Origin of the sequence: Paraburkholderia sp. GAS448 (genome assembly GCF_050435685.1) — a bacterium.
Classification (GTDB): Bacteria; Pseudomonadota; Gammaproteobacteria; order Burkholderiales; family Burkholderiaceae; genus Paraburkholderia.
The window spans coordinates 1-218173 of sequence record NZ_JBNDKT010000015.1 but is presented as its reverse complement, the minus strand read 5'-3'; the positions used below and the strand labels follow the sequence as shown (position 1 = coordinate 218173).

Annotated in this window: 201 protein-coding genes, 2 tRNA genes, 8 pseudogenes and 1 riboswitch; of the genes and pseudogenes, 124 read left to right on the top strand and 87 right to left on the bottom strand. The window is 63.1% G+C overall.

The features are described from left to right. From P3T23_RS26180 to P3T23_RS26145, 8 genes and pseudogenes are all read left to right on the top strand, one after another. A pseudogene (locus tag P3T23_RS26180) lies at positions 1–225 on the top strand (ABC transporter ATP-binding protein); the annotation flags it as partial. Between the two features lie 19 nt (positions 226–244). Then, positions 245–1207 carry an MlaD family protein gene (locus P3T23_RS26175; protein ID WP_429319006.1) on the top strand — a complete coding sequence of 321 codons (963 nt, stop codon included), beginning with the start codon at positions 245–247 and terminating at the stop codon, positions 1205–1207. A 19-nt stretch (positions 1208–1226) separates the two neighbouring features. After that, on the top strand, positions 1227–1850 hold the full coding sequence (locus tag P3T23_RS26170) for an ABC-type transport auxiliary lipoprotein family protein (RefSeq protein ID WP_429319005.1): 624 nt from the start codon (positions 1227–1229) through the stop codon (positions 1848–1850). A 31-nt stretch (positions 1851–1881) separates the two neighbouring features. Continuing rightward, the gene (locus P3T23_RS26165) at positions 1882–3039 is read left to right on the top strand and encodes a VanZ family protein (RefSeq protein WP_429319004.1); all 1158 of its coding nucleotides are present in this window, start codon (positions 1882–1884) and stop codon (positions 3037–3039) included. 100 nt (positions 3040–3139) lie between these two features. Then, on the top strand, positions 3140–3457 hold the full coding sequence (locus P3T23_RS26160) for a (2Fe-2S) ferredoxin domain-containing protein (protein ID WP_429319003.1): 318 nt from the start codon (positions 3140–3142) through the stop codon (positions 3455–3457). A gap of 8 nt (positions 3458–3465) precedes the next feature. Then, positions 3466–4110 (top strand): alpha/beta hydrolase, encoded by a 645-nt coding sequence (locus P3T23_RS26155; RefSeq protein WP_429319002.1) that lies wholly within the window; start codon positions 3466–3468, stop codon positions 4108–4110. A gap of 313 nt (positions 4111–4423) precedes the next feature. Continuing rightward, positions 4424–5641, top strand: a complete 1218-nt coding sequence (locus tag P3T23_RS26150; RefSeq protein ID WP_429319001.1) for a D-alanyl-D-alanine carboxypeptidase family protein — start codon at positions 4424–4426, stop codon at positions 5639–5641. Positions 5642–5825: 184 nt separating this feature from the next. Then, complete coding sequence (locus P3T23_RS26145) at positions 5826–6095, top strand: DUF493 family protein (RefSeq protein WP_429319000.1); 270 nt, start codon at positions 5826–5828, stop codon at positions 6093–6095. Between the two features lie 33 nt (positions 6096–6128). On the opposite strand, the gene P3T23_RS26140 is transcribed toward P3T23_RS26145, so the two are convergent. After that, complete coding sequence (locus P3T23_RS26140) at positions 6129–7091, bottom strand: transcriptional regulator GcvA (protein WP_429319012.1); 963 nt, start codon at positions 7089–7091, stop codon at positions 6129–6131. Positions 7092–7191: 100 nt separating this feature from the next. Here P3T23_RS26140 and P3T23_RS26135 point away from each other — a divergent pair, with 100 nt between their 5' ends. The 6 genes from P3T23_RS26135 to P3T23_RS26110 all read left to right on the top strand — a co-directional run bounded on the left by P3T23_RS26135 (position 7192) and on the right by P3T23_RS26110 (position 14666). Then, complete coding sequence (locus P3T23_RS26135; protein ID WP_429318999.1) at positions 7192–7518, top strand: DUF2917 domain-containing protein; 327 nt, start codon at positions 7192–7194, stop codon at positions 7516–7518. Between the two features lie 85 nt (positions 7519–7603). Then, positions 7604–8389: a lipoyl(octanoyl) transferase LipB gene (lipB, locus tag P3T23_RS26130; RefSeq protein WP_429318998.1), complete on the top strand. Its 786-nt coding sequence runs from the start codon at positions 7604–7606 to the stop codon at positions 8387–8389. A 13-nt stretch (positions 8390–8402) separates the two neighbouring features. Continuing rightward, a complete protein-coding gene (lipA, locus tag P3T23_RS26125; protein ID WP_133661664.1) occupies positions 8403–9416 on the top strand; it encodes a lipoyl synthase in 1014 nt (337 codons plus the stop codon). A 618-nt stretch (positions 9417–10034) separates the two neighbouring features. Then, positions 10035–11315 carry a dicarboxylate/amino acid:cation symporter gene (locus P3T23_RS26120; RefSeq protein ID WP_429318997.1) on the top strand — a complete coding sequence of 427 codons (1281 nt, stop codon included), beginning with the start codon at positions 10035–10037 and terminating at the stop codon, positions 11313–11315. A gap of 4 nt (positions 11316–11319) precedes the next feature. Next, entirely contained in the window at positions 11320–13299 is a 1980-nt protein-coding gene (locus tag P3T23_RS26115) for a sensor histidine kinase (protein WP_429318996.1), read from the top strand. A gap of 17 nt (positions 13300–13316) precedes the next feature. Continuing rightward, positions 13317–14666, top strand: a complete 1350-nt coding sequence (locus P3T23_RS26110; RefSeq protein WP_429318995.1) for a sigma-54-dependent transcriptional regulator — start codon at positions 13317–13319, stop codon at positions 14664–14666. Between the two features lie 95 nt (positions 14667–14761). Here P3T23_RS26110 and P3T23_RS26105 read toward each other — a convergent pair whose 3' ends face one another. Next, positions 14762–15283, bottom strand: a complete 522-nt coding sequence (locus P3T23_RS26105) for a peroxiredoxin family protein (protein WP_429318994.1) — start codon at positions 15281–15283, stop codon at positions 14762–14764. 307 nt (positions 15284–15590) lie between these two features. On the opposite strand from P3T23_RS26105, the gene P3T23_RS26100 reads away from it, so the two are divergent. Further along, a complete protein-coding gene (locus P3T23_RS26100) occupies positions 15591–16040 on the top strand; it encodes a hypothetical protein (protein WP_429318993.1) in 450 nt (149 codons plus the stop codon). Between the two features lie 330 nt (positions 16041–16370). On the opposite strand, the gene P3T23_RS26095 is transcribed toward P3T23_RS26100, so the two are convergent. Both P3T23_RS26095 and P3T23_RS26090 read right to left on the bottom strand, forming a co-directional pair. Next, positions 16371–17906, bottom strand: coding sequence for a YifB family Mg chelatase-like AAA ATPase (locus P3T23_RS26095; protein ID WP_429318992.1), 1536 nt, complete (start codon positions 17904–17906; stop codon positions 16371–16373). A gap of 121 nt (positions 17907–18027) precedes the next feature. Then, the gene (locus P3T23_RS26090; protein ID WP_133661670.1) at positions 18028–18282 is read right to left on the bottom strand and encodes an accessory factor UbiK family protein; all 255 of its coding nucleotides are present in this window, start codon (positions 18280–18282) and stop codon (positions 18028–18030) included. Between the two features lie 404 nt (positions 18283–18686). Here P3T23_RS26090 and P3T23_RS26085 point away from each other — a divergent pair, with 404 nt between their 5' ends. From P3T23_RS26085 to ptsP (P3T23_RS26055), 7 genes are all read left to right on the top strand, one after another. Then, the gene (locus P3T23_RS26085) at positions 18687–19025 is read left to right on the top strand and encodes a P-II family nitrogen regulator (protein ID WP_006048089.1); all 339 of its coding nucleotides are present in this window, start codon (positions 18687–18689) and stop codon (positions 19023–19025) included. Positions 19026–19053: 28 nt separating this feature from the next. Next, on the top strand, positions 19054–20556 hold the full coding sequence (locus tag P3T23_RS26080; RefSeq protein WP_429318991.1) for an ammonium transporter: 1503 nt from the start codon (positions 19054–19056) through the stop codon (positions 20554–20556). Between the two features lie 231 nt (positions 20557–20787). Continuing rightward, positions 20788–22077 carry a glutamate--cysteine ligase gene (gene gshA / locus P3T23_RS26075; protein ID WP_429318990.1) on the top strand — a complete coding sequence of 430 codons (1290 nt, stop codon included), beginning with the start codon at positions 20788–20790 and terminating at the stop codon, positions 22075–22077. Positions 22078–22192: 115 nt separating this feature from the next. After that, on the top strand, positions 22193–23149 hold the full coding sequence (gene gshB, locus P3T23_RS26070) for a glutathione synthase (protein WP_429318989.1): 957 nt from the start codon (positions 22193–22195) through the stop codon (positions 23147–23149). A 159-nt stretch (positions 23150–23308) separates the two neighbouring features. After that, positions 23309–23764 (top strand): PTS sugar transporter subunit IIA, encoded by a 456-nt coding sequence (locus P3T23_RS26065; RefSeq protein WP_429318988.1) that lies wholly within the window; start codon positions 23309–23311, stop codon positions 23762–23764. A 41-nt stretch (positions 23765–23805) separates the two neighbouring features. Further along, positions 23806–24075, top strand: a complete 270-nt coding sequence (locus P3T23_RS26060; protein WP_133661675.1) for an HPr family phosphocarrier protein — start codon at positions 23806–23808, stop codon at positions 24073–24075. A gap of 315 nt (positions 24076–24390) precedes the next feature. Further along, positions 24391–26142: a phosphoenolpyruvate--protein phosphotransferase gene (ptsP, locus tag P3T23_RS26055; protein ID WP_429318987.1), complete on the top strand. Its 1752-nt coding sequence runs from the start codon at positions 24391–24393 to the stop codon at positions 26140–26142. Here the strand turns inward: ptsP (P3T23_RS26055) and P3T23_RS26050 are convergent. From P3T23_RS26050 to gpmA, 3 genes are all read right to left on the bottom strand, one after another. Beyond that, positions 26139–26903 (bottom strand): HesA/MoeB/ThiF family protein, encoded by a 765-nt coding sequence (locus tag P3T23_RS26050; RefSeq protein ID WP_429318986.1) that lies wholly within the window; start codon positions 26901–26903, stop codon positions 26139–26141. The genes ptsP (P3T23_RS26055) and P3T23_RS26050 overlap by 4 nt on opposite strands. Positions 26904–27039: 136 nt before the next feature. Continuing rightward, the gene (locus P3T23_RS26045) at positions 27040–28626 is read right to left on the bottom strand and encodes a S41 family peptidase (RefSeq protein WP_429318985.1); all 1587 of its coding nucleotides are present in this window, start codon (positions 28624–28626) and stop codon (positions 27040–27042) included. Between the two features lie 283 nt (positions 28627–28909). Beyond that, positions 28910–29656 (bottom strand): 2,3-diphosphoglycerate-dependent phosphoglycerate mutase, encoded by a 747-nt coding sequence (gene gpmA, locus P3T23_RS26040; protein WP_429318984.1) that lies wholly within the window; start codon positions 29654–29656, stop codon positions 28910–28912. A gap of 137 nt (positions 29657–29793) precedes the next feature. Here gpmA and P3T23_RS26035 point away from each other — a divergent pair, with 137 nt between their 5' ends. The 5 genes from P3T23_RS26035 to P3T23_RS26015 all read left to right on the top strand — a co-directional run bounded on the left by P3T23_RS26035 (position 29794) and on the right by P3T23_RS26015 (position 32796). Beyond that, complete coding sequence (locus P3T23_RS26035; RefSeq protein ID WP_429318983.1) at positions 29794–30219, top strand: rhodanese-like domain-containing protein; 426 nt, start codon at positions 29794–29796, stop codon at positions 30217–30219. Further along, positions 30216–30479: a glutaredoxin 3 gene (gene grxC / locus P3T23_RS26030; protein WP_133661680.1), complete on the top strand. Its 264-nt coding sequence runs from the start codon at positions 30216–30218 to the stop codon at positions 30477–30479. The genes P3T23_RS26035 and grxC overlap by 4 nt, the downstream gene beginning before the upstream one ends. Before the next feature lie 127 nt (positions 30480–30606). Continuing rightward, positions 30607–31077 (top strand): protein-export chaperone SecB, encoded by a 471-nt coding sequence (gene secB / locus P3T23_RS26025; protein WP_133661681.1) that lies wholly within the window; start codon positions 30607–30609, stop codon positions 31075–31077. Between the two features lie 21 nt (positions 31078–31098). Next, positions 31099–32097, top strand: a complete 999-nt coding sequence (locus tag P3T23_RS26020; RefSeq protein ID WP_429318982.1) for an NAD(P)H-dependent glycerol-3-phosphate dehydrogenase — start codon at positions 31099–31101, stop codon at positions 32095–32097. A gap of 150 nt (positions 32098–32247) precedes the next feature. Beyond that, positions 32248–32796: an O-acetyl-ADP-ribose deacetylase gene (locus tag P3T23_RS26015; protein WP_429318981.1), complete on the top strand. Its 549-nt coding sequence runs from the start codon at positions 32248–32250 to the stop codon at positions 32794–32796. Here P3T23_RS26015 and trmL read toward each other — a convergent pair. Both trmL and P3T23_RS26005 read right to left on the bottom strand, forming a co-directional pair. After that, positions 32769–33239, bottom strand: coding sequence for a tRNA (uridine(34)/cytosine(34)/5-carboxymethylaminomethyluridine(34)-2'-O)-methyltransferase TrmL (trmL, locus tag P3T23_RS26010; RefSeq protein WP_429318980.1), 471 nt, complete (start codon positions 33237–33239; stop codon positions 32769–32771). The genes P3T23_RS26015 and trmL overlap by 28 nt on opposite strands. A gap of 19 nt (positions 33240–33258) precedes the next feature. After that, positions 33259–34038: a ComF family protein gene (locus P3T23_RS26005; protein ID WP_429318979.1), complete on the bottom strand. Its 780-nt coding sequence runs from the start codon at positions 34036–34038 to the stop codon at positions 33259–33261. Between the two features lie 84 nt (positions 34039–34122). Between P3T23_RS26005 and P3T23_RS26000 the strand changes: the two genes are divergently transcribed. The 8 genes from P3T23_RS26000 to P3T23_RS25965 all read left to right on the top strand — a co-directional run bounded on the left by P3T23_RS26000 (position 34123) and on the right by P3T23_RS25965 (position 41330). After that, positions 34123–35088, top strand: a complete 966-nt coding sequence (locus P3T23_RS26000) for a methyltransferase domain-containing protein (RefSeq protein ID WP_429318978.1) — start codon at positions 34123–34125, stop codon at positions 35086–35088. A gap of 234 nt (positions 35089–35322) precedes the next feature. Continuing rightward, entirely contained in the window at positions 35323–35799 is a 477-nt protein-coding gene (locus P3T23_RS25995; protein WP_429318977.1) for a DUF2244 domain-containing protein, read from the top strand. Positions 35800–35865: 66 nt separating this feature from the next. Further along, positions 35866–37500 carry a cytochrome c oxidase subunit II gene (coxB, locus tag P3T23_RS25990; RefSeq protein WP_429318976.1) on the top strand — a complete coding sequence of 545 codons (1635 nt, stop codon included), beginning with the start codon at positions 35866–35868 and terminating at the stop codon, positions 37498–37500. Positions 37501–37543: 43 nt separating this feature from the next. Continuing rightward, positions 37544–39157, top strand: a complete 1614-nt coding sequence (ctaD, locus tag P3T23_RS25985; RefSeq protein WP_429318975.1) for a cytochrome c oxidase subunit I — start codon at positions 37544–37546, stop codon at positions 39155–39157. 109 nt (positions 39158–39266) lie between these two features. Next, a complete protein-coding gene (locus tag P3T23_RS25980; protein ID WP_429318974.1) occupies positions 39267–39401 on the top strand; it encodes a cytochrome oxidase small assembly protein in 135 nt (44 codons plus the stop codon). A 44-nt stretch (positions 39402–39445) separates the two neighbouring features. Beyond that, the gene (locus P3T23_RS25975) at positions 39446–40066 is read left to right on the top strand and encodes a cytochrome c oxidase assembly protein (RefSeq protein ID WP_429318973.1); all 621 of its coding nucleotides are present in this window, start codon (positions 39446–39448) and stop codon (positions 40064–40066) included. Between the two features lie 39 nt (positions 40067–40105). Beyond that, positions 40106–40315 (top strand): DUF2970 domain-containing protein, encoded by a 210-nt coding sequence (locus tag P3T23_RS25970; RefSeq protein ID WP_429318972.1) that lies wholly within the window; start codon positions 40106–40108, stop codon positions 40313–40315. Between the two features lie 157 nt (positions 40316–40472). Beyond that, a complete protein-coding gene (locus tag P3T23_RS25965; protein ID WP_429318971.1) occupies positions 40473–41330 on the top strand; it encodes a cytochrome c oxidase subunit 3 in 858 nt (285 codons plus the stop codon). A gap of 217 nt (positions 41331–41547) precedes the next feature. Here the strand turns inward: P3T23_RS25965 and P3T23_RS25960 are convergent, their stop codons facing one another. Continuing rightward, positions 41548–41757: a twin transmembrane helix small protein gene (locus P3T23_RS25960; RefSeq protein WP_133661693.1), complete on the bottom strand. Its 210-nt coding sequence runs from the start codon at positions 41755–41757 to the stop codon at positions 41548–41550. A 105-nt stretch (positions 41758–41862) separates the two neighbouring features. Here P3T23_RS25960 and P3T23_RS25955 point away from each other — a divergent pair, with 105 nt between their 5' ends. The 8 genes from P3T23_RS25955 (at position 41863) to chrA (ending at position 50498) form a co-directional block, all read left to right on the top strand. Beyond that, positions 41863–42579: an SURF1 family protein gene (locus P3T23_RS25955; RefSeq protein ID WP_429318970.1), complete on the top strand. Its 717-nt coding sequence runs from the start codon at positions 41863–41865 to the stop codon at positions 42577–42579. A gap of 90 nt (positions 42580–42669) precedes the next feature. Then, entirely contained in the window at positions 42670–43350 is a 681-nt protein-coding gene (locus tag P3T23_RS25950) for an SCO family protein (RefSeq protein ID WP_429318969.1), read from the top strand. A gap of 54 nt (positions 43351–43404) precedes the next feature. Beyond that, on the top strand, positions 43405–44514 hold the full coding sequence (locus P3T23_RS25945; protein ID WP_429318968.1) for a COX15/CtaA family protein: 1110 nt from the start codon (positions 43405–43407) through the stop codon (positions 44512–44514). A 6-nt stretch (positions 44515–44520) separates the two neighbouring features. After that, the gene (gene cyoE / locus P3T23_RS25940; protein WP_429318967.1) at positions 44521–45426 is read left to right on the top strand and encodes a heme o synthase; all 906 of its coding nucleotides are present in this window, start codon (positions 44521–44523) and stop codon (positions 45424–45426) included. A gap of 4 nt (positions 45427–45430) precedes the next feature. Further along, complete coding sequence (locus P3T23_RS25935; RefSeq protein WP_429318966.1) at positions 45431–46048, top strand: SCO family protein; 618 nt, start codon at positions 45431–45433, stop codon at positions 46046–46048. A gap of 208 nt (positions 46049–46256) precedes the next feature. Continuing rightward, positions 46257–48038 (top strand): methyl-accepting chemotaxis protein, encoded by a 1782-nt coding sequence (locus P3T23_RS25930; protein ID WP_429318965.1) that lies wholly within the window; start codon positions 46257–46259, stop codon positions 48036–48038. Positions 48039–48311: 273 nt separating this feature from the next. Then, entirely contained in the window at positions 48312–49124 is an 813-nt protein-coding gene (locus tag P3T23_RS25925; RefSeq protein ID WP_429318964.1) for a MetQ/NlpA family ABC transporter substrate-binding protein, read from the top strand. Positions 49125–49295: 171 nt separating this feature from the next. Next, a complete protein-coding gene (chrA, locus tag P3T23_RS25920) occupies positions 49296–50498 on the top strand; it encodes a chromate efflux transporter (RefSeq protein ID WP_429318963.1) in 1203 nt (400 codons plus the stop codon). Positions 50499–50532: 34 nt separating this feature from the next. Here the strand turns inward: chrA and P3T23_RS25915 are convergent, their stop codons facing one another. Continuing rightward, complete coding sequence (locus P3T23_RS25915; RefSeq protein WP_429318962.1) at positions 50533–51462, bottom strand: bifunctional helix-turn-helix transcriptional regulator/GNAT family N-acetyltransferase; 930 nt, start codon at positions 51460–51462, stop codon at positions 50533–50535. 375 nt (positions 51463–51837) lie between these two features. On the opposite strand from P3T23_RS25915, the gene P3T23_RS25910 reads away from it, so the two are divergent. From P3T23_RS25910 to nagE, 5 genes are all read left to right on the top strand, one after another. Further along, complete coding sequence (locus P3T23_RS25910) at positions 51838–52572, top strand: GntR family transcriptional regulator (RefSeq protein WP_133661704.1); 735 nt, start codon at positions 51838–51840, stop codon at positions 52570–52572. 67 nt (positions 52573–52639) lie between these two features. Further along, entirely contained in the window at positions 52640–53743 is a 1104-nt protein-coding gene (gene nagA, locus P3T23_RS25905; RefSeq protein ID WP_429318961.1) for an N-acetylglucosamine-6-phosphate deacetylase, read from the top strand. Beyond that, positions 53736–54743 (top strand): SIS domain-containing protein, encoded by a 1008-nt coding sequence (locus tag P3T23_RS25900; protein WP_429319011.1) that lies wholly within the window; start codon positions 53736–53738, stop codon positions 54741–54743. The genes nagA and P3T23_RS25900 overlap by 8 nt, the downstream gene beginning before the upstream one ends. Positions 54744–54755: 12 nt before the next feature. Next, the gene (gene ptsP, locus P3T23_RS25895) at positions 54756–57341 is read left to right on the top strand and encodes a phosphoenolpyruvate--protein phosphotransferase (RefSeq protein WP_429318960.1); all 2586 of its coding nucleotides are present in this window, start codon (positions 54756–54758) and stop codon (positions 57339–57341) included. A gap of 108 nt (positions 57342–57449) precedes the next feature. After that, positions 57450–59219, top strand: coding sequence for an N-acetylglucosamine-specific PTS transporter subunit IIBC (gene nagE, locus P3T23_RS25890; RefSeq protein WP_429318959.1), 1770 nt, complete (start codon positions 57450–57452; stop codon positions 59217–59219). Between the two features lie 95 nt (positions 59220–59314). On the opposite strand, the gene cydX is transcribed toward nagE, so the two are convergent. The 5 genes from cydX to rpoH all read right to left on the bottom strand — a co-directional run bounded on the left by cydX (position 59315) and on the right by rpoH (position 63773). Further along, positions 59315–59446: a cytochrome bd-I oxidase subunit CydX gene (cydX, locus tag P3T23_RS25885; RefSeq protein ID WP_429318958.1), complete on the bottom strand. Its 132-nt coding sequence runs from the start codon at positions 59444–59446 to the stop codon at positions 59315–59317. Between the two features lie 61 nt (positions 59447–59507). Then, the gene (gene cydB / locus P3T23_RS25880; protein ID WP_429318957.1) at positions 59508–60644 is read right to left on the bottom strand and encodes a cytochrome d ubiquinol oxidase subunit II; all 1137 of its coding nucleotides are present in this window, start codon (positions 60642–60644) and stop codon (positions 59508–59510) included. A gap of 34 nt (positions 60645–60678) precedes the next feature. Continuing rightward, the gene (locus P3T23_RS25875) at positions 60679–62271 is read right to left on the bottom strand and encodes a cytochrome ubiquinol oxidase subunit I (protein ID WP_429318956.1); all 1593 of its coding nucleotides are present in this window, start codon (positions 62269–62271) and stop codon (positions 60679–60681) included. Beyond that, positions 62261–62521: a cytochrome oxidase putative small subunit CydP gene (cydP, locus tag P3T23_RS25870; protein ID WP_429318955.1), complete on the bottom strand. Its 261-nt coding sequence runs from the start codon at positions 62519–62521 to the stop codon at positions 62261–62263. The genes P3T23_RS25875 and cydP overlap by 11 nt, the downstream gene beginning before the upstream one ends. A gap of 316 nt (positions 62522–62837) precedes the next feature. Beyond that, positions 62838–63773, bottom strand: coding sequence for an RNA polymerase sigma factor RpoH (gene rpoH / locus P3T23_RS25865; protein WP_429318954.1), 936 nt, complete (start codon positions 63771–63773; stop codon positions 62838–62840). Between the two features lie 400 nt (positions 63774–64173). Here rpoH and P3T23_RS25860 point away from each other — a divergent pair, with 400 nt between their 5' ends. Further along, positions 64174–64680, top strand: coding sequence for an acyloxyacyl hydrolase (locus P3T23_RS25860; RefSeq protein WP_429318953.1), 507 nt, complete (start codon positions 64174–64176; stop codon positions 64678–64680). Positions 64681–64729: 49 nt separating this feature from the next. Next, positions 64730–65116, top strand: coding sequence for a nuclear transport factor 2 family protein (locus P3T23_RS25855; protein WP_133661713.1), 387 nt, complete (start codon positions 64730–64732; stop codon positions 65114–65116). A gap of 110 nt (positions 65117–65226) precedes the next feature. Here the strand turns inward: P3T23_RS25855 and leuA are convergent, their stop codons facing one another. From leuA to ybiB, 3 genes are all read right to left on the bottom strand, one after another. Continuing rightward, positions 65227–66894, bottom strand: a complete 1668-nt coding sequence (gene leuA / locus P3T23_RS25850; RefSeq protein ID WP_429318952.1) for a 2-isopropylmalate synthase — start codon at positions 66892–66894, stop codon at positions 65227–65229. Beyond that, positions 66875–67075: a hypothetical protein gene (locus tag P3T23_RS25845; protein WP_429318951.1), complete on the bottom strand. Its 201-nt coding sequence runs from the start codon at positions 67073–67075 to the stop codon at positions 66875–66877. The genes leuA and P3T23_RS25845 overlap by 20 nt, the downstream gene beginning before the upstream one ends. Positions 67076–67403: 328 nt before the next feature. Further along, the gene (gene ybiB / locus P3T23_RS25840; protein WP_429318950.1) at positions 67404–68378 is read right to left on the bottom strand and encodes a DNA-binding protein YbiB; all 975 of its coding nucleotides are present in this window, start codon (positions 68376–68378) and stop codon (positions 67404–67406) included. 184 nt (positions 68379–68562) lie between these two features. Here ybiB and P3T23_RS25835 point away from each other — a divergent pair, with 184 nt between their 5' ends. Beyond that, the gene (locus P3T23_RS25835; protein ID WP_429318949.1) at positions 68563–69261 is read left to right on the top strand and encodes a fumarylacetoacetate hydrolase family protein; all 699 of its coding nucleotides are present in this window, start codon (positions 68563–68565) and stop codon (positions 69259–69261) included. 26 nt (positions 69262–69287) lie between these two features. After that, the gene (maiA, locus tag P3T23_RS25830) at positions 69288–69932 is read left to right on the top strand and encodes a maleylacetoacetate isomerase (protein ID WP_429318948.1); all 645 of its coding nucleotides are present in this window, start codon (positions 69288–69290) and stop codon (positions 69930–69932) included. A 93-nt stretch (positions 69933–70025) separates the two neighbouring features. Here the strand turns inward: maiA and ftsY are convergent, their stop codons facing one another. Further along, positions 70026–71240: a signal recognition particle-docking protein FtsY gene (ftsY, locus tag P3T23_RS25825; protein WP_429318947.1), complete on the bottom strand. Its 1215-nt coding sequence runs from the start codon at positions 71238–71240 to the stop codon at positions 70026–70028. 230 nt (positions 71241–71470) lie between these two features. On the opposite strand from ftsY, the gene rsmD reads away from it, so the two are divergent. From rsmD to P3T23_RS25810, 3 genes are all read left to right on the top strand, one after another. Next, positions 71471–72088 (top strand): 16S rRNA (guanine(966)-N(2))-methyltransferase RsmD, encoded by a 618-nt coding sequence (gene rsmD / locus P3T23_RS25820; RefSeq protein ID WP_429318946.1) that lies wholly within the window; start codon positions 71471–71473, stop codon positions 72086–72088. A 111-nt stretch (positions 72089–72199) separates the two neighbouring features. Beyond that, positions 72200–72706, top strand: coding sequence for a pantetheine-phosphate adenylyltransferase (coaD, locus tag P3T23_RS25815; RefSeq protein ID WP_429318945.1), 507 nt, complete (start codon positions 72200–72202; stop codon positions 72704–72706). A gap of 65 nt (positions 72707–72771) precedes the next feature. Beyond that, positions 72772–73029 (top strand): YfhL family 4Fe-4S dicluster ferredoxin, encoded by a 258-nt coding sequence (locus P3T23_RS25810; protein WP_429318944.1) that lies wholly within the window; start codon positions 72772–72774, stop codon positions 73027–73029. A gap of 94 nt (positions 73030–73123) precedes the next feature. Here P3T23_RS25810 and hisC read toward each other — a convergent pair whose 3' ends face one another. From hisC to P3T23_RS25770, 8 genes are all read right to left on the bottom strand, one after another. Further along, positions 73124–74203, bottom strand: a complete 1080-nt coding sequence (gene hisC / locus P3T23_RS25805) for a histidinol-phosphate transaminase (RefSeq protein ID WP_429318943.1) — start codon at positions 74201–74203, stop codon at positions 73124–73126. 69 nt (positions 74204–74272) lie between these two features. Next, positions 74273–74875: an aminoacyl-tRNA hydrolase gene (gene pth / locus P3T23_RS25800; RefSeq protein ID WP_429318942.1), complete on the bottom strand. Its 603-nt coding sequence runs from the start codon at positions 74873–74875 to the stop codon at positions 74273–74275. 128 nt (positions 74876–75003) lie between these two features. Continuing rightward, positions 75004–75621, bottom strand: a complete 618-nt coding sequence (locus P3T23_RS25795; protein ID WP_429318941.1) for a 50S ribosomal protein L25/general stress protein Ctc — start codon at positions 75619–75621, stop codon at positions 75004–75006. A 150-nt stretch (positions 75622–75771) separates the two neighbouring features. Then, positions 75772–76725: a ribose-phosphate pyrophosphokinase gene (locus P3T23_RS25790; RefSeq protein WP_133661724.1), complete on the bottom strand. Its 954-nt coding sequence runs from the start codon at positions 76723–76725 to the stop codon at positions 75772–75774. A 45-nt stretch (positions 76726–76770) separates the two neighbouring features. Continuing rightward, positions 76771–76847: transfer RNA gene (locus P3T23_RS25785), tRNA-Gln, on the bottom strand. Positions 76848–76899: 52 nt separating this feature from the next. Then, a complete protein-coding gene (gene ispE / locus P3T23_RS25780; RefSeq protein ID WP_429318940.1) occupies positions 76900–77781 on the bottom strand; it encodes a 4-(cytidine 5'-diphospho)-2-C-methyl-D-erythritol kinase in 882 nt (293 codons plus the stop codon). 22 nt (positions 77782–77803) lie between these two features. Continuing rightward, positions 77804–78436, bottom strand: a complete 633-nt coding sequence (lolB, locus tag P3T23_RS25775; RefSeq protein ID WP_429318939.1) for a lipoprotein insertase outer membrane protein LolB — start codon at positions 78434–78436, stop codon at positions 77804–77806. Continuing rightward, positions 78436–80277 (bottom strand): tetratricopeptide repeat protein, encoded by a 1842-nt coding sequence (locus P3T23_RS25770; RefSeq protein ID WP_429318938.1) that lies wholly within the window; start codon positions 80275–80277, stop codon positions 78436–78438. Before P3T23_RS25770 ends, lolB begins: the two co-directional genes overlap by 1 nt. An 87-nt stretch (positions 80278–80364) precedes the next feature. Here P3T23_RS25770 and mutM point away from each other — a divergent pair, with 87 nt between their 5' ends. Both mutM and mutY read left to right on the top strand, forming a co-directional pair. Beyond that, positions 80365–81195, top strand: coding sequence for a bifunctional DNA-formamidopyrimidine glycosylase/DNA-(apurinic or apyrimidinic site) lyase (gene mutM / locus P3T23_RS25765; protein WP_429318937.1), 831 nt, complete (start codon positions 80365–80367; stop codon positions 81193–81195). Continuing rightward, entirely contained in the window at positions 81195–82283 is a 1089-nt protein-coding gene (gene mutY, locus P3T23_RS25760; RefSeq protein ID WP_429318936.1) for an A/G-specific adenine glycosylase, read from the top strand. Before mutM ends, mutY begins: the two co-directional genes overlap by 1 nt. A gap of 11 nt (positions 82284–82294) precedes the next feature. Here the strand turns inward: mutY and P3T23_RS25755 are convergent, their stop codons facing one another. The 11 genes from P3T23_RS25755 to kdsD form a co-directional block, all read right to left on the bottom strand. After that, positions 82295–82930 (bottom strand): LON peptidase substrate-binding domain-containing protein, encoded by a 636-nt coding sequence (locus P3T23_RS25755; protein ID WP_429318935.1) that lies wholly within the window; start codon positions 82928–82930, stop codon positions 82295–82297. 40 nt (positions 82931–82970) lie between these two features. Further along, entirely contained in the window at positions 82971–83864 is an 894-nt protein-coding gene (rapZ, locus tag P3T23_RS25750) for an RNase adapter RapZ (RefSeq protein WP_429318934.1), read from the bottom strand. An 86-nt stretch (positions 83865–83950) separates the two neighbouring features. Continuing rightward, positions 83951–84919 carry an HPr(Ser) kinase/phosphatase gene (hprK, locus tag P3T23_RS25745; protein WP_429318933.1) on the bottom strand — a complete coding sequence of 323 codons (969 nt, stop codon included), beginning with the start codon at positions 84917–84919 and terminating at the stop codon, positions 83951–83953. A 172-nt stretch (positions 84920–85091) separates the two neighbouring features. Further along, positions 85092–85607: a PTS sugar transporter subunit IIA gene (locus P3T23_RS25740; protein WP_133661732.1), complete on the bottom strand. Its 516-nt coding sequence runs from the start codon at positions 85605–85607 to the stop codon at positions 85092–85094. Between the two features lie 252 nt (positions 85608–85859). Continuing rightward, positions 85860–86219, bottom strand: coding sequence for a ribosome hibernation-promoting factor, HPF/YfiA family (gene hpf, locus P3T23_RS25735; protein WP_133661733.1), 360 nt, complete (start codon positions 86217–86219; stop codon positions 85860–85862). A 174-nt stretch (positions 86220–86393) separates the two neighbouring features. Next, positions 86394–87908, bottom strand: a complete 1515-nt coding sequence (locus P3T23_RS25730; protein WP_429318932.1) for an RNA polymerase factor sigma-54 — start codon at positions 87906–87908, stop codon at positions 86394–86396. Between the two features lie 191 nt (positions 87909–88099). Continuing rightward, on the bottom strand, positions 88100–88882 hold the full coding sequence (gene lptB, locus P3T23_RS25725; RefSeq protein WP_429318931.1) for an LPS export ABC transporter ATP-binding protein: 783 nt from the start codon (positions 88880–88882) through the stop codon (positions 88100–88102). Next, on the bottom strand, positions 88879–89577 hold the full coding sequence (gene lptA, locus P3T23_RS25720) for a lipopolysaccharide transport periplasmic protein LptA (protein ID WP_429318930.1): 699 nt from the start codon (positions 89575–89577) through the stop codon (positions 88879–88881). Before lptA ends, lptB begins: the two co-directional genes overlap by 4 nt. Positions 89578–89597: 20 nt before the next feature. After that, positions 89598–90206: an LPS export ABC transporter periplasmic protein LptC gene (gene lptC, locus P3T23_RS25715; protein ID WP_429318929.1), complete on the bottom strand. Its 609-nt coding sequence runs from the start codon at positions 90204–90206 to the stop codon at positions 89598–89600. Beyond that, positions 90203–90760, bottom strand: coding sequence for a KdsC family phosphatase (locus P3T23_RS25710; protein WP_429318928.1), 558 nt, complete (start codon positions 90758–90760; stop codon positions 90203–90205). The genes lptC and P3T23_RS25710 overlap by 4 nt, the downstream gene beginning before the upstream one ends. Further along, positions 90760–91743 carry an arabinose 5-phosphate isomerase KdsD gene (gene kdsD / locus P3T23_RS25705; RefSeq protein ID WP_429318927.1) on the bottom strand — a complete coding sequence of 328 codons (984 nt, stop codon included), beginning with the start codon at positions 91741–91743 and terminating at the stop codon, positions 90760–90762. The genes P3T23_RS25710 and kdsD overlap by 1 nt, the downstream gene beginning before the upstream one ends. 151 nt (positions 91744–91894) lie before the next feature. Between kdsD and P3T23_RS25700 the strand changes: the two genes are divergently transcribed. From P3T23_RS25700 to purU, 5 genes are all read left to right on the top strand, one after another. Continuing rightward, on the top strand, positions 91895–93898 hold the full coding sequence (locus tag P3T23_RS25700; RefSeq protein WP_429318926.1) for a cation:proton antiporter: 2004 nt from the start codon (positions 91895–91897) through the stop codon (positions 93896–93898). Positions 93899–93984: 86 nt separating this feature from the next. Then, positions 93985–94575, top strand: coding sequence for an adenine phosphoribosyltransferase (locus P3T23_RS25695; protein ID WP_429318925.1), 591 nt, complete (start codon positions 93985–93987; stop codon positions 94573–94575). Positions 94576–94612: 37 nt separating this feature from the next. Continuing rightward, complete coding sequence (locus P3T23_RS25690) at positions 94613–95227, top strand: LysE family translocator (protein WP_429318924.1); 615 nt, start codon at positions 94613–94615, stop codon at positions 95225–95227. Positions 95228–95240: 13 nt separating this feature from the next. Further along, a complete protein-coding gene (locus P3T23_RS25685) occupies positions 95241–96086 on the top strand; it encodes an NUDIX hydrolase (protein ID WP_429318923.1) in 846 nt (281 codons plus the stop codon). Positions 96087–96170: 84 nt separating this feature from the next. Beyond that, positions 96171–97040, top strand: a complete 870-nt coding sequence (gene purU / locus P3T23_RS25680) for a formyltetrahydrofolate deformylase (protein ID WP_429318922.1) — start codon at positions 96171–96173, stop codon at positions 97038–97040. Positions 97041–97090: 50 nt separating this feature from the next. On the opposite strand, the gene P3T23_RS25675 is transcribed toward purU, so the two are convergent. Both P3T23_RS25675 and uvrA read right to left on the bottom strand, forming a co-directional pair. After that, the gene (locus tag P3T23_RS25675) at positions 97091–98176 is read right to left on the bottom strand and encodes an AI-2E family transporter (RefSeq protein ID WP_429318921.1); all 1086 of its coding nucleotides are present in this window, start codon (positions 98174–98176) and stop codon (positions 97091–97093) included. Positions 98177–98213: 37 nt separating this feature from the next. After that, entirely contained in the window at positions 98214–101090 is a 2877-nt protein-coding gene (gene uvrA, locus P3T23_RS25670; RefSeq protein ID WP_429318920.1) for an excinuclease ABC subunit UvrA, read from the bottom strand. A 264-nt stretch (positions 101091–101354) separates the two neighbouring features. On the opposite strand from uvrA, the gene P3T23_RS25665 reads away from it, so the two are divergent. Continuing rightward, positions 101355–102542, top strand: a complete 1188-nt coding sequence (locus tag P3T23_RS25665) for an MFS transporter (RefSeq protein ID WP_429318919.1) — start codon at positions 101355–101357, stop codon at positions 102540–102542. Between the two features lie 115 nt (positions 102543–102657). Continuing rightward, complete coding sequence (locus P3T23_RS25660) at positions 102658–103191, top strand: single-stranded DNA-binding protein (protein ID WP_429318918.1); 534 nt, start codon at positions 102658–102660, stop codon at positions 103189–103191. 78 nt (positions 103192–103269) lie between these two features. Here the strand turns inward: P3T23_RS25660 and P3T23_RS25655 are convergent, their stop codons facing one another. Continuing rightward, positions 103270–104457, bottom strand: a complete 1188-nt coding sequence (locus P3T23_RS25655; protein WP_429318917.1) for a citrate synthase family protein — start codon at positions 104455–104457, stop codon at positions 103270–103272. Positions 104458–104538: 81 nt separating this feature from the next. Between P3T23_RS25655 and P3T23_RS25650 the strand changes: the two genes are divergently transcribed. Further along, a complete protein-coding gene (locus P3T23_RS25650) occupies positions 104539–105054 on the top strand; it encodes a DinB family protein (protein WP_429318916.1) in 516 nt (171 codons plus the stop codon). Here P3T23_RS25650 and P3T23_RS25645 read toward each other — a convergent pair. The 3 genes from P3T23_RS25645 to P3T23_RS25635 all read right to left on the bottom strand — a co-directional run bounded on the left by P3T23_RS25645 (position 105047) and on the right by P3T23_RS25635 (position 106677). Then, positions 105047–105286 carry a hypothetical protein gene (locus P3T23_RS25645; RefSeq protein ID WP_429318915.1) on the bottom strand — a complete coding sequence of 80 codons (240 nt, stop codon included), beginning with the start codon at positions 105284–105286 and terminating at the stop codon, positions 105047–105049. The two genes, P3T23_RS25650 and P3T23_RS25645, sit on opposite strands and share 8 nt — an antisense overlap. Beyond that, a complete protein-coding gene (locus tag P3T23_RS25640; protein ID WP_429318914.1) occupies positions 105270–105479 on the bottom strand; it encodes a hypothetical protein in 210 nt (69 codons plus the stop codon). The genes P3T23_RS25645 and P3T23_RS25640 overlap by 17 nt, the downstream gene beginning before the upstream one ends. A 394-nt stretch (positions 105480–105873) precedes the next feature. Then, positions 105874–106677, bottom strand: a complete 804-nt coding sequence (locus tag P3T23_RS25635; RefSeq protein ID WP_429318913.1) for a hypothetical protein — start codon at positions 106675–106677, stop codon at positions 105874–105876. A gap of 477 nt (positions 106678–107154) precedes the next feature. Between P3T23_RS25635 and P3T23_RS25630 the strand changes: the two genes are divergently transcribed. Continuing rightward, the gene (locus tag P3T23_RS25630; RefSeq protein WP_429318912.1) at positions 107155–107904 is read left to right on the top strand and encodes a 2-keto-4-pentenoate hydratase; all 750 of its coding nucleotides are present in this window, start codon (positions 107155–107157) and stop codon (positions 107902–107904) included. Positions 107905–108141: 237 nt separating this feature from the next. Further along, positions 108142–109779, top strand: coding sequence for a methyl-accepting chemotaxis protein (locus P3T23_RS25625; protein WP_429318911.1), 1638 nt, complete (start codon positions 108142–108144; stop codon positions 109777–109779). 74 nt (positions 109780–109853) lie between these two features. Here the strand turns inward: P3T23_RS25625 and P3T23_RS25620 are convergent, their stop codons facing one another. Beyond that, positions 109854–110744, bottom strand: a complete 891-nt coding sequence (locus P3T23_RS25620) for a LysR family transcriptional regulator (protein ID WP_429318910.1) — start codon at positions 110742–110744, stop codon at positions 109854–109856. Positions 110745–110842: 98 nt separating this feature from the next. On the opposite strand from P3T23_RS25620, the gene P3T23_RS25615 reads away from it, so the two are divergent. The 7 genes and pseudogenes from P3T23_RS25615 (at position 110843) to P3T23_RS25585 (ending at position 119927) form a co-directional block, all read left to right on the top strand. Further along, on the top strand, positions 110843–112135 hold the full coding sequence (locus tag P3T23_RS25615) for an MFS transporter (RefSeq protein WP_429318909.1): 1293 nt from the start codon (positions 110843–110845) through the stop codon (positions 112133–112135). Between the two features lie 383 nt (positions 112136–112518). Then, the gene (locus tag P3T23_RS25610) at positions 112519–113169 is read left to right on the top strand and encodes a response regulator (RefSeq protein WP_429318908.1); all 651 of its coding nucleotides are present in this window, start codon (positions 112519–112521) and stop codon (positions 113167–113169) included. 163 nt (positions 113170–113332) lie between these two features. After that, positions 113333–114052: a response regulator gene (locus tag P3T23_RS25605; protein ID WP_429318907.1), complete on the top strand. Its 720-nt coding sequence runs from the start codon at positions 113333–113335 to the stop codon at positions 114050–114052. A 117-nt stretch (positions 114053–114169) separates the two neighbouring features. Continuing rightward, positions 114170–114814 carry a LuxR C-terminal-related transcriptional regulator gene (locus P3T23_RS25600; RefSeq protein ID WP_429318906.1) on the top strand — a complete coding sequence of 215 codons (645 nt, stop codon included), beginning with the start codon at positions 114170–114172 and terminating at the stop codon, positions 114812–114814. 291 nt (positions 114815–115105) lie between these two features. After that, positions 115106–117961: pseudogene (locus P3T23_RS25595) on the top strand (ATP-binding protein); the annotation flags it as partial. A 403-nt stretch (positions 117962–118364) separates the two neighbouring features. Continuing rightward, positions 118365–118799, top strand: a complete 435-nt coding sequence (locus P3T23_RS25590) for a CHRD domain-containing protein (RefSeq protein ID WP_429318905.1) — start codon at positions 118365–118367, stop codon at positions 118797–118799. Positions 118800–118964: 165 nt separating this feature from the next. Continuing rightward, on the top strand, positions 118965–119927 hold the full coding sequence (locus tag P3T23_RS25585; RefSeq protein ID WP_429318904.1) for an alpha/beta hydrolase: 963 nt from the start codon (positions 118965–118967) through the stop codon (positions 119925–119927). On the opposite strand, the gene P3T23_RS25580 is transcribed toward P3T23_RS25585, so the two are convergent. Continuing rightward, complete coding sequence (locus P3T23_RS25580) at positions 119894–120736, bottom strand: EcsC family protein (RefSeq protein ID WP_429318903.1); 843 nt, start codon at positions 120734–120736, stop codon at positions 119894–119896. The two genes, P3T23_RS25585 and P3T23_RS25580, sit on opposite strands and share 34 nt — an antisense overlap. 131 nt (positions 120737–120867) lie before the next feature. Here P3T23_RS25580 and P3T23_RS25575 point away from each other — a divergent pair, with 131 nt between their 5' ends. Both P3T23_RS25575 and P3T23_RS25570 read left to right on the top strand, forming a co-directional pair. Further along, positions 120868–122463 carry an MDR family MFS transporter gene (locus P3T23_RS25575; protein WP_429318902.1) on the top strand — a complete coding sequence of 532 codons (1596 nt, stop codon included), beginning with the start codon at positions 120868–120870 and terminating at the stop codon, positions 122461–122463. A 29-nt stretch (positions 122464–122492) separates the two neighbouring features. Further along, a complete protein-coding gene (locus P3T23_RS25570; protein ID WP_429318901.1) occupies positions 122493–122960 on the top strand; it encodes a MarR family winged helix-turn-helix transcriptional regulator in 468 nt (155 codons plus the stop codon). Between the two features lie 61 nt (positions 122961–123021). Here P3T23_RS25570 and P3T23_RS25565 read toward each other — a convergent pair whose 3' ends face one another. Beyond that, the gene (locus P3T23_RS25565) at positions 123022–124299 is read right to left on the bottom strand and encodes an amino acid deaminase (RefSeq protein ID WP_429318900.1); all 1278 of its coding nucleotides are present in this window, start codon (positions 124297–124299) and stop codon (positions 123022–123024) included. A gap of 208 nt (positions 124300–124507) precedes the next feature. Between P3T23_RS25565 and P3T23_RS25560 the strand changes: the two genes are divergently transcribed. The 5 genes and pseudogenes from P3T23_RS25560 (at position 124508) to P3T23_RS25540 (ending at position 128327) form a co-directional block, all read left to right on the top strand. Beyond that, positions 124508–125398 carry a MurR/RpiR family transcriptional regulator gene (locus P3T23_RS25560; protein WP_429318899.1) on the top strand — a complete coding sequence of 297 codons (891 nt, stop codon included), beginning with the start codon at positions 124508–124510 and terminating at the stop codon, positions 125396–125398. 3 nt (positions 125399–125401) lie between these two features. Next, the gene (locus tag P3T23_RS25555; RefSeq protein ID WP_429318898.1) at positions 125402–126883 is read left to right on the top strand and encodes an N-acyl-D-amino-acid deacylase family protein; all 1482 of its coding nucleotides are present in this window, start codon (positions 125402–125404) and stop codon (positions 126881–126883) included. Positions 126884–126952: 69 nt separating this feature from the next. Continuing rightward, positions 126953–127345 carry a RidA family protein gene (locus tag P3T23_RS25550; RefSeq protein ID WP_429318897.1) on the top strand — a complete coding sequence of 131 codons (393 nt, stop codon included), beginning with the start codon at positions 126953–126955 and terminating at the stop codon, positions 127343–127345. A 49-nt stretch (positions 127346–127394) separates the two neighbouring features. Next, positions 127395–127466 (top strand): annotated as a pseudogene (locus tag P3T23_RS25545) (ion transporter); the annotation flags it as partial. A gap of 162 nt (positions 127467–127628) precedes the next feature. Next, entirely contained in the window at positions 127629–128327 is a 699-nt protein-coding gene (locus P3T23_RS25540) for a hypothetical protein (RefSeq protein ID WP_429318896.1), read from the top strand. On the opposite strand, the gene queF is transcribed toward P3T23_RS25540, so the two are convergent. From queF to ilvA, 3 genes are read right to left on the bottom strand one after another with little or no spacing between them, the layout of a single operon-like run. Continuing rightward, entirely contained in the window at positions 128293–129117 is an 825-nt protein-coding gene (queF, locus tag P3T23_RS25535) for an NADPH-dependent 7-cyano-7-deazaguanine reductase QueF (RefSeq protein WP_429318895.1), read from the bottom strand. The two genes, P3T23_RS25540 and queF, sit on opposite strands and share 35 nt — an antisense overlap. Continuing rightward, the gene (locus P3T23_RS25530; RefSeq protein WP_429318894.1) at positions 129114–130016 is read right to left on the bottom strand and encodes a 5'-nucleotidase; all 903 of its coding nucleotides are present in this window, start codon (positions 130014–130016) and stop codon (positions 129114–129116) included. Before P3T23_RS25530 ends, queF begins: the two co-directional genes overlap by 4 nt. Before the next feature lie 18 nt (positions 130017–130034). Then, positions 130035–131558, bottom strand: coding sequence for a threonine ammonia-lyase, biosynthetic (ilvA, locus tag P3T23_RS25525; protein WP_429318893.1), 1524 nt, complete (start codon positions 131556–131558; stop codon positions 130035–130037). 512 nt (positions 131559–132070) lie between these two features. On the opposite strand from ilvA, the gene P3T23_RS25520 reads away from it, so the two are divergent. The 18 genes from P3T23_RS25520 (at position 132071) to P3T23_RS25435 (ending at position 154432) form a co-directional block, all read left to right on the top strand. Further along, a complete protein-coding gene (locus P3T23_RS25520; protein WP_429318892.1) occupies positions 132071–136183 on the top strand; it encodes a DUF3683 domain-containing protein in 4113 nt (1370 codons plus the stop codon). A gap of 33 nt (positions 136184–136216) precedes the next feature. Then, on the top strand, positions 136217–136645 hold the full coding sequence (locus P3T23_RS25515; protein WP_429318891.1) for an HIT family protein: 429 nt from the start codon (positions 136217–136219) through the stop codon (positions 136643–136645). A gap of 7 nt (positions 136646–136652) precedes the next feature. Next, positions 136653–137078 carry a gamma-butyrobetaine hydroxylase-like domain-containing protein gene (locus P3T23_RS25510; protein ID WP_429318890.1) on the top strand — a complete coding sequence of 142 codons (426 nt, stop codon included), beginning with the start codon at positions 136653–136655 and terminating at the stop codon, positions 137076–137078. A gap of 84 nt (positions 137079–137162) precedes the next feature. Continuing rightward, positions 137163–137894, top strand: a complete 732-nt coding sequence (ubiE, locus tag P3T23_RS25505; protein WP_429318889.1) for a bifunctional demethylmenaquinone methyltransferase/2-methoxy-6-polyprenyl-1,4-benzoquinol methylase UbiE — start codon at positions 137163–137165, stop codon at positions 137892–137894. Positions 137895–137929: 35 nt separating this feature from the next. Continuing rightward, on the top strand, positions 137930–138931 hold the full coding sequence (locus tag P3T23_RS25500; RefSeq protein ID WP_429318888.1) for a Tim44 domain-containing protein: 1002 nt from the start codon (positions 137930–137932) through the stop codon (positions 138929–138931). 106 nt (positions 138932–139037) lie between these two features. After that, positions 139038–139682: a ubiquinone biosynthesis accessory factor UbiJ gene (locus P3T23_RS25495; protein ID WP_429318887.1), complete on the top strand. Its 645-nt coding sequence runs from the start codon at positions 139038–139040 to the stop codon at positions 139680–139682. 15 nt (positions 139683–139697) lie between these two features. Next, positions 139698–141278, top strand: a complete 1581-nt coding sequence (ubiB, locus tag P3T23_RS25490) for a ubiquinone biosynthesis regulatory protein kinase UbiB (protein ID WP_429318886.1) — start codon at positions 139698–139700, stop codon at positions 141276–141278. Between the two features lie 87 nt (positions 141279–141365). Continuing rightward, positions 141366–142025: a methyltransferase domain-containing protein gene (locus tag P3T23_RS25485; RefSeq protein WP_429318885.1), complete on the top strand. Its 660-nt coding sequence runs from the start codon at positions 141366–141368 to the stop codon at positions 142023–142025. A gap of 137 nt (positions 142026–142162) precedes the next feature. Next, positions 142163–142522, top strand: a complete 360-nt coding sequence (locus P3T23_RS25480; RefSeq protein ID WP_429318884.1) for an FmdB family zinc ribbon protein — start codon at positions 142163–142165, stop codon at positions 142520–142522. A 72-nt stretch (positions 142523–142594) separates the two neighbouring features. Continuing rightward, positions 142595–143251 (top strand): DUF502 domain-containing protein, encoded by a 657-nt coding sequence (locus tag P3T23_RS25475; protein ID WP_429318883.1) that lies wholly within the window; start codon positions 142595–142597, stop codon positions 143249–143251. 63 nt (positions 143252–143314) lie between these two features. After that, entirely contained in the window at positions 143315–145114 is a 1800-nt protein-coding gene (gene aspS / locus P3T23_RS25470; RefSeq protein ID WP_133661783.1) for an aspartate--tRNA ligase, read from the top strand. A gap of 157 nt (positions 145115–145271) precedes the next feature. Next, complete coding sequence (nudB, locus tag P3T23_RS25465; RefSeq protein ID WP_429318882.1) at positions 145272–145748, top strand: dihydroneopterin triphosphate diphosphatase; 477 nt, start codon at positions 145272–145274, stop codon at positions 145746–145748. 5 nt (positions 145749–145753) lie between these two features. Continuing rightward, the gene (clsB, locus tag P3T23_RS25460; protein WP_429319010.1) at positions 145754–147001 is read left to right on the top strand and encodes a cardiolipin synthase ClsB; all 1248 of its coding nucleotides are present in this window, start codon (positions 145754–145756) and stop codon (positions 146999–147001) included. A gap of 250 nt (positions 147002–147251) precedes the next feature. Then, on the top strand, positions 147252–147851 hold the full coding sequence (locus tag P3T23_RS25455; protein ID WP_429318881.1) for a TetR/AcrR family transcriptional regulator: 600 nt from the start codon (positions 147252–147254) through the stop codon (positions 147849–147851). A gap of 103 nt (positions 147852–147954) precedes the next feature. After that, a complete protein-coding gene (locus tag P3T23_RS25450) occupies positions 147955–149742 on the top strand; it encodes an acyl-CoA dehydrogenase C-terminal domain-containing protein (protein ID WP_429318880.1) in 1788 nt (595 codons plus the stop codon). A gap of 102 nt (positions 149743–149844) precedes the next feature. Beyond that, complete coding sequence (locus tag P3T23_RS25445; protein WP_429318879.1) at positions 149845–152280, top strand: 3-hydroxyacyl-CoA dehydrogenase/enoyl-CoA hydratase family protein; 2436 nt, start codon at positions 149845–149847, stop codon at positions 152278–152280. A gap of 80 nt (positions 152281–152360) precedes the next feature. Continuing rightward, a complete protein-coding gene (locus P3T23_RS25440; RefSeq protein WP_429318878.1) occupies positions 152361–153560 on the top strand; it encodes an acetyl-CoA C-acyltransferase in 1200 nt (399 codons plus the stop codon). Positions 153561–153661: 101 nt separating this feature from the next. Beyond that, entirely contained in the window at positions 153662–154432 is a 771-nt protein-coding gene (locus P3T23_RS25435) for an enoyl-CoA hydratase (RefSeq protein ID WP_429318877.1), read from the top strand. Positions 154433–154491: 59 nt separating this feature from the next. Here P3T23_RS25435 and fdhD read toward each other — a convergent pair whose 3' ends face one another. Continuing rightward, the gene (gene fdhD, locus P3T23_RS25430) at positions 154492–155313 is read right to left on the bottom strand and encodes a formate dehydrogenase accessory sulfurtransferase FdhD (protein WP_429318876.1); all 822 of its coding nucleotides are present in this window, start codon (positions 155311–155313) and stop codon (positions 154492–154494) included. Between the two features lie 127 nt (positions 155314–155440). On the opposite strand from fdhD, the gene P3T23_RS25425 reads away from it, so the two are divergent. Further along, complete coding sequence (locus tag P3T23_RS25425; RefSeq protein WP_429318875.1) at positions 155441–155935, top strand: nitrate reductase associated protein; 495 nt, start codon at positions 155441–155443, stop codon at positions 155933–155935. Between the two features lie 154 nt (positions 155936–156089). After that, positions 156090–159221: a sensor domain-containing protein gene (locus P3T23_RS25420; protein WP_429318874.1), complete on the top strand. Its 3132-nt coding sequence runs from the start codon at positions 156090–156092 to the stop codon at positions 159219–159221. Positions 159222–159279: 58 nt separating this feature from the next. Here P3T23_RS25420 and P3T23_RS25415 read toward each other — a convergent pair whose 3' ends face one another. Next, positions 159280–159675, bottom strand: coding sequence for an acyl-CoA thioesterase (locus P3T23_RS25415; RefSeq protein WP_429318873.1), 396 nt, complete (start codon positions 159673–159675; stop codon positions 159280–159282). Positions 159676–159884: 209 nt separating this feature from the next. Here P3T23_RS25415 and P3T23_RS25410 point away from each other — a divergent pair, with 209 nt between their 5' ends. Next, on the top strand, positions 159885–161780 hold the full coding sequence (locus P3T23_RS25410; RefSeq protein ID WP_429318872.1) for an ABCB family ABC transporter ATP-binding protein/permease: 1896 nt from the start codon (positions 159885–159887) through the stop codon (positions 161778–161780). A gap of 17 nt (positions 161781–161797) precedes the next feature. Here P3T23_RS25410 and murU read toward each other — a convergent pair whose 3' ends face one another. After that, the gene (gene murU / locus P3T23_RS25405) at positions 161798–162523 is read right to left on the bottom strand and encodes an N-acetylmuramate alpha-1-phosphate uridylyltransferase MurU (RefSeq protein WP_429318871.1); all 726 of its coding nucleotides are present in this window, start codon (positions 162521–162523) and stop codon (positions 161798–161800) included. A gap of 16 nt (positions 162524–162539) precedes the next feature. Next, positions 162540–163595: an aminoglycoside phosphotransferase family protein gene (locus P3T23_RS25400; protein ID WP_429318870.1), complete on the bottom strand. Its 1056-nt coding sequence runs from the start codon at positions 163593–163595 to the stop codon at positions 162540–162542. Between the two features lie 223 nt (positions 163596–163818). Between P3T23_RS25400 and P3T23_RS25395 the strand changes: the two genes are divergently transcribed. The 4 genes from P3T23_RS25395 to rsmA all read left to right on the top strand — a co-directional run bounded on the left by P3T23_RS25395 (position 163819) and on the right by rsmA (position 169509). Then, positions 163819–166185, top strand: coding sequence for an LPS-assembly protein LptD (locus P3T23_RS25395; RefSeq protein ID WP_429318869.1), 2367 nt, complete (start codon positions 163819–163821; stop codon positions 166183–166185). Positions 166186–166252: 67 nt separating this feature from the next. Then, positions 166253–167617, top strand: coding sequence for a peptidylprolyl isomerase (locus P3T23_RS25390; protein ID WP_429318868.1), 1365 nt, complete (start codon positions 166253–166255; stop codon positions 167615–167617). A gap of 6 nt (positions 167618–167623) precedes the next feature. Then, entirely contained in the window at positions 167624–168628 is a 1005-nt protein-coding gene (pdxA, locus tag P3T23_RS25385; RefSeq protein ID WP_429318867.1) for a 4-hydroxythreonine-4-phosphate dehydrogenase PdxA, read from the top strand. A 20-nt stretch (positions 168629–168648) separates the two neighbouring features. Continuing rightward, positions 168649–169509 (top strand): 16S rRNA (adenine(1518)-N(6)/adenine(1519)-N(6))-dimethyltransferase RsmA, encoded by an 861-nt coding sequence (gene rsmA / locus P3T23_RS25380; RefSeq protein WP_429318866.1) that lies wholly within the window; start codon positions 168649–168651, stop codon positions 169507–169509. Positions 169510–169593: 84 nt separating this feature from the next. Here rsmA and P3T23_RS25375 read toward each other — a convergent pair whose 3' ends face one another. Beyond that, complete coding sequence (locus P3T23_RS25375) at positions 169594–170538, bottom strand: DMT family transporter (protein WP_429318865.1); 945 nt, start codon at positions 170536–170538, stop codon at positions 169594–169596. Between the two features lie 374 nt (positions 170539–170912). On the opposite strand from P3T23_RS25375, the gene gloA reads away from it, so the two are divergent. Beyond that, complete coding sequence (gene gloA, locus P3T23_RS25370; RefSeq protein WP_429319009.1) at positions 170913–171299, top strand: lactoylglutathione lyase; 387 nt, start codon at positions 170913–170915, stop codon at positions 171297–171299. 77 nt (positions 171300–171376) lie between these two features. On the opposite strand, the gene P3T23_RS25365 is transcribed toward gloA, so the two are convergent. Genes P3T23_RS25365 through glyQ form a run of 5 tightly spaced genes read right to left on the bottom strand, consistent with a single transcriptional unit; the run spans position 171377 to position 176805 of the window. Beyond that, positions 171377–172276, bottom strand: coding sequence for a M48 family metallopeptidase (locus P3T23_RS25365; RefSeq protein WP_429318864.1), 900 nt, complete (start codon positions 172274–172276; stop codon positions 171377–171379). A 41-nt stretch (positions 172277–172317) separates the two neighbouring features. After that, a complete protein-coding gene (locus tag P3T23_RS25360) occupies positions 172318–173076 on the bottom strand; it encodes a lysophospholipid acyltransferase family protein (protein ID WP_429318863.1) in 759 nt (252 codons plus the stop codon). Between the two features lie 38 nt (positions 173077–173114). Then, positions 173115–173675, bottom strand: a complete 561-nt coding sequence (gene gmhB, locus P3T23_RS25355; protein WP_429318862.1) for a D-glycero-beta-D-manno-heptose 1,7-bisphosphate 7-phosphatase — start codon at positions 173673–173675, stop codon at positions 173115–173117. Positions 173676–173685: 10 nt separating this feature from the next. Continuing rightward, entirely contained in the window at positions 173686–175782 is a 2097-nt protein-coding gene (glyS, locus tag P3T23_RS25350; RefSeq protein WP_429318861.1) for a glycine--tRNA ligase subunit beta, read from the bottom strand. 15 nt (positions 175783–175797) lie between these two features. Beyond that, entirely contained in the window at positions 175798–176805 is a 1008-nt protein-coding gene (gene glyQ, locus P3T23_RS25345; RefSeq protein WP_133661809.1) for a glycine--tRNA ligase subunit alpha, read from the bottom strand. A gap of 265 nt (positions 176806–177070) precedes the next feature. Here glyQ and P3T23_RS25340 point away from each other — a divergent pair, with 265 nt between their 5' ends. After that, positions 177071–178039: a CPBP family intramembrane glutamic endopeptidase gene (locus P3T23_RS25340; protein WP_429318860.1), complete on the top strand. Its 969-nt coding sequence runs from the start codon at positions 177071–177073 to the stop codon at positions 178037–178039. A 90-nt stretch (positions 178040–178129) separates the two neighbouring features. Here P3T23_RS25340 and lnt read toward each other — a convergent pair whose 3' ends face one another. The 7 genes and pseudogenes from lnt to P3T23_RS25305 all read right to left on the bottom strand — a co-directional run. Next, positions 178130–179815: an apolipoprotein N-acyltransferase gene (gene lnt, locus P3T23_RS25335; RefSeq protein ID WP_429318859.1), complete on the bottom strand. Its 1686-nt coding sequence runs from the start codon at positions 179813–179815 to the stop codon at positions 178130–178132. Between the two features lie 32 nt (positions 179816–179847). After that, entirely contained in the window at positions 179848–180741 is an 894-nt protein-coding gene (locus P3T23_RS25330; RefSeq protein ID WP_429318858.1) for an HlyC/CorC family transporter, read from the bottom strand. A 284-nt stretch (positions 180742–181025) separates the two neighbouring features. After that, complete coding sequence (locus tag P3T23_RS25325; protein ID WP_429318857.1) at positions 181026–181691, bottom strand: gamma-glutamylcyclotransferase; 666 nt, start codon at positions 181689–181691, stop codon at positions 181026–181028. 28 nt (positions 181692–181719) lie between these two features. Beyond that, a complete protein-coding gene (ybeY, locus tag P3T23_RS25320) occupies positions 181720–182178 on the bottom strand; it encodes an rRNA maturation RNase YbeY (RefSeq protein WP_429318856.1) in 459 nt (152 codons plus the stop codon). Positions 182179–182200: 22 nt separating this feature from the next. Next, positions 182201–183262 carry a PhoH family protein gene (locus P3T23_RS25315; protein WP_429318855.1) on the bottom strand — a complete coding sequence of 354 codons (1062 nt, stop codon included), beginning with the start codon at positions 183260–183262 and terminating at the stop codon, positions 182201–182203. A gap of 34 nt (positions 183263–183296) precedes the next feature. Then, complete coding sequence (miaB, locus tag P3T23_RS25310) at positions 183297–184670, bottom strand: tRNA (N6-isopentenyl adenosine(37)-C2)-methylthiotransferase MiaB (RefSeq protein ID WP_429318854.1); 1374 nt, start codon at positions 184668–184670, stop codon at positions 183297–183299. A 122-nt stretch (positions 184671–184792) separates the two neighbouring features. Continuing rightward, a pseudogene (locus P3T23_RS25305) lies at positions 184793–184921 on the bottom strand (LysR family transcriptional regulator); the annotation flags it as partial. Positions 184922–185059: 138 nt separating this feature from the next. On the opposite strand from P3T23_RS25305, the gene P3T23_RS25300 reads away from it, so the two are divergent. The 4 genes from P3T23_RS25300 to ribB all read left to right on the top strand — a co-directional run bounded on the left by P3T23_RS25300 (position 185060) and on the right by ribB (position 188618). Further along, positions 185060–185446 (top strand): VOC family protein, encoded by a 387-nt coding sequence (locus tag P3T23_RS25300; RefSeq protein WP_429318853.1) that lies wholly within the window; start codon positions 185060–185062, stop codon positions 185444–185446. Between the two features lie 14 nt (positions 185447–185460). Further along, positions 185461–186624, top strand: coding sequence for an MFS transporter (locus P3T23_RS25295; RefSeq protein ID WP_429318852.1), 1164 nt, complete (start codon positions 185461–185463; stop codon positions 186622–186624). 145 nt (positions 186625–186769) lie between these two features. Further along, entirely contained in the window at positions 186770–187465 is a 696-nt protein-coding gene (locus P3T23_RS25290) for a helix-turn-helix domain-containing protein (RefSeq protein ID WP_429318851.1), read from the top strand. A 102-nt stretch (positions 187466–187567) separates the two neighbouring features. Further along, positions 187568–187728, top strand: a riboswitch (FMN riboswitch). 170 nt (positions 187729–187898) lie between these two features. Next, positions 187899–188618, top strand: coding sequence for a 3,4-dihydroxy-2-butanone-4-phosphate synthase (ribB, locus tag P3T23_RS25285; protein WP_429318850.1), 720 nt, complete (start codon positions 187899–187901; stop codon positions 188616–188618). 120 nt (positions 188619–188738) lie between these two features. On the opposite strand, the gene P3T23_RS25280 is transcribed toward ribB, so the two are convergent. The 3 genes from P3T23_RS25280 to glpD all read right to left on the bottom strand — a co-directional run bounded on the left by P3T23_RS25280 (position 188739) and on the right by glpD (position 192788). Further along, complete coding sequence (locus P3T23_RS25280; protein WP_429318849.1) at positions 188739–189425, bottom strand: HAD family hydrolase; 687 nt, start codon at positions 189423–189425, stop codon at positions 188739–188741. A 142-nt stretch (positions 189426–189567) separates the two neighbouring features. Then, complete coding sequence (gene glpK / locus P3T23_RS25275; RefSeq protein ID WP_429319008.1) at positions 189568–191076, bottom strand: glycerol kinase GlpK; 1509 nt, start codon at positions 191074–191076, stop codon at positions 189568–189570. 179 nt (positions 191077–191255) lie between these two features. Further along, complete coding sequence (glpD, locus tag P3T23_RS25270) at positions 191256–192788, bottom strand: glycerol-3-phosphate dehydrogenase (protein ID WP_429318848.1); 1533 nt, start codon at positions 192786–192788, stop codon at positions 191256–191258. Between the two features lie 177 nt (positions 192789–192965). On the opposite strand from glpD, the gene P3T23_RS25265 reads away from it, so the two are divergent. Then, a complete protein-coding gene (locus P3T23_RS25265; RefSeq protein ID WP_429318847.1) occupies positions 192966–193340 on the top strand; it encodes a hypothetical protein in 375 nt (124 codons plus the stop codon). 398 nt (positions 193341–193738) lie between these two features. Here the strand turns inward: P3T23_RS25265 and P3T23_RS25260 are convergent, their stop codons facing one another. Both P3T23_RS25260 and P3T23_RS25255 read right to left on the bottom strand, forming a co-directional pair. Further along, complete coding sequence (locus P3T23_RS25260; protein ID WP_166656125.1) at positions 193739–193936, bottom strand: hypothetical protein; 198 nt, start codon at positions 193934–193936, stop codon at positions 193739–193741. A 303-nt stretch (positions 193937–194239) separates the two neighbouring features. After that, the gene (locus P3T23_RS25255; protein WP_429318846.1) at positions 194240–195019 is read right to left on the bottom strand and encodes a DeoR/GlpR family DNA-binding transcription regulator; all 780 of its coding nucleotides are present in this window, start codon (positions 195017–195019) and stop codon (positions 194240–194242) included. A 132-nt stretch (positions 195020–195151) separates the two neighbouring features. Here P3T23_RS25255 and P3T23_RS25250 point away from each other — a divergent pair. The 4 genes and pseudogenes from P3T23_RS25250 to P3T23_RS25235 form a co-directional block, all read left to right on the top strand. Then, positions 195152–195379: pseudogene (locus tag P3T23_RS25250) on the top strand (gamma-glutamyltransferase); the annotation flags it as partial. Continuing rightward, positions 195373–195883, top strand: a pseudogene (locus P3T23_RS25245) (hypothetical protein); the annotation flags it as partial. The pseudogenes P3T23_RS25250 and P3T23_RS25245, both read left to right, overlap by 7 nt. A 328-nt stretch (positions 195884–196211) precedes the next feature. Then, a complete protein-coding gene (locus tag P3T23_RS25240; protein WP_429318845.1) occupies positions 196212–197039 on the top strand; it encodes a ferritin-like domain-containing protein in 828 nt (275 codons plus the stop codon). A 102-nt stretch (positions 197040–197141) separates the two neighbouring features. Beyond that, the gene (locus tag P3T23_RS25235; RefSeq protein WP_429318844.1) at positions 197142–197660 is read left to right on the top strand and encodes a hypothetical protein; all 519 of its coding nucleotides are present in this window, start codon (positions 197142–197144) and stop codon (positions 197658–197660) included. Positions 197661–197702: 42 nt separating this feature from the next. Here P3T23_RS25235 and P3T23_RS25230 read toward each other — a convergent pair whose 3' ends face one another. The 4 genes from P3T23_RS25230 to P3T23_RS25215 form a co-directional block, all read right to left on the bottom strand. Further along, on the bottom strand, positions 197703–199250 hold the full coding sequence (locus tag P3T23_RS25230; RefSeq protein WP_429318843.1) for a DEAD/DEAH box helicase: 1548 nt from the start codon (positions 199248–199250) through the stop codon (positions 197703–197705). Positions 199251–199451: 201 nt separating this feature from the next. Further along, entirely contained in the window at positions 199452–200072 is a 621-nt protein-coding gene (trhA, locus tag P3T23_RS25225; protein ID WP_429318842.1) for a PAQR family membrane homeostasis protein TrhA, read from the bottom strand. A gap of 131 nt (positions 200073–200203) precedes the next feature. Continuing rightward, positions 200204–201502, bottom strand: coding sequence for a c-type cytochrome (locus P3T23_RS25220; RefSeq protein ID WP_429318841.1), 1299 nt, complete (start codon positions 201500–201502; stop codon positions 200204–200206). Between the two features lie 21 nt (positions 201503–201523). Beyond that, positions 201524–202255 carry a c-type cytochrome gene (locus tag P3T23_RS25215; protein ID WP_429318840.1) on the bottom strand — a complete coding sequence of 244 codons (732 nt, stop codon included), beginning with the start codon at positions 202253–202255 and terminating at the stop codon, positions 201524–201526. A 310-nt stretch (positions 202256–202565) separates the two neighbouring features. Here P3T23_RS25215 and copC point away from each other — a divergent pair, with 310 nt between their 5' ends. After that, a complete protein-coding gene (gene copC / locus P3T23_RS25210; RefSeq protein ID WP_429318839.1) occupies positions 202566–202961 on the top strand; it encodes a copper homeostasis periplasmic binding protein CopC in 396 nt (131 codons plus the stop codon). Beyond that, entirely contained in the window at positions 202958–203887 is a 930-nt protein-coding gene (locus P3T23_RS25205; protein WP_429318838.1) for a CopD family protein, read from the top strand. Before copC ends, P3T23_RS25205 begins: the two co-directional genes overlap by 4 nt. A 113-nt stretch (positions 203888–204000) precedes the next feature. Here the strand turns inward: P3T23_RS25205 and P3T23_RS25200 are convergent. From P3T23_RS25200 to dgoD, 4 genes and pseudogenes are all read right to left on the bottom strand, one after another. Beyond that, positions 204001–204171, bottom strand: a pseudogene (locus P3T23_RS25200) (DUF2158 domain-containing protein); the annotation flags it as partial. Positions 204172–204236: 65 nt separating this feature from the next. Then, complete coding sequence (locus P3T23_RS25195; protein WP_429318837.1) at positions 204237–204539, bottom strand: hypothetical protein; 303 nt, start codon at positions 204537–204539, stop codon at positions 204237–204239. 227 nt (positions 204540–204766) lie between these two features. Continuing rightward, complete coding sequence (locus tag P3T23_RS25190; RefSeq protein WP_429318836.1) at positions 204767–204919, bottom strand: hypothetical protein; 153 nt, start codon at positions 204917–204919, stop codon at positions 204767–204769. A gap of 7 nt (positions 204920–204926) precedes the next feature. Further along, the gene (dgoD, locus tag P3T23_RS25185) at positions 204927–206075 is read right to left on the bottom strand and encodes a galactonate dehydratase (protein ID WP_429318835.1); all 1149 of its coding nucleotides are present in this window, start codon (positions 206073–206075) and stop codon (positions 204927–204929) included. A 220-nt stretch (positions 206076–206295) separates the two neighbouring features. On the opposite strand from dgoD, the gene P3T23_RS25180 reads away from it, so the two are divergent. Beyond that, on the top strand, positions 206296–206973 hold the full coding sequence (locus tag P3T23_RS25180; protein WP_429319007.1) for a FadR/GntR family transcriptional regulator: 678 nt from the start codon (positions 206296–206298) through the stop codon (positions 206971–206973). Between the two features lie 22 nt (positions 206974–206995). Here the strand turns inward: P3T23_RS25180 and P3T23_RS25175 are convergent, their stop codons facing one another. From P3T23_RS25175 to P3T23_RS25150, 6 genes are all read right to left on the bottom strand, one after another. Further along, positions 206996–207298: a hypothetical protein gene (locus P3T23_RS25175; RefSeq protein WP_429318834.1), complete on the bottom strand. Its 303-nt coding sequence runs from the start codon at positions 207296–207298 to the stop codon at positions 206996–206998. Between the two features lie 431 nt (positions 207299–207729). Next, positions 207730–208875 (bottom strand): porin, encoded by a 1146-nt coding sequence (locus P3T23_RS25170; RefSeq protein ID WP_429318833.1) that lies wholly within the window; start codon positions 208873–208875, stop codon positions 207730–207732. A gap of 1784 nt (positions 208876–210659) precedes the next feature. Then, positions 210660–210736: transfer RNA gene (locus tag P3T23_RS25165), tRNA-Met, on the bottom strand. A gap of 82 nt (positions 210737–210818) precedes the next feature. Next, on the bottom strand, positions 210819–212477 hold the full coding sequence (locus P3T23_RS25160) for an MFS transporter (RefSeq protein ID WP_429318832.1): 1659 nt from the start codon (positions 212475–212477) through the stop codon (positions 210819–210821). 229 nt (positions 212478–212706) lie between these two features. Beyond that, a complete protein-coding gene (locus P3T23_RS25155) occupies positions 212707–214278 on the bottom strand; it encodes a sensor histidine kinase N-terminal domain-containing protein (RefSeq protein WP_429318831.1) in 1572 nt (523 codons plus the stop codon). Between the two features lie 9 nt (positions 214279–214287). Next, positions 214288–215034, bottom strand: coding sequence for a response regulator (locus P3T23_RS25150; protein WP_429318830.1), 747 nt, complete (start codon positions 215032–215034; stop codon positions 214288–214290). A gap of 254 nt (positions 215035–215288) precedes the next feature. Here P3T23_RS25150 and recA point away from each other — a divergent pair, with 254 nt between their 5' ends. From recA to P3T23_RS25130, 4 genes and pseudogenes are all read left to right on the top strand, one after another. Next, positions 215289–216362 (top strand): recombinase RecA, encoded by a 1074-nt coding sequence (gene recA, locus P3T23_RS25145; protein WP_429318829.1) that lies wholly within the window; start codon positions 215289–215291, stop codon positions 216360–216362. A gap of 7 nt (positions 216363–216369) precedes the next feature. Next, complete coding sequence (gene recX, locus P3T23_RS25140) at positions 216370–217233, top strand: recombination regulator RecX (RefSeq protein ID WP_429318828.1); 864 nt, start codon at positions 216370–216372, stop codon at positions 217231–217233. A 99-nt stretch (positions 217234–217332) separates the two neighbouring features. Beyond that, on the top strand, positions 217333–218094 hold the full coding sequence (locus P3T23_RS25135) for a DUF2889 domain-containing protein (protein WP_429318827.1): 762 nt from the start codon (positions 217333–217335) through the stop codon (positions 218092–218094). Next, positions 218091–218173, top strand: a pseudogene (locus P3T23_RS25130) (ATP-grasp domain-containing protein); the annotation flags it as partial. The gene P3T23_RS25135 and the pseudogene P3T23_RS25130, both read left to right, overlap by 4 nt.

Sequence of the window (218173 nt, the reverse complement as noted above, 5' to 3'; positions counted from 1 at the left end):
CTGGATACGATGATCGCGCTGTCCACGCGGGTGGCGGTGCTGGCCGAGCGCAAGGTGCTGGTGGCCGCCCCGGTCGAGGAAGTGGCGGGTGTGGATAATCCGTTCATCCGCGAGTATTTCCTCGGCCTGCGTGGCCGCCGCGCCTTGCAGGCGCTGCCGCCGGAGCGCCGCGCGAAGCTGCCGCCGGCGGCGCTCGAACCGGCATCGGCCGACGCGCAGCTGTGAGAATCCTGGGGACCTGACGATGGAAAACAAATCACATGCGTTCTGGGCCGGGCTCTTCACCGTCTTGCTGGTGCTGGCGATCGGCATAGGGGCGTTCCTGCTCAACGTCGACCGGTCGGTGCGCGAACCGTACGACCTGATTGCGCGAACCAGTGTGACCGGGCTTTCCCCTGATGCCGCCGTGCGCTTTCGCGGGCTGGGTGTCGGCAGGGTGCAGTCGATCAGGTTCGATCCGGACCATACGGGCCAGATCCTGATCCGGATCATGGTCGACCAGCACGCGCCGATCACGCATTCGACCTTCGGTAGTCTCAGCTTCCAGGGGGTCACCGGGATCGCGTTCATCCAGCTTGACGACACGGGCAAGGATCCGACGCCGCTACCGTCGTCGGCGAAGCAGGTCGCGCGATTGCCGATGCGTCCAGGTCTGCTGGAGCAGTTGCAGCTGCGCAGCGATATCCTGCTGCACAAGCTGGAGAGTGTGACAGACGACGTCGACGACATGCTATCGCCCGAGATGCGGGCCCAGTTGCAGGCGACGGTCACGAGCATGCAGCATGCCGCCGATGGCGTCGCCACGCTCTCGCAGCAGATGGCGCCGGCCGCCGGCAAACTGCCGGCCACGTTGCACGAACTGGATCGTACGCTCGCGTCGACGAACCAGTTGATCACCAGCCTGAACCGGCCCGACGGTCCGTTCGAGATGAACCTGAACAAGGTGGGCACGGCCGCCCAGCAGTCGGGTGCAGCCCTGACGTCGATCGAATCGACAGTGCAGGACCTGTCGACGCGTGTGGGTTACGACACGCTGCCGCGCGTCAGCTCGCTTTCCGACGACGTGCGCAGCGCCGCGCGCTCGATCGATCGTGCCGCCGATACGTTCAGCACCAACCCGCGCAGCGTGCTGTTCGGCGCTGCGCCCGCCGCCCCGGGGCCGGGCGAGGCAGGTTTCTCCTGGCCCGCGGACCGTGCAGCACAATGACTTGAAGAGGAAGATTGCAATGCCACGCTCCACCAAACGTTTCGGCTTATCAGGCACCGCGCCTGCGCTACTGCTCGCGCTTGGCGTGCTGTCGGGCTGTGCCGGGACGCCATCGGCGCTCTCCGATATCCGCTACGACTTCGGGCCCGCGACGCCGCCCGCGACAAGCGGCACGATGCCGGCGGTCAAGGTGCTGGACGTGACCGCGCCCGACCCGCTCAATTCGGACCGGCTGAACTACCGGCTGAACTATGCCGACACACACCAACTCGCGTCGTACGCGAACAGCCACTGGACGATGCCGCCGTCGCAATTGCTGACGCAGCGTCTGCGCACCGCGCTCAGCTCACGCGGCACCGTATTGACCGGCGCCGATGGCGTGCGCGCGCCGGTCCTGCGGATCGATCTGCAGGAGTTCGAACAGGTCTTTGATGGCCGTGACGAGAGTCACGGTGCTGTCACCGCGCGGGTCACGCTGTTGCAGGACGGCAAGGTGCTCGGCCAGCGCACGTTCATCGCGCGCGCGCCGGCCAGTTCTTCCGACGCCGCGGGCGGTGCCCGCGCCCTGGCCGCCGCCAGCGATGACCTCGTCGCCCAGGTTGCGGCCTGGCTCGGCGTGCAGGCGCTCGTCGCCGCGCAATGAAGCGCCGGCAGCGCACGCTTCGAGGCGCTGCATGAGCGACAAACCCTGGCAGCGCCGCTCGTCGGCGCTTGCAAGACAGGCGCTCGCGCTCTATGCGGCGCTGATCGTCTACGGTTCGCTGTATCCGTTCACTGGCTGGCGCTCGCTCGGGCTCGGGCCGTTCGACTATCTGTTCGATCCGCTGCCGCAGTACCTGACGGCGTTCGATGTCGTGACCAACGTGCTCGGCTACATGCCGTTCGGCGCACTCGTCGTGCTGGCGGCGTACCCGCGCTGGAGAGGCGCGCTGGCTGTCGGGCTGGCGTTCGCGCTCGGCACCTTGCTGTCGGGCACGATGGAAGCGATTCAGACCTTTCTGCCGACGCGCGTCGCGTCCAATCTCGACCTGGCTGCCAACGTGCTGGGCGCCCTGCTCGGCGCGACGCTGATGTCGCCGGCGACCGGCATGCTGCTCGATCGCGGCGCGCTGCGGCGGCTGCGTTTCCTGTGGTTCGAGGACGACGCCGCGGAGCTGCTCGGGCTGACGCTGCTGTGGCCGTTTGCGACGATGTACCCCGCGCCGCGCCTCTTCAGCATCGGCGACTGGCCGCGCGAGCTGTGGCTGCGCTTCGATTCGACCATGCAGGACGCGCTGCTCGCATGGACGCCCGATCGGTGGCATGTGTCGTCGTGGCCTGCGCTCGTCGCGGGCTGGCTGCCCGACGAGGTCTGGGAAGCGGTGCTGACCGCGCTGAGCCTCTTCGCTGCCTGCACGCTGGCATCGCTGCCGATGCGTTCGCATGCGCCGCGTGTCAGACTGCTGCTCACCTTTATCGGCTTCACCCTGTTCGTGAAGGCCGGCGCGACGTTTCTGCAATCGCAAAGCGGCCTCGCGTTCGACTGGGCCACGCCGGGCGCGCTTGCCGGCCTTGTCGGCGGCACGCTAGCTGCGTTGCTCGCGCTCGCATTGCCGGCCACATGGCGCGTGATGCTCGCGGCTTGCGCGCTGATTCTTGCGCTCGTGTTCGGCAATCTGCTGCCGGTGAATCCGTATTTCGATGTCGTGCTCGCTGACTGGCGTCAGGGGCGGTATCTGCATTTCAACGGTCTGGCGCGCTGGCTCGCCTGGATGTGGCCGTACGCGGCGCTTGTCTGGCTGGCATTTTCGGTGGAGCGTGCGTGGCTCACGCGGCGGCGCGTGAGCGGCTGACGGGCCTGCTCGCTATAATCGACCGGACCCGGCAGGCCAGCGGACACAAGTGGATTCCCCCGAGCCTTCCAACTCTCTCAGTTTTCTCTCGCTGGACATCATGGATTCCTTCTACAAGTACCACGTGTTTTTCTGCCTCAACCAGCGTGAAGCTGGCGCGGAGCGCCCGAGCTGCGCGAACTGCAACGCCCAGGAGATGCAGGAGTACGCGAAGAAACGGGTGAAGAAGCTGGGGCTCGCGGGTCCCGGCCAGGTGCGCATCAACAAGGCCGGCTGCCTCGACCGGTGCGAGGAAGGGCCCACACTGGTGGTGTATCCCGAAGGCACCTGGTACACCTACATCGACGAGACGGATATCGACGAGATCGTCGATTCGCACCTCGTGAACGGGAAGGTCGTCGAACGTCTCAAAATCTGATCCGCACCATGAACGTCCATACCAGAAAATTCCTGATCGACGGGCCTGTCGGCAAGATCGAGGTCGCCGTCGACCTGCCCGACGACGTGCGCGAGAACGGCGCCGCGCCGCGTGGCATTGCGCTGGTTGCGCATCCGCATCCGCTTTTCGGCGGCACGATGGACAACAAGGTCGCGCAGACGCTCGCGCGCACGCTCGTGCAGCTGAACTATGTGACATACCGCTCGAATTTTCGCGGTGTCGGCGAGACCCAGGGCGAGCACGACAAAGGCATCGGCGAGCGTGACGATCTGCGCGCCGTGCTCGACTACATGCGTGCGCAACCGGGGCAACGCGATCTGCCCCTCGTGCTTGCGGGCTTTTCGTTCGGCACGTTCGTGTTGTCGCACGTTGCCGCGCGGTTGCGCGAGGAGGGCAGCGCGATCGAACGCATGGTGTTCGTCGGTACGGCGGCAAGCAACTGGGAAGTTGCGCCGGTTCCCGAAAACACGCTCGTGATTCACGGCGAAACCGACGAAACGGTGCCGATCGCGTCGGTCTACGACTGGGCGCGACCGCAGGAATTGCCGGTTGTCGTGATTCCCGGCGCCGAACATTTCCTGCATCGCAAGCTGCATATCCTCAAGCGCATCGTCAGCGACGCCTGGCGCTGAATCGCCCGCACGCACGATTCCGGGGTACAGGTACGCACGAAATGCAGATTTATCGACGTGGCTGCCGGCGGATTGTGGGGTTGCGGCGCGTATAATGAGCGCTCTTTTTTGGGCGCAGCGCCGCCCGCCCGGCTGATTGCGACGCTCGCATCGCCGGATGTCGGGCGCGCTGCGCGAACCGATCGCGTGGCCGGGAGTCCAATGGGCGCCGTACCGCCGAACCATGTTTCAGGCGCGACGCGCTCGCCGACCGGCTCTTCCAAACTCTGCGTGCCCCCGCGCGCGAAGCCTATTTTCTGCCCGAACCCATCCTATGCGTTTTTCCTCAGGCTTTCCGTCACTGACATCGTTTATCCCTTCTTCCCTCAGCCGCTCGGTGACGCTTGGCGCTGTGCTGCCCGCAACGCTGGTGGCAAGCACCGCGTTCGCGCAGGTGCCGCCGCCGGGCGTGAACGCACGCTCGTGGGTGCTGGTCGATGCCACCAGCAACCAGGTGCTCGCGTCGGGCAATGCCGATGAGCGCGTCGAACCGGCGTCGCTCACGAAGCTGATGACCGCCTATCTCGTTTTCGAAGCGCTGCAGACGAAGAAGATCTCGATGGATCAGACGATCAATCCGAGTGAAGCCGTGCGTCGCGTGCGTACCGACGAGTCGCGCATGTTCATCGAAGCGAACAAGCCTGTCACGGTTCACGACCTCGTGTACGGGATGATCGTGCAGTCCGGCAACGATGCGGCAATCGCGCTGGCTGAACTGGTCGGCGGCAGCGAGTCGCAGTTCGTCACCTTGATGAACGCCGAAGCGCAGCGCCTCGGCATGAAGCACACGCATTTCGCCGACGTGAACGGCATGCCCGATCCGCAGCACTACACGACGGCCGGCGACCTCGCGATCCTCTCCGCGCGCCTGATCCGCGATTTCCCCGACTACTACAACATCTTCTCGGTCCGCGAATTCACGTACAACAAGATCAAGCAGCCTAACCGCAACCGTCTGTTGTGGATCGATCCGACCGTCGACGGCCTGAAGACCGGCCACACGCAGGCGGCCGGCTATTGCCTGATCGCATCGGCGAAGCGCTCGCTGCCCGGCTCGCCGGACGCGTCGCGCCGTCTCGTCTCGGTGATGATGGGCGAGCAGAAGGAGCATGACCGCGTACAGGACAGCCTGAAGATGCTGAACTACGGCTACACGGCGTATGACGCGTTGCGCCTGTACAAGGCAGGTCAGGTGATCGAGACGCCGCGCGTCTACAAGGGCACGCAGGACAAGGTGAAGATCGGCGTGAAGGGCGACCAGTACATCACCGTGCCGAAGGGCCTGGGCGACAAGGTCAAGCCGCAGATCGAACGCATGGATCCGCTGATTGCGCCGATCGCCGACGGTCAGCAGGTGGGCACCGTGAAGCTCGTCGCCGATGGCAACACGCTCGCGCAATTCCCGATTGTCGCGCTGCAGGCGGTGCCGCAGGCCGGCGTTGTCGGTCGCGTGTGGGATTCGCTGGTGCTGATGTTCAACAAGAAGAAGTAAGCTTGGGGCTCGTGATCCCGCGTGCGGCGCGTTGCTGCGACCGACGCGGGATTGCGGCAGCCAATGCGCGTATCGAGCGGGTTGAAGACGCTGCCGGTTGCAGGTGCGGGCTGGCGGCCTGCTGGTCACAGGCGGTCAAGGCGCATGCATGAGTTGCAGGTCGCCGTGCTGGAAGGAGTGAAAGATGAGTCCGGTGAACGAATCACTGATTGAGTATCCCTGCGATTTCCCGATCAAGGTGATGGGGAAATCGCATCCCGATTTCGCCGACACGATCGTGACGGTGATCCGGCAGTTCGACAACGGTTTCGACGCGACGCGCATTGAAATGCGTCCGTCTAGCGGCGGCAACTACACGGGACTGACCGTGACGGTGCGCGCGCTGAATCGTGAGCATCTGGACGACATTTATCGGGCGCTGACCGGGCATCCGATGGTCAAGGTCGTGCTCTGACGGACCGGTGCGGTGCGCTCGCAGCGCCGCCCCTCACGGCTGGACGTGCAACCCGTCCGCCGTTCTACCCGTGCCCGGTCGCTCCGCGCAGGCACGTTCGAAAAGCAGCCTGAAGCGAGCCACTTCGTCGAAAACCCAGTTCCGGAATGCCTGCACGCGCGCCGTCTGCAACATTTGCGGCGTGCAGATGAAGTAGTACTGCCATGGGCTCGGGCCATCGACGTCGAACAGTCGCACAAGTCGGCCCGCCGCGATCTCGTGCATGGCGAGTGAGCGGCGCGTGAGCGCGACGCCCTGGCCGTCGATGGCCGCCTGCAGCAGATTCGACGAGTCCTGATACAGCACGCCGCGCTTCGGTTCCGGCCAGTCATTGAGTCCAGCGGCGTCGAACCAGGGTCGCCAGAGTTCGTCGTCCGAGCGCAGCAGCGGAACACTTGCCAGGTCGGCGGGCGTTTTTGGCAGGTTGCCGCCGTTGAAGTTCGGCGAGCAGGCCGGAAAGAAAATCTCTTCGAGCAGCAGTTCGACGTGCAGACCCGGGTACCGTCCGAATCCGAAACGGATTGCGACGTCGACGTCATCGCGCGCGAAATCGGTCAGCGCGTTTGTCGACAGGAGTTCCAGATCCCATTGCGGGTTCGCCTCGATGAAACTGCCGAGCCGCGGCGTCACCCAGCGCGCCGCGAACGACGTCAGCATCGACACGACGAGCCGCCGCTCGCGATCGCCGGCGCGAATCTGGCGAGTGGCGTCGGCGATCGCCGTCAGAGCGGAGCGTATCTGCGTCGCATAGCGCCGGCCGACGTCCGTCAACTGCACGCGCTTGCCGTCGCGGGCAAACAGCCTGACCCCCAGTTCCTCTTCCAGCGCACGGATCTGGTGGCTGACCGCGCCGTGAGTGACGAAGAGTTCGTCGGCCGCGCGCGAAAAGCTCTCGTGACGGGCAGCGGCCTCGAAGGCCTTGATCGCGTTCAACGCAGGGAGCTGTCGAAGGTCCATCGCAATATTTCTCACATAGCCGTGAAAATTGATCGTTTTACCGAAACCCTTGCCACGCCTACGATTGTAGCCATCAAAGCGACTTTTGGCGGAGCGGATCATGCGAGAAATTTCCTCTAGCATCACATTCGAAATCAAGGCCGGCGAAACAGTGCCGATGGTCGTGACGCGCAGCACGCAATTGAGGGCGTACGGCGGCTCGGTGTGGGTGACGCGCAGCGACGACGTCGAGGATTACTTCCTCGAAGCGGGGCATACGTTGCGGTTGCGGCGCGGGGAGCGGCTCTGGCTGAGCGTCGAGGGCAGCCCGCAGGCGCAACTGGCGTTCTCGGTGCCGAAGCGGGCAGACGAGCGGTGCCTGAACTGGTTTGCGCGGGTGGGAGAACGCTTCGGGGTCTGGCTGCGCCAGGGCTGGCGGACGGTTTAAGGGGGCCGCTATCCACGCGGGAGCCCGATAGCGGGCGGGCAGGTGTTCGGCGAGGCACGCCGGATTTCGGTAAACTGACGAAATCATGTGTGCCACGCCGGTTTCCCCGCCTTTGTTGTCTCCCGGTTCGACCGGGTCCGATCTGGCTGCCCAGGCCGCCGCCGATGCGCTTTCCATGGCTTCGAAGCCTCCGGTCAAGCTGCTCTGGCGCGGCGTCGAGCCTTATCAGACCAGCTTCGACGCCATGCGCGCCTTTACGGACGCCCGCAGCGCCGACACGTCTGACGAAATCTGGCTCGTCGAACACCCCCCTGTCTTCACGCTCGGCCAGGCTGGCGATCCGGCGCATCTGCTCGCCGTCGACAGCGGCATCCCGCTCGTCAAGGTCGATCGAGGGGGGCAGATCACGTATCACGGTCCAGGACAGGTCGTCGCCTATCTGCTGCTCGATTTGCGCCGTCGCAAGCTGATGGTGCGTGAACTGGTCACGCGGATCGAGGAGGCAGTGATCGAGACGCTCGCGGCGTATAATCTCGCCGGAGAACGCAAGACAGGCGCCCCAGGAATCTATGTGGCGCCGGGTCCGGACGCGGGGCTGCATGCAGGCGCGAAGATCGCAGCGCTCGGCCTGAAAATCCGCAACGGATGCAGCTATCACGGCGTGAGCCTGAATGTGAACATGGACTTGCAGCCGTTTCTGGCAATCAACCCATGTGGCTATGCAGGGCTTGAAACAGTCGATATGGCGACGCTCGGCGTTGCCGCCGGCTGGGAAGATGTAGCCCGCACGCTTGCAGCGCGCCTCACCGCAAACATCGACGGCACATCCGCGGCCGTCGCCCAACCACAGGCCGGTGCGCTCACCGCCTGACTGGATCGAACGAATGACTGACGTTACCGCGAACCTTGCAGGCACACCCTCTACCGATGCCGTCCCGGCTCCCGCCGCCTCGACCGTCTACGACGCCACCGCAAAACAGAAGGCGCAGGCCAAGACCGCGCGTATCCCGATCAAGATCGTTCCGATCGAAAAGCTGAAGAAGCCAGACTGGATCCGCGTGAAAGCGGCGACCGGCAGTTCGCGCTTTTACGAGATCAAGCAGATCCTGCGCGAGCACAATCTGCATACCGTCTGCGAAGAGGCGAGCTGCCCGAACATCGGCGAATGCTTTGGCAAGGGCACCGCGACGTTCATGATCATGGGCGACAAGTGCACGCGTCGCTGCCCGTTCTGCGATGTCGGTCACGGCCGTCCCGACCCGCTCGATGCGGAAGAACCGGGCAACCTCGCGCGCACGATCGCCGCGCTCAAGCTGAAGTACGTGGTGATCACGAGCGTCGACCGCGACGATCTGCGCGACGGTGGCGCTGCACACTTTGTCGAATGCATCCGTCAGACGCGCGAGTTATCGCCGGAAACCCGCATCGAAATCCTGACGCCGGACTTCCGCGGCCGTCTCGATCGCGCGATCGGCATTCTGAACGCCGCGCCGCCCGACGTGATGAACCACAATCTCGAAACGGTGCCGCGTCTGTACAAGGAAGCGCGTCCCGGTTCGGACTACGCGCATTCGCTGAAGCTGCTGAAGGACTTCAAGGCGCTGCATCCGGATGTCGCCACTAAATCCGGTCTGATGGTCGGCCTCGGCGAGACGGAAGAGGAAATCCTGCAGGTGATGCGCGACCTGCGCGCGCACGACGTCGACATGCTGACGATTGGCCAGTATCTGCAGCCGTCGGAACATCACCTCCCGGTTCGCGCCTATGTGCATCCGGACACGTTCAAGATGTATGAGGAAGAGGCCTACAAGATGGGCTTCACGCATGCGGCGGTCGGCGCAATGGTGCGCTCGAGCTACCACGCCGACCTGCAGGCGCATGGAGCAGGCGTGGTCTGATCCTGCTGCTGTGCTTTCTTGATGGAAGACGCGAAGCCCGCACTCGTGCGGGCTTCGTCGCCTGGACGGGCATAGGGCTCGCAAGCGCAGCGAGCCTTACGGACGGATTTCACCCCGGAGAGTTTTTCGCCGATGCACCGATTTAACAATCGTTGACTTTGATCCGCACGACGTCGCCCGTAATATCGACGTGTGGGTTTTGCGACAGGACCGACCGACCTCAGGGAGCCCACTGCCAGAAGTCTCCAACTCCTCTTGAAGAGCCTTCCCACCACGAGGAAGGCTTTTTTTTGCCCGCTGCCGTCCAGAATCTCCGACGCCCGGATTCCGGATTTCCGGAAACCCGGACGCCCCCGCGCTTGTCCTGCAGAGAAACCCTTAAAAATCAAGGGCAAACGCCCGGCTCAAAGCTGGCATCGACCTTGCAGAGTAGAAGTCGTGGCCGCAACGGCCCCACAACTACAGCAAGGAGACAACCGATGTCCGAATTCCCTTCCCGGCACGTCTGAACTCATCGTCTTGTCGCGGCCCGGCTGCCGTGTACAGGCGACGTCCATTCGTCCCCCTGATGCGCGCCGTCGCAGGTCACTGGCTCACACCCATACCGCAGGAACCATCGTGAAAAAACCTATCCATAAAGTGCTTTACATCCAGGTGATCGTCGCGATCATCATCGGCATCATCCTGGGACACTACTGGCCCAACCTCGCCGTCGAAATGAAACCGCTCGGCGACGGCTTCATCAAGCTGATCAAGATGGTGATCGGGCCGATCATCTTCTGTACGGTGGTGACCGGCATCGCCGGCATGGAAGACATGAAGAAGGTCGGGCGCGTCGGCGGCAAGGCGTTGCTGTACTTCGAAATCGTCTCGACTTTCGCGCTGGTGCTTGGCCTGATCGCAACGCACGTGCTGCGACCGGGTGCCGGCTTCAACATCGATCCGTCCACGCTCGACAGCTCGGCAGTCGCATCGTACGCCGCGAAGGCGCATGGTCAGTCGACGGTCGACTTCCTGATGCACATTATCCCGGACACGATTTCGTCGGCATTCGCGCAAGGCGAGATCCTGCAGATCCTGCTGGTTGCGCTGCTGTTCGGCGCGGTGCTCGCGACGGCTGGTGAGAAGGGCAAGGTCGTCACAAACTTCATCGATGGTCTCGCGCACATCCTGTTCGGCATCGTGCGCATCATCACGAAGCTCGCGCCGATCGGCGCGTTCGGCGCGATGGCGTTCACGATCGGCAAGTACGGCATCGGCTCGCTGATTCCGATGCTCAAGCTGATCGGCACGTTCTATCTGACCTCGATCGTGTTCGTGATCGTCGTGCTCGGCGCAATTGCGCGCATGGTGGGCTTCAACATCTTCCGCTTCGTGGCGTACATCAAGGAAGAGCTGCTGATCGTGCTCGGCACGAGCTCGTCGGAAGCCGCACTGCCGCAACTGATGCTGAAGCTCGAAAAGCTCGGCTGCTCGCGCTCCGTGGTGGGTCTCGTGGTACCGACCGGGTATTCGTTCAACCTCGACGGCACCAACATCTACATGACGATGGCCGTGCTGTTCATCGCCCAGGCGACCAACACCGATCTCACGTGGACGCAGCAGTTGACGCTGCTCGCTGTCACCATGCTGACCTCGAAGGGCGCGAGCGGCGTGACGGGCGCAGGCTTCATCACGCTCGCTGCAACGTTGGCGGTCGTGCCGACGATTCCGCTGTCGGGCATGGTGCTGATTCTCGGCATCGACCGCTTCATGAGCGAATGCCGCGCGCTGACGAACATCGTCGGTAACGGTGTCGCGACGGTGGTCGTGGCGGCGTGGGAAAAGGAACTGGACCGCGCGAAGCTGCGCTCGGCGATTCACGGCGAAACGCCGGTCACCGAAAGGGCCGGAGCCTGATGCAATGAAGGCGGCGGGGCGCGTCGCGCCGCCGTCCACCCAACAGACGGACGGTGCGGCGCGATATGCCACAATAGTCGAACCCCATCGACTGGACTCTCCCACCGTGACGCGCCGCCTGCTGATCCTCTTCGCGCTCGTCGCAGGGCTTGTCGCGGCGTGCGGCCTCACGTGGACCATCACCTGGCAGCACGGCATCGACAATCTTCGGCGCAACGCCGCGGCGCGTGTCGATCGCACGACGAGCGCGCTCAAGAGCACGCTCGATCGCTACGAATCGCTGCCGTATCTGCTGGCTGGACATCCGTTCGTGCAGGAGGTGCTCGATGCGCCGACGCCAGCCGGTGTCGAGCGGGCGAACCGCTACCTCGAAGACCTCAACCGGCGCGCACGGGCGACCTCCACCTACATCATCCGCGCCGACGGCATCTGCGTTGCGGCCAGCAACTGGAACGCTCCGGACAGCTTTGTCGGCGCCGAATACCGCTTCCGGCCGTATTTCGTCGATGCGATGAAAGGAGGCGTCGGGCGCTTCTTCGGCATCGGTACGATCTCGCAGGTGCCAGGCTACTTCATTTCGCAACCTGTACTGCACGATGGACGGATCGTCGGCGTCGCGGTCGTGAAACTCAATCTCGAATGGTTTCCGGGCGCGGATGCCTCCGAGCCGCTGATCGTCACCGACGACCACGGCGTGATTTTTCTATCATCAGTGCCGGCGTGGAAATATCACACGGTCCGCCCGTTGTCGGGCGCGATCGCCGATACGATCTGGCAGACGCGACAGTACGCGCAGCAGCCGATCGCACCGCTGCCGGTGACGATCGAACGCACGCTGGAGGGCGGCGCGCAGATCGTGCGCGTGGGCGGCGGGCGAATCGCACCGCGCTATCTGGCAACGCGCCGCGCATTGGGTGAGCCGGACTGGCATCTGATTACGATGGCGTCGGTGGATCCGGTCAATCGGGATGCGCGCAACGCGACGATCGTGACCGGTTTCGGCTACGTGTCGCTGTGCCTGCTCGCGTTCTACTGGCGTATGCGCCGCGCGCGCGTGCGCGAGATGGTGCGCAGCCGCGCGCTGCTGCAGAAGGCCTATGCCGAACTGAACCGGCGCGTGGCCGAACGTACGTCGGACCTGTCCCAGGCCAACGAGCAGCTGAAGAAGGAAGTGAGCGAACGCACGCGCGCCGAGCAGGAGCTTCGCGCGGCGCACGACGAACTGATCCAGGCAAGCAAGCTCGCGGCGCTCGGACAGATGGCCGCCGGCATCACGCACGAACTGAACCAGCCGCTCGCGGCACTCCGCAGTTTCTCCGACAACACGCGCGTCTTCCTCGAGCGGGGCGATGAGGCGTCGGCGCGCGAGAATCTCGAAGCGATTGCCGCGCTCACCGAACGGATGGGCAAGATCACGAACCAGCTGAAGCTGTTCGTGGGCCGCGCGCGGCCGCGCAGCGCGCGTGCGCCGATCGCGCGGGCGCTGCCCAATGTGCTGGCGTTGTTGCAGAAGCGCTTGCAGGATGTCACGGTCGATCTGTCGCTGTTCGATGCGCAGACGGGGCACCGCGAAACTTTTGACGTCAGCGCCGATCATCCCGTCCTGGTCGCGCACTGCGACGAACTGCGTCTCGAGCAGGTGCTGATCAACCTGCTCGGCAACGCACTCGATGTGATCGTCGGCACGCCGTCACCGCGCATCGCGATCGATATCGAAGTGTCCGATGCGACGCTTCTGATCTCTGTGCGCGACAACGGTCCAGGCATTGCGGATGACGTCCTGCCGCGCCTCTTCGAACCGTTCTTTACGACGAAGGAAATGGGGCAGGGACTAGGGCTCGGGCTGGCGATTTCGTCGTCGATCGCGCGCGACTGCGGCGGCTCGCTGCTTGCACGAAACGCGCCGGAAGGTGGGGCGGTATTCATCCTGACGCTGCGCCGCGCGCACGTGCACGCGCCGGATACGCTTACATCGGGCTCCTGAATTCAGGTGGCAAAAACATGAGCAACAATGGTTTGCAGGTGCTGTACATCGAGGATGACGAACTCGTGCGGCGCGCGAGTGTTCAGAGTCTGCAGCTTGCCGGCTTCGAGGTCACCGGGCACGCGTCGGTCGAATCCGCCGGGCGGGCGATCAGCGCGGATTTTCCGGGCGTGATTGTCAGCGATATCCGGCTGCCGGGTGCAAGCGGGCTCGATCTGCTGGCGCAATGCCGCGAGCGTGCGCCTGATGTGCCGATCATTCTCGTCACCGGTCATGGCGACATTTCGATGGCCGTGCAGGCGATGCGCGACGGTGCATACGACTTCATCGAAAAGCCGTTTGCGTCGGAAAGGCTGATCGAAACTGTTCGGCGCGGGCTCGAACGGCGCAAGCTCGTGCTGGAAAACCTCGCGCTGCGGCGCGAGCTTGCGGGACAGAACGTGGTGGCGCCCGGCATCATCGGACGCAGCCCGGCGATCGAACAGATCCGCCGTCTGATCGCGAATGTGGCGCCGACGGATGCGTCCGTGCTGATCAATGGCGACACCGGCGCCGGCAAGGAGCTGATCGCACGCAGCCTGCATGAGCTGTCGCCGAGACGCGACAAGCCGTTCATCGCAGTGAATTGCGGCGCGCTGCCGGAGCCGATGTTTGAGTCGGAGATGTTCGGCTACGAGCCAGGCGCGTTTACGGGGGCGGCAAAACGTCGCATCGGCAAGCTCGAACATGCATCGGGTGGCACGCTGTTTCTCGACGAAATCGAAAGCATGCCCCTCGCGTTGCAGGTGAAGCTGTTGCGCGTGCTGCAGGATGGCGTGCTGGAACGGCTAGGTTCGAACCAGCCGATACATGTGAATTGTCGGGTGGTCGCGGCGGCGAAGGGTGAGATGACGGAGCATGTCACGGCTGGCACCTTCCGTCGGGATTTGCTGTACAGGTTGAACGTGGTGACGATCGCGCTGCCGCCGCTGTCTGAGCGTCGCGAGGACATCCTGCCGCTCTTCGAGCATTTTCTGCTGGACGCCGCCGTGCGTTATCAACGACCGGCTCCGATCCTGACCGACCGGCAGCGCTCCAGCCTGATGCAGCGCGAATGGCCGGGCAACGTGCGCGAACTGCGTAACGCCGCCGACCGCTTCGTGCTTGGCGTGGCCGACGATCCGGTCGCCACGTCGGCCGACGATGCTGAGGCGCAATCGCTCAAGGAGCGCGTCGAGCAGTTCGAGCGGGCAGTGATTGCGGAGGCGCTGGAGCAGACAGGCGGTGCAGTGGCAGTCGCGGCGGACCGGTTGCAGCTGGGAAAAGCGACGCTCTACGAAAAGATCAAGCGATACGGCCTGGCGGCGAGAGGTGAAGGCGAGAGGTGAGACGAAGGAGAGGCGGGTGAAACCCGATCGCGGTGGCGGAACTCGTGCCACCGCGCCGGTTTGATTTCTACTGGTGAATTGCGATGGCCACGAGCTCAGGTGGCCAGTGCCTTTTCAAGCAACTGGTCGAGTTCGCCGAACTCCGGCTCACCGACATAACGCTTCAGGATCTTGCCGTTGCGGTCGATCACGAACGTGGTTGGCGTCAACTGGACATTGCCGAACTGCTTTGCCGCCGAGCCGTCGTCCATTGCGACCTTGAACGGCAGTTGACGCGTTTCAGTGTAGTTGGTCACGTACATCGGCGCGTCGTAATTCATCGCGACTGCGACGAATTCAAGGCCTTTACCCTTGAAGCGGTTATACGTGTTGACCATCTGCGGCATTTCTTTCATGCAGGTATCGCAGCTCGTCGCCCAGAAGTTGACGAGATAGACCTTGCCTTTCAGGTCGGCCGTCGACACTTTCTGACCGGACAGCAGCGTAAACGTGGCATCGGGCACGTGCTGCTGGCTGCCGAACGCGAAATAGCCGGCGATCGCGATCGCACCGGCGACAACCGCCATTGCAATGTAGCGGATCGGGCTGGTACGCCTGGAAATGGGGGTAGGGCTCATGTACAGACCTCTTGGAGCGCGGACAACACGCGAAATGCAGCGTTCGTATTGTAGCGTTAAACCCGCCCGGCGGCAGGGCGCAGTCGGACGGCGGATAATAGGGTTTTAATCCTGTCGTTCGCCCGTCTTAAGTCTCATGCGCCGATCTGCTTTCCGTTTGCTTTTTCCGTTTTCCCGTCGCCTTGTCTCTCTTTTCCGTCCCTGTGCCCCTCTGCGTCTGCCCGCCACGTTGCGGGCGGCCGTTGGCGCGTGCCTGGCCGGCGCGGTGTTGATCGCCTGCACGCCGACCTTCGACTGGCGCACGATCATGAATGACGATCAGGGTTACACCGTGGATCTGCCGGCAAAACCGTCGGTCGACGAACGGCAGATCGACATTGGCGGCACGCCGGTGAAGATGAGCATGCAAACGGCCGAAGCCGGCGAAGTGGTGTTTGCGGTCGGCACCATCACGCTGCCGGGCGACGATCCGCAGGCGCAGCACACCGCGCTCGAATTCCTGCGCACGGGGCTCGCGCGAAACCTGGGGGCTGCACCCGATTCGCATGCGACCCAGATTCCCCTTGCTGCGGGCGGGCAGGTTCCCGGCATCGAAATGACGTTCGCCGGCAAGGCGGGCCCGAGGCTGGAACCGCGGACGATGCACGCCCGGATTGTCGCGCGTGGACGGCATGTCTACCAGGCGGTGGTGATCGCTGGCAAGGAGCCGCCGCCCGAACAGGTCGACCAGTTTTTCGAGTCGTTCAAACTGTTCTAAACGAGTCTCTTCGGCGTCGCCGAAGACTGCACGAGCGCAAATCGCAGTGAAAGTTCCTTCGCAGGATATGGCGCTAATCAACGGATTTCATGGCGCTTTTTCTGTTACCCACAGGACCTGTGGATAACATTGTTGAAAACTATGTGCGTTACCCCGCAAAAGCCCGTCCCGTGGGCATTCTGTTAGTTTGCACGCGATCTCGGCAAATTGAATAAGTCAATTAAATCAATGACTTTTCTCTAAAGCCTCACATGTACCTTTCAGATGTATCAGGATTTGTCTGGGTCGCGCATATGTGAATAAGTCAAGTCTTGACAGCCGTTTTTTTCTTCACACCAATGAAAATACGCGCCGGTACTGGATGGCCTCTGCGATCTGACCTGCATCCGGAATGTCGCTGTCGGCCAGATCGGCGATCGAGCGCGCCACTTTCAGCACCCGGTAGTAAGCACGCGCTGACCAGCCGAAACGCTCGCCAGCTTCCCGTAACAGGGTTTCGCCGGCCGGAGCGGGTCGGCAGACCTCGTCAGCTTCGCGTCCGCTTAGCTCGCGATTGGTTTTGCCCTGGCGGTGCAACTGCCGTTCGCGCGCAGCGCTGACGCGATCGGCGATGGCGGCGCTCGGCTCACCGGGTTCTGCTGCACGTGCGGACAATTCGGCTGGCGTTAGAGCGGGAATCTCGATTTGAATGTCGATGCGGTCGAGCAGCGGCCCCGACACCTTGCGCAGATAGCGCGCCGCGATTTCTGGCGTGCAACGGCAGCGGCCATTGGGGTCGCCCCGCCAGCCGCACGGACAGGGGTTCATGGCCGCGATCAGCTGGCACGCCGCGGGAAAGTCCGCCTGCAAGGCCGCGCGGGAGATGGTGATGCGCCCGGCTTCCAGCGGCTCGCGCAGGGTTTCGAGTACGTGGCGATCGAATTCAGGTAGCTCGTCGAGGAACAAGACTCCCAGATGCGACAGCGTGATTTCTCCCGGCTGCGGCGGATTGCGACCACCGACGAGCGCCGCGGCACTCGATGAGTGATGAGGTGCCCGGAACGGCCGCTGGCGCCATTGCGCTGGCGAAAAGCCGGACATGCTCGCCGACAGCAGCGCAGCGGAGGTGAGCGCTTCGTCATCGGTCATCGGCGGCAGCAGGCCCGGCAGGCGCGCTGCGAGCATCGATTTGCCGGCACCGGGCGGGCCGACCATCAACATGTGATGGCCGCCCGCCGCTGCAACTTCCAGCGCCCGGCGCGCGCCGCGCTGGCCGATCACTTCCGCCATGTCAGGTTGCGCGGTAGCGGCCACCAAAGGGCAATCGGGCGGACGACGCGGTGAGAGCCGCGCATCAGGCTCACCGGCGAGGTGGGCGCACAACGACGGCAGATCGTCTGCGCCATAGACGTCGACACCCGGCACGAGCGCGGCCTCGGCAGCGCTGCCCGCCGGCAGATAGAGTTCAGGTGTGGGCTGCCCTTGCTGGCTGGCGCGTGCCGTGCCGCACGCCATGGCGAATGCTCCGCGCATTGGCCGCAGCGCGCCCGTCAACGAGAGTTCGCCGGCGAACTCGCGCTGGTTCAGTGATTCGACGGGAAGCTGTCCGCTCGCCGCCAGAATGCCGAGCGCGATCGGCAGATCGAAACGGCCGGATTCCTTCGGCAGGTCAGCTGGCGCAAGATTGACGGTGATGCGCCGGACAGGAAAATCGAAGCTGCAGTTCTGCAGCGCGGCGCGTACGCGTTCGCGGCTTTCCCGGACTTCGAGGTCCGGCAGCCCGACAATCGAAAAAGAGGGTAATCCGTTGGCGAGGTGAACCTCGACCGTAACTTCCGGCGCGCGGCCAGAGGCCGGCGCGCGACTGCGCACCACCGCAAGCGACATGTTTTCTCCCCGTCGGACGGCGCGCTTTCGCGCGCAGTCCCCTAAACCCTGGAACGCAGATACGCTGAAAACGTCGCGGCTCGCCTGCCGTGATGCCCAGTTCTTCAGTCAGAGTGCGTGTTCAGGATGTTTGCGTCACCGGCAGCTTCTGCTCGAGTTCGGCGACGCGCCGCTCGAGTTCTTCCAGACGCGTGCGGGTCCGCACGAGCACCTGGGTCTGGGTATCGAATTCCTCCCGCGTGACGAGATCGAGCTTCGAGAAGCCTTGCGAGAGCATCGCCTTGACGTTGCGTTCGACATCCTTCGCCGGCGAGTTCTTGAGCAGGTCGCTCACGCGTGCCTGCAGATCGTTGAAGACCTCATTCGGTTGTTTCATTGCTTTCCCCTTGGTTGCACAAAAAAAGTGCATAAGTCGTTAGGTCTGTGCTCCGCGCCATGCGATGGGCGAATCTGGTGCATGAGTGGCTGCGCTTCCAGCCCGGATGAGCGCGTTTGGTGCGCTTTCCAGCCCGTAGAGCCTGCGGACACTCTAGCAACGATCCACGCCGCGCGCCACCGTGCCCCGCCGACGTTGGCCATGCGGCCAGGGCCGCGCGCAAACGTTAAGCCACCTTTCTGTTCACTTGCACGTTCGCGACATGGCATGCGAGTTGCTGTTACTGCCCCGCGCGCTCTGCCGGGCAACGTTGCCGACAGCGCATCGATGCGGTTCCGGGTGTAGCCGCATATCGAAGCAGAGGCACACGCACACAAGGTTTACGCAACCACAGCGAGGATTTCATGAAACTCATTACCGCAATCATCAAGCCGTTCAAGCTCGATGAGGCGCGCGAAGCCTTGTCGGCCATCGGCGTCTCAGGCATCACGGTGACTGAAGTGAAAGGCTTTGGGCGTCAGAAAGGCCATACCGAGCTGTACCGGGGTGCCGAGTATGTCGTCGATTTCCTGCCGAAGGTGAAGATCGAGGCAGCCGTCTCGGACGACATCGTCGACCAGGCGATCGAGGCTCTCGAACGTGCCGCGCGCACCGGAAAGATCGGCGACGGGAAGATTTTCGTCACGCCGATCGAACAAGTGATTCGGATTCGCACCGGGGAGACCGGCGCGGACGCTCTGTAATAAAAAACAGCGACAAGAGGAAATAGAGATGCGCAAATTATTGATGTCCCTGTTGATGGCCGGTTCGCTGATGGCGGGCGGTATCGGCGCCGCCCTTGCGGACGATGCATCCGCGCCTGCAGCTGCCTCGGCAGCCGCTTCCGACACGGCGGCCAGCGCGCCGGCGCCGGACGCTTCGGCGGCAGCACCAGCCGCCGCTGCGGCTTCGGCACCGGCGGCCGATGCATCGGCCGCCGCGGCCGCGAGCGGCGCCGCTCCGGCTTCCGAAGCTGCTCCGGCAGCACCGACCGCGCCGTTCTCGGTCGATTCGTCGAAGATCAACTCGGGCGACACCGCCTGGATGCTGACCTCCACCGCGCTCGTGCTGTTCATGACGATCCCGGGCCTCGCGCTCTTCTACGGCGGGATGGTCCGCAAGAAGAACGTGCTCGCGACGCTGATGCAAAGCTTCGCGATCACCTGTCTCGTCACGGTCGTCTGGACGGTGGTGGGCTACAGCCTCGCGTTCACGCCGGGCAGCTCGTTCCTGGGCGGCTTCTCGCGGGTCTTCCTCGCGGGCATGAACTACATCCACGGCGACAAGGCCACGACGCTGACCGTCAGCCATCTGGCCCCGACGATCCCGGAGACGGTCTACTTCGTCTACCAGATGACGTTCGCGATCATTACGCCGGCCCTGATCACGGGTGCGTTTGCTGACCGCATGAAGTTCTCGTCGATGCTGGTGTTCATGACGCTGTGGTCGATCGTCGTCTACTCGCCGATCGCTCACATGGTCTGGGAACCGAGTGGCTGGCTGGCTGCCGCAGGCATCCTCGACTTCGCAGGCGGCACGGTGGTGCACATCAACGCCGGTATCGCGGGTCTGGTCTGCTGTCTCGTGCTCGGCAAGCGTGTTGGCTACGGCAAGGACACGATGGCACCGCACAACCTGACGCTGACGCTGATCGGTGGCGCGATGCTGTGGGTGGGCTGGTTCGGCTTCAACGCGGGTTCGGCAGTGGCGGCTGATGGCCGTGCCGGTTTCGCGATGCTGGCAACGCAGGTTGCGACGGCCACGGCGGCTCTCGGCTGGATGTTCGCTGAATGGATCGCGAAGGGTAAGCCTTCGGTGCTCGGCATCGTGTCGGGTGCGGTGGCAGGTCTCGTGGCGATCACGCCGGCATCGGGCTTCGTCGGTGTGGGAGGCTCGCTCGTGATCGGTGTGGTGGCAGGCGTGGTCTGCTTCTGGTCGGCTTCGTGGCTCAAGCACAAGCTCGGTTACGACGACTCGCTCGACGCGTTCGGCGTGCACTGCATCGGCGGCATCGTGGGCGCGCTCCTGACGGGTGTGTTCGCAGTCAAGGACATCGGCGGCTCGGACGGCAGCATCGTCCTGCAGGCCAAGGGCGTCCTGACGACGCTGATCTACAGCGGCGTGGTCAGCTTCATCCTGCTGAAGGTCATCGACATGGTCATGGGTCTGCGCGTGACGGAAGAAGAAGAACGCGAAGGCCTCGATGTGGTTCTGCATGGCGAAAGCGTGGAATAACGCAAGAGGTAATTCGACACGCGCTGGTATGTAAGGTATAAGCACAGCGACTTTGGCCCGCCTCACGGCGGGCTTTTTTCTTTGCAGTCCGCGTCGTAAACGGTGAGAATTTACGTCTATCGCTGTTATGGCGAGAACGTGTCCGCGTCCGGGCTTGCGATCGGAGAAACCGTCCCCAGATGGCCAGAGCGTTTGCTCTACAATCTTTTTTCTCCAGTCTGCGAGTGATCAATGGTTCCGCACCTAGTTACGGCGTTAAACGGCCCGCTGCTCGACCTCGAGCGGAAGATCCTCGACGCTACGCCTGCCATCGAACGCTGGTTCCGCCTCGAATGGCAGGAACACACGCCGCCGTTTTATTGCTCCGTCGATCTGCGTAACGCCGGCTTCAAGCTGGCGCCGGTCGACACCAATCTTTTTCCCGGCGCGTTCAACAACCTGCCGCAGGAAGTGCTGCCGCTCGCCGTGCAGGCCGCGATGGCATCGATCGAAAAGATCTGCCCCGACGCGAAGAACCTGCTGGTGATCCCCGAGCGTCATACTCGCAACGCCTTTTATCTCGAGAACGTCGCGCGGCTCGCGACGATCATGCGCCAGGCCGGTCTTAACGTCCGCTTCGGGACGCTCGATGAAAATGTCGCCGGGCCGGTTACGATTGCCCTGTCGGACGGGCAGAAGCTTGTACTCGAGCCGCTCGAGCGCTCGCAGCGCCGGCTCGGGTTGAAGAATTTCGATCCGTGCTCGATTCTGCTGAACAATGATCTTTCGGGGGGCATTCCGCCGATCCTCGAAAATCTCCACGAGCAGTACCTGCTTCCGCCGCTGCACGCGGCCTGGGCGGTGCGCCGCAAGTCGACGCACTTCTCCTGTTACGACGACGTCGCGAAGAAATTCGCGAAAATGGTCGAGATCGATCCGTGGATGATCAATCCGTACTTCGCGCACGTCGAAGGCGTCGATTTCCAGGCGCGCACGGGCGAAGAGGCGCTGGCCGACGCGATCGACGGCGTGCTCAAGAAAATCGCCAGGAAGTACCGCGAGTACGGTATTTCCGAGCGACCGTACGTCGTGATCAAGTCGGATGCAGGGACTTACGGCATGAGCGTGATGACCGTGCACGATGCGTCGGAAGTTGCCGCGCTCACGAAGAGCGAACGCGCGAAAATGGCCGCCACCAAGGATGGCCTCGAAGTGCACGACGTGATCGTCCAGGAAGGCGTGTATACGTTCGAGCGTATCGGTGACGAAGTCGCGGAGCCAGTCGTGTACATGATCGACCGGTACGTGGTCGGCGGTTTCTACCGCGTCCACGGCAGCCGTGAACGCGACCAGAACCTGAACGCGCCCGGTATGCACTTCGTGCCGCTCGGTTTCGAACACACGGCGCTGCCGGACGCGCACGCGAAGCCGGGTGCGGCGCCGCCGAACCGCTTCTACATGTATGGCGTGGTGGCGCGGCTTGGTCTGCTGGCCGCGTCGGTGGAACTCGAAAAGACGGATCCGGAAGCGATCCAGGTCTGAGTCCGGGCTTTAGCAATACGGGCGCGCGGGTTGGCGGGCGGGCGAGACGCCGCCCGGCGCGCCGTTCAACGATCAACGTTCAACGCGAGGCCCGCACGGGCGCATCAGGACCTTCATGGACATTCTTTTTATCGCCGACCCGCTCGAGCGCTTCAAGATCTACAAGGATTCGACGTACGCGATGATGGCCGAAGCCGCGCGGCGCGGCCACACGCTGTGGGCGTGCGAGCCGCAGCATCTGGCGTGGACTGGGGGCGATGTCGAGGCGAACGCGCAGCGCTTTGCAATCGTCGGAGATCAGGCGGATTTGAAGCGCGAAACGTGGTTCGCGGCGGAGCCGGCCAGCGCCCGCTCGCTGAAAAGCTTCGGCGCTGTGCTGATGCGCAAGGATCCGCCGTTCGACATGGAGTACGTCACGTCGACGTGGCTCCTCGAGATGGCCGAACGCGGTGGCGCACGCATCTTCAACAAGCCACAGGCGATCCGCGATCACTCGGAGAAACTCGCGATCGGCGAATTCCCGCAGTTTGTCGCGCCGACGCTCGTCACCCGTGATGCGGCCCGTCTGCGCACATTTCACGCCGAGCATGGCGACGTGATCCTGAAACCACTCGACGGCATGGGCGGCATGGGCGTGTTCCGCGTGAAGGCGGACGGCATGAACCTTGGCTCGATCGTCGAAATGCTGAGCCACGACGGCGCGCGCTCGGTGATGGCGCAGAAGTTCATCCCGGAAATCAAGACCGGCGACAAGCGTATTCTGCTGATCGGTGGGCAGCCGGTGCCGTACTCGCTTGCGCGGATTCCGCAGGGTAATGAAGTGCGCGGCAATCTGGCGGCAGGCGGACTGGGCGTTGCGCAACCGCTTACCGCGCGCGATCGCGAGATCGCCGAAACGCTTGCGCCAGTGCTGGCGGCGCGCGGTCTGCTGCTGGTTGGGCTGGACGCCATCGGCGACTGGCTCACTGAGGTGAACGTCACGAGCCCGACGTGTTTTCGCGAGATCATGGATCAGACCGGCTTCGACGTCGCGGCGATGTTCATCGATGCGCTGGAGCGCGCCGCGGCCTGATCGCCCAAAAGGGGCGCCGCAGGCATTTCCGATGAGTTGGCGGCATGCTGAACGGCGACTCTTTGACGGCCGTGCGCGAACGCGCCGAAAGCAGGAAAATGGTGCTGTTACAATGCCCGGTCTACCGATTTCCAGCCGTTTTTTCGCTGTATTACTGACATGGCAGGCATTCTGATCATTGCGCATGCCCCGTTCGCGACCGCGCTTCGGGAGTGTATTGCCCACATTTATGGCGGCTTGCCCGCGCGCATCGGCGTGATCGACGTGATGCCCGACTGCGATCCTGCCGAAGTCATTGCGTTCGCGCACGCCGAAATCGAGCGTCTGAAGGAAGAGAACGGCGCACTCGTGCTGACCGACATGTTCGGCGCAACGCCGGCGAATATCGCCGCGCGACTGTCGTCGGTACCTGACGTGCGTGTGCTTGCCGGGGTCAACCTGCCGATGCTCGTGCGTGCTGTCTGTTACCGGGCGACGCCGCTCGATACACTCGTCGACAAGGCGCTTGCCGGTGCGACCAAGGGTATCCACGCCGTCGGTCCGACGACTCCCGCACCCGTTGCCTGTTCAACCGACTGCCTGCCCGCGCTGCCGCCTGGCGCGAATCCTGTCTAGCTCCTTTCTCTCACCTATCAACCCGCGCTTCGGAACATCAGATGCTGCAAAAAGAAACGACCATTGTGAACAAGCTGGGGCTGCACGCGCGCGCCTCGGCGAAACTGACGCAACTCGCGGGAAACTATCAGGCGGAAATCTGGATGAGCCGCAACGGTCGCCGTATCAATGCGAAGAGCATCATGGGGGTGATGATGCTGGCCGCGGGCATCGGCAGCACGGTGACGATCGAAACCGAAGGGCCGGACGAAACCGAAGCGATGGACGCCCTGCTCAAACTGATCGCCGACAAATTCGGCGAAGGACAGTGACACATCGGTTGTACGCCGTTTGTATGGCGCACACGTCCGAACGCCGCGCTCGACGCGGCGTTTTTTTTGTTCCACCACAATCGGGAGTCGCGTTGTGACACGTCAGTTTGACTGTCGTGTGGCACGATCGACCTACCCCGGCGGGCTGTGGGCATTGCGCGGTCTTGAGATTCGCGTGTTCTGAATCGTATACACAGGATTCGGCGATGCTGCACTGCACGCAGTCACACGAGGCCGCGGAATTTATAATGACCGTCGGGGTCTGAGAGCAGTGCAGCGGTTTGCCGCGGCATTACACAACTAGAGGAGGTGCGCGTGTCGTTCACGCTGCATGGAATTCCCGTGTCACGCGGTATCGCCATCGGGCGGGCTTATCTGATCGCCCCGGCTGCACTCGACGTGGACCACTATCTGATCGAACACGCCCAGATCGAGGGCGAGATCGAGCGCTTTCGTACGGCCCAGCAACTCGTGCATGTCGAACTCGACGCACTGCGCGCCGACCTCGCCGCTGACGCGCCCAGCGAAATGGGCGCCTTCATCAACGTGCACACCATGATCCTGAACGACGCGATGCTCGTCCAGGAAACGATCGACCTCATCCGCACGCGCCGCTACAACGTCGAATGGGCGCTCACGGAGCAACTCGAGCGCCTGTCGCGCCATTTCGACGATATCGAAGACGAATACCTGCGCGAGCGCAAGGCCGACATCCAGCAGGTGGTCGAGCGGGTGCTGAAGGCACTTGCGGGCGCTTCGACTTCGACGCTGCCGGATGGCGTCCACGGCGCCTGCAGCGAGATGATCGTCGTCGCGCACGATATTGCGCCCGCCGACATGCTGCAGTTCAAGACGCAAACGTTCCAGGGCTTCGTCACGGATCTGGGCGGCCGCACGTCGCACACGGCGATCGTCGCGCGCAGCCTCGGCATTCCGGCCGCGGTCGGCGTGCAGCAGGCGAGTGCGCTGATCCGCCAGGACGACCTGATCATCGTCGATGGCGACTACGGCATCGTGATCGTCGATCCGGCGCCGATCGTGCTCGAAGAGTATTCGTATCGGCAAAGCGAGAAGGCGCTTGAGCAGCGCAAGCTGCAGCGTCTCAAGTTTTCACCGACGCAAACCCTCTGCGGCACGAAGATCGAACTGTGCGCGAACATCGAATTGCCCGAAGACGCACATAGCGCGCTGGAGGCCGGTGCGACGGGCGTTGGCCTGTTTCGCACGGAATTCCTCTTCATGAATCACAAGGACCATCTGCCGGAAGAAGAGGAGCAGTTCGACGCCTACCGTCGGGCGGTCGAAGGGATGAACGGTCTGCCGGTGACGATCCGCACGATCGACGTCGGCGCCGACAAGCCACTGGATTCGGTCGGCAGTGGCGACGGCTATGAGGCGGCTGCGAACCCGGCACTGGGGCTGCGCGCGATCCGCTGGAGCCTCTCCGAGCCGCAGATGTTCCTCACGCAATTGCGCGCCATTCTGCGTGCGTCGGCGTTCGGTTCGGTGAAGATCCTGATTCCGATGCTCGCTCATGCGCAGGAAATCGACCAGACGCTGGATCTGATCCGCGAAGCCAAGCGTCAGCTGGACGACGCAGGCCTCGCTTACGATCCGAATGTCCGCGTCGGCGCGATGATCGAGATTCCGGCTGCCGCGATTGCGCTGCCGCTGTTCCTGAAGCGTCTCGACTTCCTGTCGATCGGAACGAACGATCTGATCCAGTACACGCTTGCCATCGATCGCGCCGACAACTCCGTCGCGCACCTGTACGACCCGCTGCACCCGGCCGTGCTGTATCTGATCGCGTTGACGCTGCGCGAGGCCAGGCGCGCGGGCGTGCCGGTCTCGGTGTGCGGTGAAATGGCGGGCGATCCGACGCTTACGCGTCTTCTGCTCGGCATGGGTCTCACCGAGTTTTCGATGCACCCGAGCCAGCTGCTGGTCGTGAAGCAGGAAATCCTGCGCTCGCACCTGAAGACGCTGGAAAAGCCGGTGGCCGACGTGCTGGCTTCGTTTGAGCCGGAAGAAGTGCAGGCGGCGCTGAAGCGCGTCGCGGCTGCTTAAGAAGCCTTGCGATGCGCCTCGCCGCAGACCGGGCAGTCCGGCTGGCGTGCGATGCGCATCGTGTTCCATTCCATGCGCAGCGAATCGAGCATCATCAGCCGTCCGACGAGCGGTGTGCCGACGCCTGCAATCACCCGCAGCGCCTCGGCGGCCTGCATGGCGCCGATGATGCCGACCGTCGGCGAGAAAACCCCCATCGTCGAACACGCGACTTCCTCGAACGGCTGATCTTCGGGGAACACACACGCGTAGCAGGGCGACGCTTCGTCGCGAAAATCGAATGTGCTGATCTGCCCGTCGAAACGCAGCGCCGCCCCCGACACGAGCGGCACGCGATGCGCGACGCATGCGCGGTTGATCGCATGTCGCGTGGCGAAGTTGTCGGTGCAATCGAGCACGACGGTCGCGTGCGGCACGTTCGCGTCGAGCCATGCATCGTCGACCCGTTCGGCTACCGCGTTGACCTGCACATCGGGATTCAGTCGCGAGATGGCATCGCGACCTGATTCAACCTTTTTGCGGCCCACGGACGCGCTCACGTGAAGGATCTGCCGTTGCAGATTGGTGAGATCGACCGTATCGGCATCCACGAGCGTCAGTCTGCCGACACCTGCTGCCGCCAGATACATCGCCGCCGGCGACCCGAGTCCTCCCGCGCCGACGACGATCGCGTGCGCATCGAGAAAACGCTGCTGCGCTTCGATGCCCAGTTCGTCGACAAGAATGTGGCGGGAATAGCGGAGGAGTTGATCGTCATTCATGGCAGAGCGCGTCGTTCTGTCGCGCGATGACAGGCAGGACTGCCGCGTGTCGCGCGGGGTAGTAATCGTTATTCTAGTCGCGCGAAGGGAAATGCCTTCGCAGCGGGCGCTGCGAAGGCATGTAAGGCGTGAAACGTTACTTGGCCTGCGCCGGGACGGGTGCCGATGCAGGCGCGGAGTCCGCGGCCGGGTCAGAGGCGCCCGGCGTGACAGGCAGCGCCGGCTTCACCGCGATTGGCGCCGAAGCCGATTGCGGCGGCTTGTTCTGCGCGAGACGGCGCTCGGTCAGCGACTTCGATTCCTGCACGGGCTTGCCCTCCAGCTTGTTGAGGCCCTGCTGCAGCATGAAGTCGTCGGTCGAACCGAACTCGACCGGCTTGCGATCGCGATCTTTCTGGCGTTGTTCCGGCGTCTTCTTGTCGTTCTGCTCTTCAAGCAGACGCAACTGGTCCATGCGCTCCTGCTCGCGCTGTTCCTGCTCCTTCTTCTCGTTCGGATCCTGCGTGTTCGCGAGGTGGTTCGAGTAGTCGACTTCGCGCGTCACGAGTGCGTCGTCCGGATCGCCTTCCGCGTATTGATCGACGGCGATATCCGGGCGGATGCCCTTGTTCTGGATCGAGCGCCCGCTCGGCGTGTAGTAGTACGCGGTGGTGAGGCGCAGCGCGGTATCAGCCGTCATCGGACGCACCGTTTGCACCGAGCCCTTGCCGAACGTTGTTTTGCCGACAATCAGCGCGCGGTGCTGGTCCTGCAGCGCACCCGCGACGATTTCCGACGCCGACGCGGAGTACGCGTTGGTCAGCACGATCATCGGCACAGTCTTGAAGATGGCCGGCAGGTTCTTCAGCGGATCGCCGTCGAACGATGGCAGGCGGTAGTTATCGTAAGTGTCGCGATAGGCCTGCTTCGAGTCCGGAATCTGGCCGTTGGTTGACACCACGATTGAATCCGGCGGCAGGAACGCGCCCGCGACGCCCACCGCGCTTTGCAGCAAACCGCCGCCATTGTTGCGCAGATCGAGGATGAGACCCTTCAGGTTCGGCTGCTGGCGGGCGATGTCCTGCAGTTTCGCGGCCAGATCCGGCACGGTACGTTCCTGGAAGCTCGTGATGCGGATGTACGCGTAGCCCGGCGCGAGGATTTTCGCCTTCACGCTCTGAACCTTGATGATCGCGCGCGTGACGGTGAGCGGGAACGTGCGGTCGTCCGTCTTGCGGAAGATCGTCAGCGTGACCTTCGTGCCGGGTTCGCCGCGCATCTGCTTGACGGCCTGGTCGAGCGTCATGCCGCGCACCGGCTTGTCGTTGATGCGCGTGATGAGGTCGCCCGGACGAATGCCAGCGCGGAACGCCGGCGTGTCTTCGATCGGCGAAATCACCTTGATGAGCCCGTCTTCCGACGAGATTTCGATGCCGAGACCGGCGAAACGGCCCTTGGTCTGCTCCTGCAGCTCTTCGTAGTCGGTCTTGTCGAGATACGACGAGTGCGGATCGAGACTCGACACCATGCCCTTGATCGCGGCCGTGAGGAGCTTCTTGTCGTCGACCGGTTCGACGTACTCATGCTTGATCTGCCCGAAAACCTCGGCAAAAAGCCGAAGCTGGTCAAGCGGCAGCGGCACGGTCGGCGTCTGCTGGGCCGAGGCAGAAAGTTGCAGTGTGGCAAAAACGCCAGTAGCAAGGCCCGCGGCAATCAGGCCGATATTTTTCAGGTTCTTTCGCATAGAGTCTGTTGCGGTCGGAAGCGCGTGGCAGCGTCAAAGAGAAGGGACGGACAAGTATAACTGCACACCCGCGCGCCAAGTGCGCGAGTGCAGGCAGCCGATGATCGGGGTTCGACAGCGGTCGGCCCCGCAGGTTCTGGCAACCAGGGCTTCGGTGAGGAAGTAATGTTCGGTAACAGGCGCACGAGGTGTTCCTGGCGAGGGACGCCGCCCACCCCGGTGGCGCTTACCGGTGCCGGCGGCGTACGTCCTTTGCCTGTCGACGCAGGGTTGGGGGCCGTGATCAGCCCGCCTTGCCCTGTTTGGCGACGGCGGCCTGAGCGGCGGCAATGGCGTCAGCGTCGCCAAGGTAGTAGTGCTTGATGGGCTTCAGGTTCTCGTCGAGTTCATAGACGAGCGGCACGCCGTTCGGGATGTTCAGCCCGACGATATCCGTATCGGAGATGTCGTCCAGGTACTTGACCAGTGCGCGGATCGAGTTGCCGTGCGCAGCAATCAGTACCTTTTTGCCCGATTTCATGGCCGGTGCGATCGATTCGTTCCAGATCGGCAGCACGCGCGCGACCGTGTCTTTCAGGCACTCGGTCAGCGGCAGCTGCTCGCGCGGGACCCTGGCGTAGCGCGGGTCATGATAGGCGGTGCGCTCGTCGGACGGATCGAGTGCCGGCGGCGGGGTGTCGTAGCTGCGGCGCCAGACGAGGACCTGCTCGTCACCGTACTTCGCTGCCGTTTCGGCCTTGTTGAGGCCCGAGAGCGCGCCGTAGTGACGTTCATTCAGGCGCCACGAGTGGACGACCGGCAGGTACATGAGGTCCATCTCGTCCTGCACGTGCCACAGCGTGCGGATCGCGCGCTTTAGCACCGACGTGTAGGCGATGTCGAACGTGTAGCCCGACTCCTTCAGCAGCAGGCCGGCCTGCCGGGCTTCGCGGTTGCCCTGTTCTGTGAGGTCGACATCGACCCAGCCGGTGAATCGGTTTTCCTTGTTCCACGTCGATTCGCCGTGGCGGATGAGAACGAGTTTGTACATGGTGCCGGTCGGTAGTTGGGAAGCAGTAAAGCGAGGACGGCTTCTGGGCCGCAGGGGACGCCGCCATCGCGTCAGACGGTTATTTTATAATGGGTGGATTGCCATTTCCGATTTCTCCCTTTTTCGGCGGATTTTCCGTGAAGTTTTTCACTGATTACACAAACCTTGTACTCATCGCAGTTGCCCTCATCTCCGGTGGGTTGCTCCTGTGGCCGGCAATCAGCCGCCGCGGCCGCGGCGGCCTTTCCGCTGCCGAGGCTACCCAGCTGATCAACCGGCGCAATGCCGTGGTCATCGACCTTCGTCCGTCGGCGGACTTCGCCAACGGTCATCTTCCTTCGGCACGTCATATCGAGTTCGCAGAGCTGCAGGCGAAAGTCGGTCAACTCGTGAAGAACAAGAGCAATCCGGTGCTGCTGGTGTGCCAGACCGGCCAGCAGTCGCACAAGGCGGTGCGCATCGTACAGGATGCGGGCTATGCCGAAGTCCATGTGCTGCAAGGCGGCCTGAACGCCTGGCAGCAAGCCGGCATGCCGGTCGTGAAACAAGGAGTTGCGAAGTGAACAAAGTGATCATGTACAGCACGCAGGTGTGTCCGTATTGCCAGATGGCCGAACGTCTTTTAAAGTCGCGCGGCGTCGTGCACGTTGAGAAAGTACTCATCGACAAAGACCCGGCGCGCCGCGAAGAAATGATGACGCGCACCGGTCGGCGGACTGTGCCGCAGGTGTACATCGGCGACACGCACGTTGGCGGTTATGACGACCTGTCCGCGCTCGATCGCGCGGGCGGCCTGATGCCGCTGCTCGAAGCTGCTGCGTAACGGAAGTTTGCAAAGCTTCGCTGCAACCCCCGCGTCGTATCTGCGCTGCGCGCCGTACAGATCCGGCGGGCTGTTTCCCAGTGAATCAGACCCGCCGTAACGAACTTATCCAGGAAACCACCCAATCATGTCTGACGAGAATACCCAGCCGTTCTTCAATATCCAGCGCATCTATCTGAAGGACATGTCGCTCGAGCAGCCGAACTCGCCGGCCATTTTCCTGGAACAGGAAATGCCGTCGGTCGAAGTCGAAGTCGACGTGAAGGCCGAGCGCCTCGCGGAGAGCGTGTTCGAAGTCCTCGTCACCGGCACGGTCACCGCCAAGGTCTCGGACAAGGTCGCGTTCCTGATCGAAGCCAAGCAGGCCGGCATTTTCGATATCCGCAACATTCCGGTGGAACAGATCGATCCGCTCGTCGGCATTGCCTGCCCGACGATCCTGTTCCCGTACCTGCGCTCGAACATCGCCGACGCGATCACCCGCGCAGGTTTCCCGCCGATCCACCTCGCCGAAATCAACTTCCAGGCGCTGTACGAGCAGCGTCTCGCGCAGCTTGGCGGCCAGGATGGCGTGCCCAACGGCAACGCGACGCACTAACGGTCGCGCTCGGTGCCGGGTATGAAGGTCGCCGTTCTCGGCGCCGGTGCATGGGGCACCGCACTCGCAGGCCATCTGGCCAGGCGGCATGACACGGTGCTCTGGGCGCGCGACAGCGCGCTCGTCACCGAACTTTCCTCGACGCACGAAAACGCCCGCTATCTGGCGGGCGTTGCGTTGCCGCACACGCTGCGCTACGAAGCGGACCTGGCGACGGCGCTTGCACACTGTGCGGCCGACGACGGGCTGTGCGTTGTCGCGACGCCGGTCGCAGGCCTGCGCGGGCTGCTTCGCGCAATGCGCGATGCGGGCAGCGTGCCGGCTCATTTCGTGTGGCTTTGCAAGGGCTTCGAAGCCGATACGCAGTTGTTGCCGCATCAGGTTGTCGCTGCTGAACTGGCGCGACACACGAGCTATGGCGTGCTGTCCGGACCGAGCTTCGCCCGCGAAGTCGGGCAGGGATTGCCGGTCGCGCTGACGGTCGCCAGCACATCGGCAAAGTGTCGCGAACGGACTGTCGCCGCGTTCCATCACGGGGCGATGCGCATCTATACGGGCGACGACGTCGTCGGCGTGGAAACTGGTGGCGCGGTGAAGAACGTGCTTGCCATCGCGACCGGAATTTCGGATGGTCTCGGACTTGGTCTCAATGCACGTGCCGCATTAATTACGCGTGGGCTTGCTGAAATGTCGCGTCTTGGCGTGACGCTCGGCGGTCGCGCGGAAACGTTCACGGGCCTGACCGGTCTCGGCGATCTGATTCTCACCGCCACGGGCGACCTGTCGCGCAACCGGACCGTGGGCGTGCAACTCGCGACTGGCCGTTCGCTCGACGATATCCTCGGCGCCCTGGGGCACGTTGCTGAAGGCGTGCGCTGTGCGCAGGCAGTGCTTGGCATCGCGCGCGCGCATGCGATCGAGATGCCGATCACGCAGGCGGTTTGCGCCGTGCTGTTCGACGGCGTCGCTCCCCGCGATGCCGTCAGTGCGTTGCTGCGCCGCGATTCAAAAGCGGAGTAGTCGGCAACCCGGCGGGCAACCCCGGCGTTTAGCGCCGGGCTGTCTCCGCCATCTGGCGCCACGAACAGCGCTACGAATTCTTACCTGAACCGCCGAACCCTCCTGTTGTCCACCAGAATACGGCTGGCTGTATTGGACGGGGAGGTTTCCATGCTCAAAATCGGACACTGCAGGCTCGAAGCGCGGGCCGTCGATATCACGACGCTCGCCGTCGACGCGATCGTCAATGCGGCAAACACGTCGCTGCTAGGCGGGGGCGGCGTCGATGGCGCGATCCATCGGGTGGCGGGCTCAGGTCTGCTGCGAGAATGCGAGAAGCTTGGCGGATGCTCGACTGGCGACGCCAAAATTACCGGTGGCTACAACCTGCCGGCAAAACAGGTCATTCATGCCGTGGGGCCCGTTTGGGGTGGCGGCAACCGTGGCGAGCAGGATCTGCTCGCGTCGTGCTACCAGCGGTCGCTGGAACTCGCGCAGCAATCGAACTGCCGGAGCATCGCGTTTCCGGCGATCAGTTGCGGCATCTACCATTTTCCCGCGGACGAGGCGGTGCACATTGCCGTTGGCGCCGTGATCGATACATTGCACAGCACTCCGGCAATCCGGCAGGTGATCTTCGCGTGCTTCGACGAAGCGATGTTCCGGCGCTATGAAGACGAACTGGCGAGCCGTCAGGCACCGCCTTCGAAACCCGCCTGACGCCAGGCTTCAAACACGACGACAGCTACCGTATTCGACAGATTCAGGCTCCGGTTGCCGGGCCGCATCGGCAGTCGCACGCGCTGTTCGCCTTCGAACCGGTTCAGTACCGCATCGGGCAGGCCGCGCGTTTCAGCGCCGAATACGAACCAGTCTCCCGGGAGAAACGCGTGATCATGAAAGCGTCCGGAACCGCGCGTCGTGAACGCAAACATGCGCGCGGGATCCGGCGCTTCAGCGGCGATCAGGGCGTCCCAATCGGCATGCACATGCATTTGCGCGTACTCATGATAGTCGAGTCCCGCGCGGCGCATTTTTGCATCGTCGAGAGGAAAACCGAGCGGTTCGATCAGATGCAGCCGCGCGCCGGTATTGGCGCACAGGCGGATCACATTGCCCGTGTTGGGCGGAATTTCGGGTTCGACGAGAACGACATTGAACATGGTGTATACGGGTTGAATGCTAGTTTTTCGGCGTACGCAGCGCGACGAAATTGGTGACACGCCGCGCGCCCGCCGCCTTCAGCGTGCGCGCCAGCGCTTCGAGTGTGGCGCCGGATGTCATGACGTCATCGACGATCGCCACGTGCAGGCCGCGCACCGGTTTTGCAGCAGCAAATGCGCGGCCCACGTTGTCGCGCCGCGCGTCGAGGTCGAGCCGCGACTGCGGTGCCGTATCGACGACGCGCCGGATCAGCGTCGGATCGCTTCGCACGCCCAACGCGACGGCGATCGGCCTCGCGATTTCCCACGCCTGGTTGTAGCCGCGTTCCATCAGCCGCCGCCGCGCGAGCGGCACTGGCGCAACCACATCGGGCCGCTGCGCCAGTGGGAGTGCACTGTCCGCCTCACGCGCCAGACGTTCGCCGAATTCGCGTGCGAGCATCAGTCGCGCCCGGAATTTCAGGCCGAGCGCCAGCGCGTCGAGCGGCGCGCGATAGTCGGCGAGCGCGAGTGTCGCGTCAAAGGCGGGTGGCGTCGAAATGCAGTCGCCGCACCGATAGGCGGTTTTTGCCCGCCGGAATCCGGAAAGGGGAATCGCGCAGACGGTGCATCTGAGGCGTGCCTCGTTCCAGTAAGCTGCATCGCAAGCTTCGCACAACCGGTTCTGCGACAAATTGCCGCACAGTGCGCATGGATTGGGCAACGCGAACTGCGCAACGCGAAGCCATATCGAACGAAAGCGACCCGCGACGGGCACGGATCGTGTGTCGGATGATGAAGAAAAGGCCGGGAATGTCATGGCTGAAACGCCCGCGAAGGCCTCCTGCGCTGAACCGATAGGAGCGAGCGAGTATACTTCGCACTCTTCGCCAGTTTGACAGACATGCCCCCAACAACCGCAAAATCCAGCCGTCCGGCCTATGATTCGCGACGTCTGCGGCGGATTTTCGACCGCCGCGCCGCGACTTTCGACGATGTGGCCTTCCTGCCGCGCGAGATCGCTCAGCGCATGCGCGAGCGTCTCGACTACATCAAGGTCAGCCCGGCGAGCGTACTCGACGCCGGCTGCGGCGCCGGCGACGACCTCCCGCTTCTGCGCGAACGCTTCCCCGAGGCGCCGGTGTACGGCGCCGACCTGTCACAGGCGATGCTCGCGCGCGCGCTGCGTCACGATGCCGGCGACACGAGCTGGCGCCGCTTTTTGCCTGCGTCGATCGGCAAGGCGCTCGGCGCACGCGGCCCGCGCTTCGCTCAGGCCGATTTCTCGGCGCTGCCCTTCGCGCATGGCGCCTTCGAATTCATCTGGTCCAATCTGGCGCTGCATTGGCATTCGCGCCCGGATCTCGTTTTTCCCGAATGGCAGCGCGTGCTGAAGGTGAACGGCCTGCTGATGTTCAGTACGCTCGGCCCCGATACGCTCAAGGAGTTGCGTGGCGCCTGGGCTGAAGTCGAGGCCGCTCACGGTGCGAGCTTGCGCGCGCACGTGATTGATTTCGTCGACATGCACGATCTCGGCGACATGCTGGTCGAAAGCGGCTTCGAGATCCCGGTCATGGACCAGGAAACACTGACGATTACCTACAAATCGCCCGAGTCGCTGCTTGCGGATGTGCGCCGCTGGGGCGCATATCCGTTCGAGCGGGAAGCCGCCTCCGGCGCCTCCTCCCGGCGCCTGCACAGGGCGCTGTTGACGGCACTGGAAGCGCGCCGGCGTGCGGACGGCACGATCCCGCTCACCTTCGAAGTCATCTACGGGCACGCATGGAAAGCCGTGCCCCGGACCACGGCCGAAGGGCACGGCATCGTGCGTATTGAAGATATTGGAAGAGGTTCATCGAAGAATCGGTGACGCGGTAAAGAGGACATCTGTTATGTCTGAAATTACCGGGCCAAAAGCCGTCGAAGAGGTGCGTCAAAACGGCGCAGAGGCTTGTCGCGCCTGGCTTGCAAGCCGATAGAGCGTTGCTTGTGGATGCCATAGAACGCGCCTATAATGCGTCAGTTTGTCGCTCGGGGTTCCCACATTTGGGGCGACAGGCCCGAGGCGCGAAGTGGCGGCGACTGGCGGTTCAGGGAGGCAGCGATGGAAGCGACTGATCTGCTGACGGATTCAGAACCGGTCCTGAAGGACTGGACGATGAAACGCAACTGCTCAGTATCGCCCCGGCAGTTCGTATGTTTCTATGTGTCGCTCGCTCTGTTCTCGCTGGCAATTGCTTTCATGCCGGTTTTGTACGGCGCCTGGCTGGTGTTGCCGTTCACTGGTGTCGAGTTGCTGGCGGTAGGTGTCGCCTTTGCAATATATGCGCGTCATGCTGTCGATTACGAACGCATCCGGCTGTTTCCGAACCGGCTGGTGATCGAGCAGGTAAGTGCAGAGCAGATCACGCAGTTCGAATTCAATCCGCGCTGGGTGCGGGTCGAAGCCGGGGCAAGGTCGCGTGACCGGATCGCACTGGTTTCACGCGGTCAGACGGTCATGGTCGGGCAGCACCTGGCGCAGTACCGGCGTGCGCAGTTCGCCGGCGAATTGCGCATGTGGCTCAGGCGCTGTGATTAGACGCACTGAATCGCGAGCCGTTCCCAGGTAGCGCGGGAAAGCCTTCCAGCGGGGTCGAGGGTTTGAATGGAAATTTTGGGTAAGGAAGCTATGAAAACAATCAAGCGAGCCCTCATGGGCGTGCTGGCGTTAAGCGGGCTGCTGTTCGCCGGCGCCGCCCTGGCAGTCGGCGATAGTCCGGGCGGCCCTGCCGTCAACGCGATCAATCTCCAGCCGCCGGCGACAAGAATCGCTGAGGAGCTCTACAGCCTCCACACGTTCATGCTGATCCTGTGCACGGTGATCTTCGTCGCTGTGTTCGGCGTGATGTTCTATTCGGTCTTTGCCCACCGCAAGTCGAAAGGCCATAAGGCTGCCAATTTCCACGAAAGCACCACCGTCGAAATCATCTGGACGATCGTCCCGTTCGTGATCGTCGTGCTGATGGCGCTTCCCGCCACGAGGACTGTCGTGGCGATGAAGGACACCTCCAACGCTGACCTCACCGTCAAGGTCACCGGCTATCAATGGAAGTGGGGCTACACGTATGTGAAGGGGCCGGGCGAGGGCATCAACTTCCTGTCCACGCTCAGCACGCCGCGTGCCCAGACCGATGGCCGCGAGCCGATTTCCGATACGTATCTGCAGGAAGTCGACAACCCGCTCGTCGTGCCGGTCGACAAGAAAGTCCGCATCATCACCACCGCCGACGACGTCGTCCACTCGTGGTACGTGCCGGCATTCGGCGTGAAGCAGGATGCGATTCCGGGCTTCGTGCGCGATACGTGGTTCAAGGCTAACCGGGTCGGCACGTTCCGTGGCTTCTGTACCGAGCTGTGCGGCAAGGAGCACGCATTCATGCCGGTCGTCGTGAAGGTGCTCTCCGCTGAAGACTACGCGAAGTGGGTCGACGACGAGCAGAAGAAAATGGCTGCCAGCGCCGACGATCCCAACAAGACCTACACGCTTGCCGAACTGACGGAGCGTGGCGGCAAGGTCTACGCAGCGAACTGCGCAGTCTGCCACCAGCCGAACGGCAAGGGCGCAGGCGCATTCCCGGCGCTCGACGGCAGCAAGATCGCCAACGGTCCGCTTGCGCAACACGTGAGCATCGTGCTGAAAGGCAAGAACGCGATGCCGTCGTGGGCGCCGACGTTGAATGACGTCGAAATCGCCTCGGTCATCACGTTCGAACGCAACTCGTGGGGCAACCACACGGGCGACATTCTCCAGCCTAAGCAGATCGCCGATGCGCGCAACGGCCGGCTGCCGGAAGGCGGCGACCATCTGGCCGGCGCGGCGGCAGCGAGCGCGAGCGATGCTGCAGCAGCAAGCGGCGCGGAAGCGGCTTCGGCTGCAGCGCCGGCGTCGGCCGGTTCGGAGAGCGCCGCTTCGCAGCCGCAGGCAGGTTTGCCGGCGAGCGTCTATTTCGCCACGGGCAAGAGCACGTTGCCGGACGACGCGAAGGCGGCGATCGATGCCGCGGCGGCCTACGCGAAGGCGCACCCTGATGCGAAGTTCACACTGTCTGGCTTCACTGACAAGACCGGTTCGGCCGATGCCAACGCGAAGCTCGCGAAGAGCCGTGCAGAAGCCGTCCGCGACGCGCTGAAGGCAGCGGGCATCGCCGAAGACCACATTATTTTGAAGAAGCCGGAAACGATCACGGGCGGCACCGACGCGAAAGAGGCCCGGCGTGTTGAGATCAGCCCGGCGGCCTGACGTGTCACGGTCAGCAGAGCAGCATTCGTTTTAGGAGATTGTCATGTCTAGCATCGGACACGATGTAGTCGCGGGTCACGAGCACGTGCACGGCGACCATGCCCATGAGACGCCGCATGGCTGGCGTCGCTGGCTGTTCGCCACCAACCACAAGGATATCGGGACGCTGTACCTGATCTTCTCGTTCGTCATGTTCCTGTCCGGGGGCGTGATGGCGCTGATGATCCGTGCCGAGCTGTTCGAGCCCGGTCTGCAGATCATGCGGCCCGAGTTCTTCAACCAGTTGACCACCATGCACGGCCTGATCATGGTGTTCGGCGCGATCATGCCGGCGTTCGTCGGTTTCGCGAACTGGATGGTTCCGTTGCAGATCGGCGCGTCCGACATGGCCTTCGCGCGGATGAACAACTTCAGCTTCTGGCTGCTGCCGGTGGCCGCTGTGCTGCTGGTCGGTTCGTTCTTCGCGCCGGGCGGCGCGACCGCCGCGGGCTGGACGCTCTACGCACCGCTGTCGACACAGATGGGCCCGGGCATGGACTTCGCGATTTTCGCGGTCCACTTGATGGGTGCGTCGTCGATCATGGGCGGGATCAACATTGTCGTGACGATCCTGAACATGCGCGCGCCGGGCATGACGCTGATGAAGATGCCGATGTTCGCATGGACGTGGCTCATTACCGCGTACCTGCTGATCGCCGTGATGCCGGTTCTTGCAGGCGCGATCACGATGGTGCTGTTCGACCGTCACTTCGGCACGTCGTTCTTCAACGCGGCGGGCGGCGGCGACCCGGTGATGTACCAGCATATCTTCTGGTTCTTCGGTCACCCCGAGGTGTACATCATGATCTTGCCGGCGTTCGGGATCGTGTCGCAGGTGATTCCGGCGTTTTCGCGCAAGCCGCTGTTCGGTTATAGCTCGATGGTGTACGCAACGGCGTCGATCGCGATCCTGTCGTTCATGGTCTGGGCGCACCACATGTTCGTGACCGGTATGCCGGTGACGGGCCAGTTGTTCTTCATGTACGCGACGATGCTGATCGCCGTGCCGACGGGCGTGAAAGTGTTCAACTGGGTAGCGACGATGTGGCGCGGTTCGCTGACGTTCGAAACCCCGATGCTCTTCGCAGTCGGCTTCCTGTTCGTGTTCACGTTTGGCGGCCTCACGGGCCTGATGCTCGCAATGGCGCCGCTCGACATCCAGTACCACGGCACTTATTTCGTAGTGGCTCACTTCCACTATGTGCTGGTGGCGGGGTCGCTCTTCGGATTGTTCTCCGGCTGGTATTACTGGTCGCCGAAATGGACCGGCTGGATGTACAACGAGACGCGCGGCAAGATCCACTTCTGGGCGTCGATGATCTTCTTCAACCTTGCGTTCCTGCCGATGCACTTCGTCGGCCTCGCAGGTATGCCGCGTCGTTATGCGGACTATCCGGCGCAGTTCACTGACTGGAACCAGGTGATTTCGATCGGCGCATTCGGCTTCGGCCTCGCGCAGGTGTACTTCCTGTTTGCGGTCGCGCTGCCTGCCTATCGTGGCGGTGGCGAGCTCGAGAAGGCGTCGGACAAGCCGTGGGATGGCGCGACGGGTCTCGAATGGACCGTGCCGAGCCCGGCTCCGTTCCATACGTTCGAAAACCCGCCGACGGTCGAATAATCGAAGTTACCGGTGCCCGGTCCGGCGGCGATTCATCGACGCGCCGGACCGGGCAGACCGGAATCCAGTAGACGTACCCACGCATTGACGGAAGCAACCGAAAGTCAGCATGACCCGGAATTCACAAGAAAGACGTACACCCGAACAGATTCGCGCCGGCAACAAGCGCCTCGGCCTGATTCTGTTAGCCATCGCTGCTGTCTTTTTTGTGAGTGTCGTCGTCAAGCAGTGTTTTTTTGCCTGACGGTTTGGCTTGAATCAGACCCGATGGTCTGTTGAGGAAGTTCGATGTCGCCGCAACCACCGGCCAGGGCCGACCGCGCTTTTAACCGCTCGATGCTGTTCAAGCTGGTCGTCGTGGCGTTCATGATGTTTGGGTTTGGCTTCGCGCTGGTGCCGATGTATCGCGCCATCTGCCAGATCACGGGCATCAACAACCTCGTGCAGCGTGATGCAACGGTGCGCGAGGCGAAGAACACGCAGGTCGACATGAGCCGGACGATATCGATCGAGTTCGACGCGAACGCGCGCGGCCCGCTCGGTTTCAAGCCGGAGCAGAACAGCATGAATGTACATCCCGGCGAAGTGACGACGGTGATGTATCAGGTATCGAACGAGCAGGGTCACACGATTCAGGCGCAGGCCATTCCAAGCTACGCGCCGAAAGAAGCAACTGAGTACTTCAAGAAGATCGAATGCTTTTGTTTCACGCAGCAGACGCTCGCGGCGAATGAGACGAAACGGATGCCGGTGGTATTCGTCGTCGATCCGAAATTGCCGAAGGATGTGAAGACGATCACGTTGTCGTACACGTTCTTCGAACTGAATACGCCCGCGCCGGCGACGCGTGGCACAGCGGGGCAGGCGGCCAACGGCACGACCACGGCAGCAGGCTCGAATCCCGCCTGACGGCATAGGCAGTACACATGCAGGAAGAGGTCGGGGGTTATGGTGCAGAACGGCGGTAGTGGCAGGAAAAGCAGCTTCGGCCAGTCGATGAAGGCCGTGATGTGGTCGTTTCTCGGTGTGCGCAAGCGGCGCGATCTGGAAGCGGACGCGGCGCAATTGAACCCGCTCCACGTGATTATCGCGGCGCTGATCGGCGCGGCAATTTTCATCGGGATCCTGATTCTGATCGTGCGGGCCGTAGTAGGGTAACAGCAGGGGTAACAGCGCGGGAATCAGGCGCTGCGTGCAACAGGCAGGACCGGGCTGAAAGGCTCAGCTATTAGAGTGAAGCGGTGCGGTACCGACGCACCGTCGAAGATACAGCCGGAGCTTTCCGGAACAACTGGACTGAAGTGGAGAATCAAGAATGAGCGGTCAAAACGAGAGCCCGTACTATTTCGTACCGCATCCGTCGCGGCACCCGATCAGCGCGGCCCTTGGGCTGCTGGTCATGCTTGGGTCCCTGGCGGCATGGATCAATGGTGAGTCGTGGGCGCCCATTGGGGTGCTCGCCGGCCTGCTGTGGCTGCTCTTCACACTGTGGCACTGGTTCGGCGACGCAATCTCAGAGTCGGAAGGCGGCATGTACGGCAAGCGCGTCGACGCTTCGTACCGCTGGAGCATGAGCTGGTTCATCTTCTCCGAAGTGATGTTCTTTGGCGCGTTCTTCGGCGCACTGTTTTATGCACGCGAGATCGCGATGCATCAACTCGGCAGCCTCGACTACAAGCTGATCTGGCCGGACTTCTCGGCGGTGTGGCCGAACAACGGCCCGGCTTCACTGGTATCGCAGTACAAATCGATGCAGCCGTGGCCGGTGCCGACGATCAACACGGCGCTGCTGCTGTCGTCGGGCGCGACGCTGACCGTGTCGCACCATGCGCTGCGCGAAAATCATCGTAACAAGGCGATTACCTGGCTGGCCGCGACGATCGTGCTCGGCGTCTCCTTCCTGTTCCTGCAGGGCTTCGAATACTTCCATGCGTATAACGAACTGAACCTGACGCTCGCGTCGGGCGTGTACGGCTCGACGTTCTTCCTGCTGACGGGCTTCCACGGTTTTCACGTGTTCCTCGGCGGCACGATGCTGTCAGTCGTGCTGGTGCGTCTGATCCGTGGTCACTTCACGGCGGAGCATCATTTCGCGTTCGAAGGCGCAGCATGGTACTGGCACTTTGTGGACGTCGTGTGGCTGGGGCTGTACGTCGTCGTCTACTGGCTGTAAGGCATTCTGGTTCGCTGCGTACCGGCGATCCGGTGTGCAGCGAGCCGTCTCACGTCCCGGAAGGTTCGAGCGGGACGTGCAGCGAGCGGTTCAAAGCAGGAAAGGATGCAAAAAGCAGGACGCAGAACTGATGCAGCGCCGCCCTCGACCCTGTCAGGGCGGCGTTTTCGCTTGGGTGACCCGCTCATCGGGGCAGCCTTGCGAGTTTCAATGGCCTTCAGCGACCATAGGGAATGCCGGTCGACTGGATCCAGCCCATCCAGTGTGCGAACAGGATAAACAGGAACAGTGAGATCGACAGCCCCACGCGGGTCGCGAGCGACCAGACCATCCGCTTCGTCTTGCCCCGGTCGTGCATCATGAAATACAGCGCCGAAGCCATGCTGGCGATGATGAGGACGAAGGCGATAGGAACGAGAATGTGCATGGAACCAGGTGGTAATCAGGAACGCGAACGCAAGATGATCATTATCTCACCGTGCGTTTGTCCATGCGTGCCTGTCGCCGGGCGGTTGCCGTCAGGTCGTGCGCAATGAAGATTCGCTTGCTGCCCGCGCTGCTGATTCTGATCGTCGTCGCCGTCACCGTGCGTCTCGGCTTCTGGCAGCGCGATCGCGCGCATCAGAAGGAAGCGCTGCAGGCCCACATCACGCAGTTCGAAAACGCACCGGCCCAGACGATCGGCGCCGCGCCGGTGGCGCTGAAGGATATTGAATTCCATCGCGTGCGCGCGGTCGGAAGCTTTGTGCCGGAACAGGTCGTGTATCTCGACAATCGGCCGTATAACGACCAGCCGGGCTTTTACGTCGTGATGCCCTTAAAACTGCGCGACGGCGGCTACGTGCTCGTCAATCGGGGCTGGCTGCCGCGCAACATGAGCGAGCGCACGGCCATCGGGCCGTACGTCACGCCGAAGGGCGAAGTCGAGATCGAAGGCATTGCGCGCGCGGATGCCAGCAAGGCTTATGAGCTCGGCGAAGGCGGGTCGGCCGCGCATCAGCAGATCCGCCAGAATCTCGACGTCCACGCGTTTGCTGCCGAAACCGGTTTGCCGTTGCAACCGTTCGTGATCCAGCAGATCAGCGACGATGGCGACAAACTCGTGCGCGACTGGCCCACGCCGATTTCTGGCGTTGAACGCAACTATGGGTACATGTTGCAGTGGTGGGGCATGGCGGTCGCGGCGATCGCCTTTGGTCTGTACGCCGCCCGTCGCGCCGCGAGGAACGAGCACGCGCCCAGCGCCTGAGCGTACCGAGCGCGGTATTTCAGGCGTTTTTCGAGCCGTTTTTCCGGTGATCTCCGGGAAGGCCGCGCAATCATTGAAAGAGGTTCAGTAGTGTCCACGCAATCTCCCCGTTCGCCGCAATCCGGCAAATCTGCTGACGCAGCCGCGTCGGCCCAAACTGCCCGCCGGAGCCAGGCCGCGACCAGCAAAGGTTCGTGGCGTCGCGGGCGCTGGACGCTACTGCTGATTGCACTTGTCTGCGCGGCGCCGGTGATCCTGTCCTACCTGACGTACTACGTCATCAAACCGAAGGGCGGCACGACGAGCTACGGCACACTCGTCGAACCGCAGCGTCCGATTCCCGATTCGCTCGTCGTGACCGGCGAGGACGGTAAGCCGATGAAACTGGCGTCGCTGCGCGGCCGCTGGCTGCTGATTTCGGTCGACAGCAGCGCCTGCGACAAGGCCTGCGTCACCAAGCTGTATTTCATGCGGCAGATTCGTGCGACCCAGGCGGGCGAGCGCGAAAGGCTCGTCAACGTATGGCTGCGTACGGATTCGGGCAGCGTGCCGGACATCATCCAGCACGCCTACGGCGACACCGACATGCTGATCGCCGACCCCGCCGCGGTTGCCGCGTGGCTGCCGACGGAGAACGGTACGAAGGTCACGGATCACATCTACATGGTCGATCCGAACGGCAATCTGATGATGCGTTTTCCCAAGGATCCCAATCCGAGCAAGATCAAGGGTGACGTCACGAAACTGCTCAAATGGTCGAGCATCGGGTGAGGCTGGGTCGGCTGGCGCCGCACCAGCCCTGTTTATCGCGAGAAGGGTAGAGAGATGTTCGTATTGGAACTCGGCCTGATTGGCTTGTGCATTGCGCTGTTGCCGCTGTCTTACGTATGGGTCAAGGCCGACGACAACAAATTCCGCAAGCTCGTCTGGGTCACGACATTCCTGACGCTCGATCTGGTGATGTTCGGCGGCTTCACACGGCTCACGGACTCCGGACTCGGCTGTCCAGACTGGCCCGGTTGCTACGGCACGTCGTCGCCGTTCATCGCGCATGCCGCGATCAGCGCCGCCTATCAGGCGATGCCGACAGGCCCGGTCAGCATGTCGAAGGCGTGGATCGAGATGATCCACCGCTATTTCGCCATGGCGATCGGCGTGCTGATCGTGGCGCAGACGGTGATTGCGTGGGCTGCGCGCTTTCGGCGCCGTCCGCTGCATGTTTCGCCGTGGTGGCCGACGTCGTTGCTGCTCCTGATTCTCGTGCAGGGCGCGTTCGGTGCGTGGACGGTCACCATGAAGCTCCAGCCTGTGATCGTGACGATTCATCTGTTGCTGGGCTTGGCGCTTCTCGGTACGCTCGGCTGGCTGGCCGCGCGCCAGACGCCGCTCCCGGCGTACGAGCCCGAAGCGGCGCGCTGGCGTACGGCGGCGCTGGCCGGGCTGATCCTGCTGATCGTCCAGATTGCGCTGGGTGGATGGGTGAGCACGAATTACGCTGTACTCGCCTGTACCGACTTCCCGACCTGCAATGGCCAGTGGATCCCATCGATGGATTTCGCACACGGCTTCCACCTGTGGCGCGCCCTCGGAATGACGGGCGACGGCGACGTCATCACCCAGGACGCGCTCGTGGCGATTCACTGGACGCATCGCACTTTCGCTGTGGTCGTGGTCGCGTATCTGGCCTGGTTTGCGCTGAAAATGCGACGCTTCGAGTCGCTGCGGCGGCCGGCGAACGGCGTGCTGCTCGTGGTCGCGATCCAGTTCGTCACGGGCCTGTCGAACATCGTCCTGCAGTGGCCGTTGCCCGTTGCAGTCGCCCATAACGGGGGGGCGGCAATCCTGCTGCTCCTGCTCGTTATGCTAAACTTTCGAATCGCTTATAGCCGTCCCGGCCGCGCCGTGTTACCCGCGCGCGATGCCGCGCCAGCGTGACCCCACATGGACAGCACAACTCTTCCCCAGACACCCGGTAGCCGGATCTCCCAATACATCGCGCTCACGAAGCCGCGTGTCACTCAGCTTGCCGTGTTTTGTGCCGTGATCGGCATGTTCCTGTCGACGCCCGGCATGGTCCCGTGGACCGTGCTGATTGGCGGCACCATCGGCATCTGGCTGCTGGCAGGCGCTGCATTCGCGATCAACTGCCTCATGGAACAGAAAGTCGACGCGATGATGCGTCGTACCGCATGGCGTCCGTCCGCGCGCGGCGAAATTACCACCGTGCAGATCCTGACGTTCTCGGCGGTGCTCGGCGGCCTCGGCATGTGGACGCTCTACACATTCACCAACGCGCTGACGATGTGGCTCACCATCGCGACATTCGTCGGCTACGCGGTCATCTACACGCTGCTGCTGAAACCGGCCACGCCGCAGAACATCGTGATCGGCGGGGCGTCGGGTGCGATGCCGCCGGCGCTGGGCTGGGCGGCTGTCACGGGCCATGTGCCCGGAGATGCGTGGATCCTCGTGCTGATCATCTTCGTCTGGACGCCGCCGCATTTCTGGGCGCTCGCGCTCTATCGCCGCAAGGACTACGAAAACGCCGGCCTGCCGATGTTGCCGAACACCCACGGCGAGCAGTACACGCGGTTGCATATTCTTCTGTACACGGTGATCCTCTTCGCGGTCACGCTGATGCCGTTCATCTCGGGCATGAGCGGCTTCGTGTACCTGGCGTCGGCGGTGCTGCTCGGCGCGATCTTCCTTGCGTACGCGTGGAAGATCTACCGGGAATATTCCGACGCGCTCGCGCGTAAGACCTTTCGTTACTCGATCGTATATCTGTCGCTGCTGTTTGCAATGCTGCTGGTCGACCATTACGCACGTGCCCTGATCGGCGCGTAACACCATGCTCACATTCAGGCTTGCGCGCGCTGCGCGCCTCGCCGCGGTTGCCTGCGTGCTCGGCGGCGCGCTGTTCGTTGCGGGTTGCGGCAAACCGGCGCCTTCGTTCGATAACGTCGATATCACCGGGAACACGCAGTTCGGCAGCGACTTTTCGTTGCCCGACGCGAGCGGCAAGACACGCACGCTCGGCGATTTCAAGGGCAAGGTTGTGGTGCTGTTCTTCGGCTATACGCACTGCCCGGATGTCTGTCCGACGACAATGGCCGAACTCTCGCAGGCACTGCAACAACTTGGGCCGGAAGAAGCGAAGCGCGTGCAGGTGCTGTTTGTCACTGTCGATCCGGAGCGCGACACGCCCACATTGATGGGGCAATACGTGCCGGCGTTCAATCCATCGTTTATCGGTTTGCGTCCCGCCAACGAGGCTCAACTCGTGAAGGTGACGAAAGACTTCCGTGTGTACTACGCGAAAGTGCCGGGTAAGACGCCGGACAGCTACACGATGGATCACACCGCCGCTAGCTACGTGTTCGATCCGGACGGCAAGCTGCGGCTTTTTGCCCGCGACGGCCAGGGCGCCGCACCGTGGGTTCACGACATCAAACTGCTGCTCGACTGAGCCGCGGTGGCCGGCGCGCAGCCCGGCCACTTCTTCTTTGCTCCTTCCTCACCGCTGCGTTTCCCAATCTCCGCCTGACAGACCAGCCGGGGCCGCTGGCCGCCCCGCATCGCTCAAGTCCACCTGGATTTCTGCCGTTATATCTCAGGCAATCGTTTGCGCCGACCCGGCGCGACACTGAAGAAACCACACGAAAGAGACCAATACAATGAGCAGGATGAGTCTGAATCGCAAGCTGTGGCTGTCGCTTGCGCTCGTATGGCTTGGGTTGCTGGGCGTCGGCCTGTGGAGCGCGGTCGAAACGCGCAGCACCATGCTGGCCGAGCGCAAGGCCGGCATGGTGAATCTTGTCGAGGCGGCGCAAGGCGTCGTCAACGGTTATTACGCGCTGTCGCAAAGCGGCAGGATGAGCGAACCCGACGCGCAGCGCGAAGCGCTCGCCCGTCTCGCGACGATGCGCTACGGCGAATCCGGCTATCTGTTCGTGATGGACTCGAAGCCGGTCGTCCTGATGCATCCGACCTTGCCGCAAATGAACGGCAAACCGGTCGGCGATTTCAAGGATCCGGACGGCAAGCTGCTGTATGTCGCGATCGTCGATGCGGCTAAAGCGAGCGGCCGTGGCTTTGCGGAATATCGTGGCCGCCTGCCCCACAGCGAGACGGCGGCGCCGAAGATCAGCTACGTCGTGCGCTTCGCCCCGTGGGACTGGAACATCACGAGCGGCGTGTTTATCCGCGACATCGATACGACCTACTACGACACCCTGCTGGGCCACCTCGCCGTGGTGCTCGTGATCGGCGCGGTGATCTCGCTCGCGATGATCGTGATCATCCGCAACGTACGCGCCAGCCTGGGTGGTGAGCCCGAACACGCGGCACAGCTCGCCTCGGGCATCGCGAAGGGCGACCTGACGCAGGTGGTCGCGCTGCGCCCGCACGATTCGACCAGCATGATGTCAGCGATGAGCCAGATGCAGGGGCGCCTGCAACGGACGATCGCCGAGATCCGCCGGTCGGCGGAATCGATCGCGTCAGCGACAAGGCAAATTGCCGCGGGCAATGGAGACCTCTCGCAACGCACCGAACAGCAGGCCGCCTCGCTGCAGGAAACGGCGGCGAGCATGGAGCAGCTCACCGCGACGGTGAAGCAGAACGCCGACAACGCACGTCAGGCGAGCGGCCTCGCGAACAGCGCCTCGGACATAGCGACGAAGGGCAACGACGTCGTCAGCCGCGTGATCGGCACGATGGGCGAGATCAACGAGAGTTCGCACAAGATCTCGGACATCATCGGCGTGATCGAGGGCATCGCATTCCAGACGAATATCCTCGCGCTGAATGCGGCGGTCGAGGCGGCTCGCGCCGGCGAGCAGGGCCGTGGCTTCGCGGTGGTGGCCGGAGAAGTTCGCAGCCTCGCCCAGCGTTCGGCGACCGCGGCGAAGGAAATCAAGCAGTTGATCGGCGATTCGGTCGAACGCGTGAACAACGGTTCGACGCTGGTCGAGCAGGCCGGCACGACGATGGGCGAGATCCTGCAGGCCGTGCGTCGCGTGACGGACATCATGGGAGAAATCGCAGCGGCGTCCGAAGAACAGAGCAGCGGCATCTCCCAGGTGGGTCGCGCGGTGACGCAGATGGACGAGGTCACGCAGCAGAATGCGGCGCTCGTCGAAGAAGCGGCGGCGGCCGCTGCCTCGTTGCAGGATCAGGCGGCGCGTCTGCGCGAGACGGTCAGCGCGTTTCGTGTCGATGAGCACGTGAGCCACACGGAACCGTTTTCAGGCGCTGCGGCAAGGCCAGCGAAATCGACGGCGAACCCCGCTGCGTTGCAGGCTTCAGGCGTGGCGGCTGCCAAACCCGCGGCTCGTCCCGTAGCACCAAAGGCCGCAACACCGGCTCGCGCCGAACCGGCCGCGCGGGTCGGCGCGCCGCCGCCAGTTTCCAGCAGCACCGCTCGCGCATCCGCCGACGAGTGGACCACGTTCTGATTCCACTGTGAATCCACGGACGGTCTGCGCTCCGCAGGCCGTCCGCTGCCGCAAGCCTTACCTGCCACATCCCGCCCGGAGACCTCCGCGGCAATTCCCCGCCAGCCTTCGCGCACAGGCCGCATACCGATATGCGATCGCGGTATTTCACTTCGCGGCGCGCCTATGAGACCATTTGCGGTCCAGCGGGCTGCAAAGACAGTCCCGCTGCGCCTCTCACTGAATCACCCAGCCAGAAAACCAGGCAAATCAGGCAACAAAAGCGAGAAATACATGCAGCGCAGAAATATCCTCAAAGCCCTTTCCGTCATGGCCGCTACGGCCGCGCTCGTCACCAGCTTCGGCGCACACGCCGACGACAAGGCGATCAAGGTCGGCACGATCGGCGGTCCCGATGCGCAGATCTGGTCGGTCGTCCAGAAAGTTGCGAAGCGCGATGGCCTGTATGTGAAGGTCATCGAATTCAACGATTACGCACAGCTGAACGCCGCGCTCGACGCGGGCGACCTCGATGCCAACAGCTTCCAGCACCAGCCGTATCTGGAGAGCCAGATCAAGCAGCGCGGTTACAGGATCGTCAATGTCGGTCTTACGTATATCTCGCCGCTCGGCGTCTATTCGAAGAAGCTGAAGTCCCTCAAGGATCTGCCGCAAGGCGCGAAGATCGCGGTGCCCAACGATCCTTCGAATGAAAACCGCGCGCTGCTGTTGCTGCAGTCGCAAGGCGTCATCAAGCTGAAGCCGGGTGCGGCCACGAACGGCAATAACGCGACGCCGCTCGACGTCGTGGACAATCCGAAGAAGGTGAAGCTCGTCGAACTGGATGCGGCGCAACTGCCGCGCTCGCTGGCGGACGTCGACGCGGCCGTGATCAATACGAACTTCGCGCTGGCCGCCGGCCTGCAGCCGACGAAGGACGCGATCGCGCTCGAAGACGTGCATAGCCCTTACGCGAACCTGATTGCCGTGCGTACGCAGGACAAGGACAAGCCATGGGTGAAGAAACTCGTCGCCGCGTATCAGTCGGAAGACGTGCGCCAGTTCATCAAGTCGGAGTTCAAGGGTTCGATGATCCCGTCGTTCTGACCGGCTGCGCACGATAACTTGCGGTATGGACGCCATGGGAGACCGTGGCGTTTTTTTTTGACTGCGGAGTCCGCGCCGCTTCGTTCTGCAGACAGGCCGCGTGTCGATGGTGCGAGCGTTGCAACATTCGCGGCCGATAATCCACTACACCCGTTCGATATCGACAACCGCATGGTTTCCACGGCCCCGCCCGCGCGCCTTTCCGCCCCGCGCATCTTCCTGGTTTTTCTGAGACTCGGACTGACCTGCTTTGGCGGACCGGTCGCGCATATCAGCTTCTTTCGCGACGAGTTCGTCAAACGCCGCGCGTGGCTCAGCGACGAAGCTTTCGCCGACATCGTCGCGTTGTGCCAGTTCATGCCGGGGCCGTCGAGCAGTCAGGTTGGAATCGCGCTCGGACTGCGGCAGGGTGGCTTGCCCGGCGCCGTTGCAGCATGGCTCGGTTTCACGTTGCCGTCGGCTGCGCTGCTGTGCGCGTTCGGCCTGGCGATGGCGCACTACGGAAACGCAGTCGGGCATGGCTGGCTACAGGGCCTTCAGCTCGTCGCGGTGGCCGTCGTGGCGCAGGCGCTGTGGAATATGGCCCGGACGCTCTGTCCCGATGCGCCGCGAGTCACGATCGCAGCGATTGCGACCGCGCTGATGCTGGCGTTCAGTTCGCCGTTCGCGCAGGTTGGCGTGCTGCTGGCCGGTGCGGTCGCCGGCTGGCTGCTGCGGGCTCACCTTCCCGAGCCGGGTGTGTCGGCGGATCAACACAGGATTGCTACACCTGCCCATTCGGCAGTCGCGCTGGTGTCGTTCGTCGCGCTACTGTGCGTGCTGCCCGTGGTGGCGGCAGCGTCGGGAAGTTATGCGCTGAATCTCTTCGGCAGTTTCTTTCGCGTCGGCTCGCTTGTGTTTGGCGGTGGGCATGTGGTGCTGCCGTTGCTCGAGTCGGTCGTCGTGCGGTCTGGCTGGGTCAAGGCCGATGCGTTTATCGCCGGGTACGGCGCCGCGCAGGCGGTGCCCGGACCGCTGTTCACCTTTGCGGCGTTTCTCGGCAGCGTGTCGAGCCGGCAGCCGGCAGGCGTTGCCGGCGCGGCGATCGCGGTCGCCGCGATCTTTCTGCCGTCGTTTCTGCTGGTGATCGGCGTGCTGCCATGGTGGGATCGTGTGCGCACGATGACCGGCGTCCGGTATGCGTTGATGGGGGTCAACGCGGCCGTGGTCGGGTTGCTGGCCGCAGCGTTATATTCCCCGCTTTGGGTGAGCGCGATTCACAACGCGACCGATCTTGTGCTTGCGGCGGTCGCGCTGCTCCTTCTGACGATGGCGCATTTTCCGCCGTGGCTGGTGGTGGGAATGGCAGCGGCGATCGGATACTTCGTGCTGTGACTTCGCGGCGCCGTGGCGTACCCGTCCACGGAGCCTATAACTCGCGTTCCCAGCGCTCTACGGTGAGGTCGGAGCCAAAGCATCGTTCAGGAATCGCCGCGGCGCACGTAAAGCCACTTCGCTCGCACAGCCGGCGCGCTCCCGGAAGCGTGGCCGCCGTAGATACCGTCAGTTTCGTATAGGCCGCCTGCGCCGCAAAGCGGGCACATTCGTCCATCAACTGCGCGCCGATGCCAAGACGCCGAACATCGGGTTCGACATAGAGCAGCCGCACCCGCGCGACCGTTGCCGATACACCGGCAACCAGTGCCGAACCGACGATCGACCCGTCCAGCTCCGCAATCCAGCCTGTCTCGCGCACGGGATCGTGCTGTCGCGCAAAGTCGGCCACGACCTGCGCGAGCTGCGCCTCGAAGGTGTGGTCCCAGCCGTGTTCAAGTGCGAACAGCTGCGCCTGGCGATGTACCAGCCAGCCGTACTCGCCCGCCTGCGGTGCGCGCAGCGTGATGACCATCTCGCGCCGGTTGCCGTGATCGAGTAGCCGTTCGACGACGCGCATGGCCGCGATGAGTTGCTCCTGCGACGCCGGAGCCAGCCGAAGCAGCACCGAGGACACCTCGTCGATGGCGGCTGCGTCGAGCGGCTCGTACGCAGCGCGGCCTAAGTCGGTGAGCGCAAGGAGCGATTGCCGCGCGTCGATGTCGGACGGGCGCCGCGAGATCAGATTGCGTCGCTCGAAGCTGGTCAACAAACGGCTCAGGTAGCCGCTGTCCAGACCGAGGCTGCGTGTGAGCGCGGCGGCGGTGTCGGCTTCGCCGCGCGACAGTTCATGCAGCACGCGGACTTCCGTCAGTGAGAAGGCGCTCTTTTGCAGGCGCTCATGCAGGGCACCGATGTACCTGGTATAGAAACGGTTGAAATGGCGGACGGCTTGCGCGCGTCGCAGCACCTCTGGATCAGTCAACGTCAGGCCCCCCGGCGGTCTTTTTTCTGTAGATCAAACTGCACTATATGCGATCGCATCCCTCATACAAACACGGGTCGGCACAATCTGAGGCGTATTGGTACTAAAGAGGTATCGTCATTTTCACTGATTAGCTTCTCCAATGCAGACCAGTTGAGGCCTCTGGTACGTGAAAAACGGCTGCTGTACGGGTAAATCCTGATCCAGTAAGGCGTTGTTATGCAACGTTTTAATTTGCTTGAATCGACCGCCTGGTAAGGCTTTGATGGAAGTTTAACCCCTCGGTGCCAGGTGGTTTGACTGGTATTATGTTGGTTATATAATGGGCTCCACTTTCAACAGGCCGCGCTTTCGATCACCGACCGCCGGAGCCCCATGGAAACTCGCTGGTCCGCCTTGATGCCTGACGTTCGCAACGTCACGCCGCTCTACCTGCAACTCGCGCGCAATCTCGCAACAGCGATCCATTGCGGCGTCTGGTCGGCCGGCGAGGCGTTGCCGTCGGAGCGCACGCTGTCGGATGCGATCGGCGTCTCGCGGATCACCGCACGCAAGGCGATCGAACTGCTGGTCGAGCAGGGCTTGATCCGGCGCGCACGGGGCGCGGGCAGTTTCATTACGCCGCGCGTCGAAGATCCGCTATCCCGTCTCACGGGCTTCACGAAAAAGATGGAGCAGCGCGGCTTCCGGCCGGATTCCGTCTGGCTCGAACGGGAGATCCGCGCGGCCAACCGCGACGAAATCGTCCACCTCGGGCTGTCGCCGGGCGCGCCTGTGGCGAGCCTGCGGCGGCTGCGGCGCGCGGACGGCATCGTGATGGCGGTCGAACACTCGGCGCTGCCCGCATCGATCGTGCCGGACCCGCAGGCGATTGGGCTCTCGCTTTACAGCTATCTGGAGCAGCGCGGCATGGCCGTGGTCCGCGCGCTGCAGCACTTCCGCGCGGTCAACGCGACGAGCGAGATTGCGGGCCTGATGGACATCGAGCCGCGCACGGCGCTGCTTGTCATCACGCGCATCGGCTACAGCGCCGACCAGCGCGCGATCGAACTGACCGACACCTATTGCCGCGACGACTACTACGACTTCGTCGCCGAATTGCGGCAGTAGGGCGGAACGCTGGATAGCAGGATCAGTCCTCGACGCATCACGCATTACGCATCATCAGAGAAGACACATGCTGACCGGAAACATACTGACTACCGAAGGCTGGATCCACGGCACGATCGAGTTCGCGAACGGGCGGATTACGTCGCTCACGGGCGAGCGGATAGATCCTGCAACGAACGACGATCCCTACATCCTGCCGGGTTTCATCGACCTGCACGTGCATGGCGGCGGCGGCTCCGACGTCATGGAGGCGGGCGATGCGATCGAAACCATCACCCGCACGCACGCACGCTACGGTACGACGAGCCTGCTCGCCACCACGATGACCGCCCCGCGCGACGAGCTGATGCGCGTCGTCGCAGGTCTCGGCGAGCTGGCCCGCGTGCGCACGCCGGGCGGCGCACGCGTGCTTGGCGTGCATCTCGAGGGACCGTATATCAACCCGGGCAAACTGGGCGCGCAGCCCGACGCCGCGGTCTCGGCGGTGCTCGACGAAGTGCTGAAGTATCTGTCGATCGCGCCGATTCGCGTGGTGACGCTCGCGCCGGAAATCTCCGGGCACATGGACATCATCTCCGAGATGGCGGCGCGCGGCGTGCGCGTGCAGCTGGGCCATTCGCTCGGCACGTACGACGACGCGGTCGCCGCCCTCAAGCACGGCGCCTGTGGCTTCACGCATCTGTTCAACGCGATGTCGCCGCTGCATCACCGCAATCCTGGGCTCGTCGGCGCGGCGCTCGCGCACGCCGAATTCGCCGAAATCATTCCTGATCTGCTGCATGTGCATCCGGGCGCGATCCGCGCCGCGCTCCGCGCGATTCCGCGCCTGTATGTGGTGACCGACAGCACGTCGGCCACCGGCATGCCCGACGGCGAATACCGCCTCGGCAGCCAGCATGTCACGAAGTGCCTCGGCGGCGTGCGTCTCGCCGACGGCACGCTCGCCGGCAGCACCCTGACGATGGATCAGGCGCTGCGCAACCTCGTCTCGCTCGGCCTGCCAATGGCCGACGTATCAAACCGTCTGTCGCGCTATGCCGCCGACTACCTCGGCATCGAAGACCGTGGCCGCATCGCGCGCGGCGCGTGGGCCGACGTCGTCGTGTTCGATCGTGAACTGGCCTTGAGTGCGACTTACGTCGAAGGAGAATCGATTGTCGAATATGCTTAACGAGGCGCTGGCGTCCGCTGAAGTGGTCGCCGCGCAACTCGCCGATATGTCGCGCGTCGAAGCGCTCGCGGAGAAGCTTGCCGAAGAGCCGCGCCATGTCGCGCTGACCGTGGCGCGCGGCAGTTCCGATCACGCGGCCAGTTACTTCGCCAGCCTCACGATGAGCCGCCTCGGGGTGCCGGTCGCGTCACTGCCGATGTCGGTCGCGACCCTGCAACAGGCGCCGCTGAAAGTGCAGGGCCAGCTGGCGCTGGCGTTTTCGCAGTCGGGCAAGAGCCCGGATCTGGTCGGCACGATGATCGCGCTGCGCGACGCGGGGGCGCTGACGGTTGCCGCGGTGAATGCGCCGTCGTCGCCGCTTGCCGATGCATGCGAGTTTCATCTGCCGCTCGTCGCCGGTCCTGAATTGAGTGTGGCCGCGACCAAAAGCTATATCGCGATGCTGTCGCTGTCTGCGCAACTGGTTGCGCACTGGCAGCGTGACGATGCCTTGCTCGCGGCGCTGCGCTCGCTGCCCGACGCGTTGCGCAAGGCAGGCACGCTCGACTGGTCGAAGGCCGTCGACGAACTGCGCGGCGTCGAGCGCATGATCGTGATCGGCCGCGGTCTCGGTCTCGCGATCGCTCAGGAAGCCGCGCTCAAGCTGAAGGAAACCTCCGGCATCCAGGCCGAAGCGTTTTCGAGCGCGGAAGTGCGTCATGGTCCGATGGAACTGATCGATCGCGACTATCCGCTGCTCGTTTTCGCGCCGCGCGGACCCGAACAGGCTGGCCTGATCCAGCTCGCGCACGACATGGAAGCGCGTGGTGCACGCGTGCTGCTCGCCGCACCGGACGACGTGCCGCAGGCGTCCTTGCCGCTCGTGGCCACCGATCATCCGGCGCTCGATCCGATCGCCGCGATTCTTTCCTTTTATGTGATGGCTGCCGGCCTCGCCGCTGCACGCGGACGCAATCCGGATACCCCGCGCCATCTGAATAAAGTCACCGAAACTCACTGATCGAGAAACCAGATGCGACGTGTTGAGGAGTCCAGCTTGATGAGCCATTCCCACGGCGATATTGTTCTGCTCGCGCCATTGACCGGCCCGGTCGTGCCGCTCGCCGACGTGCCTGATCCTGTGTTTTCGGGCGGCATGTTCGGCGATGGTATTGGCATTGATCCATTGACCGGCCAGCTCGTGGCGCCCTGCGACGGCGTGGTGACGCATCTCGCGCGCACCGGCCACGCATTGACGCTCGCGACGACTGAAGGCGCGGAAATCCTGCTGCACATCGGCATCGATACCGTCGAGCTGAGTGGCAAGGGTTTCACGCCGAAAGTCGCGCAGGGCGCATCGGTTCGTGCTGGCGATTTGTTGATCGAATTCGATCTGGACTACGTAGCATCCGTAGCGCCGAGTCTTGTGTCGGTCATCGCCGTCGCGAACTCCGATGCGTTCGAGATTGTCGAGCGTCCGGCAAACGGCATGCTGAAGGCCGGCGAAAGCCCGCTCTTCACGCTGCGTGCACGCGGGGGCGCAGCGGCTGAAGCGTCGCGCCAGGCGACTTACGTAACGGAGGAAGCGCGTCAGCTGGTGACGCTGAAACATGCCGGCGGCTTGCACGCACGGCCCGCAGCGCGTGCCCGCGAAGCAGCGCGGGGCCTCGATGCGCGCGTTGAAGTTCGCTATGAAGGACGCAAGGCGGCGATCGAAAGCGTCGTCGGTTTGCTGGGCCTTGGCGCTGGAGAAGGGGCCACGGTCGAGATCCTCGGCGTAGGTACACAGGCAGAAGCGGCTGTCGAGGCAGTCGCGCGTGAATTGCTGCGTGAGGCACACGGTGAAGCCGAAGAGAAGCCGGCGCGTCAAAGCTCACCCGCTCCAAAGCAGATGCTGCGTGCTGTCGGCGAGCCGCTCGCGCCGAATACGCTCGCGGGCGTGTGCGCCGCGCCCGGCATCGCCGTTGGCAAGATCGTTCGTTGGGATGACGCGGATATCGATCCGCCCGAAGCCGCGAGCGGCACGTCCGCCGCCGAAAGCCGCCTGCTCGACAAGGCGATCGCCTCTGTCGACGCAGATCTCGGTTCGACGATTCGCGACGCGTCGCAACGCGGTGCGCACGGCGAAGCGGGCATTTTCGCGGTGCATCGCGTGCTGCTCGAAGACCCCACGCTGCTCGACGCCGCGCGCGATCTGATCAGCCTCGGCAAGAGCGCGGGCTTCGCATGGCGCTCAGCGATCCGCGCGCAGATTGACGTGTTGACGAACATCCAGGACGAACTGCTCGCCGAACGCGCGGCGGATCTTCGCGACATCGAGAAGCGCGTGCTGCGTGCGCTCGGGGTTTCGAATCAGGTGGGTCGCGTGTTGCCTGATGAAGCCGTGCTCGTTGCAGAGGAGTTTACGCCGTCGGATCTGTCATCGCTCGATCGTGCGCGTGTGACCGCTCTTTTGATGGCGCGCGGTGGCGCGACCTCGCATGCAGCGATTATCGCGCGGCAGATCGGCATTCCGGCGCTCGTCGCCGTGGGCGATGCGCTGTTTGCGATTGCGGACGGCACGCAGGTGGTCGTCGATGCGAGCGCGGGCCGGCTTGAACATGCACCGACGGCGCTCGATGTCGAACGCGCGCGTACGGAGCGTGAGCGTCTGGCCGGCGTGCGTGAAGCGAATCGCCGCACGTCGCAACAGGCTGCCTCGACCAGTGATGGCCGCGCGATCGAAGTCGCCGCGAACATCGCGACGCTCGACGATGCGAAGACCGCGGTCGAAAACGGTGCCGACTCGGTGGGCCTCTTGCGCACCGAACTCCTTTTCATCCACCGTCAGGCGGCGCCTACCGTCGATGAACATCGCCAGAGCTATCAGGCGATCGTCGAAGCACTGGGCGGCCGTACTGCGATCATCCGCACGCTCGACGTCGGCGCGGACAAGGAAGTCGACTACCTGACGCTGCCGCCCGAACCGAACCCGGCGCTGGGCCTGCGCGGCATCCGTCTTGCCCAGGTGCGTCCCGACCTGCTCGACGATCAGTTGCGCGGCCTGCTTGCCGTGCAGCCGCTGGGTGCCGTGCGGATCCTGCTGCCGATGGTGACCGATTCCGGCGAACTGGTTCGACTGCGCAAGCGCATCGACGAACTGGCGCGCGAAGCGGGCCGCACAGGCGCGATCGAAGTCGGCGTGATGATCGAAGTGCCGTCGGCGGCGCTGCTCGCGGACCAGCTGTCGCAGCACGCGGACTTCCTGTCGATCGGGACCAACGACCTGACGCAATACACGCTCGCGATGGACCGCTGCCAGGCCGATCTCGCGGCGCAGGCGGATGGACTGCATCCGGCTGTGCTGCGCCTCATCGATGCAACCGTCAAGGGTGCGGCAAAGCATGGCAAGTGGGTCGGCGTGTGCGGTGCACTTGCTGGCGATCCGCTGGCCGTGCCCCTGCTGGTCGGCCTTGGCGTGACCGAGCTGTCGGTGGATCCGGTCTCTGTGCCGGGCATCAAGGCGCGGGTGCGCAAACTCGATTATCAGCTGTGCCGCCAGCGCGCCCAGGACGTCCTGGCGCTCGATTCGGCGCAGGCAGTAAGAGCCGTGAGCCGTGAAGTCTGGCCGCAGGACTGAACCCCGCAGGGTCCGCCAGCGCGCCCGCAATGATGTCAACGACGTAAAGCAACGACGTAGTCAACAGCTACGACCACATATCAACGACGACAAGGATTGGAGATATCAATGGATGGGAATCCGTTTCTGAAGATTCAGCGCCTCGGACGGGCGCTGATGCTGCCGATTGCGGTGCTGCCGGTCGCTGGCCTGCTGCTGCGCCTCGGCCAGCCCGATGTGTTCAACATCAAGATGATCGCCGATGCTGGCGGCGCGATTTTCGACAACCTGCCGCTGCTGTTTGCAATCGGCGTGGCGGTCGGCTTCGCGAAGGACAACAACGGCGTGGCGGCGCTCGCAGGTGCGATCGGCTATCTCGTGCAGATCGCGGTGATGAAGGACATCAACGACAAGCTCAACATGGGTGTGCTGTCGGGGATCGTCGCCGGTATCGTTGCCGGCCTGCTGTACAACCGGTACAAGGACATCAAGCTGCCCGATTACCTCGCATTCTTCGGAGGGAAACGCTTCGTGCCGATTGCCACCGGGGTGGTGTGTCTGGCGACAGGCATCGTGTTCGGCTACGTGTGGCAGCCCGTGCAGGCCGTCATCGATCTGGCCGGCCACTGGCTCACGACGGCAGGCGCGATCGGCACCTTCGTGTTCGGCGTGCTGAACCGCCTGCTGCTGGTCACCGGCCTGCATCACATCCTGAATTCGCTCGCATGGTTCGTGTTCGGCAACTTCACGCCGCCGGGCGGCGCAGCGGTGACGGGCGACCTGCATCGCTTCTTCGCCGGCGACGCGACTGCGGGCGGCTTCATGACGGGCTTCTTCCCGGTCATGATGTTCGGCCTGCCGGCGGCCTGCCTCGCGATGTTCCACGAAGCACCGAAGGAGCGCCGTGCGCTGGTCGGCGGCCTGCTGTTCTCGATGGCGCTCACGTCGTTCCTGACGGGCGTAACGGAGCCGATTGAATTCAGCTTCATGTTCCTCGCACCGGTGCTGTATGTGATCCACGCCTTGCTGACCGGGCTGTCGCTCGCGATCTGCTCGGCGCTCGGCATTCACCTTGGCTTCACGTTCTCGGCCGGCGCGATCGACTATGTGCTGAACTACGGCCTGTCCACCCGCGGCTGGTGGGCGATTCCAATCGGCATCGTGTACGCGGTGGTGTACTACGGTCTGTTCCGCTTCTTCATCCGCAAGTTCAACATGGCGACGCCGGGCCGCGAACCGGCAAACGGCGATGCGCAGACCGACGCGCCCGCAGCAGGCGGCTACGTCGCGCCGGCGGCCGGAGTTGCTGCGACGCGTGCGCAGCGGTACATCGCAGCACTGGGCGGCGCGTCGAACCTGACGCTCGTCGATGCCTGCACGACGCGTCTGCGGCTGTCGGTGGTGGATTCGGGCAAGGTGTCCGAAGCGGATCTGAAGACGATCGGCGCGCGTGGCGTACTCAAGCGCGACGCAACCAACGTGCAGGTGATCATCGGGCCGGAAGCCGACATGATCGCCGACGAAATCCGTACGACGATCGATCAGGGAATTGCAGTCGGAACGAAGCCGGCTGCGGCTGCTCCGGTTGTCAGCGCGCCGGTGGCAACGCCAGGGGCGTCGGCGGGCGGACCGCTGGATCCGGATCCCGTGCGCTGGCTCGCCGTGTTCGGCGGCGCGAGCAACGTCAGCTCGCTCGATGCGGTGGCGGCGACACGTCTGCGCATTGTCGTGCGGGACCCGTCGGCAGTGGATCGTCAGTTGCTGGCGGGGCTGGATGTCGCGTGGGTGTCGGCGGATACTTTCCACATCGTCGTGGGGCAGGCTGCTGCGCGCTACGCGCAGCAGATGTCGGCTCGTTTGCCGACGGCAACGGGCGGAGCGACGACTCAGCCGGCATGATGGGTGAGCACCTGTCGGTGTGAATGAAGAAAGAGCGGCGCCCGAGGGCGCCGCTCTTTCGTTTACCGCGTGAATCGCCGTCAGTGACGCGTTCTTCAGTCCTGACGCTGCCTGAACGCCGCACCGCTACCTGTCGCGCCGCTTCGCCGCGATTCGAGCCACATTACGTTGATGATGCCGAACGCGAGTGCCACACCTACCCCGAGTATCCAGCTGAAATACCACATCTCGTGCTCCTTTGAATCTGTATCGGCCGACGCTGCGCGCAGGGCGGGCGCCGCCTGAAGGTCAGTACATCGAATGGCTGTTTTCCTTGAGCGCGGCGGCGGTGACCTTGCCCCGCATCACGCGATACACCCAGGCTGTATAGAGCAGGATGATCGGCAGGAAAATGATGACGGCGACCAGCATGATCTGCAGCGTCATCTGGCTCGAGGTCGAATCCCAGACGGTGAGGCTGCTGCGCCCGTCGAGCGACGACGGCATGATGAACGGAAACATCGAAAATCCCGCCGTCAGGATCACGCCCACCACCATCAGCCCGCTCGAGATGAACGCCGTCTTTTCGAATCTTGACCCGGCGAGTGCCAATGCCAGCACGCCGCCAAGCACACCCACGAGTGGCGCCGCGATCATCCACGGATACGTCGAATAGTTGGTGAGCCACAGGCCCGGTGCGCCCAGCACGGTCTTCAGAAGCGGATTGGCGACGGTATCGAGCGGCGCGGCGTCGACGATCTGATAGCCGCCGATCATCGTGGCCACCAGCACGCCGGAAATCAGGAATAGCGCGACGGCGACGAGCGATGCGACCCGCAGCGCCACCGATGCACGGCGCGCGACGATGCCGTCCGTCTTCATCTTCACGAACGCCGCGCCATGGGCTGCGAGCATCGACATGCTGACAAGCCCGCACAGCAACGCGAACGGATTGAGCAGGCCGAAGAAGCTGCCGTGATAGGTGACGCGCAGATCGGTATCGAACGAGAACGGTACGCCTTGCAGCAGATTGCCGAACGCGATGCCGATGACGAGCGGTGGCACGAAGCCGCCGATGAACAGACCCCAGTCCCACGCGGTGCGCCAGCGCGGATTGTCACGTTTGCCGCGATAGTCGAAACCGACTGGCCGGAAAAACAGCGAGAACAGCACGAGCAGCATCGCGAAATAGAAGCCCGAGAACGAAGCGGCATAGACCAGCGGCCATGCTGCAAACATCGCACCGCCTGCCGTCACGAACCATACCTGGTTGCCTTCCCATGTCGCGCCGACCGTATTGACAATGATGCGTCGTTCTTCGTCGCTCTTGCCGATGAAGGGCAGCAGTATGCAGGCGCCCATGTCGAAGCCATCGGTGAGCGCGAAGCCGATCATCAGGGTGCCGATCAGCACCCACCAGATCACCTTGAGCGTTGCGTAGTCCATAGTGTTGTTTCCCGTAGAGGAGACCGGTTGCGGCTCACGCGACCGTATTGGCAGGCAGCGCCGCGGCGCGCCCGTCCTGCTCGTGGTGATAGCGGCCGGTATGGAGCGACGACGGTCCGAGGCGCGCGTACTTGAACATCAGCATGATTTCGATGACGAAGAGCCCGGTGTAGAACACCACGAAACCGGCGAGGCTCAGGTACAGGTCGCCCGGCTCCAGGCTCGATGCAGCCAGCGTGGTCGGCAGGATGCCGGCAATGCTCCACGGCTGGCGGCCCATTTCAGCGACGATCCAGCCGAATTCAGCTGCGATCCACGGCAGGGGAATCGCCCACACGGCCCAGCGCAGGAACCAGCGGCGCTTGTCGAGCAGCAAGGTGCGTTGCGCGCAGAACCAGAACGCGAGCACGAAGGTCGCGAGGAACAGCAGGCCGAGACCCACCATCAGGCGAAACGAGAAGAACAACGGCAGGACTGGCGGAATGGTCCTCTTCGCTGCCAGGGCAATCTGTTGCGGTGTCGCGTCCGTGACGTTCGCCGTGAACTGCTTGAGCAGCAAGCCGTAGCCAAGATCTTCCTTGTGCGCGGCGAAGGCGGCGCGGTCTTCGTCGGTAGCGTCGTTCTCCCTGAGTTTTTGCAGCGCGCTGTACGCAATCATGCCGTTCTTGATGCGCGCCTCGTTGCGCGCCATCAGGTCTCTGAGCCCTACGACCGGTTCGTCGAGCGAGCGGGTTGCGATGATGCCGAGCGCATAGGGAATGCGGATCGCGTAGTCGGTGCGCTCTTCCTGCTGGTTGGGAATGCCAAAGATTGTGAACGGCGCGGGCGCAGGAGCGGTCTCCCATTCCGATTCGATTGCCGCGAGTTTGACCTGCTGCACTTCACCGGTGCGATAGCCGGATTCGTCGCCAAGCACAATCACGCACAGCGCCGACGCGAGACCAAAACCCGCGGCAATCGCAAACGAACGCAGCGCAAATTCGGTATCGCGACGCTTCAGCAGATACCACGACGACACGCCGAGCACGAACATCGCCGCCGTCACATAGCCTGCTGACACGGTGTGCACGAACTTCACCTGCGCGACCGGGTTGAACAGCACCGCAAAGATGCTGGTGAGTTCCATGCGCATTGTTTCGTAGTTGAACTCAGCGCCGACGGGATTGTTCATCCAGCCGTTCGCGACGAGGATCCACAGCGCCGAGAGGTTCGAACCCAGTGCGACGCAGAAGGTGACGATCAGATGCTGCACCTTCGACAAACGCTTCCAGCCGAAGAAGAACAGCCCTACGAAGGTCGATTCGAGAAAGAATGCCATCAGCCCTTCGACGGCGAGCGGCACGCCGAAGATATCGCCGACGTAGTGCGAGTAGTACGACCAGTTGGTGCCGAACTGGAATTCGAGCGTGAGGCCGGTTGCGACGCCCATCGCGAAATTGATCCCGAAGAGCTTGCCCCAGAACTGGGTCATGTCCTTGTAGATCTCTTTGCCGGTCATGACATAGACCGACTCCATGATGACGAGCAGCCACGACAGGCCGAGCGTCAAGGGAACGAAGAGGAAGTGATAGAGCGCCGTGACGGCGAACTGTAGGCGCGAGAGATCGACGACTTCGCTAGCGGGCATGTGGATCACCTTGGGACGGGTGCGAGGCAGGGATGTCGAACAGCGCCTGCGCGACTTGCGCGGGCGGCATCGACATGTGATCCGCCTGCGGATGATTGAAGAATGCGTATTTGAGGATCATCAGCAGCGCGAACTTGATCGCGAGCACGATGACGATGTCGCGTGCAAAGGTCGGGCCGCGCGCCCAAGCGGCGCAGCGCCCGCGCAGGCTCCGGGGGGAGGGACTCCTGTGGTTCAACGTTATGGTCATGATCGTTCGATACGGCTCCATGTGAGGGACACCGGTCGGGCCGCTCGACGCAGCCAGGCGAATGCATAACGGAATTCTAGGAGCGGGATAGTCCGCGCGTGAGGTCAGCGCTGCGGCATAGGGTCGCGAGGAGGAACCCGCGAAACCAGTATCACCGCGGGGTTTGCTCTACGTCAACAAAAAGGCATTCAGGTGAACCGGAAACGACCCGCAAACAGAACGCGATTCCAATAAAAAAGGCCCTGCGATCTTTCGATCGCAGGGCCCGGGTACCTGCCTGCTGCACCGAACAGGCCGGCAGCAGCGGTATTGCCTGTTATGCGTATTCGTTCAACGCACTACGCATTTTCTTCATTGCGCTCGCCTCGATCTGGCGGATGCGTTCAGCCGATACACCGAACTCGTCGGCCAGTTCGTGCAGCGTCGAGCCGCCCGAACCGTCGTCCTCGACGTGCAGCCAGCGTGCCTCGATGATGCGGCGGCTACGGGCGTCGAGCGATTCGAGCGCGCTGGCGATGCCGTCGCTTTGCAGCTTGTCGCGCTGACGTGCGGCGAGTACGGCTGTCGGCTCATTGTGCGAATCGGCGAGCCAGGCGATCGGCGAGTAAGCCTCTTCGCCATCCTCGACCTGACCCTCCAGCGCGATATCGCCGCCGGACAGACGCGTTTCCATTTCGGCCACTTCTTCGCGCTTGACGTTCAGTTCATTGGCAAGACCGTCGATTTCTTCAGGCGTAAATGCCTGGAAGCCTTGCTTGTGGCTGCGCAGGTTGAAGAACAGCTTGCGCTGCGCCTTGGTAGTCGCGACCTTCACCATGCGCCAGTTGCGCAGGATGTACTCGTGAATCTCAGCCTTGATCCAGTGCATCGCATACGACACGAGACGCACGTTCTGCGCCGGATCGAAGCGCTTCACGGCCTTCATCAGACCGATATTGCCTTCCTGGATCAGGTCTGCATGCGGCAGGCCGTAGCCGAGGTAGTTGCGCGCGATCGACACGACGAGGCGCAGATGCGACAGGACAAGACGGCGCGCAGACTCGAGATTGTTCTGCTCGCGGAATTCAGTGGCGAACTGGCGTTCTTCCGCCGGCGTCAGCATCGGAATCCGGTTAACGGCCTGGATGTAGGCGTCGATATTGCCCAGCTGGCCGGGCAGCAGCGAAAAATGCGCGAGCGCCAGTGCACCTGCCGGAGCGGCCTTAGCCGACGACGGGCTCAGAGTACTCGGAAGGGTCAATGCGTTGCTCACGTATAAAACTCCTCAGAAACAGGAAGCCGGAAACGACTTCTCGGTGGATGTTAGCACTCCGGTAAGTGGAGTGCTAATACTTAGAACGGGTAGGGTCATCGAAGTTCCGTAAAAACTATTGGAACGTCACCTCTAATAGTATTGTAGGCTCACTCCACGAACCCTGCTGACCCCCGCACCCGTTACCGGGCGCCGTCGCCTGGAAGGACCAGATAACCACTTTTTGCGCATCTTTAAGTGGCTGTTTGCCAAAACTGATGGAGGTGCGTAAGGTTCATTTCATCCATCTTCTCTCTAAATATCGACAGCCGCACGGCGGTATCCCCTCAATCTGAGGCAACGGTGTCGGATGTACAAGAAAAAATCACCGCGCGGCTGGACCCTGTGAGGCACTCTTGTATTGGCCCTCTTTGGGGTTTCGCGAATCGCGGCCGCGGATCAGTTCGGGATCCAGATCGCCGGCGGCTCGGCGGCCCACATTCGCAAGCTCGACCTCGGCTTCGTCTGGGATCCGGATCTGACATGGTGGCAAATCGGCGACTGGCATTTTTCGCTCGTCGGCGAGGGACACGTGTCCTGGTGGCACTCGGATGACGGCGGCGAACACAATAATATCGGCGAAATAGGCATCACGCCGGTGATCCGTTTCATCAAGGGTGCCGGCGCGGTCCGGCCGTTCGTCGAGGTGGGGGCCGGTGTGCGGCGGCTGACGAGCACGGCCATCTCCGAATCGCACAGGATGTCGACGGCATTCCAGTTCGCCGAAATGGTCGGCGTCGGGGCGCAGTTCGGCAGTCGCCAGCAGTACCTTGCGGGCTTCCGGTTTCAGCATGTATCGAACGGCGGTATCAAAGAGCCGAATCCTGGTATAAATTTCAGCCAGCTATATCTGCAATACAACTTCTGACGATCGGGGCTGCCGGCAGCGGTGCCCTTTGATGCAAAGGGGCTGAGCGATGGCGGCGGCAAAAGTGATCGAGGCGATTCGGGGACTGGAGCGTGACCGCTTTCGCGCGATGGTCGACGGAAACGGAGAACTGCTCGACGCGTTGCTGTCGGACAGCGTGATCTATGTTCATACGAACGGCAAGCGTGAGTCCAAGCAGCAGTTCATCGACGCGATCACGGCCGGGCGTCGTCGTTACCGGCAGATCGAGATCCAGTCTCAGGAAGTGCTGACGGTGGGAAGCGAAACCTGCGTCGTCACGGGCCGCGCGCTGATCGAGATGGAAGCGAACAATGGCGCACTGCTCTTTCCGATCGCCTACACGGCAGTTCAGACCCAGGAGGCCGGGCAGTGGCGGTTGATCGCATGGCAGGCGACGCGTTGCGCGCTCGAGTGACCTGATGGTTTCCGGGCTCGTCAGTCCGCCTCGTGAGCGGGCTGTGCACGCCGGCGTCATGTTGCGACGCCGGCGTTAAAGCGATCGCCTGCCTGCGCTGCTTCTGACCACTATGCGGCAGCGCGCCGGTCCACCGGCTTCCAGAGCGCGCGATTGACACCGCTTACGAGCGCATCGACGGCTGCCGTCGCGACATCCTCACTGACCCCTACGCCATAACGCACGGGCTGCTCGCCGACCCGGCAGCCGACGAACGCCGCCGTGCGGCCGTCCGCGGTGCGCAGGCATTCGTATGACGTGATCTCGACCGGCTGTCGAGCCGCCGTAGCCATAGCGTGTGCGGCTGCCCGCGCGTAGTCCTCGCCTGCCTCGTGGCCTTCCGTGTACGCTTCGTCCGGTTCGGGCACTTTCAGCTCGCGGTTTTCCCAGCGCACGGTGGTCTTGTTGATGCGCACTGCGGGTCCGTCAGTCTCGAAGTACTCGCGGGCGAAAAGAGCGCAGACGGCGTCGCCTGTCACTTCTTCGCCGGATTGATCCGCGACCGCCTGCACCGCATGACTGAACTCGATCTGCACGCGGCGCGGCGGCGTGAAGCCCATGCCGCGCTCGAGGAGATACGTCGCGCCGCCCTTGCCGGACTGGCTGTTCACGCGGATGACGGCGTCGTAGCTGCGGCCAAGATCGGCCGGATCGACAGGCAGGTATGGCACTTCCCAGATCGTGTCTGGCGACTGCTGCGCGAAGCCTTTGCGGATCGCGTCCTGGTGCGAGCCCGAGAAGGCGGTGAACACAAGGTCGCCCGCGTAGGGGTGGCGCGGATGCACCGGAATCTGGTTGCAGCGCTCGACGACACGGCGCACCGCGTCGATATCGGAGAAATCGAGGCCCGGATCGACGCCCTGCGTGTAGAGATTCATCGCGAGCGTGACGAGGTCGACGTTGCCCGTGCGCTCGCCGTTGCCGAAGAGACACCCTTCGACGCGGTCCGCGCCGGCCATCAGCGCGAGTTCTGCGGCGGCCACGGCCGTGCCGCGGTCGTTATGCGGATGGATCGACAACACGATGCTGTCGCGATAGCCGAGGTTGCGGTCCATCCATTCGATCTGGTCGGCGAACACGTTCGGCGTCGCGGCTTCGACCGTGGCCGGCAGATTGATGATCATTTTGTGATCGCGCGTCGGGCGCCAGGTTTGGGCGACCGCGTCGCACACTTCCCGCGCGAAGGTCAACTCGGTCATGCTGAACGTTTCCGGCGAATACTGATAGTTCCAGTGCGTGTGCGGGCGTGCGTCGGCGTATTCGCGGATGACCCGCGTGCCCTCCACGGCCAGCGCCTTCACCTCGTCCTTCGACTGGTTGAACACGATCTTGCGGAACGACGGGCAAATCGCGTTGTACAGATGCACGATCGCGCGCGGCACGCCTTCGAGTGCCTCGAAGGTACGGGCGATCAGCGCTTCGCGCGACTGCACAAGCACTTCGATCGTGACGTCGTCGGGAATGCGCCTTTCGTCGATCAGGCGACGAACGAAATCGAAGTCGGTCTGCGAAGCCGACGGAAAGCCGACTTCGATTTCCTTGAAGCCGATGGCCACCAGTGTCTCGAAGAACTCGAGCTTCTGCTCGATGCTCATCGGTTCGATCAGCGACTGGTTGCCGTCGCGCAGATCGGTGCTCATCCAGACCGGCGCGCGTTCGATCGTGCGACCCGGCCACTTTCGGCCGGTCAGCCGGACTGCGGGGAAGGGGCGATATTTTTCAGCAGGGTTGTGCAACATGGTGAGCCTCGTTCGTTTTGTCGTGTGCGAATGGATGTGGCGTCGAGCGGCTGGCGGGTTGCCACAGATGCACGGTCCGCCAGCCGGCGGCTAGCGGCAGCAACGAACGGGCGCGAACGAAGAACGTCATGGCGATGATGACGCTGGTGACGATCATGGCTTGTGCCCATGCAACGTGCATTTTGACCCTCGCGATTCGTCCGAACGGTAAACGGACGAACACAGACGACTTACAGGTTGTGAAAGGAACTACGGGGTTGGGGTGAAGCTGGAACTGCCGGAACTGCTTTGAGGACCGCGCGAAATGCCGATGCGCGGCGCTACGTCTGACTTACGCTAGACGTAGCGATAGGGGCCGCGGTAGGCGGCCGAAGGTAATTCGGAGGGTGTTCGGAAAGGAACGCATTCGCACAATGTATGCCAGTGCGGCGGGATGTGTCAACCGGCGATCTGGCGGCGAGACCACGTCACGGCAGCGCCAGATTCCCTGAACCGGCCGCGGAACCGCGTCAGGCGGCGCGTCTGGCGATATCGACGATCAGTTCAACCTGTCGCGCGATTGCCGACGGCACAGGCGCGTCGCCGCGCAGGACTGCGTCGATCCAGGCAGCCGTCCTGGCGGCGTCGCGTCCTTCCGGCAGATCGACTTCTGGCGCGTCCGACGACGAGCGCTCGGCCGCTACGACCGTTTCGCAGATTCCGTCGTGCAGCCAGTCGACCTGGACCTGGCGACGTGTATCAGCGACGGCCTCGCCTTCGGTGCCACGGGCGAGCAACGCACCGCCCACTGCTGCGTCAGGGTGCGCCTGGAACAGCTGCGTGAGGCTCTCGCGATAGGGCGGATGCGTGTAGTTCACGAGCCGCAGCCCGTGCGGCGTGAACGGCTGGAGGATCTTGACCAGGGTATGCGTCGAATTGCGTACGCCCATCCGGCGGCGCAGCGCGAGCAGGCGCGCGAGCTTCGGTGCGAGCGTCGCGATCGGCGCGAACGCCAGGCGGCGCGCGGCGAGTGCTGCTTCGATATCGGCGTGTGTCTGCGCCGATGCAATGCCGAGGTGCGCAAAGATTTCGGCGCTCGTGACCCGGCCGGGATCTTCGGTCACCCCGTGCACCAGCACCGGCACGCCTTCGCGGGCGAGCAGGAGCGCGAGCAGCGGCACGAGATTCGGTTGCTTGCGCGCGCCGTTGTAGCTCGGTATCGACACGGCCTGAAAGGCATTGTGCTGCACGCGGATCGGCTCGAACGAAGTCTGTGCGGCCGCGAGCATCGCGGCGAGTTCGTCCCCGGTTTCGCCTTTGACGCGATAGGCCAGCAGCACCGCGCCGAGTTCGAGGTCGGATACGCGGCCGTCGAGCATCGCGGTGTAAAGCGCGTGGGTGTCGTCGGAAGACAGTGCGCGGGCGCCATTCGGCCCCCGGCCAATTTCCTTGATGAAGCGGGCGCACGGGAAGGCGGCGAGAGCGGTGTCGGTAGAGTCGGTCATCGGCTTGAGGCGTAGAGGCGTGCTTGCCCGATTGCGTGGGCTGCGACGTCAATTCAGCGGAACGGTAACGTGAGTGATTCAGTATCGCATCAACCGCGATCCCGCAAGCTGGCGGTGCGCGCGCGTTACACTCACCTTTTTTGCCGCCGCGCATGCGGCGCTCACCAGAAAAACGGAGAACAGGATGAGTTACGTGTTTGCGCCGGCGCCGGTTGTCGCGGTGCCGGTCGTCGGATCCAGCGAGAAGTTCGCGGTGCGGCGCATCTATTGCGTGGGCCGCAACTATGCTGCGCATGCGCGCGAGATGGGGCACGATCCGGATCGCGAACCGCCATTCTTCTTCGGCAAGCCGGCCGATGCCGTTGTGTATGTCGCGCCCGGCGAGACCGGCAATTTCCCCTATCCGTCGCAATCGAGGAACGTGCACTTCGAGATGGAACTGGTTGCCGCAATCGGCAAGGCCGGCAAGGACATCGTCGTCGACCGCGCGCTCGATCACGTCTACGGCTACGCGCTCGGCCTCGACATGACGCGCCGCGACCCGCAGGCCGAAGCGAAAAAGCTCGGCCGTCCGTGGGATACGGCGAAGGGCTTCGATCATTCGGCGCCGCTCGGCCCGATCCATCCGGTAGCGACGGCCGGTCACATCGACAAGGGCGCGATCTGGCTCACCGTCAATAGTGAGGAGAAGCAACGCTCGGACGTGGCGGACCTGATCTGGTCGATACCCGAGACCGTCGCGTATCTGTCGTCGCTGTTCGAACTGCAGCCGGGCGATCTGATCTTCACCGGCACGCCCGAAGGGGTCGGGGCCGTGGCGAAAGGGGATGTGATGATTGGTGGCGTCGACGGGCTCGGCGAGTTCAGTGTGCGCGTCGTCTGAGGCGGGCGAGTCGGGGGAAACGAAGCATGAAGCTTTATAGTTATTTTCGTAGCTCGGCGTCGTATCGCGTGCGCATCGCGTTGAACCTGAAGAACCTGCCGTACGACTACGTGCCGGTTCATCTGGTGCGAGGTGGCGGCGAGCAGCTGTCGCCCGAGTACCGCAAGCTGAATCCTGATGCGGTCGTGCCGACGCTTGTCGACGGTGACGACGTCATTACGCAGTCGCTGGCGATCATCGACTGGATCGACGAAACGCATCCCGAGCCGCCGCTTTTGCCGTCTACGCCCTCCGATCGCGCGTATGTCCGTTCGGTCGCGCTGCAGATCGCGTGCGAAATTCATCCGCTCAATAACCTGCGGGTGCTCAGATACCTGAAGCGCACGCTCGGCGTGAGCGATGAAGCGAAGGATGCGTGGTACCGACACTGGATCGAAGCGGGTTTTGCAACGCTCGAGGCTCATCTCGTGAGCGATGGACGCGCGGGCAAGCTGTGTTTCGGCGACACTCCGACGCTTGCCGACGCGTGTCTGGTGCCGCAGGTGTTCAACGCTCATCGCTTCAAGATCGACACCGCGCCGTTTCCGACGATTCATCGTATCTACGAGTACGCGATGCAGCTTGACGCTTTCCAGCGCGCGGCGCCCGAGCAGCAGCCGGATGCGGAGTGAGTAGCGGACGTACTGTATTGCTGCAGATGTGACAAGGGGCGGCCAGCGGGCGCCCCTTTTTTACTCCGATTCAGCCCGGAATGTGCGCTGACTTTACGCGCCCAGCAATGCGTCGGAGAATTCCTCCGCATTGAACGGCTGCAGGTCTTCGACCTTCTCTCCAATGCCGATGAAGTACACCGGCACCGGACGTTGCCTCGCGATCGCGGCCAGAATCCCGCCCTTCGCCGTGCCGTCGAGTTTCGTGACGATGAGGCCGGTCAAGCCGAGCGCATCGTCGAACGCCTTCACCTGGGCGAGCGCGTTCTGTCCGGTGTTGCCGTCGATCACGAGCAGGACTTCGTGCGGCGCACCGTCCATGGCCTTGCCGATCACGCGCTTCACCTTGCGCAACTCTTCCATCAGATGCAGTTGCGTCGGCAGACGGCCAGCCGTGTCGGCCATCAGCACGTCGATCTTGCGCGCACGCGCCGCGCCGACCGCGTCGAAAATGACCGCTGCCGGATCGCCGCTTTCCTGCGAGACGACCGTCACATTGTTGCGTTGCCCCCAGATCGCGAGCTGCTCACGCGCGGCTGCGCGGAAAGTATCGCCGGCGGCAAGCAGCACCGACTGGTCGAACCGCTGCAGATGTTTTGCAAGCTTGCCGATGCTGGTGGTCTTGCCGGCGCCGTTGACGCCCGCAATCATCATCACGAGCGGCTGCGCCCGGCCGAGCATCATCGATTTCTCGAGCGGTTTCAGCAGATCGATCAGCAGCGAGCGCAGCGCGGTTTTCACCTGTTGCGGATCGGTAAGCCGCTCGGCGCGGACCTTTTCGCGCAGCGTTTCAAGCAGGAACTCAGTAGCATCGACACCCGCATCCGACATCAGCAGGGCGGTTTCGAGTTCTTCGTACAATTCGTCGTCGATCTTCGCCCCGACGAAGATGCCCGTGAGGTTCGAACTTGTCTTCGACAGGCCGGATTTCAGGCGCGTCAGCCACGATTGCTTCGCGGAAGGCTCCGGCGCGGGCGGCGGCACGATCTCGACGGTTTCGATGGCGTTGTCGTCTTCCGGTAGCGGCGCCGGCGTGAGAGCGGCCGGTGCTGTCTGCGACGCAGCGGCCGTGACGGGCTGAGTTGCGCGAGACGGCGCCTGTACTGTCGGCGCAACGGGCGCAACGGGCGCAGGGGCCGGGCGCAAGCTTGCAGGCGCCTCCGGCACGAGCGGCATCTCATCCGGTCCTGTTTCCTCCTCGACCGGAGATTCCTGCGGCGCGGTCTCGGAGGTTTTCGAGCCCTTGAATCGTTTGAAAAAGCTGAACATGATCTGGCTTGGTGAGAGCGCGCGCGCCGGTGTCCGCAACCCGTCGGTCTGGCGGCAGCGGCAGGCAGCGTAGCAATGCGGGATGCAAGGCGCTGGAAGCCGGTCATTTTATCAGGCGTGTCCGGCCGCGTCGTTGCAGGCGTAGGCGCGATGCGGCGCAGGCGTGTGGTAACGTTGGCGCTCTGGCCCGCATCTGGCGCGGGCAATCCGTTCAGCGACCCGAATTCCGTATGTCCCGTTCTTCCCCTTCCCGCGCGCACGGCGCGTCTTCCGGCCGTAGCAAGGCGCCCCACGCGATCCGCATAATCGGAGGCGACTGGAAGCGTACGCCGCTGCCTGTGCTCGACCTTGACGGCCTGCGTCCGACGCCCGATCGCGTGCGCGAAACGCTCTTTAACTGGCTGGGTCAGCGGCTCGATGGTCAACGCTGTCTTGATCTCTTTGCCGGCAGCGGAGCACTAGGCTTCGAGGCCGCGTCGCGCGGCGCGGCGCGCGTGGTGATGGTTGAGCGCAATGCGCGTGCGGCCGGCCAATTGCGCGCGAACCAGGCGAAGCTGGCGGCGAAGGCGATCGAAATCGCCGAAGCTGACGCGCTCCGTCTGGCCGCGAGTCTCGCGCCGGGATCATTCGACGTGGTATTTCTCGACCCGCCGTTCGACTCCGATCTGCTCGAGCGTACGCTGGCGCTGGCCGCGCCGCTCGTCGCCGCCGACGGCTTTCTCTACATTGAAGCCGGTGACGCGCTCGATATCGCACAGACGGAAGCGCTGGCTGGCTGGAGCATCGTCCGGCAGGGCAAGGCGGGGGCGGTCCACTTTCATTTGCTGCAGCGCGAAAATGAGGAATAATGCGCGTTCCATAACAAGCGCCGGACGGCTGCCGTCACGCGCGCAACCGTCGGTGGACGTGCCCCGCGGGCATCGATCCACCCGTTTGTGTGATCAGAGAGGAGAAGTCTCATGGTAGTCGCCGTGTACCCGGGCACGTTCGACCCGCTGACGCGCGGTCACGAAGACCTCGTTCGGCGGGCGTCGAGCATATTCGATACGCTGGTCGTCGGCGTCGCCGACAGCCGCAACAAGAAGCCGTTCTTTACGCTCGAAGAACGCCTCGACATCGCTCACGAAGTGCTTGGTCACTATCCGAATGTGCAGGTGATGAGCTTCAAGGGCCTCCTGAAAGACTTCGTGCGCACCAACAACGCACGGGTGATCGTGCGGGGCCTGCGCGCCGTGTCGGACTTCGAATATGAGTTCCAGATGGCCGGCATGAACCGCTATTTGCTGCCTGACGTCGAAACGATGTTCATGACACCGTCCGACCAGTATCAGTTCATCTCGGGCACGATCGTCCGCGAGATCGCGCAGCTTGGCGGCGATGTCAGCAAGTTTGTGTTCCCGTCGGTCGAGAAATGGCTGAAGGAAAAGGTCGCGGCCCTTGAGCAGGATTCAGCGGGACAGACGTAAGCGGCGTAAACTATCCGTTTGCGGAATGACTGCCGGCTGCTCGCCGGCGTGAAGTGAGAAGAAGTATGGCCTTGATGATTACCGACGAGTGCATCAATTGCGACGTCTGCGAGCCGGAGTGCCCGAACGACGCGATTTCGATGGGCCCGGAAATCTATGTGATCGATCCGAAGAAATGCACCGAGTGCGTCGGGCATTTCGACGAGCCGCAGTGTCAGCAGGTGTGTCCCGTCGAGTGTATTCCGCGCGATCCGCAGCATATGGAGACGCCGGACGGATTGATGGCGAAATATCACGCTTTGCAGGCGGCGAAGGGTGCCTGATCGCCAGATCAGGCGCCGCGCTTTCTGGACGTAAAAAACCGGGCGACATCGCCCGGTTTTCATTTTTACCCGGCTGCAGCGGTGCTACTCAGCCTCATCCCACGTATCCGCCCAGTATGTCGCGAAGGGCGTTGAGCAAAGCGTCGCATTCGGCATCGGTGCCGATCGAAATGCGCAGATGCTGGTCGATGCGCGGCGCCTTGAAGTGCCGCACAAAGATCTCCTTCTCGCGTAGTTGCGTCGCGAGCGTCGCAGCATCGTAGCCCTCGTGTCGCGCGAATACGAAGTTCGCTGCAGAGGGCACCACCTCGAAGCCCAACGCCGTCAGTTCTGCCGACAACCGTTCGCGGCTCGCGACGACCTTATCGCAGCTGTCGCGAAACCACGCGTCGTCTTTGTAGGCAGCGGTGGCGGCAGCCAGCGCCAGGCGGTCGAGCGGGTACGAGTTGAAGCTGTCCTTCACGCGGTTGAGCGCTTCGATCAGTGCGGCGTTGCCGAACGCGAAACCCACACGCATGCCGGCCAGCGAGCGCGCCTTCGATACCGTCTGCACGACCAGCAGATTCGGATATCGATCGATCAGCCCGATCGCGGACCCGGCGCCGAAGTCGACATAGGCTTCATCCACCACCACGACCGACTCCGTGTTGCGCTCGAGCAGCCGCTCGATATCGGCAAGCGGCAGCGCGCGACCCGTCGGTGCATTCGGATTCGGGAACAGCACGCCGCCGTTAGGCGCGGCGTACTCGTCGAGATGAATCGCGAAGGCTTCGTCGAGCGCAACGGTCCGGTATTCGACTTCGTAAAGCCGTGCGTACGTCGGATAGAAGCTGTACGTGATGTCGGGAAAGAGGATTGGATGCGCGTGCTTCAGCAGCGCCTGAAAGACGTGCGCGAGCACTTCGTCCGAACCGTTGCCGACGAATATCTGTTCCGCCCGGATGCCATGGTGCGCGGCAACGGTCTCGCGAAGCTCGCGAGCCGACGGATCCGGATAGCGTCGCAGAGCATCGGCCGTTTCGCCGAGCTCGCGGCGGATCGCATCAACCACGCGCGGCGACGGCGGGTACGGATTTTCATTGGTATTCAGCTTGACCGGATGCGCGAGCTTGGGCTGTTCGCCCGGCACATACGGCGTCAACCGATGAACGATGTCACTCCAGAAACGGCTCAAACCAACCTCCTGTCGATGGCTGCACGGTGTGGATGAATGGCGCTGCTTCGGCTGCTTCCACGATGTCTGTTACGCGTTGCGATGCAGTTGCATCATGGCACGTTCGAGTTCGCCCTTGACGACGAGCGGCATCACGGCGAGCGAACGTTCGATCGACGCGTCGATCACATCCTGCTCCTCCCTGCGCGGCGGCTTGAGTACGAAGTTCGCCACATCAGGTTTCGCGCCAGCTCGAGCGCCCTCGGGAATAAGATCGCGTGGATGACCGATACCGATCCGCAACCGCCAGTACTGCTGGGTCGACAGATGCGCGGAGATGTCCTTCAGCCCATTATGGCCACCGCTGCCGCCGCCGAGCTTCAGCTTGACGACGCCAGGTGAGAGATCGAGTTCATCGTGCGCGACGAGGATCTGGTCGGGCAGGATCTTGAAGAAATGCGCAGCCGCGACGACCGATTGCCCTGAGCGGTTCATATAAGTCTGCGGTTCGAGCAGATGCACTTCTTCGCCAAAGAGACGAGCCCTGGCATAGAAGCCGTGAAAGCGTCGCTCGTCGCGCAGTGCCGTGCCCGCCTCACGCGCGAGTTGATCGACCAGCCAGAAGCCGGCATTGTGGCGCGTCGCGGTGTATTCGGCGCCCGGATTACCGAGTCCGACGATCAGCTTGATCATGAGTCGATGAGGGCCCACATACAGCCGGACCAGAAGAGTCGAAAAAAAACCCGCCGGGGCGAACCGCGGCGGGTGACGTCGTCCGTTCCATAGAAACGGATCGAGAGGATTGCTCGCTTATTGTGCGATCAGGCAGCCGGCGTTTCGCCTTCGCCTGCAGCAGCGGCTTCGTCAGCCACGGCGCCAGCCGGAACCGTCGCCGATGCGATCACCGGGTTTTCTGCTTCGACGTGTGCAATCAGGGCGACACCCGCCGGCAGCACGATGTCCTTCGCATGCATCGTCTGACCGGCTTCGATCTTGGCCAGGTCGACTTCGAGGAACTCAGGAAGTGCGGACGGCAGGCACTCGATTTCGATGTCGTTCACGACGTGCGAGATGATCGCGCCCGACAGCTTCACTGCCGGGTTCGATTCCTGGTTCATGAAGTGCAGCGGCACCTTGGTGTGCAGCTTCTTCTTCGCGTCGACGCGCTGGAAGTCCACGTGCAGCACGAGCTGACGGAACGGATGGTATTGCACGTCGCGCAGCAGAACCTGTTGCGACTTGCCTGCCACTTCCAGATCGAGGATCGACGAGTGGAAAACTTCTTTCTTCAGCGCGTGCCACAGCGCGTTGTGATCGAGTTCGATCAGTTGCGGTTGTGCGTCAGCGCCATATACGATTCCCGGCGTCTTGCCGGTAATACGCAGGCGGCGGCTCGCACCCGTACCTTGCAGACTACGCTCGAAAGCGACTACTTTCATCTTGATTCTCCAATGCACTGCCCGCGACCAGGCAGTAAAAATGGGGCCTTCACGCAATGAGCGCAGGCCCCAGAGCTAGCGGCACGAACCTTCGTCCGTTCGTGCCGATTGTGCAAAAGCGCAGCAAGCTGCGCCTTCGCAAATTCCTGATTATTCCGCGAACAGCGACATCACCGAGTCGCCGCGACGGATACGCGAGAACGTTTCGGCGAGCAGGCCAGCGCTCGTCAGCGAACGGATCTTCGAGCAGGAGCGGGCTTCTTCGCCGAGCGGAATCGTATCGGTGACGACGAGTTCGTCGAGCGCCGAGTTGGCGATGCGCTCGCCAGCACCGCCGGACAGCACCGGGTGCGTTGCGTAGGCGAACACCTGCTTCGCGCCGCGCTCCTTCAACACCTGCGCCGCCTTGCAAAGCGTGCCCGCGGTGTCGACCATGTCGTCCATGATCACGCAGGTACGGCCTTCGACTTCACCGATGATGTTCATCACTTCCGCAACGTTCGCCTTCGGACGACGCTTGTCGATGATGGCGAGATCGCAGTTCAGCTGCTTCGCAAGTGCACGGGCGCGAACCACACCGCCGACGTCCGGCGAGACGACCAGCAGGTTCTCGTAGTTTTGCTTGCGCAGATCGCCGAGCAGCACGGGCGTCGCGTAGATGTTGTCGACAGGGATGTCGAAGAAGCCTTGAATCTGGTCAGCGTGCAGATCCATCGTGATGATCCGCTCGACGCCAGCGATTTCCAGCATGTTCGCCACTACCTTCGCCGAGATAGCGACGCGCGCCGAACGCGGGCGTCGATCCTGGCGGGCGTACCCGAAGTAGGGGATGGCTGCGGTGATCCGGCCGGCGGATGCGCGCTTGAGCGCATCGACCATGATCATCAGTTCCATCAGGTTGTCGTTCGTCGGCGCGCAGGTGGACTGCAGGACGAAAACATCCTTGCCGCGTACGTTTTCCTGAATTTCGACCTGGATCTCACCGTCGGAAAAACGGCTGGCCATTGCCTTGCCAAGTGGAATACCGAGGATTTTGACGACTTCCTGCGCAAGCGCGGGATTCGCGTTGCCAGTAAAAACCATCAGGCCGTCATGGCTGCTCATCGTGCACCTGCTTCAGGCTGGGGGGCGAGAGAATGCGAGAATATTTGGCAGGGGAGGAAGGACTCGAACCCTCGAATGCCGGAATCAAAATCCGGTGCCTTAACCAACTTGGCGACTCCCCTACACTAACTTTGAGCTTCACCGGATGAGCAGACCCCCCCGATGATGCAAAACCTATGCCGCGAAAGCGAAGAGTGGATGCTTATCCAGGCTGGCAGTTACTGCACTGTTCCACTCGGCTGGCAGTTTGGCTTGCGCCGCTTTTGCTTCACCGATGCTGCGAAACGCTGCAAAAACGCTTGCACCCGATCCGGTCATCCGCGCCGGTGCGATGTTATCAAACCATCCAAGCACCCGCGCAACTTCCGCGTATTTTCCCACGACAACTGATTGCATGTCATTCCGGCCAAAACTGTCGGGCCATTCTGCGCTGCAACTTTGCTGTGCAAGAAAGTCCGTAATTGTGAGGGGTTTCGTATCTCTTGTCAACGCTTTTTCGGAAAAAATCGCTGCAGTGGGAACGTGAACCTTTGGCGTCACAATCAGGAAACAACGCGGCGGCAATTGTACCTGCTGAAGTGCTTCTCCGACACCCTCTGCAAATGCATTTTTTCCAAAGACGAAAAACGGGACGTCGGCGCCGAGCTTCAATGCGAGCGCCTGCAATTCGGTACGTGGTAAATCGAGCTTCCACAGACGGTTCAACGCGAGCAACGTCGTTGCCGCATCCGAGCTGCCGCCGCCGAGACCTGCGCCCATCGGCAGGCGCTTGTCGATTTCGATGTCGACGCCCGGACGGGTGCCCGTATGGGCCTTCAACAGCATCGCTGCGCGCACCGTAAGGTCGCTTTCAGCGGGCACGTCTGCGACTTCTGTCTTGCGCACGATGCGGTCATCGTCGCGTAGTGTGAAGTGCAGTGTATCGCCCCAGTCGAGCAGCTGAAATACGGTCTGCAGCGCGTGATAGCCGTCCGGCCGGCGGCCGGTGATGTGCAGGAAGAGGTTGAGCTTGGCCGGTGCGAGGCAGTCTCGCAGCGAATGGTTTGTTTCGATCATGAGTCTGGATGAATTGCGCGGCTTACTGGTCCAGCACGAGCTTGATGTCGAGCGGCGGATTCTCGCGGCTCAGGTTGACACGCTTCACGCCGGTGGCGGGCGCGTCGGCATAGGCCAGGTAGTCGATTGTCCAGCCGTCCTGCTGGATCTGCTTCAGGCGGTCGCCCTGCTGTGGATCGGTTTCTGTCTTCGCACGCGACGTAGGCGCCGCCGATGGCTGCAGCCAGTACCGCAGTCCTTCGACCGGCAGCGCGAAACCCAGTGCGTTCTGCATCAGCGTCGAGACGTTGTCGGCGGTGAGCGGCTGACGATTCGGTAGTTCAAGCGTGGCGGAAGCCGTCGACGACGTCACGATGGCCAGCGTCTGACCGAGCGGATTGCGCAGTTGGAGGTTGACGGTATCGCCCGTTTCCTGCCACTGAAAATTGCCGTATGCGTTGCGCTGCTGGCCGTTCTGGTCGACGTACTGAACCGCGAAGCGGCCGTGGTATGCGCGGCTCGTCTGCGCCGTGACGGCCGTCGCGGCGTTCGACGTCGATGGGCCGTGTGGCGTGACTGACGCACAGCCGGCGAGAGCCACACAGGCCGCAGCCGCGAAACCGAGCGCCGCGCGACGCGGCGCTATCGTGAGACGGGTAGAGCGGGAAATGCGCATCAGAGATCGTCGACCTGAAACCGTTTGAGCGTTTTGACGAGCGTATCGTTGTCGGGTTCAAGCTTTCGCGCATCGCGCCATGCCTCGCGCGCCTTCTCCTGGTCGCCGGATTTCCACAACACTTCGCCAAGGTGCGCGCCGATTTCCGCATTCGGCTGCATCTGGTAAGCCTGACGCAGCAGCTTGATCGCATCCTTCGTATCGCCCAGGCGGTACTTGACCCAACCGACACTGTCCATGATGAACGCGTCGTCCGGCGCCAGCGAGGCGGCCTTCTCGATCAGCTTGTCGGCTTCCTGCAGGCGCTGGTTACGATCCGCGAGCGAATAGCCGAGCGCGTTGTAAGCCTGAGGGTTGTCCGGCTGCGTGCGCATCAGCTTGCGCAACTGCGTTTCCATCACATCGAAATGGCCGTTCTTTTCGGCGGCCATCGCGTAGTCGTACGCAAGGTCGGGATCCTCGGGGAAATCCGCCGACGCCTGGGCGAGCCGCGCCTCGGCTTCCGCATACCGCTTCGAATCGAACAGGATCGCTGCGTCCGTGCGCGCGATGATCGACTGGTCGCGCGGATCCGGCGCCTGGAGGCTCGCGAGCAGCTTGCGTGCATCGTCGGGCTTGCCCTGCTTCTCGAGCAACTGTGCGCGTGTGATCTGCGCGGGTATGTATTGCTGGCTTGCAGGCGAGATGCGATTCAGCCAGTCGCCTGCGGCAGTCTCGTTCTTTTGCTCGAGCGACAACTGTGCGAGATAGATGTACGCCTGGCCCGGATCCGCTCCCGGCGTCTTTTCGGCTTGTTTCGCGTATTGCGTCAGATAGGTCTGGGCATCGCTGAAGTTTTTCTGCTGGATCTTGATCAGCGCAAGCGCCATCAGCGGCGTCAGGTCGTTCGGGTTGTCGCGACGCATGGCCTCAAACTGCTTCTGCGCGTCGTCGAGACGATCGCTCGCGAGATACATCTGCGCAAGCGCCAGGCGAGCATCGTGCGACTTCGGATTCTGCTGCAAGTACTTTTCGAGCGACGCAATGCCTTCCTTGCGCTCTTCCGGACCCATTTGCGACAGCATCAGCGCCGCGGGAAGATAGTCGGGCTTTAGCGTGAGCGCCTGTTCGAGCGATTTGCGCGCGCCCGGCGCGTCGTCGGAGACGAGTTGCTGTCGGGCAATCGCAAGCTGCGCTTCGGGGCGGTCGAGGTCGTTTTTCAGCAGATCCTGCAGCACATGCAGGCCGCCGATCCGGTTCGGCCCACGCGACAACAGCAGTTGCAGCGCCAGGATCGCGTTGCCGCGGTTGTCCGCAGGTACTTTCGCGAGTTCTTTCGCGAGGAGCGGCGCGGCCTCGTCCGGTTTGCCCGAGAGCACGAGCAGTGACGCATCCAGCTGCGCCGCGCGCTCCGAACCCGGCGCATACTGCTGCCACAATTGCGCGGCGGCGAGGGCGTCGGCCGGGCTCTGGGCGCCGAGCGCAATTTCCGTTGCGCGCTGCGCCATGCGCGGGTCGTGCGTGTCCCGGGCGAGCGCGAGGTACGTCTGATAGGCAGGCGCCGGCTGGTCGCGCTGCAGCGCGACCTCTGCCGCCAGCACCTGGAAGACGATCTGGCTCGACAGCGGGATGTTGGGCAGATCCTTTTGCTCCTCGGCCGACGGCGCGCCCAGGGCATCCGTCATGGAGACGGAGTTGTCGTCCGCATCCGGAGACGGGTCCTGCGCGTGCGCGGGCACGGCGACGAGCGCCCATGCCGCAATCACCGCCGCTCCCAGCACCCGCTGGACGGAAACAGCGCGCGGCACGCGGGAGACGGTGGCCGGACGCTTCGAAAACAGCTTTGCGAAGGACAAGTTCATGGAAATCCGATCGATGTTTCAGTCGATTGTAACGCGCTCGCTACAATAAGCGCACAACCGCCCACGCAAGTTACAGACCAGTTAGACATGCCAGAGTTGCCGGAAGTTGAGGTTACCCGAAGGGGAATCGAACCGTATGTTGCAGGACGCCGAGTCGAGCGCGTCGATGTGCGCACACCCGCGTTGCGCTGGCCGATCCCCGCCGGTCTCGCGAAGACCCTGCGCGGCCGCGTGATTCGTCAGGTCGAGCGGCGCGGCAAGTACCTGCTTTTCGAAATCGACGAAGGCTGGTTCATTGTCCACCTCGGGATGACGGGCACGCTGCGCGTGCTGCGCAACGTGCCGCAGCCGCCAGCCGCTGCGAAGCACGATCACATCGACTGGATCTTCGACGAATTTATCCTGCGCTATCGCGATCCGCGGCGTTTCGGCGCGGTGCTGTGGCATCCGCGCGAAGCGGGCGACGTGCTCGATCATCCGCTGCTCGCGAGCCTCGGCGCCGAGCCTTTCACGCCGGCGTTTTCCGGGGCGCTGATGCATCGCAAGACGCGTGGCCGGAAGGTTTCGGTGAAGCAGGTGCTGCTCGCGGGCGAGATCGTGGTCGGCGTGGGCAACATTTACGCCTCCGAGAGCCTGTTTCGCGCCGGCATCCGGCCGACCACCGCCGCCGGCCGCATTTCGCTCGTGCGCTACGACCTGCTTGCGGATGCCGTACGCCTGACGCTTGCGGCCGCGATCGAAAAGGGCGGCAGCACGCTGCGCGACTTCGTCGGCAGCAATGGCGAAAGCGGCTACTTCCAGCTCGACTATTTCGTCTATGATCGCGCGGGGCTGCCGTGCCGCGTCTGCGGAACGCCGATCAGACAGATCGTGCAGGGGCAGCGTTCCACTTACTATTGCCCGACCTGCCAGCGCTGATGTCCTCTCTTCATTCTTCCTCTTCGTTGTCCGGATTTTCCGCGCGGCTGATTGCCTGGCAGCGCGAGCACGGCCGTCACGACCTGCCCTGGCAGAACACACGCGATCCGTATCGCATCTGGCTGTCCGAGATCATGCTGCAGCAGACGCAGGTGTCGACGGTGATCCCGTATTACGCGCGGTTTCTCGCGCGTTTTCCTGATGTCGCCGCGCTCGCGGCAGCGCCGCTCGATGACGTGATGGCGCTATGGGCCGGCCTCGGTTACTACTCGCGCGCGCGCAATCTGCATCGCTGTGCGCAGGCGGTGGTCGAGACACATGGCGGCGTATTCCCGTCGACGGTCGATGCGCTCTCCGAACTGCCCGGCATCGGCCGATCGACAGCAGCGGCCATCGCGTCGTTTGCATTCGGCGCGCGCGCAACGATTCTCGATGGCAATGTGAAACGGGTGCTCGGGCGCGTGTTCGGCGTCGAAGGATTTCCGGGCGAAAAGCGTGTCGAGAACGCAATGTGGACGCTGGCTGAATCGCTGCTGCCTTCAAATGCAACCGACGATGACGTGAGCGCCTACACGCAGGGGCTGATGGATCTTGGAGCCACGCTATGCGTACGTGGCAAGCCGGATTGCGTACGCTGTCCGTTCGCCGTCGACTGCGTGGCGAACGTAACGGGACGTCAGCGCGAACTGCCTGCCGCACGTCCGAAGAAGACCGTGCCGACGCGTCGTACGTGGATGCTGGTCTTGCGCGACGGCGACGCAATCATGCTCGAGAAGCGGCCGCCGTCGGGCATCTGGGGTGGCCTGTGGAGCCTGCCGGAGGCCGCGGATGAGGGTGCGCTTGCCGAACGTGCGCGCGCCTACGGCGCGACAGGCAGCGTATCCGCGCTAGCGCCGTTGACCCATACGTTCACGCATTTCCGGCTCGATATCGAACCGCGTATCGTGGAACTGGGCGAGGCGCCGTCTGCACAGACGAATGCTGGCGACGACGAGACCGTGTGGGTCGCACTGCGCGACATCGATGGGTATGGCGTACCCGCACCGGTGCGCAAACTGCTGGACGGATTGCAGGGTTCACTGCTCTAGACGCCAACGCGTCAGAGCAGTTGATGCTGTTGCATGTAGTGATGAACCACATCGATACGCGCACCAGCGTCCTGCAGTTCCATCAGTTTCTGCCGCGCACGTAGTGCAATCGGCAGCACTTCCGCAAGACGATTCGATACCCAGGATGGATCGTCGAGTCTGAACGGTTCGGCGAACGGCAGACTTTCGGGATCGCGCTCACGAATCGTCGCGATGATGCGTTCGAGCACTTCCGAGCACGCTCCGAATTTCTCGAGATGGGCGGTGCCTTCGAGCGGAATGTCGTCGCTGATCGGCTCGGCCATACCGAGCAGCAAGCCGTCGGATTGCGCACGATACGACAGCAGCCTGAAGCGTCGGGTCCCGCGTGCGCGGATCAGCAACATGCCGAACGCTTCGACATCGCATTGCTCGATCTCCGCGAGGCAGCCAATCGTTTCGGGCACCGAAGGCTCATCGGGCTTTGCTACTTCCGCACCGCTTTTCAGCAGGCACACGCCGAACGGCCTTTTCTCGCGAAGACATTCGCTCGCCATGTCCAGATAGCGTGCTTCGAAAATCTTGAGCGGCAACAGGCCGTCTGGAAACAGCACTGTATGAAGCGGGAAGAGCGGCAAATCAGCAAGCACGGCAGGAGTAGAGGACATGGCGCAACGCTTGAAGGTTAAGGCCGCGCGATACGGCCGGTTAAGCCACCAGCTTCGATGATTCGCCGACGTCGACCGGCGCATCGCGGTGCCGCACGATCACATTCGACTCGCCTGCGAGACGCGCGGCAAGCGTCTCCGCAATGAACACCGAGCGGTGCTGGCCGCCCGTGCAACCAATTGCGACAGTCAGGTAGCTGCGGTTGTCGTCGCGGAAATGCGGCAGCCACCTGGCAAGGAATGCGTGGATGTCGTCGATCATCTGTTGAACGACTGGCAGCGCGCCGAGAAAATCGATCACGGGTTTGTCGAGACCGGTGAGCGGGCGCAGTTGATGGTCGTAGTACGGATTCGGCAGCGTGCGCACATCGAAGACAAAGTCGGCATCGAGCGGCACGCCGCGTTTGAAACCGAACGATTCGAACATCAGCGTGAGTCCTGCGCGCTCCTGCTCGATGAAACGCTTCACCCATGCGCGGAGAACGTTTGCGCGCAGGTTGCTGGTATCGATCTGGTGGCCGAATTCAGCAAGACCCGCGACGAGTTCGCGTTCGCGCTCGATCGCTTCTTCGAGCGAGTGCAGGAGCCCCACGTCGGCATCGTGCGATGGCGAGCCCGACAGCGGATGACGCCGGCGCGTCTCGGAAAAACGCTGGATCAGGGCTTGCGTACTCGCGTTCAGGAATAGCACGCGCACATCGTGCTGACGGGAGAGATCGCGGATCATTTCGGGCATTTCGTCGAGCGAGGCGCTGGAACGCGCGTCGATCGCGACGGCGAGGCGCTCCTGGCCGTTTTCGGCGAGATACCCGGCGAGTTGAGGCAAAAAGCGTGGCGGGAGGTTGTCGACGCAGTAATAGCCCGCGTCTTCGAGCGCGTTCAGTGCAACAGACTTGCCGGAGCCGGAGATGCCGGTGATCAGGATAATGCGCATGGGGTCGTGAAATCCGTTCGTTTCATCATAGCATCCGCTTTGCGTGCCTGCGCCACCATGCCTCGATGCGCGCAGCGGAGATCACGTCAGATCAGCTTGCCGGGAAACTGGCTGTCCGGATCCTGCATCGCCAGACGCTGGCGGTCCATGAAGTCGCGCAACGTATCGATGCCGCGCAGTTGCAGGATCGTGTTGCGGACCGCGGCTTCGACCAGTACCGCGAGATTTCGCCCGGCTGCCACCTGAATCGTGACCTTGCTGATCGGCAGGCCGAGCACATCGACGGTCTGGCTTTCGAGCGGCAGGCGCTGGAATTCGCCATCGGGACGGCGCACGAGCTGGACGATCAGCTTCAGCTTCATTTTCCGACGCACGGCCGTTTCACCGAAAATCGTCTTGATGTCGAGGAGGCCGAGGCCGCGCACTTCGAGCAGATTCTGCAGGAGCGGCGGGCAGCGTCCTTCGACGAAATCCGGGCCGAGACGGACGAAATCCACCGCGTCGTCGGCCACGAGGCCGTGGCCGCGGCTGATCAGTTCAAGACCGAGTTCGCTCTTGCCGAGGCCCGAGTCGCCGGTGAGCAGCACCCCCATGCCGAGAATGTCGAGGAACACCCCGTGCAGCGTCGCGCGCGGCGCGAGAATGCGCGACATGTAGAGGCGCAGGCTGTCGATGACGGCGGCGGCCGACATGGGTGTGGTGAAGAGCGGGGTGGACGAGCGGGTACAGCGCAGCACCAGTTCCGGGGGCGCGGCGACGCCGCCTGCGACCACCAGGAACGGCGGCTCGAGGGCGATGAGCTCCGCCATGTGGCGCGAGCGGTCGTCATCGGCCTGGCGCTGGTAATAGTCGATTTCGGCATCGCCGAGCACCTGGATCCGGTTCGGGTGGATCAGGTTCAGGTGGCCGACGAGGTCGGCGCTCGAGGTCGCATTCGCCACCGTCGCTGCCGAAAAACCACGCTCCCAGCCTTCATGCCCGGTCAGCCAGCTGAGTTTCAGCGAGGCGGCGTTGTCGTCGAAAATGCTTTGGGCGTTGATGCTGGACGTATCCATGAGTCCGTGACTCCGTTATTTGCCGCTGGCCCCGCGCGCCGGGTCTTGCACTTCGCTTCACAGCGGGCTTCGCATCTGTTCTTTTTACCGCCTGGGCCAAGCCGGCGCGCGTCAGCGCCGGCGCCCGTATAAACCTCGTGCAGTGAGCGCCGCCGTCAAAACCGTGAATACATCAAGGTTGCCACTGAGTGAGCAGGCGATGCAACGCCTCGCGGTCTTCTTCCGTATGCAGCCGCTCGCGGGCTTCACGATCGGAGAGCAGTTGCGCAATTTCCGACAGGATCTCCAGATGCTGCTGGGTGGCCTGTTCCGGCACAAGCAGGAAGATCAGCAGCGAAACCGGCTGACCATCGGGCGATTCGAAGGGAATGGGGTCGGCGAGGCGCACGAACGCGGCGAGCGGCTGCTTCAGGCCCTTGATCCGCCCGTGCGGAATCGCGACGCCTTCGCCAAGCCCCGTCGATCCGAGGCGCTCGCGCGCAAACAGATTGTCAGTGACCGTGCTGCGGGCAATGCCGTTCTGGTTCTCGAAGATCAGGCCCGCTTGCTCGAAGACGCGTTTCTTGCTGGTGACGGCGAGGCCGAGGACGACGTTCTCGAGGGGAAGATATTTGGCTAAACGATTCATGTTGACAGGCGGAAACGTGGCCTGGATTCTCCTCGCCGTAGCGGATGGGTGGCGTTCCATGTTCGACAGATGCTGACGGCAACGTGCGGCGCAGACCGAAAGCGCAGGACTACCGCTGAATGACCCCGATAGTAACCGGAACATTATAGAACAGGGTGGACACGGATGGTGCGGCGCGCCATCGATGAAACAGCGCCTTCCGGGAGGGGCCGCACATGCCGCCAGGGCAGGCTGTGACAGGCCGGACGCCTAATGAAAAACCGCCCGTATCCGGGCGGCTTGGCGGGGGTAAAGGAACTCTTCCAATGTTCCTTATTGCGGCGGCACTTCGATTTGCGGTGCCAGCGGTTGGTACTTGATCGCTTCATGCTGATGGCCCTGCAGGCGATCCTTGTGACGAATGACTTGTCTGTCCAACTTGTCGATCATCAGGTCGATTGCGGCGTACAGGTCGCCATCCGCGCTCTCGACGAAAATGTCCTTGCCCTTTAGATGCAGGTTGATTTCAACCTTTTGCCGCTTTTCCTTTTCCTTGTGGTTGTCGACCGAGAGGACCACACTGCCATCGATTACCTGATCGAAATGTCTTAGCACCCTATCCAGTTTGGTGATCACGTATTCGCGCAACGCAGGCGTTACTTCGAGATGGTGTCCACTGATCTTCAGATTCATAGTGCTTCTCCATGCTAGTGGCCGCATTGACGTGCATGGATGCGACAACGCCGGTCGAACTATCGGCTCGCCTTCCAGTCCCCCCGGGTGACTGGGTGCAGACGGGTCGCATCGGCCGGCCATTGGCGCCAATGGCGTCGCGGCCGGTAAATGCCAGCTGCAGTATGCGACTGGCTACAGAGACTTGCGCAGGTTGACCGCGGGGATTTTCAGCGCTTCCCGGTACTTCGCGACGGTACGTCGCGCCACGACGAAGCCCTGTTCCGCCAGCAGTTCGGCTATGCGGCTGTCTGAAAGAGGAGATTTGGGGTCTTCTGCTCCTATCAGTTGTTTGATGAGTGCGCGGATCGCAGTAGATGAAGCAGCGCCACCCGTGTCAGTTGAAACGTGTGATCCAAAGAAGTACTTAAATTCAAGCGTCCCGAATGGGGTGAGCATGTACTTGCCGGTTGTCACACGCGAGACAGTCGACTCGTGTAAACCCAGCGTATCAGCTATTTCCCGCAAAACCAAGGGGCGCATGGCAATTTCACCGTGCGCAAAGAAGCTCTTTTGACGCTCGACAATGGCCTGCGCAACCCTCAGGATTGTCTCGAACCTTTGCTGGATATTCTTGATCAGCCAGCGCGCTTCCTGCAGTTGTTGACGCAGCGAACCACTGCCAGGGTCTCCCCGACTGTTACGCAGAATATTGGCGTACAAGTGGTTGATACGCAGCTTCGGCACCACTTCCGGATTGAGTTCGGCGACCCAGCCCTGCGCCGTTCGCTTCACCATGATGTCTGGCACGACGTAGTCCGCCTCGGCCTTGCCGTAAGCGGCGCCCGGGAACGGTTCGAGCGAGCGGATCAAGGCGTGGGCGTCGCGCAGGTCGTCGTCGCTGGCCTTCAGATGCTTGCGCAGACGCGTGAAATCGCGCGCCGCGAGCAGTTCCAGGTAATGGGCCACGATCTCGAGCGCGAGCGTGCGCGTCGGCGACGATTCGAGCCGTAAAAGTTGCAGCTTCAGACACTCCGACGCAGAGCGGGCGCCCACGCCAGCCGGATCGAAGCTGTGCAGCAGCGCGAGCGCCGCGTTCAGTTCGTCCAGATCGACTTCGAGTTCTTCCGGAAGGTCCGCCAGCACTTCTTCGAGGGTGGCGGCCAGATAGCCGTCGTCGTCGAGCGATTCGATCAGGAAGGTGATGAGCGCACGGTCGCGCTGGCCAGCCTGGGTGACGCGCAGTTGCGCCATCAGGTGGTCGCGCAGGCTGGTGCTCGATTCGTGGATCTGCAAAGGCGGCAGGTCGTCGTCATCCGAGGCGGTGCCCGAGCGGCCGTAGTCGTCCAGATTCCACTGGCTGGCGTCGCCGTTGCTGTCGGCGGCAAGACCGTTGTATTCGTCGACGCCCTGCGGCTCGGCGTTCTCCGCGCGCTCGCTCATGGTCGACGTGGAAGGCGTCGTGTTGCCCATCTGCTCCTGCGTGGGCGCGTTGCCCGGCGCCTGCGCGATCAGCGAGCCGTCCGCGGCGACGCGCAGCGGGCTGGCAATCCAGTCGTCCTCGTTTTCGAGGAGCGGATTCTGGGCAATCGCCATCGAGACTTCCTGCTGCAGCTCAAGCGTAGACAACTGCAGCAGCCGGATGGACTGCTGTAGTTGCGGGGTCAGCGCAAGATGCTGCGACAGGCGGAGTTGGAGGCTGGCTTTCATGGCAAGTTGAGATTCATTGTAGAGAGTTTGCCACGAGCGCGATACCTTGCAACAGTTGCAAAAACGCCTGTTACACGGTTTCGGGGTTGGCGGGCGCATATGATGCAACCCGTCAGATTGACCGATATTGCGGAAGCACAGGGCCCGCGGCCCACACAGGTTGTGGATGCCGCCGCGTGACCTTGCTGCGGTTACATGCGGAAGTGCTCGCCCAGATAGACGCGCCGCACGCTTTCGTTTTCGATGATGTCGCCAGGCGCGCCGGCGGCTAGCACACTGCCGTCGCTGATAATGTACGCGTGGTCACAAATGCCGAGCGTTTCACGCACATTGTGGTCGGTGATCAGCACGCCGATGTTGCGCTGCTTGAGGAACTTCACGATCTTCTGGATTTCCAGAACAGCGATCGGATCGACGCCAGCGAACGGCTCGTCGAGCAGAATGAAGCTCGGATTAGTCGCGAGCGCGCGCGCGATTTCGACGCGCCGCCGTTCGCCGCCCGACAGCGACAGCGCCGGATTTTCGCGCAGATGCGCGATCTGCAATTCGTCCAGCAGGGCTTCGGTGCGCGTGGCCATTGCGTCTTTCGAGAGCCGCTTGCCGTCGTCCTCGTGCTGCAGCTCGAGCACCGCGCGGATGTTTTCCTCGACGGTGAGCTTGCGGAACACGGACGCTTCCTGCGGCAGATACGACAGCCCGAGCGACGCGCGCTTGTGGATCGGCAGCAGGCTGATTGACCTGCCGTCGAGTTCGATTTGTCCAGCATCGAGCGGCACGAGTCCGACGATCATGTAGAACGACGTGGTCTTGCCCGCGCCGTTCGGGCCAAGCAATCCGACGACTTCGCCGCTTTTCACGTCGAGCGAAACATCTTTTACGACGGTGCGGGAGCCGTAGCGCTTTTTCAGGTTACGGACGTTGAGCGAACTGCTGGTGCCAGCCGGCTTGCGATTGGGGAGGGCGGGAGCATTCATGGCCTGGTGGTTTCCTGCCCTTGCTGGGACTGTCCGTCAGTGCGGATCTGCGTGGATGGCGCAAGTGTTGCCGATGCGCCGTTCAGGGGCGCGGCGCCGCCGTTACGCGGCGACAACATGGCGCGCACCCGGCCAGCCGGGTTGCCCGGGCCCGCGACGTCCTTGCCGGCTTTCGCCGTATAGAAGTCGTTCTGACCGTCGTACGTGATCACGCTGCCGTGCACTTCATCCATCAACGTCGAGAGGCCTTGCAGGCGGCGCACGGTCGCGCGCGTCGTCAGCGTGGTCAGGTCCTGCTTGCCGTCGTAGTCGATGCGCTCAGCCGTGCCCTCGACGTATTCGTCGACGCCTTCACGCTTCTGGCGGAAATAGGCGAGGTTAGTGCCCGTCGACGTGCCCGTCGCGTACTGGTAGCCCTGCGGGTCCTGGTGCACTTCGACGCGATCGGCCTTGATGACGATCGTGCCTTTGGTCGCCACGACGTGCCCGGTGAAAATGTTCACCTGTTTCAGGTCGTCGTAGGTCATGTTGTCCGCTTCAATATTGAGCGGTTTGTCCTTGTCGGCACGCTCGGCATGCGCGAACGGCGCGAAGCCGGCAAGCGACAGTGCCACGAGCAGTGCGGCCAGGCCGGCGCGGTGCGCGGACGGCGTACTTCGACGGCCGGTGTCAAGACGAGGGAACGATTCGTTCATGCAGTCATGCCTGGAATGAATTACCCGGGTTGCCTGAGCGAGCCGCCCGCGCTGTCGGACGCGGCGATCGCGCCACGCACGTTGCCGAACAGCTGCATGACCCGGGTCACGTTGTTGTAGTTCATGCCGCTGGCCGTCATGACAGACAGGCCGCGCTGAAGTTTAACCGGCTTTTCGGTCTCGATCACATCGTCGTTGACCAGCACGCGGAAATGCTCGGAGTCGGCCTGCATGGCCGGGTCGCCGTTCCCGGCGGCGCGCAGGATCCGCGCATTGTCGTACATGTTGACGATGGACGCGTCGGCGTTCACCGTCCCGCGTTCTCCGGTCGCCGTGACGATCGGCTTGCCCGGCTGGAACGCGCGGATGGCGGGATTGGTGAGATCGCTGTTTTCGTCGTCTTCGTAGTGCACGAGGTGCGTCGCGGTCAGGCGATATTGCGTCGCGCCCGACTGGTCGAGCTCGGACACCGAGAAGTTGTCGGCGAAGTAGTCTGGTGTGTGCGACTTCTGGTGCGGCGTTCCTTCATTCGGAGGCGGCAGCGTCGCCTGCAGCAGCCAGTATGTGACGCCGGCGAGCGCTGCCATCGTGACGAGCGGAATCAGCGAGGTCAGGCGGAACCGGTTCATCCGACAAGGCCCTGCTGCGCGCCACTGCACGCCGCGGCGAGCAACGCGTCGTAGCGGTGCTGCGCACGCAGCAGCGCGTCGCACACTTCGCGCACGGCGCCGTGGCCGCCGCGCGCTTCGCTCACCCAGTGGGCGCGCGCGATCACTTCCGGATGCGAATTGGCGGGCGCCGCCGCAAAGCCGACTTTCAGCATGACGGCGAGGTCGACCCAATCGTCGCCCATATAGCCGCAGACGTCGGCCGTGAGCCCCGTCTGCTGGAGCAGGTCGGCGAACGCGGCGGGTTTGTTCTCAATGCCCTGGTACAGATGCGTAATCTTCAGTTCCTTCGCGCGCGCCGCGACGATGCCCGATTTGCGGCCGGTGATGATCGCCGTGTCGATGCCGGCTTCACGCAACAGCTTCGCGCCGTGGCCGTCCATCGAGTTGAACGCCTTCATCGTGTCGCCTTCGGCCGTAAACATCAGGCTGCCGTCGGTCAGCACGCCGTCGACGTCGAAAATCATCAGCTTGACGCGGCTTGCGCGTTCAGTGGCGGTAAGCGGGGCGGCCATCAGATCACCTTCTTCGAGAACAGGTCGTGCATGTTGAGCGCGCCGATGAGCTTGCCCGTTTCATCGACGACCAGCATCTGATTGATCCGATGCCGCTCCATCAGTTCCACCGCCTCGACCGCCAGCTGGTCCGGACCGATCGTGCGCGGGCCTTTCGTCATCACGTCTGCGATCTGCAGTTCGCGGAAGTCGCCCGTCCGTTCCAGCACACGGCGCAGGTCGCCATCGGTGAAAATGCCCCGGACGTGGTCGTTCGTATCGACGATCGCCGTCATGCCCATGCGCTTCGCCGTGAGCTGGAAGAGCGCGTCGCGCACGGTGGCTTCGAGCGTCACCTTCGGGATCTCGTCGCCGCTGCGCATCACGTCGCGTACATAAGTCAGGAGACGCCGGCCGAGCGAGCCGCCTGGATGCGAGCGGGCGAAGTCATCGGCGCCGAAGCCCCGGGCGTCGAGCACCGCGACCGCGAGCGCATCGCCGAGCGCGAGCGCGGCGGTCGTGCTGGCGGTCGGCGCGAGGTTCAGCGGACAGGCTTCCTTGCTGACGCCGGCGTTCAGATGCACATCGGAAAGCTGCGCCAGACTCGAAGCCGGCCGCCCGGTGATGGCGATCAGCTTCGCGCCGAGACGCTTGATGAGCGGCAGGATCGCGATGAGTTCTTCGGATTCGCCTGAATTGGACATCGCGACGAAGACGTCGTCAGCGGTGACCATGCCGAGGTCGCCGTGGCTTGCTTCGGCCGGATGCACGAAGAACGCGGGCGTGCCCGTGCTCGCGAGCGTGGCCGCGAGCTTGCGGGCGATATGCCCGGATTTGCCGATGCCGGAGACGACGACGCGCCCGCGGCAGCTAAGGATGAAGTCGATCGCCTCGACAAAACCGTCGTCGAGTTGATTGCGAAGCGCGCGCACGGCGTCCGCTTCGATGTCGAGCACGTCGCGAGCGAGCGCGAGTGCCCGGTCGCCATTGATTTTCGCTATCATTCGCGGAGTATAGCAAAGGCGTTTGTTCGCCGCGCCGGGCCAAACCTTCCCGGCCGTTGCCTTCACAGGCCCCATAACCTTGTCGCACGGGCGTTTTCCTGCGACGGTTCCGCTGACGAACGAGGACGCTTTCTTCGATGCGCCTTTCCCAATGATTTCCCCGCTCGAAATGACGCTCTTCCTGCTGCTGGCTTCAGTGGCGGGGGTCGTTCTGTTCCGGTATCTGAACCTGCCGCCGATGCTCGGGTATCTGACGGTCGGCATCGTCGTCGGTCCGCACGCGTTTGGGATCGTGCCGGATTCGGCGGGCGCGCAGAATCTGGCCGAATTCGGCGTCGTGTTCCTGATGTTCTCGATCGGGCTGGAGTTTTCGCTCTCGAAGCTGCGCACGATGAGCCGGGTCGTGTTCGGCCTCGGCCTCTTGCAGGTGCTCGGCACGATTGCCGTCGCGCTCGCGCTCGGCTATGTGGTGGAACGCTGGGTGCACATCACGTGGGAGGCGAGCGTCGCGCTGGGCGGTGCGCTGGCGATGTCGTCGACGGCTATCGTCAGCAAGATGCTCGCGGAGCGCCTCGAAATCGAAACTGCACATGGCCGCAACATTTTCGGCGTGCTGCTGTTCCAGGATCTGGCCGTGGTGCCGCTCCTCATCATCATCGCGGCATTCGGCCGCGACTCGACCCACCTCGTCCAGGCGCTCGGTCTCGCGGCGGTCAAGATCGTCGTCGCGCTGTCGGTGCTGCTGATCGTCGGCCAGCGTTTCATGACGCGCTGGTTCAATGTGGTGGCGCGGCGGCGCTCGCAGGAACTGTTCATCCTGAACCTGCTGCTCGTCACGCTCGGTTGCGCCTTCATCACCGACAGGTTCGGCCTGTCGCTCGCGCTCGGCGCGTTCATCGCCGGCATGTTGATCGCCGAGACGCCTTACCGCCATCAGGTCGAAGAGGACATCAAGCCGTTTCGCGACGTGCTGCTCGGCCTCTTCTTCGTGACGACCGGCATGCTGCTGAATCCGCGCGTGATCTGGGAGCATCCGTTCATCGTGCTCGGCTTCCTGCTCGGGCCGGTGCTGCTGAAGGCGGTGATGATCACCGCGCTGTCGCGGCTTTTTGGCGCATCGGCGGGTGTCGCGATGCGCACCGGTATCGGTCTTGCGCAGGCGGGCGAGTTCGGCTTCGTGCTGCTGAACCTGATTCTCGACAAGCATCTCGTCGATCCGACGTTGTTGCAGGCCATTCTTGCATCCATGCTGCTGTCGATGCTGGCCGCGCCGTTCCTGATCCAGAACGCGGATCGCATCGTGCTGAGGCTTTCGTCGACAGAATGGATGCAGCAGTCGTTGCAGATGACGCGCATCGCGACGCAGAGCCTGAAGCAGAGCGGGCACGTGATCATCTGCGGTTACGGCCGTGCCGGGCAGAATCTCGCGCGCATGCTTGAACAGGAAGGTCTTTCGTACGTTGCGCTCGACCTCGACCCCGATCGCGTAGCGGCTGCCGCGGCGGCCGGCGAGTCGGTGGTGTTCGGCGATGCAGGGCGGCGCGAGTCGTTGCTGGCGGCCGGTATCCATCGTTGCGCGACGGTGGCGATCACTTACGCGAACACGCCGTCCGCGCTGCGCGTGCTGCATAACATCCACGAACTCGAACCGACGCTGCCCGTGATCGTGCGCACCGTCGACGATGCCGAACTCGAGAAGCTGCTCGCAGCAGGCGCGACCGAAGTGATCCCGGAGATTATCGAAGGCAGCCTGATGCTGGCATCGCACACGCTCGTGCTGATGGGCGTGCCGATGCGGCGCGTCGTGCGGCGCGTGGAGGAAATGCGCGATGCGCGTTACAGCATGCTGCGCGGCTATTTCCACGGCGCCGACGACATGGAAGACGACGACGGTCCCGAGCAGGTGCGGCTACAATCTGTGCCGGTCGACGAAAAGGCCGACGCGGTCGGCCGCACGCTCGCGGAGCTTGGCCTGTTCGAACTGGGCGTCGAGGTGACGGCGATTCGCCGCCACGGGATTCGCGGCGTCGAGCCCGACCCCGAGACGCGTCTGCGTGCGAACGACATCGTCGTGCTACGCGGGCTGCCCGAGGCGCTGGCCGAGGCGGAAGAGCGGCTGTCGAAACATCGGCGCGCGGGCGCGGCGCTCGCCTGACCCCCTGAACGCCGGGCGGCCTGACGCCGCCGGACTACACTGAACGGCCCTACTGCGGCCATCAAACTGGAATACCGGGAGACATCATGTCCAATGCGCCTGCCAATGCGTCGCTCAACGCGCCTGTCGGCGCGCCGCTCGACGCAGCCGGGTTCGTGAGAAGCCAGATCCGGACGGTGTCTGACTGGCCGCAGCCAGGCGTGCAGTTTCGCGACATCACGCCGCTCCTGCAGCATCCGAAAGCGATGCGCGTGCTGATCGACCTGTTCGTGCTGCGCTACATCGATGCGAAGCTCGACTACGTCGCGGGCCTCGACGCGCGCGGCTTCATCATCGGGCCGATTCTCGCGTACGAACTGAACCTTGGCTTCATCCCGATCCGCAAGGTCGGCAAGCTGCCGTACAAGACGGTATCCGAGTCGTATCAGCTCGAATACGGCTCGGCGACGGTGGAGATCCACGAGGACGCATGCGGGCCGGGCGACCGCGTCGTGATCGTCGACGACCTGATCGCGACCGGCGGCACGATGATGGCCGGCAAGAAACTGCTGGAGCGCCTTGGCGCGGTGGTGGTGGAGGGCGCGGCGATCATCGATCTGCCGGAACTGGGCGGCGCGCGTCTGCTGCGCGAGGCGGGCCTGCCGCTTTACACGGTCACCGAGTTCGGCGGCCACTGACGCTCGCCGCGCACATCCAGAACGGAGACTTCGAACGATGCCCAATTTCCTTCTTTTTCTTGCGACGTCGGTCGCGATCACGCTGGCGCCCGGCCCGGACAACCTGCAGGTTCTCGCGCGCGGCATCTCGCAGGGGCGCGCGGCCGGCTTCGTGGCCGCACTTGGCTTTGCCGCGGGCGTGACGTTTCACACGACGCTTGCAGCGCTCGGCGTGGCCGCCTTGCTGCGTTCGTCGCCCATGGCGTTTCAGGCGATCAAGCTGGCGGGCGCCGCGTATCTGATCTGGATCGGCATCAAGGCACTGCGCAGCCAAGGGCTCGCGACGGCGCATGAGCGTCCGCCGCAGCCGCTCCTGTCGGTGTTCCGGCAGAGCGTGCTCGGCAACATCATGAACCCGAAGGTGACGCTCTTTTTCATCGTGTTCCTGCCGCAGTTCGTCGACCCGCACGGCGCGCAGGGCGTCACGCTGCAAATGCTCGAACTGGGCCTGTTGTTCATGCTGCAGACGGTCGTCATATTTTCATTGTTCGGTGTCTGTGCGGGCATGATCGGAAGCTGGCTGCGACGCCGCCCGCGGCTTGGCGTGTGGCTCGACCGCCTCGCGGGCGCGACCTTCATCGCGATCGGCATTCGCGTTGCGTTGCGTGACTGAGGTGGGAGCGGCCATGACTTTGCCTTGCATCAGCGCGGCGCGCCGCTTCGACGCACACGCGCACCAGCCGTTCTGGATCGACGCGCAGCAGGTTGGCTGGATCCGCGCGAGCGACGTGCCGCTGCTCACGCGATGGCCCGATGTATTCGATATCGACGGTGCGGGCGTGACGCTGTCGGCGCGGTTCAATACGGTGGATCTGCGCAGCGCGGCACTGGGCGCCGTGATCGGCGCGCTCGCGGCGGATGGCCGGATTCCCGGCTGGCGCGACGAGACCTATGCGATCCGCAATGCGTTCGATGCACCGCCGCTCGCGTACATCGAGCGCGCGGCGTCGCGCTTCTTTGGCACGATGACGTACGCGGTGCACCTGAACGGCGTCGTAGAATATGACGACCGCGCGCCGCAATTGTGGATAGCGCGCCGCAGCGACACGAAGACGACCGATCCGGGCATGCTGGATAACGTGGTCGCAGGTGGCATCGGCTGGGGCTTCGGTATCGAGGCGACCCTCATCAAGGAGTGTTGGGAAGAAGCCGGCATTCCGGAAGATATTGCCGCTCGCGCGGTGGCGGGGCGCACGGCTCACGTGTTGCAGTCGATCCCCGAGGGCACGCAGGCCGAGCAGATTTTCATCTACGACCTTGCGTTGCCGGTCGATTTCGCGCCGCGCAATCAGGATGGCGAAGTGGGCGAACACCGGCTCGCGCGCATCGACGAAGTGGCGCGCTGGATCGAAGAAGGCGCAATGACGGTCGATGCGAGCCTCGCGACGCTCGATTGCCTGCTGCGTCGTCGCTGGATCGACGAGGAAGCCTGTGCGGGTATTGAGGCACTGTTTTTGCCGCTGGTTTTCTAGCGTCCGGGGGCGTGCGCTGCACGGCCACCCTGAGCTGAACAGAATTGAATTGATTTCGGATTGAAGAAGGGAGTCACCCAGGTCATGTCGACCGAACACAGCTTTATTCTCAAACTGTCGTGCGCCGACCGGCCCGGCATCGTCCATGCGGTGTCGGGCTTTCTGTTCGAGCGCGGCAGCAACATTCTCGACTCCGCGCAGTTTGGCGACAGCCATACCGGCGAGTTTTTCATGCGTGTGCATTTCCAGCAGGTCGGCGGCGATCCGGGGCTCGACGTGTTGCGTGAATCGTTCGATCCGCTGGCGGAGCAGTTCGGCATGCGCTGGGAGTTGCACGACGCGTCGGTGAAGCCGCGTGTGGTGATCATGGTGTCGAAGATCGGTCACTGCCTGAACGACCTGCTGTTCCGCTATCGCACCGGGCAGCTGGGAATCGAGATTCCCGCGATCATTTCGAATCACAAGGAGTTTTATCAGCTGGCTGCCGGCTATGACATTCCCTTTCACCACTTTCCGCTGACCGCGTCGACGCCGGATGCGAAGGCTGCCCAGGAGGCGCGGGTGCTTGAAGTGATCGATGAGCACAAGGCGGATCTGGTGGTGCTTGCCCGCTATATGCAGATTCTTTCACCGCAGTTGTGCGATCGGCTGGCGGGTCGGGCGATCAATATTCACCACTCGTTCCTGCCTAGCTTCAAGGGGGCCAAGCCGTACTATCAGGCTTTTGATCGTGGCGTTAAGTTGATTGGTGCGACTGCGCACTATGTGACTACGGATCTAGATGAAGGTCCCATCATTGAGCAGGAAGTCGAGCGCGTTGATCATAGTATGACGCCGGAGCAGCTCACCGGAATTGGCCGCGATGTTGAGTGCGTGACGCTCGCGCGGGCTGTCAAGTGGCATGTCGAGCATCGGATTGTTTTGAACGGCAGCAAGACGGTGGTGTTCAGGTAATTGCTGCGCGGGCCGTGAGGTTTGGCTGTTTGCCGGGAAGGCGAGCCGTCTCACACCAACCGAAGATAAATCAGCTCCCGCTTGATATAAGCATAAAAAATAGGAGCAGCGATCACGCCGGTAATACCAAAAGCTGCTTCCATCACAAGCATGGCAATGAGCAATTCCCATGCGCGAGCCTCGATCTGACCACCAACAATCCGTGCATTGAGAAAATACTCAAGCTTGTGAATCAGGATCAGAAACACAAGCGACATGACAGCAGCCGGAAAGCTCACCGACAAGGCAATCGCAACGATCAGCGTATTGGAGACCAGATTCCCGATCACCGGTAGCAAGCCGACAATGAACGTCACGAGCACAAGCGTCTTCGACAACGGCAGCCGCTGATGAAACAGCGGCAAAACCAGCAGCAGGAACAAGCCAGTAAACGTCGCATTGATCGAGGAAATCTTGATCTGCGCAAAGACAATGCGCCGAAACGCATCAGCAAACCGCGCAACGCGCGTGACAAACGCGGTCGACAGCGGCAAGCGCTGCATCTGCCGCTGGGCACCGACCGCGATGATCGCCCCGATGATCATTCCGATCACGACATGCCCGAAAATCCGCGCCGCGCTCTTGCCACCCTGTTGCAGCATATTCGCGTGCTCATGCATCAGCATGGTCGCCTTGGTCTTCATCTGCTCGGTGTCGACCGGCAGATAGCTGGCGACCGCAGCCGGAATCCGGCCGCGGGCCTGGTCGACCAGCTGCATCATCTGTTCGAGCAGTTTCTGCACGCTCGGCACGTCTTGCTCGAAATGTTCGATGATGCCGATCGTAAGGCCCGTCAGCCCGCCGACGATCACGGCCGACAGCAGCACGACCGATATCCACCGTGCCCAATGACTCGACACGCGCCGCTCGATGAGCGGCGAAATCGTATGGACAAGCTGGTAGACGAGCATGCCCGCGAGCAGCGCGCCCAGGAGCCCCAGCTCCAGCACGGCCCACATCGCCAGGAGCGCGACGGCGTAGCTGCCGATCTCCACGGCAGACAGTTTCGGCAGGCTCATATCGCTCGTCAGCCTGACCGGGCGCACGCGCAGATCCTCCACCTGCCCTTTTTCGGACGCCTGGTTTCGCTTGGTCATGGCTTTCCCGTCTTCTACCTATGGTGATTCGCAGGCTTTATTTTGTGGCGGCGGCCTGACGCTTGAGTAGCGGCGCCAGATACTTTCCGGTAAAACTTGCCCTCGACCTCGCCACCTGCTCCGGCGTGCCCTGGGCAATGATCTGTCCGCCGCCCGCGCCACCTTCCGGCCCGAGATCGATCACCCAGTCGGCGGTTTTGATCACGTCGAGATTATGCTCGATGATGACGACCGTATTGCCCTGATCGCGTAACCGGTGAATCACTTCCAGCAGCAACGCGATATCGTGGAAGTGCAGACCGGTCGTCGGTTCGTCGAGGATATACAGTGTGCGACCGGTATCACGCTTGCTCAGTTCCAGCGAAAGTTTGACGCGCTGGGCCTCGCCACCCGACAGCGTCGTTGCCGACTGCCCCAGCCGGATGTAGCCGAGACCCACATCCAGCAGCGTTTTCAGCTTGCGCGCCACCACCGGCACCGGTTTGAAGAACTCATAGGCGTTCTCGACCGTCATGTCGAGTACTTCGCTGATGTTCTTGCCCTTGTATTGAACGTCGAGCGTTTCGCGGTTGTAGCGCTTGCCGTGACAGACGTCGCACGGCACGTACACGTCCGGCAGAAAGTGCATCTCGACCTTCAGCACGCCGTCGCCCTGACACGATTCGCAGCGCCCGCCCTTCACATTGAACGAAAAGCGCCCCGGGTCGTAACCACGCTCTTTGGCGGCCGGTACGCCCGCGAACAGTTCACGGATCGGTGTGAAGAGGCCCGTATAGGTGGCAGGGTTCGAGCGCGGCGTGCGGCCAATCGGCGACTGGTCGACGTTGATGACTTTGTCGAAATGCTCGAGGCCTTCGATTGCCTCGTGCGGCGCCGGCTCGGCGGCCGAGCCGTAAAGGTGATGGGAGACCGCGTGATACAGCGTGTCGTTGATCAGCGTCGACTTGCCGGAGCCGGATACGCCTGTCACGCAGGTCAGGAGGCCCACCGGCAGGTCGAGCGTGACGTGCTTCAGATTGTTGCCGTACGCCTCGACGATGCGCAGCCGCCGTTCGTCGGGTTGTTTGCGGTCGTCCGGATACTCGATTCGCCGGGCGCCCGACATGTACTGCCCGGTCATCGACGCCGGGTCTGCCTGCACCTGTTTGGGCGTGCCTTCGGCGATCACCATGCCGCCGTGTTCACCGGCGCCCGGACCCATGTCGACCACGTAGTCGGCCATGCGGATCATGTCCTCGTCGTGCTCGACGACGATCACCGAGTTGCCCAGGTCGCGCAGATGCTTGAGCGTCGAAATCAGCCGGTCGTTGTCGCGCTGGTGCAGGCCGATCGACGGTTCGTCGAGGACGTACATCACGCCTGTCAGGCCCGAGCCGATCTGCGACGCGAGACGGATGCGCTGCGCCTCGCCGCCCGACAGCGTTTCCGCGCTCCGTTCAAGCGACAGGTAATCCAGCCCGACATTATTCAGGAACATCAGGCGCGCGACGATTTCCTTGATGACCTTGTCGGCGATCTCGCGCTTGGCGCCCTGGAGACGCAACGTCTGGAAATAGCCGAGCGTATCGCGCAACGGCCAGCCGCTCACTTCGTAAATGCCGCGCGCGTCGCCGTCGGCGCCGATGCGCACAAAACGCGCTTCCCGACGCAGGCGCGTGCCTTCGCAGGCGGGGCATGCCTGGTTGTTCTGGTATTTGGCCAGTTCCTCGCGCACCGCGACCGAATCGGTCTCGCGATAGCGCCGTTCCAGATTCGGGATGATCCCTTCGAACACGTGCTCGCGAATCGATGTGCGGCCGCGCTCGTTCATGTACGAGAACGGAATGGTCTCCTTGCCCGAACCGAACAGCAGGATCTTGCGGACCTTTTCCGGCAGGTCTTCGAAGGCGACGTCGATGTCGAACTCGTAGAACGCGGCGAGGCTCTGCAACATCTGGAAGTAGAACTGGTTGCGCCGGTCCCAGCCTTTGACCGCGCCCGCCGCCAGCGACAAGGACGGATGCGCGACCACCCGCTTCGGATCGAAGAAGGTGATCTGGCCGAGACCGTCACATTCCGGACACGCGCCCATCGGGTTGTTGAACGAGAAGAGTCGCGGCTCCAGTTCCTGCAGTGAATATGAACAGATCGGGCAGGCGAACTTCGAGCTGAACAGATGTTCCTTGCTGGTATCCATTTCGAGCGCGATCGCGCGGCCGTCGGCGAGGCGTAGCGCCGTCTCGAACGATTCGGCGAGACGCTGCTTCATGTCGGGGCGCACTTTCAGACGGTCGACGACGACGTCGATCGTGTGCTTGTCGTTCTTCTTCAGCTTCGGCAGCGAATCCACTTCGTAGATCTTCGCGACACCTTCGTTTGCCGTGCCGCCGCCCGAGCTCACGCGAAAGCGGATGAAACCCTGCGCCTGCATCTCCTCGAACAGCTCGACGTGCTCACCCTTGCGGTTCGCCACAACCGGCGCAAGGATCATCAGCTTCGTTTCCTCCGGCAGCGCGAGCGCGGCATCCACCATTTGCGAGACGCTTTGCACCTCGAGCGGAATTTCGTGGTCGGGGCAATACGGCGTGCCGACCCGCGCGTACAGCAGGCGCAGGTAGTCGTGAATTTCGGTGACGGTGCCCACCGTGGAGCGCGGATTGTGCGACGTGGCCTTCTGCTCGATCGAAATGGCGGGCGACAACCCCTCGATCAGGTCGACATCGGGCTTTTCCATCAGTTGCAGGAATTGCCGCGCATAGGCGGACAGACTTTCGACGTAGCGCCGCTGTCCTTCCGCATAGAGCGTATCGAAGGCCAGCGATGATTTGCCTGAGCCGGACAGGCCGGTAATCACGATGAGCTTGTGACGCGGCAAGTCGAGATTGACGTTCTTCAGGTTGTGGGTGCGTGCCCCACGGATACGGATTTGTTCCATGAACCTGGCGGAAAGAGGAGAAGGCTAAACCTGCTACTATAACGACTTTTCGAGACCGTCGTTACAGCTTCCTGACAGCGTCCGAAAGGCGCGAGGCAGGTTGTAAATGCCGCGGTCAGGCGCCGCGGCGAACGGGTTTCAGGCCTCACATCTGGGGATGTTTCCCGCGACTGCAAGGCAGCAGCGTCGCGCTGTTCGAAGCGCCGCGCCGTATGTTGCAGGCCACCCGCGTTACGCCACCCGTTCATTCGAATATCGTTCCCGATGTCCAATCCGTCCGCCACATCTTCACGCATGAGCGCGCCTGAACTGCGCGCGACCGTGTCGCTCGCAGGGATTTTCGCGCTGCGCATGCTGGGTCTCTTCATGATCATGCCGGTGTTTTCGATCTACGCGAAAACGATTCCCGGCGGCGACAACGTGCTGCTCGTCGGTATCGCGCTGGGCGCGTACGGCGTCACGCAATCGCTGCTCTACATTTTCTACGGCTGGGTGTCCGACAAGGTTGGCCGCAAGCCGGTGATCGCCACCGGCCTGCTGATTTTCGCGCTCGGCAGTTTCGTCGCGGCGGGTGCGCACGACATGACATGGATCATCGTCGGGCGGGTGATTCAGGGGATGGGCGCGGTGTCGTCGGCGGTGATCGCGTTTATCGCCGATCTGACCGCCGAAGAGCATCGCACGAAGGCCATGGCGATGGTCGGCGGCAGTATCGGCGTGTCGTTTGCCGTGGCGATTGTCGGCGCGCCGATCGTGTTCCACTGGGTCGGCATGAGCGGGCTGTTCGCACTCGTCGGCGTGTTTTCGATCCTCGCCGTCGGTGTCGTGCTGTGGGTCGTGCCTGATGCGCCGAGGCCCGTGCACGTACGCGCGCCGTTTGCGGAAGTGCTGCATAACGTCGAACTGCTGCGCCTGAATTTCGGTGTGCTCGTGCTGCACGCCACGCAAACCGCGTTGTTCCTCGTCGTGCCGCGCATTCTCGAGGCGGGCGGCCTGCCGGTCGCCTCGCACTGGAAGGTGTATCTGCCGGTGATGGGGCTTGCGTTCGTCATGATGGTGCCGGCCATTATCGCGGCGGAAAAGCGCGGCAAGATGAAGGCGGTATTACTCGGTGCGATTGCACTTATCCTGATCGGCCAGTTGTTGCTGGGCCTCGCGCCCCATACCATTCTGAGTGTGGCGGCGATCCTTTTCGTCTACTTCCTCGGCTTTAACGTGCTCGAGGCGTCGCAGCCGTCGCTGGTGTCGAAGCTTGCTCCCGGAACCCGCAAGGGCGCGGCCGCCGGCGTGTACAACACCACCCAGTCGATCGGGCTTGCAATGGGCGGCATGCTGGGCGGATGGCTGCTGAAAGTGGACGGACAAAGCGCCGTGTTTTTTGCGTGTTCGGCGCTGGTGTTGTGCTGGCTTATAATCGCCGCAAACATGAAGCAGCCGCCGCGCAAGGCGTAGCAGAACTTACCCGGCGGATGGCTGCGGCGCAGTTTTCGATCTTCGGTCAACAGGACCCTACGATGAAAATGATGCGCTGCCGCCCCGCCCGAAACGGAATCAACTGGAGAAACTCATGGCATCCGTGAACAAGGTCATTCTCGTCGGCAATCTCGGAGCCGATCCCGAGGTCCGTTATCTGCCGAGCGGCGACGCTGTGGCCAACATCCGTCTCGCGACGACTGACCGCTACAAGGACAAGACATCAGGCGAAATGAAGGAAGCGACGGAATGGCATCGCGTGTCGTTCTTTGGCCGCCTCGCGGAAATCGTGAACGAATACCTCAAGAAGGGTTCGTCGGTGTACATCGAAGGCCGCATCCGCACGCGCAAGTGGCAGGCGCAGGACGGTACGGACCGGTACTCGACGGAGATCGTCGCTGAGCAGATGCAAATGCTGGGTGGCCGCGGCGGTTCGATGGGCGGCGGCGGTGACGACGGCGGTTATAGCCGTGGTGAGCCGTCAGAACGTAGCGGCGGCGGTGGCGGCGGTCGTGCTGCTGCGGGCGGCGGTGCTCAGCGTGGCGGTGCCGGCGGCGGTGGGTCGAGCCGTCCGAGCGCGCCGGCTGGCGGTGGGTTCGACGAGATGGATGACGATATTCCGTTCTAATTCCCGTAACCGAAAAGTGTAAAGACCGACCCCGCTCCACAGCGGGGTTTTTCTTTTATATCCGTTTCCCGCTCTCGCCTATGCGACCCCGTTCCCCGGACTCAACCCGACATACCGCGCGCGTGGTCTGATCAGCCGCCCCGTCGCAACCTGCTCGAGCGCATGAGCAATCCAGCCGGCGCATCGACCGAGCGCGAACAATGTGAGCGGTGCGCTGGAAGGCAACCCGCAAGCGGCAGTCAACGCGGCGAGTGCGAAGTCGACATTGGGCCGTTCGCCAACCAGCCGCTCCACCCAACCCGCAAGTTCACCGTACTCGGATGGCACATCGATCTGCTGAAGCAGCGCTGCGGCGCGCGGATCGCCGTCCGGATAGAGCGGATGGCCGAAAGCGGGAAAAGGGCGTCCCTGCGCCAGCCACTCGCTTACCGCGGCTTCACCTCCCGAACGGGTCGACGCGTCGATCAACGCCTTCACCGATGCGGACGCACCGCCGTGCAACGGTCCGGTGAGTGTGGTGAGTCCGGCGAGCACAGCCGCCGATAGCGACGCGCCGGTGGAAACGGTGACGCGAGCCGCGAACGTCGACGCATTGAGTTCATGGTCGGCCAGCAGCACAAGTGCGCGCCGGATGACGTCGTCATGTGCCTGACAACGCCAGGCCGCCGCGATTCGCTCGCTCAATGAACGGTCGGCGCGCGAGCGTCGCAGCGCGCCGCCCAGCATCGCGTGCGCGAGCGTCGCGTAGACGTCGCTCGCCTCGCTGCGAAGAATCACAGGCGCGCGCCCAAGTGACGGCAAGTCGCCACCGCAGCGCTCGGCCAGCGATATGAGCCCTGCCTTCAGCGGTCCCGCAGGATCGGCGGCGGAAAGCCTGGCCGGCGCCAGCGCATGCGAGGGCGATGCATCGAGCCGGATCGTCTCGCCTTCCCACAAAAGCCCGGCCACTTCCTCCAGCGTTGCGTGCGCGGAAAGCTCGACCGCATTGCGGCCGCGATACCAGAGTTGTCCGCTGGAGATTGTCGATATCGCCGACGGCAGTATCGGGTCGCCCCACTCGATCGCCTCCGCCGACACGGCTTCGACCTTGCGCCGCCCGTGAGGCCGTTTCGCGAGACGCAGAACATCGTCGCGGTGATAGACGCTGCGGCGGGGATCCTTCGCATCGCGCCGCGCGCGGATCTTTCCGCGGCTGACGTTCGCATACAGCGTCTGCGGGCGCACGTTGAGAATCTTCAGCGCATCGTCTGCGGTGATCCACGTCATGATCGTCTCATGTTGATGATTTATATCAAGATTGACATCAACTTTAGCAGATCTAAGATGCCAGAAAACGAGGAGGGTCACATGTTGCTGAAGGATCATTTCGATACGTTCGCGCGCTACAACGCATGGGCGAACGCGAGGCTGTATTCGGCGGTGAGCGAGTTGGGCGAAGCCGACTATCGGGCGGACCGTGGCGCGTTTTTCAGGTCGATACATGGCACGCTGAACCATCTGCTTGCGACTGACCGCATCTGGCTGCAGCGTTTCACCGGCGTGGGCGATGCGCCGGACAGACTCGATGCAATTCTGTTCGAGCGCTTCGACGAACTGCGCCGTGCGCGCGATCAGGAAGACCGGCGCATTTCCGCGTACGTTTTATCGCTGGATGAGGCGGCGCTGGATGGCGTCATCACGTATCAGAGGGTGTCGTCACCGGAGGTAAAGACGCAGGCAGTGGGGCCCGGGCTCGCGCACTGGTTCAATCACCAGACGCATCATCGCGCGCAGGTCCATGCGATGCTCACCGGCCTTGCTGGCAAGGCACCGGCACTGGACCTGCTGGTGTATCAGCGGATGTGGGCCGAAGGGCTTACGTGAAGTGAAGTTCCGGACTGTCGGCGGCGGGCGGAAACACACACCACTGACCGTCTGCATGCCTGAAGAAGAACAGGGCGCGTGACCCGGCGGGCAACGACGTCTCGACACACACGTAACGTCTGCGACCCCGCCGTGTGCGGCTGAACTGGGTCACATGAACCGGAATCGTTGGCCCCGGTGCAAGCCATTTCTCGACCTGTCGGCGCAGGGACTGCTCATTGGAGTTTTTCATGTTGGGCTCCAGCAAACACATCCTGACGCGTACTGCGTGAATCTTCTTGTGGGTCCACAGGTTCCTGCTCTTTTTCATTCAGGAGGCGATCCAGCTCTTCGCTGGCCGCTGCCGCCCTGAGCATCCGGCAATTGGCTGAATGCCTCATGTCGGAAAGCAGATGAACAAGTTGCCGCGCTGTTCTGCGTTTCATGGCTACCTCCCCGCACCGCACACCAAACTTAAGAAAGCACTTTAACTATAGGTCCGAACTGGCCGCTGCTGTTAATGTTTGGCAAAATAGCAACAACTGGCGTTGTATCGGGCGCGGGCTTTTGTCTGTCCACGCGTCTTCAATGTGCTCGTGCGACGCGTCACGGTCTGTACGCTCCCGAGCGCAAAAAACACAGCTGTTGACTGAAATTCTTTGACGCTCAACCGTATTGGGCTGCCTCTGTCTGTGTATCGACAGAACCTTCGTTATCTTTAACAAAGCATGTTTCGTTCCTGCTTTGTTCTCGTCACGACGAGACGTGAAGTTTCGCGCGGCTGCTGCCGCTCCGGCTAACCGGGCGACGCCCGTTACGCTGGAACGTCGCGTACAGGCCCTAGCGGTTCAGATGCATTAGCGCATCGCGCATCGGCTGGCTTGAGATGACGATCGGACCGGTAAACGGCGTATCGAGATCGACGATTACATAGACCGCCGAAGCAATCGACAGTGCGCCGAGTGTGATCGTCACCAGTGCGAGAGCATTGCGCGGCGCAATCAGACCGAACGACAGGAAGATCACGAACAGCCAGAAGGTCAACGTCTTGAAGAACGGTTGCGAAATCGAGCTGTGCGCTTCCTCGATCAGCTTCCAGCGAGCCTGTCTCAGGGCGATGAACTGCGCGAGACTGTCATCGGCCAGACGTTGGTGAAACGCGTCGCGCGGGCTGAGCCCGCGGATCTCGCGTTCGATCGTATCGAGCATGTCTCCGAGGGTGACGCTCTCCAGCTGCTCGGGGTTGCCACCCTGCGAGATGTCTTTGGGGTAGTCGTTGCCGGGAGGAAGCGGCTCCTGCGGCCACGTCGACGCGATGGCGGCGGCGGTGTAGGCGCGCAGCAGAGTGCGGGCCCGATCCGTATCCGGACCGTAGTCACGCAGTCTGACGTTCAGCTGGATCAGGTCGGCGGCGTAGGCGCGGAAATCGTTGCTGGCGGTGTCGAAGCTGGCCTTGGCGGAGGCGGTCATCAGACCGAGCACGAGCGCCGCGAACGTGACCAGCATGCCGATCACCAGTTGAATCAGCTGTACGGTTTCGTGCGCCTTATGCTCTTCGGGCAGCATCGGCCGGACGAGAACGCCTACGCCGGTGCCCGCCAGAAGCAGGATGAACACGATCAGCGCGGACACCACCTCGGCCATGCGCGTGGCCTCCAGGGAAAGGACGCGAAAAGCGATGCTTCGCTACTTTCCACTAACGTGGCGGCGCGGGCAAGCCCGGATATCGGGGAATTCAATGAGACGTCGATGCACGCTGCACGCCATGCGGCGCGTTGGCACTCGAATCAACGCACCGGCTGGCCACTGCGTTCCGGATACCAGGTTGTGCGAGACGTGAACATCAGCGCGCCAACGCGTCGACGATCTGCTGGGGCGTGAAGGCAGCCGTCGCTTTCCCATGCGTCGAAAAACGTTTGCAATCGCCAAATGAGATGGTTATTGTATGCAAAATTCAAAATTACGTACGGCGGTAGAGGATATGGCGAAACTTCAACGTTCCCCCGCTGCCCGGCTCGCTCGCGGGCAGCGAAGCGGGTCTCATCAAGGCAGGCGTGCCGCATCGTCCGGGCGGCGCGCAGGCTGTAATCGATTTCCTCGCCAGCAAGGAGGCGTATCACCATGACATCGATGGAATCTCTCGCGGCGCGCCTTATCGAAGCGCGCCACACGCACACGCTGATCGACAGCCTCCCCGAGGAGCTGAAACCTGTCAGCGCCGCTGACGCGTATCTCGTGCAGCGCCTCACCATCGCCGGCCTCGGCGGCGGCGCGGGCTACAAGATCGGCGCGAAGTCGCCAACCGATGAGCCGCAATGCGCGCCGCTGCCGGCATCGAAGGTGTTCGGCGCCGCCAACGGCGTGCAGCGGGCCGACTATGCGCGCACCGGACTCGAACTGGAGATCGCGTTCAGCTTTGCCACCGACATCGACCGCACGTTTGCCGAACGCACCGGCGACATTCTCGATGCGATCGACACGATGTCAGTCGTGGTCGAGGTAGTCGACAGCCGTTTCAAGGCGTGGCCGCAGGTGGACAAGCTCGCGCAGTTGGCGGACCTGCAGAACAACGGAGCGCTCGTGACCGGCGACACGGTTCGTTACGACCGCCGCTTCGACTTCGTCGCACCTGAGGTCCGCTTTTATTGCGGCGAGCAGGAAATCTTCAGCGGACGCGCGAGCAATCCGGCAGGCGATCCGCGCCGGCTGATCGTGTGGCTCGTCGGGCGGGCGTTGCAGGCTGGACAGACGATTCCCGCGCGCTCGATGCTCACCACGGGCTCGTACACCGGGATGTACTTTCCCGAGGGACCGGACAGGGTGCGCGGCTCGATCGAAGGCATCGGCAGCATCGAGTTCGATCTCACCTGACAGGAACAGCGAACGCAGAAAATTTTCAGGTCCAACCTGCTCGCGAAGAGACGACCGCGGAGTATGTGTAAGTTCGCGACCCGTAAAGTTTTCTGCAATCGCGCCGACAACCAGTCATGTTGCGTCCGCTTAACATAAAAGGCGGACGGCGCAGGGCAGCCGGGGTGTCGCGCGGCGATCACGGCGCCGCGCACCTGCGCGCCCGAACCTGCCGGGCGGCACCATGGAGACGAAAGCATGTTGAAGAACCTGTCGATTCGCGCGTACCTGAGCCTGATGATCGCCTTCTTCGGGGTCGTACTGCTCATCGGCGCGGCAGCTGGCCTGTTGTCGCTGCGCGCCAGCAACGAATCGCTGCAACAGATGTACACGGTCGATACACCCGCGGTCGCGGATCTCGAAGGCAGCGCCGGGCAGTTGCTGCGTCTTCGGCTGGCGCTTGCGACGTATGCGTCGCTGGTCGACCTGAACGACCAGGACGGTGCGAATGCGGTGCTGAAGCGCTTTGACCAGTATCTGAAACTGTCGAACGATCGCCTTGCCCACTATCTGAGCCGCGCGGGTACGGACCCGGACGAGCAGCGCCTCATCAAGGACATGCAGGACAAGCGCGACGCGTTCCTGCACGAAGGGGTCGATCCGGCGCTCGCGGCGTTGAAGACCGGCGACAGGACTGCCTTCCAGCAACTGCAGGCGCACCAGCTGCCGGCGCTGTATAACGGCTATGAAAAAGCCATGCTCGTGCTGGAGAAGCTGCAGCTCGACCATGGCGAACAACGCTACGAGGACGCGCAGGACCGCTTCAACATGGTCAGCATTGCCGTCGCAGTGGGCATGTTGCTGACGTTGCTCTTCGCGTGGTTCGGCCGGGTCGCGCTGGTGCGCGCCATCGTGCATCCGGTCAACGCCACGATCGCGCAGTTCCAGCGCATTGCGGACGGCGACCTGACGGGCCGCGTCGCGGTGAACGGCGACAACGAAATGGGTCGCCTCGCGGCCGCCCTGCGCAAGATGCAGGACTCGCTGATTGCGACGGTCAACACGGTGCGCAGCGGCACGGAGTCGATCGATACCGGCGTCAGCGAAATCGCCTCGGGCAACGCCGACCTGTCGCAACGCACCGAAGAGCAGGCGGCCTCGCTTGAAGAAACCGCTGCGAGCATCGAGGAACTCACTTCGACGGTCAAGCAAACGGCCGAAAACGCGAAGCAGGCCAGCTCGCTGGCGCAGGGCGCATCGACACTCGCGGCGCAGGGTGGCGACCTGACGCAGCAGGTAGTGGGCACGATGAGTCAGATCGTCAGCGACTCGCGCAAGATCGGCGACATCATCGGCGTGATCGAAGGCATTGCGTTCCAGACGAACATTCTCGCGCTCAATGCGGCAGTCGAAGCGGCCCGTGCCGGCGAGCAGGGACGCGGCTTCGCGGTTGTCGCGAGCGAAGTACGCTCGCTCGCCCAGCGCAGCGCCGCTGCGGCGAAGGAGATCAAGGGCTTGATCAGCGATTCCACGGCGCGCGTCGAAGAGGGCGAGGACCTGGTCCAACGCTCGGGCACGACGATGACGGAGATCGTCAACGCGATCGCCCGCGTCAGCGCAATCATGAGCGAAATTGCCGCGGCGGCGTCGGAGCAGAGCACCGGTATCGATCAGGTCAATCTGGCCGTCGCCCAGATGGACGAGGTGACGCAGCAGAACGCGGCGCTCGTCGAACAGGCTGCGGCTGCTGCCAGTTCGCTTGAAGACCAGGCGCGGCGTCTCACAGCGGCGGTCGCGGTGTTCCGCACCGATGCAGGGTCGGCGGCCAGCGCGCACGCCCGCCTGAAGGAACGTCCGCGTGGCGCGGCGCGTCTTCCGGCGCCGGCAGCGTCCTGATCGCAACAGACTCCCGCACGGTGCGCCCGCTCCCGGCGGCGTGCCGGGCCGACTTCCGCGCGGCAGCGCCCGCACTAGCTGAAAAGTCGCGTGAGCGCCGCACGCGCGTTGGTGACGAGTTCGGTCTCGCCGATCCGGCCCGGCAGCAGATGAAACTCCACTGCCGGTAGCACCGGAAGGCGCACCGTCGGCGCACACGCCGCGAGACCTGCACCGATCGACGACTCGTTCAGGCACGAGATTCCGAGGCCCGCCTTCAGGGCCAGCTGAAGCCCCGCTACGCCCGATGCCGAATGTGAAATCAGATACGGCACCTTGCGTTCGTCGAGCAGCTTCACGACAAAGCGCTGCAACTGGCAAGTGCCCGGTAGCAGCACGAGCGGATACGGCGTCGAGATGCGTGGGTCGGCGTCTACCGACGTGACCCACACCAGCTTCTCGCGCCGGATCACTGAACCCTTCAACCGTCCGCTGCCCGCGACCACGCGACGGCTGTCCGGCGTGACGATCCGCAACGAGAGACCGATGTCGAACGTCGCGTCGTCGCCGGCGCTGCTGTCGATGACCGCGCTCGGCAGCACCGTCACATGCAGACGCAGACGCGGATGCTGTTCCGAAAAGCTTTTCAGCACGCGTGCGATTTCGTGCGGGCGATAGTAGTCGGTGATTGCGATGCGCAGTTCGCCGTCGAGCGATCGTCCCTGCAGGTCTTCGAACGCCGCCTCGCTCATCGCGATGATCCGGCGCGCGTGTTCCAGCAGCTTCGTGCCGGCGGGCGTCGGGGTGACGCCCTGCTTGCTGCGTACGAAAAGCGGCTGGCCGGCGCGATCCTCGAGCTTTTTCAGCTGTTCGCTTACCGATGACTGAGACAGGAACACCCGCTCCGCTGCCGCCGAAACCGTGCCGGCTTCCGCCACCGCAACGAAAGTGCGCAGCTGGCCAAGATCGAATCCGCGCTGGCTCATGATTCGGAATCTCCGATGGAAGTCATCTTATTTTCCCGCTTTTCCGATAGATAATCCAGCCGTAGCATGACCTCGATTCGATCGCTTGGGGAGGTCATATGGGCAGCAGTTTGTTGCAGGCCGCGCGTGAGCCGCGCGGGCGCAGGCATCGGTGGAAGGTGCTGGGTGTCGGCTTTGCGGCGAATGCGAGTTTTTCCGCGGCTTTTTCCGGCATTCCAACGACCGCTGTGTTTATCCGTTCGGGCTATCACGTCGGCAACCATGAACTCGGCATGCTGTTGGGCATGCTCGGGCTGGGCATTGCGGTCAGCGAGTTGCCGTGGGGGTTGCTGACCGATCGCTGGGGTGACCGGCGCGTGCTGCTGCTGGGTCTGGGATTGACGGCGGCGGCGCTCGCTGCGATGGCTGCCTTCGTTTCACCTGGCGCCGCGCATGCGCCGGGTGTCGTGGCGCTCGCGGTGGGGCTGTTGCTGGTCGGCGTGCTCGGCGGCAGCGTCAACGGCTCGAGTGGCCGGGCGGTGATGGCGTGGTTCCGGGAAGGGGAACGCGGCTTTGCGATGAGCATCCGGCAAACGGCAGTGCCCGCAGGCGGGGGCCTCGGCGCGTTGATGTTGCCGACGCTGGCCGCGTGGCACGGTTTTACGGTCGTGTACAGCGTGCTGGCTGGTCTGTGTGCGCTCACGGCTGCGTTCGCATGGCTCTGGTTGCATGAGCCGCCGGCCGTCAAGCCTGCCGCGGGTGCTGCGACCGCCGCCGCGCCGCTCGCGGGTGAACCGGCTAGCTCGCCGCTGCTCGACATCGGTATCTGGCGCATGGCGCTCGGAATGGGCGTGCTGTGCGTGCCGCAGTTGTCGGTGATTACGTTTGCCACCGTCTTCCTGCATGACTTCAGTCATGCGGGCGTGTTGATCACCAGCGTGACCATGGCGGCGGTGCAGACCGGTGCGGCGGTGATGCGCGTCTGGAGCGGACACTGGACGGACCGTCGGGGCAACCGCCGCGCCTACATGCGTGCGTGCAGCCTGATTACCGCGCTGGTTTTCGCGCCGCTCGCGCTGCTAGCCGCGGGTGTGCCGGCGCCGCATCCGTTGATGGCGTTCGTGTTCGCAGCGATGATCGTGCTGGGCGGCGTCTGTGCGTCGGCATGGCATGGTGTGGCCTATACGGAGCTCGCGACGCTTGCAGGCACCCATCGCGCCGGCACCGCGCTGGCGATCGGCAACACGTGCGTGTTCATGACGATGTTTCTGACGCCGCTCGCGATTCCGCTGGTTCTGTCGGTTGGTTCATGGCCGGCTGTCTGGGCGATGGGCAGCCTGTGCGCGCTGATTGCGCTGCCGGTCTTTCCGCGCGCGGCGGTCGCGAGGTGCGTGGCGCGGGCCGGTGCATGAGCGTGCGTTCGATCCCGCAAGGGCGTGCCTTGCAATGACTCTTATGAAGCGCGATGCGCAGCGTCTCCGTCCGTTGAACGCCAGCGGGCGGCTGCGGCAGTCGGACAGGCGATGAACTGCCGCGCTCGCGCATTGACACGACGTGTGTCCTCTGCACGCGGCTTGTGTCACATGCAGACGGGGGCGGCTCGACATTGCCTGTCCGCCCCTGGCCAAATGGCCACTTTTCATCCGATTCAGAAATCTCCAATACCTGGTCTCCGCACGCGGTGGTCTGATTAGGCGCGCCTCTCCTGCCGCGGGTCCCCGAACGACGCGGCGGGCAGGCTTCCTCGCAGTGCGTTGCCTGACGCGCTGCATACCGGCACCGATATGGAGAGAACATGGTCAACCTTCGAGTCGTCCTGGCGGACGACCATCCTTTCGTCCTGATCGGCGTGCGCGCGGCGCTTGAGCTGCACGACGGCATTACCGTCGTGGGGGAGGCCTCCGGTCCCGCGTCGCTGATCGAGCTGCTCCGTACCACGGCCTGCGACGTGCTCATTACCGATCTGACAATGCCGGAGCCGGGAGCCTTTGGCGAAGACGGTCTGCGTCTCATACGGCGCGTCCGCCGCGACTGGCCTTCGGTGCGTATCGTCGTGCTGACGGGTCTCACGAACGCGGGCATCCTGCGCTCGATCATGGCCGATGGCGTGCCTGGCGTACTCAACAAGATCGAGTCAATGGAAGAACTGGCCGCAGCGGTCCGCGCTGCGGGACTCGGCCGACCCTACGTCAGCAAGTCGATTCGCGACACGCTCGCGCAGGCGGGCACCGGGGCAACCGCCCTCGCATCCGTGCCGCGACTGTCGCCGAGAGAAACCGAAGTGCTCGGTATGTTTATGCGCGGTCTGACGATCAGCGAGATCGCGCGCAAACTCGACCGCGACGTGCGAACCGTCAGCCGGCAAAAGCGCGATGCGATGGCGAAGCTCGGCGTGAACAACGATCCGGGTCTCTTCGCGTTCGTACGCGCGCACGGCATGGGTTGAAACCACATTCGATCACGGCGCCAGTCATGAGAGCGCAACGAGACTGAAGCCATTTAAGAGCAATCTTATGTCTGTCGGGTAGCAAATACCTGATTCTCGTCATGTCAGGTCGACTGCCCTGCAAAAGGGCCATCGGCGTGCAAGACCTGCGGAGAAGAGATTCATGACTGACTGTCACGGTGTCGCTGCACCGATACCACCGATACCACCAATACCACCGATACGCGCCCTCATCGCGGACGACCATCCCCTTATCCTGCTTGCGATGGAGAACCTGCTGTCGGGTTTTCCGAACATGGAAATCGTCGGCCGCGCATCGGATTCGAATGAACTCTTTGCCGAGGCGGAACGCGTGGCGTGCGATCTGGTCGTGATGGATCTGCACATGCCAGGCGGCGCGCACGGAGGTGGAATCGAGACGGTCGGACGCTTCAGGGCGCGCTTCCCGCAGCTTGCGCTGGTGGTTCTCACCATGGAGTGCGAGGCCGACGCGTTGCAGAAGGCGGTTGCTTTCGGCGCGAATGCGGTGATCAGCAAACGCGATCGCATTGACCTGATTCACGTTGCGATCGTTACGGCGCTTGCGCGCGAGAGCTATCTCGGTCCGGCCGTGCGGACGCAGCTGGCGGACGCATCGCGGGAGCGGCGTCTCGATCAGGTTCGCCAGTTGCTCTCGCGGCGGGAGATGGAGGTCTTCACGCAATACGCGGCGGGGCTGGGTGTGACGGAAATCGCCACGCGGCTGGGGCGCAGCGTCAAGACGATCAGCGCGCAGAAATGCACTGCGATGAAAAAGCTCGCACTGCATAGCGATGTCGAGTTGTTCCGCTTCGCAGTGGACCACGGCGTGGTGGCCGACGCTCTCCCCCAGAATATGCGGTGACCCGGCGCTTCGGTGCATCGGTCGATATCCAGCCGCTATCGGGAACCGCGAGACACGGACTGGGCCGGGGCCGCTGGTGGGCCGAGCCGGGACGCGCAATCACACGGGCACAACGGGATGAAAGACACTATTCGCGTCATCGTTGCGGACGACCACAGTTGCGTGCGCCGGGGCGTCGGCTGCCTGTTGCAGACGGTGCCGCACCTATCGCTGGTAGGCGAGGCGGCCAGTGCGCAGGCGCTAGCCGACCTGCTCGACAGTCGACCTTGCGACGTGATCGTTTCCGACATCGGCATGCCCGGCACGAACGGCGAGGGCACCGCGGTGTCGTTATTGCGCAGGGTGCTGGGTGGCGGGCGCTATCCATCCGTGGTGGTGCTCACGATGATCCATCACGCGCGCACGCTCATGGGGTTGATGCATCTGGGGGTAACGGCGATAGTCGACAAACGCGACGTTGCAGGTTCACTGACCGAGGCAATTGAATGTGCGTTCTCAGGCACGATCTATCTTTCCGGGCATGCATGCAGGGCCTTGAGTGCACTGGACCGGATGTCGAACGTCAAGGTGGGCGTTCTGAGTGCCCAGGAATGGAAGGTGTTTCAGATGTATGCGCATGGAATGACCATCCGCCAGATTGCGCAGAAACTCGATCGCAGTGGCAAAACCATCAGTACGCAAAAGCGCAGCGCGATGCGCAAGCTCGGGCTCGAAACGGAGATCGAACTCGCTGACTATGCGCGTCAGATCGGCTTGACCTGACTTGCAGTGTCAGGCGTCCTGGAGAGCTCTGGGTAGGTGGGTCAACGAAAACAGGACGATTTAAGAATGTTCCGATTAGCCAGATCAACGTTGCGCCCCATACTTTTGATGTGCACAGTGGCAGGAACCGGTGCGTATAGCTATCTCATTTAATTAGATATGCGAATTACGTGAGTGGTGATATAAACCCCCTGCAAGACTGCGTTGAGCGGCGCTGTGCGTTCATGCCGACATAAATACATGAGGAGGGCAGACGTGCTGAGCCTGGGTAAGCGATTGGCGGCCAAAGCGCTGCGAGCTTGTGCGCCGCTGCGAAGCGAGGTGGGCTGCCGCGAGTCCACAAGACGGGAATTCGCCGGGCAGTTGAAAATCTGGCAAGCAATGGAGAGGGTGCCATACCCGCTTGTCGCGAAGGATCTCGATGGGCGCTACATCGCCGTCAACCGCGCGTACGAGGAATCGACCGGCCTGTCGCGGGAGGCTGTCATCGGGCGAACGAGTCTCGACGTACAGGCGTGGGGCGCATTGAATAGCAGGAAACTTGACCTCGTTACACGGCGGACCCTGGAAAGCGGGCAGTGGCAACAGGTGGAACTGGAGTTCCCGGGGAGCGCGGGAGAAGTTCACCGCGGCGTGTTCTCGTCATGCATGTGCCCCGGGATCGACGGCATGCCGCCGTATATGCTTGGCGCCGTGGTGGATATTTCTGCCGATGTTTCCGCAATATCCACGGAAGTGCTTGTGTGCGATACGGAGCGTCGTCTGTTCGAAATGACCCGGTTTTTGCCTGCCGTGGTGTTTCAGCTGCGCCGCGATCCCGATGGCGCGTATTCATTCCTTTGCATTGGCGGCGACAGGCGAAGCCTGCTGGGTGGCGACTTCGGCGCCCTGAGAAACCCCGGCGTCGATTTCAGCTGGGTGCACGCCGAAGACCTGCCGCTCGTTATGGCAGAGCTCGAACGCTCGGCAGCTTCGGTGGAACCGGCGCACGTCGAATTTCGCGTCGACGGCGGGGCGTCCGGCTCCCGCTGGGTGCGCGCGGAACTGGTACCGCGCAGGGAGCCTGACGGCGTCGTTGTGTGGAGCGGCTATTGCGTCGACGCGAGCGTCGAGCACGCCCGTGCCGAAGAGCTGGCACGGGCGCGCGACTGCGCCGAGGCGGCATCGCGCGCGAAGGACGACTTTCTCGCGATGATGAGTCACGAAATCCGCACACCGATGAACGGCGTACTCGGTTTGCTCGAGGTGCTGGAGCGGACGCCGCTCAATGCGGATCAGGGTGAAATGCTGCGCATGATTCACGAGTCCGCAGGCGCGCTGCTGCAGATTCTCGATGATCTGCTCGACTACTCGAAGATCGAAGCAGGGCGCCTGACGATCGAATCGGAGCCGATCGACGTGCGCGACCTCGTCGATAACGCTGTGGGTTTGCTCGCGGGTCAAGCGCATGAAAAGGGGTTGAAGGTGCGCGTCGATGTCGAACCGGGCATCGCGGCGTCGCTGCGTGGCGACAGCGTTCGGTTGCGTCAGATCCTGTTCAACCTGCTCGGCAATGCGATCAAGTTCACGCCGGCCGGCGAGGTTGACGTGCGCGTGGCGCTCAACGGAGAGAAAGACGCGATCCAGACCGTCACCATCTCCGTCGAGGACACCGGCATCGGCATCGAGCCGCACGTCCAGGCACAGCTTTTCGAGCCCTTCGTGCAGGCGGAGTCATCCACCACGCGGCGCTTTGGCGGCACGGGCCTCGGGCTCACGATCTGCCGCAAGCTGGTCGACCTGATGGGCGGCACCATGGAGTTGCAGAGTCAGCCGGGCGAGGGGACACGCATCGCCATCCAGCTCGCGATGCCTGTCGAGGCGCAGCACCATACCGCTGGCCGGTTGCGTGGCAGCTGTGGCGTCGTCGTGACCGACGACGCGTATGTCGCGCAGGCGCTCGTGCATTTTGGGCAGGCGCTCGGTATCCGGTTGCGCGTCGTTTCGCCGGATGTCCTTCGGCGCGGCCGCCATGCGGCACTTGCCGGCTCGGATCTGATTTTTGTAGCCGACGGGCTGGAGATACCTACCGAGGCCTTGCAGCTCAGCCGCGTGATCCGTCTGACGGAAAAGCCGAAGATGACGGGTTATCGAGTCGTCGACGAGACTGTCCGTTTGAGCGTGAACCCGATTTCCTGGCGAGGCCTCGGTGCTGCTTGTGCTGCCGCACTGAGCGGCCTGCCGGCCATCCCGGTGCGCACGGTGGGCAAGCTTGAATCAGGTCTGGCCGCGCCGGATCGCGAACGCGCAATCGCCAGTGGGCGGCTGGTGCTCGTTGCGGAAGATCACCCTGTCAATCAGGAGCTGATCCGCCATCAACTGGCGCTGCTGGGTTTCGCATGCGACGTGGTGAACGATGGCGTGGAGGCGCTCCTCGCGCTCGGTCGCACGCGCTACGGTTTTCTCATTACGGACTGCCATATGCCGAATCTGTCCGGCTACGAGCTCGCGCGTCAGATTCGTGAGCGGGAAAGCGCGGCTGAACGAGAGCGGCACAATGGGGTGCCCCGTCTTCCGATCCTCGGCATCACGGCGAATACGGCGCCGGAGGAGCTGCGGTTATGCCGCGAAGCCGGCATGGACGATTGCCTCGTGAAGCCGACGCGCCTTGCCACGTTGCGCGACTATCTGGCCCGGTGGTTCGGCGGTGACAATGCGCGGCAGCCGGGCGCGCCTGCCCGTACCGCCGGCCATCCGGCGGCCGGAGCCACGACGGCGTCCACGTCACGCGGTACGTTAGTTGCAGACACCCCCGCATTCGTTCCTGTCGACCTGCGTCATATGGAACGACTCTGGGGCAGCGAGTCGACCGTCAAGGGGCTGCTGGCCGCGTTTGTGCTGGCGGTTCGGGACGATCTGCGCGCGTTGCCGCCACTGCTGGCGGGCGTCGAAAACGGCAACGTAGATGCCCTGAGGGCGTGGCATCACCGGGTCGCGGGTGCGGCGGGCGTGCTGCAGTATCCGCCGCTGATCGAGCTCCTGGAAGCGTACCGTCGCGGCATGAACGACTGGTCCCCCGGGCAGCTGCGCGCCGAGGGGCTATCGCTCGTGGCGAAATGCGAAGCGCTGCTCGACGGCATCGAGGAGCAGTCCGCGCTGATGGCATAGCCAGGCAGCGCGCCCGGCAAAGCGTAAATTTGCTACCCGGCTCGCATATATCGACGATGTGGGTTGCTCGACTCAGCCTCAATAGAGGGAAAAACGCGCAGTGAAAAGAAAAATCAGGACGAAAAAAACGCGGCCGAAGCCGCGTTAAAGGTTTGGAGACATCCTTCGATGAAGGAGTCGCTTCTCGCTAGTAGAAGCGTACATAATCTGCGCGCAAAGATTGAGGTCGAATCGCGCAATTAACTCTTGGCGTATACGCAAGGATACGTGGGCGGTGGGCCGCGAGGCCTTGAGAGGCGACGAACGGCAGCGGGGATTTTGCACTAGTATGTGACTGCTCCACGCGAGCGCTGCTGTCGATGGCTTAACGTGCGTTGCCATACCAAGAGACCAGGAGAACAAAATGATTGCGATTCGTAAGCTGAATCTGGCTGTCGTGCTGTGGGCGCTTGCATCAGGGGCGGCATTCGCGGATACCGTCGCGCTGAAGGCGGATCTGGAGCCTTCGAGCGAAGTGCCGCCGCGGGTGAGTCACGGGCATGGCGATCTGAAAGCAACGTTCGATACGTCGACGAAGTCGCTGCAATGGACCATCACCTATGAGGGCCTGTCGGGTCCGGTGACGATGGCGCATTTTCACGGTCCCGCCCCGGTCGGTCAGAATGCAAAAGTTCAGGTACCGATCGACAAGGGCGCGCTGGCAACCCCGATCAAGGGATCCGCGACGTTGACCGATCAGCAGGTGACGGACCTGATGGCTGGCCAGTGGTATTTCAACATTCATACCGCGGAGAATCCGAGCGGCGAGATTCGCGGTCAGGTTTTGCCAGCAAACTGATCCGACCGGCTAACCGGCCGGAGGATCACGGCGGACTGCCGGACCGGGGAGGCCACCGGATGTTCGACCAGTCGTCGCGACACGGATAAAAAGCCGCCGTTCATCAGTTAAAGGGCAATCGAACGTAACATGACAGATTGGTTACCGTTCGTGGAGGTTGCCCCGATGAGCTGGCAAAGTGCGTTTGCGTGCTGGTTCCTGCGCAGGCAGTTTTATCCGCAGACACTCAGCCCCACGATCAGCGTGGAACATGCCCGCAAGACGACGGCGAAGCGGATCTGGTCGCCTCGCGTGCCGCGCGGCTGGGTGTTGCGCGAGCAATATGGAATCGACGACGCGCCGCTGCGCGGTGAGTGGCTCGAACCCCTCGCCGCCCCGAAGCGGCCGGCGCCCGCGCGGACCATTCTCTATTTCCATGGCGGCGGCTATTACTTCTGTTCGCCGCGCTCTCACCGTTCGCTGGTATTCGAGCTGGCACGGCGCGCCAATGTCCGTACTTTCTCGCTCGATTACCGCCTTGCACCGGAGCACCGCTTTCCCGCGGCACTCGACGACTCGGTTGCCGCATACCGTCAGCTGCTCGCCGCAGGCACGCCCGCTGAATCGATCGTGATCGCGGGGGATTCGGCGGGCGGCGGACTTGCACTGGCCACGCTTGTCGCGTTGCGCGACGCCGGCGATGCCTTGCCCGCAGGTGGCCTGCTGTTCTCGCCGTGGACCGATCTCGCCGCGACCGGCGAGACCATTCGCACCAACGACGGTATCGATCCGATGTTCAGCGGCCCGGCAATCGCCCGCGCCGCCCAGGTCTATCTGGGCGACACGCCCGCCACCCATCCTTACGCATCGCCGCTGTATGCTGGCCTTCACGGTCTGCCGCCGCTTTTCGTGCAGGCGGGAAGCACCGAGGTTCTGCTCGACGATGCGCGCCGCGTGGCGGAGCGGGCGCGTACGGCTGGCGTGTCAGTCGAGTTCGAGATCTGGCCCAACATGCCGCACGCCTGGCAGATCTTTGCGCCATTCATTCCCGAATCCCGCAAGGCACTCGATGGCGCTGCCGCCTTCGTCAATCAGGTTACGGTGCCGTGTGCGTCTCAGCCGTCGAGCGAAACGTCGATTGCCTTATAGGCGGCTTCGACCACGGGCTGCCCGTAGTGGCGCTCGAGCCGGCGCACGGTGAAATGGCCGTGCGCCACCTGCTGGAAATGGTCGATGAAAACGGTATTGACCATCGCGCCCAGCACGGCGCCGATGGCCGGAATCGACTTCGCCGCGATCTGTTCGCTCACCTGCACCGAGAAGCGCGCTGCGATCGCGTTGAGTAGCCGCAGGAGCGCCGCCGAGCCGTGCGCCGTCACGCCCTTTGTGGTGATTTCCGAGGTCGCTTTCGATACCGCCTGAGCCAGTGCGCCGCGCACGATGAAGTAGCCGAGGTCGGCGTCGTCGTCGGCCTTCGACGTGCCGCCCATCCCAAGTACGGTCAGGCACTGCAGTTGCGTATCGACGCTCCACAGGTCCTCGCCTTCGCTGCGCGCGATATCGCAGATCGAACGGAACATCAACGTGGTTGTCACGGGCAACTCGACCGGCAGCGCGAACAGGCCGAACGCGCCACCCGCCGCGCCGGTGGTTGCCACGGCGAACTTGTGCAGCAGGTTGCTCGGCTTGTCCGGCGCAGCGATTGCCTCCCCGCCGTTGTTGCGCCCGAGCGTGCGCAACGCAATCTGCAGGCACTTGCGCAGCGCCGCCTGGGTGGCGTCATTCACCTTCTCGCCGGCGATGGCCGGCATTTTCGCGAGCAGCTTCTCGAGCGGCGCGCCGACGATGCTCGCCAGCTTCATCGTCAACGCCGGGCTTTCGAGTTCGTGTTTCGCGCGGCGCAGCGCCTTTAGATCCTCGGTCGACAGTTCCTGTGCGGCAAGGGGAATGGATTCCATGGAGCTCCATGACTACGGGTCGATCGGCCAATGAATGGGGCGTTTGCGGCGCCGGCTGAGCCAGTTTAGAGCCTTGCTGCGTGGTATGATTCACTATTCGTTGACGCGTCAACCGTTGCACCTGCAAAAAAATGGCCGTTCATACCGCAGCTCACCATTCGAGTGGGCAAGTCTTACCGTTCCGGGAATCGCTGATGGCGATGCTCGGCGTGTCCTTTGTGACGATGCTGGTCGCGCTTGACCAGACTGTCGTCGGCACCGCGCTGCCGACCATTGTCTCCGAACTCAAAGGCTTCGAGCTTTACGCCTGGGTCGCGACGTCCTATCTGCTCACCTCGGTAATCACGGTGCCGATCTTCGGCCGACTCGGCGACTACTACGGTCGAAAGCCGTTTGTGATCGCGTCGATCGTTGTGTTCACCGCGGCTTCCGTGCTGTGCGGCATGGCGAACAACATGCTGTTTCTCGTGCTCGCGCGCGGGCTGCAGGGGGTCGGCGGCGGCATGCTGGTCGGCACCGCGTTCGCGTGCATTCCCGATCTGTTTCCCGATTCTGTGGTTCGTCTGCGCTGGCAGGTGCTGATGAGTTCCGCGTTCGGCATCGCGAATGCCATCGGGCCGTCTCTGGGCGGCTTTCTTACGCAGTACTACGGCTGGCGCTCGGTGTTCTACGTCAATCTGCCGGTCGGCTTGCTGTCGCTGTATTTCGTGTGGCGCTTCCTGCCGCATCTGCGGCACGTCGAACACGAAGGCAAGATGAAGCTCGACTGGCCAGGCGCACTGCTGATCGCGGTGTCGCTCGGCTGTCTGCAACTGTTCGTCGAAAGGCTGCCTAAGCATGGCGTGAGTGCTGCAGCGCTGGGTTTGCTGGGTGTCAGCGTGGCGTCGGCCTGGGCGCTGTGGAACTGGGAGAAACGCTTCCCGCAGCCGATTCTTCCCGTCGACATGTTCCGCAACAAAAGCCTTGCCGCGCTGTTCACGCTGGCCGTGCTCGGCGGGTTCACGATGTTCTCGCTACTGTTCTATGCGCCGCTGCTGTTTCAGGGCGGCTTCGGCATGTCGCCGAAAGAAGCGGGGCTCGTCATTACGCCGCTTGTCGTGTTCATCACGATCGGCAGCATCGCCAATGGCCGGCTCGTGTCGCGGCTGCGCAATCCGAATCTGATGCTGTACATCGGCTTTTCGCTGCTCGCGGTGGCCTGTCTCGGCGTGGTGATTGCGACCCGCTCGATGCCGCGCGGGCTTCTGATGACGTTCATGATCCTCGGCGGTCTCGGTCTCGGTTTCGTCATGCCGAACCTGACCATCTTCGCGCAGCAGACCGCGGGCCGCGAACATCTCGGCATCGCGACCGCGCTGCTGCAATCGCTGCGGATGATCGGGGGGATGATCGGGACGGCGCTCACCGGTACGCTCATCAGCCATATGTACGCGAGCGGCGTGCGCAGCGCGCTCGAGCGCGCTAGCGCGACGCAGTGGTTCGTCGACCTGAGCGACCCGCAGATCCTGATCAATCGCGACGCCCAGTCGACGCTGGTCAGCCAGCTGTCCCACACCGGTCACGACGGCGCACTGCTGCTCGAAGCGGCGCGCGAGGCGCTGGTTGCGTCGATTCACATGGGTCTTGCGCTTGCTGCGGTGGTGGCGGTCGTCTCGGTCTGGCAAAGCCGTCGTGTACCGCCCATCAAGCTGCAGCGCCGGATCGAGCCGGTCGTGCACGCCGACTGACTTTTCGACCTTCGTATCATCGACACATCATGGAAGAACAGGACCGCGTCGCCATCGTTCAGCAGTTCGGCCGCACGTACCGGGCGTTCATGTCGGCGTTCGAGGCGCAGGTCGGTCATCCGATGCCGCGCTGGCGCATTTTGCTGGCTCTGCACGGGCAAAGCGGGGAGGTGTCGCAAAAGCGGCTGGTGGAGCGTCTGCGTGTCGATCCGGGCGCGCTGACACGGCAGCTGAAAACGCTCGAAGGGATGGGATGGATTGCGCGCAGCATGGACGAGCGCGACAACCGCATCACTAACGTCAAGCTGACTGAAGAAGGCCGCACGGCGATCGAGGCGAGCATGCCGCGCCGCAACGCGTTCCTGCACGAGACCATGGCGAGCCTGCCGGATGAGGCACTCGCTGCCCTGTCCAGCGCGTTGACGATGCTCGAAGCGCGCATCGGGGAAGTGGCCGCCTCGCTGCCTGCCGAACTGCCGGCAGGCGTGACACGCTAGAAGAAAACGCCGGGCAGTCCCGGCGTTTTACGTTCAGGTGCGCGATGCGCCAGAAACCGCTTCAGAAGAATGTCTCGATTACTTCGGTGACGCTATACGACGGATCGAGCACCAGCAGCTGGCGCCATTTGTCGAACGTCAGGCACGGATGCGAGATATCGAAAGCGATCATGTCGCCGACCTTCAGGTCCGCGCCGGCGGGGATTCGCAGATACGCGTGCTGATCCATCAAGCCGAAGATTTCCCAGCCTTCACTCGCAGCGATGTCGCGCGGCGCTTCGGTGCCCGGGCGATAGTGTTTTGCCGGTTCCGGCATGCCGGCATCGAAGGCTGAATCGCGCTTGCCGAGACCGATGATCGCGCGGTCCGGTTCGGGAATCGACTGCACGTAGGCCCACAGTTGCAGTGCCGGCAGCAATCCTTCTCCCATTTTCTTCGCGACGGGGTTGCGGGCGAAGATCTCTGTCTGCGCTTTCTTGTAGATGCCGACGTCGTGCGTCAGATAGCAGCCGGGGCGCAGCACGATTTCGATCTCGCCTGCCTTCGTCGCCTTCGCGAATTCTTCCGCGACCACGTCGTACCAGGCCGAGCCCGCGCCTGACAGGATCGCCGGCGTGCGAGCGAAACGGCCCTCGCTTGCGAGCGTGCGCGTGATGTCGACCGCGCCGCGCAGAAATTCGCGGACTTCACCTTCTTCTTTCAACACGCCTTCGTAAAGTTCGACGCCGGCGAGTTTCAACGCCTCGGGATAGCGCGCGATTGCTTCGAGCACCGCATTGCGTTGCGCGTCGTCACGCACGCCGGTGCGGCCGCCCGGCACGCCGAGTTCGAGCAGCACCTGCAACTCCTTGCGCACCGAGCCGAAGAATTCGCCCAGTTGCTCGACGCCTTCCACCGAATCCACGAGACAGAAGAACTCGAACTCCGGGTCGCTCAGCAGTTCGGCGACCATCAGCATATTGCGCCGACCCACCAGCTGGTTTGCCATCAGCACGCGTTTGACACCGCCGTGATAAGCCGCGCGTACCTGATGCGCGGTGGCGAGGGTGATGCCCCAGGCGCCCGTTTCCAGCTGACGGCGGAACAGTTGCGGCGCCATCGTCGTCTTGCCATGCGGCGCGAGTTTGACGCCATATTCCGCGACGAACGCCTGCATCCATTTCAGGTTGTGCTCGATGCGCTCGGCATACAGCACCGCAGCCGGCAGGCTCACGTCTTCATTCAGCAGATTCCACTCAAGGCGTGCGGCGTCCGTCAGCTGGATACTGGCGCCCGGAACCATGCCCAAGCCCTTGCTATAAGGATCAATCGTCGCGCCCTGATAGTTTGTAACTTTCATGTACTTCCGCTCCATCGTCCAGTTAAATCGAATCGAAGTTGACTTTCCTATGTTACAGAAAGTAGGATGTTTGAAGAAATGTTATTTAGTACCATGCTGGCTGCCGGCCCGGTAGTCTTCGGTGGCTTCCAGATCGCTCCTGGCCGTTCCCGGTCTTGCCACGGGACATGCGATATAACGGCACCGTTTGCCGTTCACACAGTTCTTGATGAATTCCACTGCCGAACCGCTCACTTTCGACATCGTCGCCCGCATTGCCGAATGCGCGCCGGAGTTGCGTTCGGCGGAGCGGAAGGTGGCGGCGTTGATCCTCGACGATCTGACCGGCGCGTCGCGCGCGAGCATCGGCGCGCTCGCCCAGCAGGCTGGCGTCAGTATCGCGACGGTCACGCGCTTTGCAAAGGCGGTCGGTTGCCGTGACGTCCGCGAACTGAAGTTGCGTCTTGCCCAGGCCGCCGCCGTCGGGCAGCGCTTCCTCCAACCCGGCAAGCCCGCGGATGCGCCCGAACCGCTCGCCACCCGCGTCTTCGATGAACTGCAGATGGCCCTCGCGCATAACCATCAGTTGCTCTGCCAGGCACCGGTTGCCGGAGCCGCAGCCGTACTGCGCGACGCGCGGATGATCTATGTGTTCGGCATGGGCGGCGGCTCCACCGCGCTCGCGGACGAAATGCGTTTTCGCCTCGTGCGTCTGGGCCGTCCGGTCGCAACCTATCAGGATAGTTTGCTGCAGCGCATGGTGGCGAGCACGGTGTCGCGCGATTGCGTGGTGATCGCGCTGTCGACCACCGGACGCGTGCCGGAGATGGTGGAGAACTGCCGCATCGCGCGCGGCTACGGTGCAACGCTGATTGCACTGACGGCACCCGCTTCGCCCCTCGCGAAGCTGGCCGACTGGGTGATTCCGATCGTCGCCTTCGAAACCGATTTCATCTACAAGCCGTCGTCGTCGCGATACGCGATGATGATGGCGCTCGATGTGCTCGTCACCGAGCTTGCCGTCAGCCAGGGCGACGAGAGTCGCGAACTGCTGCGCCGCATGAAACACGCGCTCGACGCCCACCGTGGTGGCGGCGAACGACAACCGCTAGGAGATTGATCCATGCATTCGCATCCCGAAGCCGCCGATACGCTGATCGTCGGCGCGCAGCTTTACGACGGCACGGGCGCACCGCCGGCCGAGCGCGACGTGGCGGTGCGCGACGGCAAGATCGTCGCGATCGGCAACCTGTCGAACTGGCTGGCCGAAGAGGTGATCGAGGCGAACGGTCGCGCGCTTGCGCCGGGTTTCATCGATGTCCACACGCACGACGACACGCATGTGATCCGCTCGCCGCAAATGCTGCCGAAGATCACCCAGGGCGTGACGACAGTGATCGTCGGCAATTGCGGGATCAGCGCTTCGCCCGTGGCGCTCAAGGGCGATCCACCCGATCCGATGAACCTGCTGGGCGAGCGCGACGCGTTCAGGTATCCGACCTTCGCGGCGTATGTCGAAGCGGTGAACGCGGCGCGGCCGGCGGTGAACGTTGCGGCGCTGATCGGGCATACGGCGCTGCGCAACAACCATATGGACCGGCTGGACCGCGCTGCGACGTCGACGGAAATCGACGGTATGCGCGTGCAGCTTGAAGAGGCGCTGTCGAATGGCGCGCTGGGGCTGAGCAGCGGGCTTGCATACGGCTCGGCGTTTGCGGCGCCGACAGAGGAAGTGATGGCGCTGGCCGAACCGCTGGCTTTGGCCGGTGCGCTATACACGACGCACATGCGCACCGAGTTCGACGCGATTCTCGATGCGATGGACGAGGCTTATCGCGTTGGCCGGCATGCTCGCGTGCCGGTGATCATCTCGCATCTGAAATGCGCGGGGCCGTCGAACTGGGGGCGCAGCGCCGAGGTGCTGGATTCGCTTGAGGGTGCGCGTCGTTTGCAGCCAATCGGTTGCGATTGCTATCCGTACAACCGCAGTTCGTCGACGCTCGACGTGAAGCAGGTGACGGGCGACATCGACATCACGATTACCTGGTCCGAGCCGCATCCGGAAATGGCGGGCAAGCTGGTGAAGGACATCGCGGCAGAGTGGGGCGTGACGCAGCAGGAGGCGGGCAAGCGTCTGCAGCCGGCGGGCGCGGTGTATCACAACATGTCGGAGGACGACGTGCGGCGCATCCTGTCGCACCCGGCGACGATGGTCGGCTCGGATGGCCTGCCGAACGATCCGTTGCCGCATCCGCGCTTGTGGGGTGCGTTTCCGCGCGTGCTTGGGCACTATGCACGCGATGCGGGCCTGATTCCGCTGGAAGAGGCCGTGCGCAAGATGACGGGGTTGTCAGCGCGGCGCTTCGGGCTGACACAGCGCGGCGAAGTGCATGTGGGTTATCACGCCGATCTGGTGCTGTTCGATCCGGCGCGGGTGCGCGATGCAGCGACCTTCGAGAAGCCGCAGCAGGCGGCGGAAGGTATCGATGCGGTGTGGGTGAACGGCGTGTTGTCGTACCGTGACGGGCAGCCGACTGGCGAGCGCGCCGGGCATTTCGTTGCGCGTGGGGCAGCATCGCGAGGCGACGCGCACGGAGCGTTCTGATTTTTCTGCTTTTGTTTTTGTTGACTGTCGTGCGTCGACGGTCTGGGTTGAATTTCGAGGAGTGAACTGATGAAGCGATATGGCGTAGAAGGTGGTAAGGGTACCGGCGGGCAGCATATGCCTTTTGCACGTGCCGTCGAAGCGGATGGCTGGTTGTTTGTGTCCGGTCAGACGCCGATGGAAAACGGCGAAGTGATTAACGGTGGCATTGTTGAGCAATCGCACAAGGCGATTCAGAATGTGTTCGCTATCCTCAAGGAAGCAGGGTATGGGGCGGAGCACGTCGTTCGATGCGGTGTCTGGCTCGATGATCCTCGGGATTTTGCTTCTTTCAATAAGGTTTTTCGGGAGTATTTTGGGGAGAATCCGCCTGCGCGGGCTTGTGTTGTTTCCAGTATGGTGATTGATTGCAAGGTTGAGGTTGATTGCGTGGCGTATAAGGTGCCGGTTGGCAAGGCTTGATTTTGTTTTTTGCCTTTTGCCTTTCCTTGATTTGCTTTTGGTTTATTAGCGTCGCCCCTCTGCGGGGCGGCACCTACTTTTCTTTGTCTTGCCAAAGAAAAGTAGGCAAAAGAAAGGCGCCGAAAACGCGTCTTTTCTCGATGTGTCGCTGACGGGGAATGGCAACCCATGAAGTGTCGCCCTCGCAGAGGATGCGACATTGGTCCGACGCCAGACCGTCCCATGCGCAGTACAGCCCGTGACAAAGGGCTCATTCATCCGACTCCGCGCTGCGCGCGTCGCCGTGCGGCACAGCACCTCCTGCATATCATCCCGCAGCTTTGGCTTTGGCTTTGGCTTTGGCTTTGGCTTTGGCTTTGGCTTTGGCTTTGGCTTTGGCGGTTGCGGTGGCAACGGCAACGGCAACGGCAACGGCAATGGCAATGGCAATGGCAATGGCGCGGCATTCGTCCGCATCGTACGAGGACGGGTGTCGTTATCCTGTCTTCGCTTGTGCGTTGCTGAACGGTGGGAACTGAATGCTTTGCGCGGCGACGACGGATTCAAGCGAAAGAGCTTCATCATTGAAGCCAGCCGCTTCCACCAACGCATAACAATTGACGCGTCCCGCGTACTGCGGCGCTTCACGTACATCGATCGCGCGCTAACCGCTGGGATGCGGACCAGTCCGCGACGCACTCAGTGCGGAGTGGGAGGGATGAGTGCCTTGTCACTGGAGGGGAAGGTACGAGGGATGGTCGTGTGCCGGACCTATATCGCGTCCCTGCGAGGGCGACACTTCATGGGTTGCCGTTCCCCGTCAGTCATACATCGAGAAGAGACAAGTCTTCGGCGCCTTTCTTTTGCCTACTTTTCTTTGGCAAGACAAAGAAAAGTAGGTGCCGCCCCGCATAGGGGCGACGCTAATAAACCAAAAGCAAATCAAGAAAAGGCAAAAAAACAGAACCTTATTGCCGCGCAGTGCGCAAATTATCCGGCATAGGCAAATTAAAGTTAGTCCGAAACGGATTGATATCAAGCCCCCCGCGGCGCGTATACCGCGCATAAACCGCGAGCTTCACAGGCTGACAAGCCTTCAAGACATCGACAAAAATCCGCTCGACACACTGTTCATGAAACCCGGTGTGATTCCGATAGGAAATAATGTACCGCAGCAGTCCTGCATGATCGATCTGCGGCCCGACGTAATGAATCTGCACGCTGCCCCAATCAGGCTGTCCGGTCACCGGGCAATTCGACTTGAGGAGATTGGAGAACAGGGTCTCTTCAACCGGAGCCTCATCGAGCGCGGCGGTCAATAGAGAAGGATCAGGGTGATAAACATCCGTATCGAGATCGAGCCGGTCCAGCGACAATCCGTCGAACTCCTCGAGCGCCAGCTTGCCAAACTCGGCCGGCGGCGCGAGATGCACGGAAACACTCGCCCCACTTGCAGCGGAAACGTCCCGCTTGATGGTCTCCCGCACGACATCGATCGATTCAAACGGAGTCTGCGCGAACGACCCAAGATAAAGCTTGAACGACTTGGACTCGACGATATTCGGTGAATCCGCAGGCACAAAAAAAGTCGCCACGGCAATCTGCGGCTTGCCCCGCGCGTTCAGCCACGAGAGCTCGTAAGCATTCCAGATGTCGGTGCCAAAAAACGGCAGCCGCGCGCCGATGCCGATCGCCTCGCGCGCATGGCTGCGTGCGATCGGAAAGAGCAGAGACGCGTCGTACTGTTCGGTGTAAGCGGCGGGTTTGCCAAGCGGCGATTGTTCGGGTGTCATGATGCGTTCACGATGCCACTCACGACGTGCCCGGTCGCCGTAACGACGCGGGCCGATTCGCAGTGGCGAATGTGGTCGTCGAAGAAAAAGTCCGGTTCGAACTCGCGCAGGAAATCTCCCTTGTCGAGTCCGCCGAGGAACATCGCTTCGTCGATTTCGATGTTCCAGGCCATCAATGTCCTGATCGCCCGCTCGTGCGCCGGTGCCGATCGCGCGGTGACCAGCGCGGTCCGGATGTGCATCGGGGCGGCTTCGTCCGCGAGTTTCTGCAGGCGGTGCAGCGCTTCGAGCAGCGGTTTTAACGGACCGTCGGCAAGCGGCAGATGCTTGTTGTCGGTCTCGTGGCCGACGAATGCCCCCAGGCCTTCCTGCTGAAAAATGCGTTCGGCTTCGTCGGAAAACAGCACGGCGTCGCCGTCGAAGGCAATGCGGATTTCGTCCGGATACTTGCTCGCCATTTTCGCCGATTCCGGCAATACGCGCGCGGCGGGAAATCCGGCCGCCAATGCGTCGCGCACGTCTTCCTGATTGGCGGACAAAAACAGCGCCGCGTTCAGCGGCTTCAGGTAGCTGAACGGCGCACGCCCCCGGGTGAACACGCCGCGCTCGATCGCCAGCCCATGCTCGCGGCAGGAACTGAACGCGCGCAACCCACTGATCGGATCGCTGCGCGACAGGATCACGACTTCCACGCGATGCGCGCCCGCATTCAGCGCGAGCAGCTTGCGGATCAGCGGAAACGCGACGCCCGGGCGCGCCGGCACATTCAGGCGCTCGCGCTGTAAGGCTTCGTATGCCTGCAGGTTGCCCGTTTCATACACGCGGTTTTCTTCCTCGAAGTCGAACAGCGCGCGCGATGAGATCGCCACGACCAGCTTGTCTTCAAGCGAAAAAGCCATAGGTTCGGTCCGGACGCGTCAGGCAAGGAACAGCCGGTAGACCGGATTCGCGCTTTCTTCCCAGTACGGATAGCCGAGTGTCGTGAGAAAGCGGGCGAATTCGCCGTCTTCCGTGCCGGGCACCTGAATGCCGACCAGGATCGAGCTGTAGTCCGCGCCCTGGTTGCGGTAGTGGAACAGGCTGATATTCCAGTCCGGCGCCATCGACGACAGGAACTTCATCAGCGCGCCCGGCCGCTCCGGGAATTCGAAGCGGAACAGCCGCTCGTCGTGCGCGAGCGGCGAACGGCCCCCCACCATGTAGCGGATGTGCTGCTTCGACAGTTCGTCGTTCGTCAGGTCGACGGTGGCGAAGCCGTGCGCCTCGAACGCCTTCGCGATCTCCGCCGGTTCGCCGCGATTGCGGATCTGTACGCCCACAAAGATGTGCGCCGAACGCGCATCGGCGATCCGGTAGTTGAATTCGGTGACGCTGCGCGTGCCGACCACATCGCAGAAGCGCCTGAAGCTGCCGCGCTCCTCGGGGATCGTCACGGCGAACACCGCTTCGCGGGCCTCGCCCACTTCGGCACGCTCGGCGACAAAGCGCATCCGGTCGAAATTCATGTTCGCGCCCGAGGTGACCGCGATCAGCGTCTGGTTTTCGATGCCTTCGCGTTCCGTGTACTGCTTGGCGCCCGCCACCGCCAGCGCGCCCGCCGGTTCGAGCACGCTGCGGGTGTCCTGGAAGACGTCCTTGATCGCGGCACACAGGGCGTCGGTATTCACCAGCAGCACTTCGTCGAGATACGCGCGGCACAGCCGGAAGGTTTCCTCGCCGACCAGTTTCACCGCGGTGCCGTCCGAAAAGAGGCCCACCTCGTTCAGCGCGATGCGCTCCCCGGCTTTCAGCGACTGCGCCATCGCGCAGGAATCCTCGGTCTGCACGCCGATCACCCTGATCTCGGGCCGCACCGCCTTGACGTAAGCGGCCACGCCCGCCGCGAAGCCACCACCGCCGATCGGCACGAAGATCGCGTGGATCGGGCCCTGATGCTGGCTCAGGATTTCCATCGCCACGGTGCCCTGGCCGGCGATCACGTACGGATCGTCGAACGGGTGGACGAAGGTGAGGCCGCGTTCCTCCTGAAGCTTCACGGCATGCGCGTAGGCGTCGCTATACGATTCGCCGGCCTGCACGACTTCGACCGTCGGCCCGCCGTGGGCGCGCACCGCGTCGACCTTCACCTGCGGCGTCGTCACCGGCACCACGATGATCGCCTTCACGCCAAGCCGTGCCGCCGACAGCGCCACGCCCTGCGCATGGTTGCCCGCCGAGGCGGTGATCACGCCACGCTCGAGCGCGTCGGCCGGCAGATTCACCATCTTGTTGTAGGCGCCGCGCAGCTTGAACGAGAAAACCGGCTGATTGTCCTCGCGCTTCAGGTACACCGGATTGCGTAGCCGCGCCGACAGATTCGGTGCATGTTCGAGCTCCGTCTCGCGGGCCACGTCATAGACGCGGGCGGTCAGGGTTTTCTTCAGATAGTCGTGGGAGGCCATGCGGGGGACGCGCGAAGCGCTTTGCGGGACGGAAAGCGTTAATGATAGCGCCAACCGCCTTCGCTCTGGCCGCAGCCATACCTGTGCAGCGCCTTTGCGCGGCCTTTGCCTGTTCGTTTGGCCGACCGTCCGGTTGGCTTTCGCGTGTACGAAATGGATGGTCCGTACCGGTGTTTTATCCGTCGGGACGGCGGTTGCAGCGCGATCCGACCTCCGGCGCGCACCCGGATCATGCGTTAGAATCCCATTTTGGAACAAGGATCGGAAGATGCACTGGCAGCCCCGGATCGCCCATTTGATGCCCGCACCGCGTGAGTCCCGTCCCGCGGCGCAGCGGCACGTCCGGCATGCACGATCGTGTAGCTGCTGAGCGCCGCGAGGCAGTCGATGTGTGTCGTCCGTCGTTCGTGCTTCGCTCACCAGAAAAAATTTCCAGAATTGCGCCCCACGCGCACCGTCGGCAGGCGTCTCACCTTTGAGCGCGCTTCGCTGACCCACCGAGTCGTCCAAACATGAACGCACCTCAAGTCTTCGATCCGCACGGCGCCGCCGCCGCGGTGGCCCTCGATCTCGAACCGCGCCTGCGCGAAATTCCCTATAACTACACGTCATTTTCCGATCGCGAAATCGTCATCCGCCTGCTCGGTGACGAAGCGTGGGCCGCGCTGGCCGAACTGCGCGCCGAGCGCCGCACCGGCCGCTCGGCACGGATGCTGTATGAAGTGCTCGGCGATATCTGGGTCGTGCGCCGCAATCCGTACCTGCAGGACGACCTGCTCGACAATCCGAAGCGCCGCGCGCTGCTGATCGAGGCACTCAACCACCGTCTGGCGGAGATCGAGAAGCGCCGCCGCGCCGATCTCGTCGCGCATGGCGACGAAGCCGGCGTGGACCGGGCGGCGCGAGTCGAGACGCTGGTCGCCGCGGCGCGCCGCGCGGTTGCGGATTTCGCCAGCGAGTTCGACAAGACCGCTGACCTGCGCCGTCGCGCGACCAAAGTGCTGGGCCGCCGGACACAAAAGGACAACATCCGCTTCGATGGGCTGTCGCGTGTCTCGCATGTGACCGATGCGACCGACTGGCGTGTCGAGTACCCGTTCGTCGTGCTGACACCCGATACCGAGGCTGAGATCGCCGGCCTGATCAAGGCCTGCTTCGAACTCGGACTGACGGTGATTCCGCGCGGAGGCGGCACGGGCTATACGGGCGGTGCTGTGCCGCTCACGCCGTTCTCGGCCGTCATCAACACCGAAAAGCTCGAACAGCTCGGCGCGGTCGAACTCACGGAACTGCCGGGCGTCCCGCACAAGGTGGCGACGATTTTCTCGGGCGCGGGCGTTGTGACGCGGCGCGTGACGGAAGCCGCCGAACAGGCCGGCTATGTGTTCGCGGTCGACCCGACCTCGCTCGACGCATCGTGCATCGGCGGTAACGTCGCGATGAATGCAGGCGGCAAGAAGGCCGTGCTGTGGGGCACTGCGCTCGACAATCTCGCCTGGTGGCGCATGGTCGACCCGGAAGGGAATTGGCTCGAAGTCACGCGCCTCGACCACAACATGGGCAAGATTCACGACATTCCGGTCGCGCGCTTCGAACTGAAGTGGTTCGACGGCGAGTACGCGCCGGGCGAAAAGCTCCTGCGCACGGAATGGCTCGACATCGAGGGCAAGCGCTTCCGCAAGGAAGGCCTCGGCAAGGACGTCACGGATAAATTCCTGGCCGGCCTGCCCGGTATCCAGAAGGAAGGCTGCGACGGGCTCATCACGTCCGCGCGCTGGGTGCTGCACAAAATGCCGGCGCACACACGTACCGTTTGTCTCGAATTTTTCGGCCAGGCGCGCGATGCGATTCCGAGCATCGTCGAAATCAAGGACTACCTGTTCGAAACGTCGAAGCAGGGCGGCGCGATTCTCGCGGGCCTCGAACACCTCGACGAGCGCTATCTGCGCGCGGTCGGCTACGCGACCAAGTCGAAGCGCAATGCGTTTCCGAAGATGGTGCTGATCGGCGACATCGTCGGTAACGATGCGGATGCGGTTGCGCACGCGACGTCCGAAGTCGTGCGCATGGCCAACGGCAAGAGCGGCGAAGGCTTCGTTGCCGTCAGCGCCGAGGCGCGCAAGCGCTTCTGGCTCGACCGCAGCCGCACCGCTGCGATCGCGAAGCATACCAACGCGTTCAAGATCAACGAAGACGTCGTCATTCCGCTCAACCGGATGGGCGAGTACACGGACGGCATCGAGCGCATCAACATCGAGCTGTCGATCAAGAACAAGCTGCAGTTGATCGACGCGCTCGAAGTGTTCTTCAAGGGCGGCAAACTGCCGCTTGGCAAGAGCGACGACGCAAATGAAATCCCGAGCGCGGAACTCCTCGAAGATCGCGTGCAGCAGGCGCTCGATCTGCTGAAAAACGTGCGCGCGCGCTGGGAATTCCTGCGCGACAAGCTGGATCTGTCGCTGCGCGAGGCGCAGCATTACCTGGTCCAGCTCGGCTACGAGGCGCTCGCGGAGAAATTCGCGGACCGCGTCGATGCGCAGCCGGAAGCGACGGTTTTCCACGTGACGCAGGACCGTACGGTGCGGGTGTCGTGGAAGCAGGAGATTCGCGCCGAGCTTCGGCAGATCTTCAACGGCGGCGAATTCAAGCCGATCCTCGACGAGGCGCAGGCGATCCACAAGCAGGTGCTGCGCGGCCGCGTGTTCGTCGCGTTGCACATGCACGCGGGCGACGGCAATGTTCACACGAACATCCCCGTCAACTCCGACAACTACGAGATGCTGCAGGACGCCCACACGGCGGTGGCGCGCATCATGAAGCTCGCGCGTTCGCTCGACGGGGTGATTTCCGGCGAGCACGGCATCGGCATCACGAAGCTCGAGTTCCTGACCGAAGAAGAGATCGCTGAATTCCGTGCGTACAAGCAGCGCGTCGATCCGCAAGGGCGCTTCAATGCGGGCAAGCTGCTCGCGGGCGCCGATCTGCGCAACGCGTACACGCCGAGCTTTGGGCTGATGGGCTACGAATCGCTCATCATGCAGCAGTCCGATATCGGCGCAATTGCAGATTCGGTGAAAGACTGTCTGCGCTGCGGCAAGTGCAAGCCGGTGTGCGCCACGCACGTGCCGCGCGCGAACCTGCTGTACAGCCCGCGCAACAAGATTCTCGCCACGTCGCTGCTGGTCGAGGCGTTCCTGTACGAAGAGCAGACGCGCCGCGGTGTATCGATCAAGCACTGGGACGAATTCAACGATGTCGCCGACCACTGCACGGTCTGTCACAAGTGCGTGACGCCGTGTCCGGTGCAGATCGACTTCGGCGATGTCACGATGAACATGCGCAACCTGCTGCGCAAGATGGGCAAGAAGAAGTTCAATCCGGGCAACGCGGCCGGCATGTTCTTCCTCAATGCGACCAATCCGCAGACCATCAATCTCGCGCGCACCGCGATGATGGGCGTGGGCTACAAGGCGCAGCGCCTCGGCAATGACCTGCTGAAGAAGTTCGCGAAGAAGCAGACGGCCCACCCGCCCGCGACCACCGGCAAGCCGCCAGTGGTCGAGCAGGTGATCCACTTCATGAACAAGAAGATGCCGGGCAACCTGCCGAAGAAGACGGCGCGCGCGCTGCTCGACATCGAAGACAACAAGATCGTGCCGATCATCCGCAACCCGAAGACGACCACGTCCGATTCGGAAGCGGTGTTCTACTTCCCGGGCTGCGGCTCGGAGCGTCTCTTCTCTCAGGTCGGCCTCGCGACACAGGCGATGCTATGGGAGGCAGGCGTGCAGACCGTGCTGCCGCCGGGCTATCTGTGCTGTGGTTATCCGCAGCGCGGCTCGGGGCAATTCGACAAGGCCGAGAAGATCGTTACGGATAACCGCGTGCTGTTCCATCGCGTGGCGAACACGCTGAATTACCTCGACATCAAGACGGTCGTGGTGTCGTGCGGCACGTGTTACGACCAGCTCGCCGGCTACGAATTCGAGAAGATTTTCCCGGGCTGCCGGATCATCGACATCCACGAATTCCTGCTCGAGAAGGGCATGAAGCTGGAAGGCGTGAGCGGGACGCGCTACATGTATCACGACCCCTGCCACACGCCGATCAAGACGATGGACCCGGTGAAGCTCGTCAACGAGCTGATGGGCGCGGAGCACGATGGCTACCGGATCGAGAAGAACGATCGCTGCTGTGGCGAATCGGGCACGCTCGCGGTGACGCGTCCGGACATTTCGACCCAGGTCCGCTTCCGCAAGGAAGAGGAGATACGTAAGGGCGCAGCGAAGCTGCGCGGTATTCCGCTCGTTGCAGAGGCCGGCGCGAATGCCATCGATCCGGCGAATGCGTCTGCGGGTGCCGCCGGTGCGCCCAATGGCCAGGCGACGAAGGCGGGCGATGGTCCCCGGCCCAATGGCGCGGGCGGCGCGAACGGCGCACCGGACATCAAGATCCTGACGAGCTGCCCATCCTGCCTGCAAGGCCTGTCGCGCTACAACGAAGACGCGGGCACCGAAGCCGATTACATCGTCGTCGAAATGGCGCGTCACGTGCTGGGCGAGGACTGGATGGCCGATTACGTCCAGCGTGCGAACAATGGCGGAATCGAGCGCGTGCTGGTTTAATGGCACGGCTGACGTATCCATTCGGGGATGATGATGGGTTGTGTATTTTGCCGTGAGGATGGCGGTGATGTGCTCTGGCAGGACGACACTCTGCGTGTCGTCCTCGCCGACGAACACGATTACCCAGGCTTTTGCCGGGTGATCTGGAACGCGCACGTCGCCGAGTTTTCGGATCTCACCGCGGGCGAGCGCGACCGCGTGATGCGGGTCGTGTACGCGGTGGAGCGAGCGATGCGGCGCGTGATGCAACCGGTCAAGGTGAATCTCGCGAGTCTTGGCAACCAGGTGCCGCACGTGCATTGGCACGTGATTCCGCGTTTTTCCAACGACGCCCATTTCCCGCTGCCGATCTGGGCACCCCGTCAACGCACGGTGTCCGAGGCGCTGCTGTCTTCGCGCCGCGCGCAGGCAACGCTACTGCGTGAAGCAGTGCGCAACGAAATAGAACAGGCTTTGGCCTGAGGTCATCATGAGCGGACTTACCCCCGAGACGCCGGTTCCGACCGGCGTCGTCGTCCACGCGAAGTCGCGCGTGCTTGAACTTCAATACGCCGACGGCAACAGTTACCGTGTGCCGTTCGAATTGCTGCGCGTCTATTCGCCATCGGCCGAAGTGCGCGGGCACGGTCCAGGGCAGGAAACGCTGCAGACCGGCAAGCGGGAGGTGACGGTCGTGTCGCTGGAAGGCGTGGGTAACTACGCGCTGCAGCCGACCTTCTCTGATGGCCATTCGACCGGCCTTTACTCCTGGGATCTGCTGTACGACATCGCCACCCGTCAGGATGAACTCTGGCGCGAGTATCTCGACAAACTTAAGGCGGCAGGCGTCGACCGCGACGCGCCGATGCCCGCCTCCGGCGCGGCGCACGGCCACGGGCACGGCCATTGCCACTGAATCTGCATTCCACTGGTACGATGCGGCCCTGACTGCCGCGACATTGCGGCGCAACAATCCAGAATACGCGAAAGGACGAGCGCGATGAGCAAAACCCACTTCGGCTTTCAGACAGTCGACGAACAGGAAAAAGCGAAGAAGGTGGCGGGTGTGTTCCACTCGGTCGCCACCAACTACGACCTGATGAACGATCTGATGTCGGGCGGGTTGCACCGGGCGTGGAAGACTTTCACGATCGCCCAGGCGAATGTGCGTCCGGGCTTCAAGGTGCTCGACATCGCGGGCGGCACGGGCGATCTGTCGAAGGCGTTCGCGAAGCAGGCCGGCCCGACGGGCGAGGTCTGGCATACCGACATCAACGAATCGATGCTGCGTGTGGGCCGCGACCGTCTGATCGACAAGGGCATCATCACGCCCGCACTCCTGTGCGACGCCGAAAAGATCCCGTTCCCGGACAACTACTTCGACGTGGTGACCGTCGCCTTCGGCCTGCGCAACATGACGCACAAGGACATCGCGCTGGCGGAAATGCGTCGTGTGCTGAAGCCCGCCGGGCGTCTCCTCGTGCTCGAGTTCTCGAAAGTGTGGGACCCGCTTAAGAAGGCTTACGACGTATATTCGTTCAAGGTGCTGCCATGGCTTGGCGACCGCTTTGCGAAGGACGCCGAAAGCTACCGCTATCTGGCCGAATCGATCCGCATGCACCCGGACCAGGAAACTTTAAAAACGATGATGGAAAAAGCTGGCCTCGATGGCGTCAAATATTACAATTTGTCAGCTGGTGTGGTAGCTTTGCATGTGGGGACGAAATATTAGCGTCCTAAATTATTGTTTTTAAAGGAAAGTGCAAAATGTCCGATTCACGTTTGTTATCTTCCCGTAAGAATTCGAGGTCGTGGGTAAGGAGAATCGGACTGTTAGCCATGGTCGGCCTGATCATGGCGGGCACGCTCGCTTCTCTTGATGCGGAAGCGCGCCGCATGGGCGGTGGCCGGACCTTTGGTCGGCAGTCGACTACGGCGCAACGTCAAACGACGCCGCCTGCCCAACCCGCGCAACCCACCCAGCAATCCGCGCAGCCTGCGCAGCCGAAGCCGGCGCCGGCCGCCGCGCCCACCCCTGCTCCCACGCGTTCGCGCTGGCTCGGACCGATCGCTGGCCTCGCTGCCGGTCTCGGTATTGCGGCGTTGCTTTCGCACTTCGGCCTTGGCGAAGCGTTCGCCGGCGCGTTGGCCAACTTCATCGTGATTGCGCTGATTGCCATGGTCGTGATCTGGCTGATCCGCAAGTTCGTTGCGCGCAGGCGCAACGCCGGCATGCCGGCGTACGGAGGAAGCGCCGGTTCGCCGACGCTCAACGCGGGCGGCACCGGCTACTCTCAGGAGCCGAGCTTCACGGCGCCGCCGTCGGGCCCGTATCTCGCTCCCCAGGGCAATCCGCTGACCACGCCGGAGATCACCGCGGCGCCGGCCGTGCCCGCGAACTTCGACGCGGAAGCCTTCGTGCGCAATGCGAAGGTTTACTTCGTGCGTCTGCAGGCCGCCTGGGACGTGGGCAATATGGAAGACATCCGCGAATTCACCACGCCGGAAATGTTCGCCGAGGTGAAAGTGGATCTTGCTTCGCGCGGAGCAGAGGAGAACCAGACGGACGTCGTGCAACTGAACGCCGAGTTGCTGGGCGTCGAAGACCGCGGCACTGAGTATCTGGCGAGCGTGCGTTTCTCGGGCCTGATCCGCGAAACGGCCGGTGCAGCGGCCGAGCCGTTCGTGGAAATCTGGAACCTGTCGAAGTCGACACGCACCGGCGAAGGCTGGCTGCTCGCCGGTATCCAGCAGGTCGCACAGCACTGAACCGTGATCGCTGGCTGTCCGGCATAGACAGTCATCCAGCGAACGGACGTTACAATAGGAACCCGCGCAGGCACATCGCCGGCGCGGGTTTTTCTTTCCACTTCCGATGACCCTCGCCGCCAAGCCCTTCGCTGCTGCCGTCAACCATCTGCTCGCCCGCGAATCGTGGGCACGCGAGCGCCTCGCTCCCTACGCTGGCAAAACCGCCCGACTCTCCTGTCCTCCCGTCATCCTGATGCTCATGGTCCAGCCGGACGGCTATCTCGCCGCCATCGAGGAACGTGAGGCCCAGCAGTTCGACGTCACGGTCTCGGTGCCGGCCGACGCGTTGCCGGCCTTCCTGCAGGGCGGCCAGGCGGCGGTCATGAAGCACGTGAAGATCGAAGGCGACGCCGAATTCGCCACGGTCATCGCCAGGCTTGCCGAGCATCTGCGCTGGGAGCCGGAAGAGGATCTCGCGCGGCTGGTTGGCGATGCACCGGCTTCGCGGCTCGCGGCGCTGGCGCGCTCGGCCAGCGACCACGCGCGGCGGACGGGGCGCAATCTGCTCGACTCGGTCGCCGAGTATCTGCTCGATGAAAATCCGCAACTGGTGCGGCGTGCGGCGCTGGAAGACTTCAACGCCGAACTGGCGCGTGCACGCGATGCGCTCGCTCGCGTCGAGAAACGCGTCGAACGTCTTGAACAGAAGGTTGAAGCCCGCGGCGCCGATGCGTCGGGCGGCGCCGCCATGTCGCGCGGCACGCGCTAGTCACCGGGCTTGACCATGCGTTTTCTGCGCTTTCTAAAAATAATCTTTACTGTCATCCGCTTCGGTCTCGACGAGATGATGCTGAGCCGCATCAACGACCGCCGCGTGCGGCTGTTGCTGCGTATCACCACGATCGGACGACGCTTCGATCAGCCGCCTGGCGTCCGGTTGCGTCTTGCGCTCGAAAGCCTGGGCCCGATTTTCGTGAAGTTCGGCCAGGTGCTGTCGACGCGGCGCGATCTGTTACCCGTCGATATCGCCAACGAACTCGCGAAGCTGCAGGACCAGGTGCCCCCGTTCGATTCCGACGTCGCCATTGCGATTGTCGAGAAGGCGCTCGGCGCGCCGGTCGGCGTGCTGTTCGACGATTTCGAGCGGGTCCCGGTGGCGAGCGCGTCGATTGCGCAGGTGCATTTTGCGAAGGTGAAAACCGGGCAGCACGCCGGCAAGGCCGTCGCGGTGAAGGTGCTGCGGCCGAACATGCTGCCGGTGATCGACTCGGACCTCGCGCTGATGCGCGATCTTGCGGTGTGGGCAGAGCGTTTGTGGGCCGACGGCAAGCGTCTGAAACCACGCGAAGTGGTCGGCGAATTCGACAAGTATCTGCACGACGAACTCGACCTGATGCGCGAGGCGGCGAACGGCAGCCAGTTGCGTCGCAACTTTGTCGGCCTCGATCTGCTGCTCGTGCCCGAGATGTACTGGGAGTTCTGCACGCCCAGCGTGCTCGTGATGGAGCGGATGGTCGGTGTGCCGATCAGCCAGGTCGAGACGCTGCGGGCCGCGGGCGTCGATATTCCAAAGCTGGCGCGTGAAGGTGTCGAGATCTTCTTCACGCAGGTGTTCCGCGACGGCTTCTTTCACGCCGACATGCACCCGGGCAACATCCAGGTGAGTCTCGATCCGGCGCATTTCGGACGGTATATCGCGCTTGATTTCGGCATCATCGGTGCGCTGTCGGATTTCGACAAAAACTATCTGGCGCAGAACTTCCTTGCCTTTTTCAAGCGCGACTATCACCGTGTCGCGACGCTGCATCTGGAGTCCGGCTGGGTGCCGGCGACCACGCGCGTCGAAGAACTGGAGAGCGCAATCCGGGCTGTCTGCGAGCCCTACTTCGACCGGGCGCTGAAGGATATTTCGCTGGGGCAGGTGTTGCTGCGCCTGTTCTCGACGTCGCGCCGTTTCAATGTCGAGATTCAGCCGCAACTGGTGCTGCTCCAAAAGACGATGCTGAACGTTGAAGGTCTCGGCCGCTCGCTGGATCCGGAACTGGATCTGTGGAAGACGGCGAAGCCTTACCTCGAACGCTGGATGAACGAGCAGATCGGCCTTTCCGGCTGGTACGAGCGGCTCAAGATCGAGGCGCCGCAATGGAGCAAGACGCTGCCGCAGCTGCCGCGCCTGATCCATCACATGCTGGCGTCTCGCCACGACGCCCTGCAGCACGGGCATAACGACGACGTCATGCGTCTCATCCTGCTGGAGCAGAAGCGGACCAACCGGCTCCTGCAGGGCTTGCTGATGTTCGGCATCGCCGCGGGCGTCGGCGCGGTGCTCGCGCGCTTATGGCTGGCCATGCTTTACGGCGGCTAGGCTCAGGCAAACTGGCGACGCGTGGCGAAGTGCGGCGAAAGACCGCGAATCGTCGCGAAACGCCGCGAAACACAGTGAGATATATCGATGAATGATCCGACCCGGCCTTCAAGTCCATCAGCGCCACCCGCCCCGGCTGCACCAGACTTCGCCACGCGCGACCCCAACTCGCCGGCATTCTGGGACGAACGGTTCGAACGCGGTTACACGCCTTGGGATCAGGCCGGCGTGCCGGCGGCGTTCCAGTCGTTTGCGGCGCGGCACGTCGGCGCGCCGGTGCTGATTCCGGGCTGCGGCAATGCCTGGGAGGCGTTGTTGCTTGCCCGGCAGGGCTGGCAGGTTCGCGCGATCGACTTCGCGCCGGGCGCGATCGCCGCCGCACGCGGACAGATGGGCGCGCATGGCGACGTGGTCGAGCAGGCGGATTTCTTTGCTTACGAGCCACCGTTCAAGCCTGGCTGGATCTACGAACGCGCGTTTCTCTGCGCGTTGCCGGAGAACCGCAGGCTCGATTACGCGCGGCGGATGGCCCGGTTGTTGCCGGCAGGCGGGCTGCTGGCCGGCTTCTTTTTTCTTGGCGCCACACCCAAAGGGCCGCCGTTTGGTATTGACCGTCCAGAACTGGAGGCCCTCCTGTCGCCGGACTTCGAACTGATCGAGGACGAAGCTGTGGCGGACTCGATTCCCGTGTTTGCCGGGCGGGAGCGGTGGCTCACGTGGCGTCGGCGTGGACCGGCGCACGCTTGATCCGGGAACGGGTGCCCCCATTTAATGACGCGGCCGGTGTTGCTGCCGGCGACCCTCAAATCGGGGGCAGCAGTCGTTTGCGGCTATAATTCAAGGCTTTGCAAGCGTTTACAAGATTTCTGCAGGGAACAAGGATCATGCCGATCTACGCTTATCGTTGTGAATCATGCGGCTTCGGGAAGGACGTGCTTCAGAAGATGAGCGACGCACCGTTGACGCAGTGCCCGGAATGCGGCAAAGACGCATTCCGCAAACAGGTAACGGCCGCTGGGTTCCAGTTGAAGGGATCGGGCTGGTACGTGACGGATTTCCGTGGTGGCTCAGGCGGCTCGAATGCGGCTGCCAGTGGCAGTAATGGGGCAGCCGAGGCGAAGACCACCGAAGGCGGCACGTCCGACGCCGGTTCGTCCGCAGGCGCCACGCCAGCAGCGGCCGCGCCCGCCGCGGCACCGGCTTCGCCCGCTGCGGCCACGACCTCGGGCGCAGACGGCGCCTAGCAGGACAGCTACCCGAAGGGGTAGCGAGTACACCGTGCCGGATGGATCCGGCGCGGTTCACTGGCGCGACACATGACGACGAAAAAGACGACGCTCAAATCGGTGTTTCTGACCGGCCTGCTGGTGCTGGTGCCTCTTGCCATCACGCTGTGGGTGCTCGGCCTCATCATCGGCACGATGGATCAGACGCTGTTGCTGCTGCCCGCCGAATGGCGGCCAGAGCGGTTCGGATACCGCATACCCGGTCTCGGCGCGGTGCTGGCGCTCGCCTTCATTTTTATCGTCGGCCTGTTGACCCAGAACTTCATCGGTCAGAAGCTTGTGCAGTGGTGGGACCTGATCGTGCGCCATATCCCGGTGGTCGGGCCGCTGTATACGAGCGTCAAGCAGGTGTCGGACACGCTGTTGTCGAGCAGCGGCAATGCGTTCCGCAAGGCGCTCCTCATCGAATATCCGCGCAAGGGTTCCTACACAATCGCGTTTCTGACGGGTACGCCCGGTGGTGACGTGGTCAATCACCTGAAGGAAGAGCACGTGAGCGTGTACGTGCCGACGACGCCGAATCCGACGTCCGGCTTCTTCCTGATGTTGCCGAAGAGCGAAGTGGTCGAACTCGATATGACGGTCGACGCTGCGCTCAAGTACATCGTCTCGATGGGCGTCGTGGCACCGTCCGCGCCGGCGCAGCCGGCGCCCGTGCGCCGCACCACCATCGAGCCACCGCTGTAATGCCGGAGTACGTCGCCTGTCGACGCGCTCCGTTCAACCAATGCAAAACGAAAGTCAAACATCATGTCGATGAGATCTGAATACTGCGGTCTGGTGACCGAACACCTGCTGGGCCAAACCGTGTCGCTGTGCGGCTGGGTGAGCCGCCGACGTGACCACGGCGGCGTTATCTTCATCGACCTGCGCGACCGCGAAGGCCTCGTTCAGGTCGTCTGCGACCCGGACCGCGCGGAGATGTTCAAGATCGCCGAAGGCGTGCGCAACGAGTTCTGCGTGCGGGTGCAAGGCGTGGTGCGCAACCGTCCGGAAGGCACGGCCAACGCCGGCCTGAAGAGCGGCAAGATCGAGGTGCTGTGCCACGAACTGACGGTGCTCAACGCATCGGTGACGCCGCCGTTCCAGCTCGACGACGACAACCTGTCGGAAACCACGCGTCTTACACACCGTGTGCTCGACCTGCGCCGTCCGCAGATGCAGCACAACCTGCGCCTGCGCTACCGCGTGGCGATGGAAGTGCGCAAGTATCTCGACGCGCAAGGCTTCATCGACATCGAAACGCCGATGCTCACCAAGAGCACGCCGGAAGGCGCGCGCGATTACCTGGTGCCGTCGCGTGTGAACGCCGGTCAGTTCTTCGCGCTGCCGCAGTCGCCGCAGCTCTTCAAGCAGCTGCTGATGGTGGCGAACTTCGATCGCTACTACCAGATCGTCAAGTGCTTCCGCGACGAAGACCTGCGCGCCGACCGCCAGCCGGAATTCACGCAGATCGACTGCGAAACCTCGTTCCTCAACGAACAGGAAATCCGCGATCTGTTCGAGGCGATGATCCGTCACGTCTTCAAGGAAACGATCGGCGTTGCGCTGGACGAAAAATTCCCGGTCATGCTGTATTCGGAAGCGATGCGCCGTTTCGGGTCGGACAAGCCGGACCTGCGCGTGAAGCTCGAATTCACCGACCTGACCGACGCGATGAAGGACGTCGACTTCAAGGTGTTCAGCACGCCGGCCAACACGAAGGACGGCCGCGTCGCAGCGCTGCGCGTGCCGAAGGGCGGCGAGCTGTCGCGCGGCGACATCGACAGCTACACGGAATTCGTGCGCATCTATGGCGCGAAGGGCCTCGCATGGATCAAGGTCAACGAAGTCGCAAAGGGTCGTGACGGTCTGCAAAGCCCGATCGTCAAGAACCTGCACGACGCGTCGATTGCCGCGATCCTCGAGCGCACCGGCGCGCAGGACGGCGACATCATTTTCTTCGCGGCAGACCGTGCGAAGGTGGTCAACGACAGCCTCGGCGCGCTGCGTCTGAAGATCGGCCATTCGGAATTCGGCAAGGCGAACGCCCTTGTCGAAGACGGCTGGAAGCCGCTGTGGGTGGTCGACTTCCCGATGTTCGAATACGACGAGGAAGAAGCCCGTTACGTGGCTGCTCACCACCCGTTCACGAGCCCGAAGGACGAGCACCTCGAGTATCTGGAAACGGATCCGGGCCGCTGCCTCGCGAAGGCCTACGACATGGTGCTGAACGGCTGGGAAATCGGCGGCGGTTCGGTCCGTATCTATCAGGAAGACGTGCAGAGCAAGGTGTTCCGCGCGCTCAAGATCGGTGCGGAAGAAGCGCGTGCGAAGTTCGGCTTCCTGCTTGACGCGCTCCAGTACGGCGCGCCGCCGCACGGCGGTATCGCGTTTGGCCTTGACCGTATCGTGACGATGATGGCGCGTGCCGATTCGATCCGTGACGTGATCGCGTTCCCGAAGACCCAGCGCGCGCAGTGTCTGCTCACCCAGGCGCCGAGCGAAGTGGACGAGCGCCAGCTGCGCGAACTCCACATCCGCCTGCGCCAGCCGGAGGCGAAGGCGTAAGCACTCGCCGGACGTCCGACGGAGTCAGTCGGCAGCAGCAGTTGAAAAAGGCGCGTCATGCGCCTTTTTCTTTTTTTGCGTTACAGTCGATGCGATGCCCATCGACTGACATGCATCGCGCTTAATCTGCGCATGCGCCGTACCCCGTCCCACGATCATGCCGAAACCACCAAAGATCCCGGAGTCCGTTCTTGTCATCATTCATACGCCTCAACTCGACGTGCTGATCATCGAACGGGCCGACCGCCCCGAGTTCTGGCAGTCGGTGACGGGATCGAAGGATCATCGCGACGAACCGCTTGCCGAGACCGCCGTACGCGAAGTGGGCGAGGAGACGGGCATCGTGGTCGGCACGGACGAGGTGCCCGCCGAGGCCCTGTTCGACTGGCGGCATCAGATCGAATACGAGATTTATCCAGTGTGGCGCCATCGCTATGCCGAGGGCGTCACGCGTAACACCGAGCACTGGTTCAGTCTGCAGGTGCCGCGCCGCGTCGACGTGAGGCTGGCGCCACGCGAGCACACGGCCTGGCTGTGGCTGCCCTATGAAGAGGCGGCGGCGCGCTGCTTCTCGTGGTCGAACCGCGAGGCGATCCTGCAGCTTCCCGCGCGTCTGAAGGGACGTCTGCAATGACGGACATGGGCGCGCGACACTTCGCGCGGCTCAGGCAAAGCCTGCCCGGCCGTTACTGGTCGAAATACCGCTTCACGGCCGCCAACGACGTCCGGCTCCTCCGTTCAGGTGACGCCTACTTCGACGCGCTCGTCGAACGGATCGACGCCGCGACCGAAGACGTCGTGCTCGAAACGTACATTTTCTGCAACGACGCCGCCGGCCAGAAGATCTCCGGCGCGTTGCTGCGCGCTGCCGCGCGCGGCGTGCGCGTACGCGTGATCACCGATGGCATCGGCACCGCGCACTTGCCCCTCTTCAGCGACTGGCTGCCGAACGGCGTCGAACATCGCATCTTCAACCCGCATCTGTTCGGCCGCTTCGGTTTTTCCCGCACGCATCGCAAGCTCGCGGTCGTCGACGGCCAGTACGCGTATTGCGGCGGCATCAACATCGTCGACGACTTCGACAACAACGGCACACGCCTGCCGCATCCGCGCTGGGACTTCGCCATCGAACTGCGCGGACCAGTGGTCGCCGATGTCCGCCAGGCGTTCGAGTGGCAATGGCGCCGCATTCGCCTCGGACACCGTCCCATCGAATCGCTGCAGCCCGAGCGTGACGCACCGCCCGATCTGGGCGGCGTCTCCCGGTTGCGGCTGCAGCGCTGGCGCCGGGGCGATCTGAGGGCCGCCGGCGTGCCGTGCGTCGCCTTTGTCGCACGCGACAACCTCGTCAACAGGCGGGCGATCGAACGGGCCTATCTGACTGCGATCGGCCAGGCGAAAACCGAGGTGCTGCTCGCCAATCCGTATTTCATGCCCGGCCGCAGGCTGCGCCGGGCGCTCACGCAGGCGGCGCGCCGAGGTGTCGACGTACGGCTGGTCATCGGCCGCAAGGAGTTCGCGGCGCTCGATTACGCGGTGCCCTTTCTGTACCGGGCATTGCTGAAAGCCGGCGTGAAGATTGCCGAATATGAGAAGACCATGCTGCACGGCAAGGTCGCGGTCGTCGACTCGAACTGGGGCACCGTGGGCTCGTCGAATCTGGATGCGCTCAGTCTCCTCGTCAACAATGAGGCCAACGTGGTGCTCGTGCTGCACGACGAAATCCAGGAACTGCGCGACGCGATCCTGACCGCGTTCGACGATTCCCGCAGCATCGATGCGGCCCATTACGAGGCGCGGCCGATGAGCGAGCGATTGCTGAACTGGCTTGCGTACAACACGTACCGGGTCGTGATGAAGCTGCTCACGGTCGGCGGCTACGACTAGCCTCGCGCGGCTGCCCGGGGCAATCCGGGTAATTCATCAGATACCTGCCCGCCGCCAGCCGGTAAAACCACATCAGGCGCTCCGGACGGAGGACTCTAAAAATTCGACATCGTCCGGTTGGCGGATGCCTCAAAATTAACGACCGGTTAGAAACCGGTTTCTAATAAAGTCCTTGTTTCGCGGGCGGTCGTATCCAATAATAGTACGGCCGTTCGATTTTCTTTCGGTCACATCAGAACGGTATAAAGCTATGCGAAAAGGCGAACAGACGCGGGTCGCAATTCTCGACGCAGCACTCGACCTGGCAAGCCGCGACGGACTGGAAGGTCTGACGATCGGCCTCCTCGCCGAGCGGATGCAGATGAGCAAAAGCGGGGTGTTTGCGCACTTCGGGTCGCGTGAAGACCTGCAGGTCGAGGTAGTCAGGGAATATCACCGTCGTTTCGAAGACGAGGTGTTTTTCCCGAGTCTGCGCGAACCGCGCGGGCTGCCGCGTCTGCGGGCGATGATCTCGCGCTGGATTGAGAAGCGCATCCAGGAAGTCACCACTGGGTGCATCTACATCAGCGGAGCCGTCGAATACGACGACCGCGCGGACAACCCGGTGCGCGAGCAACTGGTGTCCAGCGTGACGACCTGGCGTGCGGCGCTCACGCGAGCCATTTCGCAGGCGATGGAGGAGGGACATTTGCGGCTGGACACCGATCCGCAACTGATGCTCTTCGAACTGTACAGCTTGACGCTCGGCCTGCATCACGATGCACGCTTCCTGCACCTGCCGGATGCTGTGCGCCTGACATGGGCCGCGCTCGAAAAACTGATTGTTTCGTATCAGAGCGAAAGCCGCTAGCAGGGCTGACTGGATCCATCGGGTTCGTCGGCGCGGAAGGGTCCAACTCACGGCCCGAGCTGGTAGCCAAGCTTCAGCCAACACCTTTGGAGTGGAGAAAGTCATGGGACAGTACGCCGCGCCGCTGCGCGACATGCAATTCGTGTTGCACGAGCTGCTCAACGTCGAAGCCGAGATCAGGCAGATGCCGAAGCACGCGGATCTCGACGCGGAAACGATCAACCAGGTGCTCGAGGAAGCCGGCAAGTTCTGCGCAGAGGTGCTGTTCCCGCTCAACCAGAGCGGCGATCAGGAAGGCTGCACGTACGACGGTGATGGCGTCGTCAAGACGCCGAAGGGCTTCAGGGAAGCCTATCAGCAATACGTCGAAGCCGGCTGGCCGGCACTCGGCTGCGATCCGGAATACGGCGGCCAGGGCCTGCCCGCGTTCGTCAACAACGCGCTGTTCGAAATGCTGAACTCGGCGAACCAGGCCTGGACGATGTATCCGGGTCTGTCGCACGGCGCGTACGAATGTCTGCACGCGCACGGCACCCCGGAGCTGCAGCAACGCTATCTGCCGAAGCTGGTCTCAGGCGTCTGGACGGGCACGATGTGCCTGACCGAGCCGCATTGCGGCACCGATCTCGGCATCCTGCGCACGAAGGCCGAACCGGACAGCGATGGCTCGTACGCCATCAGCGGCACGAAGATCTTCATCTCGAGCGGCGAACACGACATGGCCGGGAACATCGTCCACCTGGTGCTCGCACGCCTGCCGGACGCGCCGAAAGGCACCAAGGGCATTTCGCTCTTCATCGTGCCGAAGTTCATCCCGAACGAAGCGGGCGATCCGGGCGAGCGCAACGGCGTGAAGTGCGGCTCGATCGAACACAAGATGGGCATTCACGGCAACGCCACGTGTGTGATCAATCTCGACAACGCGAAGGGCTGGATGGTCGGCGAGCCGAACAAGGGCCTCAACGCGATGTTCGTGATGATGAACGCGGCACGTCTGGGTGTCGGCATGCAAAGCCTCGGCCTGACCGAAGTGGCTTATCAAAACTCGCTCACGTACGCGAAAGAGCGCCTGCAGATGCGTTCGCTGACCGGCCCGAAGGCGCCGGAAAAGGCCGCGGACCCGATCATCGTTCACCCGGACGTGCGCCGCATGCTGCTCACGCAGAAGGCCTACGCGGAAGGCGCGCGTGCGTTCTCGTACTGGTCGGCGCTGCAGATCGACAAGGAGCTGTCGCATGCGGATGAAGCGGCGCGCAAGGAAGCCGCCGACCTCGTCGCGCTGCTCACGCCGATCCTGAAGGCGTTCCTGTCGGACAACGCGTTCGAGGGCACCAACCACGCAATGCAGATCTACGGCGGCCATGGCTTCATCGCCGAGTGGGGCATGGAGCAGTACGTGCGCGACGCGCGCATCAACATGATCTACGAAGGCACGAACGGGATCCAGTCGCTCGACCTGCTGGGCCGCAAGGTGCTCGGCGACATGGGCGCGAAGATGAAGAAATTCGGCAGGCTCGTCACGGAGTTCATCGACGCCGAAGGCGTGAAGCCGGAGATGCAAGAGTTCATCAACCCACTCGCCGACATCGGTGACAAGGTCCAGAAGCTGACGATGGAAATCGGCATGAAGGCGATGCAGAACCCGGACGAAGTCGGCGCCGCCGCTGTGCCGTACCTGCGTACGGTCGGGCATCTCGTGTTCTCGTACTTCTGGGCACGCATGGCGCGCCTCGCGCTCGACAAGGAAGCCTCGGGCGATCCGTTCTACAAGGCGAAGCTCGCTACGGCACGCTTTTACTTCGCGAAGCTGCTGCCCGAAACGGCCATGACGATCCGCCAGGCTCGTGCCGGTTCGAAGTCGCTGATGGAAGTCGACGAAGCCCTGTTCTAACGCATCCTGGGCACGCGCTGCGCGGCAAGCCGTGCGGCGCGCTCGCCCCGTCTCACATTTGCGTTTTCACGCGACCCTGCACAACTCCACCGGAGGAACAACGTGAGCAATCTGATCATTCGCAAGGTAGCCGTACTCGGCGCCGGCGTGATGGGCGCGCAGATCGCCGCGCACCTGATCAACGCCAAGGTGCCCGTGCTGCTATTCGACCTGCCTGCGAAGGAAGGCCCGAAAAACGCGATCGCGCTGAAGGCGATCGAGAATCTCAAGAAGCTGTCGCCGGCGCCGTTCGGCATCAAGGACGACGCGCAATACATCCAGCCCGCTAACTACGATGACGACATCGCGAAGCTCGAAGAATGCGATCTCGTGATCGAAGCGATCGCCGAGCGCATGGACTGGAAACACGATCTGTACAAAAAGGTATCGCCGCATATCGCACCGAACGCGATCTTCGCGACGAACACGTCGGGCCTGTCGATCACCGAACTGTCGAAAGGTTTTGCGGACGAGCTGAAGGCGCGCTTCTGTGGCGTGCACTTCTTCAATCCGCCGCGCTACATGCACCTCGTCGAACTGATTCCGACTGCAACGACGCGCCCGGAAATTCTCGACCAGCTCGAGTCGTTTCTGACGAGCGTCGTCGGCAAGGGCGTTGTGCGGGCGAAAGACACGCCGAACTTTATCGCCAACCGCGTCGGCATTTTCTCGATCCTTGCCGTCATCACCGAAGCCGCGAAGTTCGGCCTGCGTTTCGATGAAGTCGACGATCTGACCGGCAGCCGTCTGGGCCGCGCGAAATCGGCGACCTTCCGTACCGCCGATGTGGTCGGTCTCGACACGATGGCGCACGTCATCAAGACGATGCAGGACAACCTCGCCGACGATCCGTTCTTCCCGGTCTACGCAACGCCCGCCGTGCTCGCCGAACTCGTGAAGCAGGGCGCGCTGGGTCAGAAGACCGGCGCTGGCTTCTACAAAAAAGAAGGTAAGGCGATCAAGGTGCTCGACCCGAAGACGGGCGGGTACGTCGATGGCGGCGCCAAGGCCGATGAACTGATCGGCCGCATCCTCAAGCGTCCGCCGGCGGAGCGTCTGAAGCTGCTGCGCGAGTCGGAACACCCGCAGGCGCAGTTCCTGTGGGCGATTTTCCGCGACGTGTTCCATTACATCGGCGTGCACCTCGACTCGATCGCCGACAATGCGCGCGATGTCGACCTCGCGATCCGCTGGGGTTTCGGCTGGAACGAAGGTCCGTTCGAAGGCTGGCAGACGGCGGGCTGGAAGCAGGTCGCTGAATGGGTGCAGGAAGACATCGCTGCGGGCAAGGCGCTTTCGGGCGCTCCATTGCCTTCGTGGGTGTTCGAAGGCGCGGTCGCAGAGACGGGCGGCGTGCATGCCAGCGAAGGTTCGTGGTCGCCGGCGTCGAAGTCGTTTGTGCCGCGCTCGTCGCTCGCCGTGTATGAGAGGCAGGTGTTCCGCGCACCGCTCGCGGGCGAAACGGGCGCCGATCCGAAGACGTATGGCAAGACGCTGTTCGAAACCGAAGCCGTGCGTGCATGGGTCGACGATCGTGCCGGGGAGAACGACGTCCTGATCGTGTCGTTCAAGAGCAAGATGAACACGATCGGACCGTCGGTGATCGATGGCCTCGTGCAGGCGATCGACCTCGCCGAAAAGGACTACAAGGGCGTGGTGATCTGGCAGCCGACGTCGCTGAAACTCGGCACGCCGGGCGGCCCGTTCTCGGCCGGCGCGAATCTCGAAGAAGCGATGCCGGCGTTCATGATGGGCGGCGCCAAGGGTATCGAGCCGTTCGTGAAGAAATTCCAGCAGGGCATGCTGCGCGTGAAGTACGCGAACGTCCCGGTGGTGGCTGCCGTGTCGGGCATCGCGCTTGGTGGCGGTTGCGAACTGGTGCTGCATAGCGCGAAGCGCGTCGCGCATATCGAGAGCTACATCGGTCTCGTCGAAGTGGGCGTGGGCCTCGTGCCCGCGGGCGGCGGTCTGAAGGAGGCGGCGCTGCGCGCAGCGGAAGCGGCGAGCGCTGTCGGTGCGACAAACGATCTGCTGAAGTTCGTGCAGAAGTCGTTCGAAAACGCGGCGATGGCGAAGGTTTCGGCCTCCGCGCTCGACGCCCGTGCAATGGGTTATCTGAAGCCGTCCGACACGATCGTCTTCAACGTGTTCGAACTGCTCGACACGGCAAAGAAGGAAGCGCGCGCGCTTGCCGCCGCGGGCTATCGTCCGCCGCTGCGCGCGACGCAGATTCCGGTCGCGGGCCGCTCGGCGATTTCGACGATCAAGGCGTCGCTGGTCAACATGCGCGATGGCCGCTTCATCAGCGAACACGACTTCCTGATCGCGAGCCGTATCGCGGAAGCGGTGTGCGGCGGCGATGTCGAAGCGGGCAGCCTCGTCGACGAAGAATGGCTGCTGCAACTCGAGCGTCGTGCGTTTGTCGACCTGCTCGGCACGCAAAAGACGCAGGAACGCATCATGGGCATGCTGCAGACCGGCAAGCCGGTACGGAACTGAAGCGGCGCGGACCGCAATGAGATTGCATGGGACCGGACTAAGCGCTAAAGCGCCAAGTCCGGTCGACACAGGAGCTTCAAATGACAAAGCAATTGCAGGACGCCTATATCGTCGCCGCCAGCCGGACTCCGATTGGCAAGGCGCCGCGTGGGATGTTCAAAAACACGCGCCCGGACGAACTGCTGGTGCACGCCATCAAGTCTGCGGTCGCGCAGGTGCCTGGCCTCGACACGAAGCTGATCGAAGACGCGATCATCGGTTGCGCGATTCCGGAAGCGGAACAAGGGCTGAACGTTGCGCGGATGGGCGCGCTGCTCGCCGGCTTGCCGAACACGGTCGGCGGCGTCACGGTGAACCGCTTCTGCGCATCCGGCCTGACCGCGCTCGCGATGGCGGCGGACCGCATTCGCGTCGGTGAATCGGACGCGATGATCGCGGGCGGCTGCGAATCGATGAGCATGGTGCCGATGATGGGCAACAAGCCGTCGCTGTCGCCGCATATCTTCGACAGCAATGAGAACGTCGGCATCGCGTACGGCATGGGGCTGACTGCGGAGAAGGTCGCCGAGCGCTGGAAGGTGAGCCGCGAAGCGCAGGACCAGTTCTCGGTCGAATCGCATCGCAAGGCGGTCGCGGCGCAACAGGCTGGTGAGTTCAACAACGAGATCGCGCCGTACACGATCGTCGAACGCTTCCCCGATCTCGCCACCGGCGAGGTGAGGGTGAAGACGCGCGAAATCGCGCTCGACGAAGGTCCGCGTCAGGACACGTCGATGGAAGGTCTTGCGAAGCTGCGCGCGGTGTTCGCGAACAAGGGTTCGGTGACCGCGGGCAACAGCTCGCAGACCTCGGACGGCGCGGGCGCGCTGATCGTGGTGTCGGAAAAGATGCTGAAGCAGTTCAACCTGACGCCGCTCGCACGTTTCGTCAGCTTTGCCGTGCGCGGCGTGCCGCCGGAGATCATGGGCATCGGTCCGAAGGAAGCGATTCCGGCCGCGCTGAAGGCCGCCGGCCTCAAGCAGGACGACATCGACTGGATCGAGTTGAATGAAGCGTTCGCGGCGCAATCGCTGGCGGTGATCCAGGACCTCGGTCTGGATCCGTCGAAGATCAACCCGCTTGGCGGCGCGATCGCGCTCGGCCACCCGCTCGGCGCGACGGGCGCGATCCGTGCTTCAACGGTCGTGCATGGCCTGCGCCGCCGCAACCTGAAGTACGGGATGGTGACGATGTGCGTCGGTACCGGGATGGGCGCGGCGGGCATCATCGAACGCCTGTAAACGGCTCGCCCCGGCAACGCAACGCAAGGACGAACGGTTCGCAGGTCGTGTGGCTTGCGAGCCGTTTTTTCCACTCAGGAAGTCGGAAAGGTAACGAGGAGATGGCGATGGATATTCTGGTTGAGTGCGCAGACGGCGTGCTGACGATTGCCTTCAACAGGCCGGAGAGGAAAAACGCGATCACGGCCGCGATGTACCAGACGATGGCCGATGCGCTCGTCGACGCTCAGGCCGACGCGTCGGTGCGCGCGATCCTGATTCGCGGCAGCGCGGGTATTTTCAGCGCGGGCAACGATCTGGAAGATTTCATGAAGGCGCCGCCGACGGGCGAGAACGCGCCGGTGTTTCAGTTCCTGCGCGCGATAAGCTCGGCCGAAAAGCCGGTTGTGGCTTCGGTGGCGGGTGCAGCGGTCGGCGTTGGCACGACGCTGCTGCTGCATTGCGACCTGGTGTATGCCGCGGAAACAGCCACCTTCTCGCTGCCGTTCAGCCAGCTGGGACTGTGTCCGGAAGCGGCGTCGTCGCTGCTGCTGCAGCGTGTCGCGGGCTATCAGGGTGCGGCGGAAAAGCTGCTGCTCGGCGAGGCATTCGATGCGAAGGAAGCGCAGCGCATGGGTTTTGTGAACCGCCTGCTGGCGGCGAGCGAAGTGGATGCCTTCGCGCTCGCGCAGGCGGCGAAGCTGGCGGCGCTGCCTGCTTCTTCGCTGCGTGTCACAAAGTCGCTGATGAAGCGCGCAAGCCAGCACGAAATCCAGACGCAGATGAGCGAGGAAGCGGTGCACTTCGGCAAGATGCTGCTTGCGCCGGAAGCGCGCGAAGCTTTCAAGGCATTCTTCGAAAAGCGCAAGCCTGATTTCCGGCTGTTCGACTGAGGCGGCGCTATCGCTGTGATGTTTACGGCGTTAGGGAAACGTCACAGCCCGCGTATCCATCACCGCGTACCGTAGTCGACGTAGCTCGTTTCCCGGCAAAAGCTCACCAGCCGCAGATTCGCCTTCTTCGCGATCGCGATCGCGAGCGAGGACGGCGCGGAAATCGTCGCGATCATCGGCACACCGACGCGCGCCGCCTTGCGCACCAGTTCATAGCTTGCGCGGCTCGACAGAAAAACGAAGCCATCTCTGGTATCCGCGCGATCGAGCACCAGCTGGCCGATCAGCTTGTCGAGCGCGTTATGGCGGCCGACATCCTCGAACGCATGGCGGATCGCGCCCTGGGCGTCGCACCACGCGGCGGCGTGCAGCCCGCCTGTCAGGCGGGTGAGCGCCTGGTGCGCGGGCAGTTCGCGAGCGGCGCGCGCGATCGCGTCGGGCGCGAGGCGCTCCAGAAAGCCGGTATCCGGCACGACTTCCGGCTGCAGATCGAGCAGATCGATGCTTTCGATTCCGCACACACCGCAGCCCGTGCGTCCTGCCAGTGCCCGCCGCTTTTCCTTCAGCGCGACAAAAGCCTGCTGGACGACGGTCAACTGCACCTCGGCGTGCGGCAGCTCGCCGTCGTACAACGCGACCTCGATGTCCTGGATGTCGCTGCCACGCTCGACGATCCCCTCCGAAATCGCAAAACCGACCGCAAAAGCTTCCAGGTCGCGCGGCGTGCACATCATCACCGCGTGCGAAATGCCGTTGAAAACGAGCGCGACCGGCCATTCCTGGCCGACATGGTCGGCGACGGTTTCGATCGCCTCGCCCCGATGCCGGCGCACCGTCTGTTCGACGGCGCCGGGCTGGCCGGCGGTTTCCAGTTCGTTCAAAAGCAGACTCCTTCGAATTGCCGCGCGGGCGCAGCGAGCCGTGCACGGTGCCGCTATCCCGCTAATAAGGTTCTAAAATACCTCAAGCCGGCATCGCGCGTTGCCTGTCATCCACGAGGACACTGTCATGGGACTCAACGAGTCGCCCCTCCTGTTTAACTTTGAAATCGCCTCCTCGGAGAATCTCACCTTTATCCCAATGGCCGTGCGCTTCAATCTCGATCGCTTCGGCCTGCGCATTTCGCTTGCCCAGTGGCAGATGTTGCCGCTCGAAGACCGCCAGTTGCTGGCGCGCTTTCCGGTCGACGAAGACGCCGCCATCGAACCGAATTTCGACCACGCGCTGTTTGAAATGCTGCGCACCCACGCGAACGTCGAGCCGGAATGGTTCTCGCCCGACGAGGCGCCCGCCTGGCGCGATACGGCCGCGGTGCCGGACGGCGTGGTGCACCAGGCCATGGTCGCCCGGCTGCGGGCGCCGACGCGGGAGCAATGGGCGCAACTCGATCCGTTCCAGCGTTACGTGCTTGCCAAACTTTCGCGCAAACCGGAAGAAAATCACGATTTCGTCCCGGCGATGAGCGAATTCGGACTCGCAATTTCCGGGCACACGCTCAGCTAGGGAAAAGTTTTTTCGTCCTGGCCCTCAACTTTTTCCGGGCGCCGCCGTTATCCATGGGTTAGCGCGTATAAGAGCCGCGTTCGTGCCGCTCTCTCGCACGAAAAGCGGGCCTGCCGGGCGCACCGCCCGCAGAACGATCCGACGTTCGGAACCCATGACTCCTTTTTTCTCGAAGCGGCTGCTGATCAATCTGGCAGTCGTCGCCGCGGCGGTCGGCGCGAACGCGTTCGTCGCCTACACGCAGATCTGCGGCCAGCGGGCGGCGGATGCGCGGACGATACGCTCGATGAATATCAAGCGGGATCTCGACGCGTGGCGTGAGACGCTGGATCTCGAACTGGCCGCGCTCGGCCGCTTCGAGGCATCCGGCGCAATCGAGCCCGAGGCTGCCGCGGCGGCCCGGTCGGCCGAAGTGTCCCAACTGGAAGGCGCATTGCGCGCCGCGTTTCGTGACGAGCCACCCATGATCGCCGCGCTCGAACAACTCGCGCCATCCGCGCGCTTGTTGCAGCGGGACGTGGCGGCGGCGCTTGCCCGCAGCGCGACGCTCCCGCCCGACGCGCCGCGGACGTGGGCCGCCGCGGAATACACACGAATCGACATGCAGCTCGGCGCGTTCGAGCATGACCTCGCCGCGATGCGGCATGAGGAGGATCGCTCGCTGGAGGCTGCGCTGACCGAATCGGCGAAAGCCACCCAGGTCGCGATGCTGCTCCTCTTCGTAACGACGGTTGCTGGCGGCGCGCTGCTGATCTTCATGTTCGGCGTGCGCGAGAGCGCCGCGCGCGAAAAAATCCGGGTCGTGCGGGCGCTGCGCCGCAACGACGAGCGCTTTCGCGGGCTGTTCGACGCCCATCCGGTACCGATGTACATCTTCGACCGCGAGACGCTGCGCTTTCTCGCGGTGAACGCGGCGGCAATACAGCAGTACGGGTACTCGGAAGCGGAAATGCTGGCGATGACGATCCGCGCGATCCGTCCGGTCGCCGAAGTGGCGCGGCTCGAGTCGCATCTGCAGCGCAGCGACGCCGTGCCGCGTAGCGGCCGCACGATGGCGGGCATCTGGCATCACCGCCGCAAGGACGGCACGCAGATCAGCGCCGATATCTCGTATCACGCGCTGACCTTCATGGGACGTCCCGCGCTCTTCGTGCTGGCTGACGACGTCACCGACCAGATCAACGCCGAAGCCGAGGCGCAGCGCTCGAACCAGATGCTCGAGACGGTTATCGACAACATCCCGCAGCGCATCTTCTGGAAGGATCTCGAATCGCGCTATCTCGGGTGCAATATGGCGTTTGCGCGCGATGCAGGGCTTGCGTATCCGGAGCAGGTCGTCGGCAAGACGGATTTCGATCTGCCCTGGCGGGAGTTCGCGGCTCAGATGCGCGAGCACGATCACGATGTGATGGCGTCGAGCGTGCCGAAGATGAACTTTGAGTTCGACATGACGCTCGACGGCGTGCACCGGACGACGATCACGAGCAAGCTGCCGTTCACCGACAGCGACGGCACTGTGATCGGCGTGCTCGGCTCGTACACGGACGTCACTGAACGCAAGCGCTCGGATCTGGCGCTGCGTCTGCAAAGCCGCGCACTCGACGCGAGCGTGAACGCGATCCTGATCACCGGGCCGGTTTCGGGCAGCGGCAATCTGATCGAATACGTGAATCCGGCGTTCAAGCGGATCACGGGCTACGATCCGGCCGAAGTGATCGGTCAGGATTGCCGCCTGCTGCAACGGGACGACCGCGATCAGGAAGGGCTGGAGGCGATCCGTCTCGGGCTTGCCGGCAATCGCGAGGTGAGCGCGGTGCTGCGCAATTACCGCAAGGACGGTGCGCTGTTCTGGAACCAGCTGTTCATCGCGCCGGTGCCGAATGCCGACGGACAGACCACGCATCACATCGGCATCATCAACGACGTGACCGAACTGATCCGCTATCAGGAGCAGCTCGAATATCAGGCGAACTACGACAGCCTCACGCGCCTGCCGAACCGCAACCTGCTGCGCGACCGGCTGCAGCACGCGCTGATCGCCGCGCAGCGGCGCGAGCAGGGCGTCGCGGTCGTGTTCATCGACCTCGACGGCTTCAAGAACGTCAACGACAGCCTGGGGCACAGCGTCGGCGACCGGTTGCTGGGCGTGGTCGCGGAGCGGCTCGCACGCTGCGCGCGGGCAAGCGACACTGTGGCGCGCCATGGCGGCGACGAGTTCGTGATCGTGATGACCGATACCGTCGACGAACAGTCGCTGATCGCGTGGATGGAGCGCGTGCGCGTGTCGATCTCCGAGCCGGTGTGGCTCGACGGCACCGAACTCTACGTGGGCTGCAGCATGGGCGCGAGCCTTTTCCCGCAGGACGGACACGACGCCGAAACGCTGCTGAAAAAGGCCGATGTCGCGATGTATCGCGCGAAGGACCTGGGCCGCAACACGTTCCAGTTCTTCCAGCCGGAGATGAACGCAAGCGCGAGCGCGCGGATGAACATGGAGCGTCGCCTGCGGCGCGCACTGCGCGATAACGAGTTCCTGCTGCATTACCAGCCGCAGGTGGACATCGTGACCGGCCGGATCGTCGGAGTGGAGGCGCTGGTGCGCTGGTGCGATCCGGAAGTCGGGCTGGTGCCGCCTTCGTCATTCATTCCGGTGGCGGAAGAGAGTGGGCTCATCGGACAGCTGACCGAATGGGTGCTGCGCGAGGCGTGCGGGCAGAACAAGGCGTGGCAGGACGAAGGCTTGCCGCCGGCGCGCGTGTCGGTGAACCTGTCGGCGCGGGAATTCCATCAGCGCAACATCGCCGAGCTCGTCACGCGGGTGCTGGAGGAAACCGGGCTCGCGCCGCAGTATCTCGAACTCGAACTCACCGAAAGCACGATCATGCGCAACGCCGAAGAAGCCGTGACGATGCTCAACGATCTGCACGCACTTGGCATCGGCCTTGCAATCGACGACTTCGGCACCGGCTACTCGAGCCTCAGCTATCTGAAGCGCTTTCCGGTGGATCGCCTGAAGATCGACCGCTCGTTCGTGTCGGATATCGGTGCATCGAGCGACGACGAGACGATCACGTCGGCGATCATCGCGCTCGCGCATTCGCTGGAATTGCAGGTGATCGCGGAAGGAGTGGAGACGTCGGCGCAACTCGACTTCCTGAGAGCGCGCGCCTGCGACGAGATGCAGGGGTACTATTTCGCGAAGCCGATGCCGCGCGATGCCATTCCGGCGCTGCTGACGCACGGTGGGTCACTCGTGGCGGCGGCGGCGACGGCTGCTGAAGCGTAACCTGCGGGTGGGGCGGGGTGGCGGTGGCCGCTGCCCCCGTGCAGTCAGGTGCTGAGGATCAGTCCAGCGCAGGCAGTGCGCGCGGACGGCGGTCGCTATCGGTCGCGACGTAGGTGAGCGTCGCTTCGGTCACCTTGACGACTTCTTCGGTGAGGCTCATGCGCTGCGCGTAGACCTCGACCGATACCGTCACCGACGTGTTGCCGGTCTTCACGATATCCGCGTAAAAGCTCAGCAGATCGCCGACGAAAACCGGCTGTTTGAAAACGAACGAGTTGACGGCGATCGTGGCCACGCGGCCGTTCGCTCGGCGGCTCGCGGGGATCGAGCCCGCGATGTCGACCTGCGCCATGATCCAGCCGCCGAACACGTCGCCGTGAACGTTTGCGTCCGATGGCTGCGGCATCACGCGCAGGGCCGCCGACTTTTGCGGTAGTTGGAGGTTTTCGGTCATCGGGACATCCTTGGGAACAGGTTGGCTTCGCGTGCAGACGCGTCGTTTCACGCGGTCGGCATGACGTTGCCAGGTCAGCGCGTGAAAAGCGGCGCCAGCCGGCTTCTGCGACAATATGAGAGATCAGGAATTGTACGGGAAAGCGCGCGAACCGGAAGGCACGGACAAAAGCGCACCGATACATCCGCCCCTCCTCACAGCCGACCTTCATGCGCCGTTATTCCGCCTCCTCCGAGCCTTCGCCGATCTCGACCCAGCCGCGCAACGACTGGCAGACGATCGTGTCATTGCTGCCCTACCTTGCCACTTATAAATGGCGTGTGATTTTCGCGCTCAGTTGCCTGATCGGCGCGAAGGTGGCGAACCTCGGCGTGCCGATCGTGATGAAGCGGATCGTCGACAGCCTCGCGTCGGTCCAGCATCTGACGGCACTCGGCCGGGCCGACCACGCGCCGGGGATCCTGCTGGTGAGCGGTGTCGGGCTGCTGGTGGTGTCGTACGCGGTCGTGCGGCTGTCGACGTCGCTCTTCACCGAGCTTCGTGAAATCCTCTTCTCGAAGGTGACCGAAAGCGCGGTGCGTCAGCTGGCGTTGAAGGTGTTCCGGCATCTGCATGCGCTGTCGCTTCGATTTCACCTCGACCGGCAGACCGGCGGCATGTCGCGCGACATCGAGCGAGGCACACGCGGCATCACGCAACTGATTTCCTATTCGCTGTACAGCATCCTGCCGACGCTCGTCGAAGTCGGCCTCGTGCTTGGATTCTTTGTCGTCAAGTACGAGGCGTATTACGCGATCGTCACGTTCATTGCGCTCGCTGCGTACATCACGTTTACGGTGAAAGTGACGGAGTGGCGCACGCATTTTCGCCGCACGATGAACGAGCTCGATTCGCGCGCGAATTCGCGGGCGATCGATTCGCTGCTCAACTACGAGACCGTCAAGTATTTCGGCAACGAAGAGTGGGAAGCGCAGCGCTACGACGAAAACCTCAAGCGCTACCGCGCGGCGGCGATCAAATCGCAGAACTCGCTGTCGGCGCTGAATTTCGGACAGCAGGCGATCATCGGCACAGGGCTCGTGTTCATCCTGTGGCGCGCGACGCAGGGGGTGATGGCGGGGCGGCTCACGCTTGGCGATCTCGTGCTGATCAACACGTTCATGCTGCAGCTGTATATTCCGCTGAATTTTCTCGGTGTGGTGTATCGCGAGCTGAAGCAGAGCCTCACCGACATGGACCGCATGTTCACGCTGCTCGGCGCGGCGCGCGAAGTGCCCGACGTCGAGAATGCGCCGGCGCTCGCGGTGACTGGCGCGCAGGTGCGCTTCGAACGCGTGAACTTCGCTTACGAACCCGCGCGGCAGATCCTGCATGACGTGAGCTTTGCGATTCCGGCTGGCACGACGACGGCTGTCGTCGGGCACAGCGGCTCAGGTAAGTCGACGCTCGCGCGCCTGATGTTCCGCTTCTACGATCTGGACCGTTCGACGGGCGGCGCGATCACGATCGACGGCCAGGATATCCGCGATGTGACGCAGGATTCATTACGCGCTTCGATCGGTATCGTGCCGCAGGACACGGTGCTGTTCAACGATTCGATCTACTACAACATCGCCTATGGCCGCCCGAGCGCGACACGCGACGAAGTGATTGCGGCGGCGCGTGCGGCGCACATTCACGACTTCATCGAAAGTTTGCCGAAGGGCTATGACACGCCGGTTGGCGAGCGCGGGCTGAAACTGTCGGGCGGCGAGAAGCAGCGCGTCGCGATTGCGCGCACGATCCTGAAGAATCCGCCGCTGCTGATTTTCGACGAAGCCACCTCTGCGCTCGATTCGCGTTCGGAGCGCGCGATCCAGCACGAACTCGATCAGATTGCGCGCGAACGGACCACGTTGATCATCGCGCACCGTTTGTCGACGGTCGTGCATGCCCAGCAGATCATCGTCATGGATCGCGGGCGGATCGTCGAACGCGGGACGTACGCCGAACTGATTCTTGCCGGCGGACATTTTGCGCAGATGTGGGCGCTGCAACAGCAGCGCGCAGCGCAGGCCGATGATGCGCAGGAGCCAGCCGTCGCGGCAGGGCACGAGGACAAATGACGCAGCATGATGGGCGTCTAGCGGCCCGCGCCGAGCCGTTCGTCGAGCGCCTTCAACTGCGCCGGCGTACCGACGTTCTCCCACAAACCCTGGTATAGCTCACCGGTCACCCTGCCGCGCGCGATCGCGTCGCGGTAGTAAGGCGTGAGCGCGCGCCGCGTGCCAGACGGCAGAGCACCGAACATGCGCGTGTCGTACAGGCCGATGCTGCCGAACGTGTAGCGCGGCTCGCCATCAAGCGACAGCACGCCGTCGACGAGCGCAAAATCCCCGGACGAATGATACGGCGGGTTGGGCACCATCACGAGATGCATGCCGGGTTCGGGCAGGTCGCGGAGCCGCACGGCATGCGCATGTAGCGTGCCGTAGTCGAAATCCGCATACACGTCGCCGGCAACGGCAACGAAGACTTCCGGCTCTCCCGTGTCTTCGAGCAAAGGCCGGGCCTGCGCGATGCCGCCGGCCGTCTCCAGTGCCTCGCCTTCCGGCGAATACCGCAGCGAAACGCCCCAGCGCGAGCCGTCGCCGAGCGCGTCTTCGATCTGCTGGCCGAGCCACGCGTGATTGATCACGATGGTGCGCAAACCGGCCTGCGCAAGCCGTTCGATCTGCCACACGATCAGTGCCTTGCCGCCGGCTTCGAGAAGGGGTTTCGGGCGTGAATCGGTCAGCGGACGCATCCGCTCGCCGCGTCCCGCGGCAAAAATCATCGCTTTCGTCAGGGAAGTCGCTTGCGTGTTCATCGGTGTACTGGCCCGCTCAGAAGGTGTAACCGACGTCGGCAGCACGGCCTTCGAGCTGGTCGAGCAGCTTCGCGAACGGCGCAAGCGGCCGGTAGCGTTCCGCGACCTTGCGCGCATAGGCGATAAATCGCGGCAGATCGGCAAGATAGTGCGGCTTGCCGTCCCGGTAGTTGATCCGGCAGAAGAGCCCAAGCACCTTGATGTGCCGCTGCAGGCCCATCCATTCGAGCTGCCGGTAAAACTCGCCGAAATCGGGATCGACCGGCAGCCCGGCTTTCTTCGCGCGTTCCCAGTAGTACACGAAGCAGTCCAGTTCGAACTCTTCGTCCCAGCCGAGGAACGCGTCGCGCAGCAACGAGGCGACGTCGTACGTGATCGGACCGTACACGGCGTCCTGGAAATCGAGCACGCCTGGATTCGGGCTTGCCACCATCAGATTGCGTGGCATGAAATCGCGCAGCATGAAAACCTGGGGCTGGGCTCGCGCGCTCGCCACCAGCAACGCAAAGGTCCGGTCGAGCACGGAACGGGTTTTTTCGTCGACGGGCTGATTCAGATGCCGGCCGATGAACCACTCCGGCATCAATTCCATTTCGCGGCGCAGGAACGCTTCGTCGAACGGCGGCAGGACGTCTTCGCGCGACGTGAGCTGCCAGCGGATCAGGGCATCGAGCGCATCGCGCATCAGGGTGCGGGGGGTGTGTCCATCGGCGCTCGCGCCATCCGTCAGCGCGCGCAGATAGGACGCTGTCCCCAGATCGGTGACGAGCATGAAACCTGCTTCCAGATCGACCTCCAGCACCCGCGGGACGTGGACGCCAGCGGTTTCCAGCAGGTGCGCGACCTGGACGAACTCGCGGCACTTCTCAGGTGGGGGCGCATCGACGGCAATCAGCGTCGGGCCGTGCGGGCCGTTCGCGGCGAGCCGGAAATAACGGCGAAAACTGGCGTCCGACGAGGCGGGCGCGAGCGAGGCGACGTCAAGGCCGTAGCGGTCGGCGTGGGTGCGAAGCCAGGCGGTGAGCAGTTCGAGGCGGGTATCGGGGGTGTCGGGGGCGGCAGGTAAGGTCATGAAAACCAGAGGCAAAATCTTGGGGGCAACGTCTTGCCATATAATACCCCACGACTTTTTTGACGCGACCCGCGCCCGCTTTCACACGTCCCGTCTGACCGCCCGCCTCATTGATCGACAGATTGCAGTGTTTTGCGTGTACTCCGGTCGTCGCAGCCCGGTTGCGCAGGCGGCGGACTGTGACGAAGAAGGCAGGCGGCCGGGTCGATTCGCCAAACGATACATGCCGCTAAGACAGCTTTCCCAAACGACTCCTTCTTGTGACGGCGTGCCGCGCAAAAGGCGGCTCGTCGCGGCCTTGATCGCCGTGCCGGGCCTGATGCCCGCGTTGACGCACGCCCAGCTGGTGGGCGACGCGGCGCAGGCGCAACCGGTCGATGTGCCGTGGGGCCTGCGGCTCGCCCCCCAACTCGAAGAGCGCCCGCTGCAGAGCGGTCAGCGGCCCGCGACGTTCGTGCTCGGCGATACCGTGACCGCCACCGGCGACCAGGACATGGCCGCCAAGGGCTCTGCCGAAGTGCGGCGCAATACGGCGGTCATCAAGGCCGACGCGCTGCACTACGAGCAGGACTCCGACATGGCCGACGCGTACGGCCAGGTGCGCGTGATCAGCAACGGCGTTCTGTTCGCCGGCCCCGAGGCGCATCTGAGGGTCGAAGCAAGCGAAGGCTACATGCCGGCGCCGAAGTATCACTTCAACGTGACGGGCGGTTCGGGCAGCGCGGAGCGGGTCGATATTCTCGACAGCGAGCGCTCGATCTTTACCAGCGGCACCTATACGGCGTGCCAGTGCGCGACCGATCCGGCGTGGTACATCAAGGGCTCGGAATTCAGTTTCGATACCGGTGCGGACGAAGGTGTCGCGCACAATGGCGTGCTGTTTTTCCAGGGTGTGCCGATCTTCGCGAGCCCCTGGCTGTCGTTCCCGCTCTCGGGCGAGCGGCGCAGCGGCTTTCTGCCGCCGACGTTCTCGGTGAGTTCGACCAACGGTTTCGAACTGGCGGTTCCGTACTACTTCAACATCGCGCCGAACCGCGATCTGACGTTGACGCCGGAGATCATCTCGAAGCGCGGGCTGTTTACGGAAGCGACGTTCCGTTATCTGTCGCCGTCCTATTCCGGCACGTTTACGGGCCAGTTTCTGCCGAACGACGCGATCACGAAGACGAATCGCTACGCGATTTACCTGCAGCACACTCAGAGCTTCGGTAATGGGTTCGGCGGGTACGTCTATTACAACAGGGTTTCGGATAACACCTATCCTGGAGACCTGGGGTCGACCGTCAACCAGTTCGTCAACGGCACGCAGCTGCTCTACCAGCAGGAAGCCGGGCTGACGTACAACAACGGTCCGTGGTCGGTGCTCACCCGCGTGCAGCACTGGCAGACGCTCGAGCCTTCGACGCCGCCGTACGCCCGCGAGCCGCAGTTGAACGTGAAGTACGCGAAGTACAACGTCGGCGGTTTCGACTTCGGTGCGGAAACGGATTACACGCGTTTCACCATTACTCAGGCCGACACGACCGAAGGTCAGCGTTTCGTCTTCAATCCGTACCTGTCGTATTCGCTGGTCGGGCCGGGTTACTTCGTCACGCCGAAGGTGCAATGGCACTTTGCGTCGTACGACCTGGACCATATTTCGTCGACGGCGCCGCTCGGTCAGCCGAAGAATTTCACCGAGTCGATTCCGACATTCAGTTTCGACAGCGGGCTGATCTTCGAGCGTTCGATGCGGCTCTTCGGCGAGGATTACATCCAGACCCTCGAGCCAAGGCTCTATTACGTCTACACGCCGTTTCGCAATCAGGACTTTGCGCCGCTGTTCGATACCGCGGAGTCGGACTTCGGGCTTGCGGAAATCTTCAGTCCGAACACGTTCGTCGGCAACGATCGGATCGCCGACGCGAACCGCATCACCGCGGCACTCACCACGCGCTTCATCAACCCGGCCACTGGCGACGAACGTGCGCGCTTCGTCATCGCGCAGCAGTATTTCTTTCAGGATCAGCGCGTCACGCTGCAGCCTGGGCAAACCAATTCGCAGGCGACTCATTCGGATCTGATCGTCGGTGCATCGGTCAAGCTCGGCGCCGGTTTCGCGTCGGAAACTGCGTTCCAATATAATGCCGACAATAATCAGCTGACGAAAGCCAGCGTGGGCTTCGGTTTCAGTCCGGCGACGGGCAAGGTGATCAACGTCGCGTATCGCTACACGCGCGCGAACTCGACGCTGACGTTCGAGCCGATCAACCAGATCCTGGTTTCGGGGCAGTGGCCGCTGGGGCATCGGGTGTACAGCGTGGCGCGCCTGAATTATGACGTGAGCGGGCATCGCCTGGTCGACGGTCTGCTCGGGCTGCAATACGATGCCGACTGCTGGACGCTCGGTATCGGACTGCAGCGCTACGCCAACGGAGCCAACTCGTCAGGCAGTCCGACGTCAAGTTCGCGGATCCTTGCCCAGCTGACGCTCAAGGGGCTGTCGAGCGTCGACAACGGGCTCATCGCCGCGTTCCGTGCGGGCATACCGGGCTACACGCCGTTGCCGGCCGCGCCGCCGCCGCAGTCGCGTTTCACCAATTACGAATGACCGTCGCCTGATGATTAACAAAATGCGAAAAGACGGGCCAGGCGCGCCCGACCTCAATGGAGTATCTGTGGCAATCATGAAAAAGCTTCGCTTGGCAACGCTCGTGGCAGGTCTTGCTGCCGCCGCGTCCTTTCTGCAGGTTGCGCCCGCTCAGGCACAGGCCCTGGGCGGCGGCAGCAGCCAGACTGTCGATACCATTGCAGCCGTGGTGAACAACGGGGTCATCACGCAACGCGAACTCGATCAGCGCGTCGGGATGATCGCGCATCGCCTGACCCAACAAAACGCACCTGTTCCGCCGGTGGACCAGCTTCGCCAGCAGGTGCTGAACCAGATGGTGCTGGAACGCATCCAGCTGCAAAAGGCGAAAGAAGATGGCATCACCATCGACGACGCCACCGTGCAAAGGACGCTGGAACGCCTCGCCCAGTCGAACAACATGACGCTCGACGTCTACCGTTCGCGGATCGAGGCTCAGGGCGTGCCCTGGTCCGTATTCACGAACGATGCGCGCACCGAGTTGACCTTGTCGCGTCTGCGCGAAAAGGAAGTGGACAGCAAGGTGACGGTGACCGACGCCGAAGTCGCGAACTACATCGCGAGCCAGCGCGGACCGAACGCCGGGCTCGCGAGCGACCTGCACTTCGAACACATCCTGCTGAAGGCGCCGCTCAACGCTGCGCAGGCGGACATCGAGGCCGCCCAGCAAAAAGCCGACTCCCTGCTGAAGGAAGCGACGGGCGGGGCGAATTTCGAAAAGCTCGCGAAGGCGAATTCGCAGGCAGCCGATGCATCCAAAGGCGGCGACATGGGCTTCCAGGCGCAATCGAAGTTGCCGCCCGAGTTCGTGACGGCGGCGGCCACGCTGCGTCCGGGCCAGGTGAATCCGTCGGTGATCCGCACGAATGACGGTTTCGAGATCGTCCGTCTCGTCGAGCGCCGCAGTGGCCAGAGCGCAACCTCGGCTGATGCGCCGAAGCTCGTGCAGACGCACGTGCGCCACATCCTGCTGCGCGTCGGCGACGGCATGTCGGAACCGGCTGCGCGCGAGAAGCTGCTCGAAATCAAGCGCGACGTGCTGGCCGGCGGCGACTTCAGCAAGTTTGCCCGCACCTACTCGCAGGACGGTTCGTCGTCGCAGGGCGGCGATCTCGGCTGGATCAGCCCGGGTGAGACCGTGCCTGAATTCGAGCGCGCCATGAACGCGCTGCAGGACAACCAGATCAGCGACCCGGTGCGCAGCGAGTACGGCTACCACCTGATCCAGGTGCTGGGCCGCCGCGACGCGGAAGGTTCGATTTCACAGCAGATGGATCTCGCGCGTCAGGCGATCGGTCAGCGCAAGGCTGAACAGGCCTACGCCGACTGGCTGCGTCAGTTGCGCGACACGGCCTACATCAATTACAAGCTCGACACGCCTGTCGTGCAATAACCGATCATGAATCCTACCGCCCGCCCGCAAGGCGTACCGCTGCAGATTGCCATCACGACCGGCGAACCCGCTGGGGTCGGACCGGAACTGACGGCACAGGCGCTGGCGGGCGCGGCGGCGCATTGGCCCGACGCGCAGTTCACGGTGCTGGGCGATGCGGATCTGCTCGCCGGGCGGGCGAGGGCCGTGAGCGTCGACTGGGCGCTCCTTCCCAAAGACCGCGTGCGCATGCAGCACGTGCCGCTTGGTGTGCCTTCGCAGGCGGGGCGGCTCGACGCAGCGAATGGCCGCTACGTGCTGACGCTGCTCGACGAGGCGATCGACGGCGCAGTATCAGGTACGTTCGACGCCATCGTTACTGCGCCCCTGCAAAAAAGCACGATCAACGACGCGGGTGTTCCGTTCACCGGTCACACCGAATATCTGGCGCAGCGTACGCATTCGCCGCGCGTCGTGATGATGCTGGCCGGCAGCGGCCCGCGCCCGCTGCGTGTGGCGCTTGCCACGACCCATCTGCCGCTGAAGGACGTTTCGGCGGCGCTGACGATCGACGGCCTTGTCGAAACGCTGCGCATCATCGATCACGATCTGCGTCACCACTTCGGCCTGCCGGCGCCGCGTATTCTTGTCACCGGCCTCAATCCGCATGCCGGTGAAAACGGCTATCTGGGTCGTGAGGAAATCGACGTCATTACGCCTGCGCTCAAAGAGGCGAACGGGCAGGGTATCGATGCGCGCGGCCCGTATCCGGCCGATACGCTGTTCCAGCCGCGTTATCTGAAAGACGCCGACTGCGTGCTCGCGATGTTCCACGACCAGGGCCTGCCAGTCCTGAAATATGCAACCTTCGGCGAAGGCATCAACATTACGCTCGGACTGCCGATCATCCGTACTTCGGTCGACCACGGCACCGCGCTTGATCTGGCGGGCACTGGCCGCGCCGACTCGGGCAGCCTGATCGCCGCTATCGACACCGCCGTTTCGATGGCGCGCCATCGTCGCGCGACCTGAATCTTTTTTATTGTCTTTCGATGTCTAACAGCTCCAGCAGCCGGCAGCACCAGGGCCATTTCGCGCGCAAGCGGTTCGGACAGAATTTTCTGGTCGACATGGGTGTGATCGATTCGATCGTCGATGTGATCCGTCCGCAGCGCGGCGAACGCATGGTCGAGATCGGGCCGGGCCTCGGCGCGCTCACAGGGCCGCTGGTCGAGCGTCTCGCGACGCCCGACGCGCCGCTGCACGCAGTCGAACTCGATCGCGACCTGATCGGGCGTCTCACGAAGCAGTTCGGTGAACTGCTCGAACTGCACGCGGGCGACGCGCTCGCCTTCGACTTCGGCTCGCTCGCCGCGCCGGGCGACAAGCCGTCGCTGCGAATCGTCGGCAATCTGCCGTACAACATTTCGAGTCCGCTGCTGTTTCACCTCACGACGTTCGCCCCTGTCGTGATCGACCAGCATTTCATGCTTCAGGATGAAGTGGTCGAGCGGATGGTGGCCGAGCCTGGCAGCAAGGCATTCGGCCGGCTCTCTGTGATGCTGCAGTACCGCTACGTGATCGACAAGCTGCTTGACGTGCCGCCCGAATCCTTCCAGCCGCCGCCGAAGGTGAATTCGGCGATCGTGCGCATGATTCCCTACGCGCCGCATGAGCTTGCCGATGTCGATGTGCGTGTGCTCGGTGAGGTCGTGACCGCCGCGTTTTCGCAGCGCCGCAAGATGTTGCGCAACACGCTGTCCGCATATCGCGATACGGTCGACTTCGAGGCGCTCGGATTCGATCTGCAGCGCCGCGCGGAAGACGTGCCGGTCGACGAGTACGTGCGGGTTGCGCAGGCCGTGGTGGCTGCGTCTTCATCCGCCGGCTCCGGCGCCGACGCGGCAAGTTAGCCGGCGAGGCTAGCCTGCGACCAGGGGCCGCGATGCCGCGCCAGGTGTCGCTGGCGTCGGGCCAGGCGTTCGCAGCATGCGTTGTCAGGCTCGGACTTCGCTTCGTCGGGCGGGCGCATTGACGAGCGCGATGCCGGCCAGCACGAGCCCGGCCGCCATCAGAAACCGCAGGCTGAACGACTCGCCAAGCAGCAGTACACCAAACGTCACCCCGAAGAGCGGCGTCAGGAACGAGAAGACCGACAGTCTCGATGCCATGTAACGCGTCAACAGCCAGAACCAGATCAGATAGCTGATAAACGCGACCACCACCGCCTGATACGCGAGACTCACGACGGCGAGCGGCGTGACCACCTCGACTCGCACCTGCCCGAGCAGCGCCGCTAGCGCCAGCAACACTACCGCAGATACCACCAGCTGATAGAACAGCGTCTTGCTCGCGCTCGATTGTGCAAGGCGCGTCGAACGCACGACGACGGTCGTGGCGGCCCACGCGATCCCCCCCAGCACGCCGAGCGCGTCGCCCGCGATACCTGTCAGCATCGACTCGTGACCCGCTGCACTGGCGCGCGTAAAGCCGTCCGCGAACGCGAGCGCCATGCCGGTGAACGCGACGAACACGCCGATCCATTGTGTGCGCCGTATGTGCTCGCCTTCGACGAACCAGTGCAGCCCGAGTGCGGTGAAGCACGGCGCGGTGTACAGGAATACGGCCATGCGCGATGCGCTGGTGAGCGTCAGGCCGAGAAAGATGCAAACAAACTCGCCGGCAAACAGGACGCCGGCCAGCAGGCCCGCGCCGAGCGTGCCGTCGTTGCGAAACAGTGGCGTGCCACGCAGGCGTGCCCAGCCGTACACGAGCAGCGCGGCGATCGCGGAGCGTAGCCCTGCCTGAAAGACCGGTGCAAGAGCGGCATTGGTGCTTTTGATGGCGACCTGCTGCAGGCCCCAGATCGCGCACAGCACGACCATCAGGACGATAGCAAAGGTATCGGGCACACGACGTGCGGACAGGGTGGCGGTACTCATGGCGTTACCGCGACGGAACAGAACGATGGGCGCACTGGAACGGTCCGACAGGAACTGTTGTGAGTGAGGCCCATACCATATCAAAACGACGCAGCCGTGGCGATGACTCCGCCACCGACGGATGCCTGCCGCCCATCGATGAGGGTCGGTTAGACCGCTGGTCGAAGTACGACGGCGACCTGATCGGCGCGCAGTTGCCGGGCGTCAACAGCATCGGGCTCGCGCAGAAAAGCACGCAACCTGGCGTGATGGCCGGGCTGCGGCATCAGTTTCAAGACGACGCGACCGCCGCCCGCAAATGGCCCCGCTTCCTGCACAGGCATGGGATTCCGGGTACATTTACGTTCTCGACTTCAAGCAACAGGGAGTACACCATGCGTCTGCTACACACCATGCTCCGGGTTGGCAACCTGGACCGTTCGATCGCCTTCTACACGGAACTGCTTGGCATGAAAGTGCTGCGCCGCGACGACTTTCCGGATGGCAAGTTCACGCTGGCATTCGTCGGCTACACCGACGAGCGCGACGGCACCGTGATCGAACTCACGCACAACTGGGACACGGAATCGTACGATCTCGGCACGGGCTTCGGCCATCTGGCGATCGAAGTCGATGACGCCTACGCGGCCTGCGAAAAAATCAAGGCGCAAGGCGGCAACGTGGTTCGTGAAGCCGGTCCGATGAAACACGGCACGACGGTGATTGCGTTTGTCACCGACCCGGATGGCTACAAGATCGAATTCATCCAGAAGAAGAAATAAGGCCTGTCTGAAGGCCTCGCCAGTGGTCTTCGTTCAGCGCGCGGCGGACGATGTCTTCGTCGCCGCGCACGCTGGCATCAAAGCGTCGGCAGCAATTCCGGCGGATGATGCTTGAGCGTCTGCCGCGCCTCGCGGAATTCCGGAAAGATCGATTCGACCGTCTCCCAGAAACGCGGACTGTGGTTCATTTCGCGCAGATGTGCGAGTTCGTGAGCGACCACGTAGTCGATGATAGACAGCGGAAAATGAATCAGCCGCCAGTTGAGACGGATCTTGCCGTCGCTTGAACAGCTGCCCCAACGCGTCGCCGCCGACGACAGCGCATACGCGCGATAACTGACCCCCAGCTTCTCAGCATAGATCGCGAGCCGCTCGCCGAAAATGCGCGTCGCTTCGCCCTGTAACCAGCCCTGCACGCGATCCTTGATCTGCTGGGGATCGGCGTGCGGCGGCAGGGGCAATGCGAGCGCCGCGCGCTCTGCATCGAACGTCAGCGCGCGGTGCGATGCGGCCAGCATCACGCTGACAGGACGGCCAAGATACGGCACCTGCGCGCCGTCTTTCCAGTCGATGCGCGGCAACGCGCGCTGCTCGACGCGGTTCTGCCATTCGTTGAGCTTCGTGAAAATCCAGCGCTGCTTTTCCGTGATCGCGGTTTCGATGTCCGCAAGCGTGACCCAGCGCGGAGCGGTAATCGTGAGGCCTGTGCTGTCGATGGCAAAACCGATTGAACGACGTGCTGAGCGTTTCAAAACATAGTGCAGCGTCTGCGAACCGAGTGTGAGGCTGCGCAGCTTCGTGCCGTCCGGCGCGCGAAGCGCGTCCGGCTTCGGTGGCGAAGGCGTTGAAGGTGTTGAAGAGGGCGATACGGGGGATGACGAGGGCGGCGTAGAGACAGCCGGCTCGGCGAAGAGCGGCAGATCGAGTTGCCGGCTATCGAGCGCCGCAGCGGGCTGCGGCGTGGGAGACTTCTGCATCGGATTCGGCTTCGCGCAATACGCCGCGTGCGGCGTGCGCGTCAGATTCGGGCAGCGGCAGGTGTGCTTTCCGCCGCACGGTACGCGGCAGGGTCGATGCGGCGCATTTCTGCTTCGATCCACGTTTCGACGCGCTTGTTCACTTCATCGGGCGTGAGCCCCTTCGTTTCGATCGGCTTGCCAATCGAAACTGTGACTATACCCGGATATTTGATGAACGAGTTGCGCGGCCACACGCGCCCTGCGTTGTGCGCGATCGGTACGACCGGCGCGCCGGTTGCGATGGCGAAGCGCGCGCCGCCGGTCTTGTACTTGCCTTTCTTGCCGGTCGGTGTGCGCGTGCCCTCCGGGAACATGATGACCCATGCACCTTCTTCCATGCGCGCCTTGCCCTGCCTGGTCACGGAATCGAACGCGTACTTGCCTTCCTTGCGGTCGATGTGAACCATCTTCAGCATGCCGAGCGCCCAGCCGAAGAAGGGCACGTAGAGCAGCTCGCGCTTGAACACATAGCAAAGAGGGCGCGGCATCAGCGCCGGAAACGCGAGCGTCTCCCACGCCGACTGATGCTTCGACAGCAGCACCGCGGGTCCCTCGGGCAGATTCTCCCGGCCTTCGACCCGGTAGCGGATGCCGTTCAGCCAGCGCACGACCGTGAGCGTCGCGCGGCACCAGCCGGCCGCCATCCAGTACCGGCTATCGGCTTTCATGAACGGGAACGCGATGAAGCACGCGATAGCGTACGGCACCGTGAAGACGACGAAGTAGATCAGCAGCAACAGCGATCGAAGGAAGCGCATCGGGGCGGTCGTTCAAAAAAAGGAATGCGCTGGCCGCATCACTCGTGTTCTTCGGAAAGGAAATCCAGCGCGAAGGCGCGCAGGTCCGCATGCACCTGCGTGCCTTCGGGCAGGCCGCCTGCGGCGAGCGTCTTCTGGCCTTTGCCGGTCAAGACGAGGTGCGGGATAAAGCCAAGCACAGCGCCTGCCTGCAGATCGCGCAGCGAATCGCCGACGACCGGCGTTTCCGCCGGATCGATCTCGAACCGCTCAGCGATCATCTTCAGCATGCCGGGCCTCGGCTTGCGACATTCGCATTGATCTTCCGACGTGTGCGGGCAGAAGAACACGGCATCGATTCGTGCGCCGACATGCGCCGCCATCTTGTGCATCTTCAGATGCATCGCGTTCAATGCGGCCAGGTCGAAAAGACCACGACCGATGCCCGACTGGTTCGTGGCGACCGCCACGCGATAGCCCGCCTGGTTCAGGCGCGCGATCGCTTCGAGCGCTCCGGGCAGGGGGACCCATTCTTCTGGCGATTTGATGTACGCATCCGAATCGACGTTGATCACGCCGTCGCGATCAAGGACCACGATTTTCTTATGGCTGGTCGGCATGGCGCGGCGCTCAGGCAGCAAGCCTGGAAATGTCGGCGACGCAGTTCATCTGCAGATGCAGTGCGCCGAGCAGGGCCAGACGGTTCGCACGCAACGCGGGATCTTCCGCGTTGACCATCACGTCATTGAAGAACGCATCGACCGGTTCGCGCAGCGCCGCGAGCGCGGTGAGCGCGCCCGTGTAGTTGCGTTCCGTGAGTTGCGATTGCACGCTCGGCGCGACCTGTTCCAGTTGCGCATAGAGTGCCTTCTCCGCCGGCTCGACGAATAGCGCAACCTCTATGTTGCTCACCGTCGCACCGTCCGACTTCTTCAGGATGTTCGAGATCCGCTTGTTTGCCGCCGCGAGCGATGCCGCTTCGGTGAGCGCTGCAAATTCACGCACGGCGTCCAGACGCGCGACGATGTCGTCGAGGCGCGTCGGGTTCAGCGCCAGCACGGCGTCGATTTCACCCACGGCATAGCCGCGTTCGCGCAGCAGGCCACGCAGACGGTCCATACAGAATTCGTAGATTGCAGCCGTCGAATCCGCGACATTCGGCACCGAGGCGAACGTTGCATACGTCACTTTCAGCAGCTCGACGAGGTCAACCGGCAACTGCTTCTCGACGAGGATACGCAGTACGCCCAATGCATGGCGACGCAGTGCGAACGGATCTTTTTCGCCGGTCGGTTGCAGGCCGATGCCCCAGATGCCGACAAGCGTCTCGAGCTTGTCGGCCAGCGCGACGGCCGTGCCGGTGGCCGTGGCCGGCAGCGCGTCGCCGGAGAAGCGCGGCTGATAATGCTCCGAGCAGGCCAGCGCCACTTCTTCCGGCTCGCCGTCGTGGCGGGCGTAATACGTGCCCATCGTGCCTTGCAGTTCGGGGAATTCGCCGACCATGTCGGTAATCAGATCCGCCTTCGCCAGGCGCGCGGCACGCTGGGCCAGCGCAACGTTGGCGCCCATCATCGCGGCGATCGCACCGGCTAGCGCTTCGACGCGTTCGGTGCGTTGCAGGGCCGAGCCCAGCTTGTTGTGATACACGACGTTTGCGAGCAGCGGCACGCGCTCGGCGAGCGGCTTCTTCTTGTCATGCTCGAAGAAGAACTTCGCATCGGCGAGACGTGGTCGCACGACGCGCTCATTGCCTTCGATGATGTCGCGAGGCGTCTTCGTCTCGATGTTCGACACGATCAGAAAGCGCGAGTGCAGCTTGCCGGCTTCGTCGGTGAGCGCGAAGTATTTCTGGTTGGTCTGCATCGTGAGGATCAGACACTCCTGCGGCACCTGCAGGAACTCGTCTTCGAAGCGGCACGAGTAGACGACCGGCCATTCGACCAGCGAGGTCACTTCGTCCAGCAGCGCCTCGGGCATGACGACCTTGTCGCCATTGGCCTGCGCGAGCAGGTGCGTACGGATCGTTTCCTTGCGGTCGGCGAAATTCGCGATCACGTGACCCCTGTGCATCAGCGTCTCGGCGTACGTGTCGGCGTGCTGGATATTCACGAGGCCTTCCGACAGGAAGCGATGGCCGAGCGTCGTATCGTCGGCGTCGATGCCGAGCGCCGTGACGGGCACGACCTGCTCGCCATGCAGCGCGGTCAGACGGTGCACCGGACGCACGAACTGGACACTGGTGCCGTCGGGGCGCTGATACGTCATGGGCGTCGGGATCGGCAGTTTCGTGAGCGTCTCGTCGAGCGCTGCCTGCAGTCCTTCGGTCAGCGTCGCGCCCGGCGCCGCGTAGCGCAGGAAGAACGCATCGGCCTTGCCGTCGGAGGCACGTTCGAGGTCGCTCACCGAGAAATCGGGGAAGCCGAGCGCCGCGAGCTTCTTGGCGAGCGGTGCGGTGGGCTGGCCGTTCGCATCGAGTGCCACCGACACCGGCAGCACTTTTTCGCGCACATGCTTTTCGGGCGCAACGGCGCGTACGTTCTTGATCACGATCGCGAGCCGGCGCGGCGTCGCGTAACGCTCAAACGACGGCTCGCCATCGATCAGGTCGCGCGCCGCGAGGCGCTGGGCGATGCCCTCGGCGAACGCATCGCCTAAGCGCGCGAGCGCTTTCGGCGGCAGTTCTTCGGTCAGCAGTTCGACGAGCAGGGTGTGTTGGGGATGAGTCATGTGTTCGTGGTCTCGTCAGTCCTGGTCGATCTTGCGTTCGACTTTGAGCGGCGGTGCCCAGGCGGGCATCGCGGCGTCCTGTGCATCGGTCGTGAGGCCGGGCACGCCATGCACCGGATTGCCGAGCATCGGGAAGCCGAGCTTTTCGCGCGAATCGTAGTAAGCCTGCGCGACCAGGCGCGACAGCGCGCGGATGCGGCCGATATAGGCGGCGCGTTCGGTCACGGAGATCGCGCCGCGCGCATCGAGCAGGTTGAACGTGTGACCGGCCTTCAGCACCAGTTCATAGGCGGGCAGCGCGATCTGTGCTTCGATCATGCGCTTCGCTTCCGCTTCGTAGCTGTTGAAGAACGTGAACAGCAGATCGACGTTCGCCTGTTCGAAGTTGTACGTCGACTGTTCGACTTCGTTCTGGTGGTACACGTCGCCGTAGGTCAGGCGACGCAGTTCCGGACCGTTCGGCCCTTGCTCTTCCCACTCGGTCCAGATGAGGTCGTAGACGTTCTCGACCTTTTGCAGATACATCGCGAGACGCTCGAGCCCGTAGGTGATTTCGCCGAGCACCGGCTTGCAGTCGAGGCCGCCGACCTGCTGGAAATACGTGAACTGCGTGACTTCCATACCGTTCAGCCACACTTCCCAGCCAAGCCCCCACGCGCCGAGCGTCGGATTTTCCCAGTCGTCTTCGACGAAGCGCACGTCGTTCTGCTTCAGGTCGAAGCCGAGCGCTTCGAGCGAGCCGAGGTACAGGTCGAGGATGTTTTCCGGCGCGGGCTTCAGTACGACCTGATACTGGTAGTAGTGCTGCAGGCGGTTCGGGTTCTCGCCATAGCGGCCGTCCTTCGGGCGCCGCGACGGCTGCACGTAGGCGGCGCGCCACGGCTCGGGACCGATGGCGCGCAGGAACGTATGAACGTGGGACGTGCCCGCGCCGACTTCCATGTCGATCGGCTGGAGCAGCGCGCAACCCTGCTTGTCCCAATAGGATTGCAGCGTCAGGATGATTTGCTGAAACGTGAGCATGAAGTGCCTTTCAGGCAGGAGGCCGCGCCGCAGGCGCCGGGACGCGCGGGGCAACCGTGGAGCAAAGTGCTAAACGTTAGATTTTAACGGAAAGGGCGCGGAGTGCGTCCTTTTTGGGGGCAGACATCGACGGCGGCCGGGCGGCGGAAGGGTGCGCGGTCGTACCGCAGCGTCCTGTGTGTGCCAGCGCCTTTGACGGGTCGACCGTCTGTGAACATGCTGGTCGAGCCACAGAGCGTCCTCCACAACAACGGGGATAACCAGTATGGATAGCTTCCGGGACAGCAGGTACGCGTTCATCGACATGGCGAAGCTTGGCCAGACAGGCGTGAGCACGTTCGCGCTGGCGGTGCTCGTCTGTCTGTCGGGGCTCGTGGCGATGAGCTTCGCGTTAGGCGGGGCATGGGGCTTTTATCTCGGCGTCTACAAGGCGCTTCGCCACCATGCGGCTCCGGCTGTCCAGTTCACGCAACTCATTACGATCGCCCTTGGCGCGCTGGCGCTGTTTTTCGCCCTGCGGATGACCGCGAAACGGGTGCTCAGGCGGCCGCTCGTCTCGCTCGTCTCGACCGATATGACATTCCGGCCGGGACGTGTCGTACTCGGGGCCGTGTTATGGCTTGTCGCGAGCGTGCCCGCGGTGACGCTGGCGGAGTTCATCAACAGGGTGCTGCAACCGGGTTCGCGGGATGGCCTGGGTGTCACTTTCAGCTGGCCTTCGGGCAGCACGGAAATGGTTGCGCTGATCCTGTTTGTGGCGATTTTCCCGTTTCAGGCGGCGGTGGAAGAACTGGTCTTTCGAGGCGGACTTACCCAGAATCTGGGCCAGTTCATCAGGTCCCGGTGGGTGCTGGCCGTCATCGTGGCGCTGGTGTTCGCCGCGGCGCACGGCGCGCGCGGATGGCCGAATTTCTGGTACTACGTCGTGCTTTCGCTTGGCGCGACGGCGGTGAGCCTTTCCGATCAACGGCTCGAACTCGCGATGGGCGCGCACATCATGAACAACCTGTGGGCCGCAACCATGGTGCTGCTCTTCAGTGGTCATCCATCTGGCGCTGGCGTCCCCAACCTGATTACACACGCGAACTGGCTGGCGGTCGTTCCCAACATCGTGCGCTATCTGCTGATTCTTGCGCTGCTGCGCGGGACGAACTGGTTTGCATGGCAACGCGCGTTCTCCGGTCACGACATTGCGCGACTTGCCGCACGGATCGACCGCGCGCGTCGTCGGTGAGGATCAGCGCGTGCATCGTACGCTGCGTTTGCCACCGGCGCGCCGGGAACGCCCTTACAAGGCGAGCCTTGCACCCGCCCGGGCGTGAGGTTACTGACCGCCGTTCCTGCGTCGCGCTTCAGTGCGCGCTGGCGAAAACGCGAAACCAAACGCAAGCAGCAGCAGCGAAACCGCGAGCACCGTATTGTTGCCGCTGACCAGATACGGCGTATTGCCCGACGTACCCTGCACCGTGACGTCGAGCGAGCCGGTCGTGAAGGGCGGCAGACGCCCGATCACGTTGCCTTGCGCGTCGATGGCGGCGGTCGTGCCGGTGTTCGTCGCGCGCAGCATCGGACGTCCGGTTTCGAGCGAACGCATGCGTGCGATCTGCAGGTGCTGATCGAGCGCAATCGTGTCGCCGAACCAGGCCAGATTCGTCGTGTTGACGAGCACGCCGGCCGGCGTGTCGCTCTCGCGTATGGTGCGGGCGATCTCTTCGCCGAAGATGTCTTCGTAGCAGATATCGACTGCAATCGGCTGGTTATGCACGAGGAACGTCTTTTGCACCGGCCCGCCCCGTGCGAAGTCGCCGAGCGGAATATTCATCAGGTTGACGAACCAGCGGAATCCCCAGGGCACGAACTCGCCGAACGGCACCAGATGATGCTTGTCGTAGCGGTATACGTCGTGCGAACCCGGTGTGACGCCGAACAGGCTGTTCGTATAGTCGACGACGTGGCCTTCCGGCGTGATCGTCCCGCCGACGGCGCCGAACAGGATCGACGACCCGGTGGAATCGGCGAACTCACGAATGGCCACGGCGAACGATTGCGGGATTTGCTGCGCAAGCACGGGAATCGCGGTTTCCGGCGTGATGATCAGGTCGGCGGGCCTGGCGGTGATCATCTGCTGAAACTCGTTGATCGCCGCCATGACGCCTGCTTCTTCGAACTTCATGTCCTGTTTGACGTTGCCCTGCAGCAGACGCACCGTGAGCGGCGCGTTGGACGGCACCGTCCACTGGACGAGCGACAGCAGCATGCCGGACACGAGCAGGGTCCCCGCGACTGCGGCAGGGGTGCCGGCGCGCAGAACGCGTCCGCTGTTTCTCTTGCCTTCGGATGCGACGGGCTCGCGCGCCTGCGTGAGCGCCTGAACGATCAGCGCAGCGACCAGCGCGACCATCCAGCCGACGCCGTAGACGCCCGCCACGGGCGCAAAGCCGGAGAGCGGGCCATCGACCTGGGCGTAACCGGTCGCAAGCCACGGAAAGCCCGTGAACACGGTGCCGCGCAGCCATTCGCCGATCGCCCAGGCGCTCGCAAACGCGAACGCGCCGTGCCATGTCGGCGAAAAAGGCTGGTCGCTGAGTTTGCCGTTGCTTGCGTGGCCGGCGCAAAACGACCACACGCCAGCCGCCAGCGCCGGATAGAGCGCGAGGTACAGCGAGAACAGCACGAGCGCGGCGCCGGCGAGCGGCGCCGCCATCCCGCCGTAGAAATGCATGCTGACGTACAGCCACCACACGCCGGTGACGAAATTGCCGAAGCCGAACGCGCCGCCTGTCAGCGCCGCGCTCTTCCAGCCGGTCGTGCGCGTGAGCCACGCAAACAGGAACACGAAGATCGCAAGCTGAAGCCAGCCGCCGTGCGGTGTCGGTGCAAAGGAAAGCGTGTTCGCCGCGCCGGCAACCAGTGCAACGAGGTAGTGCCAGCGCGGCAACGTGCGTCCGCCCGCTTCTGCGGGTGCGGACGTCACGCCACGGCGCAGACGGGAGGAGATCGGGTCGGCCATCGGTACGCGGTCGGCGGAAAAGTGAAAGGAAATCAGGTCTGGACGTGCTGGGCGTCGCGCTCGCGCTGGCCCGCCATCGGATCGCGGCGCACGAGCAGCATATGGATCTGCCGGGCGTCGCCGCGCAGGATCTCGAAAATGAGGTCGTCGATGCGAACCTTTTCGCCGCGATGCGGCACCCGTCCGAAGTGATGGGTGACGAGGCCGCCGATCGTGTCGACTTCATCGTCTGAGTAGTGCGTGCCGAACGCTTCGTTGAACTGCTCGATCTCGGTCAGCGCGCGCACGCGGTAGCGCCCGTCCGGCGACGCGATGATGTTGCCGCTTTCCTCGTCGAAATCGTATTCGTCTTCGATGTCGCCGACGATCTGTTCCAGCACATCTTCAATCGTGATGAGGCCCGCGACGCCGCCGTATTCGTCGACGACGATCGCGATGTGATTGCGGTTCACGCGGAAGTCGTGCAGCAGCACATTCAGGCGCTTCGATTCCGGGATGAACACGGCGGGGCGAAGCATGCCGCGCACGTCGAATTCTTCTTCGGCGTAGTAGCGCAACAGATCTTTCGCGAGCAGCACGCCGATGATGTTGTCGCGATTGCCTTCGTATACGGGATAGCGCGAGTGCGCCTTGTCCAGCACGTAGGGAATGAATTCGGCAGGGGTTTCCGCGATGTTGATCGCGTCCATCTGGGCGCGCGGGACCATGATGTCGCGTGCGCAAAGCTCAGAAACCTGGAACACGCCTTCGATCATCGACAGCGAGTCCGCGTCGATCAGGTTGCGTTCGTGCGCGTCCTGCAGGATTTCGAGGAGTTCGCCGCGGGAGTCGGGCTCGGGCGAAATGAAGTCGGTCAGTCGCTCGAGGAGCGAGCGCTTTTCAGTGGGTTTGTCGGTTTGGCGTCGACTGGGATACGTGTCGTTCATGGTGGTGCGCCCGGCAAGACTGGGCGCGCTGTGGCAGAGCGTTAAGGATACACCACGCACATGGCGGCTCCGTGTCCGGCCGCACCTGGCCGGTCAGGTGGCGTGGTTCCGGAGGTCCGGACGGCACCGCTGGAAGCGGGCCCATGTGCGAGGCTAGCTACCATCCTATCGCAGAACGGATGGCGAGGGGTTTCCGGCCAAAAATGGGCGCGTTCGCAGGTGCGCCACCGGACAGCGCGTGCGAGTGACGGTGACTGTGAGCGCGGTCCGGGCCGCCGACGGCCTCAGACGCCCCGTCGGCAGCGCTCGAGCAGCGCTTCCAGCGCGCGGTCCGGCATGCCGCTTTCACGCAGTGCGGCGACCGTGCGGCTCACGTAGTCGAGCGTCGTACCGTAGCGGCCGCTCGCGCAGCCGAACACGGTTTTCACGACCTCGTCGCGCAGCTTGCCGGTGTAGCTCGCCACGTCGCGCCTCATCACGAACGCGAGCGCATCGACGCGGCGGCCGTCGGTGAGCACGCACGGCAACCACGCAGGACGGTACGAGCCCATCGCCATCTCGCGGCGCCACAGCGCCTGCAGATGCAGCATCGCGCCATCGGCGGCGAGCCGGAACGCGATGCCGGTGCACGAACCGCCGCGGTCGAGTGCAAGCACGAGACCGGGTTGTTCAGGCGTGCCGCGATTCACACGCGACCACAGATAAAGTCCGCGATGATAGCCGTGCACCTTCGAGCGCATCGCTTCCAGCGTCGGCAGGCCGGGATTCCAGATGAGCGACCCGTAACCGAAGAGCCACAGGTCGGTGGTCCGGTCCCACGAGCGCAACGCGCATTCCAGCGACGCGTTCAGTTCCTCGTCCGTCAGGAGCCGCGATTCGCCGAGCGACGGGGGATAGTCGGGGCACGGGGCGTCGCGGCGGTCGGCGGGGTCGGAACAGGGGGCGTTCACGGTCGGGTTCTGGACGTATTGAAGCTGGTCAGTAAGGGTCCGGGAAGCCTAGCGCGGTCAGGATTTCGGTTTCGATGCCTTCCATTTCCTGCGCTTCTTCCTCGACCTCGTGATCGTAACCCTGCGCGTGCAGGGTGCCGTGAACGAGAAGATGCGCGTAGTGGGCTTCAAGCGGCTTGCCCTGTTCGGCGGCTTCTTTCTCGACCACCGGACAGCACAGGATCAGATCGCCGGTTACCGGATCGTCCTCGGATTCGGCGTAGGCGAACGTCAGCACGTTGGTCGCGTAATCCTTGCCGCGATATGTGCGGTTCAGCGTGCGGCCTTCTTCGGCATCGACGAAGCGTACCGTCAATTCGGCATCCGCGAAGAGCGCGGCCTTGATCCAGCCGGCGACAGTCGCCCGCGGCAGGATCGCCTTGTGCCCGGGCCAGGCTTTCGAAGCCGGAAATTGCAGGTTCAGCGTCAGTTTGGGGGCGCGGCTCATGCGAATGCGTGGGTCGTTGGAACTAGCGGGCGTCGGACGGGGCTTCGTCCTTCTTCGAGTGTGCATCGTACGCCTCGACGATCCGCGCAACGAGCGGATGCCGCACGACGTCCACGCTCGTAAAGCGCGTGAGCGCAATGCCGCGCACGTTCGACAGCACCTGCTGCGCCTCGATCAGCCCGCTCTTGTGGCCGCGCGGCAGGTCGACCTGGGTCGTGTCGCCGGTCACCACGGCCTTCGAGCCGAAGCCGATCCGCGTGAGGAACATCTTCATCTGCTCGGGCGTGGTGTTCTGCGCCTCGTCGAGAATGATGAACGCGTGATTCAGCGTGCGGCCGCGCATGTACGCGAGCGGCGCGATTTCGATCATCTGGCGCTCGAACATCTTCGCGGTCTTGTCGAAGCCGAGCAGGTCGTACAGGGCGTCATAGAGCGGGCGCAGATACGGATCGACCTTCTGCGCGAGATCGCCCGGCAGAAAGCCCAGCCGCTCACCCGCTTCGACGGCGGGGCGCGTCAGCACGATGCGCTTCACCTGGTCGCGCTCCAGTGCATCGACCGCGCAGGCGACCGCCAGATATGTCTTGCCCGTGCCCGCCGGTCCGACGCCGAACGTCACGTCGTGCGACACGATCTGCTTCAGGTACTCGCGTTGGGCGGGCGTGCGGCCGCGCAGATCGGCGCGGCGCGTGTACAGCTTGGGACCGAGTTCTTCGAGATCTTCGTCGTCGGTGTCCGCCGGTTCGTCGAACGGGTGATCCGGGTCGTGACGAAAGCGCATATCGGCGTCGTTTGCGCCATTCCCACGAACCCGCACCGGATGACGCGCTTCGACGAGCGCAAGCTGGATATCGTCGACGGACAGCGGCTCGCGCGCGCTGTTGTAGAAGTTTTCGAGTGCCGTGAGCGCGACCTTCGCGCCACGTCCGCGAATGCTGATGCGATCGCCGCGGCGTTGCAGCGTGACGTCGAGCGCCTGCTCGATCTGCCGCAGGTTTTCGTCGAGCGGGCCGCAGAGGTTGGCAAGCCGCGCATTGTCGTCGCGCGGCGCGGTGAATTCCAGATGCTGCTGAGTGGTCTTCAAGGCGGGGGGTCGATCCTGTCGGTAGGCGGAGCGCTTAATGAGTGATTGCCGGTGCGCTGTCGTGCATCAGCACGAGTTCACCGCGCAGCGAATGCGGATAGGCGTGATTGATCTTCACGTCGATCATCTGGCCGATCAGCCGCGCGTGCGACGCGAGCGGCGCCGGGAAATTCACCACGCGGTTGTTCTCGGTACGGCCGGCGAGTTCGGACGGGTCCTTGCGCGACAGCCCTTCGACCAGAATGCGCTCGACCTTGCCGACCATCGACTGGCTGATCCGCGCGACGTTTTCCTCAATCGTCGCCTGCAGGTGCTGCAGACGTTTCAGCTTCACTTCGCGCGGCGTGTCGTCGTGCAGGTTCGCGGCCGGCGTGCCGGGGCGCGGGCTGTAGATGAACGAGAAGCTCGTGTCGTAGCTCATCTCGTGAATCAGCGCCATCATCCTGTCGAAGTCTTCTTCGGTCTCGCCGGGGAAGCCGACGATCATGTCCGTCGACAGCGACAGGTCCGGGCGGATCGCACGCAGCCGGCGGATCACCGACTTGTACTCGAGCACCGTATAGCCGCGCTTCATCGCCATCAGGATGCGATCGGAGCCGTGCTGCACCGGCAGATGCAGGTGGCTCACGAGCTTCGGCACCTTCGCATACGTGTCGATCAGGCGCTGCGTGAATTCTTTCGGATGGGACGTCGTGTAGCGGATCCGTTCGATGCCCGGAATATCGGCGACGTATTCGATCAGCGTCGCGAAGTCGGCGATCTCTGAGGAGCCGATGGTGAGCGCGCCGCGATACGCGTTCACGTTCTGGCCGAGCAGCGTCACTTCGCGCACGCCCTGGTCGGCGAGACCGGCGATTTCGGTCAGCACGTCGTCGAGCGGGCGCGACACTTCTTCGCCGCGCGTGTAGGGCACGACGCAGTAGCTGCAATACTTGCTGCAGCCTTCCATGATCGACACGAACGCGCTCGGGCCTTCGACGCGCGCCGGCGGCAGGTGATCGAACTTCTCGATTTCGGGAAACGAAATGTCGACCTGCGCGCGGCCGCTGGCGCGGCGCTGGTCGATCATCTGCGGCAACCGGTGCAGGGTCTGCGGGCCGAACACGAGATCGACATACGGCGCACGCGCCACGATCGATGCGCCTTCCTGGCTCGCCACGCAGCCGCCGACGCCGATGATCAGATCCGGTTTCGCTTCCTTCAGCTCGCGCACGCGGCCGAGGTCGGAGAAGACTTTTTCCTGCGCCTTTTCGCGCACGGAGCAGGTGTTGAAGAGAATGACGTCCGCGTCTTCCGGGGAGTCGGTCTTCACGAGGCCTTCAGCCGCACCGAGCACGTCGACCATCTTGTCGGAGTCGTACTCGTTCATCTGGCAGCCAAAGGTCTTTACATAAACTTTCTTGGTCATCGAGGGTTCGCCGTTCGCAGTGGTTAACCTGGGGGCGCAGTAAAAAGGGGGATACATGAAAATCATGTGGGAGGCCGGGCCGCTTTTCACAGCGCGGGCGACTCACATACGGTAGCCCATTATTATAGCCCCTGGCGGTGTATGGTTTTGCCCGCCGGGCCTGCTGGCGGCAGGCCGAGCAATGCTTCCAGTTGGTCCGAAACCTGCGCGAAACGCGCGCTCAGGAAGTCGAGCAGCGCCCTCACACGCGGTGGATATCCCCAAGATTATCCGTCGATCTTTCAAAATAATTTGATAATGATTCAAATGCTACGCCAATTCTCAAATTGACGCGTGGCCGGGACAATGCGCTCCTCTGAAAGCGTTTTATGGCCGGAGGCCGTTGTTCCATGAACCTCGATCACGCGACGATCGTTACTCCCGATCTGGAAGGCGCACGACGGTTTTTCGTCGACGTCGTCGGCCTGACGGAGGGCTGGCGGCCGCCGTTCGGGGTCGCCGGCTACTGGCTGTGCAGCAACGGTCGACCGGTGATCCATCTGATCGACTCGACCCTGGCGGGCCACGCGGGCCGTGCCGTGCCGCGCATCGATCACATCGCGTTCCGGATCGAGACCCTCGCCGAATGGCTGGCGCTGAGGGAACGGCTGCGGGCCGCCGATGTGCCGTATCAGCTCGCCGACGTGCCGTTGTCGGGCGAAACGCAACTCTTCGTCGCGCCCGGCGCGGGCGTTGTCATCGAATTCGTGACGGCCTCGCGCGCCGCGCAAACCTGACTCTGGAGCTTCCTATGCCCATTCCGTTACTGGCGCTGGCGATCAGCGCGTTCGCCATCGGCACCACCGAGTTTGTGATCATGGGGTTGCTGCCCCAGGTCGCGCAGGATCTGGCTGTGTCGTTGCCGTCCGCAGGTTTGCTGGTCAGCGGTTATGCGCTCGGCGTGGCGGTCGGTGCGCCCCTCCTCGCCGTGGTGACCAGCAAGATGCCCCGCAAGGTCGCGCTGCAACTGTTGATGGTCGTGTTCATCGTCGGCAATGTGCTCTGTGCGGTGGCGGGGAACTACACGCTGCTGATGATCGCGCGCGTCGTGACGTCGTTTGCGCACGGCTCGTTCTTCGGCATCGGTGCGGTGGTCGCGGCCTCGCTCGTGCCGCAGGAAAAGCGCGCCAGTGCGATCGCGCTGATGTTCACCGGGCTGACACTCGCAAATGTGCTCGGCGTGCCGTTCGGCACGTTCATCGGTCAGGAATTCGGCTGGCGGATGGCGTTCTGGATCGTCGCCGGCCTCGGTGTGCTGTCGCTTGGCGGCGTGGCGGCACTGGTCCCGAACCGGCACGATTCCGGGCCGACGGGCTTGGGCCACGAAGTGCGCGTGCTCAAAGAGCCACAGGTGTGGCTTGCGCTCGCGATGACGGTGCTCGGTTTCGGCGGCGTGTTCGTCGTGTTCACCTACATCGCGCCGATCCTCGAACAGGTGAGCGGCTTCACGCCGCGCGGCGTGACGCTGATCCTCGTGATCTTCGGTGTGGGCCTGACGGTCGGCAACACGATCGGCGGCAAGCTCGCGGACCGCGCGCTGATGCCCTCGCTGATGGGCATTCTGGTCGCGCTGGCCGTCGTGATGGCGATCTTCGCGAAGACCAGCCATTCGCAGATCGCCGCGGCGGTGACGGTATTCGTCTGGGGCATCGCGGCGTTCGCGACGGTGCCGCCGCTGCAGATGCGGGTCGTCGAGAAGGCGACGGCGGCGCCGAACCTCGCATCGACGCTCAACATCGGCGCATTCAACGTCGGCAATGCGGGGGGCGCCTGGCTCGGCGGCCTCGTCATCGGCCACGGCTACGCGCTCGACATGCTGCCGTGGGTGGCAGCCGCCGTCGCGGTCGTCGCGCTGTTGCTGACGTGGTTTGCAGCGCGCCTCGACGCGCCGTCGATCGTGCCGCAGCGGATATGACAAAAGCGCACAAGCAATCCACGAAGCGCCCTCCACGATGGTGATAACAGTGTGAAGATAACTTCGTTGGGCGTGGCGAAAGCGAATGCTAGTCTTGCCTCCACTAATGCTCGCCCGCCTTGCGGCGGCGCTCCTGGAGGCAACCATGCATTCCCCGCTTGCGCTGGTTCGTGATCCCGCGACTGATTCGCCCGACGGGCCGGGTGCCGCAGATTCTTCCACTGAAGCGCTGGACGCGGTGGAACATCTCGTCGGTGTGAATCTCGCCCGGCTGCGCGCGGAGCGCCAGCTATCGCTCGACGCGCTGGCGCGGGCCTCCGGCGTGTCGCGGGCGATGCTCGCGCAGATCGAGTCGGCGCGCAGCGTGCCGTCGATCAAGGTGCTCTGCAAGGTCGCAGCGGCGCTGAAGGTCTCGGTGGCGGCGTTTCTGCGACGCCACGCGGTCAACGGTTTCGAGCATTTGCCCGCCGATCGGGCGACGCGTCTCGTCAGTTCGAACGGGCGGTATACGGCACGCTCGCTGTATCCGGACGCGGAGCGGGTGGCGGCCGAGTTTCACGAGTTGCGCATTGCGCCGCTGCATACCGAAGTGGGAACGCGTCGCGCGCCTGGAACAACGGTGAATCTCGTCGTCAGCGAAGGGACGCTCGAAGTCAGCGTGCACGATCGGCGGCAACTGCTTGCGACGGGCGACGCGATCGTCTTCGATGCCGACCAGCCGCATAGTCTGCGCAATCCCGGCGATACCGAGGCCCGCGCGTTCCGCGTGACGCTGAACGCGGAAGCGCCGCCGCGCTGGGATGTGCCGCCGCACGAGAGTGCGCGCCACACGGTGTCCTGAGTGCCACGTCGCTACACGAGGCGGCGGTCTGATCGAAGTCGCTGCGCTGCATGATTGGTGCGGCTGTTGTATGCTTTGCCCGCCGGTTCGATCCGGCAATCAGTGCGTCTTCAGGGCGGGGTGCAATTCCCCACCGGCGGTATGCAGGCCATGCAGTCTGGCCAGCGAGCCCGCGAGCGCCCGCGCAGTACGTGGTAGCGGGGTCAGCAGATCTGGTGCGATGCCAGAGCCGACGGTCATAGTCCGGATGGAAGAAGATGTGCAGATAGTCATGGTCCATCCCGTGCGTGCTGCCCGCGGTTCGAGGCGGCGTGTGGACGTGTCTTCCTGCCTCGCCTGCTGTTGGCGGGTGTTGGCGAGCGAGGCGCGTGGTTCTGTCTGTTTGCAATGCCCTGAAACGTTTTTCGCCCAACTTTTGCGATGAGCGTTTCACATGTCCTTTACAACTTTTCCCGCACCGGCCACGTTCGTTGAAAGTGCGTTCGCCGATCTCCCGCTGCTTGCCACCGAAGCTGTCCCGCCCCGTATCGCCGCTGCGCTGCAGGCGATGCGCGACGGCCGCGCTGTCGTTCTGCAGGACGATCACGACCGCGAAAACGAAGCCGATCTGATTGTCTCCGCCGAGCGTCTCACCAACGAGACCATGGCGCTCCTGATCCGCGAATGCAGCGGGATCGTATGCCTGTGCCTGCCCGACGAGAAGATCCGCGCGCTCGAACTGCCGCCGATGGCGGTCAATAACGAAAGCCGTCATGGCACGGCGTTCACGGTGTCGATCGAGGCGCGCGAGGGCGTATCGACAGGCGTATCGGCTGCCGACCGCGTGACCACGATCCGCGCTGCGATCGCCGACAACGCGAAGCCGGCCGACATCGTGCGTCCGGGCCACGTGTTCCCGTTACGTGCGATGCCGGGTGGCGTGCTTGCGCGCCGCGGTCATACGGAAGGCACCGTCGATCTGGCGATTCTGGCAGGTCTGAAGCCGGCTGGCGTGCTGTGCGAGCTGATGAATCCGGACGGCACGATGACGCGCGGCGCGGATGTGGAGCGCTTTGCCGCGCAGCACAAGCTGCCGATGCTGACGATCGCGGAACTGGTTGAGTTTCGTGAAGCGCTCGCGGCGGCGCGTGAGTGCTGCGCAGACGCGGCGTGAATCGGCACGGGCTCGCGCGCATGGCGATGCGCGCGGGTCCGTGTCACTGATGTTTGGGGAAGGGCGGCGCGCCCGTCGCCATCGCGTGAGTTGATGGCGGCGACAGCGCCCATGCAGGCGCTACGACTGCACGTCGCCGAATTCTCCACGCAGTCCCGCCTCGACGAGCGCGGGCAGTTCGTCCATGTGTTCCATGATCCGCGAGATGCCCATGTTGCGCAGCACGTCCGCGTAACCATCGGGGATATGGCTTGCGCCGACGAACGCGATCGTCTTCATGCCTGCCGCACGCGCGGCATTCAGCCCCGCGACGCTGTCCTCGACGACGAGGCAACGCGTCGGCTCGACGCCAAGCTGCTGGGCAGCCAGCAGATACACATCGGGATAAGGCTTCGGCCGCGCGACCTGCTCGGCGCTGAAGATGCGTCCAGCAAAAATCTCCATCAGACCGGCGCGCCGCACCGATGCCGTGACACGCGTCATCCGGCTGTTCGACACGACCGCCGCCGGCAGCGCGACGCGTAGTAGCGCCTCGCGCACGCCATGAATCGCGCTGAGCGACGAGGCGAGCGCAAGCTCGACGTTGTGCTCGACGGTCTCGAGAAAATCCGCCGGCAGCGTCACGTTGAAACGGGATTGGACGCCCTCGAGAAAGCGCGAGGTCTGCTGGCCGAACGCCGTCTTCACGAAGGGCTGGAAATCGATGCCAGGGAAAGTGGTCGAAAGCGTATCGAGCAGGACGTGGTCGGCGATGACTTCACTGTCGACGAGGACACCGTCGCAGTCACAGATAAGATGGTCGAGCATGCGGAAAACAGGAATGCAGGGGGGGTGAACCTCGCCGGCACCCGCGGCAGACGAGGTTTAGATTGCGCCATGATACGTGCTTTTGCGAGCCGCACCCGGCAATGGGCTGCGGCTTTACTTCATACGTTCACCGCGCTCTCGTTCAATGCCCCGGCGCATCATCGGCCCAGGCCTTGGCGGCGCGCACCGCGCGATGCCATCCGTCAAGGCATCCCGTTACCTCGTTCGCTTCCATCGCCGGCGAGAAGCGGCGATCGAGTTTCCACTGACTCCTGAGTTCGTCGACATCCTTCCAGTAGCCGACCGCAAGACCGGCCAGATAGGCCGCGCCGAGCGCCGTCGTTTCGCTGACCTTCGGACGCACTGCGTCGACGCCGAGAATATCGGCCTGGAACTGCATGAGCAGGTTGTTTGCGCAGGCGCCGCCGTCGACGCGCAGTTCGCCGACCCGTATGCCTGAGTCCGCTTCCATCGCCCGCAGCACGTCGACCGACTGGTACGCGATCGAATCGAGCGCCGCGCGTGCAATATGCGCGGACGTGGTTCCGCGCGTGACGCCGAACAGCGTGCCGCGTGCGCGCGCATTCCAGTGCGGCGCGCCGAGCCCGGCAAACGCAGGCACGAGATAGACGCCATCGCAATGCGGCACGCCGCGCGCAAGCGATTCGATTTCCGCTGCACTGTGGATGATGCCGAGCCCGTCGCGCAGCCATTGCACGACTGCCCCAGCGATGAAGATGCTGCCTTCGAGCGCGTAGTTGATCTGGTCGCCGATCTGCCACGCGATGGTCGTGATCAGGTTGTTCTTCGACTCGATCGGTTTGTCGCCGGTGTTCATCACGAGGAAGCAGCCCGTGCCATAGGTGTTCTTCACCATGCCCGACTGCGTGCACATCTGGCCGAAGAGCGCCGCGTGCTGGTCGCCCGCGATGCCCGCGAGCGGAATGGTCGAGGCGAATACCGTGGTTTTGGTGGGCCCGTACACTTCCGACGAAGGGCGCACTTCCGGCAGCATGCTGCGCGGGATATCGAGCGCATCGAGCAGTTCGTCATCCCATTGCAGCGTATGGATGTTGAAGAGCATCGTGCGCGATGCGTTCGTGACGTCGGTGACATGCAGGCCGTGCCGCGTGAAATTCCACACGAGCCAGCTGTCGACCGTGCCGAATGCGAGCTTGCCCTGGCGCGCCTTTTCGCGGGCGCCTTCAACGTTATCGAGGATCCAGCGGATCTTCGTGGCGGAGAAATAAGAGTCGATCGGCAGACCGGTTTTCGCGCGCACTTTCGCTTCAAGGCCCTGTGCTTTCAGCTGGTCGCAGAAGTCCGCGGTGCGGCGGTCCTGCCAGACGATTGCGTTGTAGATCGGGTGCCCGGTTTCGCGATCCCAGACGACGGTGGTTTCGCGCTGGTTCGTGATGCCGATTGCCGCGATGGACGAGCCGTTCAAGCCGGCCCGCGTGACCGCTTCGGCGGCGACGCCGGCCTGGGTCGACCAGATCTCCTGCGGATCGTGTTCGACCCAGCCCGGCCGCGGATAAATCTGCTCGAACTCCTTCTGCGCCATCGACACTACACTGCCGTGACGGTCGAACAGCATCGCGCGGGAACTCGTTGTCCCTTGATCGAGCGCGAGGATGTACTGGTCCTGCATGTGTCTCTTCTCCATGTTCGTTCGTGACTCGCCGGGGCCGCTGGTTCAGGGACAGGCGAGTGAATGGGCGTCGCCTCCAGCATGCCGCAACGATCGCGATCCGGCCATCGTCCCGTAACGGTGCGACGTTCGGTCAGGCATGCGAGGCGCCGCCTGTCGCCAGGTAAGTCGCGCGGGCCTTAGGCGTCAGGCGTAACGGACTCGTGTTCGAACCATGCGTCGATGTCGCGGCTCACTGCTTCGCGCATGCCTGGCTCGGCGAGATGCAAGCCAAGTTTCGAGCGGCGCCATAGGACGTCGTACGCGGTACAGGCCCATTCAGTATCGCGAAGATAACGCAGTTCGGCTTCGTAAATTCCGGGCGCGAAAGCCTGCCCCAGGTCGGCCACCGAGTGCGCGTCACCTGTGATCTGTGTCGCGCGTGTGCCATAGGAGCGGGCATAGCGGCGCGCAAGCTCCGGTGGCAGCCATGCATGCTGTTGCTGGAACTGCGCGGCGAAGCGTTCGAAATTCGCATTCGCGATGTCACCGCCGGGCAGCGAAGCGCCCGCGGTCCACCCAGGCGCCGACAGGTCGAGCGCGCGGGCAAGTTCGTCGACGGCTTCTTCAGCCAGCTTGCGAAAGGTCGTGATCTTGCCGCCGAACACCGACAGCAGTGGCGCTTCGCCCGCTGGCGCGTCGAGTTCGAGACGGTAGTCGCGTGTGACTGCCGACGGGTTGTCCGCGCCTTCTTCCTCGAGCAGCGGCCGCACGCCGGAATAGGTCCAGCACACGTCGCGCGGCGTGATCTTCTGCCTGAAGTAGCGGTTGATCGAATCGCACAGGTACTGCGTTTCGTCATCATTGATCGCGACTTTCGCGGGATCGTCGCGATATTCGATGTCGGTCGTGCCGATCAGCGTGTAGTCGTGTTCGTAGGGGATCGCGAAGATGATCCGCTTGTCCGGGTTCTGGAAGATGTACGCGTGATCGTGCTCGAAGAGGCGCCGCGTGACGATGTGGCTTCCCTTCACCAGCCGCACGGAGTGTGTCGCACCTCGCCCCAGCGCGCCCTGCAGCAGTTCGCTGACCCACGGGCCGGCGGCGTTGGCGATCGCGCCGGCGCGCAGGTCGATGACCCTGCCGTCCGCTGATTCGAGCCGCGCATGCCATTCGCCGCCCGCCCGTACTGCATTCACGAGTTTCGTGCGCGTCAGGATCGCCGCGCCACGTTCGCTCGCGTCGAGTGCGTTCAGCACGACGAGGCGCGCATCGTCGACCCAGCCGTCCGAGTAGACGAAGCCTCGCCTGATCGAATCGATGAGCGGCGCGCCGGCCGGATGGCGGCGCATGTCGATACCGCGCGAGCCCGGCAGCAGTTCGCGTCGCGCGAGGTGATCGTAAAGAAACAGGCCGGCCCGGATCAGCCACGCCGGCCGCAGGTTCGGCATGTGCGGCATCACGAAGCGCAGCGGCCACATGATGTGCGGTGCGGCGCGCAGCAGCGTCTCGCGCTCCTGCAGTGCCTTGCGCACGAGACCGAACTCGCGGTACTCGAGATAGCGCAGGCCGCCGTGAATGAGTTTCGTGCTCGCCGACGACGTGTGCGCCGCGAGATCGTCCTGCTCGCACAGCAACACGGAAAGGCCGCGTCCGGCGGCATCGCGGGCGATACCGGCACCGTTGATCCCGCCGCCCACGACGAGCAAATCGTATCTCGCGCCTTGTGTCACCTGCCGCGCTCCCTGAAGACTGAAGGAAAATGCCTCGAACTGATAATGTTCGTTTTCGAACTTTAATGAACATATTCGAAAAAGTAAAGTTCGAGACCTCGGCTGGCCGATCGGACGAGGTGACACGGGCTGCGCTCGCAGACGATACTCATGTCACGGGCTATCGAGAGGTGAAAAATGCGTGGACTTTGGATGATTGGCGCCGCGGCGTTTCTCGTGGGGTGCGTGAGCACACCGAGTCTTACGGGAACGACGGGCGCGCGTTCGTTTGCGGCGCTGCAGGAGATGTGCGGCGCGCAGGCAGTCGACTATGGTGAAGACGCGCAATCCGTCTACACGGTGCTATTCGATGCGCATGTCGCGAACCGGCGCGGGAAGATATCGAACGAGGAGTTCTGTACGTTTCAGACTGCCATGGCAAAGCAGTATGTGAAGCTCGGCAAGAGCAGCGATCCGCAGATGCGCAATCAGTGGGTGACATTCTTCAACACCCAGCGCGTGACGGCATTGAGCTGGCGCGCAGCGGTGGATCCCACCTTGCGCTCTGGCTAGGGCCTGTTCACGCTAATAACGGGCTTGCGAACGTGCCTTTCCGCCCGCAGTGCAAGGAGGAAGGAGCGCCGTTTGGCCGAGCCAAACGCCCCGAAGGAAGTCCCCTTGGGGGACAAGCGACGCCCGACGCCGCAATGCGGGCGGAAAGGCACGTTCCCCTGATTTAAAAAACCTTCGCGGGGCTGGCCGCCAGAAGGGCCGATCGCCGCGTCATGCTCCTCGCGAATACGTCCAGTATTCGCTTCGTCGCAATCCTTGCGCTCGGCCCTTCTGGCGGCCAGCGCAAGCCCGTTATTAGCGTGAACAGGCCCTGGGGGAATCACGCAGAGCGCGGGTGGTATGGGCGTGCGTGAACCGCACGCCGCGTGCCGGACGTCGACAGGGACTTTCCGACCTGACTATGAAAACCGTTTGATGGCTCTGAGGGCTGAATCGCCGACCTCGGTAAGGCGCCACTGCTGGAGGCCGGAGGCAAGTTTTTCGAGTTGTACAAGCTGGCGCTCGAGCAGGGCGTCGAGTTCACCGCGCTCCATGTCGGCCTGGTTGGGGGAGTCTTTCACGAGCAACAACGTGGCAAATTCATGCGGACTCAGCATCGTTCTCTCCATGTCAACGAACGCGAACTGTGCTCCGAACCGTGAACCAGCGTGGATTGCTGGCCGGGCCGGGCGTCACTGAAACAGTCCTGGCCGACGCGGCGCGATACGGACGTCGGGACCTGGAGTGTAGTCAACCGCACGCAGAACCCCAAACCGTTCCCCGAAAATTTTCCGTTTGACATGCGGACCCTCGAGAGGCGGTTAGCATCGCGCGCCAGATCCTTGATTTCACTCGAAGTTTTGCGTGCGGTGCAGCAAACGCAATACGCGTGCCCGGGGCCATGACATTGGACGGGTCGATCAGTCGGCGATATAGACCTGCGTAGCCGCTGTCGCGAGGGTTTCGGCCATGTCGGCGGGCGGGGCGGCGTCGGTGAAAAGTGCGTCGATCTGGTTCAGATGCCCCTGGCGGACGAGCGCGGGGCGGCCGAATTTCGAGTGATCGGCGGCGAGAAAGACGGTGCGTGCATGCTCGATGATCGCCTCGGCGACGCGCACTTCGCGGGTGTCGAAGTCGCGCAGCGTGCCGTCCGTCTCAATGCTCGACGTGCCGATGATCGCGAAATCGACCTTGAACTGGCGGATGAAATCGATCGCGAGTTCACCCACGATTCCCTTGTCCCAGGGGCGCACGATCCCGCCAGTTACGAGCACCTCGCAGTCCGGATAGCCGCTCATCATGCTGGCGACGTTCAGGTTGTTCGTGATTACCCGCAGCCCCCGATGGCGGTTGAGCGCGCGTGCGACTTCTTCAGTGGTGGTGCCGAGGTTGATAAAGAGCGAAGCCTGATCAGGAATGTGAGTGGCCACTAACGCAGCGATACGACGCTTCTCGTCGTGAAACATCCTTTGCCGGGCGGTGTACGAGACGTTTTCGGAACTGGTCGGCAAGCTCGCGCCGCCGTGATAGCGGCGTAGCAGATTCATGTCCGCGAGCCAGTTCACGTCGCGCCGGATCGTCTGCGGCGTCACGTCGAAATGCGCGGCGAGATCGTCAACGGTAACGAAGCCGTCGCGTTGCACCCATTCGAGCAATTCCTGTTGACGTGCGTTCAGGGTCAGGCGGGGGTCTCGGGTCATGGCTTTATGGTCGATTGGCGCGCGGCGCCGGGGCGCCTCAGGCAGGCGAGTGTTGGGGTGGTCGTATTGTAAGACCTCCGGCCGGGTTCTCAGGCGACGACGCGGGACGTCGCGTCGGAGCCGATCTGTTCCTGCGGATTCTGGATGGATCCGAAGTCGCCGAACGTCGTCGAAGGCGGCAAGCGGCCGTTCCATACGATCGTTCCGGCGTTCCTCACGCAGCAGGTCGAAGGGCGGCAGGAAGCGGTGATGAGCTTCGACGTGATGGGCGGCGACATGCAGCCGCAAGGTCACCTGCGGTCGGTGGTGCGGATGCTCGACTACTGCCAGCAGCCGCAGGCCGCGTGCGCCGCGCCGCGCCTTTGCTCATCCTGCTCGCGCGACTTGTACAGGGCTTCACGGTGGGCGGCGAAGCCGGCAGTGCGACTGCATTGATGGTCCAGCACGGACCGTCGCGGCGCGGCTATTACGCGAGCTGGCAGTTCAGGCAAGGGCAATGACCCGGGCGTCTCGTTCAGCAACCGGTGGGTGAATCTGATACTCGCGATCGGCATCGTCGCGCAATCGACAGTCGGCGTGCATGTGCTCCAGCTCTATATGCCGATGTATGCCGTGAAGCAGTTGCCTATGCCGGCGGCCTCGTCGTTCGGCGTGGTCGTGCTCAATGGTGGCCTGCAATTTCTGCTGTCGCCGGTGATTGGTGTGACGATCTTCGGCGGCCTCGCGCCGACTATCGTCGAGACCTTCATTCGCCTTACCGGCAACAAACTCGCGCCGAGCTACTGCGTGTTGATTGCTGCGGTACTGTCGGGCGTATCGCTCGCGATCGTTGCGATGCGCATGCGCCGTCCGCGCAGCGTGTAAGCGGACGTAATGAAGCGGACATCGCCGACTGGATGAGACCGCGCAATACATGGTGTCCCACTCGCGGGCAGCCTCTACGGGCTGCCTGCTTTTTTTTTGAGCGTGCGCCTTGTCATGACCTGCGCGCTTTCCCTGGTCATCAACGGAACTGGCTAGGGCCGGCACGGTCTGTGCTGTGGTATCTGCACGTTTGTGGAACACCAGCTAAGATGCAGGATAGAAGGTTAAAAATTTCAAGGCGCTCTATCTGACAACGGTGGGCAGCCGGGCCAGGCAGACGCGGTCAGGCATGCTCCATTCGTCGATATGGCTTTGGGAGCACGACACAATGCAAACAGACTCCATACACGTGATGCCCTGGCGGATCGAAGATATTGATCTCAGCCGCATCGACCGGCAGCGCGCGGTCGTCAATGAAGATCTGCTGTTGCTGCTGTGTGCGGCGTCGTTCATCGAAAGCGGCACCGATCTTTACACCAGCAACCTCAGCACGTTTTTCAACGACGACCCCGAAGTTTCAGCGTGGCTCAACAATGAATGGGAGCCCGAAGAAATGCAGCATGGCCGGGCACTGAAGTCCTACATTGCTCACGTGTGGCCGGAATTCGACTGGGATACGGCCTTTCACAATTTCTTTGAAGAGTATTCAAAAACCTGTTCGGTCGAGGACTTCGAAAAGACGCGTGCGCTTGAAATGGTGGCGCGTTGTGTGGTCGAAACGGGTACGGCGACGCTGTATCGGGCGATCGGCGAGTGTTCCGATGAGCCGGTGCTCAAGCAGATCACCGACAACATCCGCACTGACGAAGTCCGTCACTACAAGCATTTTTTCAAATACTTCAAGAAGTACAACAAGATCGAGGGCAACGGCCGTCTGGCCGTGCTAGGCGCACTGATGCGTCGCGTGATGGAAATCAAGAACGAAGACTCGGAGATCGCGCTGCGTCATGTATTCGCGATCCGCTATCCTGAACGCGTGAACGATCCGGTCTACAACCGCGAACGCGCGGCGCGCATCAATACACTCGTGCGTCGCAACCTGTCGGCGGACATGTGTGTGAAGATGCTGCTGAAGCCACTGGATCTGCCTGCGAAGATTCAACCGGGCGTGCACTACCCGCTTGCGAAGATCACGCAACACGTGTTCTTTCGCTGATCCTTCGCAGGCGTTGCGCAGCCTGTCCCGGATACCGCGACAATGACCCGATGGCCCGCCTGCGCGGGCCATTCTTTTTCGACTACTGACCGGAGCGATGCGATGACAGCTTCATCTGATCGCGAGAGAGCACTTGAACAGGACGTCTTCGACGAATGGCCACCTCAGCTGCGTGCGGCATTCGACGGCACGTCGCTCGAAACGAAGACCGGCTTTACGGCATCGCTCGTGACGCTCGATGCGAATGGCCATTTACGGACATCGCTCGTTGGCGTCGGTGAGCTGTATGCGCCCGATTCGCGAACGGTGTGCATCGCGTTGTGGCCGCAGTCGCGGGCGGCGCGAGCGCTGGCTCGTGGCGGACGGGCGGCGCTCACGTTCGTATTCGACGATGCGTTCTATCAGGTGCAGCTGGACATCCAGCGTTTGCCTGATGCCGGAGACGGCCTTGCGTGCTTCGCCGGTTCGATCGATACAGGCGAGGCGCAGCGCGTGCGTTATGCACGCCTGACTGGCGGCATTACGTTCGAGCTTGAAGGGCAGAGGGAGACGGTGCTCAATCGATGGAAACTACAGATCGAGCACCTGAAGAAGGCGGCCGGAGCGGTGCCCGGCCGTTAGACAGCCCACCCGCGCTCGAGCGCGGGTGGGTTGCCGTTGTGCTCAGCGACCGCGTTGGCCGCCGTTGCGCGACGGATGTGCGCTACGCGGCGCGTCGCCGCGCGGCTTGCCGCTCAGCAGTGCACCGGGGCCGCCACCTTGCGGCTTGCGAGGTGCGTGGTTAGCGGCGCCGGCCTCGTGCGTGACGGCACGCGGCTTGTCGTGGTGACGGGTCGTTTCGTGACGGGGGTTGTCCTTGCGTACCTGAGCTGGTCCGCTGCTACCGGGTTTCGCGCCTTGAGGCCTCGCCTGCGGTTGCTGTTGCGACGTGCCGCTGCGCGAACCGGAACGCGGCTGCGCCGCGCCCTCACGCTTCGGCGCGCCTTGACCCTGACGCGGCTGACGACCGCCACCACCGCCACCGCCGCCCTGACCGCGCCGCAGGATCGGTTCCGGCTTGGCGTTCGGATCCGGCTCGAAGCCCGCGATCACTTCCTGAGGCACTGGCCGCTTGATGAGCTTCTCGATGTCCTTCAGCAGTTGCAGTTCGTCGACGCAAACCAGCGACACCGCCTCGCCCGTCGCACCGGCGCGGCCCGTGCGGCCGATACGGTGCACATAGTCTTCCGGCACATTCGGCAGGTCGAAGTTGACGACATGCGGCAACTGGTCGATGTCGATGCCGCGCGCGGCGATATCGGTGGCAACCAGCACCTGCAGCGTGGCGTCCTTGAACTCGGCCAGCGCGCGCGTACGCGCCGACTGGCTCTTGTTGCCGTGAATCGCGAGCGCGCTGATGCCGTCCTTCGCCAGCTGTTCTGCGAGGCGGTTCGCGCCATGCTTCGTGCGCGTGAACACCAGCACCTGGAACCAGTTGTGCTGACGGATCAGGTGCGTGAGCAGTTCGCGCTTCTTGTCGCGATCGACCGGGTGAATCTTCTGCGCGACCGATTCCGCCGTCGTGTTGCGACGGGCCACTTCGATCAGCGCCGGCGAGTCGAGCAGATTGTCGGCAAGCGTCTTGATTTCGTCGGAGAAGGTGGCCGAGAAGAGCAGGTTCTGGCGCTTCGGCGGCAGCTTCGCGAGCACGCGCTTGATGTCGTGAATGAAGCCCATGTCGAGCATGCGGTCGGCTTCATCGAGCACGAGAATGTCGAGTTGCGACAGATCGATCGTCTTCTGCTGCATGTGATCGAGCAGTCGGCCAGGCGTCGCGACGACAATATCGACGCCGCGCCTTAACGCATCGATCTGCGGATTGATGCCGACGCCGCCGAACATCACAGTCGACTTCAGCTTCAGGTATTTACCGTACTGGCGCACGCTTTCCTCGACCTGCGCCGCGAGCTCGCGCGTCGGTGTGAGGATCAGCGCACGCACCGCGCGCTTGCCCGATGCGTTGTTGACGGGTTGCATTGTCGTCAGGCGCTGCAGGATCGGCAGCGTGAAGCCGGCGGTCTTGCCGGTGCCGGTCTGCGCGCCGGCGAGCAGGTCGCCGCCGTTGAGGACGGCAGGAATCGCCTGCGTCTGGATAGGTGTAGGGGAGGTGTAGCCCAGTTCGTGAACAGCACGGACCAGCGGTTCGGACAAGCCGAGGGAATCAAAAGACATAGATACTCTTTGCAAATGCAGATGTGGCGACCCGCGCCTGTGCAGCCAGGAGGCGCGACTAATGACTCAAGGCCGAAGCCTGACTGAGGCGGAGGCTGATCGCCGGGAAATCGGCGGTACGCTCGCAGGCGCACCGAATGCATCAACGTGCTATCAAGACACGTCGACTGGCGTTAAGTTGCATTTCGCCGTCGTGGAATGTCACGCGACATAGCGCGCAACACTGACGAATTGACACAGACTGCCGGCCAGCACGAACAGGTGCCAGATGCCATGTCCATGCCGGATGCGCTCGTCGTTGATGAAGAAATAGATACCGACGCTGTAGATGATGCCGCCGGCCACGAGCCATGCGGTGCCCGCAGGAGGCAATGCCTCCACCAGCGGACGAATGGCAACGAGCGCGAGCCATCCCATCAGGACATACAGCACCATCGAAACGCTGCGGGTGCGTCGCCCGAGCGTCAGTTCCTGCACGATACCGAGGGCAGCAAGCCCCCAGCTCACGCCAAACAGCGACCAGCCCCACGGACCACGCAACGTGACCAGCGTGAACGGCGTATAGCTGCCGGCGATCAGCAGGTAGATCGCCGAATGGTCGCATTTCTGCAGGATCGCCTTGAGACGCGGATTGCGAACACTGTGATAAAGCGTGGAGATAGCATACAGCACGAACAGCATCGCACCGTACACCGCGAAGCTCACGACCTTATACGGATCGCCGGCAAGCGCGCCCATCGTCACGAGCGTCGCCAGCCCCGCCACCGACAGCATCGTGCCGACGAGGTGGGTAATGCTGTTGAAACGCTCACCGATATGCACGGCTCTTTCTCCTGCCTGCCTTCATGTGCCTCATCGGGCGCCTTCATGCTACACGCGTCGGGCACCGGCCAAAAAACAAGGGGCGCGGCCGCGATGTTCCGCTGACCGCGCCCCGGTACATCCGACGTCGCTCAATCGAGCGGCGCCGAACGCAGATCGCTCACCTGTTGCGGCGACACCGCCGTGCCGTGGTTGCCCCACGACATACGGATGTACGTGACAACTGCAGCGACTTCCTGATTCGACAGCGCCTGCGCGAACGGCGGCATGCCATAAGGCGATGGATTGCCATCCGTGCTCGGCGGATAGCCACCGTTGAGCACCATGCGGATCGGGTTGACTGCCGACGGCATCTGGATCGACTGGTTGTTCGCGAGCGGCGGGAAGTGCGGCGGCCGGCCGAGACCATTCGCTTCGTGACACTTCGCACAGTTATCAGCGTAGATCTTTTGACCTTGCTTCAATAGTTCGCCACCGAACTGTTCCGAGGTTTCGAGCTGCAGGTGTTCCGGTGCTTCGCTCTTTTGCGGAATCGTCTTCAGGTACGTGGCCATCGCCTGGATGTCTTCGTCCGACAGGTACTGCAGGCTGTTGTGGACGACTTCAGCCATCGGACCGAACACCGCTCCGCGATTCGACACACCGGTCTTCAGCAGATCGGCGATGTCCTTCGGATCCCAGTCGCCGAGACCCGCTTCCCTGTTCGACGTCAACGACGGTGCAAACCAGTTCTGCAGCGGAATCAGGCCGCCTGCAAATGCAGCCGAATTCACCGGGCCACCCATCGCGTTGATCGACGTGTGGCACATGCCGCAGTGGCCGAGGCCTTCGACCAGGTAAGCGCCGCGGTTCCATTCGACCGATTTGGTCGGATCCGGCTTGAACTCGCCTTCACGGAAGAAGAGCGTGCGCCAGCCGATCAGCAGGTTGCGGTTGTTGAACGGGAATTTCAGTTCGTGCGGACGGCTCGGCACGTTCACCGGCGTCACAGAGCGCAGGAACGCATAGATCGCGTCCGAATCGGCGCGTGTGACCTTCGTGTAGCTCGTGAACGGGAAGCCCGGGTACAACAGGCTACCGTCCTTCGAGCGACCCGTGTGCATCGCGCGGTAGAAGTCATCCGCGGTCCACTTGCCGATGCCGTATTCGTCGTCTGGCGTGATGTTCGGCGTGAACATCGTGCCGAACGGAGTAGCCATCGGCAGGCCACCGGCGAATTGTTTGCCGCCACGCACCGTGTGGCACGCAATACAGTCGCCGGCGCGGGCGAGGTACTCGCCCTTCTTGATCAGCGCGGCCTGATCAGCGGGCGTTGCCGCGACGGCCGAACCGTTGTGCAGGTTGTCGCCGCCCGACCAGAGGACGGGAACAAGCGCGGCAGCCGCCGCGACGACGACTGCCGAAAGTGCGAACAGGGACTTGCGTTTCATTTGAATATCTCTCCCGGTGCCTTATTGCGGTTCGCTGCCGCAGGCAAGCGGAGTCTTCAACGAGCGGGCTGGAGCCGGCACGGGGTTTTGCGGTGCCGGTTGCGTGGAAAGCCACACAGCGACGGCGTTCACGTCTTCATCGGTAAGGCGCGTGGCGATGGTGTGCATGCAGTCAGGCTCGATGGCATGACGCGAACCCGAACGCCATGCGCCAAGCTGCGCGCTGATGTAGTCGGCATGCAGGCCCACGAGACCTGGAATCGCCGGTTCCATGCCGGTCAGTTTCTGGCCATGGCAGGCCGCGCAGGCGGGGATGTTACGCGAAGGATCGCCGTTGAAGACGATCTGTTTGCCGTGCTCGACCACCGAGGCTGACACGGTCGGCTTTGCCGGCGTCGGATACGGCGGACGCTGTTGCGAGAAGTACGTCGCGATCTGATGGAGATAGTCGTCCGAAAGATACGTGACGAGGTAGTTCATCGGCGGGTACTTGCGGCGGCCTTCGCGGAAGTTCCTGAGCTGGTTGAACAGATAGTCAGCCGGCTTGCCAGCGAGACGCGGGAAGTAGTCGTTGTCCGTGCCCTGACCGTGGGAGCCATGGCATGCCGTACACCCTTGCACGCGCGCTTCCATCGTGTCCGGGGCTTTCGGCTGGGTCTGCGCTTTCGCAGCGCTGAAGACGCCTGCACTGCCGATCAACAGAACGGCGAGCAATGGGCGGAAAATGCGTCTTGAAGACACGCGTAACTCCATCAAAATCGGGGACCAGACCGAACTTCGAGCGGCTCGGTGTTGAAGGCAGCCGGCGCTGCGGCGACGCAGCATTCTATCATCGATGGGTGATGGTGACTATTTGGCATGTTGTCCATGGTTCCATCAGTAGACGTCCGTGCGGCAGTTTGACGCAGAGGCAGTCGGTGCCCTCATCGGACGGACTTTCGTCAGGCACGTTGAACCGTCGCGCGGGAGTCACATCGAAGCGTACACTCGCGGTCTTGCCGGCTAACTGCCGCGCCGTCTGCGTTTCTTTCCGTTTTCATTTTCTGACCTGTCCAATCCGTTCATGAAGCCAATCGATCCTTCCTGCCTCTCGCCGCGCGCCTTGCGTGCTGCGCGTGTGACGGCGGCATGCGCCACCGCACTCGCGTTCTCGTCCACCGCGTTTGCCCATGCGCTACCGACCTCGCGCGAGCCGGCGCCGAACGCCACCGTCAGCGCACCGACCCAGGTGACGATTCACTTCAGTGAGCCCCTCGAACCCGCATTCAGCAAGATCACGCTGACCGATGCGAATGGCGGCGCGGCTGTTGCCGGTGCCTCGGAAGTCGACCCGCAGGACAAAAAGACCATGCATCTCGCGGTTCAGACGCTCGCACCCGGGCACTACACGGTGCATTGGAATGCGGTGGCGAGCGACGGCCATCGCACCCACGGCGACTATGCCTTCACCGTGAAATGAGGGTCGACGGACTGTGGATCGGGCAGGTCGCAATGGCCGCGCTCATGAACGTCGCGTTCGCGTTTGCCGTCGGTTCGGCGCTGCTGGGCGCGTGGCTCGCGAAAGATGGCATACAGACCGTGTCGCCGGCGCGCGCGGCCTGGTTGCGTGCGCAACGGTCGCTGGTGACGGGGGCGACCGTGCTCGTGCTTGCCGACGTCGTCTGGCTGCTGTACCAGAGCGCTTCGATGGGCGGCGTGGGTTTGCCGGAGGCGATCGGCATCGTACCGACCGTGCTGTCGCAGACGCACGTCGGCTATGCGTGGAGCCTCGCCTTCGGGGGCGCGGTGGTCTTGCTGCTGACTTCGCTTGCCGGCCATCAGGGCACGCTTCGCAATGCCTTGCTGTGGCTCGCGGTGATCGCGATCGCAGCCGGCAAGGCCTCGCTTGGGCATGCGGCTGACGCGGGTCCGGCGTCGGCGGCGATCGGCATGCACACGTTGCATGTGCTCGTGACAAGCGTCTGGGGCGGCCTCGTGCTGGCGGGCGGCCTGGGTGTGGTGCCGGCCCTCGGTATCTCGACGGCGCGCGGCGTGATGATCCGCACGGCGGGGCAGCTGTCGAACGTGTCGCTCGTGGCGGTCGTGTTCGTGTTGCTGACCGGTGCGTTCAATGCGGCGCGTGGCGCGGGCGGCTCGTTCGAGGCGATCGAGGTCAGCACATGGGGTCACGTTTTGACGCTGAAGCTGATCCTGGTCGCGCTGGCGCTCATGCTCGGGGGGCTCAACCGCGTGTCGGCGCTACCGCGCCTGCGCCGGACCGCCTCGACGATGGATGCGCACACGTTCACCAATGTGCTGTATCTCGAAGCGCTTGCGATACTTGGCGTGTTTGTCGCGGCGGCGGTGCTGGCGCACAGCATTCCGGGGTTCGCCGCCCTGGGCTGACCGGCGCAGGGACAGGTCCCACGCAACAAGCGCCGCACAGCAAACCTGTGCGGCGCAAGCATACGAACGACACGGCGCGAAGCCGGTGATTCCGTGACTGCTCTCGATGCCGGTCAGGAGGCGAGCACGTGCGCCCGCTTCAGCATCGCTTCCGAAAACATCTCCTGGCGCAGTTCGCCGTCGCAGCCGGTCCAACGGCAGATCAGCCAGGTTCCCGGAGCAAACAGTAGGGGACCGACCCAGGTGGCCGTCATCGGGCGGTCGCTGGAATGCGAGGTCAGGACATCGCCGGTCCGTTTCTGTTGGGGGGCGTTAGCATCGTGAGCGTTTCATCGATGAACAGGGGGCGTTACTCGTAGCCTAACTTATGGGCGAGGATCGGCGCAAAGAAGAGTGCGATCGCGGCGCCGGCAACCTTGCCTTCGAGTTCGGCCGCCGCGGCGCGCGAGCCGTAGACGTGCGTCAGCAGATCGAACAGCTGCGGCGCGCAGTACAGCGCGGCAGCGGCGATGAAGCATTTCTCGACGACGGAAATGCGCCAGCCACGGTCGTACGCGACTGCCGCGAAAATGATCCGCAGCACCCCGAAGACGACCAGTGCGCCTACCGCTGCCTGCTCGCGAATCAGATAGTCCGGGACAAACTCACCCATGTCAGCCTCTGGCTTTTGTCGTTTGCCTGCGATATTGCAAGGAGCGGGCCAGAAGTGACAGCGGGTGCAAGTGTTATGTGCGAAGCCTTGTGCGGCAAGGCTTCGCGAAAGGTGGGCGGGCCATGGCCGCGCAGTTACCGATGGGTTCTTCAGAAAAAACGCCTTGAACGATACGAAACTGAAACGGCTTCGACGCCGCGTCACGTAATGTCGGAGTTCGGCATGTATCAAGAATGAAAATCGGGCGATCCGGCCGCCTTGTTCGACGAGGCGCTGCCGTCAGGTCGGCCTTCAGGGGATTTGCCCAGGCAGGCGGGGCTGCGGGGTGCAGCAACAACCACAAACGAAGACGCCGCCTTGCAGGCGGCGTCTTCGCTCATGGTGGGATTACCACTCCGCGACGCTGCCGTCCGCGTGACGCCACACCGGATTGCGCCAACGATGGCCGACCTTCGCCATCTCGCGCACTTTTTCTTCGTTGACCTCGATGCCGAGGCCAGGACCCTGCGGAATCGACACAAAGCCGTCGTCGTATTTGAAGACTTCCGGATTCTTGATGTAGTCGAGCAGGTCGTTGCCCTGGTTGTAATGAATGCCGAGACTTTGCTCCTGGATGAACGCGTTGTAGCTGACGGCGTCGATCTGCAGGCAGGTGGCCAGCGCGATCGGGCCGAGCGGGCAGTGCAGCGCGAGGGCGACGTCGTACGCTTCGGCCATCGAGGCGATCTTGCGGCACTCCGTGATGCCGCCCGCGTGCGACGCATCGGGTTGGATGATGTCGACGTAGCCACCCGCCAGAATGTGCTTGAAGTCCCAACGCGAGTAGAGGCGCTCGCCCAGCGCGATGGGCGTGTTCGTCTGGTTGACGATGTCGCGCAGCGCTTCGGCGTTTTCCGATAGCACCGGCTCCTCGATGAAAAGCAGCTTGTAGGGGTCGAGTTCCTTCGCGAGCACCTTTGCCATCGGCTTGTGCACGCGGCCGTGGAAGTCGACGCCGATGCCGATGTCCGGTCCGACGGCTTCACGCACTGCCGCGACGTTGTTGATGACGCCCTGAACCTTGTCGAAGGTGTCGATGATCTGCAGCTCTTCGGAGCCGTTCATCTTGACTGCCTTGAAGCCGCGTTCGACGACAGCGCGGGCGTTGTTCGCGACGTCGCTCGGACGATCGCCGCCGATCCACGAATACACCTTGATGCGGTCGCGCACCTGGCCACCGAGCAGCGCATGCACCGGCACGCCGTGATGCTTGCCCTTGATGTCCCACAGCGCCTGGTCGACGCCGGCGATCGCGCTCATCGTGATCGGGCCGCCGCGGTAGAAGCCGGCGCGGTACATCACCTGCCAGTGATCTTCGATCAGCAACGGGTCCTTGCCGATCAGATAGTCGGAAAGCTCATCGACCGCTGCCGCAACCGTGTGCGCACGGCCTTCGACCACAGGCTCGCCCCAGCCGACAACCCCTTCGTCGGTCGTGATCTTCAGGAAACACCAGCGCGGTGGGACGATGAAGGTTTCGAGTTTCGTGATTTTCATGGCGGGAGTCTCCTGATTGCCGCGTCGGGCTGATCGTGATTCGTCGATCGTGAATCGATCCGGGAGCCACATCGTACAACAAAATCGCCTTTAAGTAGTATTAATAGTACTATTGGTGGAGATTGTTCCGCTTCCAGCATGGCGGTCCGCCGACGGGATGCCGGATAATCGCGGTCGTTCCAACAATAGATAGCGCCGCAAGGCGTGGTGGAGAACAGCCATTCAGCACGATCTGCACGGGCGCGTCGCCTATCTGCTCGCGACGGCCATCCTGCGTGGCGACTACGCGCCCGAATCCATCCTGCCGCGCGAGGCGGAATTGATGGAGACGTTTGGCGTGAGCCGCACGGTGCTGCGCGAGGCGTTGCGGACGCTGACATCGAAAGGCTTGATTGAATCGCGTCCGCGGGTGGGCACCCGGGTGCGGCCAAAACGTGCGTGGAATCTGCTCGATGCCGATGTGCTCGACTGGTACTCGCGCGTCGCGCCACCTATGGAATTCGCGCTCAAGCTGCAGGAAATGCGCGAGATGATCGAGCCTTACGCCGCCGCGCTCGCCGCCTCATCCCACACTGAAGAAACATTCGATTCGCTTGAGGCCGCCCATTCTGCAATGGTGACGGCGCGAAATGTCGACGAATGGGTGCGCGCGGATCTTCGCTTCCATCTCGATGTACTGACGGCGTGCAGCAACGAATTGCTGATTCCGCTTGGGACATTGATCGAACGCACGCTTGAAGACCAGTTGAGGCTCAACGCGAAGCGGGCGGATGTGTTCAATGCGTCGCTGGCTGAACACACGGCGGTGTTCGAAGCGATCCGCGATCGCGACGCGGACGCTGCGCGACATGCGATGGCGAGTCTTCTGGGTGTGACGCGGGGAAGGATCGAGGCGTGAGCCTCGGACCATTGGCCTCAGGCTACTTCGTGTAGGGCTGGACCAGCTCGAAGCATCCGAAAAGTGCAGTCGGTGTTCTCGGTTTCGGCTCGAGCGCGTGCTGTTCGACACACTTGAACGCGCTCTGGTCCCGCTGGAGGTAGAACGTCTCGACTGAACCGGCCTTGCCGTGGGGTTCGCCGATCACTGAGACAATCCGGTAACCGTCTTGCAGGAGCGTCGCAAGGGTGGTGGGATTGGCCTGCCACTGACTGTCGGCGGCCTCGCCAGCGTGAACGGCGAACGTGACAGTCGTGAGCAGAAGGACGAAAGGACGAAGTTTCATCAGCGGATCTCCCTCTGGTTTGTGGGCGCGCCGCCGGTGCCTTCACGCAGAGCACGAAGCGCGCTACAAATTTCAATCATTCGACTACGCTCAATCGAGGCGGGTTCAGACTATGTTATTGCGCGCGGCCTTTTTTTGTCGGGTTCAGTAGTCAGGTTTCGCCGGCAACCACGTAGCGCTCGAGCGCACGCCCTCTTCAGCCGGATTGACGTAGAAGGCCGTCAAGGCGAAAAAAGACGTCACACGTTTCTTGCTGACAAGACTGCTGATCCTGATGGCGACGGGTGGCTACGCTCGTCAAGCGCTGCGCGATTCTCGCCTCGCGCTTCAGTCCGTTCGGTCGAAATAGCGCTTCTGCCCTCACGGGCGCCGGAATGCCGCGACCAAGAAAAAAGCCCGCCGAAGCGGGCTTTTCGTCAAGCTGACATCGATCAGAACTTGTGGCGGATGCCCACGGTCACGAGCGCTTGCTTGTTGCTGCCTGAGTCGCCGGTGGCCGAACCGATCACAGCCTGAGCCTGGTCGCCGGCCGGGTCTACCGTGCCAGACGCAAGCGCGTAGGCTACCTGTGCGTAAACGTCCGTACGCTTGCTCAGCAGGTAGTCGGTGGCCAGAGCGAACTGGTTGTACTTCGCCGACGAATTGCCGGTCGTATGCATGTACGTGTAACCGGCTTCTACCTGCAGCGGTGCCGAAACCTGCCACATCGCGTACACCGAACCCGTGTTGTACTTCTGGGCCCGCGTGAACAGCGAGCGTCCGTCAGCCGTATATTCGGCGTAGCTGTAGTAGCCACCCGCCGTCACCGGGCCAAACGTGTAGTTGCCGCCGATACGGGCATTGTTGATCGAGGAAGCGGTCTGGTACGCCGCGTTCACCGAGGTATTGAACAGGCTGTCCCACGTACTGGTGGTCCCAGCGAGGCGAGCGGCCAAAGTGTTGCCGTTGCTCAGGTGATAGTAACCTGCCGCCAGGTTCATCTGACCGAAGCTGTACGATGCCGCGCCGGCGTAGCTCTGACCCGAGCCGGTAGCGCCTGCTACACCGCCCAGCGAGTACATGCCCTCGAACTGGAAGCCAGCCCAGACCGGCGAGGTGTACTTGATCGAGTTATTGACGCGCGCGCTATTGTCTGCGTTGTCGATGTCACCCGGCGTGCTGAAGATGCCGCCGAGCCAGTTGTCGCCCTGAACCGGCTGAACCAGGTCAACCAGCGGATCGTACTGGCGGCCGGCCGTGACCGTACCCCACGTGTCGCCCGTCAGGCCGACGTACGCCTGGCGACCGAACATGCGGCTGCCCTGGCCGAGCTTGCCGTTCGTCGAGTTGAAGCCGTTCTCCAATACGAAGATCGTCTTCAGGCCACCACCCAGATCCTCTGTGCCCTTCAGGCCGAAGCGGTTGCCGGACATGTTGCCCGACGACATGCTGTACGAGTTACCTTTGCCGCCGTCGTTGTGAATAAACGTAAGGCCCGTATCGACGATACCGTAAAGCGTAACGCTGTTTTGTGCGTGGGCTGCGCCGGTGGCGCCCAGCATGGCCAGCGAGAGCGTTGCCAGTGTGGTCTTTTTCATCTGCGTCCTTGGTTTTAGTTAAAAGAATATTGCGGGGCAGAGGATACAACGGGACCTGGTTTGGATAATTTAATGTTGTGCCAATGCAACATTAAGTTCGTATACCTAACTATCTTGCCTCAAAAGAAGTCGTGTACGAATACACGACTCCATATCCGGGTGCAACTACAAACCATTCGTGGAGAATGTGAAAGTAACCGGACGGCGAATGTTAAGGGGATCGTTAAGTTGCGTCAAGGGTTCGAAAACAATTCGATTCTTTTCGGTCGTTGGCTTTTCTTCGCGCGGTTATGCGGGGCGGTGTAGCCTGGACCTGGCACTCGCGCGGTCGTTCGAAAAGACGAAAGCTCGGGGTCCGGAAGGGGTTGCAGCGCAGACCGCGCTGGTCGCTCGCGACGCTATCTGAAGGTAGCTGGGGTGGCCCGGTGCTGCGGCTTGCGCCCCTGCTGATAGTCGGCGTCGTCCTCATACTCCTCGCGCCGTGCGCGGTAGCGGTGGTGATTGCAGAATCGAGGTGTACGAACCCGGGGGAGCAGCGCGGCAATAATTAGAGTCTCTACTCAATTTTCGCGGTGAACAAAGATTTCCGAAGATAGGGGTTCTTGTTTGTGGATCGGTCGATATCTTGATAAGTTATACTAATATTATTTAGTAGGGTGAATGCAACAGACGGGAAGATAATCGCGCTCTTTTTTAAAGAGCGATATTTTTTCGCATAAACAGACTGAACCAATGGTGTCGCGGTTTTATCACGAGTACCCGTCTTTGCGAGCTGGGCCCAATTCAATATCTGCGACGAGGAGCGTGCTGCATTTTCGGGTTATCTGATTGGCGTTGACAGTGATGACCATCAGGCAGGCCGGCAATTTGCTATGGCTCGCAAGCACTCTGTCCAACAGGCATTGGCGGTTGTGAGCTTATTGTCAGGTTGATGCTGTGACTCTGGACGAGGGGAGCTATATGCAAATGGCATCAATCCCGGTCTTCAGGGCCGAATCTTTACTCGATAGTAGTGCCAGGCAGTGGTGGCGTTACGCGGCACCGGTCGATTCGGGTTTGTAAGTTGCGAGCCTGGCCGGAGACCAGGAGTCCTGGATTCAGGGATGCATGGCCGGACATCAAAACGCAAACCAGCTGGTCATTCTGTCGAAAAAGTCGCAGTTTCCGCTCTGTTTTTGGGTAGCGAAGAATATAAATACAGAGGTCTGGTCGAAGCCCGGCGCGCTCGTGCCGCAATCGAACCGCATTTTCGGTACTTGAGTGTGGTGGTGGAGGGGCGGTCAGCCAGGTTGATTCGAGTAATCTATTGCAACGGCAATCGCTTGACACAACTTGCCCTTCTCGCGGTGCGCGATTCTGTGTCCATCAAGACCTGCTTGCTGGCAGCGAAGGGCCTTCAGGTTGAACTTCGGCTAAAACCGACGGGTGCTATGAGGCTCGTCTCGCCAACCTTGATTCTTCCTCGTTGATATTTGCGGAATCGCACGCCATTACGAAGTGCGACCGCTAATCTGCGCTCGCGGTCTGCATTAAGAGTTGTTTTCTCACTTCCGTCGACCCGTTGAGTGGCAATGCAGTCAGTTTTGCCAGGCGGAATTCTTCGATACGAGGAGAGCGTCTGCTGTCGCATCCGCTCTGGCAAATGGGCAACCGGGACCCCGTAGAGAGGCTTGAAGGAGATAGCGCGTGAAGACGTGTCCACGCCAGCACCTGCTGTCTCAACCGCGACGCATGAAATAAAAAGCCCCTGAACTTCGTTAGAAGATTCAAGGGCTTGGTGCAACTGGTGGCGAATCAGGGATTCGAACCCCGGACCTGCGGATTATGATTCCGTCGCTCTAACCGACTGAGCTAATTCGCCGAAAGAAGCGAAATTATGGAGATGACGGCGGGGGCTGTCAACCCCCGCGCGTCACATTTTTGGACTTCCCATCCCCGAAGCCTCAATCCTCGGCGTAGATGTTCGAGTCCTTGGTCTCCTTCACGAACAGCATCCCGACCACGAACGTAACCAGCGCGATCACGATCGGATACCACAACCCCGAAAAGATGTTGCCCTTCGCCGCGACGATGGCGAAGGCGGTTGCCGGCAGGAAGCCGCCGAACCAGCCATTGCCGATGTGATACGGCAGCGACATCGACGTATAGCGGATCCGCGTCGGGAACATTTCCACCAGCATCGCCGCGATCGGACCGTACACCATCGTCACGTAGATCACGAGAATCGTCAGGATCACCACGGTCATCGGCCAGTTGATCTGCGATGGGTCGGCCTTCGGCGGATAGCCGGCGGCCTTGAGCGCCGCGCTGAGCGACTTCTCGAACGCCTTGCCCTGCTCCTTCGCGTCGGCGGCCCTGCCGTCAAACGTGTCGATCACGGTGTCGCCGACCTTGATCTGCGCCAGCGTGCCTGCCGGGGCAGCCACGTTGTCATAGTTCAGGCCGGCCCTCGACAGCGCGCCCTTCGCGATATCGCACGAGCTCGTGAACTTTGCCGTGCCGACCGGGTTGAACTGGAACGAGCACTCATCCGGGTTCGCGATTACAACAATCGGGGACTTCTGCTGCGCAGCCTCGAGCGCCGGGTTCGCGAAGTGCGTCAGGGCGTGGAAGAGCGGGAAGTACGTGAGTGCGGCGATCAGGCAGCCTCCCATGATGATCGGCTTGCGGCCGATCTTGTCCGACAGCGCGCCGAACAGGACGAAGCATGGCGTACCGATCAGCAGCGCCAGCGCAATCAGGATGTTGGCGCTGGTGCCGTCGACTTTCAGCGTCTGGGTCAGGAAGAAAAGGGCGTAGAACTGGCCCGTGTACCAGACGACCGCCTGGCCGGCGGTCAGGCCCACCAGCGCCAGAATCACGACTTTCAGGTTCTTCCATTGACCGAACGCTTCAGTGAGCGGCGCCTTCGACGTCTTGCCTTCTGCCTTGATCCGCGCGAAAGCCGGCGATTCGTGCAGTTGCAACCGGATCCAGACCGACACGCCGAGCAGCACGATCGACGCGACGAACGGAATGCGCCAGCCCCAGTCGCCGAACGCTTCTTCGCCCATGCTCGTGCGCACGCCGAGGATCACCAGCAGCGACAGGAACAGGCCGAGCGTTGCCGTCGTCTGGATCCACGAGGTGTAGTAGCCGCGCCGATTGGCCGGGGCGTGCTCCGCCACGTAGGTCGCCGCGCCGCCATACTCGCCGCCGAGCGCGAGGCCCTGCAGCAGGCGCATCCCAATGAAGATCACCGGCGACGCAATGCCGATCGCCGCGTACCCCGGCAGAAAGCCGACCACGAACGTCGAGATACCCATGATCACGATCGTGATGAGGAACGTGTATTTGCGCCCGACCATGTCGCCGAGGCGGCCGAACACGATCGCGCCGAACGGACGCACGGCGAAGCCGGCCGCGAAGCCAAGCAGCGTGAAGATGAAGCCCGCGGTCGGATTGACGCCGGAGAAGAAGCTCTTGCTGATGAAGGCCGCGAGCGAACCGGCCAGATAGAAGTCGTACCATTCGAAAACGGTGCCTAGCGACGATGCGAAGATCACCCGCTTCTCATCGTTCGTCATCGGCGCGTGCGAGATTTGCCCGCCAACGGTAGCCATATGTCGTCTCCAATATTGATATAAGCACGCGGTCCGCCCGACGAGGCGTTCCCGTGAGCCGATTATTGGAGCAAAAACTTACGGCCTACTGACGCATTGTCGCGAAATCAAGATCGATCTGCGTGTAACGATGATGCCGCGTATGGCATTGAAAATGCATCTATCTATCAATATCTGCTTCTATAAAGCAGAATGTGGCGTAGTCATGCCGGTGCCTGGAGGGCGTCAGTTAGGGTAAGTCCCGTGCACGTTCCAGCAGCCTCAAACTGACACGGACGAGTGTTCCGGCAAGTCGCGGCGACGTTTGATAGACGTTGTCGTCGATGCTGAGCGTGCCGCCGTGCATCGTCGCTATCTCGCGCACGATCGCGAGGCCGAGCCCGCTGCCATCGCCTTCCCGGCCGAGAATCCGGTAGAAGCGCTCGACCACCCGCTCACGTTCGGCGGCTGGAATGCCCAGTCCGGTGTCCTCGACTTCGATGAGCACGAAGTGTGCCGCCGGATCAGGCCGGACCCGCACCGTAACGCGCCCGCCTTCGGGCGTGTAGCGGATCGCGTTGTCGATGAGGTTCGAGAGCATCTCCCGCAGCATCACCGGATTGCCGTCGACTTCGATGCGCTCGTCCGGCTCGTCGGGTCCTTCGTAGCCGAGATCCATCTGTCGGGCGAGCGCGGCCTGCACCCAGTCCCGCACCGCGCTGCGTGCAACTTCCGTCACCTCCACGGGGGAGAAAATCTGCCCTGACATGCGGTTTTCCGCACGCGCCAATGCCAGCAGTTGCGTGACGAGCCGCGCCGCGTGCTCGGAACTGGTCGCGATCTGTTCGAGCGAGCGGTGCACTTCTGCCGATGCATCCTGGCGCAACGCCAGCTCGGCCTGCGTCCGCAGGCCGGCCAGCGGGGTTTTCATCTGATGCGCGGCATCGGCGATGAAGCGCTTTTGCAGCTCCATGTTCTGTTCGAGGCGAGTCAGCAGGTCGTTGAACGAGGTCACGAGCGGTTCGATTTCCGGCGGGGCGCGCCGGGCTTCGAGCGGAGACAGATCGTCGGGCCGGCGCGCGCGAATGTTCGATTGCAGCGCGTGCAACGGGGCGAGCCCGCGCGACAGTCCGAACCACACGAGCAGGATCGCGAGCGGCAGGATCACGAACTGCGGCAGGATCACGCCCTTGATGATGTCGTTGGCGAGCTGGCTGCGCTTGTCGAGCGTTTCGGCGACCTGCACCAGCACCGGCTGCGCGCCGGGCGTCTGCGGAAACTCGACGGTCGTGTAGGCGACCCGGATGTCGTTGCCGCGCAGCACGTCGTCGCGGAATTCGACGAGGCCCGGCTGCGGCCGGTCGTCCTCATGCGGCAGCGGCATGTCGTGGTCGCCGCTCACCAGTTCGCCGCGCGTGCCGAGCACCTGATAGAACACGCTATCTATATTGTCGGCACGCAGGAAGTCGCGCGTCGAATCGGGCAGCGACAGTTCGGCGACGCCATTGACCGGATGAATCTGCCGCGCCAGCACGTATGCGTCGGTTTCGAGCGCGCGGTCGAACGGCCCGTTTGCAATCGACTTGGCGACCAGATACGTCACAGCAATGCTCATCGGCCACAGCAGCAGGAGCGGCGCGAGCATCCAGTCGAGAATTTCACCGAACAGCGAGCGCGGGCGCGCGTCGGCGGCGGCTTCGGTTTCGTCCGGTGGGGCGAACGGATTCGCGTAGCGGGCGTCGCGGGCCTCGTCGTCGAGATTCGCGACGGGCGGCGCAGGGTGCCCGGCTTGCTCCGCGGCGTGCTCAGCGCGAGCGGGCATGCGCGATTCCTACTTGAAGTAGTGGCTGGCAGGCATCGCGCCGGGAGCCGGGGAAGAGGGCGAGGCAGGCGTTGGGGACGCGGGCGCCGGCGCCGCTTTCTCCAGGCAATAGCCTAGGCCGCGCACGGTGATGATGCGCACGCCGCTCGGCTCGATCTTTTTGCGCAGGCGGTGCACGTAGACTTCGATGGCGTTGTTGCTGACTTCCTCGCCCCATTCGCACAGGTGATCGACGAGCTGTTCCTTGGACACCAGCCGCCCGATCCGTTGCAGCAACACTTCGAGGAGGCCGAGCTCGCGGGCGGACAGATCGATCACCTGGTCGTTGACATAGGCGATGCGTCCGACCTGGTCGAACGACAGCGAGCCGTGCTTCACCACCGTCGGGCCCCCGCCTGCCCCACGGCGCGTGAGGGCGCGCACGCGGGCTTCGAGTTCGTTGAGGGCGAACGGCTTGGCCATATAGTCGTCGGCGCCCAGGTCGAGGCCCTTGACGCGCTGGTCGACGCTGTCGGCTGCCGTCAGGATCAGCACGGGCAGATTCGAGTTGCGCGCGCGCAGGCGCTTCAGCACTTCGAGCCCCGACATGCGCGGCAGGCCGAGATCGAGAATCAGGAGATCGAACGTCTGCATCGACAGCGCGGTATCGGCTTCGACGCCGTTCTTCACGTGGTCGACAGCATAGGCCGATTGGCGGAGTGATCGGACGAGGCCGTCCGCGAGTATGCTGTCATCTTCGGCAATGAGAATTCGCATGATGCGTTGAGGCTCTGGCATTGCCCGCGTCGTGGTATCGCCTGGCGCGCGGCGGTCTCCGAAAGTATTTGTCGTGGCGGCAAGTTTTCGCACGCGAGTTTTCGTACGTGTAGCGAAGCATGCGAATCGTGCTTGCCAAAACCACTGTTTTTTTATACAGTGTCTGCGTTCAGTGCGTTGCCTTGTGAAAGGGTTCCATACCCGGGGGCGGCACATCTGCCTCAGACGCCGTTCATCATAGCAAAGGACGATTCATGGAAGAAAGCAAGAAAGGCCCGGCTGGACTGACTGCTGAAAAGAGCAAGGCGCTCGCTGCCGCGCTCGCGCAGATTGAAAAGCAGTTCGGCAAAGGGTCGGTCATGCGGCTCGGCGCGGGCGAGGTAATGGAAGACATCCAGGTGGTCTCCACAGGATCACTCGGTCTCGACATCGCATTGGGCGTCGGCGGTTTGCCGCGGGGGCGCGTGGTCGAAATCTACGGGCCGGAATCGTCGGGTAAAACGACGCTGACGCTGCAGGTTATTGCCGAAATGCAGAAGATCGGCGGCACGGCGGCGTTCATCGATGCGGAGCACGCGCTCGATATCCAGTACGCCAACAAGCTTGGCGTGAACGTATCCGATCTGCTGGTTTCGCAGCCGGACACGGGTGAGCAGGCCCTTGAAATCGCCGACGCGCTCGTGCGTTCGGGTTCGATCGACATGATCGTGATCGACTCGGTCGCGGCACTCGTGCCGAAGGCTGAAATCGAAGGCGAAATGGGTGACTCGCTCCCGGGTCTGCAGGCACGTCTGATGTCGCAGGCACTGCGTAAGCTCACGGGCACGATCAAGCGCACGAACTGCCTCGTCATCTTCATCAACCAGATCCGTATGAAGATCGGCGTGATGTTCGGTAACCCGGAAACCACGACGGGCGGCAATGCGCTCAAGTTCTACGCGTCGGTGCGTCTGGACATCCGCCGTATCGGTTCGATCAAGAAGAACGACGAAGTGATCGGCAACGAAACGCGAGTGAAGGTCGTCAAGAACAAGGTCTCGCCTCCGTTCCGCGAAGCGATCTTCGACATCCTGTACGGCGAAGGTATCTCGCGTCAGGGCGAAATCATCGATCTCGGCGTGCAGGCGAAGATCGTCGACAAGGCAGGCGCCTGGTACAGCTACAGCGGCGAACGTATCGGCCAGGGCAAGGACAATGCGCGCGAATTCCTGCGCGAGAATCCGGACATCGCACGTGAAATCGAGAATCGCATCCGCGAATCGCTCGGTGTGAACGCGATGGCGGACGCGGTCGTGACGGGCGTCGAAGTCGCGGACGAAGAGGAGTAAGCGTCGCGTGATACGCAAGGGTCGGCCTGTATCACACGCAGGGCATGATGCGGGCGACCCGCGTGATGGTGTTGTGGTTGAGCCGCGCGAAAGTGGCTCTTCACACCCGTCAAGTCCTTCACGGCGAACGGCGCCGGATTCGTCCGGCCCGGCCTTATCGTCAGGCGACTTGTCTGCCTCTTTACCTGCCTCTGTACCTGTCCCTGCCTCGTTAGGGTCTTCGCAGGATTCATTCGATCCGTTCGAATCCTTCGATGCACATGATCGGGTTGCAGGACGCCTTTCGTCCGGCAGTGCCCGAACTGGCGCTGCATCGGATCAAGCACCCGAAGAAAGCACCTACACCCGGTCGCGCCGCGGATCTGGTGACGCGCCGGCTACCGGCAAACAACGCGCTTCAAACTCCCAACGTCCTGCCCCCTCGTTGAAAGGCCGTGCTCTCGGCTATCTGTCACGCCGCGAATACAGCCGTGCCGAACTGTCGAGAAAACTGGCGCCCTATGCGGAAGAACCGGATGCGCTCGAACCGGTTCTCGACGCGCTCGAGCGCGAAGGCTGGCTATCGGACTCCCGGTTTGCCGAAAGCCTGATTCATAGGCGTGCGTCGCGTCTCGGCACAAGCCGGATCGTCAATGAACTGAAGCGTCATGCGGTCGGCCAGACGTTGATCGAAGAAGCCGGCGCCCAGTTGCGCGAGACCGAGCTGGCTCGCGCGCAAGCGGTATGGCGCAAGAAATTCGGTCACGTTCCCGAAACACCCGCCGAGCGCGCGAAGCAGATGCGCTTTCTGGCAGCGCGCGGTTTCTCCGGGTCGACCATAGGCAAGATCCTGAAGGGTATCGACGAAGAGTGGCCGGACAGCAGCGAATAGCCCGTAATGTTAAGCCTGGCGGGGCTGCCGGATCGGCGCAGCTTCAAATACCCAGTATGCTAAAATTTGGTGGTTTTCCAATCCGGCCTTACCTCCCGCATGCCGCTTTCCCCGCCAGTCTCCCGTCAGTTGCGCCATCGTCGCGCAATCCGTGCGGAAGCCTATGAGCGCGAAGATGGTCTGTGGGATATCGAGGCGTGTCTCACCGACGCAAAGCCACGCGATGTAGCGCTTGCGTCGGGCGTCCGGACCAACGGTCAGCCGATCCATGAACTCTGGCTCCGCATCACGATCGATCGCAAGCTCAACGTCGTGGACGCACAAGCGTCGTCCGACTGGGTGCCCTATCCCGGTCAGTGCGAAGCCTCCAACCCCGCCTATCGAGCCCTCATCGGGCTCAATCTGTTCCACAACTTCCGTCGCGATGCTGCCCGTTTGCTGGCTGGCACGGCAGGTTGCACGCATCTCACCGAGTTGTGCGCGTTCCTGCCCACCGCCGCCATCCAGGCATTCGCGGGCGACGTATGGGATACCCACAATGGTGCGCCGGGGGAGACGTCAGGTTCTGGAGACGGGTCTGCCAGTGGTACGAACGGAGCGGCAAACGAGCCGGCAGGACAATCAATCGACAAACCGCCATTCCAGCTGGGTCGCTGCCACGCGCTGCGATTCGACGGCGAGGCGGTGCGACAGTTTTATCCGCGCTGGTATGGCCGCGCGCCGCGCACTGCGGAACAGGCAGTGGAACACGCGGGCGGTGCAGCCGACCGGACGGACCGCGCAAGCGGCGCGTCCCGCATCAGCGAAAAAAGCGGAAACGAAGTTCAATCCAACTCTCAGACTGAAGGGAATCACGCATGAAGATTCACGAGTACCAGGGTAAGGAAATCCTGCGGAAATTCGGAGTCGCGGTACCGCGCGGCAAGCCGGTATTCTCGGT

What these genes read in the sequence shown, in the direction of transcription:
- P3T23_RS26050 (WP_429318986.1), bottom strand. Translation starts at nt 26,903, where the DNA reads ATGAATGACGATCAACTCCTCCGCTATTCCCGCCACATTCTTGTCGAC.
- P3T23_RS25575 (WP_429318902.1), top strand. Translation starts at nt 120,868, where the DNA reads ATGGCCGTTCATACCGCAGCTCACCATTCGAGTGGGCAAGTCTTACCG.
- P3T23_RS25255 (WP_429318846.1), bottom strand. Translation starts at nt 195,019, where the DNA reads ATGACCCGAGACCCCCGCCTGACCCTGAACGCACGTCAACAGGAATTG.
- P3T23_RS26170 (WP_429319005.1), top strand. Translation starts at nt 1,227, where the DNA reads ATGCCACGCTCCACCAAACGTTTCGGCTTATCAGGCACCGCGCCTGCG.
- P3T23_RS25700 (WP_429318926.1), top strand. Translation starts at nt 91,895, where the DNA reads ATGATTTCCCCGCTCGAAATGACGCTCTTCCTGCTGCTGGCTTCAGTG.
- gshB (WP_429318989.1), top strand. Translation starts at nt 22,193, where the DNA reads ATGGACATTCTTTTTATCGCCGACCCGCTCGAGCGCTTCAAGATCTAC.
- nagA (WP_429318961.1), top strand. Translation starts at nt 52,640, where the DNA reads ATGCTGACCGGAAACATACTGACTACCGAAGGCTGGATCCACGGCACG.
- P3T23_RS25520 (WP_429318892.1), top strand. Translation starts at nt 132,071, where the DNA reads ATGAACGCACCTCAAGTCTTCGATCCGCACGGCGCCGCCGCCGCGGTG.
- P3T23_RS25485 (WP_429318885.1), top strand. Translation starts at nt 141,366, where the DNA reads ATGAATGATCCGACCCGGCCTTCAAGTCCATCAGCGCCACCCGCCCCG.
- P3T23_RS26015 (WP_429318981.1), top strand. Translation starts at nt 32,248, where the DNA reads ATGCTCAAAATCGGACACTGCAGGCTCGAAGCGCGGGCCGTCGATATC.
- clsB (WP_429319010.1), top strand. Translation starts at nt 145,754, where the DNA reads ATGGGCGCGCGACACTTCGCGCGGCTCAGGCAAAGCCTGCCCGGCCGT.
- P3T23_RS26140 (WP_429319012.1), bottom strand. Translation starts at nt 7,091, where the DNA reads ATGGACCTTCGACAGCTCCCTGCGTTGAACGCGATCAAGGCCTTCGAG.
- P3T23_RS25240 (WP_429318845.1), top strand. Translation starts at nt 196,212, where the DNA reads ATGCAAACAGACTCCATACACGTGATGCCCTGGCGGATCGAAGATATT.
- P3T23_RS26005 (WP_429318979.1), bottom strand. Translation starts at nt 34,038, where the DNA reads ATGACATTCCCGGCCTTTTCTTCATCATCCGACACACGATCCGTGCCC.
- P3T23_RS25620 (WP_429318910.1), bottom strand. Translation starts at nt 110,744, where the DNA reads ATGAGCCAGCGCGGATTCGATCTTGGCCAGCTGCGCACTTTCGTTGCG.
- P3T23_RS25480 (WP_429318884.1), top strand. Translation starts at nt 142,163, where the DNA reads ATGCCGATCTACGCTTATCGTTGTGAATCATGCGGCTTCGGGAAGGAC.
- P3T23_RS25375 (WP_429318865.1), bottom strand. Translation starts at nt 170,538, where the DNA reads ATGAGTACCGCCACCCTGTCCGCACGTCGTGTGCCCGATACCTTTGCT.
- glyQ (WP_133661809.1), bottom strand. Translation starts at nt 176,805, where the DNA reads ATGCTCACGTTTCAGCAAATCATCCTGACGCTGCAATCCTATTGGGAC.
- P3T23_RS26000 (WP_429318978.1), top strand. Translation starts at nt 34,123, where the DNA reads ATGCCCCCAACAACCGCAAAATCCAGCCGTCCGGCCTATGATTCGCGA.
- P3T23_RS25955 (WP_429318970.1), top strand. Translation starts at nt 41,863, where the DNA reads ATGAAGATTCGCTTGCTGCCCGCGCTGCTGATTCTGATCGTCGTCGCC.
- P3T23_RS25395 (WP_429318869.1), top strand. Translation starts at nt 163,819, where the DNA reads ATGCCGCTAAGACAGCTTTCCCAAACGACTCCTTCTTGTGACGGCGTG.
- P3T23_RS25340 (WP_429318860.1), top strand. Translation starts at nt 177,071, where the DNA reads ATGGATAGCTTCCGGGACAGCAGGTACGCGTTCATCGACATGGCGAAG.
- mutM (WP_429318937.1), top strand. Translation starts at nt 80,365, where the DNA reads ATGCCAGAGTTGCCGGAAGTTGAGGTTACCCGAAGGGGAATCGAACCG.
- rapZ (WP_429318934.1), bottom strand. Translation starts at nt 83,864, where the DNA reads ATGCGCATTATCCTGATCACCGGCATCTCCGGCTCCGGCAAGTCTGTT.
- P3T23_RS26155 (WP_429319002.1), top strand. Translation starts at nt 3,466, where the DNA reads ATGAACGTCCATACCAGAAAATTCCTGATCGACGGGCCTGTCGGCAAG.
- P3T23_RS26080 (WP_429318991.1), top strand. Translation starts at nt 19,054, where the DNA reads ATGCGCAAATTATTGATGTCCCTGTTGATGGCCGGTTCGCTGATGGCG.
- dgoD (WP_429318835.1), bottom strand. Translation starts at nt 206,075, where the DNA reads ATGAAAATCACGAAACTCGAAACCTTCATCGTCCCACCGCGCTGGTGT.
- P3T23_RS25235 (WP_429318844.1), top strand. Translation starts at nt 197,142, where the DNA reads ATGACAGCTTCATCTGATCGCGAGAGAGCACTTGAACAGGACGTCTTC.
- ybeY (WP_429318856.1), bottom strand. Translation starts at nt 182,178, where the DNA reads ATGAGCCGCGCCCCCAAACTGACGCTGAACCTGCAATTTCCGGCTTCG.
- P3T23_RS25855 (WP_133661713.1), top strand. Translation starts at nt 64,730, where the DNA reads ATGGCGGCGGCAAAAGTGATCGAGGCGATTCGGGGACTGGAGCGTGAC.
- P3T23_RS25675 (WP_429318921.1), bottom strand. Translation starts at nt 98,176, where the DNA reads ATGACCAAGCGAAACCAGGCGTCCGAAAAAGGGCAGGTGGAGGATCTG.
- P3T23_RS25900 (WP_429319011.1), top strand. Translation starts at nt 53,736, where the DNA reads ATGCTTAACGAGGCGCTGGCGTCCGCTGAAGTGGTCGCCGCGCAACTC.
- P3T23_RS26090 (WP_133661670.1), bottom strand. Translation starts at nt 18,282, where the DNA reads ATGAAACAACCGAATGAGGTCTTCAACGATCTGCAGGCACGCGTGAGC.
- P3T23_RS25415 (WP_429318873.1), bottom strand. Translation starts at nt 159,675, where the DNA reads ATGACCGAAAACCTCCAACTACCGCAAAAGTCGGCGGCCCTGCGCGTG.
- P3T23_RS25400 (WP_429318870.1), bottom strand. Translation starts at nt 163,595, where the DNA reads ATGACCTTACCTGCCGCCCCCGACACCCCCGATACCCGCCTCGAACTG.
- gshA (WP_429318990.1), top strand. Translation starts at nt 20,788, where the DNA reads ATGGTTCCGCACCTAGTTACGGCGTTAAACGGCCCGCTGCTCGACCTC.
- P3T23_RS25555 (WP_429318898.1), top strand. Translation starts at nt 125,402, where the DNA reads ATGCATTCGCATCCCGAAGCCGCCGATACGCTGATCGTCGGCGCGCAG.
- P3T23_RS25980 (WP_429318974.1), top strand. Translation starts at nt 39,267, where the DNA reads ATGACCCGGAATTCACAAGAAAGACGTACACCCGAACAGATTCGCGCC.
- gpmA (WP_429318984.1), bottom strand. Translation starts at nt 29,656, where the DNA reads ATGTACAAACTCGTTCTCATCCGCCACGGCGAATCGACGTGGAACAAG.
- P3T23_RS26135 (WP_429318999.1), top strand. Translation starts at nt 7,192, where the DNA reads ATGCGAGAAATTTCCTCTAGCATCACATTCGAAATCAAGGCCGGCGAA.
- P3T23_RS25605 (WP_429318907.1), top strand. Translation starts at nt 113,333, where the DNA reads ATGACTGACTGTCACGGTGTCGCTGCACCGATACCACCGATACCACCA.
- P3T23_RS25155 (WP_429318831.1), bottom strand. Translation starts at nt 214,278, where the DNA reads ATGCCCGCTCGCGCTGAGCACGCCGCGGAGCAAGCCGGGCACCCTGCG.
- P3T23_RS26160 (WP_429319003.1), top strand. Translation starts at nt 3,140, where the DNA reads ATGGATTCCTTCTACAAGTACCACGTGTTTTTCTGCCTCAACCAGCGT.
- P3T23_RS25220 (WP_429318841.1), bottom strand. Translation starts at nt 201,502, where the DNA reads ATGAAACGCAAGTCCCTGTTCGCACTTTCGGCAGTCGTCGTCGCGGCG.
- P3T23_RS25205 (WP_429318838.1), top strand. Translation starts at nt 202,958, where the DNA reads ATGAGGGTCGACGGACTGTGGATCGGGCAGGTCGCAATGGCCGCGCTC.
- P3T23_RS25810 (WP_429318944.1), top strand. Translation starts at nt 72,772, where the DNA reads ATGGCCTTGATGATTACCGACGAGTGCATCAATTGCGACGTCTGCGAG.
- P3T23_RS26175 (WP_429319006.1), top strand. Translation starts at nt 245, where the DNA reads ATGGAAAACAAATCACATGCGTTCTGGGCCGGGCTCTTCACCGTCTTG.
- P3T23_RS25450 (WP_429318880.1), top strand. Translation starts at nt 147,955, where the DNA reads ATGGGACAGTACGCCGCGCCGCTGCGCGACATGCAATTCGTGTTGCAC.
- P3T23_RS25685 (WP_429318923.1), top strand. Translation starts at nt 95,241, where the DNA reads ATGACTTTGCCTTGCATCAGCGCGGCGCGCCGCTTCGACGCACACGCG.
- P3T23_RS25295 (WP_429318852.1), top strand. Translation starts at nt 185,461, where the DNA reads ATGCCCATTCCGTTACTGGCGCTGGCGATCAGCGCGTTCGCCATCGGC.
- glpK (WP_429319008.1), bottom strand. Translation starts at nt 191,076, where the DNA reads ATGCAGGACCAGTACATCCTCGCGCTCGATCAAGGGACAACGAGTTCC.
- coxB (WP_429318976.1), top strand. Translation starts at nt 35,866, where the DNA reads ATGGAAATTTTGGGTAAGGAAGCTATGAAAACAATCAAGCGAGCCCTC.
- ftsY (WP_429318947.1), bottom strand. Translation starts at nt 71,240, where the DNA reads ATGTTCAGCTTTTTCAAACGATTCAAGGGCTCGAAAACCTCCGAGACC.
- pdxA (WP_429318867.1), top strand. Translation starts at nt 167,624, where the DNA reads ATGAATCCTACCGCCCGCCCGCAAGGCGTACCGCTGCAGATTGCCATC.
- P3T23_RS25190 (WP_429318836.1), bottom strand. Translation starts at nt 204,919, where the DNA reads ATGAGCGAAGACGCCGCCTGCAAGGCGGCGTCTTCGTTTGTGGTTGTT.
- P3T23_RS25590 (WP_429318905.1), top strand. Translation starts at nt 118,365, where the DNA reads ATGATTGCGATTCGTAAGCTGAATCTGGCTGTCGTGCTGTGGGCGCTT.
- P3T23_RS25695 (WP_429318925.1), top strand. Translation starts at nt 93,985, where the DNA reads ATGTCCAATGCGCCTGCCAATGCGTCGCTCAACGCGCCTGTCGGCGCG.
- P3T23_RS25550 (WP_429318897.1), top strand. Translation starts at nt 126,953, where the DNA reads ATGAAGCGATATGGCGTAGAAGGTGGTAAGGGTACCGGCGGGCAGCAT.
- P3T23_RS25935 (WP_429318966.1), top strand. Translation starts at nt 45,431, where the DNA reads ATGCTCACATTCAGGCTTGCGCGCGCTGCGCGCCTCGCCGCGGTTGCC.
- P3T23_RS25410 (WP_429318872.1), top strand. Translation starts at nt 159,885, where the DNA reads ATGCGCCGTTATTCCGCCTCCTCCGAGCCTTCGCCGATCTCGACCCAG.
- kdsD (WP_429318927.1), bottom strand. Translation starts at nt 91,743, where the DNA reads ATGATAGCGAAAATCAATGGCGACCGGGCACTCGCGCTCGCTCGCGAC.
- P3T23_RS25965 (WP_429318971.1), top strand. Translation starts at nt 40,473, where the DNA reads ATGAGCGGTCAAAACGAGAGCCCGTACTATTTCGTACCGCATCCGTCG.
- purU (WP_429318922.1), top strand. Translation starts at nt 96,171, where the DNA reads ATGTCGACCGAACACAGCTTTATTCTCAAACTGTCGTGCGCCGACCGG.
- P3T23_RS25600 (WP_429318906.1), top strand. Translation starts at nt 114,170, where the DNA reads ATGAAAGACACTATTCGCGTCATCGTTGCGGACGACCACAGTTGCGTG.
- P3T23_RS25615 (WP_429318909.1), top strand. Translation starts at nt 110,843, where the DNA reads ATGGGCAGCAGTTTGTTGCAGGCCGCGCGTGAGCCGCGCGGGCGCAGG.
- lptC (WP_429318929.1), bottom strand. Translation starts at nt 90,206, where the DNA reads ATGAACCGGTTCCGCCTGACCTCGCTGATTCCGCTCGTCACGATGGCA.
- P3T23_RS25630 (WP_429318912.1), top strand. Translation starts at nt 107,155, where the DNA reads ATGACATCGATGGAATCTCTCGCGGCGCGCCTTATCGAAGCGCGCCAC.
- ilvA (WP_429318893.1), bottom strand. Translation starts at nt 131,558, where the DNA reads ATGGCCTCCCACGACTATCTGAAGAAAACCCTGACCGCCCGCGTCTAT.
- P3T23_RS25995 (WP_429318977.1), top strand. Translation starts at nt 35,323, where the DNA reads ATGGAAGCGACTGATCTGCTGACGGATTCAGAACCGGTCCTGAAGGAC.
- P3T23_RS25170 (WP_429318833.1), bottom strand. Translation starts at nt 208,875, where the DNA reads ATGAAAAAGACCACACTGGCAACGCTCTCGCTGGCCATGCTGGGCGCC.
- ribB (WP_429318850.1), top strand. Translation starts at nt 187,899, where the DNA reads ATGTCCTTTACAACTTTTCCCGCACCGGCCACGTTCGTTGAAAGTGCG.
- P3T23_RS25515 (WP_429318891.1), top strand. Translation starts at nt 136,217, where the DNA reads ATGGGTTGTGTATTTTGCCGTGAGGATGGCGGTGATGTGCTCTGGCAG.
- lolB (WP_429318939.1), bottom strand. Translation starts at nt 78,436, where the DNA reads ATGCGCATTTCCCGCTCTACCCGTCTCACGATAGCGCCGCGTCGCGCG.
- P3T23_RS25560 (WP_429318899.1), top strand. Translation starts at nt 124,508, where the DNA reads ATGAATTCCACTGCCGAACCGCTCACTTTCGACATCGTCGCCCGCATT.
- copC (WP_429318839.1), top strand. Translation starts at nt 202,566, where the DNA reads ATGAAGCCAATCGATCCTTCCTGCCTCTCGCCGCGCGCCTTGCGTGCT.
- P3T23_RS25300 (WP_429318853.1), top strand. Translation starts at nt 185,060, where the DNA reads ATGAACCTCGATCACGCGACGATCGTTACTCCCGATCTGGAAGGCGCA.
- P3T23_RS25925 (WP_429318964.1), top strand. Translation starts at nt 48,312, where the DNA reads ATGCAGCGCAGAAATATCCTCAAAGCCCTTTCCGTCATGGCCGCTACG.
- cyoE (WP_429318967.1), top strand. Translation starts at nt 44,521, where the DNA reads ATGGACAGCACAACTCTTCCCCAGACACCCGGTAGCCGGATCTCCCAA.
- P3T23_RS26110 (WP_429318995.1), top strand. Translation starts at nt 13,317, where the DNA reads ATGAGCAACAATGGTTTGCAGGTGCTGTACATCGAGGATGACGAACTC.
- P3T23_RS25290 (WP_429318851.1), top strand. Translation starts at nt 186,770, where the DNA reads ATGCATTCCCCGCTTGCGCTGGTTCGTGATCCCGCGACTGATTCGCCC.
- P3T23_RS25875 (WP_429318956.1), bottom strand. Translation starts at nt 62,271, where the DNA reads ATGCCCGCTAGCGAAGTCGTCGATCTCTCGCGCCTACAGTTCGCCGTC.
- P3T23_RS26045 (WP_429318985.1), bottom strand. Translation starts at nt 28,626, where the DNA reads ATGCGAAAGAACCTGAAAAATATCGGCCTGATTGCCGCGGGCCTTGCT.
- lipA (WP_133661664.1), top strand. Translation starts at nt 8,403, where the DNA reads ATGACTGACGTTACCGCGAACCTTGCAGGCACACCCTCTACCGATGCC.
- P3T23_RS26115 (WP_429318996.1), top strand. Translation starts at nt 11,320, where the DNA reads ATGAAGGCGGCGGGGCGCGTCGCGCCGCCGTCCACCCAACAGACGGAC.
- ptsP (WP_429318960.1), top strand. Translation starts at nt 54,756, where the DNA reads ATGCGACGTGTTGAGGAGTCCAGCTTGATGAGCCATTCCCACGGCGAT.
- lptB (WP_429318931.1), bottom strand. Translation starts at nt 88,882, where the DNA reads ATGAATGCTCCCGCCCTCCCCAATCGCAAGCCGGCTGGCACCAGCAGT.
- cydB (WP_429318957.1), bottom strand. Translation starts at nt 60,644, where the DNA reads ATGGACTACGCAACGCTCAAGGTGATCTGGTGGGTGCTGATCGGCACC.
- P3T23_RS25975 (WP_429318973.1), top strand. Translation starts at nt 39,446, where the DNA reads ATGTCGCCGCAACCACCGGCCAGGGCCGACCGCGCTTTTAACCGCTCG.
- P3T23_RS25755 (WP_429318935.1), bottom strand. Translation starts at nt 82,930, where the DNA reads ATGTCCTCTACTCCTGCCGTGCTTGCTGATTTGCCGCTCTTCCCGCTT.
- P3T23_RS26085 (WP_006048089.1), top strand. Translation starts at nt 18,687, where the DNA reads ATGAAACTCATTACCGCAATCATCAAGCCGTTCAAGCTCGATGAGGCG.
- hpf (WP_133661733.1), bottom strand. Translation starts at nt 86,219, where the DNA reads ATGAATCTGAAGATCAGTGGACACCATCTCGAAGTAACGCCTGCGTTG.
- P3T23_RS25530 (WP_429318894.1), bottom strand. Translation starts at nt 130,016, where the DNA reads ATGGCTTTTTCGCTTGAAGACAAGCTGGTCGTGGCGATCTCATCGCGC.
- P3T23_RS25175 (WP_429318834.1), bottom strand. Translation starts at nt 207,298, where the DNA reads ATGAAACTTCGTCCTTTCGTCCTTCTGCTCACGACTGTCACGTTCGCC.
- P3T23_RS25260 (WP_166656125.1), bottom strand. Translation starts at nt 193,936, where the DNA reads ATGCTGAGTCCGCATGAATTTGCCACGTTGTTGCTCGTGAAAGACTCC.
- cydP (WP_429318955.1), bottom strand. Translation starts at nt 62,521, where the DNA reads ATGACCATAACGTTGAACCACAGGAGTCCCTCCCCCCGGAGCCTGCGC.
- P3T23_RS26145 (WP_429319000.1), top strand. Translation starts at nt 5,826, where the DNA reads ATGAGTCCGGTGAACGAATCACTGATTGAGTATCCCTGCGATTTCCCG.
- P3T23_RS25930 (WP_429318965.1), top strand. Translation starts at nt 46,257, where the DNA reads ATGAGCAGGATGAGTCTGAATCGCAAGCTGTGGCTGTCGCTTGCGCTC.
- P3T23_RS26150 (WP_429319001.1), top strand. Translation starts at nt 4,424, where the DNA reads ATGCGTTTTTCCTCAGGCTTTCCGTCACTGACATCGTTTATCCCTTCT.
- queF (WP_429318895.1), bottom strand. Translation starts at nt 129,117, where the DNA reads ATGACACCCGAACAATCGCCGCTTGGCAAACCCGCCGCTTACACCGAA.
- P3T23_RS25330 (WP_429318858.1), bottom strand. Translation starts at nt 180,741, where the DNA reads ATGAACGACACGTATCCCAGTCGACGCCAAACCGACAAACCCACTGAA.
- rsmD (WP_429318946.1), top strand. Translation starts at nt 71,471, where the DNA reads ATGTCCCGTTCTTCCCCTTCCCGCGCGCACGGCGCGTCTTCCGGCCGT.
- P3T23_RS25740 (WP_133661732.1), bottom strand. Translation starts at nt 85,607, where the DNA reads ATGGAACGCCACCCATCCGCTACGGCGAGGAGAATCCAGGCCACGTTT.
- ubiE (WP_429318889.1), top strand. Translation starts at nt 137,163, where the DNA reads ATGAGCAAAACCCACTTCGGCTTTCAGACAGTCGACGAACAGGAAAAA.
- P3T23_RS25665 (WP_429318919.1), top strand. Translation starts at nt 101,355, where the DNA reads ATGTCCAATCCGTCCGCCACATCTTCACGCATGAGCGCGCCTGAACTG.
- P3T23_RS26065 (WP_429318988.1), top strand. Translation starts at nt 23,309, where the DNA reads ATGGCAGGCATTCTGATCATTGCGCATGCCCCGTTCGCGACCGCGCTT.
- pth (WP_429318942.1), bottom strand. Translation starts at nt 74,875, where the DNA reads ATGATCAAGCTGATCGTCGGACTCGGTAATCCGGGCGCCGAATACACC.
- P3T23_RS25440 (WP_429318878.1), top strand. Translation starts at nt 152,361, where the DNA reads ATGACAAAGCAATTGCAGGACGCCTATATCGTCGCCGCCAGCCGGACT.
- P3T23_RS25495 (WP_429318887.1), top strand. Translation starts at nt 139,038, where the DNA reads ATGACCCTCGCCGCCAAGCCCTTCGCTGCTGCCGTCAACCATCTGCTC.
- P3T23_RS26095 (WP_429318992.1), bottom strand. Translation starts at nt 17,906, where the DNA reads ATGTCGCTTGCGGTGGTGCGCAGTCGCGCGCCGGCCTCTGGCCGCGCG.
- P3T23_RS25425 (WP_429318875.1), top strand. Translation starts at nt 155,441, where the DNA reads ATGGGACTCAACGAGTCGCCCCTCCTGTTTAACTTTGAAATCGCCTCC.
- P3T23_RS25790 (WP_133661724.1), bottom strand. Translation starts at nt 76,725, where the DNA reads ATGAGCAGCCATGACGGCCTGATGGTTTTTACTGGCAACGCGAATCCC.
- P3T23_RS26165 (WP_429319004.1), top strand. Translation starts at nt 1,882, where the DNA reads ATGAGCGACAAACCCTGGCAGCGCCGCTCGTCGGCGCTTGCAAGACAG.
- glyS (WP_429318861.1), bottom strand. Translation starts at nt 175,782, where the DNA reads ATGACTCATCCCCAACACACCCTGCTCGTCGAACTGCTGACCGAAGAA.
- P3T23_RS25150 (WP_429318830.1), bottom strand. Translation starts at nt 215,034, where the DNA reads ATGCGAATTCTCATTGCCGAAGATGACAGCATACTCGCGGACGGCCTC.
- uvrA (WP_429318920.1), bottom strand. Translation starts at nt 101,090, where the DNA reads ATGGAACAAATCCGTATCCGTGGGGCACGCACCCACAACCTGAAGAAC.
- recA (WP_429318829.1), top strand. Translation starts at nt 215,289, where the DNA reads ATGGAAGAAAGCAAGAAAGGCCCGGCTGGACTGACTGCTGAAAAGAGC.
- mutY (WP_429318936.1), top strand. Translation starts at nt 81,195, where the DNA reads ATGTCCTCTCTTCATTCTTCCTCTTCGTTGTCCGGATTTTCCGCGCGG.
- P3T23_RS26105 (WP_429318994.1), bottom strand. Translation starts at nt 15,283, where the DNA reads ATGAGCCCTACCCCCATTTCCAGGCGTACCAGCCCGATCCGCTACATT.
- cydX (WP_429318958.1), bottom strand. Translation starts at nt 59,446, where the DNA reads ATGTGGTATTTCAGCTGGATACTCGGGGTAGGTGTGGCACTCGCGTTC.
- P3T23_RS25565 (WP_429318900.1), bottom strand. Translation starts at nt 124,299, where the DNA reads ATGAAAGTTACAAACTATCAGGGCGCGACGATTGATCCTTATAGCAAG.
- P3T23_RS25360 (WP_429318863.1), bottom strand. Translation starts at nt 173,076, where the DNA reads ATGCGCTTCCTTCGATCGCTGTTGCTGCTGATCTACTTCGTCGTCTTC.
- P3T23_RS25625 (WP_429318911.1), top strand. Translation starts at nt 108,142, where the DNA reads ATGTTGAAGAACCTGTCGATTCGCGCGTACCTGAGCCTGATGATCGCC.
- P3T23_RS25510 (WP_429318890.1), top strand. Translation starts at nt 136,653, where the DNA reads ATGAGCGGACTTACCCCCGAGACGCCGGTTCCGACCGGCGTCGTCGTC.
- P3T23_RS25845 (WP_429318951.1), bottom strand. Translation starts at nt 67,075, where the DNA reads ATGCACGTTGCATGGGCACAAGCCATGATCGTCACCAGCGTCATCATC.
- ubiB (WP_429318886.1), top strand. Translation starts at nt 139,698, where the DNA reads ATGCGTTTTCTGCGCTTTCTAAAAATAATCTTTACTGTCATCCGCTTC.
- hprK (WP_429318933.1), bottom strand. Translation starts at nt 84,919, where the DNA reads ATGGATACGTCCAGCATCAACGCCCAAAGCATTTTCGACGACAACGCC.
- ctaD (WP_429318975.1), top strand. Translation starts at nt 37,544, where the DNA reads ATGTCTAGCATCGGACACGATGTAGTCGCGGGTCACGAGCACGTGCAC.
- P3T23_RS25960 (WP_133661693.1), bottom strand. Translation starts at nt 41,757, where the DNA reads ATGCACATTCTCGTTCCTATCGCCTTCGTCCTCATCATCGCCAGCATG.
- P3T23_RS25835 (WP_429318949.1), top strand. Translation starts at nt 68,563, where the DNA reads ATGAGTTACGTGTTTGCGCCGGCGCCGGTTGTCGCGGTGCCGGTCGTC.
- P3T23_RS25420 (WP_429318874.1), top strand. Translation starts at nt 156,090, where the DNA reads ATGACTCCTTTTTTCTCGAAGCGGCTGCTGATCAATCTGGCAGTCGTC.
- coaD (WP_429318945.1), top strand. Translation starts at nt 72,200, where the DNA reads ATGGTAGTCGCCGTGTACCCGGGCACGTTCGACCCGCTGACGCGCGGT.
- aspS (WP_133661783.1), top strand. Translation starts at nt 143,315, where the DNA reads ATGTCGATGAGATCTGAATACTGCGGTCTGGTGACCGAACACCTGCTG.
- gloA (WP_429319009.1), top strand. Translation starts at nt 170,913, where the DNA reads ATGCGTCTGCTACACACCATGCTCCGGGTTGGCAACCTGGACCGTTCG.
- P3T23_RS25135 (WP_429318827.1), top strand. Translation starts at nt 217,333, where the DNA reads ATGCCGCTTTCCCCGCCAGTCTCCCGTCAGTTGCGCCATCGTCGCGCA.
- P3T23_RS25660 (WP_429318918.1), top strand. Translation starts at nt 102,658, where the DNA reads ATGGCATCCGTGAACAAGGTCATTCTCGTCGGCAATCTCGGAGCCGAT.
- P3T23_RS25730 (WP_429318932.1), bottom strand. Translation starts at nt 87,908, where the DNA reads ATGAAAGCCAGCCTCCAACTCCGCCTGTCGCAGCATCTTGCGCTGACC.
- P3T23_RS25635 (WP_429318913.1), bottom strand. Translation starts at nt 106,677, where the DNA reads ATGGCCGAGGTGGTGTCCGCGCTGATCGTGTTCATCCTGCTTCTGGCG.
- secB (WP_133661681.1), top strand. Translation starts at nt 30,607, where the DNA reads ATGTCTGACGAGAATACCCAGCCGTTCTTCAATATCCAGCGCATCTAT.
- P3T23_RS25640 (WP_429318914.1), bottom strand. Translation starts at nt 105,479, where the DNA reads ATGAAACGCAGAACAGCGCGGCAACTTGTTCATCTGCTTTCCGACATG.
- ispE (WP_429318940.1), bottom strand. Translation starts at nt 77,781, where the DNA reads ATGATCGAAACAAACCATTCGCTGCGAGACTGCCTCGCACCGGCCAAG.
- P3T23_RS25645 (WP_429318915.1), bottom strand. Translation starts at nt 105,286, where the DNA reads ATGAAAAACTCCAATGAGCAGTCCCTGCGCCGACAGGTCGAGAAATGG.
- P3T23_RS25970 (WP_429318972.1), top strand. Translation starts at nt 40,106, where the DNA reads ATGGTGCAGAACGGCGGTAGTGGCAGGAAAAGCAGCTTCGGCCAGTCG.
- P3T23_RS26020 (WP_429318982.1), top strand. Translation starts at nt 31,099, where the DNA reads ATGAAGGTCGCCGTTCTCGGCGCCGGTGCATGGGGCACCGCACTCGCA.
- nagE (WP_429318959.1), top strand. Translation starts at nt 57,450, where the DNA reads ATGGATGGGAATCCGTTTCTGAAGATTCAGCGCCTCGGACGGGCGCTG.
- P3T23_RS25475 (WP_429318883.1), top strand. Translation starts at nt 142,595, where the DNA reads ATGACGACGAAAAAGACGACGCTCAAATCGGTGTTTCTGACCGGCCTG.
- P3T23_RS25650 (WP_429318916.1), top strand. Translation starts at nt 104,539, where the DNA reads ATGTTGCTGAAGGATCATTTCGATACGTTCGCGCGCTACAACGCATGG.
- P3T23_RS25910 (WP_133661704.1), top strand. Translation starts at nt 51,838, where the DNA reads ATGGAAACTCGCTGGTCCGCCTTGATGCCTGACGTTCGCAACGTCACG.
- P3T23_RS25690 (WP_429318924.1), top strand. Translation starts at nt 94,613, where the DNA reads ATGCCCAATTTCCTTCTTTTTCTTGCGACGTCGGTCGCGATCACGCTG.
- gmhB (WP_429318862.1), bottom strand. Translation starts at nt 173,675, where the DNA reads ATGCCGACCAGCCATAAGAAAATCGTGGTCCTTGATCGCGACGGCGTG.
- murU (WP_429318871.1), bottom strand. Translation starts at nt 162,523, where the DNA reads ATGAACACGCAAGCGACTTCCCTGACGAAAGCGATGATTTTTGCCGCG.
- P3T23_RS25655 (WP_429318917.1), bottom strand. Translation starts at nt 104,457, where the DNA reads ATGACGTGGATCACCGCAGACGATGCGCTGAAGATTCTCAACGTGCGC.
- miaB (WP_429318854.1), bottom strand. Translation starts at nt 184,670, where the DNA reads ATGACCAAGAAAGTTTATGTAAAGACCTTTGGCTGCCAGATGAACGAG.
- leuA (WP_429318952.1), bottom strand. Translation starts at nt 66,894, where the DNA reads ATGTTGCACAACCCTGCTGAAAAATATCGCCCCTTCCCCGCAGTCCGG.
- P3T23_RS25280 (WP_429318849.1), bottom strand. Translation starts at nt 189,425, where the DNA reads ATGCTCGACCATCTTATCTGTGACTGCGACGGTGTCCTCGTCGACAGT.
- rsmA (WP_429318866.1), top strand. Translation starts at nt 168,649, where the DNA reads ATGTCTAACAGCTCCAGCAGCCGGCAGCACCAGGGCCATTTCGCGCGC.
- P3T23_RS25500 (WP_429318888.1), top strand. Translation starts at nt 137,930, where the DNA reads ATGTCCGATTCACGTTTGTTATCTTCCCGTAAGAATTCGAGGTCGTGG.
- P3T23_RS25215 (WP_429318840.1), bottom strand. Translation starts at nt 202,255, where the DNA reads ATGGAGTTACGCGTGTCTTCAAGACGCATTTTCCGCCCATTGCTCGCC.
- lptA (WP_429318930.1), bottom strand. Translation starts at nt 89,577, where the DNA reads ATGAACGAATCGTTCCCTCGTCTTGACACCGGCCGTCGAAGTACGCCG.
- P3T23_RS25570 (WP_429318901.1), top strand. Translation starts at nt 122,493, where the DNA reads ATGGAAGAACAGGACCGCGTCGCCATCGTTCAGCAGTTCGGCCGCACG.
- P3T23_RS25265 (WP_429318847.1), top strand. Translation starts at nt 192,966, where the DNA reads ATGCGTGGACTTTGGATGATTGGCGCCGCGGCGTTTCTCGTGGGGTGC.
- P3T23_RS26060 (WP_133661675.1), top strand. Translation starts at nt 23,806, where the DNA reads ATGCTGCAAAAAGAAACGACCATTGTGAACAAGCTGGGGCTGCACGCG.
- P3T23_RS26100 (WP_429318993.1), top strand. Translation starts at nt 15,591, where the DNA reads ATGAATGACGATCAGGGTTACACCGTGGATCTGCCGGCAAAACCGTCG.
- ybiB (WP_429318950.1), bottom strand. Translation starts at nt 68,378, where the DNA reads ATGACCGACTCTACCGACACCGCTCTCGCCGCCTTCCCGTGCGCCCGC.
- P3T23_RS25455 (WP_429318881.1), top strand. Translation starts at nt 147,252, where the DNA reads ATGCGAAAAGGCGAACAGACGCGGGTCGCAATTCTCGACGCAGCACTC.
- nudB (WP_429318882.1), top strand. Translation starts at nt 145,272, where the DNA reads ATGCCGAAACCACCAAAGATCCCGGAGTCCGTTCTTGTCATCATTCAT.
- P3T23_RS25230 (WP_429318843.1), bottom strand. Translation starts at nt 199,250, where the DNA reads ATGTCTTTTGATTCCCTCGGCTTGTCCGAACCGCTGGTCCGTGCTGTT.
- lnt (WP_429318859.1), bottom strand. Translation starts at nt 179,815, where the DNA reads ATGGCCGACCCGATCTCCTCCCGTCTGCGCCGTGGCGTGACGTCCGCA.
- P3T23_RS25160 (WP_429318832.1), bottom strand. Translation starts at nt 212,477, where the DNA reads ATGGCTACCGTTGGCGGGCAAATCTCGCACGCGCCGATGACGAACGAT.
- P3T23_RS25580 (WP_429318903.1), bottom strand. Translation starts at nt 120,736, where the DNA reads ATGGAATCCATTCCCCTTGCCGCACAGGAACTGTCGACCGAGGATCTA.
- P3T23_RS25195 (WP_429318837.1), bottom strand. Translation starts at nt 204,539, where the DNA reads ATGGGTGAGTTTGTCCCGGACTATCTGATTCGCGAGCAGGCAGCGGTA.
- P3T23_RS25435 (WP_429318877.1), top strand. Translation starts at nt 153,662, where the DNA reads ATGGCGATGGATATTCTGGTTGAGTGCGCAGACGGCGTGCTGACGATT.
- P3T23_RS25795 (WP_429318941.1), bottom strand. Translation starts at nt 75,621, where the DNA reads ATGAAAGTAGTCGCTTTCGAGCGTAGTCTGCAAGGTACGGGTGCGAGC.
- P3T23_RS25945 (WP_429318968.1), top strand. Translation starts at nt 43,405, where the DNA reads ATGTTCGTATTGGAACTCGGCCTGATTGGCTTGTGCATTGCGCTGTTG.
- lipB (WP_429318998.1), top strand. Translation starts at nt 7,604, where the DNA reads ATGTGTGCCACGCCGGTTTCCCCGCCTTTGTTGTCTCCCGGTTCGACC.
- maiA (WP_429318948.1), top strand. Translation starts at nt 69,288, where the DNA reads ATGAAGCTTTATAGTTATTTTCGTAGCTCGGCGTCGTATCGCGTGCGC.
- P3T23_RS25710 (WP_429318928.1), bottom strand. Translation starts at nt 90,760, where the DNA reads ATGGCCGCCCCGCTTACCGCCACTGAACGCGCAAGCCGCGTCAAGCTG.
- P3T23_RS25585 (WP_429318904.1), top strand. Translation starts at nt 118,965, where the DNA reads ATGAGCTGGCAAAGTGCGTTTGCGTGCTGGTTCCTGCGCAGGCAGTTT.
- chrA (WP_429318963.1), top strand. Translation starts at nt 49,296, where the DNA reads ATGGTTTCCACGGCCCCGCCCGCGCGCCTTTCCGCCCCGCGCATCTTC.
- P3T23_RS25365 (WP_429318864.1), bottom strand. Translation starts at nt 172,276, where the DNA reads ATGCAGAAGTCTCCCACGCCGCAGCCCGCTGCGGCGCTCGATAGCCGG.
- P3T23_RS25610 (WP_429318908.1), top strand. Translation starts at nt 112,519, where the DNA reads ATGGTCAACCTTCGAGTCGTCCTGGCGGACGACCATCCTTTCGTCCTG.
- P3T23_RS25770 (WP_429318938.1), bottom strand. Translation starts at nt 80,277, where the DNA reads ATGAACTTGTCCTTCGCAAAGCTGTTTTCGAAGCGTCCGGCCACCGTC.
- trmL (WP_429318980.1), bottom strand. Translation starts at nt 33,239, where the DNA reads ATGTTCAATGTCGTTCTCGTCGAACCCGAAATTCCGCCCAACACGGGC.